This is a genomic window from Candidatus Nitrosocosmicus sp. T (assembly GCF_054408485.1).
The window spans coordinates 57,672-288,357 of sequence record NZ_CP166992.1; the positions used below are offsets into that span (position 1 = coordinate 57,672).

Here is a 230,686-nt window from a genome sequence, read left to right on the forward strand (position 1 = left end):
GAAAAAGACTATTCCCAATTAAGCAGAGATTTGTTTATCCAAAAACCAATTGAACTTGAAGAATTACTAAAAAGAATTGACGATATGATGGAATAATTATGTTGATAGAATTGGATGTTATTGACATAAAGGGCAAGTCTTACGACCTTCATCATAACATCCAAAAATCCGTGATATATAATATCTGTTCTCGTTTTTTTGATCTATATAACAGCATTGTAGTGTTACAAATAGAAATATTTTTAAATCTTGTTTTAATAAGCTATGTTAGCTTAAGCTATTGAACTACAATGACCATTATTGCAAGTTTTTCACTAAAATGAGGCTGCTATACCGATATTGGTATTTATTTGCAATAATAAACAAAAACCATAAATAGTACGTGATCTATATTATCCATATAAACATGATAGATAAATTAAACAATCTATCTAATTACGATAAAGATAATAACTTTGAAAATACTTTCAATAATCCCAGCGCTGACCTTCCAAGTTCAAACACCAATTCAAATAGTTTAACTAAGGAAAGTAGTCAAGAACAAATAAATTTTATTAATTTCACACAACAATATTGCATAGGATTTATAGATATAATTAATTCCACTCAAGAAACTGCGAAAATAAAAGACCCTAAAAAGTTAAGAAAATATTATTCGCTTTTTTTGAATTCCATGAGTGCCATACTTAATCAATATAATGGAAAGATTGTTAAAAATAGTGGGGATAATTTGTTTTTTTACTTTCCAAAAACATCAAATCTCCGTAATCAACAGGCATTGCAAGACGTTTTTGATTGCAGCACTTCAATGATTAAATCATGCAAACCTTTGAATCAAGAATTAGCAGAAGAAGACTTGCCCCCAATCAATTATAGAATTAGTCTGAATTATGGGTTGGTAGAGGTCGCCCTGGGCTCTAATAACAAGGAAGTAGACTTGTTTGGCTCGGTAGTAAATGAGTGCGCCAAAATAAACAGCTTATCTAAATCAAATGGATTGGTAATAGGAAAGAACTTGTATTCCTTATTAATTAATTCAACCTTTAGTAAAGAATTTGAAATATCTGAGATTAAACTATCATTAGATGGGGATAGCAGAAATATTAATTCCTGTTACACAATAATGAATAACAGAAAAATATTAACCCCAGACAAACGTAAAGCCCTCCTCCTCAAGCATCAATCCCCTTCGAATGAAATCAAGCAACCTAGTAAAATGGAAAACAAACAGTACAATATCTTATTAATAGATGATGATGAGGATATCTTATACACATATCATGCACTGTTGAGAAAGGAAGGATATGTAGTACATTCCTATTCAAATCCTATTGAAGCTCTAAAAAACTTGGCAAAAAAAAATTCACATAACTATGACTTGGCAGTTATGGATATAAGAATGCCCGAGATGAGCGGAATAAAGCTATTCTACAGGTTTAAAGCTATAGATCCATATTTGAATATTCTTTTTATAACTGCTTTGGATTTGGTAGGCGAGTTCGTAGAAGCATTGCCTGAAATAAAAATAACTGAAATTGCTAGAAAGCCCTTAAGCGGTGAACAATTTGTCTCGATTATAAAAGAGAAGTTATCCAAAGCCAATCGTTGGTAATTGACAGTATTGAATTCTATAATTTATACTGTCGTTGGGATTGAAAACAACAAATTAGGACTTGAATTAATAACAAATAGACTAATAGAATTTATTAACCCGTCAAATACTTGCTCAAACTTTTTTATGATCGTTATTTAAAGATGATAATTTTGAAAAATCTTACATATATTTTCTCCCCGGATTCCATTTTATCAAGTCTAATCAAGCTAGTAATATTGCCATCTCTACTGCTGTCTCTGATCTTGGCAATTTCATTAGATCCTACTTTATGGATTTCTTCAGAAATACATCACTTTTACATCGAACTAATTGCTGTAATATTAGGCTCGGCTCTATCATTTTATTACATTTTGCGTTATAGAGTTCTAAGAGACAGATTTAGTCTTTTTGTTGGTATAGGATTTTTTATTAGTGTTTCTATTGATATGTTCCATGTTATAGTATCTTATGCATTAATGGAGAATATATCATTTGTAAAGTATTTTATTCCCCAAACTTGGTTTGCAGGCCGATTATTCCTTGGGGCGATGCTCTTAATTGCTATTTTAAAATATTCCTCACTTTCACAAAGAGAAGAAATAGGACAACTAAATGATATCAACTCTCCATCAAATACTCCAAAAGAAGTAACTGAAAAGAAAAACATTACTGAAAAAAAAGATAGTATGATTTTTTATATATCTATTCTGGGGATTATTGCAATAGTAACAGCTGTGTCCTCACTCTTTTTGGTTTATCCTGCATCTGTTCTGGATAATTATTCGGTGCACAGGCCATACGAAATACCTCCTCTAATACTATTTTGTTTAGTACCTGTTCTTTTATTACAAGAAAAAACTTTATCAAAAAAAAGATTTGGTATATAAAGGCCTTGTCTTGTATCTTGTAATTGATGTTTTTACACAGGTCGTAATGTCTTTTTCTGCTATGTCTTTTGATACTGCCCACAATATGGCACATGTTCTTAAAGACGTGGGATATTTTGTAAATATTATTGCACTTATCATGTCAAGTATACAATATAGTATATATCTGAAAAAGGCGAATTCATTAATTAGAGAAAATCTTAAAAAATTGCAGGAGAACGAAAAACTCAAGGATGATTTTATTAATATAGCTGCCCATGAACTACGTACACCAATTCAGCCCATTCTAGGACTTTCTGATTTGATTAATCGTACTCTTCAGAATAACACAAGTGAGATCGATAAGTCAGAATTGAAAGATGATATTAAAGTGATATATAGAAACGCAAAGAAATTGCAAAAACTAACCAATGATATTCTGGACGTCTCCAGAATAGATAGTCATAAATTAAATCTTGATGTCTCAAACTTTGATTTTGTGGATCTTATTAAAAATACTATTCAGGACGTCACCATAAATGCAGAAAAAAAGGAAGAAAACATATCAATCGATTGTAATTTCGACCATGAAACTAAATCAAAAGTTGTATTTGATCAATCAATTTTAGTAGAAGGTGATAAGGCTAGAATATCACAGGTGTTGTTAAACCTGTTAAATAATGCAAGAAAGTTTACTAAAGAAGGGAAAATAGTCGTAACAGTATTAAGGAAAAAGGACGGAAAAGAAGTAGTTGTGAGCATCAGTGACAAGGGTAATGGAATTGATTCTGAAGTAATGAATCATCTATTTGAAAAATTTATTTCAAAATCAGAGAGTGGAACTGGTTTAGGGTTATACATTTCAAAAAACATAGTAGAAGCACATGGAGGTAAAATATGGGCATCAAACAACCTGGATGGAATTGGCAGTACTTTTAGCTTTAGTATTCCTGTTGAATTAAGACCTGTTTCAGATTCCGAATCCCAACCACCAAACTCAGAAACAAATATCGCCTGAACATATCAATAATCAAACATATTATTGAAAATTATGATAATGGAGATAAGAGTAAATAACTTGAGTCCGACCTTAGCATCGGTATCAGTATCATCATCGGTATCGGTTTATATGGTAAGTATAGACTCTTGAATTAAGGAATTACCAAAAAAATTTAGTCTCTTTTCAACTAGCAGAAAGTACAAGAAACCTCTGCTTTGGCCTAACGGACACCCCCACCACCTTCAACAGAATCGATCCAATGGCCGTGGGTCCCAATTTACCTAAACTATGGAGTCTGTCCAGTAGGCCTTGCATATTTAAAGAGTGACTAACCCATCAACTCTAAACCTATAGAAAGAGAAAAAGAAAAAGAAAGAGAAAATAATTGGATTGAAGCTTATAGACAAATAAATCATCTAATTGTTGTAATGTCTGAAATTCTTTTGTCAGGAGAAGCTTTATCTGATGATCTGCCGCTACCTTCTAAATAGAAAGAAAGAATTCATGTTTTATACGCATAATCGATGTGGGACTCATTATCATACCTAGAATGACAATGCACCATTATTATTACAATTTCTAGTCCAGTATCTAATCATTTACTTTATAACATCATTAAATAGTGCAAAATACTACATCAAGGTAGTTTATCATCTAAAACAAATCGTTCAAGTCGATATCTTAGATGATCTCAAGCCGCCCTGTTCTCCCTAATTCTAAAATAAGCAGAATAAAATCAGCACATAGGCTATGATATTTAAATAAATTTGTACATACATAGAATATATTTGGTTAATTATCTAAGGTTTTGTGTCTCTAGAGACACACTTTAATTCTCATTAGGATGTATTGATCTGTCTAATGATATAATGAAATTCGCATTTAAGCCACAAGACGTGAGTGCTATATTGAATTTTGGATCTAGTCATATGTATCTGCATTGATTGTATTTGCAAGCCTACGCGATCCTCGGTCACCAGGAGTGCCTGCACCTCCTCTGTCCCTTCCTCCTCCTCCATCCCTCTGTCCCTTCCTCCTCCTCCTATATTCAATGCTAGTCATCTGCAGAAGATAATCATAAAATGTTATAATTTTGGGGCTGATATCATTACATTTTTCAAGCATAGTATGGCCTTTTTGCTGACCGAAATACAAGTATAGTATGCCTTCTACCAACAGCCACACTTTTTTTCATTTGATTTTTTAATATCTTATACCATACCATACCATACCATACCATAGAATCACTTCTATTGCCTAGCTGTTCAATATTCAATATTTGCTCTTAATCATAATTATAAATTTGCAGCTACTAATCGACAGCTACTAATCGACAGTTATGGATAATTAAAAAAATAATATCAGGTCTGTTGCTTATTGAAGCTAACTCCAGCTTTCCCTGATTTTCCAATTCTACCTACAATAGTTGGATTAAACTTATGCTTGGATAGCTCCTCCATAATGGTTGTGGCAAAGTCTATTGATACTACTATCATATTTGTATCAGGAGTAGATGCACTGATATTTGATATTAAGTGCTCCTTTGATACAAAATTTTTAATATCATTATCCACATATGGAATATGGTCAATTATTATTTCGTTGTTAATTAATTTTGATAGTTCCAAAAATGACGCAACACCATTCTTTGAGATAGGATGCGTTACTAGTATATGAGACTGTAAATCAAATAGATTCTCAAAATCGGGCAGGTATTTTGATATTATTTTCCCAATTGATACCTTTGGCTCTATGAGATTTTTTAGAGCAATATCCTTTAATCGGATTACTTTCTCTCTATCTATGCCATATTTGTTCATTTTTTCAAAAATTATATCATCTAGATTGGTGATTATGTACAAGCCAAGACATGCCAAAAGTCCCAAGCTGTCGGTTGCTATTATTTGCATATCTTGTTCTACTAAATCGTATCTGTTTGGTAATTCTTTGTGAGTGTTGCCTACTGCCGTAGTACCAAAAAAAAGACCTCCCAACTTTAATGAACTATAATCTTCAAATGTATAATTATATTTTGCTGTAAAACTATCAATATTTCTTCTTATATTATCTAATAATTCATCAGTCGGTGCATCATATATTGGATAAAGTTTAATATCCTTAGAACACCCAAGTAAATTTAAAAGGCTAATAGATTCGGTAAATGATATTTCCATGTGAATTGGAGACTCTATTGGCTGAGTAACATCTGTTGCTTGGGTATTGGAATTAGTAACAATTGTATACCCAGTTTTGGTTCCTCTTTGAGTTTTAATATGATCAAATAAGATAAATTGAAAATCCCTTTTACTATTTGTAGGTACTATAGATACTCTGTCTACTTCTATTTTTGTATCAAATGAGTTTGATATTCTCTTAATCTCGCTAATTATTAGGCTGTCGTCATTAACTATATTTTTATCATACTTTAATATTGATACGGCCTTTTTGGTTTTCAGGTCTTCGTGTCTGAACTCTTCGTCTATTTTGTAAATTCTTCTAATTATTTCTACATCTTTTTTTTCTGGATACTGGAAATAGCTATAGTGATTTGGTATTATTCTTAAATTACTTCTTTTGAATTCATCTGCAATACCATCAAATTTTTCATAGTTTAACTCGTTATAACAATCAGGTAACCATCTAAGTGGATCAAAGCCCAAATTATTATATTCTGAAAATAATTCCCATTTTTCTAAACTCAGACCCTACTTTCACCACGAGTTCTGTTTACTATGATAACCTCCCTAATAAACTAGATGTCTTTGAAACGTCATCTTTTTTTTAGATGATATCAAATAATACGAGATAATATTATATGACTTATACTTGCAATTAAGAATATGTCCATCACCGATGATAAGAAAATTGAATTTATGAAACTTTATTCTGCAAATCCAGCTAAGTATGAAGCAGAAACTGCAAAAGATATCTTATCTTTGTCAATCAAGACCTTTTCTCCAAAAATAGCTTTTGCATCCAGTTTTGGTGCAGAAGACATGGTAATAATTGATTTGATATATAATATTCATGGTGACAATGCTCGAGTTTTTACTTTGGATACAGGTAGACTTAATCCAGAAACTTATGATGTAATGGACAAAATAAGAAAAAAGTACTCTATATCTATTGAAACTATGTTTCCAGACTTTATGGAAGTAGAGAAAATGGTGACAGAAAATGGAGTAAATCTAATGTACAACAGCGTTCAAGAAAGGAAATTGTGTTGTGAAATCCGTAAAGTCCATCCTTTAAGAAGAATGTTAAAGGATCTGGATGCTTGGATAACCGGATTAAGACGTGAGCAGACTTTTACTAGATCTAGTGCAAAAAAAGTTGAAATTGATGAATCAAATAACAACATTATCAAAATTAATCCAATCGTAGACTGGACTAATGACATGGTTTGGAATTACATAAAAAAGTATAACATACCATATAATAAATTACACGATAAGGGATATCCAAGTATAGGTTGTGCCCCATGCACACGTGCAATAGCAGCAGGTGAAGACCTAAGAGCTGGTAGATGGTGGTGGGAAAATGATTTACATAAAGAATGCGGGCTACATTGGAATAAGAGTTAAGTGAAGGATCAGCCCTTACGAATTAAGATAAGGCGTATAAAAAAAAGAAAGAAATAACCTTTATTATTTCATAGAAGGATGCCTAGACCACATGGTGGTAGTTTAACAAATAATTTTATAGATCTATCTAAAATTGACAAAGATTTATTTACAGTAGATGTGGATACCGGATTAAAAAAAGAAATAGAAAATATTTCATTTGGAGTATTTAGTCCATTAAAAGGATTTATGGATGAAGAAGATTTTACTAGCGTAGTAAAAAAGGGGAGACTAGCCAACGATTTACCTTGGACGATACCTATCATTTTAGATGCCAACGAAGAGTTAGCAAAAAAAGTAAAAGATTCGTCACAAATTGCTTTACGTAACAACGGTCAAATTTTTGGAGTAATGCTGATAGGAGACTTGTATAAATTTGATAAAACTGAAAGCGCTAAATCCGTTTTTCAAACTGACGATCCATCCCATCCCGGATTCAACAAATTTGTTACTATGCAAGATATACTTATTGCAGGAGAGGTTAAAATAGTCAATACCCAACCCAACAATAAATTTGTAGACAAATTTCGCTTAACTCCTGCAGAATCTCGAAAAGAAATTGAAGATCAAGGTTGGAGGAGTGCAGTCGCATTTCAAACACGAAATGTTCCACATGTGGCTCATGAAATGTTACAAAAAGCTGCATTGAACATTTACGATGGCTTATTTATAAATCCTTTAATAGGTAAAAAAAAGATTGGAGATTTTAAAGACGATGTAATAGTGAATTCCTATACAGTTTTAATAGATAATTATTATCCCAAATCTAGAATCATTTTTTCTACCTTACATACCGAGATGAAATATGCCGGGCCAAGGGAAGCTATTCATCATGCAATTATGCGTCAAAATTTTGGATGCTCTCATATAATAATAGGCAGAGATCATGCCGGTGTAGGTAATTATTATTCGCCATTTGCAGCTCACGATATTTTTAAAGATTATCCAGAACTTGAAATTGAGCCTATCTTTTTTCCAGCTTTTTATTTCTGCAAAAAATGTCAATGCTATGTTAACGAACGCACCTGTCCTCACGATTTGAGCTTTAGAGAAGAATTAAGTGGAACTAAAATGCGAAAAATGTTTTCCTCCGGTGAATTACCACCTTCTCATCTAATGAGACCTGAAATTTCTAAAGTAATATTGTCATATTCCAGACCATTTGTAGATTGATTTATTTGTAAAATTTACAAATATATAATCGCATTATGAAGAATTAGTATGATAATTAATTATAAATTTTCGACTTATAATTTATCATATTACCACATTTTATTAGTTCTTGGTTTAAATATTGTTATGGTAACTGTTCTTTTTCAGAATCCCTCCTTCTCTCAATTAACTAATGGTTCTCAAGATTTACAAACAACCAAAACCAATGTCTCAGAAAGTTTTGTTTTGCCTTTTAATAATACTAATAATGATAGGCGTAATCCTGTTGAATATATTTTTGATGAGCCAAAGGTAAATAATTGGCTTATCACTATAAACAACAATCTCAGCTACTATAATAGTAATGATTCTAAAACCATCGTAAGAATTAAGGAGGCACCTCCTAGTGAGAAATTTATCGAATTGATGATGTTTGGTGATCAGTCAAAGAGGTTCATAGTATCTGTGAATACAAATGAAACTGGATATATGCGAATGTATGAAAACGATCAAAACGGTTGGTCTACGGACGGTCTGGTGACCATCTCTCACGCAAATGTCCAAGGATTGTCTGTCACTAACGGACAAAGAGTAGTATTAGATAAACTTGGATTAAGTGGATTCGATGTTGGATCTATAGTTGTTTATGGAAAAGATGAACCTTCGATGCCAAATTCTACATTTGCAGGTTCTATCCAATTCGAAGTTCTCAGTGGCAATCTGTCCGAATCTATTCTTTACTACATGCCATTAGTAATGGTAGTAGGTGTAGGTGGAATTGTGATATTTCTATTGATTTGGAAGAAGCGAAATTAAAGTTATCAATATATATAGATAACCAAATACAAGCAAAGAACTTTCTTAGGCCTTTTTGCTTGGTTTTATATTTTCTTCACTTTCTTTATAATATTTACAAATATGTCTTAAATTACAGTAATTACATTTTGGTTTTAGCGGCAGGCAAATATTTTGGCCATATCTCACAAATACAGAATTTAGCCTAATCCAATGTTTTTTGGCAACTGACATATACAACTCTTCTTCTGTTTCTTCTGGACTTTTTGTATTTACTATTCCTAGTCTATTGCAAATTCTATGCACATGAGTATCTACAGGTATAGCAGATTTTTGGAAGGCATACACTAGTACGCAATTTGCAGTTTTTCTTCCTACTCCTGGTAGTTTCAACAGTTCTTCTGCATTATCTGGTACTTGTCCATGAAATTTACTTTCTATAATATTTGCAACTTCTTTTATTCTACTTGCCTTAATATTGTAAAAACCGACGGATGATATCTCCTCTTTAATATCGTCTATATTCGCTTTAGAAATCTCTTTTACTCCTTTGTATTTATTAAATAGTTTTATAAGTGCATGTGTAGTATTCTCGTCTCTTGTTCTAGATGAAAGTATAGTACCAATCAAAATTTTGAAGGGATCACCTTTTTCATTTTTATGCAAATCCTCCAAAGCAGTTAATCTCAAAAAGTGGTTGGTGTTTAGAGCAAATTCCATTTCACCAAGTATTTTTGAGATGTCATACATTACAATAAATTTTTTGATTTCTTAATTTATTGTCTCCTTTTAACTCTTGCTCTTCCTGTCTTCCTGGGTGCAATATTACCTACTTTGGCACCAGGCGGGGTGTTCCTTGCAACAGATGATGGATGACCTATGTGTTGATGTCTTCCTCCACCATGTGGGTGATAAACTGCTGCTTGAGCAATTCCTCTTACTACTGGATATAATCTTCCTCTGGATTGCATAAATTTTGCTTTATTACCTGCTTTAAGGAACGGTTTTTCTGATTTTCCACCTCCTGCAACAATTCCAATCATTGCACGACATTTAGGATTCATATCTAGGATCATTCCCGATGGAAACTTCACCTTTACACTATCTACAGAATGTGAAAAAACTATAGCTGATGATCCTGCTGCCTTTATCAATTTTCCACCGTCACCAATGTTTTTTTCAATATTGCAAACAAGTGTTCCATCTGGTATAGATCCTAAGTCTAGAATATTTTTAGACAAAGGTTGTGCTCCGTTTCCTATCTCAATTTTGCTTCCGACTGTTGTGCCTTCTGGTGCCGGAATATATGAATAATTATTGTCATCAAATTTAATTTTAGCAACTGGTGCATCTCTTCCTCTTTCATGTACCAAATCCATTACAATGCCATGATGAACTTCATTAATCTCAAAATTAGGATATTTAGTGGGAGCTATTTTTCCAGTTATGATTGCTCTAAATTGTTTTCCTCCTTTCCCTCTTCTTCTTACTAATGTCCTCTTTCCCAATTAAATCTAATTTATTGTTCTAAAAAGCCCGCTATTAAATTTACTCTTGATATTTTTAGAAATTTTGATAGTATGACATAATTTCTATTATAATGGAATCAGACACATTAATTTGAAATTTCCTAACTAAAGATATCTAAGAAATTAGCCTAGTAGTTGATAATAAAGTTATAAAGAGTTGCGTCGTTATATAATTATGAGCCAAAACACCATATCACTAAAAGTGCTTGAAGCTTATACACGAGATGTTGGCCGTGGTGTTGCTAGAATTGATTATGATTCTATGGATGCTTTAAGCGCGTCTACAGGTGATGTCGTGGAAATTAGAGGTAAACGTAAAACAGTTGCAAAATGCTTACCTCTATATCCTTCGGACGAAGGTAAGGGTATAATCAGAGTTGATGGTCTGGTTAGGAATAATGCGGGTGTAGCTATTGGAGACACTGTAATTGTTAGAAAGATTAAAGCTGTTCCTGCAGAAAAAGTCATTGTTGCACCATTAGAAGCTATTCCTCCAATTGATGAACGATATTTAGCTGATGCTCTTGAAAGTGTACCATTAATCAAAGGTGACAATGTGATGGTACCATATTTTGGCGGTAGACTTACATTTCAAGTCATTGGTGTCACACCTGGCCCCGGTGTTGATGCCGTTTTAGTTACTCAAAAAACTGTATTTCATATAGCTGAACGTGGAGAAACTCTCCGTGGAGTACCACAAGTAACATACGAAGATATTGGTGGCTTAAAAGAAGAAGCCCAAAAAGTTCGTGAAATGATAGAACTGCCATTACGACATCCCGAAATATTTGAAAAACTGGGTATAGAGGCACCAAAGGGAGTGTTGTTGTATGGACCTCCAGGTACCGGTAAAACCTTGTTGGCAAAAGCAGTGGCCAATGAGAGTAATGCACATTTCGTAAGTATCTCTGGTCCAGAAATAATGAGCAAATTCTACGGTGAATCTGAAGCAAGACTGCGTGAGATATTTAAAGAAACCAAGGAAAAGGCTCCTTCTATAATGTTCATTGATGAAATAGACTCTATAACTCCAAAGAGAGAAGAAGTAACGGGAGAAGTTGAACGAAGAGTTGTATCTCAGTTATTATCTTTGATGGATGGATTAGAAGCAAGAGGTAAAGTTATAGTTATTGCTGCCACAAATAGACCCAATGCTATCGATCCAGCTCTAAGAAGACCTGGTCGATTTGACCGGGAGATTGAAATCAAAGTCCCTGATAAGCGTGGTAGATTGGAAATTCTACAAATTCATACAAGAAATATGCCTTTAGAATCAGATGTAAATCAAGAAAAGATAGCATCTGTAAGTCATGGTTTTGTTGGTGCAGATTTGGAATATCTCTGTAAGGAAGCTGCAATGAAATGTCTTCGACGATTGTTACCCGAACTTAACTTGGAAGATGAGAAAATAAATCCTGAAGTATTGAATAAATTGATTGTTACCATGTCTGACTTTGAAAATGCCCTTAAAGAAGTAATGCCTTCTGCCATGAGAGAAGTTTATCTAGAATCTCCTGATGTTGAGTGGAATGATATAGGTGGATTAGATGAAGTTAAACGAGAACTACAAGAAGCAGTGGAATGGCCATTAAGGTATCCTGACCTTTATACCAAACTGGGTCACTCTAATCCCAAAGGAATCCTGATGCACGGTCCATCTGGTACCGGAAAAACAATGCTTGCCAAGGCAGTTGCTACAGAATCCGAAGCCAATTTCATCAGTGTGAAAGGACCAGAATTATTGTCAAAATGGGTTGGCGAGTCTGAAAGAGGGGTTCGGGAAATTTTCCGACGTGCAAGACAGGCCGCACCATGTGTTGTTTTCTTTGATGAAATAGATTCTATTGCACCGGTAAGAGGACTGGGTGGCGATAGCATGGTAACTGAAAGAGTCGTTTCGCAACTATTAACCGAATTAGATGGAATTCAACAATTAAACAGTGTAGTTATTATTGCCGCAACTAATCGATCGGACATGATCGATCCTGCATTGTTGAGACCCGGTAGGTTTGACAAGATAGTATATGTGCCTTTACCTGATAAGACTACAAGAAAGAAAATATTGGAGATTCATTCATTAGAAAAACCTATTTCTGACATCGTTGATTTTGATAGAATCGCTGAACTTACTGATGGATTTAGCGGAGCTGATGTATCTGCAGTTGCAAATACGGCGGTTTCACTTGTGTTACATGAGTATCTTCAAAAATATAGTAATCCTGAAGACGCTGCAAAACACGCAACGGAGGCACATGTTACTATGAAGCATTTCGAAGATGCTGTTAAAAAGATAAAAACTCAGAGAGATAGCAAGTCTGGTGAAAAACTTACAGTACCTTATTATAGGTAATTTTTCTATTTTCTCCCATTTTTCAATTTCTTTATTACTTGAAAAAAATCTTATTCTTATATTTTTTATCAATATAGCATAAAAATTATTATAAATTATTTAATATAATTATTAAAATAGAAATAATTTTTAGGGGCAATGTTTTTAAGTATAATCTCTTTGAATAACTTTCACAAAAGGAATGGTTGAAAATGTACTGCAGATTATTCAAAACAAAGTAACGTTATCTAAGATAAATCGTTTTTTTACAGACGAAGAAATTAGCCAGTTGGTTGAAAAATATGGGACTCCTTTATATCTAGTAAACGAAGAGGCTCTGCATAATAAAGTTTTAGAACTTAACAGAGCTTATGAAAAATTTCATGGTCAGGTAAAGATTGCTTATTCAATTAAAGCTAATTTTAATCCATCTATTCTTAGAACATTCATGAAAGACCGTATTACTTTTGATTCTACCTCTCTTGGTGAATTGTTTTTTATAAGGGAATTAAACATTAGTCCTGAAAATATTATCTACACAAGTGTAACAGAAGAACTAGATGAGTATAAACAGGTCCTTTCTTATGGAATTACGAGAATTGTCGTTAGTTCCTACTTTGGATTAGTTAATTTGTCTCAAGCTGCTAACATTATTGGCATTATTCCTAAAGTAATGGTACGTATAAATCCTGAAGTAGGTGTTAAAGCCGAGGTGCGGGCATCTTACAAAAATGGAAAATTTGGAGTTCCTTTAAACGGTGGGAAAGTTGATTCAGCTTATTTTATTGCTAAATCGATTTTTGATAATCCCTTATTGGAGTTTGAAGGTTTTCATTTTCATCTGGGATCCCAAATTACAGACTTTGTGTGTTATGTTAATGCTCTAGACAGGTTAAATTCTTTATTAAATAAACTAAAAAAAGATATCCCCAACTTTTCACTGAAAACACTAGATATTGGTGGGGGGACTCCTGTATTTTATAACGAGCCCGTTCCTACCCCAAGTGAAATGTCATCTGTATATATAGAAAAACTAAATAATCTAGTATCCTCTCATGGTAAATTTATACTAATGATAGAAAGCGGTAGATACCTAGTTGCAGAATCGTCTATAATGGTTTCAAAAATTGTCAATACTAAAGAATACAATGATCATAAAATAGTTGTTTTAGATACGGGATACCATCTATTGTTAGATGCTGCTTTACTCAAACAAGAATATCCTCAGCAAGTGATATCAAACAAAAACAATAATAATCATCTTTATTTTTCAAATTCTAACAAACAGTATCTGGAGAAGAATATTCATCTTGTGGGAAGGTTGTGTGATACTTTGGACGTTTTTCCTACCTCCAAACTATTCGGCCTGTCATATGCGAACATTGGAGATTATATTTTGTTTTATAATGTGGGTGCCTATTCTCTAGTGTTTAATATGCCCTTTCATTGTCAAACTAAACCTCCAGTTCTGATGAAAACTTGTGAGGGTGATATAAAATTGATAAGAAAAGGTACCTCTTATAAGGATCTTTATGAAGAAGAAGGAGGCTTAATTCTATAACTTTAATTAGTATGATTCAGATATAATGTGGTTTTGACTTGATGAATTATACTAGAGTCCATATTTTTGTAAGTGGAAAGGTACAGGGTGTATATTATCGTCAAAATACTGCACAAAAGGCACAGGAGCTAGGCATTGTTGGTTGGGTTAGAAATTTGTCAGATGGACGGGTAGAATCTGTAATGGAGGGTGTGGATGTTAATATTGATAAAATGCTTAGTTGGTGTAAGTCGGGACCTAAAGATGCTCTGGTGACAGATATCAAAATTATGAATGAGGACTATAAGAAGGAGTTTTCTACTTTTGATATCATTAAAACACTTTAAATGTTAAAGTGTTTCCCTGACAAGTAATACACTTTAAATTCTAGAATATTGTTACTGCTTTATTTTTACAATATTAACTCTTAATGCTATGGTCTTACTAATATATTATTTTTCTCTAGGTATTTTTTAACCTCTTTTAGCTTTGCCTTATTAAAATGGAACAGAGATGCTGCCAATGCTGCATCGACCTCTGTTTTTTTATATACTTTTAATATATCATCAACCGATCCGCATCCTCCTGAAGCTATAACAGGAATATTTATTTTATCGCAAATCGAATTAATTAATTCAATATCGTATCCATTTTCTGTCCCGTCTGTATCTATGCTTGTCAAAAGTATTTCTCCTGCCCCCATCTTTTCAACTTTTTTAGCCCATTCGATTGCATCAATTCCTGTAGATTTTTTCCCACCGAAAATCTTAATTTCAAACCAATATTTTTTTCCATCCTTGAAAAAAAAATTTTTTCCACCTTGATCATAGTTTCTTTTTACATCTAAGGCCACTACTATACACTGTTTTCCGAAAATACACATCAATTCTTGAATCAATTTCGGCTCTACTACTGCTGCGGTATTTATTGAAACCCTGTCTGCACCACTCAGGAGCAGATCACGTGCATCTTCTAATGTCTTTATACCGCCCCCTACTGTAAATGGTATGTTTATTACACTTGCTACATTTTTTACAATATCTTTCATTGTTTTACGATGTTCCTCAGCAGCAGTAATATCTAAAAATATTAATTCATCGGCGCCTTCGTCGCTATATTGTTTGGCTAATTTGACAGGATCTCCGGCATCTTTCAGCTCCTTAAAGTTAATACCTTTTACAACTCTACCTTTGTTTACATCCAGACAGGGAATGATTCTTTTTGCCACTGCCATATTAAATCAATTCTTGAACATGTTTTATTTTCAATTTCTCGTCATACAGTGCTTTACCTAAGATTACTGCATAACAATTAACGTTCCTTAACTTTAATATATCTATGATATTGCTGACTCCTCCGCTAGAAACTATTTTTATATCTTTAAAGGTATTATTTATTTTGATTAATGTTTCTATATCTGGACCTTCTAAAGTGCCATCTTTGTCAATATTTGTCAACAAGAACTCATTAATACCCAGCTCTTTGTAAAACCTGATCGCATCAAATAATTTTATACCTGAAAATTCCTTCCATCCAGAGATCATTACGTTTTCTTTATTATGATCTACAGAAATTATAATCCGATTTAGTCTTTTCTTTGATATCTTTTGTATTATTTCGGGCTGTTTGAAAGCAAATGTTCCTATTACAACCTTTATCGGCTTTTTTATATCTAAGAATCTATTTATACTATTAATCGTTCGGATACCGCCTGCAACCTGTACTGGAATATTTACCGAATCAATGATCTTTTGTATTATTTCGCTATTGCTCTTTCCTGTATTCAATGCTGCATTTAGATCAACTATGTGTAACATGTCAACCCCTTCTAATTCCCATTTTTTTGCTATTTCTAATGGATTGTCATCGTACACGGTCTTATTTTCTAATTTACCATTAACCAATCTGACTACTTGGCCATCTAATAGATCGATTGCTGCGATGCTTTTCATTTTGATCGTTTACAAATATTTATAAAGTTTTTAATCATTTTTTCGCCAATTGTACTTGATTTTTCTGGATGAAACTGTGTACAATAAATACTGTTAATTTCTATTGAGGCAGGAATGTGTACTCCGTAATTCGATCTTGATGTTATTATGTCGCTATTCTTAGGTGTAGTATAATAAGAATGTACAAAGTAGACCCAAGATTGATTCGGTACTCCTTCAAATAGTTTACTTTTTTTATCTGTGATCTCCAAACTATTCCAACCTATATGAGGGATTTTTACCAAGTTTTTGGGAAGGGATAACACTTCTCCTTCAATTATGTCCAGTCCTGCTAATTTTCCCTCTTCGCTTTTCTCAAATAACATCTCCATTCCCAAGCATATTCCCAACACTGGAATATTTTTTTCCATAAATTGTGAGAATCCAGTTTTACATTTGTTTATAGAAATAATTGCTGGATCAAAATTTCCAACACCAGGCAATACTATTCCATCTACTTCTGTTGATTCTTCAAAATCATTTATAATTGATACTTGTGCTCCGTTTCTTTGCAAGGATGATTGAAGACTAAAAATATTTCCGGCTCCATAGTCAAAAATTGCTATTTTCACCATATACTACATCATTCCTTTGGTAGTAGGACCTCCTTCACTATCTGGATCGATCCCGATGGCATTCCTTAATGCAACGGCGGTAGCTTTTATGGCCGACTCGATTTTATGGTGATCATTTGTTCCATAATGTACTATAATATGCATACAACAATTAATATTTCCAATAAATGATTGAAAGAAATGAATAATATCTTCTTGTGAAATACTTTCAATCTTTTCCCTTTCTAATTTCATGTCGATGTGACTATATTGTCTCTTTATTAGATCTACAGCGACGCTCGAAACGGATTCATCCATTGGAACTGTGGCATTTCCGAAACGATTAATGCTCTCTCTCTTGTCTAGGGCCTTATTGATAGCTTGACCTAATATGATGCCTGTATCTTCTATTAGATGATGCTTAATACCATCCTCACTTTTAGCTTTCAAATCAATGTCAATCCTACTGTGTTTCGAAAAAGATACTACAATATGATCTAAAAAATCAATTCCTGTATTAACGTTTGAATTTCCTTTTCCGTCTAAATTAATTTTAGTCACGATATTTACTTCCTTCGTCCTTCTTTCCATTTCACACGTACGTTGATGATCCTCTATAATCACTATGTGCTTTTAATTTTTTGTATTATTTAATATATTTGGTAAATCGTTTACATTCTTAATGATTACATCTGCATGATTTGATTTTAGTAGCCTTTTCTTATCAATTGATTCCTTGCTATTTCCACCATCACCATATACTCCACAAAAAAATATTCTATCCTCAATTGTTTGCTTCCTAAAATTTTCTACCATTAGAAGATCTGCCATGGAGTCTCCGACATACAGTGCACTACTTAATTTTAAACTATCAAATACTTTGTGGAGGGAAAATGCATGAGGTTTGGAAAATTCCCTCTTTTCGTCCTCTAAAAATACACACGCATTTTCATTAAAGTAATCTATGATACTGTTTAGAGTGAAATAAGAAGCAACCTTGCTCCGTCCGGATATCAATCCCAAATTTCCATTAAATTTCTGTGAAAGGAGACGCATAGTATTCTCCTTTATTATTAGAATATCATTAGTTATTAGTGGCTTGTCAAAATAATATATTGGCTCCTTATTGAACCGCTTTTTATATAAAATTGGACCATAAAAGATTTCATTAAAAAGAGTAGAAATCATATCGTCATTGCTAGGATATTTTAATTTTTTTGTTATGGGTGTTATATTTCCGAACTTCTCGAGCTCTTTTTCTACAGAATCTTTGCCTTTGTCATCTAATTTCTCCAATAAATTATGAAAAATTTGAACTGTCTTGTCTATATTCATTTTATTTATTACAATACAATATAGAATTATTAGCACTATTGAATAAGCCGTATCAATATCATTATTAAATCCGCCAGTATCTCGAAGTTTTGAAATCAACTCCTGAAAAGGAAAATTATTTAAACTTATGTCAAAATTCTTGACCAAAATAAGCTCGACTGTTTTTATTATTGCTTCATTATAGGATTTGTTTACATCAACTAATACTCCATCTATATCAAAGATAATCGCTTCACATTCTGAAATATTGATTTTCTTATTAGTCAACTTTATAGATATAGATAATCACGATTCAATAATTAATATCCTGTTATTCCCTAGTATGTCCTATGTATGCCAACTAATCGACCATAGTATATTGATATAGAATAATCAACGATACAAGTTATATAATACATTCTTCTATATTATTGTGTGAAATATCGGAATAGGACCGAAATAATTTCTAATATCTTAAATGCCGCTAATGGAGGCATTTCAAAAACTAAGATAATGTACAAGGCATTTCTATCATATGCTCAAATAAAGGAATATTTGCCTATACTATTAGAAAATAATCTGTTGGCTCTTGGTACCGATGGCAAATACAGAACTACTGAAAAGGGTATTAGATTCTTAAAAATGAATGAGGAAATTCAAGAATTAATCGAATCAAAATCACTTCAGGATGATTTTACCTAAATATCATTTATTCTGATATTAATAATTTCACAAAAATAATAGTATAGTATTTAATAAAATGGGGACTTTAGCTTATCAAAAACCATTTTTTCAGCTTAAATATAAAAAACAATATATTGTTATGGTAAGAAATAGAAAAGGAATTACGCAATGCTAGTTGTTAAAATTTTTCATCTAGGAATCTTGTTTACCATTTTTATCTTTATTATTCATATTGATTCTGTTTATGGTACGGTTGATGCCAAAAATAGCAGTAGTTCTTCAACCGGTAATAACACCTCATCACTAGAATCTGATAACTATGCTATTAAAGTGGGAGAAGGAAATAATACTGTATCCGTTACAAAGTATTTCCCTGCTTATGTAGAAATAACTGCCGGAGATAGCATAACGTGGTATAATGGAGTCGACGTTCCAAATCCTCATACTGTTACCTTTATAAGGGATTTAGATAATATCGAAAAGATTGGAGTACCCTTCTACGTTTCTAATAATACAAAATTTGTCCCTGTACTAAATAATCTGGGCGAACCATTAGAAGAAAATACTAGCAATGGAACACGGATTGTTATGATGTTAAATGCCCGAGCATTAACTCCTACTGTGATTACATCGGATGATAAAGTAATGGAACTAAAAAAAGATTCCGTATATGTTTATAACGAAAATGACAAATTTATTAACTCTGGACCATTGCTATCTTTAGATAAAGAACAGAACTTTGATTATTCTTTTAGCAGCTCCTTCACTGTTGTTTTTAATAAACCTGGATTTTTTGAATATACCTGTCTATTTCATCCATGGATGATCGGAAAGTTATTAGTGAAACCATGAGTAGCTATATACTTTCTTAAAATTTACCTCTCATGATCTAACTATATATTTTCTAACCTTTTTCATACTTCTATAAATGACACGAAATACTGATCTCGGTCCCAATGATAGCTCTGATAAAAGCTATAGTAGAAATTCTCAACAATTTTTAAACAAATTTAAAGTTAATGTAGGTGATGAGGTAAAAATAGTTACTAAAAAAGCAGAATTTTTTGGCATTATTCTACCTCGATATGAAACCTTTAGCGACAAATATATCGTTTTAAAATTAAAAAGCGGTTACAATATTGGAATTGAAATAGAAAATATTTTAGAAATTATTAATAAAAATGTTGATAGCTTATCAAGAAAAAATATAGTAAAATCAGATCTCGGTAATAATGCCAATTCTAACTATGAGAAATATGACCATAATTTATTCGATAAAATGAAAGGTTCTAAATTATTGCCAAAAATATTGCTAATTAGTACAGGTGGCACAATTGCAAGTAAAATTGATTACAGAACAGGTGGCGTAACTTCACTTTTGACTGCATCAGAATTGTATTCTGCTTTTCCAGAACTTTCTGACTATGGATACATTTATCCTGAATTCTTATTCAATGAATATAGTGAAAACATGAATCCTCATCATTGGTCTGCTCTAGCTGATAGGATATCATATGCCATCAAGAATGAACAATATGATGGAATTATTATATCTCACGGTACGGATACTATGCATTATACTTCCTCTGCATTAAGCTTCGCTCTCCAGAATATCCCAATTCCTGTGGTTTTGGTTGGTTCTCAGCGATCATCTGATAGACCATCTTCAGATGCATTCAGTAATCTGGTTGGTGCAATAAGATTTATCAAGGATGCAAAATATTCAGGCATTTTTGTTTGTATGCACCATAATACTTCAGATGAAGTGATTGCGTGTCATCTTGGTACCCGAGTAAGAAAAAATCATACAAGCAAACGTGATGCATTTAAATCGCTTGATGGTATGCCTTTTGCCTTAATTGAGAATTCAAACATAAAATACAACAAGTTATTACACAATGGAGTAGAAAGTGCGAATATTTCAAAAAATTTTACTTCAAGGACAGCTTTTAACGATAGAGTGTTTCTATTGAAATTCTATCCTGGGTTTAGTTCTTCATTTCTTGAGAACTTTTTACAGATGGATTATAAAGTCATCATATTGGAAGGAACTGGGCTTGGACATGTAAGTAAAGACTGCTTTCCTATTTTAAAAAAACTAATAAATTCAGGCATTTTTGTTTTTATGACTTCGCAATGTATATTTGGTAAGGTACAGATGACTGTTTACGACACAGGCAGAGACCTTGTGGATCTGGGTGTTATCCCACTTTCAAATATGAGTTCAGAGACAGCTGTTGTTAAAGCAATGTGGGCATTAGGCAATAATACAGATGCTGAGGATTTTGTTAGGATGATGAAAACTGAATATTCTAATGAAATTTCTAACATGTTGCCACTAGTTTAATAGGTTTAAAGAGGACAAGTTTGATGAATCTAGATATCGACAAATTAAACGTAAAGGTTGGCTTTGAAATACATCAACAACTAAGTACATCATCTAAACTCTTTTGTTGTTGTAAAGGCGATGGATCCAACGATGGAGGTTATGATTTTAACTTTATACGAGTTTTGAGACCTACAAAAAGTGAATTAGGTGATTTTGATAAAGCTGCATTATTTGAACACGCCAAAATGAATTCAATTAAGTATTATTCTAAAGTAGGATATAGCTGTTTAGTCGAAGCTGACGAGGAGCCCCCACATGAAGTAAGCAAAGATGCACTTGAAACAGCATTATTGTTTTCACTTGCCCTAAATTCAAATATTGTTGATGAAATTCATGTCATGAGGAAATTAGTTATAGACGGCTCTAATGTCAGTGGATTTCAAAGAACTATGCTGATATCGACTGGAGGTTACTTAGAAGTCGATAATTTCAACAAGATAGGTGTTCAGGGTATATGTTTAGAAGAGGATGCAGCAAAATTAATTTCTACCAATCCTCTATTAAAGGAATATGGACTAGATCGACTGGGGATTCCACTGGTTGAAATCGCACTTGATCCTATATCTGGGACTCCTGCAGAAATTGTAAACGTCGCATTAACTCTCGGTAGACTACTACGAAGTAGTAAAAGAGTCACGAGAGGTATTGGAAGTATAAGACAGGATGTAAATATATCTGTCAATGGTGGTCAAGTAGTCGAAGTCAAAGGGGTACAACAATTATCACAACTTATCAAAGTATTAGACTATGAAACAAAAAGACAGTACGGATTAATCAAAATTTCGGAAGAATTTAAGAATAGAAATATAGATGATTCATATATCGGCGATAAAATTGAAGACATTACATCCTTGTTCTCCAATTCGTCAGCTAAGGTCATAAATAAAATTTTAAAAGATCCGGATCCAGTCATTAATTGTATCCGTTTGAGGGGTCTAAGAGGACTGATTGGCTACGAACCTACGAAAGATGTAAGAATGGGTAAAGAGTTGGGAGAGTTTGTTAGATTTTTTGGATTGGGTGGTGTCTTTCATTCCGATGAATTACCTAATTATGGAATTACTATCAACGAGATAGATAGCCTTAAGAAATCTGTTGATATTTGTTCTGACGATGCCTTTATAATAATAGGTGGTAACAGGGAAAAAATAAACAATCTTCTTGAACCATTAATTAAAAGGATAATTCAATTTAAATATGGTGTAATCGCTGAAACTCGTTCTGTTACTTTAGAAGGAACTACTATTTTTTCACGACCCAGACCAGGTTCTTCCAGAATGTATCCTGAAACCGATATAATGCCAATTCCTGTTGATAATACCTTACTTGATAGTTTGAAAGATAAAATACCTTTGCCGTGGAATGAATTAATCAAAGGAATTATGAAAAAGTATCAATTAAATAAGAAATTATCTGAACAAATCTTTGATTCTGATTATTATAATTTATTTGAGAGACTATTGAATTCCAATCCCGCTATTTCACCTACCTTCGTTGCATCAAAACTTACTGAAGATATTGTTAGTCTCTCAAGAAATAATCTTGATAAGGATCTCTTGACAGACGAAATGATTCTAGACATTTTCAATAGGCTTGATAAGGGACTTATTGCAAAAGAGTCTATAATATTAATTTTTGAAAAATTAATGAAAAAAGATTGCATGTCGGTAGAGGATGCAATAAATTCTCTCAACCTAACTAAATTAGATGATACAGACTTATTTTCTACATTGGATAAATTGTTTGATGATAATTTGAGCATCATAAGAGAGAAAGGAGCCAATTCCATGGGGGTATTGATGGGGAAAAGTATGGCAGTACTAAGGGGAAAAGTAGACGGCAGTAAAATTAATGACTACTTAAAACACAAATTAGAAACATTTCTTAATGAAGGATCATCCTCTTCATCATCCTCTTCTTAACATGACTCGCGTACCTAAATCAATCAAGAACCATTATATCGATTCATTTATCATAAATTCAGAAAACTTGAAGTCATTTCTCTCCTCTCACGAGATTTCAAACCCTGAACTGGAGGATGTGTCAATTACAATTTCCAAACTATATGATCAAAAGGTTGATGATATTTTAGCCTCGTGTGGGAATGATTGGACTAGGCTCGATTCTGCTTCTTCTCCTTTAATTTTGTTCATTCAATGCATTGATGAATTACTCTCTGCAAATAACTTGAATATTACATCGCGATGTAGATTTATTCTAAATTCATTCTCAAAAACGTTAGAATCTTGGATGAACTGGTAGTTCCTATTTGGCAATTTAACTTTATTTACTTTTATAATTCTAAGTGAGAATAATATTATCAGTAATTATTGCTTATTCTAAAAAAAATGTTTAGTGTGCGTGAGGCGGTGGTGCACTACCTTTTGATAATTCTTCGTTAAATGTTCCTGATGCTTTTTCGTGGAATTCTAATGCGGCTTGATCTACCTTAATTGCTTGAGGCGGACATACTGACACGCATGCCATACACCAGATACAATCATGTTCTCGGATTGGATCTGCTTTATCTGTGTAGTCTTTTCTTTCTTCTTTAACTGAAGAACCAGTACCTTCAAATACTTGATTTATTGCCTCTTTTGCTGGTACATCATGTTCAGTTCTGTACCACTGAAAAACTTGTACAGGACATGCTTCGATGCATGCTCCATCTGCTACACATGAGTCCCAGTCTACAGCTACCATAGTTCCACTTACACCCAAAGGCCCTATTTCTTCTCCTTTTGCTTGGAATGCTTCTTTAACTTCTGGATTCTCTGCTGCCTCTTTTAGTGAACCTGGACCCCATAAATAGTGAAAATGTTCATCGTCTGAAGTTTTTATCTTTCCAATTACCTGATGATTGTTTGGAAAATCTGGATCGATTGGCATATTTTTTGCAGAGATACTTGATCCTTCTAAATATATAAATCATGTGTAGAAATATCTATAAGAGGCAAGATATTTCCAGTAATTTTTCACAATTCCTCTGATCTGACTAACTGACTTATTCTTTCATATTCACCAATTGAATATATTGATATGCCGAGGTTTCATTATCAAAAGCATAATGTACCTTTTGAAAGTTCTTTTTGAACTCTGTCACATTTTGCAAAATCTTAACATTATCTTGTTTGTCAATTACAACTTTTTTAATAAAGGTTGCTATTTCCTGCATTTCGTTTTCCTTCATTCCTAGTCTGGTCACTTCAGGTACTCCTATTCTAATGCCGCTTGGATGAAAGTAATTTCTTCCCTCTTTTATATCTCCAGGAAGTAATTGTCTGTTAAGGATTATATTGCATTTTTCCAGATCCTTTTCTATTGTTCCACCGTCGCCATAATTTGAGACATCGACGGCTAGTTGATGTGATTCTGTATAACCCCTTTTTTCCCCTAGAACATTAAATCCATGATTTGCAAGGGAATACGCAAGCATTTTTGCATTTTTGATGACTTGTTTGGCATATTCCTCTCCAAATTCTAATGATTCAGCTAATGCTACCGCCTTGCCCGCAACATGATGCAAGTGATGACTACTTGTATTTCCTGGGAAAATTGCCTTCTTTATAGAATCCGAATATTTTTCAACTGATACTATAATGCCTCCCTGGGGTCCCCATAATGTCTTATGGGAGCTCATTGTCATTGAATCAGCGCCTTCTCGCAACGGGTCTTGAAATTGTCCACCGGCGATTAGACCTGCTACGTGAGCTCCATCATAATTTATATACACATTTCGATCATGCAAGAATTCTGATAATTCCTTTACAGGGTGTGGAAACAAAAAAAGACTACCACCAAACATGGCTATTTTTGGTCCTTTTCCTTCGTCAATCATAGTGTCTATTTTTTTCTTGGTCAGCTCAACATCGATGGTCATGTTTTCTTTTGAAAAAGGAAAGTGTTCAATTACTAATCCGTGAACCAAGCCGGCCGTTCCTGAGTGTTCCTTTTTTCCGTGTGAAATATGTCCACCAGTAGGAATTGATGAGGCTATCATAGTGTCTCCCGGATTTGAGAATGCAGAATATATTGCTAAATTTGCAACGACTCCTGATGTTGCCCTACAATCTGCAAATTCTGCTTTAAATACCGATCTTGCTAAATCATTACAGATATTTTCAACCTTGTCTATAAAAGTGCAACCTGCATACACTCTTTCTCCAGGCCAACCCTCTGCGTACCTATTTCCGAAATCAGAAGCTACGGCTTCTCTGACGGCTGGACTGGGGATGTTTTCACTTGCTATGAGAGGAATGGAGTTATTGAACCACTCATGATGCTCTTTAATTAATTTTAAAATATTATCCTGAATTTCTTTTGCATTCAATATCATTTTTTGAAATAATTACTTATATAAAATATCGTAATTCAGCAAAATAGTACTATTTTAGTGATGATTTTTTAGTCATTTATAACAATAATTTTATACTACATGTATTTTATTTACTCATGCAGAAGGTTAAACAGATGGAAGGATATTGTGTTAAATGCAAAGCAAAACGAGAAATGAAAGATGAAAAACAGGTAACTATGAAAAATGGAAGACCTGCTACTCAAGGTATATGTACTGTGTGTAATACGAAAATGTTCAAGATAGGAGGAAGTAAGAAATAATAAAAAGTAGCCAAGTTTGCAATAAATTCGTCGATTTATATCGATATTTCTATATTTATCTTATTTTGATTTGTTTTGTTATCCACAACTTGATTGATTTCAACGTCAGTATTATTGAGAATGCGCTGACTTTTGTATAGATGAATTAAATTATATACAGTGAAAATAGAAATTCTGTCATTATATATTTATTTAGTGACCTGAAAAACTAATTAATATTTTTATAGGTGTCATTATTTTATGATATTGCAGTAATGATGACAACCTTCTAGCTCTGAACTGTTGTATTTTAATTAATGGCTATTATATATAGGAATTTATGAAAGGATCAGACAGAGAATTTGAAAGACCTGATTGGGATGTTTATTTTATGATACAAGCTTTTTTGGCCAAGCTACAATCCAACTGCCTTACCAGGCAAATTGGAGCTGTAATAGTTAAGAATAATAGACAAATATCAACAGGTTACAACGGTACTCCATCTGGATTTCCAAATTGCTTTGAGGGTGGATGTAAAAGATGTACAGATAGAATTAATGGTATTGTTAAATCAGGTGAATCTTTGGAAAGGTGTATTTGTGTACATGCGGAAGCCAATGCAATAATGCAATGTGTTATGTTTGGAAATGCCGGTAGTACTAAAAATGCTACTCTGTACTCCACTCTGGCTCCATGTATAGAATGTAGCAAGATGGCTATTACAGTTGGAATCAATAAAGTGGTCATTTTGTCTAAATATGACGAGGACGGAACAGAGATTTTGAGACATGGAAATGTACAAATATTAGAAATGGATTCGTCTAAATTACAAATTTGGACCTCAAAGCTATTTGGATGATGAATGCTTAGAAGTACATACAATTTCTATTTAATCGAACCTGGCTATCCTAAAATCTCGTTAAATAACGCAGGTATAAAATTAATTATAATTAGCTAAAAAACAAACAAACAAAAATCAAATCAAAAAACAAACTAGACCAAATTAAAACTAAAACTGATAAAACAAACTGATTCTAAAACTGATTCTAAAACTAAAAATAAAAAAGATTAAGGAACTGATCTGCTGTAGAGTTTTCCTTCTAATGCTAGTTTGTACATTTCTGCTACATAGGGGTTTCTTGCAGGAGTTTCCGCGCCAAGTTCCACCAAACGTGCGTATACCCTAACTACATAGGCCAAAGCACCCATGAAAGCTACTACTACACCCATGTTAAACATCCAGTGGTTAGGTACTGAAAATATTTCTTCAACAAACCAAAAGTGCCACATTTCATTGATACCAATAGTGAACATGGTAGCTAAATAACCGATAATGGTTATCTTTAGACCAGTATTCATTGAATTGTTTGGTCCTCTTAAAACTGGTACTCTCCTGTCATACATTGCAACAAATCCCCAACCTAGTGGGAGTGCAATAAAGTGACTGTATAACCACCAATGAGCTGGTGTAAATGCACTGTCTCTGATAGCTGTTTGATGTAATGATCCGTCAACAAAGTTGTCTACTTCTACTGATGCAGCAATAGACCCTAGCATAATGACCATCAAATATATCTTTTTTAGCCTTTGGATTTCTACTTCCTTTGGAATTAATGCAGGCATTTGTGCCATTTTACTATCACTGTATCTTCACTGATTAAATATATAAGATGTGAACTAAAATATTTGGAAATAATTCTAGCAATTAATATAACATTATTAAATTATTAGACTATTAGTCAATTAATTAACTAAATTTTACACATTTTATTAGTTTTATCAAGCTTATCATCTTTGATTATCATGGATGATAAAATAATCCAAACTATAAATAATTAATTGTTTTAAAATACTTGGTGAAACCATTCATCTTCTTTGACCTTGGGCAAACTCTCATTGATGAATGGAACTACGTTACTTATTTTGATAAACTATTATTCCAGACACTTAATGACTATGGAGCTAGGATAGATCAAAGAAACTATTATACGTTGAGAAATGATTTAGTTCGAAACAGAAAATTTGGCTCATCAGGATTTCTGGAAATTATTTCTTTAATGGTGCGTCTTATACTTCCTCAAGGGTATGATTCTGTAATTTTCAATGTTCTAAAGACTGATTTGCTAGAAAATAAAAGAAAACTAGTCAGACTATTTAGTCAGGTTAACTACCTGATCCCATTATTATCAAAGAAATATTCGTTAGGTATTATTAGCAACAATTCATCCGGTTCGGCAAATTTATTGCATAAACACGATCTAGACAAGCACTTTAAAATAGTATGTTTGGCAGAAGATATTGGATTTAAAAAGCCCCATTATAAAATATTTCAAAAGGCGTTACTTGACTCTAATTCAACTGTTGACAATTGCATAATGGTAGGAGATAGGTTGGATATCGACATTTTACCTGCCAATGAGCTTGGAATGAAGACTATAAGAACAATGGACTCTTTATACAAAATTCAAGAGCCTGTGAATAAGAAGGAGACGCCACTTTTTACTATAAACTCCCTTTCTGAATTACCTAAAGTATTATCCCATATATCTTAACTTCTTTGTATTTCCTTGGATATTTTTTCCCATTGTTCGTCCAAATTACTTTCTCGAGTGTCTCCCTTACCAAAAAGGGAATGGATTGAAATCTTTTCATTTGATTCTGCAATTGGAATAACATGAATATGGAAATGCGGAATTTCTTGCCCCGCATCCTTTCCGTTATGTATACCTACTAGTGAAGAATTACAGTTCATTGATTTTTCTATTTTTTCAGTCAAGAAATGCAATACATCAAAAATGTCCTTATTTTCTATCAAACTCAAATCTTGGATTTTGGGTATATGTGATTTGGAAATTACAAGCGAATGTCCATCCTTGAGAGGAAATGCATCTAGAATTGCTATTGAGTGTTCAGTTTCATATAACTTTCTCGCTTTGATATTTCCATTAATTATTTCACAAAACACACACTTGTTTGTCGAATTCATATTCTTATTTTGTGCAACTGTTCAATAAAGGATTATGATCAATATATTTATCAAGATTAATAAAATTGGATTGAAAAAGTAACCTATGGGAAAAACTATAGTTCATGAAAGACCATTAATTACAATTATGATGAATGAGAATATTGCAAAAGTACTAAGCGATCACCACAGACTAAAAATTTTAGATTTTCTTTATCACAGGAACCTCTCGACTAAGGATTTATTTGATTTATTAAGAAGAGCTAAATTTAGCATTGCCATGACTACTTTGAGACATCACATAACCATATTGAAAAAAAATGGTTTGATTAGTGTCTATAAAACACAAGAGGTTAAAGGAACTTTGGTAAAATATTATAAGGCTAATGTAAAGATGTTGACTTATGAAAACTTTCCATTTGTTTCCTTTGTAAGAGATAATAAGGAAATTATTGATCTGCTATATCCAAAATTCTATAAAGTAATTAAGAAAATCATGATAAATGAAAAAAATTTTATGACAACTATTTCATCCGAATCAAAATCTAAATGCAGAATTTGCAAAACTTTTCACTATGCTGAATTTTTGATTTTTATGATTCTGAATATGATAATAACGAAAGTTTTACGAAAGTTAATGAAAAGTAGGACCAATGGTGAGACGTAGTTGATATTAATGACAAAAATATAGTATATCTCTGATATTCTCTATTTCAATTCCTCACCATATGCTCTCTTGCGGCTTTAATATAGGTAAGAAATCGGTAGTTATTATTTACAGGCACAAAAAAGGTCTAAAGGTGGCATGGTTTACAATGTCTATATGCCTACAATAGGCTTGATATTACTTAATCATAAATGCGTTTACAAACACAAGTAAATATGTGACTCTAGTTCTTAACCACTTTTTGACTATCCGACATAAGAAAATTTGAATTCAATCTGTGACGTCGAATCAGTGTTTATAAACACTAATAGATATATTTTAAAATACCAATAAGTCCATATTTTATTTATGTCGCCTTTACTTCAGCTCAAGAAAGTGAACAAAACCTTTCCAATTCATAGGAATATTTTCCACCTTTTTTCTTCATCAAATCCAATCATAAAAGCAATTGACAATGTATCTTTTGATTTGGGGCAGGGCGAAGTACTGGTGATAGCCGGTGAATCTGGTTCTGGAAAAACTACTCTCGCTAAACTAATAATGGGTTCATTAATCCCAGACGACGGTACTATATCCTTTGAAGGGAATGACGTTCACTCTCTAAAAAAAAAGAAGGCGTTTTACTCGATGATCCAAATGATCCATCAGGATCCTTATAGCTCACTAAACCCCCACATGAAAATAAAAGACATAGTCATGGAGCCATTAAAAATTCATGAGAATAAATTAAGTCGTAACGAAAAAGATGAGAAAGTACGGCTTGCGCTACGTAGAACAAGACTTGAACCAGTTGAAGAGATTTTAGAGAAATATCCAACGATGCTTTCAGGCGGTCAAAGACAACGTGTTTCAATTGCAAGAGCTATTGTAAAAATTCCAAAATTAATAATAGCCGATGAGCCTGTTTCGATGTTAGACATTTCTGTTAGAGCTGAAATTTTGTCATTATTAAATGAGTTAAGAAAGACTCTGAATATTTCTATTATTTATATTACACACGATTTAGCAACATCACGATTCATTGGTGATAAGATTGGAATTATGTTTGCTGGCAGCATCGTCGAATATGGAGAAATTGATGAAGTGCTACATAATCCGCTTCATCCATATACTTGGATGTTACTTGATGCAGTTACCTTTTCAACCAAGGAATCTAAATTCTATAAAAGCTTCGGTGGAATAAATTTATCTGAATTACCCTTAAAGGGGTGTAAATTTTATGATAGGTGTAAATTGTCTTTTATGGATTGTACCAATGATATAGAACAATTTGATATTAGTAAAAGACATGCTGTTTCTTGTTTCTATTATAGAAATCTAAACCTAAATGATACTATTAATTAAAATTCAATCTATCTATAGTATAATCATACTATGTCACTCTACTTATAATTTGACCTTACTTGGATGATTATACTTTACCACTTGAGATATTCCATTCTTTGGATAAACCCCAAATATTAAATCTGATTTTGCTACTGTAGAATCTTTGAGTGTTACCATTATTATTTGATTGTTGACAGATCTAAGTAATAGTATTCTTGATAGTCTGTCGGTATTTTGGGCATCAAGATGGGCGTCTACTTCATCCATTAAATAGAATGGAGATGGTTTTAGCGATTGTAATGCTAGGAGGAATACTATTGCCGCCATTGTTTTTTCACCTCCAGACAAGGATGTGGATTCCCTGGCTGGCTTGTTAGGAAACTGTACCATTAATAAGATACCGCCGGAAAAAATATTATCTGGATCCTCCAGTTCCAAATATGCATTACCTCCGGTAATATCTGAGAATGTTTTTCTAATGTCATCATCCACCTTCTTATATGCATCAGTGAATAGTTTTTCTTTTTCTTTACCTATTTCTTCTATAAAGTTCACAATAGAATTTCTCTCTTCTTCAAGATGGTTTCTTTTATCTGATAAACCTCTGTATCCTTCTATTATTTCTAAATAAGTTTCATCTGCTCTAAAATTTACTTTATCTCTGATATTTTCATACTCTTCCTTTAATTCGCGATATAAGTTGTCTACATCAAAACTTTCCAGCAAGGATTTGTGACCTAATCTGGCAAGATCGTTAGTTTGATTCATTTTTTGATATTCCAGATCTAGAATGTCTTTTTTCAAAAAACCAATATCTTTTTCTAATTGATTCACTTCTTTATCAAGCTTCCTTTCCAGTTCGTTTAACTTTTTGATCTCCATTTCATACTCTTGTAATTTTGAGTAAGTAGTGCTTGTTGCTTGAATTATTTCATCTTCTTTTTCCCTGAGAGTTCTTAGTTCTGATTCTGTATCTTTTATCTCTGATATGGCTTTTTCTAGAATCCTATTTCTCTCAATCTTTTCTATCTTGAATTGTTCATATTCTTGTATCGATTTATTATATGCTCGAGTGGTATTTTCTATATCATTCTTTACCATCGAATTTGTTAATTTCAATTGATTTAGTCTGTTGTTTATAATATCTAGTTCACCATCGATTTTCCGTCCGTCTTCTTCAATTTTCATTATCTTTTGCATGTCGATTCTCTCATCCGTATTTTTTATTTCAACGTCAATTCTACTATTAGTACTAGTAATAATTTTGAACCTCCTTTTAGAATAGTTAAAATTGCGAAAAAGGTCGTCTAGGTGCATACTATGTTCCTCGTTTATAGTATATAGTATACTTAAATTTTTATTATTTTCTACCAAAAGATTTTCCAACTCATTGACGTTTTGTATGATATTGGACCTTTCTAAAGTAAATGTATCTAATTTTCCTTCCAAGGGTGTTCTCTCATTATTTAGAATATCAAGTTCCGAAATTCTTATTCTTGTTAACTCTTGTAATTTTCCTATATTGATCCTTAGATTTTCAATTGAATCAGATAGAAGTAAATCCTTTGTAACATCTGCAATCTTTGATCCATAATCAAATTGCATTAACGACAAGTTTGGGAAAAAAATTTCTCCACTCGTTGATACGGCTTTAAAACCATTAATGGATAATAAATATGCTGTCAATGGATTCTTCGTAAGAATTATGTTTCCAAATAAAAATTCTGGTAGGTATTTTACTTTGCTCGAGACAAAATCTGAAAGTACTCCTAAAATCGATGGATTGTCTTCAATGTCTTTTAACTTATCTCCATTAAGTAATTCTAGTGGAATTATCTTAAGAAAATGTATCCCTTTATTTTTTGAGAATTCTGCGAGTGTAATCATACTTTTGATATCTTTTACAATTACAGCTTTCATCCATTCGTTTCCGGAGGCTACTACAGCTTTTTGATATTTATCATTCCATTTTATCAAATTAAATACGTATCCGATTACATCTAAATTCTTAAAGTCCTTTAATAGGGTTGCAATCGCATAATCCTCAGTTAAACTATTCTTCGCTAGTTCTATTTTCTCTTGGTATTTCATGATCACACTTTCTGCATTTTCTATTACTCTTTTTGAAATATTTGTTTCGGTGGTAACCTTGAAAAATTTACTGTCAATTGTTTCTTTCTCATCTTTCATCTTCCCTATTTCTATATCGATCTCATTAATTCTGGCCCTTGAGCTGAGAATAGTACTTTGAATTTCCTGATTTTTTGCAAGGAAATTGTAAATTTGTGAGTCATTTTCTTTCATCTTTTCGGAATAATTCTTGATGTTCTCTTCCAATCTGGCTATGGTTATTTCAATTTTTCCTTTTATGGGAATTAATTTATTTATCCTATCTGTTAAGAAATTTTTGTGTGTTATCTCGCCTGAGTTTATCTTGTTAATTTCAGCTATTTCTTTGGCTCTCTCCGATTGTTTCTTTCTTAACTCATTTTGAGTTTCCTCATCTGTTCTGATCTTGGATTCAATATCTCTTAATTTATTGTTTAATTCGATCTCTTTTTCTCTAAAGGTTTTTTGTTCGATCTCATTGGCTCTCTCCTTTTGATTTAATTGATCAAAATAATGTTCTGCCTCTTTTATAGTAGCTCTATTTCTTTCATATTCATATGCTACTGTTGATAGTCTTTTCTCATTTTTTGTTCTTTCACTGCTTGCCGAATCCGCCTTAACCAAAAATTGCTTTTTCTCTTGGCTAAGGTTTTCGGCTTGAGCAGTTACTTCTTCTAGTTTTTTTGAAACCTCTTGACTTTTAAGTTCCTTATTTTTTTGTTCCTCACTGAATTCTGATATTTTTTCGGTTAGATTATTTAGACTTCCAGACAGTTTTATCGCTTTTAGTCGATTAATCTCTGATTCTATTTGCAAATATCTGTGTTGATCATTTCTCTCTTCTTCTAACTCATCAATCCTGTTTCTTACTTGATCCATTTTAGCCATTGCTATCTCAAGTCTTCTATCTGATTCCTCAAGTTGTTTATAGGCCTGATCTTTCTTTTCATCAAAATATGAGAGTCCTACGATATCTTCAATTATTCTCCTCCTTTCTTCTGAATTTAGCTCTGATATTCTAGTAATCATTCCTTGTTGGACTATATTCAGCTTATTAGGGGACGCAACTACTATCTCTAATAGTTCCAAGATGTTGTTTCGCGATACTCTCTTTTTGTTCAGATAGTATTGACTTTCTCCAGTATTGACTCCGGACATTTCTCTTGTTATGGTAACAAGATTATCATCCACGGGGATTCCTCTATCTTCATTGTCAAAAGTTACGCTGACTTTAACTATTTTGTGAGAATTATCATTTGAACTACTGTCATGAAAAAGCGATTGAAATTTGTCTACACGGAGAGCCTTTGGACTGTTCTCTCCTAACGCAAATATGATTGCATCAAGAATATTGCTTTTGCCCGACCCATTTGGTCCAGTTACAGCTATTAGACCTTTTTGAAAATTTAGTGAAATGTTCTTTGATCCAAACGATTTAAATCCAAAAACATCTAATTTTTTAATATAGACCAAAATTGTATTATATTTGGATGTTTTCTTTCTTTATTATTTCTTTTTTTATAGAGGCTCATTTTTGTGTACTATTGTTATTGCTTTGTAGCTTTTGAATAGTTATTATTTTGACATTTTCAATGTGATTAGTGTGTTTAGATTTATCTGGATTCAGTGCTTCTAAAGTAACCTTATCAGATGTGCTAACTATTTTGAAACCATGTTCGGGTATTAATGACATTATTTTCCTAAAATCCTTTTCATTTTCCACAATAATTTGAATAGTTCCATCTTGGCTTAATTTAGACCTGTAAGAATGAAGTAGATTTTTTAGTATCCTTTCTTTATTGACTGTTTTTTCAGAATTATCACAAAATATTGTGATAATGAAATTATCGACGAATTTATCTTTTATGAAAGGAAGAATGTTATCCGGGTTGCCTGGAAGAATCTCTAAATTCTCAACTTGAAGTCCTGCTAATTTTGCTTGTGCCTTTATTATTTCTTCTTTATCCTTTACAATTCCTATATAATATTCATTCTTATTTTGAAGAGCAATATTAATTAAATAATCGCAATTACCAGTCGACACATCCATGTCAATTTTCTCATATTTTGTTTTAGCATCTAAAATTAGATTATTTATTTTGTTCGATGGATTTCCCTCGTGAAAAAATTGATATACATTATCCCATTTTTGTCTAAAAACATCTGGAAAGTTTTTTCTGGATACTATGTCCTTAAATAATGAACCTTCTGAAAATAAAGATAAGAATCTGTCAGTTCTAGAAACCGCCTCTACCAACGGAAAATCTAGTTCTTCGTACAATTTTACAACCCTGTTCCACGCTAGGAGAGGATCCGAACTAAGATAGGTTACTGATAGATCAGCTAATGATAGAATTTCTGCAATTAGGTTAATTTTTTCTACGGAAAAATCTTGGTCCTTTATTTCTTTTAGCAATTGATTAATGTTATTATACGCATTTTCATTAAAGGGATAATCTGTTCTCCATATTAATGCTTCAACTATTTTACTTTCGATCTTATCTTCTTTACCATTTAACATTTCTGGATGAGTAGTAGCAAATTCCTGTGCATCCACTAAAGGAGACTCATATTTTCTAAAAAATCTAATCAGTTCTTCACTATTTAACATATAATAGGCATCATGAATTCTTTTTCTTTTTATTTCTACTATGGTGTTTGCTACTGTGGGGACTCTTGAATACCTTAAATCGTAATGCGAGGTGCCTTGCACTGGATCGTAATCATGTAACAATGCAGAAACTAGCATTATTTCATAGTCCCTTTTGGTAATAGTGTAGCCATGAATTTCCTTTGGTAACATGTTTAGGCTCATATAGGCGACCTCTAGAGAATGATGTAGATTATGATATTCGCTCGATCCTTCTCCTAAGCCTAACTTATCATATTCTTTTTTTAGATATTGGGTCAATAAATGCAATTTAGTCAATGATTCCTCATTGATTTCTATGCTTCTAGCTTTTAACAAAATGGATTCAATTAGATAATCTAGAGATAAACTTGAAAGATTTTCATTCGTGTATTGTATTTGACGCTTTTTAGCACCTGGAAGTATTTCTTTGATTTTACCATACACTATCCTAATGGGTAGACTTTTGTTTAGGTATGTATAGAAAGATGTCAGAATATTTCCAGAATTTTTCAGAACAGGTTTTTCTTTAAAAATTATTTCATCAATTATTTGGGGTATGTTTTTATTAACACCTGAAATTATGTTTGTTACTGTATTTATCTCTGTTTGCGAGAAAATATTAAATCTTTTATATTCTGTGTTAATTACTAGCCATTGCGGAATCATAATCCTAAATATTGCACTCTTGTTATCAGGCATTTCGTTTCTCTTCGCGGGGGAATCCATCTGATTGAATTTTTTTAATATCACTACTACGTTGCCTTTTCCTCTTTTAAAAGGGAGATCTGCATCCTTTGTCACTTCCAGCCTTACATTCTTATTTATTTTCCGCAACTCCAATAATATCTTCCAGTATTTTCCTTTATCGAGCCAGTGGGGTACTTCGTTTTCCCTATCCCAAAAATCTACTAAACTATGATAAGCATATCCGTCTTCTAAATGATTTGTTTCTGGATTGAGAGTTGCATAGTCATATTCTCCAATGAATGGGTCTAGTTTACGACATAAATGCCAGGTATTCCTTATCACTTTCGTATTTATATCAAACTGTGAATGTGCCATAAGACCCCATATACAACCCAACGCGCTAGTTATAGTGAATAGTACGTTGGTCCAATCCCTATTCCAATCAAATTCTTTATCTAAAAAAAAATCTGATACTAGCGGGATGGCGAAAATACCTGTTGTGATCATCGAGGCAAACGATAATGTAATGAAAAAGCAACTCGCATAATCATAATAGGCCAAATTAAAAGTCCATTTCTGAGGCGACTTGCCTACATTCAAATCAATTTTCCACCCCAAATGGAAATTGGGTTCTGATTAATATTCCATTTATTAATATTTAACTTGAATTATCCATCATTCTATCTTATGAATGTTATTTTTTCTTACCATCGCTATTGATGCTGTACATTATGAATTAATATGTACGTTTGACGGAATACCGTAAAAGTTGGGAAGATGCTTTGAGATTTTCAATTGAACTAGTATTCGAAATTGAGAGGAATGCTTTGATAAAAAATTGTAGAAACCATCATTAGGAAATATTCATTTGTTTAGCTTTATTTACTATATTTCTTATAATGTTCTTCGATGCAGAAAGCTGACTTTGAGGATTAAATATTACTTCTAATTCCTCTTTGCTTACATTGTTGATAATTTCTTCTTCTTTTATTAAAGCATCAAAAAAATGTTCGTGTTTTTCAACTGCATTAAAGGCTACTGATTGAATATCTCTATATGCTTTGAATCTCGGAATACCTTTTAATACCAAAACTTGCAGGACAAATTCTGCAAATATTTGACCTTTGGTCAATTCTATGTTATTTACTATTTTTTCCTTGTTTATTTTCAGACCTGCTATGATCTTTATCATTGTACTTATCATTTCATCCACCAGGATTGATGACATTGGAATGATAAAACGTTCGTTAGCCGAATTTGATAAATCTCTTTCATGCCATAATGCTATATTTTCTAAAGAGACGTTCAGATTTGATTTAACGATTCTAGCCAATGAAGATATTCTTTCACTCTTTATTGGATTTTTTTTTACTGGTACTGCACTACTTCCCATTTGTCCTTTTTTAAATGGTTCTTGAACTTCTCCAATCTCCGTACGCTGCAGGTTTCTAATCTCAATGGCTATTTTATCTAATGTTAAAGCTATGAGTGTAATAATGAATAACATTTCTGAATATCTCTCCCTTGGAACCAGCTGTGTTGCAGCTTCGGCGGGGAAGAGGTCTAGTTTCTTTGCAACTATTTTTTGGACTTCTAATGCATTCTCTCTCATCAAAGATCCTGTTCCTACTACTCCGAGGGTTTTGCAAATGAGAAATCTTTTTTTCCCCTCGTTAATTCTTGTTATATGGTCAAGTAATTCATTTGACCAAATAGCAAATTTGAGTCCAAAGGAAGTAATACTTGCATGTTGTCCATGAGTTCTACCTACTGCAGGCAAATCTTGATATTCTATTGATTTTTTTAGTAATTCTTTGATTAGCTGGTGCAATTTTGATTCCACTATCGTAAATACGTCCCGCATCTGCATTGAGGTACTACTATCAACCACATCATTACTAGTCAAACCATAATGGATCCAAGGTTTTGAACTTTCTGAACATAGCTCGCTTATTGCTTCTACTATTGCAGCAGTATCATGATCGCTTATACTTTCTAATTCTTTTACTCTTTGTACTGTTATTTTATTAGATGAAACAACCTCTTCTATATTTTTAGAAGCATCTTTCGGAATTATGCTTAATTCAGCCTGCGCACCTGCAACTGCAGATTCGAAAATTAATTCATAATTTAGTTTTCTATCTTCTTCAAAAATGTCTTTCATCTCTTTCGTTCCATATCTTCCGCTGTCTATAGGTAAAATAGGCATCAGTCTAAAGTCAGATATTGATTATCTAATTTATTATTTAGGATGATTAATATTTGACAAATTAAAATATTTATCATAAAGGGAATAATGTCTGGTTCATTAGTAACAAAAAATGGTAAGCATTTGATTAATAAAATTTCTGACTATCAATTTCAGATAAATAAAGAAGATTCACGTGGAATGAATGTTCCTGTCACAATATTTGCGAATGATTTATTGATATCTAAAATGGCCCTTGATCGAACACTCGATCAAGCAGTTAATGTCACAACCCTGCCTGGGGTAAAAAAGCATGTAGTTGTACTTCCCGATGGTCATGAAGGATATGGATTTCCTGTGGGTGGCGTGGCTGCATCAGATTTAGAAGAGGGTATCATTAGTCCTGGTGGAGTAGGTTATGATATTAATTGTGGCGTCAGACTGATTAGAACTAATCTTGTAGAGGCTGATATTCGTTCTAAACTCAAAAACCTAGTTGATTCTCTATTTTCCTCTATTCCCACAGGAGTTGGAAGTGAAGGGGCTATTAAGCTGACCAGCTCAGAGCTGGATGATCTACTCATCGACGGCGCAAAATGGTCTGTAGAGAATGGCTATGGAATAGATACCGATCTTGAATCTTGTGAAGAAAATGGAAAAATGAAAGGAGCAGATCCTATAAATATTTCAACTAACGCCAGAAAACGCGGTTCAATGCAACTGGGAAGTTTGGGGTCAGGAAATCATTTTCTTGAGATTCAAAAAGTGGACAAGATATATGATGAAGTAGCGGCCAATACGATGGGAATTAGAAAAGAAGGGGAAATACAAATTTTAATACATTGTGGCTCCCGTGGATTTGGGCATCAAGTTTGTAGCGATTACCTGCGATTATCAGAACAAGCCATGAAAAAATATAATCTACATGTTGTAGATAGAGAATTGGCGTGTGTGCCTAATACATCAGTGGAAGGAGAGAGTTATAGAAAGTCCATGTTTTCAGCGCTAAATTTTGCTTGGGCAAATAGACAAATGCTTACTCACTGGACGAGAAAGACATTTCAACGAGTTCTTCAACTAAGCGAGCAAGATCTAGGCATGGAATTAGTATACGATGTATCTCATAATATTGCAAAGGTGGAACGTCATAGAATTGATGGCGAGGGCACTCGTGATTTAGTAGTACATAGGAAAGGCGCAACACGTGCTTTCCCTTCCGGAATGGAACAACTATCCGCTAAATTTCGATCAATAGGACAACCGGTAATTATTCCGGGGTCCATGGGTACTGCAAGTTGGGTTCTTTTGGGCTCACCTAAATCAATGGACCTTAGCTTTGGATCAACGGCTCATGGGGCCGGAAGAACTATGTCGAGATCAGAAGCAAAAAGAACCTATACATTAGATGATGTAAAGAAAAAGCTAGAATCACGCGGTATATATGTAAAATCTTTAACTAAAAATGGATTGATCGAAGAATCTCCAGATTCCTATAAGGATGTCGATATGGTTGCCGACGTGTCACATAAGGTAGGGATTGCCACAAAAGCTGTTAGATTAGTTCCCATGGGAGTTATTAAAGGTTAAATTGGACGACGATAAAAATTCAAGCATGGATGATTCAGATCTTGAATTAATTAAAGCAAGAAAGATGAAAAAGCTGCAAGAGCAATTAGCCTCCAAAGAAAAAGACAAGATCAATTTGGAACTCCAGAATAAAACAAATAAAAATAAACCAGAAGGAATCGATTCAGAAAGGAATTTCTTATTGCGCTATCTGTATGATAGAGGTGACGAAGTTTTAAAACTTGCAGAAAAGCAATTTCCTTTACAAACCAAAATTATTATAAAGAGGTTAAATGAATTGATTCGATTTGGGGAGATTTCTAAAATATCGGGTGGAGATATGCTAGCCGTATATAGATCATTAGGTTTGAACATTCGAGTTGATACCCATATTTCCATATCTGATCATGGTAAAACGATAAGTTTCTCTGATAAATTGAAACAGTCTAATGATGATGCAGATCTAGATTCTGATGGATTACTATAATTACCACCTCGTTTACTTTAACATATATTTTATTTAAAGAAAGGAACGATTAGATTTTTTTTTGACGATTTATTAAATATTATTAGCTCTATCCTAAAATCTCGTTAAATAACGCAGGTATAAAATTAATTATAATTAGCTAAAAAACAAACAAACAAAAATCAAATCAAAAAACAAACTAGACCAAATTAAAACTAAAACTGATAAAACAAACTAAAACTAAAACTAAAACTGATAAAACAAACTAAAACTAAAACTAAAAATAAAAATAAAAAAGATTAAGGAACTGATCTGCTGTAGAGTTTTCCTTCTAATGCTAGTTTGTACATTTCTGCTACATAGGGGTTTCTTGCAGGAGTTTCCGCGCCAAGTTCCACCAAACGTGCGTATACCCTAACTACATAGGCCAAAGCACCCATGAAAGCTACTACTACACCCATGTTAAACATCCAGTGGTTAGGTACTGAAAATATTTCTTCAACAAACCAAAAGTGCCACATTTCATTGATACCAATAGTGAACATGGTAGCTAAATAACCGATAATGGTTATCTTTAGACCAGTATTCATTGAATTGTTTGGTCCTCTTAAAACTGGTACTCTCCTGTCATACATTGCAACAAATCCCCAACCTAGTGGGAGTGCAATAAAGTGACTGTATAACCACCAATGAGCTGGTGTAAATGCACTGTCTCTGATAGCTGTTTGATGTAATGATCCGTCAACAAAGTTGTCTACTTCTACTGATGCAGCAATAGACCCTAGCATAATGACCATCAAATATATCTTTTTTAGCCTTTGGATTTCTACTTCCTTTGGAATTAATGCAGGCATTTGTGCCATTTTACTATCACTGTATCTTCACTGATTAAATATATAAGATGTGAACTAAAATATTTGGAAATAATTCTAGCAATTAATATAACATTATTAAATTATTAGACTATTAGTCAATTAATTAACTAAATTTTACACATTTTATTAGTTTTATCAAGCTTATCATCTTTGATTATCATGGGTGATAAACAGATGGCATTTCCTATGAAATAATAGGGTCAACTCTTTGAACAGTTAGTGCATGATTATCTGTCAATGTATCTGAGATAATTTCTGTGTCTCTAATTAATATTTCAGAGGTATTGATATCAATTTTCTCATTTGTATTATTCTCCGAAATCTTCTTCTTAATTAGTGATAATGGATCAATAATTTCATCAGGATTAATATTAAATATAGCAGTGTAATTGCTTACTTTACTCTTATCTTTTGATAGAGTTGAAAAGTCTGCTTTCAAATATACTACCTCTTTGTTTAAATCGTCCAAAGTATTCACCGTGTGAAGGACATCCACGTTAATTAGATTACCAATTTCGGATTCGTTCAAGATAGTATTCACTTGCTGATTATTTAGAAAGTTATTTACCAATAATCCATTATCAATACTGATTTCTAGTTTTATGATGCCCTCTGTGAATTTGTTAGATAAAGTAGGGATAGATTTAGTCGCGTTTTTATCCTGGATTGGAAGTAGTTTTGCGCAATTAATATTAGCAATATTTTCTGAGGGAATATTTAAAATATTGAAATTATTCTTGACTTGCTGATCTATTGCAATAGCTTTCCAAATTATGGTAATTGGATAGCTTTTCTTGTTGAATATTGTAATATCCGAATCATATTTTCCGGGTCTCAATGGACCACTGTCGTCACTGATTGTGCCACAATTAAATCTTGCATAGTAGTTTACTGTTTTGTAGTTTCCTAGATCGTTACTTGGTTGACTCGAGGCCAATCCCATATTTATTGTTCCATTCGAACCTAAAACCATAGATTGAAGGATAAAAACGACTAATGTTACAGTAAATATGCATCGGATCATATATGAACGAGATTATTTCGTTGATATAATTTTTTTCTTATTACCTTATCAATAATAATTATATAGTCAAAATTCCTTCTTTATTTTATGAAGTTTCTGCTATCAATAATTTTGATTTTTTGTTTGATGTCTAGTCCTTTGTTAACTTTTTTTGTTTTTTCTAAGAATGTATACGGTGATGGACTTTTCATGGAAGAATTAACCGCATCATTTGGTGATCGAACTGCAGATCTGCTAATAAAAATGAACCCCCCTACAGTAACCACAGAGACAATTCAAGATCAAGCCCAAAAGCCCACCGTTCAGTTTAAACTACTTGATTCCAAAACAAACCAAACTTTCAAAGAGGTTACCTATTTTATTACAATTGAAAAGGACGGGAAAACTTTACTGTCTGACTGGTTCTTTAATTCTGGTGGCGACTTATTAATACAGATGCAACCACGAAATCAAAGTCAAATATCGGTATATGGCGAACTTGATCCTATACTTGAAGCCTATACCAGTAGAGAGGGGTCCCCAGTAGTGGCTGCTGGACCAATATTTTTAGACGGGGGTTTATATCACTTTATCGTAAGAATTGTAACCGTGGACTATTCTCGCACAATTTTGCCAGATGATCAACAACCTGTATTTGATGGTTGGCTTAGTATTGGAGCAGCAAAGAATGCAAACTTGACTGTAGATGGTAAAACTCTTCCAACGAAAGTTCTTTCTTATTATGATGAAATAGGGAATATAACATACAATCAAGCATCTAATTCCATCAACTTTACAATGCCGTTTAATTATGACCCTAAGAGACTAGATGATCCTAAAAACACCGTATTTATTCATCAGGAGATAGAAGTTCCAAAACCTAGTGTTCTATCCTCTGACGGTGCATATCAGGGCTATACCAATGGAAAGGATGTTACAAATGTTTTAATGGTCGATGGGAATAATCCGACAAAGGATATCATACATTTCATGCTTGCTAAACCAATGGTGCAACAAATTTCCGACGAATACTTGAAAAATATAAATAAAACATCTACAGACGGACTCATGACCTTCTCACTGATTCCATCTAAAAATGGATCCATGGCAATGGGCGGTGGTGGTGGTAGTGGAGCCATGAATCACACCATGCCGATGACAATGCAATAAGAGTTTTGTTTTGAATTTAATACAAAAGGTGGCAAGAAAAAGATTGACTAACAATCTGCAAATTTTATTTTATTTATTGATCTTTCAATATATAGATTCAAGATAATTAGTCCACTCAGTACTATAACAATTTATATTATGAATTTAATTAAGAAATAAATTTGGGTAATCGATTCTCTTTTCTTCCTTTTTTGCTTGTATTATTTCCACTTACCTTGATTTTTACTCTTTTTTTAGTACTTTTTTTCTCCTTTGATCTTGGGTTGGTTGTTGCACCATCTGGAAATGAGGAACCTAAATTCGGGAATTATGTAGGATTGGCACAAGGCGTGACTTTAGATAATTTTCTCTTGTCCGTCAATTCTCAAACAGTTGGAGGAATGGATGACGATGAGGGATTACCATCGATCAACAATTCTAATACCTTTTATACAAAAGGATTATTGTCCACTGTAGTATTCCATGATTATAGCGAAATAAACCAAAATTTATCCGAACCTGTTCCTCCTCCTCCTCCTCCTCCATCTCTGAATCAAACTTCTGAATCCACTATACTCTATAGTTTTCCAAAACTGGTCTCTGGAACTTGGTCTTTGAATGTATCAAGAGGTTTAGTTACAGATTTTCAAGCCAATTTTAAATTGCTTACTGTAAATGGTATCGAGAAACATTTTATAGAAATAATCAATTTTCAAAATAGCAACGGTTCTTCTATTACTTTTAATCAATTTTCAAATACTCCAATATATGGATTTGCTGATATAAAAATTGATGATGAGCTATTCCAAAGTAAGTTTCCCTTGACAATTCAAATTTTTAATATCAACACTATTGTCTTGACTATCAGAGATGAAACAATAGGCAATATTTTCTATAACAATGATTTGTTGGGCATTACTGATTCCTTTAAGAATTTCAAGGGTGATGAACTTTTGATTTTTGAAGAGGATAATTAAAAGTAACAATAGTTTCAAAATTATTATATTGGTTGTTCTAGTCTTTGTAGTCAATTATTTAATATAACAGAAAGTACATATAGTAGAATATGGTCGAAAAAAGAAATAGTGAAAGAATGAAAGATGAAGATGTTGTAAATGCTCTATCCAGCGAAACCCAAGAAATTTCTGATAACGATTTAGAAGAATCAAAACCTATTCCTACTATTATTGATGATTTAGATATACAAGATATTCCAGGTATTGGACCAACCACTGCAAAAAAATTACGTGATGCCGGTGTACTTACTGTGATGGACCTCGCCGTTACAAGTTCAGAAGAACTTTCTGTGGAGATCAACTCTTCAAAAGAAAGTGCAGCCGCGTTCATTATTGCTGCTCAACAACTTTTGCGAGATTCTAATCTTTTAGACAAGGAATTTGTTACTGCAGATGTCGCATTAGAAAAAAGAAAATCATTGTTGCGATGTACAACTGGTTCAAATGCTTTGGATAAACTACTTTTGGGGGGTATAGAGACCCAAGCTGTTACTGAATTTTATGGTGAGTTTGGTTCTGGCAAGTCTCAAATTTGTCATACTCTGTGTGTGACGGCTAGTCGACCAGTTGAAAATGGTGGATTTGGAAGCGGTTCAATATATATCGATACAGAAGGTACTTTCAGACCTGAAAGAGTAGATCAAATAGCTGTGTCTAGAGGACTTGATCCAACTACTGTCTTAAAAAGTATCGCAGTTTGTAAGGTTTACAATAGCTCTCATCTTGAATTGATCATAAAAGATCTTGGAAAATATATCAATGATTTTAAAGCCAGACTTGTTATCATAGACAGTATTATTTCTTTGCATAGGGCAGAATTTGCAGGAAGAGGCACACTAGCCGATAGACAGCAGCGACTCAATTCCATGTTGCACAAAATCATTAGACTTGCAGAGATTTATAATATTTCTGTGGTTATAACAAATCAGGTTCAGTCTTCACCCGATACCTTTTTTGGAGATCCTACAAAAGCTGCAGGCGGAAATGTATTAGGTCATGCCTCAACCTATAGGATTTATCTCAGAAAGTCAGGTGAAAATCGAACCGCTAAGATGATCGACTCTCCCTATCATCCATATTCTGACACTAAATTTACTGTAACTGAGAAAGGTGTAGATGATATGGAAGAAGAAACAAGTTCAAAGAGAGGAAAATTAAAGGAATAAATCTAATCTTTATTTTTTTATTGTCGTGTTATCGTTATTTGAAGACGTAGTAGTATCACTCTTTGTGTCTTCTTTTTCTTCTTTGCTATTCTGACCTTCTTTTGGGGTATTATGAACTAAAATAATAATAGGTATTGCTATCCGATCAGCCACAATATTAAGACCGTTCTATTTATTATAATTATTAAAAAATTCTTTATAATAGAAATAGTGGTCATTTTGAGTTCAGGACGATAAGAAACTTGTCAAATTAAGATTATGATAGAACCATGAGAAATTATGATGAGTCGTTTGAATATTCATTATTTTATCCTCGTTGAGAGGATTTGTTATCCAAATGTAAATGCATAAGATTGAAATCCTTTTCCTTTAACATCTATTATTAAAGAATAATAGTCATCACTATATGATTGATGATTTACTATGTTATACAACCTGGGGTAATCAATTACGAATTGAGAATCATTTTCTGTATCTGCACCACTGGAATAATTTGATAATAAGGAATTATTCTCATGAACTATCCCCTGACCACTACCTCCTGCTACCAAGTTTACAGACTTTGCAGAGTAGAGTATACCAATACGTCCTGAGTCGCTTTGTAATTCAACATTGTCATGATTGGTTTTCCATTTTCCTTCGAGATATATTGTATTAGGTTTGATTGATCCATTCAACGATGGTATTGTATAGGTTATAGTTTGTCCAAGACGAACTCCTTCGGAATTTCCTATTGCTGATTTTGACCCTTGATTTCCAAAATACAATTCTGGTGTTTTAATTTTTGAAAAATCAACAGGCTGTTTAATAAAATTACTAATATTATTGGTAGAGACTAATCGAGATATGTACTCATAGAGAAAGGTTGTATTTTGATCCGTATTTTCTATTTCTTTGTTACCATTTCTTTCAACTAAGAGTGATTGAATTACCTTCTCTGTTTGATTATACTCTCCCTCACCAATTTTATCATATACTATATACCCTTGAGAATCGATAAGATACATTCTTGGCCAATAATTATTCTCATAGGCATTCCAAATTTTACGGTCATTATCTTGTATTACAGGATATTTTATACCGTATTTTTGTAATGAAGTATTTACATAATCAATATTTTTTTCAAATTCAAATTCTGGTGTATGAACTCCAACTATTACCAGTCCTTTATCTGAATACTTTGCATTCCATTCTATAATATGTGGAACAGTTCTTAGAACATTAATACAACTATAAGTCCAAAAATTGACAAGAACTACTTTTCCTTTCAAACCTGCCATTGTTAATGGCTGACCATCATTAATATTGATGATATTTACGCCTTCATCAGGTTTTTCAAATTCTGGTGCAATTTTATATTGAGATTTATTGCCTGACACGTTCTTTTCATCAATATATGGTATTAATGACGTATGCTTTGGAAAAATTGTTCTATCCGAGTTAGTATCTGCGTTAACAGGATACAGAAATGGGGAATATGTTAAATAACTAATAGTTAAAGTAGATGCTATTATTACCGTTATTAAGATAATGAACTTTTGTTTAAATTTAATCACTTTTCCCAATTCATTTTATATTGGTGGACTTTTCCCAACGGAATTGGACTCGTTTGCTTCTGTCTCTCAAATATAGAGATACTTGCTATTGACAAGCATATGAACGTGGATACAAATTCTATAAATATTAAAAAAAATTTTTGTATAACAATTAAAGGTATTTTATTTCCTCCATAATTTTTCATGTATAATGACCCATTCATCTAATATTTAAGATAGATGAGTTCTGTAATCAAGAATTATCCATTAAATAGTACACCGAATCTGGATGAATTCATTGGAAATATGCTTGTGCAATATTTTGATGAACATAGAGAAGCCGTGGACGACTAAACTTTCCAATACAAAAACAATAATCGTCACAAACTTCTAATCTATTCTGATTTGTATTAGGGTTAACATGCTTATTGACAAAAAATTATGAAGTATTTATCCTATATACCTATTCAAGCACTTAGCTACCTTGGTGTTTATCAACAGAAGCCTGTCATAATGAGCAATTATGCATTGTAAAAGATATCTATAAAACATAGAGTTTTTAAAAATTGTCCATTCATAAGCATTATTGCCCGTATATCATCCATTCTTAAACTTCACTAGCAGTATAAGGCTACCCGAATATGGATATGTTGGAATTACAGATATAGAGAAAAAAATAATCAATACAAGATATTTTCAACGCCTCCGAAGAATAAAACAAAGTTCCAATCTCTTTATGGCTTTTCCAGGGGCGTCTCATTCAAGATTTGAACACTCTTTGGGTGCCATGCATATTGCTGGCGAGGCTTCCACCCATATCATCTTGAATTCCAATAACAAGATCGATTCTACATCTATAATTGACTTGATGGATTCCATTAACTGCAAAATTGAAATCAAAAAACAAATTCAAATGACAAGACTGGCAGCCTTATTACATGACATAGGACATGCTCCATTTTCTCATACCTTTGAAGAATTTCTAAAACTAGTCAACCCGTCTTTAGATTGGAAACATGAATACTTGAGTTTGGAAATAATATACAAGAAATTTACCAATTTACTTAAAGAATCATCTGAAAACAAAATCGAGTCTTATGAAATAATGGCATTATTATGCGATTTATCACCTAATTTTAGAATAATCGAAAATACAAAAAGGATTCTAGAAGGCATAGGCGTCAGCGAAGAGGTTATTGCCAGGATGGATACTTTTTTGGAGTCAAATTGGTATTTGAATCATCTTATAAAAGAAGATCCTGTACAATGTTGACAGATTTAACTACCTGATATTGGATTCTAATAGGACTGGAGCAAAAGAGTATGGTTTTGTAGATGTAGGAAGAATTGTTCAAAATTTATACTTCTTAAGAGAAGATAGAATTGTAACTGTTTCAACCCAAGCAAGAGAGGCAGCAATGAGATTCTTTGAAGCCTATGCCCAAATGCACAGGTCAATTTATTTGCATAAAATATCCCAAGGTGCTGATGTCCATTTGTCTTACATAATGAAGGAAGCTGCAAAAGAATCTAACTCTGCCTTTCAGAAACTATCTAATCCCGAGATGGAATCTATATTAGAATTATCTGATGATGTCTTGATACATGAATTAACAAAAGTAGAGAATGAAAAAACAAGGATACTTGTAGATGATTACCTGAACAGAAATATTTTATCACTTGTTCACGAATTTGATCTGAGCGATAATAACAAAATTACAAGGATTATGGATTCAAAAGGATCAAAGGGATTACAAGATGAAATTAGAAAGGAAGCAGGGTTGCCCGATGATGGGGTAGTATTGGTTATAAATATTACACGTAAGAAGGTAACAAAACCACCTGTTGATGAGACTACATTGAAAAGGCTAATGTTTTATAATACTAAATCTAAAAAATTGGAACCATTGGATCTGGATTTTATCAGACAATTTTACCCTAACAAGAAGTATAGAATATTTACCGAAAAAGGATACAAGGAAAAAATTAAAAGTATTATTTCGGCGTGGGTAGATACAAACTTTTGAGATTTTTATTTATGATTTAACCGACAGTTTGGGCAACTAAAGAAATCCGAAAAGTCCCTATTGGACTATCTGCCTATAAACTCGGCTAATTTTATTGAGGATTAGGCAGCAGAATAATGGTAAAGAAATGAAATTTAAAATGAATTGATTAAAAGCAATGAATAATTACTATTAATCAAAACTAAAATCTATTCCGCTGTCTCTAATATTATCTTCTACTTGATCCATTATACTCCCCCCGTCGTTATCGTCGTTATCGTCATCACTGTTACTATTGTCATTACTCTCCTCCTCAACTTCCTCCTCCTCATCATTCCTGTTGCTGTCATCGTCATTACTCTCCTCCTCAACTTCCTCCTCCTCATCATTTGTGGTAACAACATCTGTATCATCTTCAGTTATTGGGGGGACCGCTGTAGTGTCAGTAACTGCATTGACCTGTCCTGGACTGCTTCCTGCTATCTTACAACAGATTGGACCATTTCCTGTATCTTGGTTAAATTGTTGAATTTGTGCAAAAGGTTGCTGTAATCCACCTGAAACCTGACTCATATTACCACCATTAGCTGTCGAATTGGAAGATTCTAACATCATGTTATAGCTTGATAACTGTGCTTGTGTAAAGTTAGTAGCAGTGATGTTTACCGAGTAATAGGCTTGTAATGTTTGAGGACCACCTAAACATAAGATTTTAGAGGTTATCTTGTTATTTCCTTCATTGATGTTTGTATAATTGCTTGATACTGTGTATTGCCAGTTAGAATAGTCGTTGGCTCCTTGAGCACCTGTGGGTTGAACATTCTGATATGGCTTTATATTATTTATGATAACAGAAACATCACAATCTGATGTTGCATTATCCTTTGAAATACCGTGAATAACAAGTGATTGGTTTGAATTTAATGGAACTAGATCTCCTTTATCTGGAGACATTATCTTTACTCCGCCTGTAAGCTTTGTAATATTTGATACCGTGTCAGAAGAAACAATGGGAACAGAGGTGTTTGTAGTGCTTACCGAAGTATTTTGCTGTGCTAATACTTGCACGTTTGCATTAGAATTGATGTTAGATAGTAATAACAGTATTAATAGTCCTGAAAAAATAATAGCAAGCCTTTTTATCATGATTAAATTTGTTACTTATATATATATTAAAGTTTGAATAGATTTTTCTATATGATAAAACTACAAAATGCTATTGATACGTGTTCTTATGAAAGTGAGTTTTCCCTTCTTCCTATCTCTCAAGTAATCTGTTCTTTTTTTAACAGAATAAACCATAAACTTTAACAATTCCGAAATAACATTATCGACGTGGAAGAAAATACTGACAGAAATCAAAAGACTCTGCTTACATTCTCAAACATCCAATACTTGGTTGAGGGTTTAGATGTATTACTCCATACAAATCTAGATGGTGATAAAAGAATAAAAGTAATAAAATTAAGAGACGATCTTAACGATTACATCAATAATTTCTTCAATGAATATTCTTAGAACGTTGTTTAATTCATTCATTCTTAAAATAATGAAAAAGAGAAAATTTGAGAATATGAGATAATGGTATAGTATTTTGAAAATAATACTTTCTGGAACACCTGGTGTTGGTAAACACACCATCGCTACTATGCTCTCCTCTTTGTTTAATAAAGTAACAATTGTTGATATAAATAAGATAATTTTATCCGAAGATCTTTTGATTCCTTCTCAAATAAGAGGAAATCATGATGTAGATATTCAAAAGTCATTGAATTTTTTGACTTTGTTGCTTTCTAAGAAAGAATATCAGGATAGTATCATCGTTGGACATCTTGCACCTTATGTAATAGATCCGTTGTTAGTAGATCTTGCAGTAATATTGAGAAGATCTCCATACGAGTTAAGAAAAATATATGAAGAAAGATCATATTCACAAAGTAAAATTAGTGACAATATAGTTGCTGAGATTCTGGGCATAATATCTTATGATGCATTAAGAAACTTTGAATTTTCTAAACTTTCTGAATTGGAGATTGCAACTAGTGTTTTACCGTCCTTATCTGCTCAAAAGATTGTCAATATGTATATGGATAAGAAGCAAAGATCTTTCGGAAACATCGATTGGTTGCCACTTATTCAAAATGATCCGAATATGTTGAAATTTTTGAAATAAATCTAGGTTGAACTAACTTCATATATATATACCTTAAGACATTATCCTCTTGGATTATGGCTGCTTTAATTTCAAGAAAATTTGCTGAAGAAAGTGTACAATTTTTAGGAAAGAAAGTTTCAATTGAGACTTCCGACAATAAAACTTATTCTGGTATTTTAACTGGTTTAAATGAAAAATTTGATTTAATATTGGACCATGTAGACTCTCAACAAATCCAAAAACTAATGATAAACGGTTTATTCGTAAAAGAGGTAAAGCTTCTAGAGAGGCCATTTGATTTGAAAGCTCTTTCTGAAAGATTGTCAAGGGTATTCCCTGGATTAGTTAAGATTCGAGAGGATGTAGGTGCAATCATTGTGATGGATAAAATTAAAGTGACCGAGTCTGGAGTCGAAGAAGGATCTGGATTATCTGCATCACGTGTAAAAGCTATTTACGATGAATTCCTTAGGGAGTCAAAGAATTAATCTTGGTATTTGAGGTGAAATGTACTGATTTAGCTGCTCGGATCGGTAAATTAACCACTCCTCATGGTTCTTTTGAAACTCCATCGTTTATACCTGTAATTCATCCAGTCAAACAACAAATCAGCCCAAGTTTTTTAAAAAGCCTTGGGTTTGAATGTATCATAACAAATGCCTATATAGCATTCAAATTTTATGGCGAGAAGGCCGAAAAACAGGGAATTCATAAAATAGTTAATTTTGATGGGCCTATCATGACAGATTCAGGTGGTTACCAAGTGCTAGAATATGGTAAAGTCAATGTAACCCCCTCGATAATGGCCCAATTTGAACTTGATATTGGTAGTGATATTCCAGTTCCATTAGATAAGCCAACAGGCTATGGTTTGCCTTATCATACGGCCAAATCCTATGTAGATGAAACCCTTTCAAATATAGATGAAACAATCGATGTCATAAGAAGAAATAGAACTGATCAGAATGATTACAGTAGTAACAATGATGATATTTTATCATCAAAAGGTGAAATATGGACCGGAACAATCCAGGGAGCTGAGCATTTTGATCTTGTACGATATTCTGCCTCCATGTTAGATAAAAAGGGCTTTTCATTTTTTGCAATTGGTAGCCCAGTGGAACTGATGGAAGCTTACGAGTTTTCTACACTCGCTCGACTTATAGAAGCTACTAGATTAACCATACCAAACAAGCCTATCCATTTATTTGGTGCAGGTCATCCATTAACAATACCTCTTGCTGTTGCCTTAGGTTGTGATACATTTGATTCCGCATCGTATATTTTATATGCAAAAGCTAATCGTTATATGAGTTCTTCAGGGACGCTGAGGTTAGAAGATCTTTCATATTTGCCGTGCTGCTGTCCTGTTTGCTCATATTATTCAGTTAAAGAATTGATCGATGAAACCCCTCAAACCAGAATTATTAATCTTGCTAAACATAACTTGTACGTTCTAAAACAGGAGATGTCTGCAGTAAGGCAATCAATTTACGACGGTAGGCTTTGGGAATATATACTGCAAAAAGCAAGATCTCATCCCAAATTAATGGATGCGATTCATGCAATTAAAAATTTTGAATATATTCAACAAAATACTCCTGTCTTCAAGCAAAAAGCAATCTATTTGTTTGAACCAATAGATCAGTTTAGACCAGAGCTAAAAAATTATCGACGTATGCTGATTGATAACTACAAATCACCCAATAATAATGTCCTGCTTTTATATCCAGATCAGGGTATAAGACCATTCTATTCCTCCTCTATATTGCGAAAACTTTCCAGTGCATTTCCCGATGCATCAATTTGTCTTTATAATGCTTTTTTCGGCTTGATTCCAGTTGAAATATCGGATATTTATCCTACATCTCATAATATCTTTACAAAACATTTTGACGAATATGATCCTAAAAGTTATACCGAATTCCTAAAATTATTAAACTCCTTCTTAAAAAATAATGCTTTTAAATCAATTCATATAATTGCTAATAAGTTCATTAAAAAATTGCTCCCTATTATTGAACTACCTAAGGAAACGGAGGTAGTAATTGAAGATTTTATTGGTTATAAATTAGACTAAGGTGTATAAAGTTAGAATGATTTCTATTTCTATTTTTATATTATGATTATCTGATTGGATAAAAAAAGTTAAAAATTAAAATTTAGCGCCTACACTATCTTTAATTTCTTTAGATAATTCTGTATATCCATTTTTATCTATTATCACTGCATTTATACTGTCTCCTGTACCTGCATTTCTTCTAATTGCTGCAGCAATGGCTTGAATTGCTACTTTATAAGCTTCATTTACGCTCATTCCTTCTTTAAATTCTGATTCTAAATATCCGTATGCAACAGGGGACCCACTACCCGTTGAAATAAAGCTTTCTGTAGTCATAGAACCAAATAAATCTATATTATAAATTTGTCCTTTTTGCTGACGAAAATCAAATCCTCCCATGATAATTTGAACATAAAAGGGAAAATATCTTTGATTAAATAGAATGTTGGAACATAATCTAGCAGCAGAACTGACTGGAATGGGCTCTTTTTTAGATAATCTGTATATATTTGCGTTATATCTCATTGTATCAACTAGATTTTGGGCATCTGCAACACCGCCTGCAATTGTCATACCTAAATGATTATCAACTTTTTGTATTTTCATTACATGCCTATCTGCAATAAATAATCCTGCACTTGCTCTTGTATCTGCAGCTAATACTACACCATCACTACATGTAAGAGCACAAGTAGTTGTTCCTTTTTTAATTTGATCTAAAATTTGCTGAGGATATCGATCATCATTAACATGCATTTATATCAAATGATAAAAGACTACATTTAAGCATTGTTAATTCCCAATTAATTATAAAATAATTATTATTATAGTCGTTTTGTTATTATATATTATAGTTGGCACAAACTCTATACGATAAGATCTGGGATAATCACGTAGTATATTCTGATGAAAATAGTGATTTGTCGCTTTTATACATTGATAGACATTATGTGCATGAAGTAACCTCACCCCAAGCTTTTGATGGTCTTAGGATCAACAAAAGAAGTGTTAGAAGACCAGATCTTACCTTTGCTACTGTAGATCATAACGTTCCCACCACCAATAGGTCCTTGCCCATTGTGGATCAAATCTCATCATTACAGATAAAAACATTGGAAAATAATTGTAAAGAATTTGGAATAAGACTTTTTGATATTCATGATAAGTATCAAGGGATAGTTCATGTAATTGGCCCAGAATTGGGATTGACACTTCCTGGTAGTACGATTGTTTGTGGTGATAGCCATACATCTACTCACGGGGCATTTGGATCTCTGGCTTTTGGTATAGGTACCAGTGAGGTAGAACACGTATTGGCAACTCAGTGTCTATGGATGAAAAAGTCAAAAAATTTTGAAATAGTTTTGAATGGTGGTTTGAAGCAAAAGCATCCAATATCATCTAAAGATGTCATATTAAACATTATTAGAAAGATAGGTACATCTGGCGGTTCAGGATCGGTGATTGAATATAAAGGAAACTATATTTCATCCCTCTCAATGGAAAAACGCATGACTATTTGTAATATGTCTATCGAAGCAGGTGCTCGAGCTGGTCTTGTTGCTCCAGATGATGTTACTTTTGAATATTTAAGGGGAAGAGTCTTTTCTCCCAAAAATGAATTATTTGATAAACAAGTAGACAATTGGAAGGATCTCAGATCGGATAACGGAGCACAATACGACAAGACTTTCTCTATTGATATCGATAATCTTGCTCCTCAAGTTACTTGGGGCACTAATCCAGCTATGACTATTGATGTGGACTCTGCAATTCCATCTCCTGATGAATATTCTAAAGGAAATGATGATGAAAAAAAATCAGCTATTAAAGCCCTCGAATACATGAATTTGAAACCGGGTTTACCAATTACTGATATTACAGTGGATCGAGTTTTCATCGGTTCTTGTACAAATGCAAGATTAGAAGATTTAATTGAAGCTTCCAATGCAGTAAAAGGAAAAAAGGTATCTTCTAATGTTAAAGCCATGGTCGTTCCCGGATCACAGCAGGTAAAAATTGCTGCCGAAAAGTTGGGATTAGATAAGATTTTTATCAATGCTGGTTTTGAATGGAGAGAGCCTGGTTGCAGTATGTGTTTAGGTATGAATCCTGACATACTTCAAGCAGGTGAAAGGTGTGCTAGCACTTCAAATAGAAATTTCGAAGGACGCCAAGGTACAGGAGGACGTACTCACCTTGTAAGTCCTTTAATGGCTGCAGCCGCCGCAATAGCCGGAAAATTTGTTGATGTTAGAGAATGGATTTAAGTTTGATTTATTACAGATAAAAATTACAGGATTATTATGGAACCGTTTAAAAATCTGACAAGCAAGGTAGTTCCGCTTGATATTGCGAATATTGATACAGATCAGATCATTCCAAAGCAGTTCCTAAAACTTTTGGGAAAAACTGGATACGGTGAATATTTATTTTTTAATTGGCGTTATGATAATCAAGGTACACCATTAAAGGATTTTGTATTGAACTTGCCTCTATATAGTGGAAGACAGATTCTCTTAACCCGTGAAAATTTTGGTATTGGAAGCTCAAGAGAGCATGCGGTATGGGCCATCAAGGATTATGGATTTAAAGTAATTCTTGGGGTATCTTTTGCAGATATTTTTTACAATAATTGTTTTAAAAATGGTGTTTTGGTCATCAAGATGGACAAAAATATAATCGAAGATTTCTTTACCGACAAGATAAACGAAAACTTTGAAATTGATTTGATACGACAACAAGTGAGGATAAATTCTAAAGCCTTCGGTTTTGATATCGATCCTACATTAAAGAGTTACTTGGTAAATGGATTAGATGAAATTTCCAAAACTCTAGAACTAGCAAGTCATATCAAGAAATATGAGGATAAAAATAAAGTTTCTGTGGAATCTAAAAGTATGATATAAACATTAAGATAAAATACTATAGAAAAAAAAATAGTTGATTTTACTAGGGGTAAATCTAATTAAATTTATTACTGTAACGATTGAAGAGTTTCTTATAAGATATATAACTACTATTTTTTAAGATATGAAAATAATTACATCAAAATTGACTCTGTTAATTATACTGTCGACAATTATTGTTGTTGGTAATTTGACGATTTCACAAACCAGTATGGCTGATAATATTGATAAAAGTTTTACATCTTCATCTTCATCTTCATCTTCACACCCTATTTCTGTACAAAATCTTGATACTACAGCCGATTCTAATCAATATCATGACTCTTTTGTTTGGTCCCATCCAAGTACCTCTAAAATGACTGATGTTTTGACTGCTAGTTTTACAAATATCCTTGATACACAAATTTACACCGGTTTAGACAAGGTTACAAACTAGTAAAACATCTTTTTTTAGATTGATAGCAGATGAACGTTCATGAGCATCTGATCAAAAATCAATACATAATTGTCAAATTCCTTTTGCTCAGCTAAAAGAGAAAAAATATAGATATTATTGTTAACAGTCAAAAAAACTTGTTTAGTTTTGAACAAAAGACCTGCATTTTCAAAGCTGTATATTATACTTTCAGCAGGTTTGTTTATACCCTCAATATGTATGGTAGATATGTTGTCAAACCTAAATCCCTCATTCTGAATCTCAAGTTTTTGAACTATATCTTGTGTATTGATGCTTTCATTTATTGTAAGGTCATTTTTTGGTCTCAAAATATTCACGACAATGTTTTCTTGAAAGAGATCTTCAGTGTTTTCTTTTGGTGATAGAAATACTATTATATCATTGGTTTGATTTTCGTCATTCTTTTTATCTTCAATAATCTCCCAATCTGTGGGATATGTTATGCTTAGAGTGCTTTCATTGGTTGTGTAATTTGACCAAGTAGATTCTTGAGCGAATACTTTATTCACAGTAAAAAAAGGAAGGTTCTGCATAGTGTCGGTTAGGCCATTATGACCAAACCAACTAGAAAAAAACAATAAGAGTAATACACAGGGTAATGCAAAAATAATTAAGTTGACTTTCCTGATAGACATACTACATTCTATTACCATATTATAATTAGTATTTTTTACATTTCTACTTATTATTATATTACTCTTTAATCAATAGGTTCATATGATAATCTACCTATGTTCTAAATTATTTGGGTATTTTCAGGTATGATTTGTATAAAAGTCCTAATGTAGGTATATTTGCAAAATCTAACGATAAAATAGTATTACTTCCACATGGTTATGCAGAGACGAAGTTAAAGAAAATAACGGAAATTTTAGAAGTGGATCCAATTTTTGTTTCTATAGCAGGAAATAGAATAATTGGTCCTATGGTGGTCCTAAACAATAATGGAATGCTACTACCATCCACAGCATCAGAGGATGAGGTGATACATCTAAAACAAGTAACTGGATTGAATGTATCCAAGCTAGATTCAAAATTGACGGCAATAGGCAATCTAATATCCACTAATGATAAAGGAGCAATAGTATCTCCATTGTTTAAGAATGAGTTTGATAAACAGATAGCTGATGTTTTAGGGGTGGAACCTTACACCATGTCCATTGCTGATTTCAGCCAAACAGGTTCGATGATTGTATCGACAAATGATGGTGGTGCGGTACATCCAAAGGCCACAGAGAAAGAGGTTGAAATTATTTCATCAGTCTTAAAGGTAGAGGTAGAGCCTTTAACTATCAATGGTGGCATTCCATATCTTTCATCGGGCATTGTTTGGAACACTCGGTCTTTACTTGTAGGTAACCTAACTACCGGACCAGAATTAATAATGTTGAGTAGGGCATTTAAAATGTAGATCCTTATTACTCGACTGGTATCTTCTGAGGATGATGATTTTATATTATAGATGACCCGGTCTTGAAGACTACTTTGGGGGTCTTTCGATTGATTAATTGATAAAATGTACTTTTAATTAAAATAAAATACTATAAAATAAACCATAATATTTTCAAAATCAGGTGACCTTGATCCTATACATCAAATTTTCATACAATTAAAAGTAATATTTATTTCGTAGTTTTTGAAGATAATGAGTGGGATAGGATATCCAAGTCATATCTATAAATTTGATTAACTACTGAATTTCTTTATACCTTTAAGGATATTCTTGGATGTTTTTTTAATGCCTTTTAATTCCTTTAAAACTTGCCTTTCGTAATATGAAAGTTTTTCTTTTTCTTTACTGTCTAATTCTTTTAAAATTGGACTTGATGTATTGATACTGTCCTTTTTTGTAGAATCAATTACATCTTTATTTTCATTTTTGATTTTACTATTTTCTACATTTTTTTTATTGTTTTTTGTAGAATCAATTACATCTTTATTTTCATTTTTGATTTTACTATTTTCTACATTTTTTTTATTATTATTATTAATTACCATATTTGTTCTATAATCTACTCTCTTAATAAGTATCTTGATTATTTTAGTTTTTATTGATTTTATGGCTTTTATTCCAAACACATATCATTTGAAAAAGAAACTAGAATTACAATACAAAGCAAGATTCATCAAAGTCATTGTAGGATCGCCTTCCTACAAAATGAAGTCTAATAGAGTCATACCTGTCTATACTGAGAATAATTGAAGGATTTGTAGTATGTCAATCAGGCTTTCTAATGGCCGGATTTATTTAATCTAAATATTTCAATGGACCTCATATGTAAAATATCGATATCGATATAGACTATATACAATATGACTATAAGAAATACAAACTATGTTTGTACATGAATCCGCAAATGTTTATGGACTGTGGACTTGATAAATTAAGAGAGTTAAAAAATGATTACAAATGGCTTTATTCCAATTATGAAGTTTTTAGAAGAGATTACAAGAATCAATTCATAGCAGTAAAAGATGAAGAGCATTTAGACAATGATATTAATCTTGAGAGATTATTACAAAGATTGAAACAGAACAAATTCGATGGGCCAATTGCAATTGAGTATATCTATGGTTAATTCCTTTACTTTTTCTTAGAAGTATGAAACTGGTTAGCCAATATACAATATTTTATCACTTTTGAATTACTATGCTAATAAGATATATCTTTTTTTCTAAATAAATATCGGAGAATAAAGATAGACAAAGACATCAGAATCAATTAATAATGCAAATCTGGATATGTCTAAAGGACATTTTAATACAGCAAAATTTTTCTTCTTTATTGATATCTTTTAAAACCATATACAAATTTATTTTTCAATTCGTCTAATTACAAACTTGTGATCTGTGCTTTTGGTTAATACTAGAGTAATAGTTATCGCTGTATACTACATCTTCTCGTGGAATTATGATCTCCTTTACTGATACTATAACTGGTGACAAATCAATAATATATTTTCTATTACAGTTAATATTATAAACAGATCTGTATTCGAATTTTCCTGTTTTTTCAAATGTTATCTCGTGTCCATGAATGTCAATGTAACTTTCATTAAGGATTTCGGATATTTTTAAATTTAATCCGTCAGTAATTTTTTTTTTCATCTTTATATTGTCTGATCTAATTCTACTCGCCGGCATTATTATCGTGTTTCAATATATTATCATTAGATAACATAGATTGTAATTATTTTCATTTCGATTTACTTAAATATAACTTCAGATTGAAAACTGATACTCAGGTTGTTCTATCCTGTCTGAAAAGTCGATGAATCAATAATGTCTACGTTATTACGTTATACTACATTCTAGTACTTATGCCTAAAATGACTAAAGAATCTTCGTTGCTTTTTATGTCTCAGATCTTTATGGAATGATAATTTCTTATATTTTCAAACATTCGTTATTGTATTAACAAATTTAATTCCAAATTTATTCGAATGTATGTGATGATATTGCTGGTCCATATGACTCAGAGTTTGGATGAATCGTGAAAGAAATCTGTGGTTAATAAGGATAATTACTTTAATTGAGTTCTGAACCACATTTAAAGCATTTAAGGTTTCCAATTATATATTCTCCCATTCTAAAACCGCATTTTATACAATCAATGGTATGTCTTCCATAGTCTTCCTTGTCTTCATGTGAATTCTCTAACTCCTCTAATCTAATATATTGAAACAACAAATTTGGAATGACAATAATTTTCATTCTGAAATTGTTACAATTGAATGTCTTTTAATATTTGTCAATATATTTTAAATGATTCTATATAGTTACAGAATAGTAATCAACTACTCTACTTTGGTAAAGGTGATTATATGCTAAATTGACTATGTATTAACGATGTTAGAGTATCTATTTTAACCTCCTCTTTGAATCGACCCATCACCTTCACCTTCAATCTCTTTTCTTATTATGGACCGCTATTATCTCATGGTCCTCACAATAAGAAGTGTACTATTTCTTTATCTATTTTACCAGCAACTTGTAATATCATCTCTTCCTTCAATTCCTCCTCATTCCGTATAAATTACAAAATACCAGATCTTTGTTAATGTGCATCAAATTATTACTGTTAATACACATGCAAGAGAGGTTTCAAAGGCTTGCATTATCATGTCATTATAAAGTTCACAATCATGAAACAAGCGGTATTGATTTCTTTCTTTCTTTCTTATACGATTATTACCCTATTGATTATAGCCATAGTAACATCATATACATAATGGATATAGTCTATTGCGATCATTATATTAATAATGAAAATAAAATAATGGGCATTTGACTTTTCGTGCACAATAATCAGTTGAATTTATGTATCCAATAATAAAGGACGAACACGTCATATCATTCGTTTAGAAGCTTTTAGAAGTATATGTTCTATATATAATAATGTCAAATACAATAAATACATCCTGAAATATGTTAAAGTGAAACATGACTTCTCATAATCAATCCGGTGCTTATTTATTTTATGAGATAGCAAATCATCGGTGATAATGAATTGCAGGCAATGGAAGGCAGCAATATTAATAATAAAAATAATGAATCCGGTATCCTAATAGTTGTTGAAGGAATAGATGGATCAGGCAAATCCACACAAATCCATTTAGTTGACAGATGGTTACGCTCCAAGGGATATGATGTTTTTTTTACTGAATGGAATTCGTCAGAGACTGTTAAGGAAATCACGTCGAAAGGAAAAAAAAAGGCAAGATTAACACCAATGACTTTTTCACTATTGCATTCTACAGATTTTGCAGACAGATATGAAAAGAATATCTATCCTTTACTCAGAGCGGGCTATATTGTTCTAGCGGACAGATATATCTACACTGCTTTGGCGAGAGATACTGTAAGAGGATGCGATCAATCATGGGTACGAAATATGTACAACTATGCCCGAAAACCTGACTTGGTTTTTTATTTTAGAGTACCTATTGAGATTGCTGTGACTAGGATCATTTCAGGGAGACCTAAACTGAAGCACTACGAGGCTGGAATGGATCTAGGATTAAGCAAGGATGAGTATGAAAGTTATAAAATATTTCAAGGTAGGATAGTTGATGAGTATGAATCAATGGTGAGTGATGAAAATTTCACAGTAATAGATGGAACACTTGATATAGAAAAACAACAAAATACTGTAAGAAGAAACGTCCTAAGGATCTTGAAGTTGAAAAACCAGATTCGGGGAAATATTGCTAGATTGTCACAATTAGAAACGAACACTGATGAATAAGATGATTTCAAGAAAATTAACTAAGAATAAAGATTATTCTACTACCAAGAAGGAAAGTAATAATAAAATTAAATTCATTAACCATTCCGGAATCAAATATCTCAAAGATATCGAGATAAATGGGTCATTCATAGTAATAGAAGGCCCAGATGCTTCAGGTAGAAAGTACCCAAATTCAGAAAATAACCGAAAAATTAGAAGCTGATGGACATGCAGTTGTTAACGCCGGCCTGAAACGGTCTGACCTAATTTCAAAGGGAATAATTGAAGCAAAAAGAAATTTTCAGGTAGGAAGAAGAACTATGGCTCTATATTATGCAGCCGATTTCGCAGATCAGTTGGAAAATAAGATAGTTCCTGCGCTAAAGGCCGGTTTTATCGTAATTTCTGATCGATATATATATACTCTAATAGCAAGGAGTTCAGTTAGAGGAATAAATAAAAATTGGTTGCACCAATTACATGGCTTTGCTATCAAACCCGATCTTATTTTCTATCTAAATGTGGATCCATTTAATTTGATTCATAGGGTATTCAAAAAAAACAAATCACTTGATTATTATGAATCAGGATCAGATCTGGGTATATCTGCAGACATATTTGATTCCTTCATTAAATATCAGTACTTATTAAAGAAAGAATTCACTCTGATGCAAAAAAAATATGGTCTAATAGATGTTGATGGTAATAAGAGTATTGAAGATATTTACCATAATATTCAAACAAAAATCAGTGAATATCTCGACCAAACTAAAAAAAATGAAACATTATTTAGATAGACAATTTGTATTTTTATTTGAGCGCTTCATTGATGTATTACAACTAGAGATTTTATTTGATATATAGAATATATTGACCATTAGGACAATCATTAAATCTGTTACCTCAATACAATAAACATGGTGAGCTTGAGGACAAAACTATATACTGAGGGAGGAAAATTATGCATGGGTTGTTTTCATCAAAGGCGTATTCATAGCTATAATATGAGTCAACAAAATAATCGTCTTCTGTGTAATCATCACACTTGTAGTTGTACCCAATTCATAGAATGGAATTGATAATCTGTTGTCATAATTTTTGAGATTAAAGTGATAAAGAAAATATTATGATGCTGTGACTGGGAATCGTTCTTTATTTACAATTATTACTATCTATCCTATTTTAAAACGCATTTCACATCCAAATTCGTTGGTTTATTATAATCAACAAATTCATTAAATTTTTTCTTTCTTACCTTCATAATATTTTCTATTATATCGGAGATTAGAGAATTATTTGATAGATGTTGTTGATTCAGATAATCAATGGTAACATCATAGTCATGGATTTCGCCAAGCATTCCTTGAATCTTTTCAAGCTGTCGTAGGATTCTATTATGATTTTCTCCCAGTTGCTCGTTGGAGCCTTCATCTCCAGTGGACCTCTCACCAGCTCTCTCATAATCTCTTTTTGTGACAAGTTCTATTAGATAGCGCAACTTTTTTGTGTCTTTTCTGAGTTCATGTAACACCAATATTCTGTCTTCATTATTAATAACGATCGGAAGCTTTCTTTCTATCTTGGTCTTTAGTTTTCTTACCATCTTTAGCAGTCTTTTTCTTGACTTGCCTGTAAAGCTCCTATTAATTTTTTTTCTATCGTAAAAATTTGGAATAATTTGTCTTCTTAAATCTAAAGCAATTATGCGTGCTTGTTTAAGGTATTTCTGCTTGTCATTTTCATAATGATTTTTAAATTCTTCTAATTTATCCTGCGGCATTTTACCTTCATTTGCTAACATTTTTAGAATTATGTCGACATCTCGTATCTTGCTATTGATTCTAAATAGCTTTTTAGCTGAACTTGCAAATTTCTTTATTTTTTTTTTGTTTCGTATTTGTTTGGGACTTGACTGGTATGCTGCTTCTAGTCTTCGAAGTGATGTACGCATATGATGGATATTATCTTCATTTGGATTTTCTACATATTTGTCTAACTTAGCAAGAACTTTTTCATAATTCTCATAACAGTTATTAGCATGGGTGTCTGAATCATATCGAACATGGAAACACTGTAACATACAATTAGATATCGTTATTGTAATATTAAGTGTTATAAAGCTCTGATGGATTCTTTATTGCTAGTTTATTTAAATTATAGGTAGTTGATTTTTCCGCCCTCAGTAAATGAGAATCATGAAATAAAATTAATGTTGTATTTATTTTTAAATAATAAAATAATCTTACACATTTATTTGATGAGATTAAAAGGCTACCGTTTTGTTTAATTTGTAATTGAGCATTTTCAAATTATATAACCCTACAAATTATTACTTTCCATTGGATCCTTTGGCCGCCATATATTCACAATTTCTGACGTAGCAATATCGTGCAAACTGAATATATCTCGATTTTTCAAAATTAGATTAATTTGAACTAGTGTGCACGTTGGTAAAATCATAATCTTGTTTGTAATAAGGCTCACTAATTCTTCTAGTGCTGGATTGTGACCAATTATTAGAACTCTGTCTTTAGTTTTGAATGCGGTAGATATTGCAGATATGTAATTGTCAATATCACTTCCATACAGTGAGGAATCGACTTCAATAAGATTCTCATACCCGGCATGTTTACATACATATTTAGTAGTTTCAATAGCTCTAAGGGCCGAGGAGGTTATGATCAAATTGGGCAAAATAGCCATTTCCTTTAAATATTTTCCCATCTTAATAGCCTCAGATTTACCTCTCTTGTTGAGTGGTCTATCATAGTCTTCCAATTTTTTATTCTTCCAACTTGATTTTGCATGTCGGAGTATTAACAAAATCTTGTTAAATTTCTTATCTTTCATATCATACATGAAAAATTAAAGATAACATGTTAAAAAGGTACTTGCAAATGGATCAAGAATCTTATTCAGAAATATGAATATTTCCATAACATCTTTTCCTATTCGTGCTAATTCATAATTTTTTGTTTATTTAAGATTAATTATAGTTATTATTTTTATTACCTACATATTATTCAAAAAATCGATCAACTAAAAAACAATGATATACGGAGAAGATAAATTGAAAAGCAAAGAAAAAAATTGGTTCATATTCAAAATATTATTACAGAATTATTTGTTGTTGATGATAGAATACGGAGGGGATGTAAACAGTTTATAATAAATAGCTAATCAGTATCACCTAGAAACAAAAAACATGACCGTTGATATCGTTCAATCCCTAATTCTAGGAATAGTACAAGGAATCACCGAATGGCTACCAATATCCAGTTCAGGCCATCTAGCCCTAACTCAACTATTACTTAATATTCATGTACCTATCTTCTTTGATTTAATTCTTCATATAGGAACTCTGGCAGGTCTAATAGGATTTTATCGAACTGATTTATTAATGATATTCAGGTCTATTTTTTATTCTCGTTCCATGTCTTTGCAAGATGTCAAAGACTATCGCAATCTACTCATGCTCATAATAATTGGTACAATTCCAACGGCAGTTATCGCATTTGCGTTAAAGTCTTTGTTTGAATTTTCTTTTTATGATTTCTTTTTGTTATCTATAGGATTCTTCATAAGTGGAATATTCATTTATATCACTAAATTTTTCAAGAAAGGTACCAAAGGCATCAATAGACTTGACGCTGTTTTAATCGGGATAGCACAGGGATTTTCTGTGTTCTCTAGCATATCTAGGAGTGGGGTCACAATTTCCTTAGGTATGATGCGACAAATTAACCATTCCCAACTGGTAAAGTTTTCATTCCTACTATCCATTCCTGCAATTATTGGAGGCTTGGTATTTGATTTTCTATTGATGGATGACACTCAGATGTCCAGAATAGGTGAAATTCATATTTCTTCTTACGTAATGGGATTTGTATCATCGGCAATAGTTGGATATTTAACAATCAAATTATTGATAGATATTGTCAATAGAGGAAAACTATACTATTTTGCATATTACTGCTTAGCATTGGCTGCGATCTTATTAGTATATTCTATCTTATTTGCATGAAATATTAAAAGTAAATGCAAGATACCATAATTTAGTAGTCATATAATTAGATAAATATATCTCTATTAGATATCACTTCATCTGTTTAGATTCATACTATCGTTAGACGAACTTATTTCAAAAAGATATTGCGATCTTTTGTGAACATAAATCCAAACTAGTAACTTTAGATGAAAGTACAATTGGTAACGATATATCAAACGATTAAGATGGTTGATTTGTTAAAACTCTTACCCTGAGTTGTAAAAGTATTTCCAAAAATATGATGGTCTAAGAACAATCCACTCATGCCTAACGTTGATTAGTATACTATATTGAACATGTAGATAAATAATTAATATGTTTCATAATTAGATAGTATATGGAAGAAAGACAATTTCTCCATAGCTTATGCGCTATTGCACTTCAAGTAGATATTTCTATAGAATTTGCTGGCATAGTTGATCCAAATGGCAAATTGTTAGTAGGAAAGTCAAAAAGCATACCTCGCAATTTTCCTAGCAGTAAAAGATGTAAAAATACTGTTTATGCAAGAAGTTTTAACGATCATCCTAGACCATTTTTTAAGGACAATTCGTTATCAACAAATAATATAAAAAATATAACGTCTCTGCAATCCAGCAGTCTGATTGATAATCACTCATTATTTAGGCTAATTCACCTAAACGATAATGTTTTTCTCGCATACATCCCAATAAACGAAATGAGCGATAGGTTCCTTTACATTTACTTTAGAACTAACGACTATTTAGAGAATGTTCTACAAAAACTTGATTCTGAATTTATATGATGGGTTTATTTACAATTAGTAATTCCAGAATCTCATAATTATATGGATATTCAATTATATGTCTTGCAACTTTTGAAAACCGAATATTTACCAATTTACAAAAAAGGGTAGAATGTTAATATCTTCTTCTAAACAATAGTATATTTAATTTGCTGCATACAACGACTATATCTGTTCTCTTTTCTAAGAAGTTCAAGAATTTTTCCTGCCCTATTATTGGTCCTCCTTAGATAATCAAATACTAGAGTGCAAGATATTTTTCCCACAATTTTTACTATCGAGTTGTACACTCTCTTTATAATCTCATCCTTCACCTTTGATCTTTTATTTAATTGCTCTATGGTAGCTTTGGAATCACTTCTGATGACGATTACTTTTCTTTTCCCTCTTTTCTTTAGTTTCGTTGCGAATGCTTTGAGGTTGTCTGAAATTGCAAAATATACTGCCAACATTTCCATTCTCTGGACACCGTATTTTTCATTTTTTTTATATGGTTTTAAAGTTCTTACTTTGCTTTTGTTTTGAAAATGATTATGCCAGGAAATATATCCAGATGGTGATCCGTCTACATCAATTGCGATTTGTATGTTGCGCAATCCATTTTGTTATGAACTATGTCAGAATATAACCATTATCTATATAGTTACCATAAAAATATTATGTTTAATTAATCATTATTCAAGACCATTCTATTAGTATATCAGCTAAATTTAACCGACCTGAAAATTTGCATATGGTAACAAATCATTGAAAATTTTGGACCGCATATGTAAACAACATGCATCCATAAACCACAGCTTTAATCATATATCGTTACTGTGTAGTAGTTGCAGATGGAAAAAGGTAATTCCATAATGCAATAGTTTGACTTAAGATTAATCACAATTTTCTGTATAGATTCATTTCTGCATATATTAGTAGATTCTGTTTTTTTGAAGAATTGTGACATTTATAAATAATCCTGGCTGTAGAGTCGAACAAATTAATCAGGTCTATAGCTTTATATTTAGAGCTTCCAAGAAAATCCTATCTTTTTTCTTGTCAGCTATAATTATACTACTTTAAACTATTCTATATAGTATATGAATAATATATAGACAATTGATTAATAATTATATAGTTATACAAATATGATGACTAATTTAACTAACTATAGGATACTAGGTATATCACTTTTAGCCGTATCGCTATTAGTTCCAGTCTATGTGAATTCAGTAAATGCACAGCAAGTTACGATTAATGGAGCCGGAGCAACTTTTCCGTTTCCTTTAATAGATACTTGGAGAGTGGAATATCAAAAAGTAAATCCTGATGTAAGTATTAATTATGCTTCTATCGGAAGTGGGGGAGGAGTTAAACAGTTTCTAGAAAAAACAGTTGACTTTGGTGCAACCGACGCTCCACTAACTCCAACCGAATTTCAACAAGCAGGAAATCCTGTTCATATTCCAGAAACAATAGGGTCTGTTGTTCTTGCATATAATCTACCAGAAATAACAACACCTCTTAAACTAACAGGGCCCGTTATAGCTGATATATTTCTAGGAAAGATTGCTAAATGGGATGATCCGAAGATTAAAGAACTTAATCCAGACATAGCTTTACCATCAGAGGATATAATTTCAGTTCACCGCTCTGATGGCTCCGGTACAACTTTTGTTTTTACAGACTATTTATCTAAAGTAAGCAGCGAATGGCTTGACAGAATAGGCGTTGGAAAATCTGTACAATGGCCTTCTGGTATAGGATCACCAGGAAATGAAGGTGTAGCAGCATCAATTCAAGGATCACCTTACTCCATAGGATATATCGAATTAGCCTATGCAATAACAACACAGATGAATTATGCGTCAATACAAAACAAGGAAGGTAACTTCATAACTCCATCATTTAATTCAACTATGGCCGCAGTAGAAGCAGCCGCAGGAACATTGCCTTCAGGCTCACAACCCTGGAATAATGTAACATTAACAGATCCATCTGGACCAAATTCCTATCCAATCTCTAGTTTCTCATATCTTTTGCTCTATCAAGACATGAGTACTAATCCAAACATGAATGAACAAAAAGCTGCAGCACTTGTCGAATTTATTGAATGGGCTATAACGGAAGGACAGCAATTCTCCGAACCATTGGGATATGTTCCACTACCTCAATCTGTAATTGACATCAACGAAGAAACATTGGGATCACTAACTTTTAATGGAAATCCATTACTCACTAACTAATTTTTATTTTTTTCTATATAGAATATATGTTCTATATTAATTATATATGTAAAATATATTATTAAATAGTTTTTACTTTATTGGTATACTTTGCCTCTAAAAGATTCTAAAGATACGCATGCCGAGCTGGTAAAGAAGCTGGATCTACAATCCAAAAAATCAATTTTTGGAGACAAGTTTTTTAAAGCTCTTGCAATTGGGGCATCTCTTTATACGCTGTTAATGGTTGCTCTCGTGTTATTTGCCTTAGCTGATGGCTCTATACCTATTTTTCTTAAAGAAGGCATTAATTTTGTGATTGGAACTAACTGGAATGCTGTTGAGGGGAGGGAATCATTTGGTGCCTTGCCTTATATAATAGGAACACTGGTTAGCTCAGCAATTGCAATGGTCATAGCTGTTCCCATTAGCATAGGAATAGCCATATTTATTACTGAAATGATTCCAAAAAAACTTGGTACTGTTTTATCTTTTGTAGTTGAATTATTGGCAGCTGTTCCTAGTATCATTTATGGTCTGTGGGCGTTATTTGTGTTCAGATTCTGGATAAGAGATTTTATAGAAGAACCTCTTCATAACTCATTTGGAGATTATATATCAATTTTTGCAAGAGCTCCTTTTGGACTGGATGTCTTTACAGCTGGAATTGTACTTGCGATAATGATTATCCCTATTATATCAGCTGTATCAAGGGAAGTCATTAAGGCTATTCCTCATTCGCAGAAAGAAGCTGCATATGCATTAGGTGCAACACGATGGGAGATGGTTAAAACAGCTATTCTGCCTTCCTCAAGAACTGGTATAATGGGCGCATCCTTTTTGGGATTAGGAAGAGCTATCGGAGAAACTATGCTAGTGACCTTAATTATTGGAAATGCAATTGGAATGGCCGCTATTCCTACTTCTTTGTTCTCTCAAAGTCAGACCCTCTCTAGTATTATCGCAAATGAGTTTAATGAAGCATCAAATGATCTTCATCTTTCAGCATTAATTGGCCTTGGCTTGGTTCTTTTTGTAATTACTATCTTCATAAACGTCCTTGCCATTTTCATAATTTCAAGGGTTTCAAAATCCTATTCTAATATGAGGGAATAATATGAGCAAAGATAATAAGAATCCAAATCAAAATCCAAATCCAAACGAGAATAAGAATTACAAATCAATAGTTCAAGAGTATGTCAAAAAAAATTCTTCAAAAAGAAAGATAATAAATAATTTGGTTACTATTTTGTTATGTAGTTTTGTAATAATTGCTATTATCCCTTTAGGCTCTATTTTAATAGAAGTATTTAAAAATGGTGCAGGGGCTCTGAGCCTCAGTTTTCTATTTGATCCCCCGGGTTCTATGGGTTCAGGCGATGGAGGTATAGGGCCTGCTATTCAAGGAACTCTGTTGGTTGTAGGATTTGCTACTTTAATTGGAGCTCCTGTTGGCGTTTTGGCAGGAGTATTCCTGTCTGAATATTCTAGTTCAAGCAGATTGTTTGCATATTTCCTTAGACTTTTTAATGATGTATTGACTGGTATTCCTTCCATCGTAATAGGAATTGCAGGATATATTACACTCGTGCTTACCTTGGGCTCATTTTCAATCTTGGCAGGAGCCTTTGTTTTATCTGTAATAATGATTCCTATTATTGCAAGGGTTTCTGAAGAGACATTAAAACTAGTTCCAAACACTTTAAGAGAAGCAGCCTATGGTTTGGGCCTTCCCAAGTGGAAGGTAGTATGGCATATAGTAATTAAAGGATCTAAGAGCGGTATACTAACTGGCATTGTTCTGGCGATATCCAGAATAGCGGGCGAAACTGCACCATTAATTATGACTATTCTAGGGACGAGCCTATTCTTTAGTGGCTTTAATTCACCTGTAGATGCGTTGCCTCTGAGAATTTGGAGATTAGCTTCGCAACCGTATCCATCAGCTCACGAACAAGGTTGGGGTGCCGCATTATTGCTTATATTGCTAGTATTATCACTAAGCATTGCTCTAAGGATGTTTGCTCAAAAAAGGAGTATTACGTTTAAATCGACTACTTGATAATTTATCTACCTTATCTATATAATACTATATATTTCATATAGAAAAGAAATATTATGAATTTGTGGTATAATTAAGTATCTCGTGGACGAATTGAACAACTTCTTAAAACCTTCTATAAATAAAGAGATTGATTCTATAACAACTTACCCTAAAACCCGACCCGAGAATGATGTTAATAATGTTTCTACCTATGATAGTTCTACATCTAGGGATAATTCTACTTTAGATTTGAAAATAGAAAATCCTAAACTATCAGTCCAATCTTTGAAAGCTTGGTTTAGTGGTAAACTAGCTTTAAAGGATATTAATCTTGATGTTAAGGAAAACTGTGTCACCGCATTGATTGGTCCATCTGGATGCGGTAAAACAACCCTGCTAAGATGCATTAATAGGATGCATGATTTAACTCCTAATGCTACTGCGGACGGTAAAATTCTTTTAGACGATATTAATATTTACGACAAACAATCAGATCCTGTCCTTATAAGGAGACGAATGGGTATGGTCTTTCAAAAACCAAATCCATTTCCTACTATGAGTATATATGATAACGTAGCCGCTGGTTTGAAACTCAATGGTATTAAGGATAAAAATTTGATAAAGGATATAGTCCATGATAGCTTGCGTGGAGCTGCATTATGGGAAGAAGTAAAAAATGACCTTGATAAACCAGGAATAAGTTTGTCTGGTGGTCAACAACAAAGACTATGTATTGCAAGAGCTCTTGCAATGCAGCCTGAAATTCTATTAATGGATGAGCCTACTTCTGCCTTAGACCCTATTGCATCTGCAAAAATTGAAGAGTTGATAAATGATCTTAAGAAGAATTTGACTGTGATAATTGTAACTCATAATATGCAACAAGCGGCCAGAGTTTCGGATTATACTGCATTTATGTATTTAGGAGATTTAATCGAATTCGGTCCAACCGATCAAATATTTAAGTATCCTAAAAAAGAATTAACTGAAAGATATATTTCCGGAAAATTCGGATAGGCTTATTATTAAGTTTTTTAACTTTTAATCAAAGTGGTACGATTACTTGATTTAGGGCTAACTAAGGTTAGCAGCATTGTTTTTGATATGGCTAGTTTAGCTGAAAATACAGTGTCCAAGGCTATTACATCCTATAAGGATGATGATCCCTCCACAAAAAAACAAATATTTGAGTCATCTGCAAAATTGAGGTTTCTTCAAGATGAGGTATCAGAATTATGTATAGAATTAATTGCTCGATTTCAGCCTGTAGCAACAGACTTGAGATACATAAAATCTTGCATGGAGCTATCTTACGTTTTTTCAAGATTCGGTAGGTATGCTTATGATATTATTACAGTATTAGAAATTCTAGGACCATTAGAATTGTGCGATAAATCTTCAGTAATTCGCATGTCAAAACTTGTTTTAGATATGATGGGTCTTGGGACATCTGCATTACGATTGCGAGACAATTCTATTTTATCTAAAATTTATGAAATGGAGGAAATGGTTGATATGTTGTACCGAAAAAACACGCGCGAATCATCTCAAATTGTCACAGCAAACAATTATTCAGATATCCGATGCAATATCTCCACCGCTTTAATACTAAAATATTTGGAACGCATTTCTGATCATGCATGCTATATTGCAGATTCAGTTAATTATATCGAAACTGGTATGGCTAGTCCAAGAAGATAGTTAACGTGTCTTTTTGGCGATTCTTTTTCTCTCATCAATCATAATCGTGGATTCATCTTCTTCATATCCCAGACTTTACTCATATTTCTCTGCCGGAAAAGCATGGATCATATACTTATTACGCTATATTAGTACAAAATCAAAGACCTTGGATTTTTTGCTCATTGTGAATTTAATTATTATTAAATAAATTTAACTATATTGATGCTTTGAATATATTGAATAGGTTGAATAAAAACAATAAGAAGTGTATAATATGTGGATGCTCTGGTCATTCTCTTTTTGGCTGTTTTTCTCATTGGACCGGTCATAAAAAAAATAACGGCATGTGTAATAATCTCTAAAATCTCTATCTCTAATCTCTTATTTCAATTCATAAAGCGCTATCACTAGTTTTAATAAAATTTTTTCATTAGTTGTTTCAGCCAATGGTATAAAATGTTTTTGAGTTTCTTCCTTAATTCTAGCTATTTTGTCCTTCCTCCTTGAATTTTTCAAAGATCGAAGCTCATCTAGTCGTTCAGCTAGTATGATATTCTTTACCATGTTGTCCGCTTGCTTTATTTTTCCAAACTGTTTTTCTACTTTTAATTCTTCATTTTTATAAGATTCTGAATTGAAATATTTACTAAAAAATGATACTATTGTAAATGTTTTTTCACTTATTTCTTGTTTTATGTAGTCATTCGTCTCATTGGATATTCCTTGTTTATTAGAAATATCATGAAGTAGTGCCGAACAAACCAGATCTGAACTATTCGAGTTCATCTCTTCGTTTAGAATTAATGCTACCCTTAGTGAGTGATTAATTTGAGGTTCAATTTTATCATATTGATATTTTCTAGTCATACCGCTGTAAATCCTCAATGCTAATCCGAAGGCTTTCGAAATTTTTTCTACTTCGTTCATTGAATCCTCAAATGGTTTTAATAATTTGGTAAATCCTGTTTTAATGAAATTATTTTTATTATCATTATCCTTAGACATATCTAGTAATTTGACCTAAGACTTTTTGGCATTTCATCCATTAATGTACTTTTCATCTGATTCTTAAACTACCTTGATAAAAGTTCATACCCTGGATAACAGATATATACATTCATAAGTTTATAACATTTTATCAGTTTATTGAATATATTTACATGGTTAACGATGATTCAAGCAATAATAATGTTGTAAATATCTCAGTCCAATATAACGATATTAAGGTGCAATTTAGTGGAGAGCCTGAGAATGTTCTTTTGTCTACCATTTCTTTTCTTACCAAAAATATTCCAGAAATACGCTTAGCTCAGAAAATTTCCTTAAATTATTCTGTATCCGAATTAATCGAGATGTATTCATCAATCATCAAAATTACCCCCGAGGGACCCAAGATATTACCTAACCTGGCAGAAATTCATAATAAAAAATTTTCAGATAAGGAAATAGTTATGCTATTTTTATTAGGGTCAAAAATAGCATTCGAATTGGGCAAAATTTCTGAAAAATCGTCTCCTGTATCCGAAATCCAATCTACAACAAACCTGAATCCAAAATCTATCAGTTCAAGATTGTCTGAATTAGTTAAAGTTGGATATGTTATAAAAAGTGTAAATAAGGAAAACCAAGCAGAATCAGTAGTGTATGGGATTACCACTATTGGAATTAAATGGTTAAATGATATTATGGCAAAAAAATTACTCTAAAATAGTTACTTTTCAAACAATGGTTTCTTCTGAATATATCTGTAGTTTCTTAGAGTTCCTACACGGGTTAATATCCCTTCTCTTACCATGTCACTTAAAGAATGTGATACTGCTGTTTTATCATAATTATATCCAATTCTTGACAACTCTTGATGAACCTCTATAAGTAATCTCTCACTTTCAAAAAATTTCTCATAAAAGATCTTTTCCATCAAACTTCTACACGTATTTCCGTTCTTAGCAAGTTCCTTTAATGAAACATTGTTTCTTTTTTGATTAATATTTTGCAAATTACTATCTCCATTAATTTTAGATTTTAATGAATCAATTTCCATCTTTAGTTTTTCAATTTCACTATCGGTATTTGTACCTGAGAGAGAGGCGATATCTATTCCAGTAAGGACATTCTCTACTACATTCTTAACTTTATCCTCTACACATGTAATTTCCACTTCCCATTCTTTATATTTCAATTTTATCTTTGTATCCAAAGATAATTTCGATACCGCTTCACTCATCTTTGATGTTTGTATATACTTCCTGTCTGATAAAGATGTTGTTGAACAACATGCACATCATGAACAACACTTATTAATATCCTATTGTTGTTGAACAACATGCACAATCAATTAAATCTTCATGATCTGGAATCAAATATAGAGAATATGAAAAAATCTTTAATAAATAACTTTAGCAATTCCTACTTCTGTAAAGACTATAGAAATTTAATTGAAAATAAAAAACTGGTCTTTGTAGACGATGAGGAGGGCGTACCCATACAAAATTGGGGAATTCACTCTGAAAGATACGCAAACCTGAAAATAAATGAAGTTGAATTAGTGGAGAAGGAAAAATTAGTTTTTGGAATTGATTCTAGCTGTATTAAGATTGCAGAAGTTGAGGACGGTGGTTTATATGCTGTAAAGGGATCCATTTGTATATCTTTCAAGGGCAAACCTGCTGCTCATTTGAAAATAGGCCCTTTAATTTTTTACCTTAATGAAGAAGCTCTCAAGAATCTTCGAGTTGAGCACAATGTATCCAAACTAATACTCTTTAATGATGATTATGCAAAAAAATTTTTGAGAGTAAACATAGAAAGATATATTCAGTTTTGGCTATCAAAATTAGTTTCAGACTCTATAATACTGATTGACGGTTCATTGAAATCTTCAATATTTGAAAATCATTTTTACGATATTTCGAAAATTATAGAAAATTCTGTTATCAATAAAAATTCATTAATTGGAATAAGTAAAAACTCCAAAATAAAGGTACTAAAGTATTTATCATATCCTTTGATAAAATCCAAAGTTTCTTCTTTTGTCGAAATAAACCTAATTATTCGAAGCTTGATATCCCGGATACATGGAGACCATCTACTAGTAAAGTTGTCTAGTAATCAATACTCCAACATATTGAGGGCTGATGTAGTATCATATAACAACGATACCAGTGGAACCTTAGGAACATTACTATATAATGAATTAATTTATTTTGGTTATCCAAGCACTCTCCAACTTTCACATCATGTCTCTGTTTTTTCAAATACAGACTTGGCAAGTATGAAGAGTTTTATAAAATCTAGCTATTCTGTTAGAGAAATTTCACATGATAATGCTAGATCTTCTGTTTTGGGAACCGCCTGGAGATGAAAATCCTATCAAAAACAGGCGATGAAATTCTGTTACTGGCGGTAACAAATGATTTTGCAAATAAGGGTGACTACTTTGTTATCGAAGATTTTAACAATAATAAGAAATTGCTTGTTCAATTCTACGACGAAGAATATTTTTCATCATCGTCCCTTATAGAAGAGATAATAAAGGATGAGGTGATTTCTAAATTTAGTACTGAAAACATATTTGATCCCTTGGAGATTACCAACCTGTCTCAAACAATAAGGGATGTTAGGATCTTCAAAACTAAAATAAGAGCTTCTATTGATAATGACAATCAAATATCCACCGATGTAGATTGGGTACCATCGAGAGTAAACTCCAAGATCGTCAAAATTGGTTCAAACGAAATAAAGGCTTTATTGAAGAAAAACATGAGGTATCCAATTTCCTTAGGTAGATGTGGATCTGACAATCAAAACTTTGAAATTTTTGCTGAAGATCTAGATGGTAAATTAAACATAATCACAGGCAAAAAAGAAACGGGTAAATCTCATCTTTCCAAAATATTGATCAACTCTCTCATACAATATGGTGCCTATGTAATAGTATTTGATCTAAATAATGAGTATAGTGGGCTGTCCTATAATATTGATGGAACACCCTCATCTATCAGTGATAAGCTTCTTTTATTAGATCCCGGAAAAGAATTGAAATTCAATTTAACATATTTTGGTAAACCTTCTATTTCTAATATGTTAAAAAATGCATTAGATATGCCTTCTGCTTCATTAAGAGAATTTTTTAGAATATGGGATTCTCTAGAGAATAAAAAGATACTTAGTTTGTTGGAGCTTGGTAAAGCTTTTGGAACTTGGACTATTAATGAATTGGTGAGGGATGCACTTTTATCCCGATTCCATATGATTAATTCCTCTCGTCTGTTTACGTCCAATAGTGTATACGAAAGAGGGTTTCAATTTGAGGATGTAATAAAAACAAAACCAAGAGGAGCTGCTATGATAGTTAATATGAGCAAGATTTCTCCTGTAGTCAGACGGATGATTGTTGAGCTGGTGATGAATAAATTAATTGAATTATTAGAAAAATCTCTAATTCCACCTATTTTTATATTTGCTGAAGAAGCTCAACTATACATTCGTGATACATATTGGGAAGATCTGATAACCAGGATGAGGCATTTTGGAATTTATTCTACATTTATTACAAATCAACCAGATGCTATAAATGATACTATATATAGACAGGTTGATAATATTTTTTTATTTAATTTTACAAACGATTCAGATCTAGAAAAAATTTCAAAGGTATCGTTAGTAGACTCCTCAACTATCAAGTCCTTAGTTAAGACACTTTCACATAGAAATTGTTTGGCAATCGGAAAGGCTGTGTCAAATTTGCCAATGGTAATTAAAATAAATCCCGTAGACGTGTTAACTTTGGGAGAAACAAAAAAATTTTTCAAATGAGTGGATTGCCTTCAATCGATAATATGAATTCGTTTTCAGAGATTCTCTCAAAATGATACTCGATAGAATTGAGCATTCTAATCACTTCCAAATTTGTTAATAGATGAGTCGTTATTCTTGATATTTTGCACCTGGATTTTCCGTTAACAAAGCTTAATGGCAGGACTAGCATATCTGCTAAATGTTGATCAATACATGCGTGAAATTCATAATCATCTATAAATTTCTTTGCGACTCTACTTCCTATTATTTCTGCTTTGACGCCTTTTTCACCGATAGAATCAGCCCCCAAATATATACCTGATTCGGAAGTGCTGTATACTAGAATCGAAGATCCTGGACTCTCTGCATTTTCTAAGATAGACTTATGTTTAGAGTATCTGATGCCTTTTTTCTCCAATGTTGCTATTGCACTCCCAATTTGTCTCTCTGGAATGTGTTTTGGCAACCTTCCTGCAATGCTTATTATACTCGGTTCAACTTCTTTGAAATTACAAAACTCTATAGGATGAAGATGGGTGGCTTTTCTTATTCTAATTTCAACAAGCCCTTGTCCTCTGGGATAGAATCCTCTTTTTAGGACATTTAGGTCGAATATGATCCCAATTTTGGAATATGCCTCTCTTAATACATATTTAATATAATCTATGGTTGGACTATATTTCACATCGGTTCCGCCTGATAATCTGATTACCAAGTCTTTTTCAGAAATTGCTATTGCTGGAATTAATGTCTGCAATAGTAGTGGTATACTACCTGCAGTTCCAATGTCTGCTACTATCGTGTCATTTGCAGGTTTATCATATTCATTTAACCTATTATCTTTAGATGCGTCAAACCCGATCCATTCCGATCCCAAACTTACATTTTCGGTATGTATGTTAAATATTCTTGAAAGTAACTGAATTGTTAAGACATGTTGATGCTTTAAACCTGGATCCCTTCTACTTGATCTTATATTTATTACTTTTACTGGGGTGCCGATTATTGTTGAAATAGTAATTGCACTTCTAAGAATCTGTCCACCTCCTTCGCCGATTGAACCATCTACTAATAACATTTACAACTATTCCTCAAAATATGATCAGTGTGATTAATGACGATATTCTGTGGTAGCATGTGATTTTGATAAGTTGTATAATTCCTTTATCCTGTCTGTTCCACCTATTTCATTGATTAGTTTTATCGTGGGCTTGGGTACCAGCTCTTGCCAATTCTTGTCACTTGCCATCCTGTACCTTACTTCTGTGGCAGACAGACATTCTCTATTAATCAAACCTGGATTTATTATTTCAATTTCTCTTTCCTTGTATAGCATACTAGTAAAGAGATCGTTTGTAAAAACAGTACTATATCTAGGAACTAATAGATCCATATTATGTGTCCATAATAAGTGTACCCCGACATCCGGAACTGGGATGGGAATAATTTTATCACGTTTTTCTATGATCTCAGTGATTATATTTTCTCTAATTATTTCTATTCTTTCTCCAGCTGTGAAAGGATTTCTTAATTCAAAACTTTTGTCTGAGCTTCCCACAGCTACTATCAACTCATCTACCCTATCGCTGCACCATTTAAGCGAATATAAATGCCCTTTATGGAATGGTTGAAATCTCCCAATATACAGTCCTCTTTTCAATAATTTTTTTATATTGTTTTTGATTAAAAATATATCTAAATTACTTGTATTCTTTTAGAAGTTCGTGTTATTATATATATTAAAAAAGTTATTATAATTTATCTGCTAAAAGAGTCTAGTATTGTCGTATAGTAGATTTGGACGCGAAGCAGAATATGCAGCAGGATCGTGTCTTAATAACTATGGTTGGGCCGTATTTTTTTCAAAGGGCAGTAGAGGACCAGCTGACATAATAGCGAGTCGGGACAATACCCTTTTGTTAATCCAAGTAAAATCTAGCACAAAGATACCAAAGATTCGTGGAGCCGAAGTACATAATCTCATACAAATGTCTGAAAAAATAAGTAACAGCTATCCATTACTTTCGTTGGTTCACCCTCATTTAGAGTGTAATGTGAACAATAATACAATTCTGTTTGGAAACTATTTGATTAATTTCTTCATTTTACCTCGATGGGATAGCGTCGATTTTCTAAAATAAAATGTTTAACGCTCAATTTTTGATTAACAAATCAGTGTATGTGCGAACCTACATCATTCTCTACTAAAGCTTTTCCAAAACTCTTTTACCATTTTTTCATTCATCCTGATAGAATTTACTGTAAACTCCTTCCAAAATTCAATTAGATTAGAGATATAATTTTGCCATGGATTTTCGAGTTGACTTGGATCTGTTTGAACTTGAGTCGGTTCCGCTTTTATTCTCAATGCCTTGTCATAATCTTTAATCTTTTCTCCTTGAAACTGAGGCACTAATTCAGTCTGAAAATCTGTTACATTGCTGGAAACCAATTTCATTATCTCTTCATTATTAATCTCTTTATTGGTTCCGAAAATGACTGTTTCTTCGCCCAATGGAAAATTATATAATTTCATTTTGTCATATTCAAATATTACGGACTCCAAATTTCCCAGGTCCGTAAACCTTTTTCCAGCTTCCAGTATATGAGGCGTTTGAATAATACTTAGTTTAACGTCATTCTCATCAATTTTGTTATCTGGGCTAAAACTTATATCTTGATTACCATTCTTTATTTTTCCAATAAATTTTATTCTTGAATCACGCTGTAATATTACATTAGATTCTTGTCTCACGCTCATCGCTTTATTTTTTTTACAATTACGACTATATTTAGATTCTTTTATTGAAGGAATTATTGTTAGATCGTATTGAAGGAATTATCATTTCATATTAATTCCTCGATTTTTCTTGCTAATATTATATCATTTTTGCTTATACTATTTATATCATGAGTTGTTAGGTCAATATGAACACTATTATATGATATTGTGATGTCGGGATGATGATTCATTTTTTCAGATATTATTGCAATCCTCGTAATAAAACTAAAAGATTCAATAAAGTCTTTAAATTTAAAGTTCTTACTTAGTTTATTTTCTACTTTCTCCCATCCAACTAAATCCTTTATTTCCTTTTCCAAGCTTTCCATGAAACTTTATGAATCCAAAAATTATTAAACATTGTTAAATCCAGAACCCTGGTACTTTTAATTTAGAATTAATAGAGTAAATAGATTTGTAATAGGTTGATTTCTGGAATGAGGTGTCTTAATACTATTTGTTGAGGCCAAGGTAAGGATAAGGACAACAGTAACATAATTTTTCAGTTCTTTTAGTGTGTAGAGTCTACTAATTCTAACCGTTGATAACTAATTTAATATTAAACTTCCTTATACTTTTGTATAATTATGGTAAGGATTTCGATTGTCCAAATGAAGTCGTCAACAGACAAAAAAGAAAATCTGGCATTCTCTTTGGAACAGATTGAGCAATCTGCAAAAAGAGATGCAAAGATTATTTGCTTCCCAGAATTCCAGATGTCATTTTCTCCACCATCACAATCTAGCAAAGAATTGTTTTCGATTTCTGAATCCCTTGAGGGTAATTTTGTTAAGCAATTAAAGAAAAGTGCCAGAGAAAACAATATCTTTGTTGTTGGTTCTATTTATGAGCATACAAATCTAGTATTAACCAATATGAAACAAGGTCAGGATAGTAAAATTAACAAAAACTCTTATCGTGTTTATGATACAGTGGTATTAATAAATGGTCAAGGTAAATTAATCTCTTATTATAGAAAGCTGCATCTTTACGATGCACTTGGTTTTAAGGAATCCACCAAATTATTGGCTGGAAGTAAACTATTTTCTCCTGTTATTTCTCCTTTGGGTAAACTTGGAACTTTGGTTTGTTATGATTTGAGATTTCCTGAGCTGTCTCGAATCCTTGCCATTAAAGGCTCTAATGCATTGATAGCTCCATCAGGTTGGGTGCAGGGAACAATGAAAGAAGATCATTGGTTAATAATGTGTAAAGCTAGGGCCATAGAAAACGGAGTTTTTCTGATTGCTCCTAACCAAATTGGCAATATTTTCTGTGGTCGAAGTTTAATTGTTGATCCTTTTGGTATTGTTGTTATGGATATGGGTAATACTGAAGGATTTGAGATTCTAGATTTGGATCTATCTAGGATTGACGTGGTTAGAAAGAATCTTCCGTTGTTAAAGAATAGGAGAAAGGATTTGTACCACATACACTAGATAGTAATTGAATTTGACCGTATCGATGACTTTCTGTATTAGGATTCATGGCATCAAGCGTTACTGAACTTTATCAGAATATTTTTCTCTATTTTCAGTTGCTTACTATAAATGTGAGTAAAATCGATAATGTTACCTATAGAAGGTTATTGTAAGGCGCGTATCCGATTAGTACTCATAGAATATTCAAATAATCAAAACAGAATCAACCATATTGAGATTTTATGCATTCACTTTACATTTTTATTATGCTAAAGCCCTTTCTAAGATATATGGGTGAAAAGGTCTATGTACTTGGTGCTGGCAGTACAAAGTATGGCAAATTACATGAGAGTATTATTGAGATAGCCTTAAATGCTTCAAGAGATGCCATTGAATCAGCCGGTATAACTCCAAGAGACGTGAAAGCTGGATATATTTCAAACGTCTTTGGTGTGGCTGATAAACAAGTGCATATGGCTCCTGTAATTATGAGTAATCTTGGGATCCCTGATGTACCAGGACTTACTATCGAATCTGCTTGTGGTTCTGGCTCTGTAATGTTTAGAGAAGCATTTGCAAATGTATCTGCTGGATTTTATGATTGTGTTTTAGCACTAGGAGTTGAAAAAGTAACTCATACCAGTACAGTTGAAAGCACAACCCTCTTTTCCTACTGCTCTGATTTTTTTTATGAGGGAGGTAACGGAGCATCATTTCCTGGTCTTTTTGGTTCTATGGCTAGGGCCTATTTGGCTACTTATAAAGCGACAGAAGAGGATCTGGCCCGAGTTGCTGTAAAAAATCATGAAAATGGTCTTCTTAATCCTAAGGCCCATGTTAGGAAGAAAATTACTGTAGAAGATGTATTAAAATCTCCTGTAGTCGCATCTCCACTGAAATTATATGATTGTTGTCCCTTTTCTGATGGCGCCTCAGCAGTCATATTGTGTAATGAGGAATTCGCAAAAAAAAGTGGAAATCCATATATGGAAGTAGTGGGCTCAGGCAGGGGTGCATCGCCTGCTTCAGTCCAATCTAGAAAAGATATTACCACTATTCCAAGTACCGTTGAAGCATCCCGTCAAGCCTATAAAATGGCAAATCTATCGCCAAAAGATATTGATTTTGTTGAGGTACATGATTGTTTTACCATAGCCGAATTAATAGACATCGAAGATCTAGGATTCTTTCCCAAGGGATCTGCTGCTCAGGCTGTTAGAGAAGGACGTACCAGATTAAATAGTGATATTACTGTTAACCCGTCCGGAGGATTAAAATCTAAAGGTCATCCAATAGGAGCAACTGGTGTTGGCCAAGTTGTAGAAGTGTTTGAACAGTTTACTAATAAAGCGGGAGAACGCACGGTTAAAGATGCAGAAATAGCTATGACTCATAACTTTGGTGCTACCGGGGCTAGCGCAGCCGTACATATATTTAAGAAAATAAAATAGACGGTGATACTGCAATTGACCGAATCAAAACCAATGAATCAAAGCTCACGAGAACGGTTCATCAAATCTGCAAAAAATGGGAACATACTTCTTAATAAGTGCAATAAATGCAATAATATTATATTAGAAACCGTATATTATTGTGATAGATGTTTTTCTAGCTCTTTTAAACCAATATCATATAGCGGTAAGGGCACAGTTGTAACCTTTACAATTCAAGCAGTCGCACCAGAAGGATTTGAAGATGCCAATTCGTATGCTTGGGTTATTTTTAAATTAGATGATGGTGACATAAATGTTTCCGGGTTTCTACCTGGAATATCTTCCCCCTCTGATTTGCCATTGGGTTCTAGAATTAAAGTGATTGATTTCCACGAAAAGCATGGTTTAATATTGCAAAAATATTAGTAGGTTAATGTCGTAGCATCTAGCTAAATTTAATCTTCCTTTTTGTTTACAGAGTTTAACATTTGTTTTTAACAAATGTATTGATTACTCATTGCTAGATGGAAAAAAGTAGCTTTTATTATGATGTTAACAGCGCCATATCAGTGATAAATACGCAAATTTCCCAACTCAAAATAATGGATACAAAATTTTCTAATATTGATGCTAATTTTAGCTCTAAAATAACTCAAAATATAAAATCAGGAAACAACGCACGTGCAAACATCATAGCAAATGAGTTATCTGCTATGAGAAGACTTAGAAAGAACACTCACAATGCAACCACGGCATTAGAGGTAGTTGCAATCCGATTCACTACGATAACCGAATTCTCAACCGTTATGGATACTATTAATCCGACAGTAGAAATGCTTCAAGATATACAGAAAGATCTTTCAAAGGCTGTTCCGTCTGCAACCGATGTGTTGAATGACATTCATACGCTAACTGGTGATGTATTAATTAATTCTAATATCGACACTGATGCTGGTAAAATAAGCTCTGTGATCGATAAAGATGCCTTGGCCATATTAAGTGATGTTCAAAATAGTTTGGAAGACGAAGCAAAAGAAAAACTACCTGAAGTTCCGGTTTCTGTAATTTCAAAAAGACCGAGTATTAATTTAAAGGACGATATACTCAATAGTGGACAAGTGTTATTAGAAAACTAGGTTTTAATCAAACCAAAGCCTCTAATCCTTATCCTGATTGATAGTTTTATTTATATACTAATAATCAGACTGCTCTTTGTAGTTGAGGTATACATATCTGCCCCCATCCGAAACTAAACGTGGAGTTTTGGAATCCACATCCAAACGAGTAAGAATGATTTTTTCAGTAATGGCAAGTCCCAATAGAATTGATATTTTGCGTATTCTTAATAATAAAGGACCTCTAACCTACTCTGAATTAAAATCTCTGGCAGGATTTAAATCAAAGAAAGAATCTGGAAAATTTGCATATCATCTGAGAAAACTACTGAGACAATCCTTGGTGGGTCTGAATAAGGGAGAAAGGAGGTATACCATTACTAATCTAGGTAAATTGGTATTAAACTTGGCTAGACAGATAGAAGAAAAGTCTATAGTTGAAAGTGGAAAGATGTATGTTAGAACTAGTCAACAGACCATTGAAGAATTTAATCCTCATAAAATAATTCAATGCTTGGTTAGAGAAGCAAATATGTCTTTAGAACAAGCTACAAAAATTACCGAAGAGGTTGAAAATAAAATATATAAACTCTCAACCTCTTACTTGACATCTAGACTAATAAGAGATTGCGTAAATAATGTATTACTAGAGCATGGCTTAGAGGAACAAATGAATAAGTTAATTCGAATCGGAATTCCCATTTTTGACTTAAGTAAAAAATTCCTCCATAATGATAATTTATTAAAAAATGGCATAAATGACCTGATTACAGATGTTTCGGAAAAAGTCTTTTCAGATTATTTTGCAAATAATTTTCAAAAAGATATTATGGATATGCATTATAGTGGTGAGGTTCATTTAGATGCATTAGGTCATTGGGGCATAGGCGCTGATACTGTTTTTATTGATATTGAACAAGTAAACAAGAACTTGAATCTCAAAGGCCATTTTCTTTTTTTGCCTAGAACTACACATACTCACAAATTAAATATCACTCTGCCTATCTTGGTCTCATTACTTCAAAGGGAAGTATCCCGAGAGATAGTTATAGAAAACATCGATAAAATTTTTGGTAATTATACGATTGATAAAATATCTGAATATTTTTCACTCTCATTGATTTCATCCTCTGTTTCAATGCAATTTGCCAGATCTCCATTTATAACACTTGTTTTAAGTGGAAAGGAAAATAGCGAACGTTTACTCCAAATGCTAAGTGGATATTTGTCATATATAGAACAAGTATCTCTACCCAATTTTGGACTTTTTATAACTTTTGCAAATTCCTTATCTGATGACTTATTGTCCATTCTTACAAAGATCATAAAGTTAGGTGGTAGAATATCTCTTTCACAAAAATCAGCTCGTAGTAGCAGAGGTATTCATAAGATAAATCAAGATATGGGGCTGCCAATCGTCGCACTACATTCACTTTCTATAAATCTGCCACGTTTAGCTTATCAGTCAAATAAAGATGAAACCTATTTTAGGACTAAATTAGCCTTACTAATGAGACCATCCATAAATACTTTATTACTAAAGAAGGAGATATTATTAGAAAATATTCGGCAAGATATATTGCCTACTCTATCCAATACGATAGGCTTTCCACAATTGGGTACTACTTCCATAATTATTAACTTGACTGGGTTAGATGAATCTATTCATGATATATTGGGATTTTCCAAAGATATGGGATTTGATATTGTAAAGAAAGTGGTTAAAACGGCTAACGACGTACTACTTGATTTTGGGCAAGATAATACAGACAAATTTGGTGTTTCCATCATAAATGATTCTAGTTCAACAAGATTTGTTGACCTTGATTCCGAGAAATTTGGTAAATTGACCCACGATTTCAAATCATATTCACAAGGACTAGTTATTACCAAAAAAATGCTTGATGAGGAAGATTCATTATCTAAAAATATAATTGAATTGGATAATCTTATGACTGGAGGTTTGTACATAAAACTACTCACTGGTGATGTTTCTCCTCAGGAAATGGTGAAATTGTTACATAAAGCTATTCATATTATTCCCTGCTTTGATATATTTGAGGAGAATCGCATATGTTCTATATGCGGAACTCGAGTGGTTAGTAGTGATGTTTGTTCAGTATGTGGATCTCGAAATATTGGTACATCTAATTAATATCAATATATTCGTACATGTCCCATAAACTACACCATTGTAGAATCCTTAGCCATTTTTATATATCTGTTAGATTGTTCATAATTAATTATTCTAGGTCCATTATAACATGAAAACCTATTATATCTGCTATACTTTCAGCCTAGATGTAATCTTATTTGAAACTCGCTAATTTGTAAAATAAGCTATCGAAATTAATATAAACGATCTATAAATAATATATAAATGTTATATGGCTGAAACTGATCTTCATGATTCAAAAAATAAAACCATTGTACATATAAAAAAAAGAAATAGTACAATAGTGAATTTTGAGCAATCAAAAATATCGAATGCAATTTACAAAGCATTGGTTGCAGCTGGTAAACCCGATAATAAATTGGCTGAACTACTTGCATCAAAATTGGTAAATAAAATTATTAAAAATGGATACTTGGAGTCCATTCATAAAGATCATGTTTTGAGTGTGGAAGATGTTCAAGATATGGTCGAATCAATTTTAATTGAAGAAGGTTTGGCTGAGACCGCTAAAGCTTACATCCTATATCGTCATGAAAGGAGAAAATTAAGGGAAATGAAAATGAAGATCCTAAATAAAAAAGATCTTGATGAAGTAGATAAAACCCTGGATGTCAATTCTCTGCGTGTTTTATCTTCAAGATATTTATTGAGGGATAATAATGGTGAAATTGTCGAAGGTCCCAAGCAGTTATTTGAACGAGTCGCAATATTGGTTGCTATATCGGATATTATTCATGACTCTCGGGTATATGATTTTCATGATAGTCATACACAGACTTTATCTGAAGCAGAATTATATTATAAGAAATTAGATGATTTCGATAGCAAGTTAAAAATTGGAGGTTATTATTTCAATAAATATCATTTTGAAGCATTAATCAGATCATATCTTGATGAGGCAAAACTGGGAAGAATGAGAATTAGTTTTAAAGATCTTTTACGATTGATTGCAGAAGGAAAAATGAGCAATTATGGCAACAAAATAACAGAATATTATAATTTGATGGTTTCGAACGAGTTTCTTCCTAATACCCCAACTCTTATGAATGCTGGTGCGAGGTTGGGTCAACTATCTGCCTGTTTTGTTCTTGATATGCCTGATGATATGTATTCCATAATGAAATCATCCACTGATGCCGCTATGATTTTTAAATCTGGAGGAGGCGTGGGAATAAATTATTCTGATTTAAGACCTGAAGGGGATATCGTTGCATCTACTAGTGGTGTTGCATCAGGACCAACATCTTTTATGCAAATTATCGATTCCATTACAGACGTAGTTAAGCAGGGTGGAAAAAGGCGTGGTGCAAATATGGGTATTTTGGAATCTTGGCATCCTGATATTGAAAAATTCATTACAATGAAAACTAAACCGGGGACGTATGAAAATTTTAACGTAAGTGTAGGAATATGGTCGGATTTTTGGAAATCATTAGTAAATAAAGAGGACCATAAATATACCTTGAAAAATCCACGAACTAAGGCTAATGTGAAAAATATTGATTCTCATCAATTAATGGAGTTAATAGCTTTGAGTGCATGGAAAAGTGCTGAACCTGGTGTTATCTTTTTTGATAATATAAATAAATACAATCCTTGTATCAATGCTAAAGGGGGGCCACTTAGAGCAACTAATCCATGTGGTGAACAGTCATTGTATCCATGCGAGTCCTGTAATCTCGGATCTATTAATTTATCCAAATTTGTAAAACGAAAAGCAGATGGAATGTATGAATTTGATTGGCCCAAATATGAACAATCCATCAGAACTGCTACACGATTTTTGGATAATATTATAGACGTTAATAAATATCCTGTAGAGGAAATTGATATCAATACAAAACTAACTAGGCGAATAGGATTGGGGATTATGGGTATAGCTGACTTGTTGTTTATGTTACAGATCCCATATGACTCAAAGGAAGGGTATGAATTCATGGGTAAACTGGCTGAAACATTGTCATACTTTAGTATGGATGAAAGTGTCGTCATTTCAAAATCTCGTGGTGCATTCCCGTTATTTGATCAGACCGAGTATAAAAATGGGGATATTCCACTGTCGGGTTATTATGAGATCCCTAAGGATTCACATTATTATGATTGGGACTCTTTAATTGGAAAAATTAAAAATTATGGAATCAGGAATTCATGGACTACTACTATCGCGCCTACTGGCACTTTATCGATGATTTCGGATGTATCTAATGGTGTTGAGCCTGTGTTTGCCTTGGTGTTTGAAAAACGTGTTACTGTTGGTAGGTTCTTTTATACAAATAAGATTTTTGAGAATATTTTGAAAGAACATGGATTATACACCGACGAAATTTTGATAAAAATTGCAAATAATTATGGATCCGTACGGGGATTAAATGAAATACCTGAATGGATGCAAAAGCTATTTGTTACAGCCATAGATATTCACTGGACCGATCATGTTATGGCTCAAGCTGTGTGGCAAAAATGGATTAGTAATGCGATTGCAAAAACAATCAATATGCCTGGAGATGTTACAGTTGAAGATGTAAAGTGTGCATATCTACTTGCCCATGAATTTGGATTAAAAGGGGTGACTATCTATCGAGATGGCTCTAGGAATGAACAAGTTTTACACATAACTGGTAATGATCGTGAAAAAAGATTCCAAGTTAAACCAAGTAAGTATTTGCATGATTACATTTTAGCAAACATACATGAACCTTATGTTCTTGATCAGGTAAATCCAATTTTTAAGGATTCTGAATCGAGTGATCAAAATACCGTTGCAACTAATATAATCGATAATCCACTAGAACCCAATAGTTTTGAATCCGATATTGTATCGATTAATACTAAACCTGATCTGTACTCTCTTTCTAGAACAGAGAACGATAAAGAAGCTTGCCCGGTTTGTAAAAATTACTTAATTATTACAGAAGGATGTAACATGTGCATTGAATGTGGATTTAGTAGCTGTGGCTCAGGATAATTTTTTTTATCCTTGCTATCTACTGAATGATAGCATATTTTAGCAGTATTAATTACATGGTTATTCATGATTAAAAATAGATTTTTTAATCGCAACATAGTGTCCATTCGTGATTTTAATATGGATGATTTTACTTATCTCTTTAATATTACTGATAAAATACAAACATTGAGATCTAGAGAGCGTGGGGAAATCGCAAAAGGCTTAATTCTTGGGTATATCTTTTATGAGTACAGGTACTAGAACCCGATTAAGTTTCGAATCTGCCATGTCATCTATTGGAGGCAGATCTTTGGGAATATCTGACGTGGATTCTTCTTCTATCATGAAAGGAGAAAGTTATGCCGATACCATTAAGACTATCTCCTTATACTCCGATATCATTTTAATACGTCATCCTTCTGATGGTTCGAGTAGATATGCTTGTGAAATATCAGAGAAACCTGTGATAAATGGAGGTAGTGGTAGCGAAGAACATCCCACTCAAGCTATGTTGGACATTTATACCATATTCAAAGAAAAAAAAAGAATCGATGGTCTATCTATTGGAATAATAGGAGATCTAAAGTATGGCCGCACAGTATATTCTCTAATCTATGCACTATCTAATTATAAAGTCGAAATTCATCTTGTTTCTCCCTCCATACTAAAAGTTCGAAGCGAATCGATATACGATATCTCAACTAAGGTAAAAATGTATCATCACATTGAATTATCCGATGACTTGTTAGAAAAATTAGATGTGATATATGTAACACGTATTCAAAGAGAACGATTTCCGGATCTTCAAGAATATAAAAAAATTCAAGGATTGTATACTATTGATGAAAATACTTTGAAGAAGTCAAAACCTGATATTTCTATTTTGCATCCATTACCTAGAGTTGATGAAATTTCTTCATCAATTGATAATACTGTAAATGCCCTTTATTTTAAGCAAGCCGCTTATGGAAAAGAGTTAAGGGCAGCTTTGTTATCCGCACTCCTGCATGAAGAACCTTTCTGATCCAAAAAGTTATTTCCAACTATTATTTTAATATGATAATACTCTCTTGTATTAAAGTATCAATCTCAAACAAAAGAATCCATTACCTCTTTCATATATTTCCAACTATAGGTTTCGTTTATCGAGTTTAATGACACTCGACTTCTAATGATCATTTTACAGTAACTACTAAGGTAATTCATACATGAGGCTAGCTTTAACTTTATCACATTTTATGAAATCAAATTTACATTAATCTTTGATAATGGATGTCCAAAAATTTTTCAACCGAGCAATTTTTAAGAGATATTTTCCCTAATTGGAGAAATGTTGTAAATAGTTTGCTATTGAGTGATCTCTTTCAAAAACACTCTTGAATCTAGCTTAGAAAATTCTTGTAAATTAATATTTGCTCCATCCTTTATCATTCTTCTTAAATATTTTCCGGCTTCTTCTGATTCCCACCAATTTTCTTCATATAATTCTTCAATTTTTTTTCTAACTTTGTAGCCCTCACAGCAGCTAATAAATAACTTGGTACATGTATTATTGATTCTGGCTTTATAAGGTGAAGCATCCAGTACTGCCCTAGCATTTCTATATTTGTATATTTTTTGATCATCGATGAGTAAATTTTATTAGTATTTTCGATGGATGAACCCTTTATTCATCCAAATATCCATTTTTGTTAATGAGTTTGCAGAATAGAAAGTCACGAAAAATAATTTCATAATATTATTTAGTTCAATTATTTTATCCAACTCTCCTCTATTTGATATCTTTATATTTTTTTAAGTATTTCTTATCTCTATCTTATTTCTAGTTAGTCTTTCCAAAAAGATCGAGAATATCTCGTTAATTCCCATTGGAATATGATATTTTCTTCGTATTCATTCTTAAATCCCTTAGAGTCTTGATAACAGCTGAAATAGGATTTACATTTGCAAATTCATCTGAGATATCTTTAAAAACCCTGTTCCTAAAATAGTAAAAATCATAATACTCTGGATTTCTATCAGAAATTTTATTAGATAGAATGACAAGCCTTTCGTTAAATAGTTTACTTGTTGCATTTGCTAAACCTTGTACAAATTCTTTTAACTTGTTGTATGATACTCCTTCACTTTCTAAATACTAATACAGAAGATTCGTTCCTCCATCATATTTGTATATGTGCCTAATTCTGTTGAACCTCTTTTCTATAACTGGTTTTAATACTTCTGTTTTCTCAATAAAACAATCAAAAATATTCTTTCTATGATTATGATTTGTTTCTATCGCGCTAAATTGTCTCAAGTTGCTCCAGTTTATATAATTATCTTCAATTCTCTATCTCTTGTACACTAATTTTGTATTTCTGAGCTCATGTAATTCACGCTCTAAACCTTTAGTCTTATCTTCCGCAAGACTTTCTAAGAATGACAAAAACAATTCTCTAGGTGTATCAAACAATTTCAAAAATAATCGGCAACCTTGAATCTTCAATTTTGATGTTTCTTGAATTATGGCGGGATTGTACTTTAGACCTGCAAATTGGTAATATGGTTCTGATTTTGGATTATATGAGCGTTTTCTAATATGTTCCTTATATTATCTATTTTCATGAATTGATTATAAAAATTAGGTTAGAGTGACCTTATTTATATTTGCATATTTAATCCATTTCATAAATTTCAAAATAGGTTTCCATGCTAACCTTTTGCAATTCAATGAATGATGGCAGACGTAGTTGACTAACTCGATATAAATAGGCCTCTGTATACCAATACATATAATTTAACTAGTATCAAATAAATGATGCAAATGCAAGATGAACGATCTAGTTGTAATGGCAGGATTCTGATATCTACCTTCTCTGATGAGCAATCTTTAATCAATTTATCTAAAACACTAATAGTGGAGAAGAAATTATGTGCATGCGTAAATTATACAAAAATAAATTCTTTGTATGTTTGGGAATCTGAATTAAAACAAGAAGAAGAATTTATTGCTTTTTTTAAAACTACCTCAAGTTGTATCCCAACATTGAAGGCTGAAATTCTAGCACAACATCCCTATAAATTACCTGAAATTGTCATTATTAAGATGGACGATGTTTCATCAGAATATCTTTCATGGATTATTAATAATACACACAAGAATACTCCTAATCTCTAATTTGGATTGATATCATATACATAATTTCTTCTACATCTTAACATTCATAATCTAATGAATAAATGATATTTTGTGGACTTCCATTAAATATTAATATTGAAAGCCTTTTTTCAATTTAACGTATAATACCTAAATTGTGTTGTGTTATATGATTACAAGTCTTACTTCAATTTATTCGGTACCGCAATAATGCAATTATTCCACCTAGTGATGACACCCTTAATCCAATATCGGTAGTTGAATCAGTTGCAAAAATTTTTGCGTTATTGTATTCCATATCATTTAGCAGTTTTATGAATTCGTCTTCTTTTATCTCTGAAAAAACTTTGTCAGAATAAACCAACGCATCAATGGCATTTAATGAATGAGCGTACTTTATCTCTTTGATTCCCATTGCATATTTTTTTTCTCCGTTGTTTATTTGCTGCATTACTCTATCTAGAATCATAGAAACCATAGCAATTTTGCTACTGGACATAAGATCCTTCATGGCTTCTGATCTTAAAAATACATAAATCCCATCTTCACCAGCTGTTTCAATCCCATCCGCTATCACAAAATTTTTGTTTTGATAGGATTCATTTTTTCCCCTTAGGTAGTTAAGGAATCTTCTCTTTGTTTCTCCTGGACCAAATATTACCATTTTAATTCCTTGTTCTTCCAAATAAATATCTAAGGCAGTTCTTATGTTCTCAAAATAGATTTTATTATTTGACTCATTTCTTTGATCAGTAACGTATCTTTTGCCACTCTTTCCGGAATATATGTTAGGTGTTATTTTTAAATTTGTTCCAGTTAATTTTGCAATAGCTGTCTCTTGTGAGTCCATTGAGATAAATAAATATTTAAATTCAAGAGCCGACTTTGAAAGTATTTTTATATAGTTTTCATTCCAATTTGATTTTTCTAAGATGATTGTATCATTAATTTTTACGTTAATAGAATGATGTAAACCCCTGGGTATGTTATCATTGTTCGATGTAATTATTATTCCTGATATCTTTAATCTATCTATTGCGTCATCAAAACTAATTTTTTCTATTCTTAAACTTATCCTGATTTTGATTCTTTCTCCTCTGTCTGGTCTAGAGTATTCATTATCCTGTTTGATTACTCTTGTAGTATCTGCAATAATGCTATCTCCGATATCTATTACTCTTCTTAGACTAAAGAGATCATCTGGTTCTTCTAAGGTTAAGACTATTCTATTTTCTGAATCCTTTACTTTATTGAATTTCATTTCTTATTTGTGTCATATTTAACCAATTCTTTACCTTGTTTCTGAATTTTCAAACAATGTTCAAACCACTGTCTGGTTAAAAGTCTTGATTCCACCCCATTGGCTACTGCTTTAGGTAATGCTCTGGCTATAACTTTTCCAGTCTTGTTCTTTAATTGTCTCACTTTCAAAATGGTATTTCCAGTTTTCGATGAATAGATTATTCCAAGTACTTCTTTTGCATTTACAAAGGTAATTTCTTTTAATTTTTTTACCATGATTTTATCTGCTGCTTCAATGTAAATATCGCCTAGTCTGATATCTCTTTCGGGAAAAGTGTCTGTCTCTCCATTATAATTACTAGGAATGAATGATTTACAAGTAATGAAAATCATAAATTTTCTAAAACTTTCCAATGATGTAGTTTCTATGCGGATCACTACTTTTCTACACTATGTGTTATTGGTACAATGCATATATGTATTTGAAATTTAAATCTAAATTCAAATTATTACAAATAAACATAAATAAATCGGACAAACTCTTTACTCAAGATCTACTTCATCTAATCAGTAGGGCTTTTCACATCATTGTTTGTCCTTACTATTTTTAATTATTCTGTTATAAGGCTTTAGCTATTCGACCTATTTTTTTGCATCTTGCCACAAATAATGGAAATAGTCTTTAGCAAAACTAGCTAACCCCGTGTGCTCTGCCCATATGGCTATAGTGTCATAACTAGAGGCAGTTGTTGGATCGTTTTTTCCTTCTCCAAGTAGAATTAATACATGCTTGGAATCTCCTATGACTCCACCTCCAAACATATCATTCTTGAGTCTTACTTCAGCTACTCTAGACATTGCTTTTACGGTATCACTATTAGTTTCATCGGAGGCTAAAATAATAATTTTTACTCCTTTTTCAGCGAGTTCGCGGAGCACTGGCTGAATCGATCTTACAACATTCTCAGGGATTTTAGGGATGGCTATCAAGAGCTCTTCTTTTGTTGATCTAATTATTTCAGTTACTTTTATTGCTATGTTGTATAATCCACTTACCACCCAAATATCAGGTTTTTCCTTTAATCCGGTTTTTTCATAGATTGGCATTAATTCATTTACAATTACATTTTTATTACTCCTCAAATTGTTCTCCATTTCTATCATCATGGCTTCCACTGCATTTGATGGTGATTTAGGAAAAAAATTCTGTGGCCTTTGATTATCCGAATATATCCATCCTCTTACATACAGACTATTTAAAACATCATAGATTTTTGAGTATGGTACTCCAGATTTCTTACTAATTTCTGATGCTGTATTTGAACTGGCAAACAACAATGAAGTATATACTCGAATTTCGTAATTTGTTAATCCAAGGCTTTCCATAGATTTCTTGGCCTTGTCGCTAATTTCCATCGTTTTATGTGATTAGTTTAAACTTGGATATTAAATCTTTCATCTATGTTGTGCTTTACTAACTAAACACCGTAGGATTCGTCAGATCATCTTTATAAAGTTAATCATATGAAGTATTAAAGGTCAACATTATGGATTTAATACAGATTTCCAATTTAACTAGTAAAACTATTGGTTCTAAACGCACCATTAGGTATACTCAAAGTATATGCCCAGATTGCAATATGATTCTAGACGCTGAGGTCTTTGAAAGAGAAGGCAAAGTTTTCATGACAAAAACTTGTCCTAGCCATGGTGAGTGTGAGGAACTATACTTTGGTTCATATGAAATGTACAAGAAATTTAGTACATATTGGATGGATGGAAAAGGTGCGCAGGCTCCTAATGTTATGGTTGATAAATGTGCCTGTCCTACTAATTGTGGTTTATGTACTAACCATCTTTCACATTCTGGCTTAGCAAATATTATAGTCACTAATAGGTGTGACCTTACATGCTGGTATTGCTTCTTTTATGTTAAAAAGGGTTTAGAGGGAGCTTATCTCTATGAACCTTCACATGAGCAAGTGCGTGCAATGATGAAAACTTTAAAGGCTGAGAAACCTATAGCAGGCAATTCTATTCAAATAACAGGTGGCGAGCCAATGTTAAGAGATGACATTACAGAACTTATCCAAATAATGAAAGAAGAGGGTGTCGATCATGTACAACTCAACACTAATGGCATAAAACTAGCACTTTCACCGGAGACAATGAGGCAGGTTAGAATGTCTGGTGTTAGTAACCTCTATTTGTCATTTGATGGAGTAACAGCCAGAACAAATCCAAAAAATCACTGGGAAGTTCCATATACGCTAGAATCTGCAAGGAAATGTGGAATGACTGTTGTTTTTGTTCCAACCGTAATAAAATCTATTAATGATCATGAGTTAGGCGGCATAATACGATTTGCTCAAAAAAATATGGATGTAGTACATGCTGTAAATTTCCAGCCAGTTTCATTAACTGGTAGAATGAGTAAAAAAGAACGAGAAAAGTATAGAATTACAATACCTGATTGCATTGAACGAATTGAAGAACAAACTAACGGTGAAATATCAAAAGATGGTTGGTTCCCGGTTCCATCATGTATGCCATTAACAAATGTGATAGAGGCCTTTAGCAAGAAACCAAAATATGAATTATCCATCCACTTTGCTTGTGGTGCTGGAACATACGTTTTTGAAGATGTTCAAACAAAGAAGCTGACACCTTTAACGTCCTTTGTTGACATAAAAGGACTCTTAGAGTATTTTGAAGAAAAAACTGAAGAGATTAAATCGGGTTCAAATAGGTATTGGACCATGTTGGAAGTAATACGAAAACTTAATCAGTTTGTAGATCGCAGTAAACAACCATACGGACTTGATTTAGGACGCATGTTTTCGAGTATTCTTCTGAAACAGAACTTCGATTCTGTTGGTTCATGGCATGTAAGATCATTATTCTTAGGGATGATGCATTTCCAAGATAAGTATAATGAGGATCTAGAAAGATTGCAGAGATGTGACATTCACTATTTGACTCCTGATTTGCGTATAGTACCATTCTGCGCATTTAATGTAATACCTGAATGGTATAGGGATAGGATACAAAAGAAATACAGTGTACCAGTTGAAGATTGGGAAAAAGAGCATGGACAGACATTAGAAGCTGGATTGTATCGTGGTATTATGAGAAAGGGCAAATCAGAAGCTCAAATGGGATGTGCGATGTCTGAGATGCATAAAGCAGCTGCAGAAGCAGAATCCAATGAGGAACATCGAGGAGTCGAGCTCCGAAACGGAATGGCTGGTGCATAAAAACCAATCTTCTTTTAAAAAGTAAATTTTTTATTTTTTTTATTTTTGTAATCGATGGCTTAACCTTCAAATTTATTATTATAGATGTTTTTGTAGATAATTTTAAATAGCTTGAAAGTGTAGTAATATACGTAAATGCCGTCATCATCAATAAATGCAATTACTCGCATGAGCGCGACCTTAAAGGATCTCTTTATTTATATTTATGATCTGTCGCCACTAGATATGGATCTGTTGCTTACCTTAATAGCACATAATAATAAACAAATGACTTTGGAGGATTTGTCTAAAGCTGTAAATCGTGACAAGAGTACGGTATTTAGATCTTTACAAAAATTAACAGGATTAGGAATCTGTGTAAAAGAAAGCAGAACTTTGAAAGAAGGAGGACATTTCCACGTATATTCTGCTATCTCTAGAGAAATATTTAAACTCGAAACTGAAAAACGTGTAAAGGAATTAGAACAGAGTTTAAGAAGAATATTGAAGAAATTTGAAGATGATCTAGAAGTCATGTTGGATGATGTTTTTGACACCAAAAAGAAAATAATAAAGTAGATAAAAATAACCTCAAAATACATGGATTTTAATTTAGATAAGGTATTTGAGAGGTCTGATCAACAACAATTTGATATTTTTTTAAATTCTTATTATTCATTTCTTTTTTTAAAAAAGAATTCATTCTATGATGTTATAAAATCGAAAAGTGTGGTCAATTCACCTTCAATACGACTGTTGATTTCATGTAAGGATAATGATCAATATGATTCGATAGTGGATTTTTTTAAGCCCTTTAAGAATGTACAAGTAAAAAATGTCTTATCGTCTACTGAACCCACTGAACACATGATTACAATTATTGTTGACCAAGGTCAAGTTTATTTTTTCAAAATAGAGTATAATATCAATAAGCGAATATTTAGATGTAAGTTATCCGATTCGATTACAGGTGATATTGCTAATTTTTTCGATACCCTTTTTGTCAATCTCTGGAATACTATAGATAAAAATATCATACTCGAAAAACGTAATATTTTTCAACAGGATTTCGTTGATATTGCCTCCCATCAATTAAGAAATCCTATATTACCTATCATAGGATTCTCTAAAACATTGAAATCAAAAATTGAAGATCCTGACATGTTGGAATATCTCAATATTATTATTAAGAATGCCGAAAAACTGAAGAATATTGCAAATGATATTTTGGATATTTCTAAAATTGAAGCAAATCCGCTAAAATTGTATTTTGAAATTTTTGATTTATGCGAACTTTTGGAGATTATTGCTAGAGATTATAATCAACTTTCAAACAAAGACTCTTCAGGCATTCAGATACTTTTTCAAGGCCGCCCTAATGTACTTATAGAGGCTGATAAAGAATACATTAAACAAGCATTTGAAAATATTCTAAATAATTCCTATTTTTTTACAAAAAAAAATGAAGGGAATAAGATTATTATCAGTGTCTTTGAGAATGATGATTTCTATGCTAATATATTAATAGAAGATGAAGGACCTGGCATTCCAGATGATGATCCAGAAAGAATTTTTACTAAATTCTATCCAAATTCTGGAGGGGCTGGACTTGGATTGTTCATTTCAAAAAAGATTGTAGAAATTCATGGGGGAAGTGTTGCTGTTGGAAATAGGGTGGACGACATTGGAGCAAAATTTCTTATTAAAATCCCATTGAAAGGGACAAATGTGGCTAGTCAGACTGACTACAATAAACCTTCTGATGGTCTTAAACTCTTAATTATTGACGAGTTTTCAGAAAACTTGGAAACGATTAAAGAATCAATAGTAAGTTTGGGATACAATGTTGATTATTTTGAAGATCCTTACAATGCGATAGAAAGTTTTGTCCCGGGAAAATATTCTTTTGTTTTCTTAGGTATTAATGTCAAAGGGCTAGACGGCTTTGACCTATACGATGATTTAAAAAAAAGAGATAAGAAAATTAAGGGCTATTTTATGTCCTCAAGTAAAATAAACAAGGAAGCTATGGAATTTTTGAATATCAATATGATGTATGATCACTTTATTTATAAACCCCTTTCTCTCGATGTATTTGTAAATATTTTACAAAATGAACAAGTGAATTAAAAGTATCGGCCGCACAACAGTAATATTTTATTATTCGTTTGCTTTAACTGGGGTTAGCATGAATGTTCTAATCATCGAGGATGATGATGATATTTGTCAATTGTATTCTATATGGTTAGAAGAAAACAGACATGATTACATTATTGCAAAAAACTATGAAGATGGAATATCAGAATACGAAAAGTCGATTCAACAAAGCGACGAGGATCATAAATCGAATAATGTTATATTTGATTTGGTTGTCCTAGATTACGATTTACCATCAAAAGATATGTCTTCCAATCAAAATGGTTTACATATAGCAAAAGAGATCTTGGAGTTAAAGGGCGATCAACGAATCATGTTCGCATCAGCTTGGCCAAAAAAAGCATTCGTCGAATACGTTTCAAGACTAAAAAGTGTACCTGAAGTTCTTCCAAAACCTTTCGAAAAAGAGGAGTTTATTAATCTAGCTGAAAAAATTAACTTATATGATATTGCCAAAAAATTTACCAAACAACTTCGAGAATTGAAAAATCCAAATAGTCCTGATGTTGATATCAAATCACTAGAATCTTTGTTTAAACTTATGAACAATGCGAGAAGAGAATTTTTGCAGAAAGATAATAATAAAAATGATGATATCGATTTTATTGAATAATATTTGATAAGATTTATTTTAAAGAGCCATCGAAGTTTGATTATGTCTTCCATGAAATATGTTCAAATAGATTTACTTAATGAAATTGCAATTTTAAGGATAAATAGACCTGAAGCTTTGAATGCAATGAATCTAGATGTAATATTCGAGCTGACTAGAGCAATTGACATAATTTCTGCAGATGAGGGAATTAAGCTACTAATAATTACCGGGGCAGGAGAACGCTCTTTCTGTGCGGGTGCTGACATTTCGTACATGGTAAATATTGATGCTGTAACTGCTGAAAAATATGCCTCATCTGCACAATCCATGCTAAATAAAATTGAAAAGATGGAGAAACCCGTAATTGCTGCAATAAATGGTTTTGCACTTGGTGGTGGTTGTGAACTATCTTTAGTTTGTGATATAAGGATTGCCTCTGAAAATGCCAAGATTGGTCAACCAGAAGTAACTATTGGCATTCCTCCTGGGTGGGGTGGTACTCAGCGACTACTTAGGGTAGTTGGACCTGCAAAAGCTAAAGAAATGATTTTTACCGGAAAAATGATTACTGCTCATGAAGCTTCCACTATAGGATTAGTCAACCAAGTAATTTCCTTATCAGATGAGGAAAAGTCTAGTTTAGATCCATCTATCGATCAAAATAATGAAAAGGAGAAAAGTATTGCACTTTCAAAGTTACTAAATAAGAAACTTTTGGAATATTGTATAACTTTTGCTAGAGAGATCACTAAAAATAGTTTCAATGCTGTAAAAATCAGTAAAATGCTAATTAATAAAGGTATGGATGCAGATATTGATACTGGATTGAGGCTAGAAATTTATGGATGGGCTTTGTGTTTTGCTCACGAAGATAGACAGAAAATGATGGAGGCATTCCTCAGTAAAAATATTAAAAAATAATCTATTTTCTCAGCAAAGAACGGATTTTCATTTCAACGAAATTATTTTTGATCCATTACCTGATCTAGATATAAATGTTTTACATTTTACATTTATTTTCTCATATTCCTCTTCCATGACTTCTGATAGACGTAGCCCCTTTTTGCTTGAATCTAAAAAAGCTACCGTAGAAGGACCAGCTCCACTGATGGTAAAAGCCATCGCTCCCTCTTCTAACGATCTTTGTTTAATTTTTTCATATCCTGGGATCAATTTCTTTCTGGCGGGTTCTATAATACAATCATTTATACCATTACAAATCATTTCTATATCCTTGCAATAAAAGCCTGCAACTACGGAACATGCATTAGCGACATTATGAACCATTTTTTCCAAAGGTACTTGCTGAGGAATGACTTTTCTTGAAAACTCTGTCTTCATTTTAGGAACTTGAATAAGTGGTACGCATATAACCATAGATAGATTATTTGGAGATTCTATTCTGATAAATTCCAATTTTGGGTAAGTCTTGACTATTACAAAATTTCCAAAAAATGAGCCTGCGACATTATCGAAGTGCTTTACACCTGCACTTGCGAGTTCGCCTTCCGCAGAATAATCTAATAATTTGGTATCGTTAATATTCAATCCAAATAATGCATTTAGGGAAACTGCAGTTGCTACTGATGATGCGGCACTACTTCCCATCCCATAACCCGGTGGAATATTTTTTTTAATTTCTATTAAATAGTTGTAATTATATAAATCATAATCTGAAATAATTTTCTTTGCTACTTTTCCTGCTGAGTTAGAATCAAGATCATGTGGAATATTTTTGCCTAGATCGCCACTCATTATTATTTTTACATTGTTTTTCTTTGCTATTGTTTTTCTCTCTATTTTGATGGATACTACATCCTGTAATACATCCAGACCTAACCCAAATACGTCATATCCTGGACCCAAATTTGCAGTTGAGGCAGATGCACTTGCAGTGCATTCCATATATTCAGCTACAATCTCATGCTTTTCCTTTTTCAATCGTATTTCTGCTCCTCTTCACCTTGTGTTAATATCCTTGATAATGCGGCAGTTAAATTTATCATTCCATTCATAGTTAAGTTAGATACTGCAATAGGACTCAACATATTTCCACCTTTATAAAGTGCTTTTATAATATCTTTACCCAATAAAGATTGCTCTGAATCTTTTTCTAGATTTAGGGAGTCTTGAAGTGAGGTAATAGAGTTAGACCAATTTAAAATTTCTGTTAATTTCTCAGTTATTTTATCTCTTTTCGTTAGGACGTTGATTTGTGGGATGTTTAAACGCAATCTAACTGATTGTGACAAGAACATCAAAGAAACGAAACTAATTGGAGATATTGCTAATGTCCCATCTATGGTAAATAGTGTTACTTTAGAATCAGAATAAAAATTTGAAACAAAATAAGGACCACTAGACCTGAAGGCAAACAATTCTATTTGTCCGGGAGTATCGATTATTACATAATCTGGATTAAGTTCCTGAACTTGAGTTTGGATTTCATCTATTTTTGTTGATATCAAGTCATTAGCCAATATCAGTGACCCATTGGGTCCTAACTTATAATCATCCATTATCGAATAAAAATCAATAAACTCTCTTACGTCTATATCTGGATCATACGGTAAACTGGATACTCCTGGGTCTAAATTGATTGAAATTGGTGAGACATCATTGCTTTGGTACCATTCCAACAATCTCGAAGTTAATAGTGTTTTCCCTGAACCGGCCGTACCAGTCACGAATATAGTATGCATTTCAAAAATTTTTAGTTGTTATTCTAATTTTATTGTTATATTTGTATGATTATTATATTCCTTCTTTTGAACTAGTTGATATACCTTGAATTGGAGAATAATTTTCATTTTTATAAGCGTTATACCCATAATACTTATTTTTCTTTTTACTCCTGTTTCACTAAATGATGTTTTATCTGTAGGCATTGTCCCTTTTTTACTTTCTTTTCTTGCAACAATGACAAGAATTTTTCTTCAAGCAGTTAGATTTTACTATTTTGTCCGAAAATTTATCGGAAAAAGTATCAGTTCATTTTGGAAAATTGTTTTTGCCAGGTTAGCTGGAGAATTTGTAACTCAAACTACTCCTTCCTATATTGGAGGCGAACTAGTTCGTATTGCTTTCTTAACTAAGAGTGGTGTGCCAGCAGGACGAGCAGCATGGGTTACTACGATGGAAATTATTGCCGATGTATTTGTTGGTACAATTTTAGCTTTTATCGCTGGATTTGTTGCAATAGCTAGCGGCTCCATGTTTATTGGTCTGTTAATTATTGCGATCGCTGCTCCTACATTTGGATTCTGGTTTTTTATCTTGATATATTCAGCAAAAAAAAATATCCAATTACCTTCATTTTCTTTAGAATTGGCAAAAAAATTTATTTCAGAACAAAAAGCTCAACGGGGGATCAATTCTGTGAATAAAGCATTGGATGATTTGTGCATAATGAGCAGAGAAAACTTTGGATCATTTAAATCAGTAAAAATATTTTCCGTGGGCATTGCAATTACAGTGGTCGCATTTATTTTCCAAGGTCTTTCATTTCTAGTTTTAACACATTCTGTAGATATGTACATAGGTCTATTTTTGTCATTTATGGCTACAGCTTCTTCCACAATTTTGGGCACCCTTCCCATCACAATAGGGGGTTCAGGCTTAGCTGAATGGGGGTTATGGGCATATATCAATCAACTGAATAACGTTTCCCAAATTGGTAATATAGTAAATGATATCGATCAATTAAACGTCATAATTGCATGGAGGATTGCTTCTTACTATTTGCCATTACTAATAATGTGGATTGCATTGATGAGGTTGGCATTGGGAACTAATTATTCAAAATCTAATTCATCCCCTTCCACTGCACCTGACAGTAGAGTTAATTGATATTATTTTAAATAATGATTATTTCTTTTTTATATTGTGAAGATGTTAACCGACATACTAAAAAACAAGGTTGTTCTTATTACTGGGGCATCGAGTGGAATAGGCAGATGTATTGCAAGCGATTTTTCACAATTTGGTTTGAAATCTTTAATTCTAATTGCCAGAAAAATGGATAGACTGAATGATTCTATTGTATCTATGAAGGAAAGGGACTTTGATATATTGCCTTTAAGTTGCGATGTGTCCAACAAGGAGGAAGTTAAGCGCGTTGGTAATCTGATACTCCAACAATATGGGTATATAGATGTCTTAATCAATAACGCGGGAATTGGTATATTTGGAAAGGTCGAGAAAACGTCCATTGAGGAAATCGAAAAAGTCAGTTTCACTAATTATTTTGGCATGATTTATTTTACAAAAATTTTTCTTGATTCCATGATTAGGAGAAATAGCGGTCATATAATTAATATTGCTTCCCTAGCTGCCAGTTTTGGTATACCTGGAATGGCCGCATACTGTGGCTCAAAATTTGCCATGCTGGGTTTTTCCGAGTCCTTACGTCGTGAATTAAGAAAAACAAGTGTAAAGATATCTGTTATAAGTCCAATAGGCGTAAAGACCAATTTTTTTAACAATGAATATTTTAATAATAAAATCCCAATGAAATATATGTTAAACCCTGAGGCGGTTTCCAAAGCGGTATTAAACTCACTTACGTCTGATTCGTTTCAAATTTTTGTGCCAACATTAGCTGGACTGTCCGTACCGTTCAAAGGTTGTTTTCCTGCGATAGTTGATTCAATTATTGAGAACCAATTTCGTAAAAAGCTAGGCTGAATTGAATTTATTATTCATCTTCATCTTCATCCTTGTCCTTCTTATTTGGATCAAAGTCTGATTCTACATCCATCATTTGTGCGCTCTCCAAATCAAATTTAAAAATTTCATCCATATCAATTTGATACTTTGTTTTCAATAATTCACATAATTGATCACTTAATTTGGATTTTGATATTTTGATTTTAAACTCGTAGACGAAACCTTTCATAAGGTCTGAAACCTTAATATCGTCTACTAAATCGATTTCTTCAATTATGGTTCTACCGTCGGGTAGTGATTCATAGAGTTGAATATCTGCTTTTTTAGTTTGTTCGTTGATGTCTAGAAAATAACCTGTCCTATTGATAGTGTCTAATATTTGAAAATTTGCATTTTTTAGTTCATTGTCAGCCCATTCGGGAAGACCACTCTCCTCTGATTTTGTCTTTGCCGCTTTTCTTGCCATTTCTTGCCCGTTATGTATTCTAGTACTTTTTATTAAAAACTTTTTCAAATTTATTTTTGGGCTTCTAGAAAGCATTATCTATAGGATCCGGTATATCTAGGTTCTTGAACACCGTTATAAATGGTGAATCTTTACATGATCTAATCCAGAATCAACATTCTGAATTGATACTTGTTGATACCCGATCATTTGCTGAGTATGCGAATGGTCATATTCCTGGTGCCATTAATATCGATTTGATGCATTTTCATTGGATTGATACCTCTACAATGGGAATTTTGCAATTTGAAAAACAAATGAGTTTACTATTAAATTATCTAGGCATTAATCCATCAAATAAGGTTGTCTTTTATGATGATATTTCAGGTCCTAGTGCATCCCGAGGTGTTTGGCTATTACATTATTTCTCTCATCTTGATTCATATATATTAGACGGTGGGTTTGAAAACTGGTCAAAACTTAAATATCCAGTTGAAATGAAGACAAATCAATATTCACATTCCACATCCAATTTTTACACTAATAGGGCTGTATTAGCTGATTTAAAATATGTAAAAAACTGTGTAGACAAAAATTCACAGGATGTGGTAATTGTTGATTGCCGATCCCCTGCTGAGTACAACGGGTCTGTTGGTCGTGCTTTTCATCGAGGACATATTCCTAAATCCGTTAATATTGATTGGTCAAATAATCTTGGCGAAGGAAAATTCTTGAAATTTGAAGCATTGGCGAGCTTATATTCCTTTATATCAAAGGAAACAGAGGTTATAACGTATTGTCAAGGTGGTTACCGAGCTGCAAACACTTATCTTGCTCTTAAACAACTTGGATATCTAAATGTAAGAATGTATCTAGGTTCTTGGGGAGAATGGGGGAATAATCCTACACTTCCAGTTGAATGCAATTAATACTATCTGTCGTTTTACTTTCTAATGAATAATCTGAATGTTCTAATAAAAAATGGAGGTAAATTATTTTACATTGATTGGAAGATTGTTTAATTCTTGTAGTTGTCTACTTATCTCCGTTGAATTTTCTTTTCCGTATGTTATCAATATTCTATCGTCATCGTTTATTACATAACTCATTATATCTTCAGTTTCATTACCATTCACATAGAAACTTAATTTATATTGGTCATCCTCACAAAGGCGCTGATTACTATCTGTATTGAAACATTGATTGGAAGCGTCCATTCTAATACTCTTGAGGAATTCGCCCATTGGAACATTAGACGAGTGTTTATGGATAGTTGTTCCATCTAATGTGCCATTATAGCTTTCCACATGAATATAGTTAGATCTTACCATGTATTTTTGTTGTGCTAAGTCCAAGTTTGTACCATTTAGGTTAATCAATACTGCTGCATGTTCATGTGCTGATCCTAGAGCACCATATTTAGCTGCTACATTTTCGCTGGGAAAAAATATTGCTAACACAATGGCAAGAGCTGCTATTCCAACAACAACAGGAACTATTAATTTTAAATATTGTTTTCTTTTCTTCCGACCCCTTGCAAAATAACTGCTATCGTTATTATTATTCTTGTTAGAAGCATTATTTCTGTTACTATCACTATCTGAATTCTTTTTCTTCTTGCTCATTCTACTGTAATTCTACTGACATGCTCTCTAATTTAAAATTAATATTGTTATTTTAACTATTATTTGTCATTTCACTTATAATGCTTCTCAATTTTAAAGAAAATGGATGGTTTGGATTGTTAATTACTGTCAAAAACTCTCTAGGACTAAATTGTATGTCGCAATAACATGGGAGTGGGGAAAGAGAGTTTGCGCCAGTAACGGAGTGAAGTTCTTCTAAAACTTTCTTATGATCTTGGTTTTGTTCGATATTTGAATCGGGTATGATAGCCGGGATACAATATCCTGATATCCTATTGAGCAATATATAAGAAATAGCACCAAATCGTACAAATGTTGTATAAATTTCAAATAACAGTTTTTTAGTTCCTTCAATGTCCAAATCATCCATTTTCATAGTAAGTATTAATTTATCAGCTATTGATAGGGCATTAATGGACCAATGTCTTATTCCTGGACTCGTATCAATAATAATATAATCTGTATCGAGCTTGGTAATAATTTGTTCTCTAAGAAAAACCAATTTCCTAAACTGTTTTTTCCAATAGTCTGTTCCATTACCCATTTCGAATTTAAATATCGCGTCTCTGCTAGGATTAGAAAATCCTGTATAGAGTCTCCCCGTAAAATTGTTCTGCTTTTGGTCCTCTTTAAACAGAATTTCAGTCATATCAATTACTGATTCGTAGATATCTGCATTATTATCCAAAAAGTCGTTTATCCATTTTTTTGGATTTATCTTAAAATAATTATGTAAGCTAGGTGCATAAACGTCTAAATCTAGTATGGCAACCTTTTTCCCCATTTTTACAAGTAATGCTGCGGTATTTGCAGCTATTGTTGTCTTTCCCGTACCTCCTTTGTAGGAATGTATTGCTATACAATGAGTCATACTAAGCTTGCCTATTACATTATTTCAAAGTTCAATATTAAATCTTTTGACAATTTGTTATTGAAATAAATATATGTTATTGTAAATTTCAGACCGGTATATCTTCCTTGATGAATCATTAGATTTCAGATTATTACTTTTCTGCATGCTATTAAATAAAGCATAGAATATATTCGATAAGAACTAATCATACGAATTGTCATAAAATCCATCGTATCTATATACCGTATTCATAAATCCTTTGTCATCAGCACGGATCAAACGAAAACCAATACTTCGACATTTCAATGCAATCCAAATTTTTTGATTTGTCCGATTATTTTGACCAGCATAATGAGTCCGATCATGTGATGAAGTATATATAATTTATAATAAATTGTAATTAATGGCTAAGAAGGGTAAATTAGAGGAAATTATTAGTAAAGCACTGTATGCAGACGATGCATCCTCGTATTTTGTAACATATAGGGATTATGAAGATTATAAACAAATTAACTTATTAGATTTCATTATAGTTTCTGAAAATTTTCAAACAATCCCGGCCTCAAGGATAACAAAAATTGAACTAAATGGACAATTACTGTATAAAAAAAATTAAAATAATACATTGTCGAAACTCCAATAATAATAGAACATGGAAAAATATGTTACCGAATTCAAAAACCTATGCAATGAAATTGTGGAAATCGATTCGAGAATACGATTCATTGGGCTTGCTGACAAGCATGGCATAATCCTTACTACTGCGGAACGTAAAGGAATAATTCCACTTTTAAGCGATGAAGAAACTGAGCAATATGCCATCACTGCCTCTACTAGGCAGTATACTAGGTTAAGATGGCAAGATATCCTTGGAAAACTAAATTATACGTGTTCACTTTATGAAAAAATTTTAAGGATTACAATACCAATAACAAATCATAAAAATAGATTAGAATATCTATTGATCTTTACATTAGATCCACATACAGAGGATTTTGATAATTTAATCATGGAAAAAATAATGCCGTCGATTACTACTTTCTTTTCAAAGCTTTTCAAGGTAAACTAGTTCAGGATTAATAGCCAATGTATGAAAACAACTAGAATTAAAACTAAGTCTCTGTTGGGTCTATGTAAAAGAGACGGAGGCTTATAATTGTAATTTATGATTAAGGTAACATTCATGCGTTAATATTATTATCTTTTGTACATTTTTTCCCAAATTAACGACTGTATACCATCAAGGAATTTTTTTATTGGTAAAATACAATCTAAAAACTCAAATATTCATCCTCTAGTGATGGTGATGGTATCGAATCAATTACCAGAATTAATAGCAATAGTTCAATCGTATTTATAGAAAATTCTCTATTTTCCTTTCTAGGTCTTTACTAGAATTTCAAAAAATTTCTCTGAATTTGGAACATCTAGTCTCTATGTCTGATAATAATATAGTGCTTTAATAGATTTATCTGAATGTTTTTAAAAGAAAAAAATCTATTTTATTTGTTGACAATAGTGGGCAATGTTTCGGTCACTCCCTCTGAAAAGACTCGGATTATGGGTATCATAAATGTGAGTCCAGAATCATTTTACAAAGACTCGATAAAACATCAAGAAGACGAGATTCAAGATATGATTATTAGAATGCAGAATCATGGTGTTGATATAGTGGATGTTGGTGGTATGTCAACTGCTCCATACTTAAAAACACTGATTCCAAAGGACCTCGAATCAAAACGATTGCACAATGCTATATCAGCTATTAGGCAAATTAGTAATATTCCTATATCTGTTGATACAGTTAGATCTGATGTAATCCGTTCCTTATTAAAATTAGAAGTAAATGCGATTAACGACGTTACTGGTTTGAAATATGATAAGAACATGTCAAACTTGGCTTTTGAACATGATCTTCCTGTAATCCTCGGTGCTTACTTGTCAGAAGGCGAAAATCTTTATCGTGATGGGGACATACAAGATACTAGTTCTCTATTATCTGAAAGTATTAGAATTGCCAAGAAATCCAAAATTGACAATGATAAAATGATAATTGATCCTTCAATTGGTTTTTTTAGAAAAGAAGGATTCAATCCATTTTATTCCAAGACTCAAGGTATGAATTGGTACGTGCGTGATATCGATATAATTGCTAATATTAAGTTACTAACGTCTTTGAAAAAACCAATATGTATTTCAATTTCCAGAAAATCCTTTATGGGATCTTTATTTGGTTTGGATATAGAAGATAGACTGATTCCTTCAATTATTGCTGAGATGTATAGCGTGATGAATGGTGCCTCTCTGGTAAGAACTCATAATGTCAAAGAAACTAGACAAGCAATAGAAATGCTCGAAATGATCCATTAGACATATGAGTTAATGTAACAATTATAACTATTAGAATACAAATATCGTTTGATTTGATTAAAACTCATGAAATTGATCATATTATTCCTGGGAAATCATTAGCTATAATTGAGGAATTTGATGCGGGTAAAAATACTTATTTAGATGACGGTGAGGTTAGATCTTCTGTTATAGGAAAATCTAGTATTAATATGGTCGACCGTATTTTGAATGTCAAACAAAAAAATCCACCTATGATACCTAAGATTGGTGATATTGTTGTTGGATATATCGATATGCTATTTGGAAATATGATATCGGTAAGGATTGTTTATATCAATGAAAAATATTCTAAATCTGGGTTTTCTGCGATAGCATCCACTCGTATGTCTAATTCTGGAGGAAACTATAGTTCAGGCTGGCGTGAGAGAAGTTATAAAGGTAAATTTGTTTTTAAGGTAGGCGATATAATAAGGGGAAGAGTATTCAGCTTACTAAATTCTTCAATTCATTTGACATTAGAGGACAGAGACATGGGAGTTGTATACACAATTTGCTTTTCTTGCGGGAATGAATTTGTCAAAGTACCAGGAGGATTAAAATGCAATTCCTGTGGTAACTTTGAAGACAGGAAAGTTTCATTTGATTATGGAAAAGAATCATTTACACTTCTATATGACAAACAATTTCCTATGACATGAAAGCCTTAAAGGTAGGTTTTCAAGGAGAATCTGGATCTTACAGCGAAGCATCTGCCCGTATTCAATATCCTGATCCAAATTATTCATTCGTTCCGTTTAGATCATTTCGTGAATTGTTTGAGGGAGTTGAAAGTTCTACCGTGGATCTGGCAGTAGTTCCTATCGAAAATTCTACAGAAGGAAGTGTAAATGAAACTTATGACTTATTAGTTGAAAAGCCTCTTTACGTTATCGGGGAAATTTATCAGAAAATACATCATTGTTTGATTATCAATAAGAATTCATCTCCAGACGAAATTTCTGTTATTTATTCTCATCCACAGGCATTGGCCCAGTGTAGAAAATATATTCAAAATAGACACTTAGAATCAGTCCCTATGTACGATACTGCAGGATCTGTTAAATTTATTAAAGAAACTCGCAATGCTAGCGCAGCAGCAATAGCTAGCAAACATGCGGCCCAAATCTATGACATGAAGGTTGTAGAAGAAGATATCGAGGATAATTCTAATAATTTCACTCGATTTCTAATAATTTCTAATAGATATGATAGTAATACCGATGACAATAAAATATCAGTTATTTTTTCTATCTCTCATACTCCTGGATCATTATATTCTATACTTCAAGAGTTTGCATTAAGGAACATTAATCTAACAAAAATTGAATCAAGACCTACTAAGAATATACCTTGGGAGTATTATTTTTTCGTAGATTTAGAGGGAAACATTAATGATGATAAAGTATCTACCTCTCTTTCAGCTGTTAAAACCGCTACTATATTCTTTAAATTATTAGGTTCATATAAGAAAGACGAAATATGATAGTTATGACTGCATTCTGGTTCTAATTCCTAGCCCTACGACCACAATACCTGTTATAATCAACATCATTTGGCCACTAAAAGCAAGTGGACTGGCCTTCGAAAACGCTCCTAAATTCAAATTCAATGTATCTTCTCCTTCGTTAATAACCTGAATTTTGTACTTTCCATTTACTTCAGATGTAACAGTTTCATTTAATGCCCCAATATTTCTAGTCTTATTCATTATCAACTTGTTGTTGGGGTCTATCACTAGCACTGTAGATTCAGATCCATTAGCATAAATATTTGCGATGTTACCTGAATTCATATCGGGGGTAAATATTCCCGATTGATTTGGTTTTATTGTCTCAGTAATTTCAACAAATCTAGGGATGTTGGAATCAATAATTGAAGCACTACCTATTCCAATAAAAATGAAACCTGCAACAAAAAATATTATCAGGGAAAGCCTTTTTGATATAACTACCATAAATTTGCTTATGTTAGCAGATCGATTAAATATAATCTTTACAAATTCTATTGCAACAATTACTGGAGATATTAATTGTTGTTTGAAAAACCAAATAATACTAGTTATGATATGATTTATTTTTTTATTAAACTCTACTGATTACGAGCCGTCATTTCAATAAAATGTCAGTCATGCTGAAGAGATGTAAACCTAATATGCTACCGCAAGCATAGTACCAAATACTTTCTGAATTGTAGCGTTATCCAAACTATCCTATAACCAGTGCTGAATTTTGAAAAATTCTTCGATAGGTTCTTTCTTCAATAACTTTATCAAAGCTAATCCTTGTGGAACTGATAGTACTGGTTTGGAAAAATAATTATCAGTTCCAAGTCGTGGACATGCTACTTGAATAAAGGCATCAATTTCTCTAAAGTTCTCTAACTTCTCATTTGAAATATCGGTCAAAGCTATTAGTTGTATATTAATTCCTAATTTACTTAGTTCTTTCTTAAATTCTAAAGCTTTAATGTTTGCAAATTGTCCTTCTTTTAATCCTATTATTATCCCTATTGTTCTTGCATCTAGTGCCTTGTACACGGAGAGTATTGCTCGCTTCTTGACAACTTCTGCTTCATTATTAATTTGCAAAAATTCCTCAAAATATGGATCGAGCATAAATGTCGGTTTTTCTGTAGAAAGTGCGATCCCTATCGAATGAAATCTACTCTGGCCCAGAAAAATAAAGGCATCAATTTCACTTTTGATGTTATGTAGCGGATGAAATTCGCAACCAAAGACTTGTGCATCATTTAATTGTCCTTTACCTTTCCCCTTTACCACGATAAAACCATTATCCTCGAAAATCTTTCTGACTGTGTCAATTTGATGCAAGTGTTGACTGTCTGTAACTAATGATATAGTTTTAAATCGCCCCTTTAATTCCATTGCACATTTTAATGCAATATTGTCAAACTCTATGGTATCAAAAGCATTTATCATAAATACTTTCTCTCCAAAATTTTCTAGAGTTATAGTGTGCCCTATGTTGAATAATATATCTGCACCCAGCATCTCTGCAGCATGTGTATTAAGATCACAAGAACCCCAGCTTTTCTCTCCTATTATATATGAAATTATGTTAAATTTATTTTCAATTTTTTCAGAAACTTTTTGAATTTTTGGTAATAGGGGTTCAGGACCATTCAAAGCTACATAACGAGGCTTCCTCTCTCTAATGATATCAAAAATCATGTCTTCATCTATCTGGATCAAATCAAACGCCTTTCTGAATCGTATCGGACTATACATTAATATTTTTATGTATTTTTAGATATCTTATTTCTACAACAAAAAACATGCGGGGCTTTTCCTTTCCACGCTCAATATACAACATGATCTATGTTTTTCTAAAATCCTGCATCGCTAATCAATAGTTCAATCTAATTATTATAATTGCATTTTTTGGTAATGGATAAATAATTTGTTTCTTATCGTCATCTAGTTAAACTAGTAATCAATTTTTGTTTTTAAGCTCCTTTACTTTAGTTGCATGATTTCGTAGATTAAGTATGCCAAATAAGACTATGATAATTGATAATATGATAACAAGCAGTGAAAAAGCATTGTTATCTAGGTAGATGAATACTTGCATTGTAGATATGTCGTCATCTGTCCGGCTTTCTAAGGTGTTTATATTAGACAAAGAGGGAGGTGACGTTACCGACAGAAAGGATGCTATTGTTATAATTGATATTCCCAACAATGATTCTATTTTAATTGATTTCTTTATTTTTTTGATTATTGTTCTCTCAATATAGCTTTCTAAATATTCATGATTCTTGTTGACTTGCATATCAGCTCTAGTTATACTTATACGTGATAATTCATCTATCCTGTCCTGATTGTATTTGCCTAGTATTATCATTGGAAGAGTCAAGCTTATTTTAATAATTAGGATATTTCCATAGACTGTAAATAATAATGACTCAATATTTTGTAAATGAATCCTTCCCAAATATAATCCAGTTATTCCAATTATAGTTAGTGCTATAATAGCTACATAAGAAAAATTCATCAAAAAACTTAATATTGATTGATTTTCGTTGCGCTTTTCTAAATCTAAATTTCCGTTATTTTTTCCCTTGGATTGAAGAAGGTTATGTCTATGTTTTTCTAAAATTAAAGTTGAAATGTAAAATAATCCTCCAATCCATATCGATATTGCCACCAAGTGTACCCAATCGGTAAAAACTGCTATCCCTGTAAATGATGATAGGGCATTACTGTGACCAATCATGCTATTAGAAAAAAGGCTCAATAAGACACATAAGAGAAAAATACCTGGAAATACAAAACTGATGAGGGTTTTCCTATTAATGAATATTATTTTTTTGTTTTTAAGTTTCTTATCTTCACTAGGGTTGATTCTCAAAACTAAAACATAATAAATTATTGCAGAACCAATAATCAACACTGAAGTACAAATTCTTAACATCCATACAAAACCGACAGACGTAGAGAGTGTTATCTCAAATGTTGAATGTGTATCTAATCCCAATTCTTGTTCCAAACTGAATACTTGGAGAAATAACAATAATGTGGAGGTAGCTATTATTACTATAGCGCATAATATTATTAGCTTTAAAAATCGAGTTGAGCTCCGAAAAAGAATCATTGCTATTCCTTCCTCCATTTTCTCTTTCTGATTTATTCCTTCGATAATTTAGAGATTTATAAAAAATTTCATTAAAAGTTATTCCTGCAACAGCTACCTGAGATACAATCAAAATGGCCTTAACTATTGCATCATTCGTAGACGTTACCGCCTCTGAGGAGGAGATGAGAGTATAGGATTCTTCCTGAGCAATGGCAATTGAAATATTAGTTAAGATGCAAATTGATATACCAATTGAGATAAAAAGAAAAAGTATTACTCGAAAGGCCAAGATGTATTACAATATTTATAAAAATAAATAAAAAATTAGGTGGAGGTTCTATTTAGCTGTTGGCTCATCTCATATTGTGAAATATATGGTTCAGGGAATCCTACTCTATCTTCAGGACATCCAAAACCTCCTTGCAGTGCCTTTCTCACAACATTTTCAGAAATGTCGACTGTAGAGTTATCGGAAGGTGCAGTTTCTCCGCCTGGTTGACATGAGAATGTTACATCAAAGTTTGTCCCATTGATGTTTCCATAAATACGATAATCAAATGTTGTTGCAACTGTTGGATAGAATGTCTCAGATTCATATTTTCCTACTTCACCAAATGCAGGGTCCATATTGGATGTCATGTTTTTGTCACCTGCTAATATTTCCACCTTTAACATGTTTTCTAGCCCCGTGATTGGTTGAGTGCCATTTGCTCTACTGTTAGTTGGATCAGAAGCATCCGGCCAGTATCCATCAAGTGTTGCGGCTGTCTTGTCATCTACATATAATGGTTCATTTGCAGAACCAATAACAAACAAGTAATCTTTCCCGTTTATATCAAAAAGTGCCCTTTGGTGTGCATATGACATTTGCAATGAATGAGCTGTCAACATCGAGGCTGTGATTACAGCTCCCAAAATAATCAGATGATTTTTATTCATTAAAAGTTTATGTCTAAAGTTTATTATAACAATTGTTGTACAATCTTCGAACGCATTAGTTGGCTCCGAGAATTTGACATGAGTTGCGTAGTCATGATCTTGTATCCGAAGGAAACTCACATTCCAACTATTATCTTGAAATCATATATACTAGAGAATTCGACATTTGTACAATAATGATATTATACCTTAGTAGTAAAGAATAGAATGTGAATTTTTCAACAATTTTGCCTATTGCTGTGGTTTCTATCATAGGAACTGGTATATTGATTTTGGCATCTGTATCCTTGTTACCCGTATTTGGTCATGCAAGCCCAGTCACTTATTCACCTACACCCAATGAAATAATTGATTCTTTAAAGTCTGTGCCTGACCAAGTAATTATCACATTTACTGAAAATCCTGAGCCAAGAGCAAGCAATATCAAAATTATGAATTCTAATAATGAAAGAATTGATAACAATGATTTAAAAGCATCTGATTCAAATAAGTCGCTTTCTGTTACTTTAGATTCCTCTAAAATCATCTCAGGTGTTTATACTGTCAATTGGCTTGTATTATCAAAAGACGATGGCCATATTACAAAAGGCTCTTATGTTTTTTCAGTTGAAGATAACAGTAGTAAACCTCAACAACTACACAAACAAAATATATCAAATGTGTCACCAGGTTATTCTACTAACATTACAACCGCTAACGATGTAGTTCTTAATTTTGATATTACTCCCTTTGAACTGGGTCCTAATACCTTTGACCTTTATATCTATCATGTAAATGGTACCGCCGTTGAAAATATTAGGAGTGTATTTTTAGAATTTAATAATCCTGACAAGAACTTGGGACCACTTGTTGATACTATGAAAAAAGTAGGGGCAGGGAATTATTCCTCTGCTGGAAATTATCTTAGTCAAGAGGGTAAATGGGAAATAAAAATAACTGTTCAAAGAATTGGTGAATATGACATCAACCAGCGAGTCGAGGTGGATGTCAAATAAGCAATTTGTAAATGCTAAGATATTACAGGGTCGTTCAGAATATAACTAAACATATTCACTCCTCGAGTATCTACGTTAAATGAAATATGATTTATCAAACTAATTCTATTATTCGTTGATATTTTTGATTTTGGATCAAGACATGGGTCAAATCGTAGTAAAAGCCGGGATATAATTTGCAATAATTCTCGTCCAATATCTGCTTCTAATCAAATATATTCGTAACCTAAGGTTAATATTATGCTGCACAAAAATCTATTTTGACTTGCAATATGCAAGTCGTACAGGAGTTAGAAAGTGAATAGAAAAATTAGTAGCTATACAAAGTAACTACTTTTCCATGAAACAACTAATCGATGTCATTAATCTAGTTAACATGAAATGATGAGGGAGATTCGATCAAAAAATCAGTGCTGACCTGATAGATTGAATCTGACATGGGAATGATCAGATAGATGATATCGAATAATAGGTCATTATAATGCTATTATAATTGCATTAAAGATGATCCTATAGAACAAATCTAGTTAATTGTAATTTTTTATTTGTAACTAAAAAACAACATACAAATCTAGTTTTTCGATCGTACTCTTTCTCTTTATTGTTAATCTCTAAAAAATAGAGCTTTAATAATAAAGAAAGAACTCAATAAACGTCCTTTCAAATCTTATTACTTTTCCTTATTCCTTATTTTGTCTACAATCTAAAATCTAAATGAGATAAGAAGTAAGAAGTAAGAAGTAAGAAGAGAATTGGACGAATTATTATATAAACACATACAAGTAAACAGACAAACAAACTCGTAAAAAAAAGTTAGTTTGTTTGTTTATTTATATGAGAATCAACCGACGATTTATAATAAAGTAAATAATAATTCTACAGCCGTTATTTACTTTATTTGACTCCGGTTGATCCTGCCGGACCCGACTGCTATCAGAGTGGGACTAAGCCATGCGAGTCAACATAGCAATATGTGGCATACGGCTCAGTAACACGTAGTCAACATGCCCAGGGGACGTGGATAACCTCGGGAAACTGAGGATAAACCGCGATAGGTCATCACTTCTGGAATGGGTAATGACTTAAATCTATATGGCCCCTGGATTGGACTGCGGCCGATCAGGCTGTTGGTGAGGTAATGGCCCACCAAACCTGTAACCGGTACGGGCTCTGAGAGGAGGAGCCCGGAGATGGGCACTGAGACAAGGGCCCAGGCCCTATGGGGCGCAGCAGGCGCGAAACCTCTGCAATAGGCGAAAGCTTGACAGGGTTACTCTGAGTGATTTCCGTTAAGGAGATCTTTTGGCACCTCTAAAAATGGTGCAGAATAAGGGGTGGGCAAGTCTGGTGTCAGCCGCCGCGGTAATACCAGCACCCCGAGTGGTCGGGACGTTTATTGGGCCTAAAGCATCCGTAGCCGGTTCTACAAGTCTTCCGTTAAATCCACCTGCTTAACAGATGGGCTGCGGAAGATACTATAGAGCTAGGAGGCGGGAGAGGCAAGCGGTACTCGATGGGTAGGGGTAAAATCCGTTGATCCATTGAAGACCACCAGTGGCGAAGGCGGCTTGCCAGAACGCGCTCGACGGTGAGGGATGAAAGCTGGGGGAGCAAACCGGATTAGATACCCGGGTAGTCCCAGCTGTAAACGATGCAGACTCGGTGATGAGTTGGCTTATTGCTAACTCAGTGCCGCAGGGAAGCCGTTAAGTTTGCCGCCTGGGGAGTACGGTCGCAAGACTGAAACTTAAAGGAATTGGCGGGGGAGCACCACAAGGGGTGAAGCCTGCGGTTCAATTGGAGTCAACGCCGGAAATCTTACCGGGGGCGACAGCAGAGTGAAGGTCAAGCTGAAGACTTTACCAGACAAGCTGAGAGGAGGTGCATGGCCGTCGCCAGCTCGTGCCGTGAGGTGTCCTGTTAAGTCAGGTAACGAGCGAGATCCCTGCCTCTAGTTGCTACCATTATTCTCAGGAGTAGTGGAGCTAATTAGAGGGACCGCCGTCGCTGAGACGGAGGAAGGTGGGGGCTACGGCAGGTCAGTATGCCCCGAAACCCTCGGGCCACACGCGGGCTGCAATGGTAAGGACAATGAGTTTCGATTCCGAAAGGAGGAGGCAATCTCTAAACCTTACCACAGTTATGATTGAGGGCTGAAACTCGCCCTCATGAATATGGAATCCCTAGTAACCGCGTGTCACTATCGCGCGGTGAATACGTCCCTGCTCCTTGCACACACCGCCCGTCGCTTCATCGAAGTTGGTTCTTGGCGAGGTGGTGCCTAATTGGTACTATCGAACCTGGGGTCAGCAACGAGGGAGAAGTCGTAACAAGGTGGCCGTAGGGGAACCTGCGGCCGGATCACCTCCTTAGTTATTATATTGTAGTAGTGGTAGTGGGTTAGAATGGGCCTTGTGCTCTTTCTAATCTGCGAGACTTTACAATACTTATACTAATAAAATAAATAAATCCCTAAAAGGGAGTGCAATCAAATCAAAACTGATCAATCAATTCCTTCATTTTTCATACGGTTTGAAAAATTAGAATTGTATGTTGTAATTTTATGCAAAAAAATAATTATATTTACTAGCCCAAATTTTATAGGTGTAGTCTGTGTAAATATTATAATAGATATCACTAAAGTGAAGAATTATGATATCATCTATCTGATCATCCCAATTAAAAAAAAATCAGCAAATGTAGTATCGGATGCAATTCTTTGTCTCATGTAAATGAGAAGGAGTAGAAGATAAAGAATGAAGTTGATGTAGTAAACGTGAGTTTACAATAATCATCATGTATAGGAAAACTCCAATCATATGTGAATAGAAAGTAAAATACATAGAATAGATAATACTAATTCAAAATTATTTATGATAATAGATAATATTCTATTCGCGTAATAATGGAATAGTGAAATGTAGTAAAATATTATGTGTAACTGGTTTGTAGTGCAAACAGAGATTTAATGTATATGTATATAAAAAATATGCATATACTTTTACATCATACAAAATACGAAATACCAATACCAATACGAAATACATATACCAACCATTGAATTGAATTAGACTTTTCTACCACAAGTGGAACTAAGAACTAACTAGATCCAAAGGACAAAGAAAGAAAGGAAAAAACTCCAAAAATTAGTTTATAATAACTACTGGACTGGTGCAAAGACGCCGATTGGTGGATGACTCGGCTTGATAAGCGATGAAGGACGTGGCAAGCTGCGATAAGCCTGGGTTAGGTGCATGCGACCGACGACCCCGGGATTTCCGAATGAGGTCTCTCTATACACTCCCATGCTTTAGTTAGCTAGGGAGAGCAAACCGTCCGAAGTGAAGCATCTGAGTAGGACGAGGAAGAGAAATCAATTGAGATTCCGTTAGTAGCGGCGAGCGAAAGCGGAACAGCCCAAACTGAATCTGTTATGGTAACATGATAGAGATGTGGTGTTACGGATATGACGTATAGGATCCTGTAATCGAAGCTAAAGTGTATGGAAAGTACCGGAATAGAGGGTGATACCCCCGTAGGCGAATGAGAGCAGGATTCTGTCATATTCAGAGTAACTGGCCTTGGCAGTGGCCAGTGAAGATGGGTGAAAGTAGCATCCAAGGCTAAATATTCATCAAGACCGATAGAATACTAGTACCGTGAGGGAAAGTTGAAAAGTACCCCGGAAGGGGGGTTAAAAGCGCCTGAAACCAATCGGTTACAGACGTGTATGGCTCGAAAGGATTTCTAGAGTCATACGTTCCGTCTAGAAACACGGGCCAGGGAGATTGCTGTCATGGCGAGCTTAACCTTTAACAGAGGGAAGGCGAAGGGAAACCGAATTTGCGCATTTTTTCATCTGAAAAAAGAGGCAATGGATCTGAAAGGGTCTTGAGTCATGGCAGTAAGGCTAGAAACCGGACGATCTAGTCCTGGATAAGACGAAGGTGAGCGAAAGCTCGCTGGAGGTCTGCAAGGGTCCTGACGTGCAAATCGGTCCCCTGATCTGGGATTAGGGGTCAAAAACCAATCTAGTCCGGTGATCGCTAGTTCCCACCGAAGTGGATCGCAGTCCTGCCTTAGCTGAGATTGCTTGTACTGTAGAGCACCGATCGGGCGGTAAGGGCTCGAAAGAGCTCGCCATCCATTCGAACTCCGAATGTGCAAGCGTCGTAGAAGCTAGGAGGCGGGTTTATGTGGGGTAAGCCTCATAACCGAGAGGGGGACAACCCAGACTAAAGTTAAGGTCCCCAAATGTCTACTAAGTGTCAAACCAAAGGGTGTTTTCGAGCAAAGACAGCAGGAAGGTAGGCTCAGAAGCAGCCATCCTTCAAAGAGTGCGTAACAGCTCACCTGCCGAGCTCGAAAGCCCCGAAAATGTTCGGGGCTCAAGTAGACTACCGATACTTTAGACCACCGACGATGTCGGTGCGTGGTAGGTGGGCGTAGTGTTTGGGTAGAAGCTGGGCTGTAAAGTCCAGTGGACCGAACTACTAGTGCAGATCCTGGTGGTAGTAACAGCATAGCCGGGTGAGAATCTCGGCGACCGCATGGGCAAGGGTTTCCCGGCAATGCGTCATCAGCCGGGAGTTAGCCGGTCCTAAAAACAACCTCAACAGAATTGTTTGAATGGGAAACTGGTTAATATTCCAGTGCCTTGAAAGTTCGTTATACCTCTTCTGTCGCTTCCGGATAGGGTAAGCAGAACCGTCGTTCTGTCTAAGTACTCTAGCTTTGAGGAGTGCCGTAATGGCGAGAATTAAAGCGAGATACCAATGGCCTTCCGCAAGGAGGGTTTGCTTGATTCCAGGAGACAATGAAAGCAGAAATAGGAAGATACTTTCAAGACCGTACCGAGATCCGACACTGGTGCCCTGGATGAGAAGTCTAAGGTCTATCGGGTATACCGTATGGCAAGGGAACTCGGCAAAATAGCTCCGTACCTATGGTATAAGGAGTGCCTGCAGTTTTTACGAGGAGTAGGGACTGCAGGTCGCAGTGACTAGGGGGTCCCGACTGTTTAATAAAAACACAGGTGGTCGCTAGTCCGAAAGGATGTGTATGGCCTCTGTATCCTGGCCAGTGGCGGTACCTAAAACCTGGGTTCAACTGGGCTAAGGGCCGCTAAACGCCGGGAGTAACTCTGACTCTCTTAAGGTAGCCAAATGCCTTGTCGGGTAAGTTCCGACGTGCATGAATGGAACAACGAGGGCCCCGCTGTCCCTGCCTACAACCCGGTGAAGCCACATAACGGGGACGAACAGTCCCCGAACCTCTGTCGGGGAGAGAAGACCCTGTGGAGCTTTACTGCAGCCTGTTGTTGCGATATGGTGTCAAATGCAGAGAGTAGCTGGGAGCCGTTATGGTCAGTTCTCCGGGACTGATCTAGGCAAAAGTGTAACACCAGCCATTTGTTACCGTATCGCTAACCTGTTTAACAGGGACATCGGCAGGTGGGCAGTTCGGCTGGGGCGGCACCCCCTTGAAAATGTATCGAGGGGGCCCAAAGATTGGCTCAGGCGGGACAGAACTCCGCCGGTGAGGGCAAAGCCAAAAGCCAGTCTGACTGGATTCCCAATGATACGGGATTCAGAGGCGAAAGCCGGGCTTAGCGATCCATCATGTCCTCACTATTGGGGGCTGGTGGTGACAGAAAAGTTACCCTAGGGATAACAGGCTCGTCGCGGGCGAGAGCTCCCATCGACCCCGCGGTTTGGTACCTCGATGTCGGCTCTTCCCATCCTGGTTCTGCAGCAGGAGCCAAGGGTGGGGCTGCTCGCCCATTAAAGGGGAACGTGAGCTGGGTTTAGACCGTCGTGAGACAGGTCGGTCTCTGCCTGACAGGGGCGTGGTTGTCTGAGGGGAAGTTGCCCCTAGTACGAGAGGAACAGGGCAGCGCAGCCTCTGGTTTATCAGTTGTCCGACAGGGCAAGCTGAGCAGCTAAGCTGTTTAGGATAACTCCTGAAAGCATCTAAGGAGGAAGCCTTTCCCGAGAAAAGACAACCTTCCGTAAGGAGGAGGGCGGCCATAGAAGATGGCGTTGATGGAATGGAGGTGTAATTATCAAGCCTTCGGGCGAGATATTCAGCCTGCCATCACCAATAGCCCAACGCACCTGATCTGTAATTAAAAATAAAATAAAATAAAATAATTACAACCGACAGAAAAAAAAGTAGGTTAAAAATAGATAGATAGATAGAAGGTATAAGGCATAAGGCATAAAACAACAACAGCAGCAAAGCACTACACGCACACAAAAATATGAACTACAACTTGCTATTTCATGCGTAAAGAATAGATTTACTATTTGTCTAAGTATGATAGTATGATAATGTTTAAAGAATTTTATGATATTTTTTCTAAATGAAATTTTATGATTGGATTTTCTTTCAGTTTATGATAGCACATAATGAATTCAAACTAATCTGCTATTTGAAATCAATGCTCGAGTTCTGTTACTATCTATGGCTTCTTCGATAAATGCATTTACGGTCTCAATCGAATATAATTTCAAAATTTCAACCAATTTAGACTCCCTGTTCAATTCATAATTTTTAATTTTGTCTTTGTATTTATTTTCTATTACAATTTTGTTTTGAACTAAGTGAGGGATGATTCTTTGGACTGTTCTTAGAGGTATTTCGCTAGATCTGCTTATTTCTGCAGTGGTAAAATTAAACTGCTGATTTATTATAAGAAAATCAATTACTCTAGCTATACTGTTTCTGAAAATTCTTTCCAGTGGTCTGTTCTTTATGAGTGTTGATTCTGTATTTTCATTCATGTTTAATATTCTTTGTAATAATATAAATTGTTTGCGCCAAAACTGGCGCTATAAGTCGAATCTTAACATTATAGCTCTCTTCTTGAAGCCTATTTTCTCGTAAAATTTCGATACTTTTTCATCACAATCAAGAATTACTTTATAGCATCCACGTTCCCGCGATATAGTGATTAGCTTTTTTATTATTTCTTTTCCAATACCCCTACCTTCATACCCCTTTCTTGTTGCTACATCTTCTATGTGTCCTACCTTACCTCCGTTATGTATGAATTTTTGTTCTATGAATAATGTGGCCGTGCCGATGACTTCTCGACTCTTTGCATCTTCTGATATAATTATCACATAATCCTTGTTCGCCATGATTTCCTTTATGATTTCTTTTTTTATCTCTTCATTTGTATTGATACTGCCTATCGTTGATAAGTTTGAGAGGGTTTCAAAGAATCCATTATCAAAATCATTCTCTTCAATTTCTCTTATTGTGAATGACATGCTTTTTAAATTATTTAGCATTGTTAAATTAATCTTTATTATTAAGTAATTATTATAAAACACGAAAATTAGATTGATGATATTAAAATCATATAAAATCTCTTCTCGGTGGTTGAATGTACAATTAGTATCTATATTCATGATGCTGTCTCGATTAATCCAAGTCTTTTGGGCCCTGTAGTCTGTTCCCCAATTTATCATTCTCATCATACTGTATCTTGAGATGGTCTTAGTTTTGAAATGAACACTCTCTGGGTAGATGATATCACTTGTTAAATACATTTTACTATTGCTGACCTTATTTTTTCATGGAAGGACTTTATTCTATTATAATTAAACTATTAAATGTCTTTAGCTCATAATATTGTATAAAGAAATTATTGATTCTTTAGAAATGCTAATTAATATATTTCCTTTAATCAATTATTAGTGTAAAAATAATATCCATGACGTCCGAAGTTGAAATTAACAATCCTTACAAGAATAAGATGGCTAGAATAATGGTAGTGGATGATGAAAAAGATATTCTTAGAATTATTAAGAGAGATTTGGAAATAACAAATGAATTTCAGGTAGAAGTATTTTCGAGTGGACAAGATGCATTGAGCTCATTTAAGAATCATGAATTAGGCTACTATGACGTAATCATCACTGATATTAGAATGCCTAGAATGAATGGATTTGAATTGTATAGACATATCAAGGAAATGCGCCCTAATACCAAAATTGCTTTCATTACTGCGTTTGAAATAAACAGAGATGAATTTACAAAAGTTCTTCCTTCAATTGATGTTAAAGACTTTATTATTAAACCGATCGATATGAATGATTTAATTTTTAAGATTAAATCTATGTTAGCAATTTAAATGGCACTTTCATATCAAAAATGTTAAACAGCTTGTAAATGATAAGCATAGTATCGTCTAGAAATAATATTTTCTTGCTAATTCTTGTAATTGGCGTAGGTATTTCTTTATCTATACTATCTTATCATTATTCTGGTCTAACCGCAGATCAAATTGGTGAAATTGCTTCCAGTGATATCCGGTCAAACGCTATAATTGAAACAGACGGTCTTTCTAAAACTCTGTTGCACATTATAGATCCAGTATCTACTAACCTCGAGATCTTATCCAAAATTGTAAATTACAGCAATATAGATGGAACCAAAATAATTATGGATGAAGTTCAGAACTCCACAAAATCATTGACGGAGGGATACTATTGGATAAATGAAGATGGTCGAATAGTCTCAATAAGCAACGTTAACTCTAGTATAATTAAATCATATAGTAGTATTGATTTGAGTAACAGAGAATATTTTGTTATCCCTAAGGAGACTCATACTAGCTATTATAGTAGTGCAATCGAATCTATAGATAAAATTCCACGACTTTATATTTCGTTTCCTATTTTGGAAAATTCCACTAGAGAGTCTGTATTTAAAGGGGTCATCGTTGCTTCAATCAAAATCCATGAATTGGGTCGTTTTTTACAAAGCGAGTTAGCCCCTCAAGTAGCAGGAAATGTTGGATTAATGGATAAGAATGGTATTATTATTTACGGTAGTAATCCTTCGCTCATTGGAAAATCCTATCTCGGGGAAGAACTTCAATCCCTAGTACCTGAGGAAATTCGAGGACCTTATAATTCTCTTTTGGCTAGATCTCTTCAAGGATCTGCAGGAGCCGAAGATCTAATATTGATTGGAGGAAACAAGACTACTATTACATATCAACCTGTCTACATAGGTGGAAAGTTTCTGTGGACTTTGTTTGTAAGCTCTCCTCATCAGTTAGCAGCTGAGGTGGGATTTTTGATAAATAATCAGAAAAATTTTAGCACTTTAATGATCCTAATAATTGGAGCAGTAGCCTTGGGCATTGCGTTTTTGATCCTTTCCTGGAATAAACGACTGGAGTCGGCAGTAAATTCGAGAACTATCGAGCTAAAGGATGCCAATAATTCATTGATAAAATATAATAAATTACTTGAATCGGCCAATGAGAAATTAAGCATTCATGATAAAATGCAAAAAGAATTCATAAATATTGCCGCTCATGAATTGAGAACTCCCATAATGCCTATTCTTGGAGATGCGATATTTCTTGAAAAGCAATTCGAGGAGGGGAAAGAAGAAGTCAAAGTTGACAGAGAACAAGTGAGTTCTATTATTAGGAATGCCAAACGCCTAAAGAGATTGGCATCAGATATTTTGGATATTACCAAGATCGAAAGTCAGTCCTTGAAGCTTAACAAAGAACGCTTTAATATTAAGGACATTATTTTGTCATCTATCAGTGATACAAAAACCCAGTTATCAAGTAGTAATCCAGAACAGCTAGAAAATTTGAATATAGTGTATGAACCCAAAGACATCTTTGTATTTGCAGATAAGAATCGAATAACCCAGGTTATTTTTAACCTTCTTGGTAATTCTGTAAAGTTTACTGATAAAGGGTCGATCGGCATTGATGTAAAAATCGAGAGAGATGGGGTAAAAAATGTTGAAAATGTGATCGTCAGTATATGGGATACTGGACAAGGTATCGATCCTGATATGCTCCCAAGATTATTTACGAAATTTGCTTCGAAGTCTTTTGAAGGTACGGGTCTAGGCTTGTTTATATCAAAAAGTATTATTAATTCTCATCATGGAAAAATCTGGGCGGTAAATAATCAAGATGGAGGTGCTACCTTTTATTTTAAAATACCTCAACAATGAATTGAATGGGGAGCAATCATTGTAGCTTTTCAACTTTTATATAATTCGAGTTGATCTCGACTTTGAAGTATAGTATTAGAATGGAGGAAATACTATCCTACAAAGTACAATGAAACAAGATACAGGTGCTGGGTCTAACGATGCTTAGTTTTTTAATATTATGCAGGGTTATTTTCTTTTTCGCGTTTGGTTTTTTTGTCTAGTCTTTTATTCCATAACCTACTTGCGACGAATAGTAAAACTATGGTTATTATCAATGATATTTCGAGGATTATTAAACTCGTAATGGTTAGTGTCTCAAATATTTGAATCAATACTATGCCCATTATATTTCCGGTAATAAGTGCGATAAAAAAAATCTTTAATATCTCCTTCCTTGTCATGCCGCGACTATCTCTCCATATAATAAAATTAAATATATTTTTATTGAATTGACTTGTTTACCTTGATCGAATAAATATTGAATTGATGTAGTCCATATTTAGAATCTACCGTATAAAATATCAAATAAATAATGTTTTATTGAAAACTATCAAATCCTCAATCGTCAAAATCAAACCTTCCTCCTATGTCTCCACCTTGCAAGTCTACATTTTCTGTTCCGCCTGTTTCTGTGCCCGCTCCAGAATCAGATTTCGTCCCTGTGGCACCGGTATTGCCTGTGTATTCAGCCATCGAACTCTCGATTGGATTAAGGGCCATACCCAAAAGGGATATTAACGATATAAAGAACACCATATCCATAATACCCGAGAAAATCAAAAATGGCTCCATGATCTGTTGTTTCCATAAATGTTTGGAGTTGGGCTTTATCACCTTGTAAACACCACTGCTGAACTTGTCTTAACTTATTCTCTAGTTCATGTTATTTTGAAGTTAATACCTTCACCCCGTGTCTGTTAATCTATACTGCGCTTTCTTACCTAAGAAAAATATTTTCTTTTCTAATTTAATGACCTATCGTTCAATTTCTAATTTCTTGAGAATTGTCTCAACTTCTGACTTTGTAAGTTTGGTAAGTTTTATGATTTTATCTAAAGTGTTAATATTCTTATATATTGTATTAAGAACTATAAAATGTGTTGGACTATCATAAAGATTAATTGATATATTTATAAAATATATAAAGTTATACTTGAATACTATCGTATTTTCTGCTTTTCTATTGAATTTGTTTTGATAATCAAAAAAGGTAACAACTTGAAATCCCTATCATTTTGAAAAATTTAACTAAATAGAGATATTTCCCATTTTCAATAGAGTCCATTGAAAAATCCTTAGACCTAATAATCCTGCCATCATTTCTACGGCCTATGCCCTTGATATCTATATGTCCTTTCCATACACTTTTAATAAATGTCCTGTTATGATAATTGAAATCATAACGAGAACCAAAGCATCAATAGAAACTGGGAGATTAAAAATGGTTGTAGTATTACTAACTGTTTATCTAGTGGTAGAAATCGTGGCTGGATATATCACCGGGAGTCTAGCGTTAATTGCTGATGCTCTGCACATGTTTGCCGATGTCTTTGGGATTTCGCTTGTTCTTGTGGCTTCCATTTATAGTAAAAAACCTCCAACTCCTTTACATACCTATGGATTCTATAGATTCTGAAATTCTATCTTCTCTTGCCAATTGTGTTATCCTGTTATTGGTATCAATCTTTATCATATTTGAAGCCTATCGACGTATTTTTGAACCTCACAATATAGATAGCTCCTTTATGTTGATCGTTGCTATAGTGGGATTAGTTGTAAACATTTTTGGGCTTAGACTATTAAAGGGAACACACACACATACACATAATATATTTTCTGAATCAACTCCGGAATATAGTAATCTAGGAAAGACTGATGCTCTTCATATTCAGGGCGCAAGACTAGAACTAATTAGTGATCTTCTTGGATCTATTGCAATCATCGTTGGAGCTGTTCTCATATTCTATACTAATTATTATATGATAGATTCTGTGATTAGCTTTGGTCTCGCTCTATTCATTATACCTCGTGTTTGGTATTTGTTACAAAGATCAGTATCTGTTTTGATGGAGAGTTCTCCTTCAAGTTTATTATATAGGGAAATAAAGGATTCAATTATAAAGATAAAAGGTGTGACCGGAGTGTTTGATCTCCACATATGGAGTATAACATCCGGAAATATTGCATTATCTGCGCATATAGTTATTTTTGATTCAACCAAATCGCAAGAGATACTCCAAGAAATAAATTCACTATTAGAAAAGAAATTTGGAATCTATCATACTACAATTCAAATCGAAAAATATCATACAGTTGATGATAGGGACCACTAATTTTTTTTATTATTTTAACATTGAATTTGACTATAATATCGTCATCAGTATTGGATAAAGTAGATATTTATGTATGCAACTTGATCAATATTCGTTCTTAATGATTTCTGAAATAACTATTGCGCTGGATCTCGATTCTGTTTTGGCTGATGTGATGCAAATCTGGTTAGAAGAATATAATGCAATTTTCAATACCAACATAAAAAAACAAGACATAACTGATTGGCACATTCATAACATATTACCAATAGGCAAACAACAGATAACGGATTTATTCATATTGGTCTGGAAAAAACGATGGCAGGACATACCCCCTACTAGTAATGATCTTTTAGAAGTAATAAATCAATTACAAGACAAGGGCTTTCGAATATCCATTATTACAAAGAGGGAGAGAGTTACGATACCATTTGTGGCTCATTGGCTCGATCTAAACAATATACCTTTCAATGACATTGTTTTCATTTTTGATGATGTATCAAAGAGCCATTTTCCTTTCTTTCTATTAGTTGATGACTCTCCGATCAATGTGAAGGAAGTTGTTCCTCCCAAGCAAATTGTCATTTTTAATCAACCTTGGAATAAATCTTTAGTATCTTATACAAGGATAAACAAATTGAACGAGCTAATTGACTTGGTATAGGATATAATACTTGACCTTCTGTTTTATTTTATTTTACTATCTAACTCTATAAACAATCTATTTAAGGCTGAGGATAGTCCGTTATAATTACAAAGGAAATTGAAACTTTCTTCGAATTTGTCTTTATCCGAAGTTGGTTTTCCTAAGTAATCTAATTCTATATCTTCCAGATCTGTCTTTAAATAAATTACTATGGAAAATGTTTCATCTTCTTTGGTATTACTTAGTTTGTATTCTCTAAGCTCAACCTTCATTACCGTCCTCCCTTCAATCATAAATTTTTTCTCTAGAATAACTTTCTTTCTTTTTAAGCTCAACAGTATAGAAATATTATAATAACCATTTAATATTAACGTTCTCTTTATAAGTATATTCTTGTCCACTTATTTATAATCCAAAAATCGTATCCATTCAGGAAACCATAGCTGACTTTCATGAACACCAATACCTTTCGCCAGGATCTCCGGAGAGTTATAAAATACTGAATCAGCCCCTAATTCTAATGCTATCTTCTTATTCAGGTCGTCTATATAAGATATCTTGCCAACGTGTTTTCTCCCAATAAGATCTTTTTGTTGAGTATATAATCCGACTTGACGGCCATCAATGGTGGGAACATAACTAACTATTATATCAATTTTATTTACATTAGCTTTTCTTAAATAGAATACTGTTTCAATTATAGTGCTTCCAGTTTGTATTGTACCTTGAACGGATAGAATATTCTTGTTTTGAGTGACTGGAGTAATGATAAACTTAAGAGTTTTACCATTAGATAGTAATTTATTCTTACTTACTTGTTCTGAATAGTCTATCATTGGATCTGAATCATCATATCTGTCTTTTATTATACCTTCAACCATTTCAAATTTTTTTCTATTATTTTTGAATCCTATGTTTAACCCTAGAGCCATTGGTCTCGTATAATCTGGTTCCGCAAAGATCATGTCAGCGTCAATGTTTTTGTTTGATAGATATTGTGCCTGAATATTTCCAATATTCTTTCTTATAGAATAAATGCTCTTATTATTAAAAATACTTGACACATGTGACTCGCGAATGAATTCGAATGGATCCATTAAGATTCTATTTTTATCTAGTTGTGTCAGGATATCCATACCGTACTTGGGACTCAAACGAATTAGCTGTCCAGGATTTATTTCTGTTAATTTTAAGTGGAAAAAACTCTCGAGGTAGTTTTCGGAAGTAACCATGAATAATAATTCGTTTTCATCCTTTCCAAGAAATAGGGGTTTAAATCCCGTACTATTTCTAAAAACATAGATTTCCCTATTAATATTTATTACGTAATTTCCCCTTAAATGCCTGTCCAAAAATTCAGCTGCTTTATATGGATCTTTTTGTGCCATTAGCAGTTCTTTGAAAATGTAATGGATTTGCTCTAAGGGTTCGGATTTTCTGTTTCTTATTAACGGATGTGTTGTCAATTTATCTAAATCTATAAAAAATCCATCCAGAGCAAAATTTATTCTCCCCATTCTTTTCGACTTCGGTTTTTTTTTTGAAAGATGGCCAATCGTCGTTTGCATTGAATTATTCAGCTGCTTTATGATTTTTCCATGAATAGTATCAAATGATGGTAATGAACCATATCCGCTGACCTCAAATTTACCTGAACTAATTTTCCACACTGCCTTTCCACGGTGTTGGAGTAATTGCATTCCGCGAAATACTTGATAAATTATCTTTTCATCATTGACATTCTCATCGAGTATGCACACTGCAACTATTCCGCCCACTAAAATTCAGAATTGCTTTATCACTAGAGCGATAAAAATTTTGATATTTATACATTTATTTATTATCTCATCATTTTGGTCTAAAATACTAAAGTAAATATATATTCCATTGTCAACTAATCTTCTAAAATTGATAATTGGCTTATTGGGTAAAGCAAATGTTGGTAAATCAACATTCTTTAATGCAGCTACAGATTCATCAATACCAATTGCTAATTTTCCGTTTACTACTATTAATCCAAATATCGGCATTGCATTTGTGAGAGTAACTTGTGTTTGTAAAGAGTTAGGTGTTTCTGATAATCCCATTAATTCTCAGTGCATTGGTGGAATAAGATATATCCCAATAAAACTAATAGACGTAGCAGGACTAGTTCCCGGTGCACACTCAGGAAGAGGTCTAGGTAATAAATTTTTAGATGATGCTCGTCAGGCTGACGTTCTTATCCATGTAATAGATGTCTCCGGGTCTACCGATGTAGAAGGCAGACCCGTTAATCCAGGTGAAGGAAATCCTCTTTTTGATTTAGAGTTCATAGAAGATGAATTTGATCTTTGGATACATTCTTTAATTCTGAGAGATTGGGACAAGATAATAAGAGAAAGTGAAAATTTAAAACAAAGGATAGAAACCGTATTGGCTAGTAGACTTTCTGGTTTATCAATTAACGAGCAATTGATCAAAAATTCCTTGGACTATATTAGTTTGATTAAGAAGCCAAGCGAATGGACTGACGAAGATTTACTCATACTAAGCAAACAAATACGAATCCGTTCTAAACCAATTATTTTAGCAGCCAACAAGGCCGATATCACTTCATCAGATATCAATATTGAAAAATTGAAAAAACTAGAAAGACCGTTTTTTCCCACTGTATGTGAGGCTGAATTATTGTTAAGAAGAGCTGCTCACAAGAATCTCATTTATTATTTGCCTGGAGATTCGAGTTTTGAAATCAAGCAGCCTGAAACACTTTCCAACAAACAAAATGAGGCTTTGGAGGTTGTATCTAATATATTACACAAGTTCGGCTCGACAGGGATTCAACAAGTAATAAATCATGCTTGTTTTGAAATATTGCAAAATATTGTAGTTTACCCAGTTGAAGATGAATATAAATTTACAGACAAAAAGGGGAATATCTTGCCAGATGCAAGATTAATTTCCAATGAATCCACTGCCAAAGATTTGGCATATTTGATTCACAATGACTTGGGAAAAGGATTTCTTTATGCTATTGATGCAAGAACAAAACAACGAATTGGTGCTGAGCATAAGCTAAAAAATGGCGATATAATTAAGATAGTATCCACAACCAGTAGGAATTAATACATGTTATGTTTAGGAATTGAAAGCACTGCCCATACATTCGGATGCTCTATAATAGAAATCGACAAAAGTGGTGATGCTGGTAGTGCAGATGAAGAGTTTATTTTATCAGAAGTAAGGGATATTTATAAAGCATCAGAAGGATGGGGTATTCACCCTAGAGATGCATCTAAACATCATACCATGGTAGCTACCAACATCTTAAAAAAGTGTTTAGAAGAAGCTGGAGTCAGTATTAAGGATATTGATATTATTTCTTATTCAGCTGGCCCGGGATTGGGACCTTGTTTAAGAATAGGTGCTGTTATTTCTCGATCATTGGCTTCATTTCATAATATACCTTTAATTCCTGTAAATCACGCAGTAGGCCATATAGAATTAGGGATTAAACTTACTGGATCTGAAAATCCATTAACATTATTGGTTTCTGGTGGACATACCATGTTACTTCTTTATTATAGGAATAAATGGAGAATATTTGGAGAGACTTTAGATATTACACTGGGACAGCTTTTTGATCAAGTGGGAAGAAAAATGGGGTTTTCCTCCCCATGTGGAAGTAAGATCGAAGAGATGTCTTATTTATCACAGGGTCGAATGGTCTATCCGCTTCCATACATTATCAAAGGGAATGACGTATCGTTTTCAGGATTACTCAGTGCAGTTAAGATTTTACTAAACGACAACGATAATGATGTCCATGACATATGTTATTCATTGCAAGAAACAGCATTTTCTATCATTGTAGAGGCGGTAGAACGTGCATTAGCCTTTACTGGAAATAAGGAATTGCTAATTGTTGGAGGTGTTTCTGCGAATAAGAGGTTGTCCAACATGCTTGAAATCGCATGTGACATACATAATTCCAATTTTAATTCTTGTCCACGAAGGTTTTGCGGAGATAACGGAGCACAGATAGCATGGACTGGCGCTCAGATGTACTTAAATCGTCCTTCTAGTAGTGTTAAACCCGAAAATGCAGCTGTTAATCAGTCTTGGAGATTGGATAGCGTACATATTCCATGGAGGTAACTAATCTCATGAATTACTTTTAGTTTAATCTTCCATCTGCAATTTAATTTCTTTTGCCCAGTTGCCAGGATTCAAAACTCCGAACTTGTAGATTTTATTACTATCATTGAGTTCTATCACTAATTTTTTGATAATTCTACCTTCAGATCTTGCTTGGGCAATGTCCTTTAATTTAAATTCTATTTTTTCACCTAGTAGTTCTTTAGATAATGTTGCTATTCGACCTTTGGTTTTTTCAAAGGCAAGTTTTCTATTTGTTAGAGTAAGAATTCCACTCTTCAATGTATCTTCTGAACAGTCTTCAAACAGAATATTTTTTTCACTATTTGATGAATATGATGTTTTGTCCATAATTTTTAAAGTAATAACGTATTACTAAAATTATCTATTAATGAAAGATAGAATATTATTAAAAAAAGGTGCTGAATCAGAATTGTACCTTATTGATTGGCATGATGCTCTTGCTATTTCCAAGATTCGAATTGCTAAAGCATATCGTAACCCTTTTATCGATATTCCATTGAGAAAACGGCGAACAATTCATGAAGCTAATATTTTATCTCAAGTAAAGTTTTTTGGGATCAATACTCCTTTCATTTATTTTCTTGACATGAATAATTTTGAAATCATAATGGAATACATTGAAGGAAAAACGATCAAAGACTTTTTTTCCTCAGATCTTTGTATAAATCTTGGGGAAATCGTTGGAACCCTTCATTGTAATAACATAATTCATGGCGATATTACCACATCCAATTTTATTATATCTTCAAATGGAGCCATTTTTGTGATCGATTTTGGATTGTCTTTCTTTTCTGAACGATATGAAGACAAAGCCGCGGATATACGGTTATTTAAAGAAATATTGACCAGCTTCCATGTTGATGATTTTGATATATCTTTTAAAAATTTCTATGATGGATATAAGAAAATATGTGGCAATATAACATCAAGAGTATTCAAAACAGTAGGCGAAATTGAAAAAAGAGGTCGCTATTCAAGATCTGATTTTTAAGATAGTGTATAATTTTCTTCTATTATTGAAATAACTATTGTATAATTTTTTTACACAATGCTTTTTCCTTGTGTTGCACAAAATGATCTTGACAAAAATCAGTTTCGCATTCATAGCAGTGCCACCCGCATAAAGTATAACATACCTTGCATTTCGAAATCGGTTTATTATAGTCGAATTCTTTAGTTTGTTTCACAATTCTTGGTTTTTGTATTCTTTTCTGCTGTTGCCTCATAAATTTATCCTCTATTAAAGCGCAAAACATCGTAGTGATGTTTGAAAATTCTTCTCCAACTCTGTGGGTCTATCAACCTGTTTCATAAAATCAGAATGTTATTTAAGCTTTTCAACCGATAATTAAGGAACTTACAACTGCCATTATATTTGTAATTTAGATTATTTCATTAATGCGGGAGGTGGGATTCGAACCCACGAATCCCTAAGGAACAGGGTTGTAGGAAACTTCCAAGCTCATTCTAAGCCTCGCACAATTTCTGACCTGCGCCGTTGACCGGGCTTGGCAACCCCCGCATTACTTTGGACTACATTAAAGCCAAATTTATCTATTGTTAATAAGAATCATGCTGGATTCATTAATCGATGATCTCTCTTACAAGATAGGTTATCCATCTCTTTAGTGTTTAAATAATTATTAGGATGGCATAAATATTGATTTAACTGGGGAGATGTTTTGACGGAGAAAAAACTATTTGGGACAAACGGCATAAGGGGGATATTTGGAAAAGATCTATCAATCGAGTTTTTAATAGATATCGCTTTTTCTATAGGGCATTTTTTTGAGAGGGGGCCGATAGTGTTGGGATATGATGGTCGTTCTTCTAGTTTTGCAATTCAAAAGATTATCTCGGCCGTGTTAATGTCAATGGGTATCAATGTGTATACAATGGGCTTGACACCTACACCTTGTCTACAATTTGCTGTCAAAAATTCGAGATTTTCCGGTGGAATTATGATTACGGCATCACATAATCCTAAGGAGTACAACGGAATAAAACCTATTTCGAGTCAAGGGTTTGAATTATCTAGAGATGATGAAATAAAAATTGAGTCAATATATTATCAAAAAAAGTTCGTGAGAGATCATTCTACCTCCTTTGGGAACTTATTCAAAATGGATGTTTTGGAACAGTATATCGACAAGGTACTTTCTCTTATAGATGTTAATATTATTATACAATCAAATCTCAAGATTACTATGGATTGTGGTAACGGGGTTCAATCGTTAGTAGCTCCTCTGATTGGAAAAAAATTAGGATGTGAAGTGTTGATAATGAATGGCTATATCGATCCAAATTTTTCTGCAAGGGGCTCAGAGCCTAAGATGGATAATTTATGTAGTCTTACTGAAATGGTAAAGAGGACTAACTCTGATTTGGGTGTTGCGTATGACGGGGATGGTGACAGAAGCATTTTTTGTGATGAGAAGGGAATTATCCATTGGGGTGATAAAACTGGATCAATTCTATCTTATCATTTAATTAAAAATAAGAAAATGGATACGTCAATCGTATGCCCTGTTAATTCTTCACAAGTTATTTCAAAAATTGGTGAGTTAGTTAAGAAGGATGTTTATTTTACTAAGGTTGGAAGCGTCGAGGTTTCTTATGGCATGAAAAATACAAATTCTCTTATCGGATTTGAAGAAAATGGAGGTTTTTTTTATGGGCCTCTAAATTTGGTTCGGGACGGAGCGATCACAACAGCTTTGGTTTTAGAAATGATGAGCTTTCATAAGCAGGAAAAACTGATACAAAACACAAATCGTAGTGGCAAGTTATCGGATAAAAAATCGTCTCTGTCTGATATTTTCTCTTTGTTCGATAACACCTTTCAATATAAATCCAGCCTAAATTTGTCTAGCAATGATGATATGCAACATGTTTTAGATGCATGTACTGCACATGGATCCGTATATAAGATAGAAAGAATCGATGGGGTGAAAATATGGTTTGATGCTGAATCTTGGATAATGTTTAGACCTAGTGGTACAGAACCTCTGATTCGAATCTATGCCGAATCCAATGATAAAAGCTTACTGGATTCAAAAGTAAAGGAATACCTAAACTTGATAAATAAAATTCTGAACGCTGCTGATTGACACATGATAACATTTTTAATACTCTTTTTTACCATAAGAAAGAGTGGAAATGAGCCCAATGGGTGATTATAAATTATGAGTAAACCGTATTATGTAAAGTTTGAGATACCTACAGATCTAGTTAGTGCAATTTATGAGGCAGTAAGACTGGCAAAACAGAGTGGTAAGATTAGAAAAGGAACAAATGAAACTACGAAAGCAATAGAAAGAGGAATCAGCAAATTAGTTGTTATTGCAGAAGATGTTGAACCACCAGAGGTTGTAGCACATTTGCCAATATTGTGCGATGAACGTTCATCTAAATACGTTTTCGTTCCTAGTAAGAAAGACTTGGGTAATGCGTTAGGAATTGATGTTGGTTCTGCTGCTGCAACTATAATAGATCCTGGCGAATCTCAACAAATTCTTGACCAGATTACAAATACTATTGATAGCATAAAAAACAAGTCTGAGTAAAACAGGTGTATTTTAATAAATGAGCAAGACTGAGGAAAAGGTCATTCCTGCAGAAGTAATTCAAATAGTAGGTAGAACTGGTATCGCTGGAGAAGTAATTCAAGTTCGTGTAAGGATTTCTGAAGGAAAAGACAAAGGCAGGATTCTAACTCGAAACGTTAAGGGACCTGTTCGAATGAATGATATTTTAATGCTTAGAGAAACAGAACGCGAGGCAAGAAAAATAAAGTAATGCTTAAAATATGGAGTTATTGCAGGTGGTTAAATAATGAGTAAGAATGTTGCGTCATTACGAAAGTGTTTTTTTTGTGGGAGGCATGTTGATACTGGTAAAGGAATAATGTTGGTTAAAAATGATGGATCGATTCAATGGACTTGTTCATCAAAATGTAAAAAGAATCTGCGCGATTTGAAACGTGATCCACGAGTGTTTAAATGGACTGATAAATATATCAAAGGTGGAATCAGGAAGCAAAAGTGAAATGGGGGTAGAACAAACTCTAATACTTGTTAAACCAGATGCATTTAAACGAAAATTGGTAGGAAAAATAATACAACGTTTTGAAGAGAAGGGATTTGACATCAAACAACTTAAGACCTATGATTTTACAGATGAAAAAGCTCAAGATTTTTATTCAATTCACCAAAGTAAATCTTTTTTTAAGGAACTAGTTTCATTTATTTGCTCTGGTACCGTCGTTGCATGTATCTTGGAAGGAAATAATGCGATCAGCACAGTTAGGATAATGATCGGACTTACAAAATCTTTTGATGCTGCCCCAGGAACAATAAGAGGTGATTTTGGTCTGGGAATAACTGATAATATTATTCATGCTTCTGATTCGCATGAAAGCTTCATAAAAGAGTCATCAGTAGTATTTTTATAAGTGCATCTACGTCAGCCTGTAGTAGTCGTTCTAGGTCATGTAGACTCTGGTAAAACATCTTTACTAGATAAGATGAGGGGAACATTCGTTCAATCACGAGAAGCAGGGGGTATTACTCAACACATCGGAGCAAGTTTTTTTCCAATAGAAATAATTCAGAGTTTGACAGGTTCGTTATTTAAGAAATTATTAGCACATGATCATGCTATTCCTGGGTTACTGGTTATTGATACACCTGGACATGAGGTTTTTGCAAATTTAAGACTAAGGGGAGGATCGGCAGCAGATATAGCAATTGTTGTAGTTGATGTGAATAAGGGATTTGAACCCCAGACTATAGAAAGTATAAACATTTTAAAGAATAGGAAAGTGCCATTTGTAGTCGCGATAAACAAAGTCGATCGTATTACAGGGTGGAAAAAAGGAATCACCAATTTCATTACCGAAGAAATCAAAATTCAACCAAAGGAAGTTCAATTAGATCTTGATAATAAAACATACAGTATATTAGGATCTCTTTCACAATTGGGATTTAATTCAGAGGCTTTTTGGCGTGTTAAGGATTTTACAAAAGAAGTGGCATTAGTTCCAGTTAGTGCATCAAGTGGTGTTGGGATTCCTGAGCTTTTGACAGTCCTGGTAGGACTGGCTCAACAATTCATGATAAAAAAATTAGAAAGACATGAAGGATCCGCTAAAGGAATTATTCTAGAAGTAAATGAAGAAGTTGGATTAGGACCTTCTGCTAATGTCATTCTTTTAGATGGTATCATAAAACAAGGTGATTCAGTAGTGGTCGCAAAACGTAATTCTGTTATCGTAACTAGGATCAAATCTTTACTTCTACCAAAGCCACTTGATGAAATGCGTGATCCACGAGATAAATTTCGTCATGTAGATATGGTAATTTCCGCTGCGGGATTAAAAATAACTTCTCCTGATTTAGATGGCGTAATAGCCGGCAGTCCATTGTACGGTCTTGCACCTACCGATAATGAAGAAAAAGTAAAAAATCTAGTTGAATCAGAAGTAAAATCTGCGCTTATTAATACAGACTCAAATGGTATTATTCTAAGGTGCGACACTATTGGTTCGATTGAGGCAATTTCGGAAATGCTAAAAAAAGAGAACATCCCAATCCGTTCTGCAGACATTGGACAGATAAGTAGAAGAGATGTGATGACTGCATCTGCAGTTAAAGAAAAGGATAGATATCTAGGCATAATATTGGGGTTTAATGTCAAAATTTTAGAAGATGCAGAAAAAGAGTCATTTGAAAGGGATGTCAAGATCTTTAATGAAAAAGTCATTTATAATCTAGTGCGTAGCTATACCGACTGGGTATCTTATCAAAAGAATCATGAGGATTCGATCTTATTTAATGAAATATCTCCAATTTGTAAATTTGAATTTATGAAAGGCTATGTTTTTAGAAGAAGTGATCCTGCTGTGTTTGGTGCAGAAATTACCATAGGTAAAATGAAGCAAAAAATGTCGATAATGAATCCTGAGGGGAAAAAAGTGGGAGTAATACATCAGATCCAGGATAAAGGCAAATCAATTGACGAAGCTACTAGGGGAATGCAAGTAGCGGTATCAGTTAATGGACCTCAGATAGGTCGGCAAATTAATGAAGGTGACGTTTTTTATACATATCTGGATAGTAGGCAAGCCAAATTACTACTTAATCGTTTTAATAATAAATTAGATGAAGAAGAAAAAGTAATTTTAGGTCATATCGTTAGCCTAAGAAGAAAAACAGATCCTGCTTTTGGATACATATAGTAAATTCATGTTTGATGTCATCTGATATTTATATAGTGTTAAATTTGTAAATAATATAAAACCTATGAATGAATTTAATTTAATAGGAAAAATTTTCTTTGCTCCTAATACTTCTGATTCTGATTTAATCGAAAAAGCCAAACTAAGACTAAAAGAACATGGAATACCTGAAGAAATAATTGAAATTAATTATAATGTTCAAGAACTAAATGAAGGTGATTTATATATAAGTTATGATCCACCCGATTTGGTATTGAGAAAAGTATATGCCAAAACCCCAAGTGGATTTATTAAAATGAAAAGTATAAAATCTATTAAACTTTGAATTTATCTGGATCTTATTTTGACTAACTCATTAATTAATTCATCAAAATCCTTAATTATGTTTATCTTTTTATCTATCTTCTTAACTGCATCTCTTAGTATAACTTGACCCTTTTTTTCTAAATTCTCTTTACTTAAAATTATGATTTTTTTACTCTTCCTATTTTCTGCTTCCGCAATTTGTTTTGAAAATGATCTTCCTAATAAGTCATAGTCAACTGGAAAATTGTTTCTCCTTAATGACGAGGCTAATCGTTCCACATTATCAAATATTTCGATAGAGTCGTATACTACATAATTCAAATCTTCAAACTCATCATTTTGATCTTTCTTAAATGCTCCCTGTTGTTTCATCGCTAAAACAATACGCTCCACCCCCCCAGCTGCCCCGATTGCTCCAACTTCTTTTCTTCCAAAGGCATCGGTAAGCTTGTTATATCGACCACCACCAACAAGCGATCCTAGATTATTTCCTGTGTCTACTGCTTCAAAAACTAACCCCGAATAATAATCCAGCCCTCTTACGATGCCCAAATTTATACGAATGTTGTTTATTCCTTTATTTGATAACGACCTGTTGATTTTTTCTATCTCTGTCCAGCTCTTCAATTTTAGCGATTTCATAGCACCGTCTAATTCCTTAAAACTCCCTTTTTTCTCTGCAAAATTAATCACTTTTTCTAAGACTTTGCTATCAATTCTTTCATTATATTCTTTTAACACATTATCTTTTCCCTTCTTTGGTATTTTGTCAATCGCTCTAAATATCTCAAATAGCTCTTCATCATCTGATATCTTGATAATGTTTTTGATATACTCTTCAATTAGATTTCTACTGCTAATATCGATAAGTATATTTCTTAAACCAAGTTTCTGTAGAAAAATTGATGTAAATTCAATTATTTCGGTATCGGATTCTATTATTGAAGGTCCATATATTTCAATGTCCCATTGATGGAAAAATCTGTATCTTCCTGCTTGTGGCTCATCATATCTCCATACCCCCCCAAATGAGGCGATTTTTGTGGGAATCTTTAGATCTCTTCGTGATACAAAGTATCTTGTTAATCCTATGGTTAAATCAAATCTAAGAGCAATCTTCCTATTCCCTTTATCTACGAAATTGTAGATTTCTTTAGTTATGGAAGGACCTGACTTTGCCTCGAGGGTAGTCAATAATTCTAATGGAGAAGGTTCCATCAAAATAAAATTAAAAATTCTTGCAGATTCTATGAACGCGTTTCTTATTACATTCATGTCCTCGTACTCATCTGGCTCCAGATCTCTCATCCCTCTTGGCAGTTGAAATTTCATTGTTGTTTAGACTGTTAATATTTTTTAAATTTAGATTTTCCGGTTCATTATAATATCAATTAGCTTAATACAACTATATGTTTCTAGATAATATTGAGTATCTTGACCATATGACTGATGCATACTTACGAATCAGGGGTCAAACCATGAAGGAAGCTTTTGAATTTTCGGCAATGGGATTGGTTAATATCATGTATGATATAGAAAACATAGAGAAAAAGCAGCGTATTCCTATTTTTGCAGAAGGTAGAGATCTAGAGAATCTATTGTTTGAATGGCTTGATAAAATCTTGTTGATGATGCTCATTGATAAATTGGTCTTTTCAAAGTTTAATATTGAAATTACCTTTGATAAACCTTCTGATAAATACATTATTACTGGCTATGGCGAGGGTGAACTTGTAGATCCTAATAAACATGAACTTAAAGTAGAGATCAAGGGGATAACCTATCATGAAATGAAAATACTCGATTATAAAGATACAAACGAAATCATAATTGAATATATAGTAGATTTATAGCTTTTAACATAACAAATACATCCAGTCTGTTCTTATAATTCCAATTCATAAGAAGATTAGATTATTCTGTTAAATAAATTTTTGAGAATATAAAAGTATATAATAAAATTAATATGGCTCATTCATGTTTATCTTTTTTTATATACTGGTTCATATTTCCTTAGGAATGTCATAAATTTTTTCTCTTAATAGGACACGTGTGATCATAAAGTCTTATATATCAAATATTAATATAGATTATCCGTAAAAATGACTAACGAATCAGGATCTACCTCCTCATCCTCATCCTCCACTAATACAATAGTAGAATTATCTGAGAATAATTTTGAACGCTTTATATCTGATAACGAGATCGTCTTGGTCGATTTTTGGGCAACTTGGTGTGGCCCTTGCCAATTTATGCTCCCAATATTTGATAAACTTTCCAAAAAATACATGGACAAAGTCAAATTCGGTAGATTAAACGTAGATGACAATCAATCAATAGCAATGCGCCTAGAAGTGTATGCAATACCCACGTTTGTAATGTTTGTACGTGGTAATGCAGTAGATAGAGCAGTGGGCGCAGTAGGTGAAAAGGGATTGGAAAGTGTACTACAAAAAACCCAATCTCAATAAATAGAATCTATCAGCATAATTACTTTGCATTCTATTCTTAAATTTCATATTTATAAAGTCGTATCACGTATTGATGATAAATAACAGATACCTTGAGAACTTGTGATTAATTATTAGAAAGAATTTATTATTGACTTAATTTAGATATCATGAGATAAAGTATTTGACGGAAACTCTTTCTTACGATATACTTATAGTAGGGTCCGGCTTGGCAGGACTAAGGGCCGCCATTACTGCAGCATCGAAAAACAAGAATCTAAAAATTGCTGTTCTGTCAAAAGTTCAGGTAATGCGTTCTCACTCTGTCTCTGCTGAAGGAGGCACAGCTGCTGTATTATATGAAAATGAAGGCGATAATATAGAATCGCATATATATGATACTATTAAAGGTAGTGACTTTTTAGCAGATCAAGATGTTGCAGAAAGACTTGTAAATTGGATTCCATCCGAAATTATACAGCTTGATAGATGGGGAATGCCATGGTCGAGACGGAATAATGGAAGAATCGATCAACGGAAATTTGGTGGCTATTCTTTTCCTAGAGCTACTTATGCTCAGGATAAAGTGGGATTTTATGAGATGCAAACGCTCTATGATACATGTCTTAAATATGATAATATTTTTTTCTTTAATGAATGGTTTTGTACTTCCATCCTTCATGAAGGTAATACATTTCAAGGATTTACTTGCATAGAGATGAAAAATGGCAATTTTATTAAGGTCGTTGCCCCATCAGGCATAATTTGCACCGGAGGCGCAGGCAGAATTTATAGCTTCTCTACTTATGCTTATTCTTCTACTCCCGACGGTTTAGATATGGCATACCGTGCTGGTATGGCTTTAAAGGATATGGAATTTGTTCAATTCCATCCTACGGGTATTTTGCCATCCGGAATCTTGATTACCGAAGGTGCACGGGGAGAGGGGGGCTATTTGATTAATTCTAAAGGTGAACGGTTTATGAAAAATTATGCAGGCGAAAAATTGGAACTTGCTCCAAGGGATGTGGTGTCTCGTTCTATGATTACTGAAATTCAGGCAGGGAGAGGATTTAAGCATATTACAGGTGCCGATTGTCTTAAATTAGATCTAACCCATCTCGGTGCAGAAAGAATTAAAGAAAAACTTGCAGGAATCAGGGAAATTGGTATTAAATTTTCTGGAATAGATGTAATTGATGAACCTATCGAAGTGAGACCTGTATGTCATTATATGATGGGAGGTATTCATTCTAATGTGGATGGTGCTACTGAATTTAATGGACTATGGGTAGCCGGTGAAGCTTCATGTAATAGTACTCATGGAGCAAATCGATTGGGAGCAAATTCTACATCTGAATGCTTGGTATGGGGTGCTATTACTGGAGAATTGGCTGCCAATCATGCTTTAAGTAAAAAGAATACCATTCCAAGTACTGATAATCATCAATTTTTAATAGAAGAAAAGAGAATCTATGATGGGATATTTAGAGGTCGTGGAGATGCAAATCCTTATGAAATTAGAAAGAATCTGACAGACACTATGGATGAAAGATCTTATGTCTACAGAAATGAAAGTGATCTTATAGAGGGATTGAAAAGAATTCGTAGTCTTAAATCATTAAGTTGGAAACATGTTGATGATCAAGCAAAAGAATACAACACAAATTTCATTAATGTAATGGAGATTGATTCCATGATGCGAGTTGCCGAAATAGTATTGATGGGTGCAATAAATAGACGTGAATCTAGAGGAGCTCATGCAAGAATTGATTATCCCAATCGCGATGATAATAACTTTTTAAAACATACTCTAGCATATTATAATGGTGACAGGGAACCTCGGATGGAATGGCATCCGGTTATATTTACTCGATATGCACCAGTGGAGAGAAAATACTAGATGGGTATAAAACCTAATAGTGACAATAATTCTAGTACAGGTCGCGACATTCGGCTCAAATCTGGACGTGAAGGATTAATGGGCTGGTTGAACCCTACTAGATATGGTTGGGAAAGAGTATCTTATTGGCTGCAACGTTTAACCGGAGTCGGTCTATTAATTTATTTTATTGGGCATATATATGAAACCAGCTCACTAGTAAATGGGATTAATGCTTGGAATAGTATGCTGGAGTTAACTCAGACAACAGGAGGCCACATATTTCTATTGTTGGTTATAGGTGCAAGCACTTTTCATACAGTTAATGGATTACGACTTATTTTTACCGAGTCGGGAATAGGCATTGGTAGACCAGGACGACCGGACTATCCTTATGATGCAACTTCTTTGAATTATAAGCAAAAATCAGGTATATGGGTTGCCCTATTACTAGCAACTATTGCCATGTTGTATGGCGGTATGGTTATGTTTGGAGATGTGAACTAAGATTGGACACAACAAATACCTTTAGCATTTTGAAATATTTTATGGAGTTTGGAATCTAGAATGCCATTATTAAAATTACGTGAAAGTCAGATAATGAAAATTCATTATCTGACTGGAATATGTGCCGTATTCTTTGTAGCCATTCATATATTATTTAGACTCATTATGCCATTTGGCCAAAGTTTAGAATATCATAACGTAGTAGCTAATTATCATAACATATACTATGTCATACTATTGGAATTAATCCTTGTTTTTATCTCCATTCATGGATTCAATGGGTTGAGAATTATTTTATTAGAACTTAAACAAAATCAATGGTGGGAGTCCACAATAACTATATTGGTGTTGGCCGCAATGATTGGTGTTATAGCATATGGTACAAGAACGATTATCATTGGGAGTCAATTATAATATGTATCAACAAAATTTTATACTCTGGTCATTTTTTATACCAATTCTGATTGCTAAACTTGAACATGAAATAGAAAATATGTGTGGATAGACATGAGTGAAGAAACTAATAATATAAAATTAAAAGTATATAGAACTAATTATAATATAGAAGAGTCTCCGCATTATGACGAATTTGATGTGTCCGTTAAACGATGGACTACCGTTTTGGATGCATTGTTAGATGCCAAATCTTATTCTGACAGTAGTTTGGGTATTAGATATTCATGTAGAATGGCTTCTTGCGGTTCATGCGGCATGAAAATAAATGGCAAACCCCGATTAGCATGTTATACAAAAATATCTGAACTAAATGACCAAACAATAGTTTGTGAGCCCCTACCTAATTTCCCAAGGATAAGAGACTTGGTCACAGATTTTACGGAATTCTTCGCTCATCATAAAAAGATAGAACCGTATATACACAATGAAAAGGTGCCAATTGATGTTATAAAAAAAGATGACTTGGTTGAATTTAAACAAACTCCAGAAGATGTAGACAAGTATTTGCAATTTTCTTATTGTATTAAATGCGGTTTATGTTATTCTGCATGTCCCACAGTAGCAACGGATACAAAGTTTCCAGGACCTCAAGCTTTGTCTCAGGCATATCGATATACAGCAGACAATAGAGATTCTGGAGAATCAACTAGATTCAATATAATTGATGATAGACACGGAATTTGGAGATGCCATTTTGCGGGATCTTGCAGTAATGTATGCCCTAAAGGAGTTGACCCAGCCTTAGGAATTCAGCTTCTTAAAGGTCATCTGATCGGAATTACAAAAAATGATAAAAAAATCGCGACCCTAAGGTCAAAAGAGGAATAGCAAAAAAATCAGCGACTGCTCGACAATAAGCTAGTATTCACTCTTTCTCTTTTTGTTGTTCTGAAGGTTTTTTACTTTCATTTACCTGCTTGTTTATCGCTTCTGCCATGAAGTGGTTACTTACATTTACTTTTACATCCTTGATGCCTCCAACTTTGAAAATATTGTCTCTTACATCTTGTGCTATTTTAAATCCAAATACTGCTGGACAGAAGGGGCTTGTAAGATGTAAATCGACATCGACTTTTCCTTTATCGATGTCTACCTTGTCAATTAATTCTAATTCCATGATCGAAACTCCTATTTCAGGGTCAACTATTTTTGTAAGTTCATCAAATATTAGACGTCTAGTTAGTTGTAGATCTTGAGACATGATAACATATATTGTCATCTTTCCTATTTATTAATTATTTACTAAATCCAATATTTTTAACCTCCTCTATTTTATTATGTTAAAATATCCGATCAAATTAAAATTTTTTAATGTATAGGTCCAGGCCCAGCGGAAATTTGGATAACAAAGCTCTCTCATTCCTGTCCTCATTAGACGAAGATGCTGAGTTATTTTATTACGATATCCTTGGAAGTCAAGCTCATGTAATAATGTTGTATGAAGTTGGTATCTTGGCTAAAAAAGAACTGATCGCCATTCTAAAAGGTATGAATCAATTACTGATCCATTCGGATTTATTAAACAGATATGGTGATAGCGCTTCTGAAGATATCCATGAATTGGTAGAATCTGCTATTATAAGAATTACCGATATCAATTCGGGTGGGAAAATGCATACCGCAAGATCGAGAAATGATCAAGTAATATTAGATATTAGAATGAAACTTCGAGACGATTTAAATCGAATTAGTGCTAATATAATATTATTAATAAAATCATTATTATTGCAGGCAAACAATAATGTTGATTCCATAATGCCTATGTACACTCATTTGCAACAGGCTCAATTGGGTGTTTTTTCTCATTATTTATTATCATATTGCTTTTCTTTAACCCGAGACTTTGAAAGATTTACTGAATCATACAAAAGGATTAATTGTTCTCCCCTTGGAGCTTGTGCTATCGGAGGAAGCAGTATGAACATAAATCGTGAAAAGGTGTCATCTATGTTAGGTTTTTCAGATATTATTTATAATAGTATAGATGCGACGAGTTCGAGAGATTCTTTGTTAGAATTTGCTTCTGCTTCTCTTATTTGTATGTTAAACCTGTGCAAAATTGCAGAAGATTTTATTATTTGGTCTACATCTGAATTTGGTTTTGTTTTATTGAATGATCAATTTAGCTCATCCTCTTCTGTGATGCCACAAAAAAAGAATCCTGATCCCTTGGAACTAATTCGTGGAAAGACTGGTGTTATTCAGGGCATTCTTGTATCAATTTCTACAATCATGAAAGGATTACCTTCAGGATATAGCCGAGATTTACAGGAGATAAAACCTTTGTTATGGAAGATTACTTCAATACTTGAAGATTCTATATCTATTATGGTCGATGTGATATCTACCATGAGTATCAATAAAAACAAAATGTATGTAGATTCATCTAAAAGCTATGCTATATCCCTAGATATTGCAGAACAACTTATCAAAAATGGAGGAATATCTTTTAGAGAGTCTCACAAATTAATCGGCACTATAGTGGATTATGCTGTAAAGAAAGGCAATATCCCTCTGAATCTATTAAAATTAAGTGATATATCTGAAGCATTAGGACTGATTAACTCTTCGAATCCTGATCTAACCGCAGAAAAAATTCAAAATATAATCCAAAGTTTGACTCCGGAAAATTCAATAGCATATCGCACTACTAAGGGTTCTCCTAATAAAAAAGAACAAAAAGAGATGATTTCAGATATAACTACGAAAGTAAATGATTATGAGAAAATTCTTGAAGAACGTTCTAATAGGTTAACGATTGCAAAAGATAAACTTAATTCAAAAATAAAAGAATTTATTAATGAATCTTCATAACGTTTTAATAAGCGAATGCTCTCTATTACTAAAAAATCTTAGATTTAAATTATCCTCTCGAATTACTTACATTGATGTCAGAAGTACAATCACAACCCAATCAACAAAACAAAGAAAATAGCCCTACAAGAGATGCAATATATATCGGGAAAAAACCACTGATGGCTTATGTAACTTCAACACTTATTCAATTGGCGAATCAACCTTCTGTAACTATTAAAGCGCGTGGTTTAAGCATTGGCAGAGCTGTGGATGTATCACAAATAATATTAAAGAGAATGGAAAATGCTGGCTATGCTGTTGGTGATATCGTTATAGGATCTGAAACCGTTCAAGCAGAGGATGGTAGAACAAGAAATGTTTCGACAATAGAAATTCAGATAAAAAGAAATTCTTAAATACCTGTAGTTTACTTTTTCTCCCTTTGTGCTATGGAAAAAAAAATTGCAGCGATATTTTTAGCACATATCAACCCTTTGACCGTTTCACATGAGTCGATTATCCAGAATCTTTTACAGAATTATAGCGTTTATATATTTCCGGTAAGGTTCCTAAAAGATGGGATAGAAGTAAATACAAGAAGTTTTCCATTTTCGTACGAAATTAGAAAACAAATGATATTGGAATCCTTTAATTACCATAAAAACATTCATGTTCTTGAAGATTATGCTTTTCTTTCTCCATACATACAATACTTTCCACCATTCGTATCTCCCGCATTTAAAAGATTAAAAAATAAGATAATTTTTAATATTCATGAAAATTCTTTTATAACCTACACCGGAGATAGAGCAGAGCGGGTTCTGTTATCCCTCTTTGGTTTTAATCCAGTTAAAGCTAATAGGCAAGTTATCTCGTCGACGAATGTAAAAAATCTTTTATATAAATCGGTTTTATCCACAGACAATTCAATCTCGAATAAATCACAAAATAATGATTTAAAATGGCATGAATTTGTTTCCCCTAAGGTCGGCCAAGTAATAGAAGACAATTGGGAAACTATAAAAAATTTTTCCAGTACTAAGGATGAAACTATACGTGTTATAGGTATGAAATTCCCAAAAAATGGATTTATTTAAATTAATTACTATGGATTTAACACTTTTATAGAAGTAAAAAACTTGCAAATCTATGAATACCAAGAATGCTGATTTCATTTGGTTTGACGGCGAATTTAAGTCATGGGATTCCGTTACCGTTCCAATTACGACTCATGCATTACACTACGGAACGTCAGTCTTTGAGGGCGTTAGAGGATACTCAAATGATCAAAATCTATTTATTTTTAAACTTAAAGAACATATGCAAAGATTACTTCAGTCTGCAGAGGTCTATTCTATCAATTCAAATTATACTCTTTCTGAAATATGTACCTCTACTGTTGAATTATTAAGGAAAAATAATATTAAAAAGTCTTGTTATATTAGGCCCCTATTATTTGTGGGGGATAAAGGAATAGACCTTAATGTTACTAAAGACTCTCCTTCCCATCTAGCTATTATTGCTTTCCCTTTTAACAGATATTTTCCAGAAAGCGGGATAAGAACATGTATATCTTCATGGAGACGAATAAATGAGAACTCTACTCCGCCTATGGCAAAAGCCGGAGGAAATTATATGAATTCTGTGTTAGCTACTCAAGAATGTAAAAGAAATGGGTATGATGAATCAATATTACTCGATTATTATGGCAATGTAAGTGAAGCACCAGGAGAAAATATTTTTCTAGTCCGAAATAATATGATTTATACGCCATCACTATCTGATTCAGTACTTGAAGGAATAACTAGGGATACAGCTATCACGATAGCAAAGCATCTTGGTTATGATGTATGTGAGCGATCCATTACTCGCACAGAATTATACATTGCCGATGAAATCTTTGTTACTGGTACTGCAGCTGAAATAACTCCGATAATAAGCGTGGATAATCATAAAGTTGGAAACGGAACAGTTGGCGAACGTACAAAAAAAATCTCTGACTACTACCAAAAAATAGTAGTATCTCAAATACCCGATTTCAATACATGGATTACTCCAGTGTGGTAAATCCGATGTTAACAATTCTAAAAACAAGACGAAATAGTATAAATTTAGGAGATGTTGAAAAAATTGGATAAATCCATTAAAATCGCCGTAATCGGAACTGGTGGCTGGGGAAAGAACCACGTACGCGTATTAAATGATTTGGGGGTATTATCTGCAATATGCGATTCAGATGAGAATAGAGCCCAAGCATTGGCAAAAAAATTTAAGATCAAAAGCTATTCAACTGTTGAACAATTACTTGAAAAGGAAACTTCTCTTGATGCTTGTCTAGTATGTACCCCGACCAAAACACACTTTCCGGTTGCGCAAGAAATAATTAATCATGGGATAAATGTTTTTGTAGAAAAACCATTGTCTTTCTCGTCAATTGAATGCGAAGAGCTTACAAAATTATCAAAACAGAACAATGTACTTTTAACTGCGGGGTACATAGAACGTTTTAATCCTGCTGTACAGGATCTCAAGCAAATCATTGATGACAACACTTATGGGGAATTATTAATGATGGAGTTTCATCGTGAAAATAGAATGCCCATGCATATAAAGGACGTAGGTATAATCTATGATACTTCAGTGCATGATATTGATACTGCTTTGTTTATCTTTAATAGTAAGCCAAATGTCGTTTTTGCTCGTGCAGGTAAGAAGTTTCATAATTCTGAAGATTTTGCAACAATAATGTTGGGATTCCCCAATCAGAAAGTGGCAATTATTGCATCTAATTGGATTACTCCAAAAAAAGTTAGAAGATTTTCGGCTGTGTGTTCTGAGGGAACCATCACGGGCGACTTTATCACGCAAGAAATAAGAATAGATGATGAGAATCAAACACTTATTCCCAGAAGAAACATCCGAGAGCCATTAACCTTGGAACTAGAAAACTTTGTTAAATCTTTATCTGGGGATATTACAAAGTACCTAGTAACTCCTGAGGATGCCACTGCAGTAACAAAAATCGCTGAAGCAGCTTTAATATCAAGCAATACTGGTACACCTGTTTACCTTTCTTTCTGAGATATCGACATATATGCTTATAATATTCACATTTTTGAAAGGCGTCTTGAATTGTAGTGTTCTCTTATAAAGACAAAAAGTCGGCAACTAATAATATTTTCATTAAGGGTAATTGTCCTGCGCCGCCTTAGAGTTATATTGTATGCTTAATTTGCTGACACATCTCCAGTGCTCATTTGACAGGCAAATTGGTATTTTAAGTTAATTATAAATGGACTGAAATACAAGTCTAATTGAATTAGAATGTCTGAAAAAAAAGAAAGTTCTGTAATAAATTTCATTTCTCCTAAAGCAACGGTTGGTGAAAATGTTAAAATATGGCATTTTGCGTATGTTGGGGATAATACCGTTATAGGTAATGATGTTATGATCGGCTCACTTACCCACGTGGATTACAATGTTAAGATTGGAAATAACTGTAGGATAGAAGGTTCTGTATATATTCCACCACTTACAGAAATTGGGAATAATGTTTTCATCGGCCCTGGAACTACCTTTACCAATGATCCTTATCCTATGAGCAAAAGAATGATTGGGGTGATCGTTGAGGATGGAGCAATCATCGGAGGTAGATCCATTATTAAAGCTGGCGTAACAATAGGTAAGAATAGTGTAATTGCAATGGCCTCTGTTGTAACTAAAGATATACCTTCGGATGTAGTAGTGATGGGACATCCAGCGAGGATAAAATATACTAGATCCGAATATGATATAAAAAAAACTAATTGGGATGTTTAGTATCTCTTTATATTTTGTTTTTTATACTTATGACAAATTTGTGTGATAAATTAAATCCTTTCTATAGGAAACTTGATTTCATACAGCGCGACGTGATATTGAACCTAAATGGAGAACAAATAATAAAGTCCACAATTAACGCTTTATTTGTATTCAGATTTTCAGCATAAAGGTGATACTACATTTCCATTGTGTTGAAAGTAGAATTTGCCGCTACTATAATTAACTTGTAGTTTGGATGGCGATGATTGATATTCTTTTCCATTCGGTCAATTATTTTCTTATGATCTGCACTAGAACAGGCAATTATGATGTTATTAGTAGAAGTGGGGATATAATTTTCAACGTCTTCGATTTCTACTTCTGCAATATAATCTCGTAGTTTTGATTCCAGCAATTCTCGAATAATTGTTTTATCTCCTCTTATTTCATGATTATCAATTGTCCAAAAAATAGTAACCTTAGTTCTACTAGCCTTTATCTCTCTGAATTTCAGTTGACTTCTTGTTTCATCAACCAAACTTTTTATGAACCCTTCGATCGACCTTATTGTGCCATTTACCACATAGCTTAGTGCAGTAGAGCTAGATATGGATAAGCCAATAATCCGAAGATCGAACAAGCCATTTGCTATTTCATCAAAATATATTGACTCTACATTATTGTAAAAGATTTCTCGTCTATCTTCTTTTGATTTACCTAATCTTGAAATTTCATTGATGCAACTTAACTTTGAATACTTGGATATAATATTAATCGAATAGACTAATTCTGCTAATGTTATACTAGTTAACTTGACGTCATTTTGAATGGGATCGCTTTCATTAATCAAATTAAAAATGCTATTTAAAAATAAATTTCCATTCCCTTGCTGATGTGAACCTAATATTGTCTGGGAGGTCTTGTCTGAATTTATTGGATTGTAATAATAAGTGACATCTGTTCCAACTATCAAACCCGATTGATGTTCAATGAGTGTAATTATTTCATTATTTCCTCCAATTCCTAATGGAATATTAATTACAATTACAGTATTTTTCTTTAAATAAGTGATTATCTCCTTAAATTTTAAAATTATTTCATTTTTTACATCTTGATTTACCTTTCTTATTCTAGGTGCAAAAAAGACTATTGGAGCATTACTAATTGCTTTATCGAAAGGTTCTAAATTTAATAGCAACTCTTCTTCATTTAGGAAGTTAATATGCGGATATTCTTTTACAATTTCTGAAGTGAGAATAATTCCCAACCTAGAATTTTCATCAATAATAATTACTTTTGATTGTTTACGAAGTATCTTTTTTGCAATTTCATATCCCTCCGTACTTAATCCATAAATGACAATAAGCTTGTCCTTAGGATCACTCATTTCAATTTCAAGATTTTCAATATTTTTATCATTATTATTATCTGTATAATCTGATAACTTTTCAGGTTCTTCACTAATACTGTCATTTGGTTTAGCTATCCTGTCTGAAATTCTCTACTCCCCCAATACCTTAATTTTATATTTCTTTATTTAGTTTTGGATTTATTGATTTTTATTACAATTTCGACTAACTAGCGATATTAAAGCGAAAGAATTTTTTAATATTAAAGAATAATTCTAATTGTGAAGATTTGGTTTGACATTTTGACTCCAAAACAAATAATGTTTTTTAAATCAGCGATTATCATGTTGCAAAAACAGGGTCATGAAGTCTTATGTACATCACGAAATTATAGAGAAGCCAATGAATTATCCCGAATAATGAAATTGAATCTCCTGATGGTTGGTAACCATGGAGGATCAGATCTTTTTGATAAACTTTTTCAAAGTTCAAAGAGAATTATGGAGCTGGCTAAAATAATTTCCAAATTTTCCCCTAATTTAGTTATCAGTTTTTCATCTCCTGAGGCTTCTAGAGTTTCTTTTGGTTTGGGAATAAATCACATCGGTTTCAATGATTCACCACATGCCGAAGCTGTTGCAAGATTAACTATTCCTTTGTTGACAAAGTTATTTACTCCAACTGCAATACCCATTTCCGCTTGGAAAAGATATGGTATATCTTCAAAGCAAATCATACGTTATAAAGGCTTAGATCCTGTTGCATGGTTGACCCGAGATCTTTATGAAACCACCTTCCGGCAGCAAGGCAAGAAACGACCGTGGGTAGATAAAGATTTGGAATTCTTAGAAGAGTTAAAGATAGACCACTTGAGAAAATCTATTCTGATAAGACTTGAAGAATCAAAGGCCGCTTATATATCTAACAAGCATTTGCGGATACGACCATTAGATTTAGTAGATTATGTTGCAAATAATTTTGCTGATAATAACAACATCATTATTCTATGTAGATATCCCGATCAAATCACAGAAATGTCTAAAAGATTCAGAAATAAAGCCATAGTATTGAGACAGGTTGTCGATGGGGTTAAACTACTGAATAATATTGATATTTTCGTTGGTGCAGGGGGCACAATGACTGCAGAGTCCGCACTGCTAGGCAAACCCACTATCTCTATAGCCCCTATTCGATTCTATATTGATGATTATTTAAGAAAAATTGGATTAGTTACCCAAGCTTCTAGCCCACTTCAAATTGAGAAGTTATTAAAATCATTCTTAGACGATGAACAAAAATGTATTTTGATACAAAATCGTGCTGCAAGGATACTAGATAAAATGGAAGATCCAATTGAAAAACTCCTAACATATGTATCAACAATTAATAAAAAATAGATTCGTAAAATTAATAACGTCCGTACTTACAATATAAAAATGCCCGGAAGCCCGGTAGTATTACAAGTGCCGAGTGTAGTGGCCAAGCATAGAGGCCTTTGGAGCCTTTGACCCCAGTTCGAATCTGGGCCGGGCTATTTCTATGAATAAGCAAATAAAAGTATTATTATATTCGTGTTTTATTTTGCTCTCTTCTTGATACCTATTAAAAGATTTATCATATAATTTAGCAATAAATCTGTGGACTTGTTTCAAAACTACACAATAACCTAAATGCTAAATAAAAAAAATTTTTCTTATTAGTGGTTGTGACTTTAACTGATATTAATTTTCTCTATTGTCAAACCGATTTCATAGATGCGATGTCTAGGACGATTCTTCAACCTATTGTTAGTAGTATCGATGCCTCGACAAAATGTAACGTGATCATCTATGTCATAAAACCATGTTTTTATGACTTAACTATATGATTCATGTTCGTAACACCATTTCCACGATTTTTTTGGTAATTCTACTATGACTGGATGCTTATGATTCTCAAAGTGTTTCCTAGCATGAAGTCCAATTGAAGAGTCACAACAACCAACATGCCCACAAGTTAGACACATTCGTAATGCAATCCAATTCGTTCCTTCATTTTGACATTCTTCGCATCCTATGGTATTTGGGATCAATTCCTTTTCGTTAGATTTATCGATATGTTCACAATTGTGTGGCATGTATAATTCATAAATTTCAATGAATTTAAACTATTAATCGTTGAATCTGAATTTTTGAGAAATGAATTCAGATAGCGACAAACTACTGGTGAGTTTCCAATATGAAATCTGTAGCACTGGTTTTAAATGTTTTCTAAAATGCCAATCAGTTCTTCACAACTCGGCTTTGATTGTATAATTTACATAGTTTATAGTTAAATCCACTTTCTTTAATTGACAGAACAACAAAATCTAATTCTTGTATATCCGATATTTGGTGTTACTATTGAGCAATTGGCAATAAGTTATATCTTAGAAATTACTAGATTTTGATTTATAGTAAATATTATTAATGGACTGTTACTCCAAAATTAAATTAGATTATTGTATCCTCTTACTTCAGTTTATAATGCCATTTTCTTAAAGATTATTTATACTATTATGACAAAATATTCTATAATGTAATAATTCGTGTTATTAGATATATCGGATTTCACAAATTAAAATTGTCTGAAGTTACTATGATTTTTTTTAATACATGTAACTGCTTCAATTTCTATTTGAATTAATTAAGGTGTATAATCGATATAGATATTACTTGTCTTTGGAAAATTCCTATTTTTGTTTGATTTGTTCTTTCAGGGTTATAACAGTCTTGAATCCTTGACAATATGCCTTAACACTTGATTATCCTTGACAAAGGTAATAGAGATTAAATAGTATGTTTCACATGTCTTGATATTATGCCTCAAAATAATAATAAAAATGGTAATAATAGAGGATTAGCATCAGCTAATGAAGAAACTAGGACGAGAGTAGCAAGGGCAGGTGGGAAAGCCCAACATGATGAAAGAGGATTACAAGCAGCTAATGAAGAAACTAGGACGAGAGTAGCAAAGGCAGGTGGGAAAGCCTCACGTAAGAAAACGTAGTCCTTTTCACTACGGGTTTCTATCCTATTTACCTTCCTTTTATTCGATGATTGTAATGTTCTTCATATATTGTAAATTAAATATTGATATATCTTGATATAATCACAAAGTATCCTGCAATTTCATGTTCAATACTTTTACGTTAGAGTTATAAACAAATAAACAAATGTGATACTGGATTGAGAATTAGAATTTGATCTGGTTTATTTAATTTCGTGTTTTTCTGGATTATTTCAAATGTTGTCTTAACCTGTTAGTCATCTGTTTAACTATCCATTAAATTTATACAGCTGATTTTTAGATTTTTTAGATGATTCTTGAAGATTATTGATCTTTGACAAATTTTGAATAATCATGTCACCAAAGCTCAGTAAATAAATATTAGAAATAATTGATAAAAAAAGAAAAAAATATGTTTATTGTTGACCGACAGCGTTACTACCGGTATTATTTTGGCTTTGTGTGTTTGCGTTATTTCCTGATCCAGCTGTATTGCCTCCTGATACTACACCACTGTTTTGGGTAGAGGATTGTGATTGGCTTATACCTTGGTTAGCTGTGTTGCCACCGCCGCTGCCACTACCACCACTTTGTGCTGCTGCATTATTTCCAGTGTTTGTTTGGCTTTGTGTGTTTGCGTTATTTCCAGAATTATTGGTATTTCCACCTGATACTACACCACTGTTTTGGTTGGAGGATTGTGATTGGCCTATACCTTGGTTAGCACTGTTACCGCCACCTTTACCACTACCACCTTGTTGTCCTACTGCATTACTTCCAGTGTTTGTTTGGCTTTGTGTGTTTGCGTTATTTCCTGAACCAGTTGTGTTGCCTCCTGATACTACACCACTGTTTTGGTTGGAGGATTGTGATTGGCCTATACCTTGGTTAGCTGTGTTGCCACCGCCGCTGCCACTACCACTACCACCACTTTGTGCTGCTGCATTATTTCCAGTGTTTGTTTGGCTTTGTGTGTTTGCGTTATTTCCTGAACCAGTTGTGTTGCCTCCTGATACTACACCACTGTTTTGGTTGGAGGATTGTGATTGCCCGATTGCTTGGTTAGCTAAATTGCCACCGCCGCTGCCACTACCACTACCACTACCTTGTTGAGCTAATGCATTGTTTCCACTGTTTGCTTGGTTTTGTGCATTCAAATTATTACAAGAAACAAAAGTACCAGAACCGGATACACATAGAGCATTTTGGTTAGAGGATTGTGATTGGCCTATACCTTGGTTAGCTGTGTTGCCACTGTCATCATCATCGTCATCATCATCATTGTTGCCACCACTTTGTGCTGCTGCATTGTTTCCACTGTTTGCTTGGTTTTGTGCATTCAAGTTGTTACATGAAAAAAGGGTGCCATCACCTGATACACAAACACCAAGTTGGGTTGAGGATTGTGATTGGCCTATACCTTGATTAGCTGAGTTGGCTGTAGCAAATACATTCATGGTCATTGAAGTTGGACCTAAAAGTAGTACGAATGATATTGCTAGTACGGCTGAACTCACTAAAATTTTATTTAGAGTAATAATACTATTCATCCAATCTATATTACTAATAAAAGTATATAAACTCTTTTTATATAATTATTGAACCTAATAGTATTTTACATATATTTCCTGCTATTTTCTTCTATATATCACGAACCGGATATTTCACTAGTAATTGAATTCTGGTTTTAAATCAAACCCCACATTGAATCTTATTTATATAAAAATGATTGTTGTATTACTAACAAGATATATTTTATTTGGTGTTTTCATCTTGTTTGGTATTTCTATTCATATATGTAGGTCTTTTTAATTTTATATTCCTGAACCGATCCATTCTTGAAGTTACACGTGTCTCAGAAGCAGAATAGGGATGTGGTATTACTAGAACTCTTTCAATAGACGGAAATTGAGAACTAATTACCAACTGTATCTTTAAAGATAACATTTCGACTTCTTCTAGTGATTCCTTTCCATCAACTGCTATGTGAATCTCTGCTTGATCTATCATGCCAGAAGAGCGTAGTAGTACGTCTCTAACAACTATCTTTTCATCGCTAAATTGTTCTGAAATTATATTTTTTATTACTACTGTTAATTTGGGGTTTTGCCATGAATCTATGAGTATCAAAGAAGATTTTTTAAGAGATATATATGAAACTGAGAAGATATAGCAAGCAATTATCATTGCTCCTATTCCATCCATTTGTAAAAATCCAAATTGTGTTGCAACAAGTATACTAAAGAAACCAATAACAGAAGCTGATCCATCTTTTATAGAATTTCTGGCATCTGTTTTTAGTGAGAGCAAGTTATACTTGTTAGCTATAATACGCATTTGAAATGCTCTGTGAAGAGATAGTGCACTTGCTCCGGCTAGAACTGCCATAACAATATAAGGATTGTTTATTTCGTGCGGATGAATTAATGCCTGATAGCCATTATAAAGTATAACCAGACCAATCACTATCATTCCTATTGCAGCAACTAATGCTGTAAAGCTTTCAACTTTGTGATACCCAAAATGAAACTTTTTATCAGCTGGTTTATGGGCGATCCTTAGACCCAATAACACTATGAAAGAAATTGCTGCATCAGATATCGAATCTATACCATCCGCAGTAGCAACTACACTACCACTAAGAATTCCTGTGATTATTTCTACAACACCTATGGCCAACAAAGTTACGACAGAAACCTTTGCAATCCTTTTACCTGCTACGATTCCTTCTTGAACTAAATTGGGTGATTGTTGTGTTTTAGTACCATTTTTTATTAGATTTTCCTTGAGGTCTGCAAGTTCATCAGTAGATTTATTTTCTTTACTGTCTTCTACATCGTCCAAATTAATAATTTATTTTAATATCTTGAATACACTATTTAAAATTTGCTAGCAAATCTGTCTTTGTAAAAAATTTTTCTAAATATTCAAATAAAATTAGCAATTTATAAGTAAAATATTACCAGTTTTAAATTATTCTGAACATTTCCTGTTCAATAATATAATAATGTGAAGTTCATGCCATCATTGAATGGTATTGGTAATATTTTTATATCCGTTTCCATTTGAATCTATCATATCTTTAGACTTTTATTATGATATATAGGATGTTCATTGATTTATTATTCTAAAATGGGATCAGCCGGATTCGAACCGACGACCTCCAGCGCCCGAGGCTGGCATCATACCAAGCTAGACTATGATCCCCTCACCTATTTTCACAGTATCCTATATTATGTCTATGGCAAAAGTATGTGAAAAGTATGTGAAAAGTATGTGAAAAGTATGTGAAAAGTATGTGAAAAGTATGTGAAAAGTATGTGAGTAACTGTTGTCTGCTTTTAATCCTTAATTTATTAACTTTATGATCAAGTAAAATCAAGATCTATTTCATACTTACAAGCTTCAATTAGTTTCTGGTCAAAACATGCTACTCCAATATCATTGTAGTTGTCCTCTCGATCATTTTTCAAAATTCCTCGCTCGATAAGTTTAAAAATTATTGAATAGCTTATGGGGAATGCACCTGTTGCTCCTGGAGAATTGTAATTTAATATATGAAGCATGTTATTTCTAAGCATAAAAATTGGATTCATTAGAAAATTACCATCCTTGTCTATCAAGTTTGATCGAATTCCAGCGGTTCCACGAATTTTAAAGTCCCTATATTCGATAATGGGAAGAAATTTTTTTACTCTATTTATCATATATTTTTTAGAAATACTACTTAATCCTTCTTTGTAAACTAGATTAAGCATTTCTCTACTAAATAACGTTCTATTTATATTGCTATTTTTTCCCTTCATGAGTTTGTATATTTTAGGTAGAAATTCTTTGGTATTAACGAATTTATTATAACCATATGGTGAAAAAACCGGACAAGCATTGGGTCCTACTTCTCTATTTCCGTTAGCCCTAATTATCCAGTGAGGATCCAGAAATGGAAATTGTTGGAATTCAGGTACAGAATAAATGCTATGGTTTGTGAGTGTGCTATATTTTGGGGGTGCTAACCAATATTCACCACGAAAAAAAAGGTCACTATATTGATGGTTTATTTTGGCCATATCTAAAATACTAATTGAATTGCTTCCAGCGGCATTGATCAGGAAATCACATTTGATTTCTTTTATTGTATTTTCAAAAAGGTTGATATATTCTAGGACAATTTCTGGACTTGTATCAGTTCCTTTTTTTATCTTTAGAACTTTAGATCGCGTTATGAAGGTTACTTGCTGATTTTCATTAGTTATCTGAGTTGCTAATCTATGGGTAATTTGACCATAATTTACCGATGCATCTTTATGACATAAGATCGCTGACTGACATTTCAGATTCGGTTCGATAATTGATATCTCCTTTTCATCCATCATCACTATTTCCTTTTCATCCAAACCATTTTTTATTCCCCATTCCAAATGCAGCGAAAGTGTACTTAATGATTTATCATCATTTGCTACTTCAATTACCCCATCCTCTACAAATAAAATTTTGTTTACTTGACAATATCTCTTCCAAAAATCATAGCCATATAATGCAGCTTTGGCCCAAATTTTCTTCTTTTCAGGATTGTAGATGAAAGGTGCATGGACCTTGCCAGTATTTCTTGAACTAGTATGTAATCCTGCACTTTCTTCCTGCTCAATTATTGTTATCTTTGAGTTCGATAGGGAAGAAATTACATATGCTAGAGTTGTTCCTAGAATACCTGCACCAACAATTACAATATGGTTATTATTTATGATTAGACACTCTTTCTTCTATCCTGTTTTATTTTTATACTCCAGTCATAGTTACCTTGCCCATCATCAGCGATTGGTTAATTTCATTTATTTCATGGCTCTTGTGTTTTCTTCTTTCTATCACATACCCTGATTTAGAATGATAATATATTATCATGTCTGTAGGATAAAATGAAATTATCGAATGATTGTCGGAATCAGACGCAAGATGTCGAAGATGAATGTTTTCCCACTCAAAGAGTTTGTCTATATTGCCATCAAAATGGAAGTTGCTTCCACAAGTGCACTGAACATTTCTCCAGCTCTCCTTGATATTTCTTAACCATTTGTCCTTTTTTGGCCCTACTTCAACTTTTTCAATGTTATTCTTTTTATCAATCATTTTTGAATTATTGGATAGCTGCAAATCCTTTTTCTCCGCGCTCTTCAAATACAATATATGATCTTCATATTTTAAATCTGTTTACTTTTGTGAACCCTTATTTTCACATCTACTAGTTTTTTTGAACCGAATGCCTCAAATTAATTGAGAAATATGATCTACTCTGACCGCTATTTGGCGATTATTCGAAAAATCTATTTTTTATATTTTATAAATAATCTCTATAGCGATAAATTGCTGTTTTTCAGTGTCATTTTAGCTTTTGAATAGTCAAGACCATTCCACTCGATATGGAATCCTAGAAATGTGAGTATACTAACATGTATTTTTTCAGGTATTTTTTTGGAATCTAAAATATTACATGCTGCTCCCAGATTAATGACATTTTTTATCTCATTCCAAATCTCTTCAATAAACTGTGTTTTAAGAATATAATCATCAATTAGTAGTAGTCGCTTTTTTGATAACTCATTCTCAAACGTGTACTTGAATTCTTTATTCTTGTCTATCAACTCCTTGAGACTTGCCTTTAAGAATACGTCACCATCTGTGCATTCTTGCTTCAATAATCCATCTAGTTTATCTAAATGTATGTAACTCATTGCAGAAATTCTAAATTCTTCTATGATTCTGATTACATTTTGAATGATCTTATTATAATTCTCTGTATTGAGAACATTACGACTTATGTAAGTGTTTTCTATATCTTTTATATATCTTATTAACTCCTTAAATGAAATCTTTTCGTTTTTGTAAGAAGTTATTAACACATTCTTGTTATTTTTAATATGGGTTATCTTATTTTCTTCATTTAATTCGTATGACATCAAATTTTCAAGATTGATGATGAGGATCATGAAAAATTTTTCATCATCAACCTTGTTTTGTACGATTTCGAATATTTTAGATATTTTCCTTTCAAGGTATTCTTTTGTCCAAAAACCAATAATCTCAACAAATACTCTATTGTCAAATTTTGATAAGATAAAGTCTGGTATAAATGCAGTTTTTTGTTTTGTTATAATAGGTTCTGGTTCCCGCTCTATCTTCCATCCTGTCTTAAATATCTCAAATTTTTGTAAGAATATCTTTTCTATTTTGCTATCAAAAAGCTTCGGCACATAAGAATTATCTTTGGAATTCTCAATATTGATTTCTAGCATTTCTGCACTGTTACTATCTCGAGGATTATATTCACTATGAGATTTGCTGGTTAATGACAAAGATTTTTTTCTTGATTCTTTATACTGATAAAAGGAATTTTCTAAGCCTATTTTAATCATTTTATCCGAAGGAAATGAGTTTGGATAGGATTTTTCAGAAATTTCAAATTCGTAAACTAGTTTCTTTCCACTATATGTTATCCTAAGAATATCGGCATCTATGTGCCATCTTTCTGATTTCATAATTACAGGTAATAATTTTGCTATCGCGACCCCGTATCTGTCAGTCAATTTTATTACATTCAAAGCGCCTTCAATGGAACAGATTATCTTGTTTTCTTTAGGTTCCTGGGCTGTTTCATCTACCAAATCTAACCAGTACATTAGGCCGAGTCTTTTTACTTCTCTCGTATTTCTTTCCACCGTGTTCCTAGATTTAGATCCGATCCTAATCCTATTCTCACTTTTAGGCAACCAAAAAGCAAAGTTTGAATTAACGATATATTATAAAGGAGAAGTAACTTCTCGGCATTAATTGGTACATATGTATCCATTATCATATTTTCATCCAGATCAGACCACATCACCTTTGACAACATCTCATTGGATATTCTTAATTTGTTGGAAATTTTCTCAAGAATCGATTTCCTTGTTTGATCAGTTAAGGCAATATTTTGTCTGACCGATTCATCAAAAACACTTCTCCTAATATCCATAGCATTGAGATCTTTTAACAACTCAGTTGTCTGTTTTGAATCGTCTTGATGAGGATTCTTTGAGTGAATTTGCGAAATGGATCCAAATGTACATCTTTTTTCTAAAACTGCTGCTAATCCTCTAATAAGCTTGTAATCTTTATCAGTTTGTTCGAGACCCTTAAGAGACTGATCCAGCTTTTCTTTTATAAGTCTATGTTGATAGGAATGTTCAAAAACTTGAATGACTTGTTTCGCTATCTCGATGTCTTTAGAATTCTGTTCTAAAGAACATAATAGAGGATATATTTTATGATTTTTATTATCCAATTTATATCTAAGTAAATCTGAAGCTATCATTTTTTATTCTTTAACCATGTCCTGGTAATACTCAGGCTAATAGATGATCTTGTCATTTAGTACTTATTTGATCTGATTTGTCTATTAATTGCTTTTTATTGTTTATCCCTTTGTTTCTTCTGTTGCTAGTAAATATTTCACTTGTATCAGATGAAATTATTTCAATAAGATCAGCCACGTTTTCAACATCCTTTTTAGGTCTGAGTAATCTTCCTAGTCTTTGAACAAACTCCCTTTTACTTCCTGTACCACTTAATATTATACCCAAATTGGCATCAGGAACATCTGTTCCTTCATCTAAAACCTTGGTGGTGACTATAATTCTATATAGTCCTTTCTTAAATTTTTCTAATATTTCATTTCTTTCTTCATTCTTTGTTCTGTGTGTAATGACAGGAATCAAAAATCGGTCTGAAATACTATAAGCCAGTTTAGTATGAACCGTAAAAATAATCGTTTTGTCAGTAAGATGTTGTTTTAAGATCTTTTCTAATTCTACAATTTTTGCATAGCTGTTTAGGGCTATATCTAAAGCTTCATTTTTAAGAAGTAGTGCCTTTCTAAGATTAATATTGTTTGCAGAAAGTATGATTAATTTTTCTAGTCTTATAGGATAAAAGATCTTTGATTCTTTTAACAATTGATTATATTGAAATATTCTTCGGTTATATTGTAAAATTTCGTCTGGTAACATCCTTACTTTAATTTTTTTCAATCTAAATTTGGCTAGATGGTTATCTTGAGATAATTCATAAAAATCTTTACTGAATACTGTATTTCCTACTAATTTGTAAATATTTACATGTTTACCATCTTCTCGCTCTATTGTTGCAGTTAAACCTAATCGGTAGGGAGAAATAAATTGTTCTCCAATCAAAGAATATTTGTCAGAAGCCAGGTGATGAACTTCATCGAATATTAAGAATTCAAATTTGTTACCTAAATATGATGATTTCAAATAAGCTGAGTCATATGTTGTAATTGTAATGCTTTTTATATCTTCATTGCCTCCTCCAAGCTTGCCTATTTGATTCTTGACTGTTAAGATATTTTCCATGGCTTTAAACCATTGTTCCATTAAATTTAATGTAGGAACTATTACAAGTGTTGATGTATATGTTTTCAATATTGCATGTAATGCAATTAGTGTTTTGCCTGCACCAGTTGGTAGAATTATGCATCCTTTCAAATTATTTGTTATCCATCTTTTCAACGCTTCTTTTTGATAGTCTCTTAACTCATTAGTGGTATCGAATTGGTTCCTATTGAGTGGAATGATGTAGTCTTGTACTTTATCTATATAATCAATTTTATTTCTTCTGAAATAATTAATTATTTCTGGGTAGTAGATACCTAAAGCTCGATATTTATTAATTCTAGGGTCGAATACAGAATATGGCGTGTGAAAATCGCCGGTTACTAGAATAGTCCCCTTATCATATTTTAGCTCGGTCACAGCATTATTTTTATATATGATATATCAAGTGGCTTTTTTATTTAAATCTATTTTTCTTTTTATGGCCCCAAGACTCTAATTTGTATCTCAGTAATCAACAACAACTTTCAATGTCTTATTTTGATTAAGTTTGAATTATCTAGACAGACATTTTCATTCCAGTTATCTATATCATATAAAACTTTTGGTATTTTATTCTAATTATTGATGGAATAGATAAAATTAAAAGGATAGTAAATGAAATAACCATTGATAGTAAAAATGTCAGGTGACGAAAGATTATCACAATTTCTAAAAGAAGGTAAAGATTGGGAGAGAAAACCTACCACCATAGCCGGCGTTTTTTTATTTAAACTACCTGAGTATCGTGGTAGACCCGCATCGATAGCTATAGAAATTAACCCACTCAATTCGAATGGTACTCCAAGTAAAAAAAGAGGGATTGTAATCAAATCACTAGAAGAATTAAATTCTATCTTGGAATTGATTAGTAATTCTAAGGTTTCACAATTGGCACAATCCATCGATAGCGTTAACCCGGAAAGGAAGACTATGGTAAAGAGTGAATCAACTGAAGTATTTGAGATCTGAATATTGATAAATTCAATCTATACTGCCATCACTACTTCTTTCTCATATTTAATAATCTAACTTTGGTCAAGAACTATTTTACTCATCCTCTCTTAAGGCATGAAACGATTAAGTATAGACAATATCAGGAGGACATTGTAAATAGGGCATTATATAAGAATTCATTAATTGTGATCCCAACCTCTTTAGGAAAAACAATTGTTGCATTATTAGTTTGTCTTGATATTTTACTTAACTGGAAAAAAGCAAAGATCTTAGTTCTTGCTCCTACTCGTCCATTGGTGTTTCAACATTTTGAATTATTCAAAATGAATACTCTCCTTTCAGACCAATGTATTGCGCTAACAGGAGAGATAGCATCAGAAATTAGAAAAACAATTTGGAAGTCCTCTTCAATTAGAGTATACTTTGCTACACCAGAGTTAGTAAAGAATGATATCCGAGATAGTATACTTAAAAAAGATGAATTTTATTTAATAGTATTTGATGAGGCCCATCGAGCCGTTAAGGACTATAGTTATACATCCATTTCTAAACAATTTTACGAAAATTCTGATCATGCTAAACTACCACTAGTCCTAGGCTTATCGGCTAGCCCCGGAGCTAAAGAAGAAAAAATTAAAGAGATTTGTTCAAATCTATTTATAGAGCGAATCATTGTTAAATCCGAACGAGATGATGATGTCTTACCCTATGTTTTTGATACTAACATAGAGCATTGCTCAATCGAGATGAATGATTATCATAAGGACCTATCCACATTATTGAATTCTATGATTTTCGATAATATTAACTGGTTAATCAATAAACGACTCATAAAAAAGAAGAGAGTTGAAAGTGTATATAGAAAGGATCTCTTGGCACTTGGGGAATATATAAAATTAAATTTGAATCCAAAAAATATGAACTTTTTCTTACTGACTGCATTAAAGTTTCAATCTTTATCCTTGATTTTGTTATACTGTCGTGATTTGGTTGAATCTCAGGGTAGCTTTGCTCTCAAAAAATTCTTATACAATGCTAAAGAGAACTCCGAAAGTAAAACTTATCAGGAACTATTTGCAGATTCCCGAATAAAAGAAATAATCAAAATATTAAAAGATCATGATAACGAACCTCCACCTAAACTAGAAAAGGTGTTATCGGTAGTTAATCAGTTTCTTGATTTAAGAGGAGATATAAAGACTTCCAAAAATTCCTTTCAAGATACTGATGATGATACTATTAATGTTACTACTACGAAACAGAATTATTCTGGTTACGAAGACAAGCAGGTTCCTACTAATTATCAAAAAAAAATTTTGATTTTTTCGCAATACCGTGATACGCTTGAAGTAATAACAACCTTTCTAAATGACAACGGTATACCCTGCAAGGGATTTTACGGTCAATCAAATAAAAATGGGCAGAAAGGTCTCAGTCAGGATAAACAATTATCTATTCTTGGTGATTTTAGACTTGGAAAATTCCCGGTACTTGTTGCTACGTCAGTAGCCGAGGAAGGTCTTAACATCCCTAATGTTGATCTTGTGCTATTTTATGAACCTGTTCCAAGCGAGATCAGGTTTATACAAAGAAAAGGAAGGACTGGCAGGTTTTCCAACGGAAAGGTGGTAATTCTAATTTCTGAAAATTCTATCGATACAAAATATTTGGAGATCTCTAAAAGAAAAGTTAATCGAATGAAATCAAGTCTCCAGAATACAAATTTTACTTTGGAAAAATATGACAAGAGAACTTTTGAAAATCCAGACAAAATGCTTGATTCTGAACTCCAAATTCTTTACGAAAGATCCAAAGCATATTCTGCATTTGGAAAGGAAGATAATTACAACGAAAATATTAATCCTATTTTGGATTCTATTTCTTCAAATTCTAATAAGAAAATTAAAGGTCTTGTCAAGAAATTATCCTATCGTCATAGGATCTCCGCTGATTCCGAATTATCTGCATCTTTTACAAGAAAAAACTTGGAAGATCTTTATGAAATCTCTTTGAATTTGGATCGAAAGAAGATAGTTGAGAGAGTTCAACGACAAATTCATAACTTACTCGGAAAAGCTGGAAAAAATGGACTCGAAGTTTCATATCTAAATGAGGTGATAGGTGTTGACCAAGAGATTATCAGAAAGGCTATAGAAAATCTGACTAAAATGAAACGAACTGTTTGGGTTAATAAAAATACAATTGCATTAATCGAATCCATCAAGTTTCTGTCCGGGAGTAAATATTCTGTCTCTATTGAAAAGATAGTGAGGGGTAAAGCAATCGTGCTCGTAAATGAAAAATGGTATGCTGACTTGGAACACCAAGATTACTTTGGTCCTAGGGCGTTATTAAAAAAAGGTAATACTTTTAGTATTATTGGTGAAATGTATCGAAGTGCAGGAAGACTTCATTTGATTATAAAAAAAATAATATAGTTATTGATATAGTATGATGTCAAAATTATTCCCAATAGGTAGTCATATGAAGAACTTGCAATATTTGAATGATCACTATCCACCAGAAACCTTTATGATTATGAAACCTAGCATGAATCCCAATATGGCTCCAAATGTTGGTATCCATTTTCGTTCTTTATGTGCTTTTGGTATCATGTCATAATATAACATGTAGAAAATACCGCCTGCAGATAGAGCAAGAATTAAGGATATAATAAATTGCATTCCCTGAAAATAGAATAAACCTGCAAGTCCAAAGATTATAGGTAGTACAGATACTGCGCCGATTGCCCCTAGCGCTTTCTTTGAATTATTACTAAAAGCGGTCTTTCCTGTCATCATTTCTTTATATGATGCAATTCCTTCGGGTATGTTTTGAATTCCTATGATAACAGCTAAAGCAGTTATAGGCCCTGCTGCTGCAGCTATCGATGCACCGATTGCTAGAGACTCCGGGATCGAATCTAATCCTATTCCTAGTAATATACCAGCACCTCCTCCCTTCTTTTCAGCAATATAGTCTGCAATAGTGAATATTACTGCTCCTGCAACAAACGAAATTATAGTTAAAACCAATCCTATGTCTTTTTCTGCTTCCACAACCATTTGAAAAATCGCTGCAGACATAAGTAGTCCAGCACCAAAGGCAGTTAGTGTTAGTATTTTTGATTCTGAAAACCAAACCTTATGCGATATTAATGCGCCTATAAAGGATGTACATCCTGCAAACGCAGTTATTGCAATAACCGTAATTACGGTTGATATTTCTATCGTCAATGGGCTGGACTATGGTATTTTCTATATATGTCTCATTGCTATAAAAAAAGACTAGTCTTTATCCATACATTAATCTATGACTTGGAACGTTCCCATCCTCAGGTCCGACTCCTCCTCCTCCAGCAGCACGCTGCTCTTGTTCTGCTTTGATAATTTGTTCTAACTGTTTTTTCAATTTTTGTCCTTGTTCTCTTAATTGACTCGTATCAATCTTTAGTTTATTGTCATTCATAAAATTATTAAAAGATTCTATCAGTAAGGAGGCACCTTCAGGATCAGGAATTCCACTGGAAGATGGAATGAGAATTGCAGCGCATGGAATTTGATTAGATAAACTAGCAGACAATAATCCTCCTGCAATACCCCCAATGAATGTAGTATACTTCTTAGTTGAATCTTCAATCGCGTTTCTATTGAAATTACTTTGTGGATTAGCTACATCATCAGAGGCAAATTTATCCTCACTTGCATCGTCTTTTTTGCCTTCATTGTCTGTAACTTTAATTTCTTTACTTGTGTTATGTTCCATATTCTCGCTTGCCAGAATCACTGTATTTCTTTCCGAATCTGGTATACCTTGAACAGGAATTCCATCTAAAACCATCACTTCTTCTATTGAATTTTTCATTGCCCAATCCATTACTGCATCTAGAACAAAATGTATGCCATCCATCATTATGGGCGCTTCGCATACCAAAACGCAAACATTTCCTTCTTTGTTAGCGTATAGCCTAAATGGATGTCTTAACTTGCCATCAATAAATATTACTCCTGGAGATATGTAATGGGATTCTACAAATGCAATCTGATACATTTCTAGTTTGTCGATTATGTAGCTTGTACTTATCGAACCGACTAGACCGGGACCTGGAAATCCAGCAATAAGAATTGTTCGGTCTTTTTTTAAGTTATTTAAGTCTGCAATAGTGATAATTTTTGTCGTAATAGGAGTTGTGTTTGCTGTTTCACTACTACCTGATAATGCCGAAGACATAGAATTCATTAATTACCTATACCTCTCATGTTCGCCTATTAATTAATATAGTTATTATGGTTATATAGCAAAAAATATTGGCGCTAGGCACGGTCTCCTTCACAATTTCTGAAGTGGTTTTTCTCCAGGTCTTAGACAATCTAAAATGATAAGTCTGGTATTGTATCGTCCGCCAATCCTCTAAATATCGTGGTTCTTAGAGATAATCGTTGAATATATTGATGTTTATTAACCAATGAGATGTTAACATCTTAATTCTATATTCCAAACCTTTGGTCTATCACACTCAATACCTTAAATAACTGCTTTGGTACACGTGAGACCGATCACGATACAGTTAACATTGACCAGACTATAGAATCTAAAGGCTAAATACTGAATATGTAGATTTACAATGATTATCGCTCCTGCGTTATCTTTATGAATCACAAGCGAGTATATCTATAGAATAATAATGCGTTCAATTGGCCACCGAAGAACAAGAATGTGGGATGTAGAAGATTTATTCGCCATTGTTCACTCGGTAAATTTCAAAAAAGTTAAGCCGATTGATTAGAATAATATGTGGATAGATGTTTGCTTTGAGGAAAGTTTTGTTATTCTTTTGGCCTATGTTAGTCTAATAAAATCATCAAAGGTTTCGTTCAGCCTGAAAACCAGGTAGTACATATGGTGTGAATGTGTTATTAAAGAATTGAGTGAGCATTTAAAAAATACAAACATGAAAATAACTGCAAAAAAACAAAATAACAAAAAATATGGTGCGAATATGGCTAGAAGTTTGAAAATATCAGACTAAATCATACCGTCACATTCTCCAATATCATACATAATTAATCAAAGAAACAATAGAATCAATACATCGCTATTAAGCTGTGCATGTGAGATTCAAAGCCCCTTGGATTCGGAGCGCGTTGTATACTCTCATCTATACGAATATTTCTATTTAATTTTGTTTCATACTATAATCAACCACGATAAGTCGTTGGTCTTTAACGTTGAATATCTTTTGATGAAGACAATCATTCCTATAATTTCACAAAAAGATAATGATACACTATAAGTTATTGCCATATTGAAATTATAATTATCCCAGATAAAACCAAATGTAATGTTGCTTACAAAAACACAAACTCCAATCATTAACGAGGGACTCTAACGAATTTGTAACCTGAATTTTCTAAACTTTCTTTTATTTCTTTAATATTTGTTAAAGTGGGATCAAATTCAATAACCACACTATCTGTCATATAGTTTATATCAATTTTTTTAATTCCAATATTGTTTTTTAGTTGTTTTTCTACAATGGGTTTGCAGGTTGTACAATACATTCCGACAACTTTAAGATGAGTCTTTTCATAAGATGGCAATATCCGTTATATCACCCTCTTAGTTTAATATTTTAATTTCATATTTCAAAATAGAGAAAAGAGTATCTAGAATCTATAGATTTATCGTTAAGTTAACAGCACCAACTACTAGGTTGTAAGACTCCGTCCATCTAGATATTAAAATTAATTGTATAGCCTACTACCTGCTACTATCTGTATCACAAATCCAACTATCAAAAGGATTGCACCTAGACGTGCCAATTGTGTTTCTAATATTCTGTGTTTTATTTCATGTTCACTGTGTTTTGAGATTTGCTCAATGGTTTCTGTGGACCTAAATATTTTACCATACTACATCATTAATGCGGCAACTACGTCGATTACTAATCCAATTACAATTACAATATCTAGCATCCTATAACTAATTCAAAATGGGTTTTATTAATAATCAGATACTTATTCTCTGTCGCGGTTGCTCTCTTTCAGTCGACATTATCTATCTAGCATCCTAATTTGTTCATTTTATATCTAAAATTTTCTAGTTCATTTATCTTTATATCGTATCTAAAAAAACAATTCGTTTTTGAAAAAATAATTTTACTTCTGAATACTCTTATTTTCTTACTGCAATAAGCTATAGTCATCAAACAATAAGTTGATACAACCCACGTCCTAAAGACAAAGATTCGAGTCTCCCAACTACGTGTGGTATTGGCTTAAATTGTTTTTATGTCTCACCTCAAAAGTCAATGCGATAGGATGTTGTTTTAATAGTTTAATTCTATTTCATGCCTAGAAGAATTGAAAATGAGGTATCACTTTAAAAACCATATTAAAATTTTATGATACTTCTCATCTCTTGATCATTATAGAAAATTGTAAATATTTCCTTTTACAATATATTGTACAGGTGATGATGTGCAATGGATACTTCCAACACACAAAGTCATGTGTTTGAATCCATCCTTTTTAGAGACCGTCTCATTGTGAAAGATCCCTTTTTTCACAAAGGATCAACATGGTAACCAGGAAGACCATCAGACCATTGGCTTGCACTCAATGGTCTTCCTGTATTCTTGATCCAAATACAAATACAGTTATAGGGAAAAATTTTTTGTGACTAATTGCGGATAAGTCAAATTGCATAATATCAATAATTATGAGGTTCAGAAAGTAATTATACTCTCAAATTAAATGAATAAAACAGATTCTTATTTGCAGTATGTTCAATATCTTTTAATCATTTCCTCTCTATACTGCTTTCTCATTCCAAAACCTCTGAATGATCGTGTTCTTAATTTATAGTTACAACAAGGACAATAAGTTTCGTCCCATTTTATAAAAATCTCACAGACACTACATCTTTTCTGTCCTTCCTTATATCTAGAGGGCATAATATGATTTCTTTTTGCTTTGAATCTTTCGCATATACCATTGCAACTCATAATGATTCATTCATCCACCAAAATCTAAAAATTGAGAAATAAATATTTTTTTCTCATGTTTAGATAGTAGGTAAAATAAAAAAGGTTTTAATCTTTGCATATTAACTAAATCTTTTCTTGCCAAAGAGCAATCTCATTTTCATTTCTGATATGAGATGATGCTACCTTTTTTTCCTGCATGTCTTGGACGAGATAGCCACATTCTAATAGTCATGAAAGCTAAAATACTCACCATGACAGATATCCCAATGGCCATCAGAATTTCATATGTTGAAAAGTTCTGTAAGCCCAGAACACCGTGTCCATATGCTCCAGGGGACAGCGCTGCTTCAACTTTGGAACGTGCTACCTCTAGTGATTGATACCATAAATCAGTTGTTGTTGTTTGTAATTGTACTTGCTGCGCATAAGCTCCAACACTTCTGTTAGGTATTGAGGTTAGAGGAAGCAATCCTAGTACGGCGATCAAGCCTACTGACAATAGTTTAGGTAGCGATTTTACTCTCTGTATTATTTGGTCTTGACCCATAGTGATGATTTTAGTTACAAACTCTTTTGTGTTCATAATGTAATCACCGAAATTATTGTTCATATTTAGAAATTTAAATTTTACTTTATGTAATAGATTTAACATTATGTTAGAAAAAAATTCAAGCGCCGAACTTCGATTTATTTTATTTTCCTAATTCATTTTTAAATTGAGAAAATATGGGAAGATCAGTTCAGTATTTCAATAATTCATAATCACAGAAATATATAATAGGCAAAATATAATATTCAAAATTTGTTATTCTCCAAATGGAGAATTTACCATTGGATTAAATATATAATTCTTGATACTTTTAGAGTGTTTACATACATTCAACAAAAAAAAATAATTTTGATTGTTATTGTAGCTGCAATAACTTCATTAACATATGATACAACATTTACAGTATCATTTGCACAGGTAAATAATACTGCAAATAATACCTCATCAGATAATGAACAAAGCACTCAAGACTATATTTCGAATATTAGATTATTACTCAATCAAACAATAGATGCTTATTCCGCAAACGATACTGAAAAGGCTAAAGAACTAGCAACGACTGCTTATCTAGATAATTTTGAACATATAGAGGATCCCATTGGTGAAGAATTATCAGAAGAAGGAGAAGAGCTATTAAGAGAACAATTAGGTGCACAGATAGACAGCAATGCATCAATAGAAGAGATCAAACAGACCATCAATGCAACAAACAATGTATTAGATGAGGCAGAAGAATCCATAACATCTTAATTTTTTATTTAACTCAGATTCAGTAACCTATTCCTTTTTAGTAAAGAATAGTGAATCGAAAGGGGTTTGATTTACGGAATTATTTTGTTATTCTTTAGGTCTATATTCGTTTAATAAAATCATCAAAGTTTTTTTTGGCCAACCTGAAAGTCAAGTAGTACGTATGGTGTGAATGTGTTATTAAAGAATTGAGTGAGCATTTAAAAAATACAAACATGAAAATAACTGCAAAAAAACAAAATAACAAAAAATATGGTGCGAATATGGCTAGAAGTTTGAAAATATCAGACTAAATCATACCGTCACATTCTCCAATATCATACATAATTAATCAAAGAAACAATAGAATCAATACATCGCTATTGAACTATACTCTAGGGATTAAAATCCCATCGTACCTGTTTTAATTATTTATTGTCTGATGTTCTCTAAGCTGATCGATTATATGATGAGATAATTTGAAGTCCAATATTCAATTTATTCAAAACCCTAACATAGTATACATGTCATTAGACTAAAACTAAAATGAATTTAGTTGAAACATTTGTTATCCCCATATTTTTTCCTTGAATGTCCATTTTTTATTAAACAAGAAGTTGCTAACTGATGCTATTGTAACTCCTAGTAAGAGTGAAACATCATATGAAACGCCTGATTCTCTGAGTATATATATTGACAAGAACTGTATGAGGATTCCTAATGAGCTACACCCAATGAACATTCCATATTGTCTAATAAATCGTGTCAAATTGACATTTTTATCTTCAAATGTCCAGAATTTATTTAATAAGAAATTTGTAGTTACAGATACGGCAATCCCTACTGCGGTAGCTTGCAAATATCCAAAGCTTCCTAGGATTCCATTTGATAAAAGAATTGATACCAGATAATTCAAAACAAAGCCGCTAGCTCCTACTGTATAGAACCTGGCCGCTTTTGAAATAAATCGAACTGAACTCCTCTTTTCTAATTGAGTGTTTTGTTGCTTTGATTTTCTTCCATATCGATAGAGTTTCCAAACTGCCTTAATATAATCAAAAATTATTTGAAAGTTAAGTTTGCTCTGTCCGTATTTTCGATCCCTAAAAGTATAGGGTATTTCTTTTACCTTGATACCGTTTTTCTTCTTTATTAAAATTTCTAGTAGTATTTTAAATCCGTCAGTATTAAATTCCATGCCGTGAAGTGTATGCTTTGGAAAAGCAAAAAATCCTGACATCGGATCGTAAACATTTTTTAAACATAATCCATGTCTCGCAATAAAATTTGCTCCTACGCTAAGCAAAAATCTCTTAAAGGGCATCCCATTGATAGCTCCGCCTGTGATATACCTAGAACCAATAATAATGCAATTGGGTTCCTTCTTTAATTCTGATATCATTCTATTTATTACCTCTGGAGGATGTGAAAAATCAGCGTCCATGATTAGGACGTTTTGTCCCTTACTAGTACCTGATTCCGTTCATAACGGCCGGAATCAAGCCAGTCTTTTCCTTTCTATGAATTATCTTTATTGAGATGTTTAGATTTGGTTGGTCTACATCCAAGCCCATTTTCTCCTCAATATATTTTTCAACCATAAGGCCGGTTCCATCAGGAGAGTTATCGTCCACTATTATAATTTCAGCATCCGTTCCAGCAGGTATGTTAGATTGAATTTGATTAAGTAAATCTGTAATATTCTTTGATTCGTTAAAAGTTGGTATAATGATGGATACAAATTTTTTATATTCTGTAGCTTTTTGTATGGTATCATTTACATTTAACATCGTCATTGCGTATCCATCATCTCACACACCTTAATTTATTAAAATAGTATATAATACATGCGTTTGTTTTCTAATATTATTTATAAGATGGCCGTATTTTGATGGGGAATCAGTATAGTTATTTATTTTTATCTCTGTGATGATATCAGATTTGCGATCGATTACCTTTTTATAATTACAAAAATCTTGCCCCATTTTACTAATTTATCCTGTTGATGGGTGATTTTTATGATTTATTGAAGAAGAATTTAGATAAAACATATCAGTTTAATTTCAAAATCCGACAATTCTATGAAAAAAATAAGTAGTTATTCTGAATTTGCAACTATTCTATAGAGATTACCGTGGATATGAGAGAGAACGTGAAGATATCCATCTGATCCTTCAATTGCCTCACAAAACTGAATTATCCTATTTTTCATGCATGTTAAATTGCTGTAACAACCTGGGACTATCAACCACAAGATCATGAAATTTATCTATCTCAATAGTTTTAATCGGATCCATCAAGACCAGTTGATTATTTGATTTGGTATTAGTATCAAGACTTTCTTTTTGCTGTAACATGAGTAAATGATTTTTAATATCTGTTGTAATTTCAGTATTACAAATCTTACTATTGTTAATTACATTCAGGGACTCCTCAAGCATTCCTTGAATATGTTCATTTCCTTTATCTTCATGAAAATGTGGATTCCTTGTTTCTACTTGATATATTTCTACATTATTCTGTCCAATGTCTGATAATTCATTGGATATAATACCTCCAAATTTTTCTAAAATATTTATTAGTTCATATGGTTCTACGGAATATCCGCTAGAGAAATTTAAGTTTTCGGCAAGCGACATTGAAAGTGAATGTTCTCCAGCGTTTCCAGTAGTAATGATATCTCTCTCATATCCTGTAATATATGAGATCAAGTCATTTAGATATTTGTTACTGTATTCAGATATTCTTCCCCATTTCGGGAAATATACTTTGTTGTTAACTATTTTTGGCTTGGAGTTCCAACATATTCTGACATTACAAAAAGGAGATTTCGACATGGCAAAACCCGATGCAAAAATCTTAATATATTCATTTATGGCTCCCGGAAAATAATTATCGCTATCAACAAATCCTACATAATCTTTCTTACACATCTTTGATAACAAAATTCCAATTATCATCCCCTCAGCTTTGCCTTGTCTAACTTGGTTATTATGATCCAAAATTGATGTATAGTTTACTTTATGAAAAATTCTACTGAGGTTAGGATCCGTTTGATGTATTGTGATGATCCTTTTATTTGAAAACAAAGAATATTGTTTAACCATTTCTACTTCCATAGCATATCTATCAAAGGGATTTCGTCGACTATTTGATACTATAATTATCAAACATTCGTTTGGAATACCGCTTAAAACACCTTCCAAAAGACTTAATTTTTCATCCTTAACTGGAATCACTACTGCCATGTGCTTGAATATCTTTGATAATGTGTTATTATCAAATGCCATGGTCGTACTGTTAAAGTTCTGCAAAGTGGTACCATGAGTGTGCCCAGAATCTATTTCGTATACTTTTTGAAGTGAGTGAATCTTCACAGATCCTATGGTTTCTGTATATTTTGGTGGAAAATCTAACCTCATCTGTCCTAATGCGTATGTACATGATTATTTAATAATATGATATATCTATATATTCATTAGCCGTTTCTTTGGAGTATAAGTATTTAACTTTTGCCATTGAAATGATCTTTTCAAAATGATTTAGGTTTTATCTAGTCTATTGATCTATTGATCCAGTCTGTTCGATTAATCCTAATCCTGATTTTAATCTCGGTGAGAATTCTGATCTAACAATTATCACTAAATAAAGTTCTCTTTTCTTGATCGATTTTTATATATTTTGCATCACGGTTTTAATATATTATCTGAAATCTTATCAAGATTATTAACGTTATTCAAAAGTGATATTAGATAATTGACTGTATCATTAGAAAAACTACATTAGATGTTTTGGAGTGTTACAATATTTCCCTACTGAGCAAATTCAAAATTTAGACCATGAAAATGTATCGCTACATCTTCTTGTTTAGTTTCGGTTATCATGGAAATAGTTGAGAAAATTGAAATAGATTATATTTTTGTTCTTGAAGTTAATGAATACTGTTGAATTGATCCATCGATTTCTAAGTTTCTTTGCGCTTCTGATTCTCAAGAATATGATGTTATCATATTTGAGGATTGCCATCAATCTTATATTTATTATGATTAGATTATAAATATGAAAAATTTTCTTTCCCCTATAATATTTTCTGTTTATATCTTGTTGATCTTTTCCTCCGTAGTTTTCTTGTTTTATGTGTCCCATCTCTCCTTTGCAACACAGAATCCATCTGGCGCAGATATTTGGATGGAGGGTGCGGATATGCCAAATGCGAGAACTGAGGTTACTGCAGCCAATTTGGATACGGAAGTATATATAATAGGCGGTTTTACTTCAGACGGTAAAATTACAGATATCATAGAGATGTACAATTCCACTGATAATACCTGGACTCAAAACATCAAGTCGCTTCCTTTGCCTCTTCACCATGCTACAGCAGATGTTTATGGCGATCAAATTTATGTGATCGGAGGATATACCGGCGATTGGATCCCTAGTAACAACCTATTCATTTATGATCCAGATACCAATAATTGGACCTTGGGTGCCCCTATGTCTACGCCACGAGGGTCACCAAATGCAAATTTCGTTAATGGAATATTGTATGTAATTGGTGGAGATAGTTACGATCATTCTCATGTAGTTGTAGAAGGGTATGATCCGAATACCAATGAATGGGTGACCCTATCTTCCATGCCTACAGCTAGACATCATGCTGCTTCTGCAGTAGTTGATGGTAATATTTATGTGATGGGGGGTAGACTTAGTGGTTCTCTAGTAAACGTAGATGTAAACGAGAAATATGATACTGTTTTAGATCAGTGGATTACAGATCTTGAACCAATGCCGTCAAAAAGAAGTGGTATTGCAGCCACCGCAGTAAATGGATCCATTTATGTATTGGGTGGAGAACAAAACCAAGGAACGTTTGATAAAAATGAACGTTATGATCCGGATACTGATACTTGGAGTAAAGAACTTCCTATGCCAACCGCTCGACATGGGTTGGGCGTCGCCTCATATGATGACAGGATATTTGCTATAGGAGGAGGTCCACATACTGGATTGACTGTTTCAGATCAAAATGAGATCTATTATTTGAATCAAGACTGAATCTAGTTGATTGAAACCTTTCAAATAGTTGTATCAAAGTTAGCCATAGAAACCTATTTTGGTGAATGGATTACTAATAGCAAAAATTAAAAGAGGGTATAACTATAAGGGTAAGAAATAAACGGTTTTTTACTCATTGCTATGTGTTGGATAGACCATACATTCATAACTAAACACTATGGATTTAACTGCTAATCCCTTTTATCCTTGAGGTTTCAGCAATACTCATGGTTATGATATTGGTATTTTTATGATTATCCTTGAAATAACTCTATAGCCATAAACAACAATGTGATGCATTCTTACGAAACCTTAATTAATTTAAAATATTTCTCTATATTCATAGACTAACTTATGTTTAATGGACTAAAACTATTGATTTGCTTTTTCGCTATATCTATGATTTTACTTTCTACCGTAACTTCTTCCTATATTCAGGTTTCTTATGGAGCTTATGCTAAGGCGCCTCTGTCCCCTAGTGGACCCACAGTCAACGATGATACCCTGACGGTTGAAAAAGTAACTGATGGATTGGACTTTCCTACCAGTATGGCGTTTTTGGGTCCTAACGATATTCTAGTCACTGAGAAAGCTACAGGTAAGGTGATGCGAGTTGTAAATGGTTTTGTGATGCCTCAACCTGTACTTGATGTACCTGTAGCAACTGCAATAGAACGCGGCTTGTTAGGAATTGCCATTTCAAAACAACCTGATGGAAAAACTTATGTTTTCCTATCTTATACTGAATCAGGCAATGGTGTAGATAAAAGTGATGTTGATGCGCTTATTGATCCATTAGGAAATAGACTATATCGCTATGAATTTGTTGATGGTAGATTGATAAATCCTGTCCTTCTATTTGATTTAACTGCTATTCCGCCCAATGGTAGGGGCGAGCATAATGGCGGTAAAATTCGAATTGGTCCAGATAACAATGTCTACTATATGGTAGGAGAAGTAGGGGGTCATAGAACCCAGGCCCAAAATATATTTGATGGGCCCGCCCCGAATGGTCTTGGAGGCGTACTTCGAATTACTCAAGAGGGTGGCATTGTGGATCCTGGCGATCCAATATTTGGTGCAGGGTTGCCACTTAACGTCTATTATGCCATGGGTATTCGAAATAGTTTTGGTATGGATTTTGACCCATTGACAGGGAATTTATGGGATACCGAGAATGGACCAGTAGCGGGCGACGAAATAAATCTTGTTTTTCCTGGATTTAATAGTGGTTGGTTTCAAGTCCAAGGCTTTGTAGATGAGGACATACTAGAACATGCTACCACAGAAGCAGATTTGGTATATTTTGGAAAAAGCCAATATGCCGATCCAAAGTTTGTGTGGACGCTGCCTGTCGGTGTAACAGCCCTTAAATTTTTAAATTCATTTAAACTTGGAGATCAATTTGCAAATAATATGTTTGTAGGTGATATCAACAATGGTTTATTATATAGATTTACTTTGAATGAGGAACGTGATTCTATATTTATAAATGATACTTATGTTGGTAATGTAGAATTATTAGAAGATAATGAAATAGACGATCCTAAAGAGAATCAACCTTTAGTCTTTGGGCAAGGTTTCGGGGGAATAACTGATATTCAGGTGGGTCCAGATGGTTACTTGTATATATTAAGCTACACTGGGTCAATTTATCGAATATTGCCCATAGCTGATAGCATTATTCCAAGCTCCCCTCCAAGCTCCCCTCCAAGCTCCCCTCTGAACTCTACTGCTCGAAATGGCACTATAACATCTCAGTCCGTTCCTGCAGTTATTCTGGGAATAGATGGTAGTGATTCCTATTCACCAAATCCACTTGAAATTGATATAGGTCAAACAGTAACATGGTACAACGGAGATACAGTATCTCATACAGTAACCTCCGGACAGGATGGTAACTTAGATGAAGGGACTTTATTTGATTCTGATGCTATAATTCCAAATCAATCCTACAGTTTGAAATTTATTGAGGCTGGTGAATTTGATTACTATTGCATTTATCATCCAACTATGGTTGGCGAAGTATTGGTGAATCAGCCCGGTACTTTTTCACCTGCGTCAGAAGATTCCTCAGATGAAGAGTCAGATGAAGAGTCAGAAGAAGGAAGTTGAAAATATGGATCTCCTTTGATTTCTCACCTGACTCTTTCTCATTGAAATAACTAACTATACTTTCAGTCCCATACTCATTTTTATAACATGTAGAGTATACTCACCTATGAAACAATTGATTCATGATCAAAAACAATTACTACCCGACTTTCTTTTAAGCCTGTATTTTTATAGGAATGTTGACATGTCTAATTCATAATGGGGTAAATTATTGTGTTAAGTAATAATAATGCGTTAGCAAATATAGCTGTAAAGAATCTAGAAATTTCTAGAAAGTTTTATGAGAATATTTTGGGATTAGAGAAAATAGACTCTGTCGGAGATGAAGTAGTAGTGTATAAGTGTGGTAACACTACCGTAATAGTATATCAATCACAGTACGCTGGAACTAATAAAGCCACTAGCGCCACTTGGGTAGTAGGTGAAGATATAGAGATCCTGGTAAAGGAACTTAAATCTAAAGGCATACAGTTTGAACATTATAATATGCCTAATACAACACTAAAAGATGATATTCATTTTGATGGTGATATGAAAGTTGCATGGTTTAAAGATCCCGATGGTAATATCCTAAATATCGTTAACATGTGACCTAATGGCTCTAATTATCAAGCAAATATACTCCCCTTTTTTAGTTCTCAGTCATAAAGAATTCCATTTATAATACAATGAAAGCAAAAGGAAAACAATATGATATATTACTTATTGTTAAATAGATAATAATCTTGTGGTACTATTATTTCTTAAAGTTAACATTCTGCTATTGCAATAGACGATTCTAACACTTCTTTTCTGATCCTTGTGATGTGCTAAATAAAATCATCATGTCATTCAGTCACTTACTAAGTGAATGACATGGTAACGAGTTCTTTATCTTTGGTTGTTGTTTTCAATATGTTATTACGAATATTTTTGTAAACCGACACTCAATATTGTGCTATCTAGTTATTTGAATTGGTATTTGAGTTTGGGGCAATGTCATTGCTGTCATCAACATTGGTGTTGCTATCATCAGCATTATCACTGGAAGCTGAGCTAGTGTCTGCCTCTGGGTCATAAATTGGTCTAAAACAGTCTCTTATTTCGCTTTCAGATGCATATCCTTTGTCGCCTTCTGATTGAGCTAGACAACTAACAAATTCTTCATAATTGTTTGTTCCTGTTTCATCATCTTCACCATTGGATTGGGCAAATGTGGCACTACTTGTTATACCAGATGCAGCAAATAATGATGCTATCGCTATGACCATGGTAACAGTTACTTTTTTATTAATATTCATTAAATTTAGATTATTAACATCCTATAAAAGCGGGGGCTTATCTTTCTACTCTTACGGATTTATCCCATATTTTTCTATACAAATATTTATTTTGGAATTTTTATCATCAATAGTTGGACAAAATATGGCTTTATCAATAATTGCCTGATATTTGCATGTTTAGAAGGTCAAAATTCGTCAGATGATATCTATTTTGTTGTTGCGAAATAAGAGTAGGAATAATTCCAATCTTGTTGTTTGGACAAACCTCATTTGTTATACATGTTGTCTAATCAATTCTGCAATTTGTATCTGCTATTGGATACAAACACCCAAATCTGCCAAATCGGACCGGACGGCTGCACCTGCATACCATCGGGATATACACAATCGCGGAGTGAAGGAGACTCAAAAGCCACAATGGCAGAAGTAGCCGTCTGTTGGCTCCAAAAGAGCGGGTCGGCAGGTCCTCACTCAAGGACATTGCTTATTGTAAAGTCATGGTGATCAACCAGTTTGATAGAAATTACAAAGGTAAACTTTCTAGAACAAGACCCGGAATTTTATTCATTACCTTCAGCTTTGGTGTTGGTACCAGATTTCGACTCTGCTTTGCCTTCGCAATCTAGTTATATTAGAGAAATAAGGTCTTACAGGTAGAATTTGTAAGACCTTAATGGAAGTAATTGACTATGGACGACTGTAACAAAATATACTTTGAACGTATTAAAAAAGTTTTTGATATTTAATTTTTGATGAAATATTATAATGGATTATCTTTTACCCGACCTTACTTTAGGAAGAGTAATAAAATGTGAGGTCAAGATTGGTCCACACTTGGAATTTAAGACAAATGACTAAAAAAATATGCAATGACCTTTCTATATGTCATTCTATGTGACAAATTTACAAGTTAATGTATGTTATCAATACGACCGGAAGGTTACAGTCCTGTCTCCTGTACTCTTCTAACTTAACAAATCGACAAGTAGGGGTTTCAAAGCCAAAGATGTTGAAGGATCACGCAACACGCCATCTAAATAAAAATAAATAGTTTGCCATATTTAGTTGCAACTTATTTTTCAGGACAAATTTCGTCAAATCTTTATAAAGATATTCATACATACATAGAATATAATTGGTTAATTATAGGTAGTTTTGTGTCTCAAGAGACACACCTTTATTTCTTTAAAAAAATGTTTAGACACCTAATCAGACAATGTTAATTCATTGCTAATAGTATATACCCATTTAGAGTTTTAAACTTAGAGGCCTAACCGAGGGAGGATGTCTAACAATTGAGTATGTTGATTTTAAGGATTTTATAATACTATTAATCATGATGCTATTTGGTGAAAAACGAACCTTAGAATGTTTAACTTTTAAAAATTCCGTGTCTATTTATATAACCTTTTTACAAATATAGAATCATTTGAATTATTATATACATATATCTATTTGATACAATAATCGTAATTTTCTTTAAATACGACCCATATAATATTTAAATTAAAATGAAGAAAATTATCTTCCTGAATTCAGCAATCATATCTGTGCTTTTTATAACTTTTGGCATATCTTTTGGAGGATGGATGTTAAACAATGAAGCCTCTGCTCAAACTAATAATCAAGAAAATAGCCAGGTACTTGCTCAATTGATCGAAAATTTAACCCAAGCCCAAAATACTGTATCTAGTGATAATTCAACAGTCTCAACCACTCAATTAACTGCAATAATAGGGGAGCTTTCTGATATTCTAGGTAAAATTACAACAGATAACAACGGTCAATATTTAGATGAACACACTCACTTCTTTACTCACAAAGATCATACCCATACCGTGACCCATACTCATCCTCATCATTCAGATCATCATAGTCACCACCAGAGTTGGACCGAAAAACATCATATCTTTGATCCCAGTAATTGTAAACCAGGTAGAATGTGTTAAATATCCTACCTACCCTATTACCTTAACTTTTTTTCACTGTTCTGAAATATTTATTATTTGAAGGTTTTCGTTATATTTAGTAGTGGTATTGGTATCTTATCTGATAACTTCTACGCTTTGTGTTCCTTAGTCTATCATAAAAAGATATTTTTGTTTGTTGATAGTTGAGTCTGATAGATAAATTACTGAATCCTAGTTAAAGGCTTTAACATTTATTGATAAACTTTATTGATCATCTTCTGGATATGTGGCGTGAGATAAACCCTAATTTCTTTCTCAGGTTTTAAGCAAGTCTTTACAATAAATAAACTAAAAATGTGACTAATATGAACTAAACTTGGTCAATAAATTCGACCATAATCTATAATATTATAATAAATGACTACTATAATAGGAATTAAAACAACCGAAGGAGTAGTACTTGCGTCCGATAAACGAGCCAGCAAGGGCTTCTTTATAGGATCTAAAATAGTACAAAAAATTTCCAAAATAGATAATACACTCGCAATTGCTATTGCAGGACAACTATCTGATGCGGAACATTTAATCAAAGTTACCGCAGCTGAGAGAAAATTGATAGAACTACGAAGAGGATTTCCATTAAGTGTAAAGGAATCCTCGAGACTAATCGCAAATCTAGCCTACTCGGGTATGAAGAACTACCAACCATATTATGTAGAGTTACTAGTGGCAGGAGTAGATGCTAGCGGATCGCATGTAAATGTTGCCGATATGAGTGGTGCGATTACAAATGAAGATTATGCTGCATCAGGTTCGGGAGCACCCATAGCTTATGGAGTGCTTGAAAGTCTTTACCGTCTTGATATTACAAACGACGAAGCGAAGGAAATTGCTAAAAAAGCCGTCTCAGCGGCAATGGAGCGGGATCCAGGTTCTGGCAATGGAATTGATGTTTTAGTCATACCTAAATTGGTAACAGCCGATCAGGTTATAATATGAGGATAGGAGAATAACACAAAATGTCTGAAGATAATAATTCTATAGGTTCTCCTTATAGTTTTGGAAACAACAGTAGATATCCATCCTACTATGGACAAGGTGGTCGGCTGGTATTAGTAGATAATGCTTTAGAAGCGGTAAATAAGGGTTCAACAACTATTGGATTAAAAACACCGGAATTTGCTTTAATTTCAAGTCATATAAAGCCTACTTTGCCGTTAGTCGATCCAAATGAAAAAATATTTGTCATTGATAATCACATTGGAGCAACGGGAGCAGGATATATAGCAGATATAGAACATCTAATCGAAGAAATAAGGTTACAAGCACAGAAACATCACATTTCATACGATAGCGCTATAGATATAAGATCCATCACAAAACATCTAAGTACTTATTTACACAATTACACTATTTATGCTGTAAGACCTCAAGCGGCCTCAATAATCATTGCTGGAGTAGATGAAAATGGCATACATTTGTATCGGGTTGACCCCAGTGGAACTTATTTAAAGGGAGGTGGGTTTGCGATAGGTTACTCCTCCGATTTGGCATTAGATGTCCTTCACAAAGGGTATGACACAAATATGAACATTGAACAGGCATTGAAATTGTCAAATGAGGCGATAGAAAAAGCAATTGGAGAAAAACCGGTGGTTGAGTCGGGGATAGTTACGTTAAAAGGATTTACAAAAATAAGCACGTAACTCTAACATGCTGAGATAACAACTTATCATTAAACTTATCATAGTGTGGTGTGACAACAATAATTCACAAGCACAACAACTTTTTTACTATTTTATTCTAAATATTATAGTTCCATATATGCGCGGAAAAATAGATTGATAGATTGATAGATTGATAGATTGATAGATTGATAGATTGATAGATATCCTGCATCTTACCATATTTTTAATTCCCTGTTTAGGTGAAATCATGATAGAATAAGTTTAACATTCTATCATTTATTCCGATTGTGCGAAAATTTTATATCCGTATAAATAGGGGTGAATTCCTTTTCTGGTATGGATTCTTCATGTAAGTTCTCCTGCAGAACTTTTATTATCTCCTCAATTATCCTGTTTGAGTAATACATAGCTTCAACTTTCTCATTATCCGAAACGGCATCGGACTCTACAATAACATATTCTGATAAAATACTAACATTAATCTGAAATATTTTATTGTTACTGTATCTATCTACCACTATCCATTGAAGTCTAAATCCTGTTTCCTTTGTTATCAGGCCAAACCATCTTAAATTACCGAACCATTTCCCGGTTAAATGATCCACTATGGCTTCCATGTTACCCTTTACAGGCATGTAGATCTGGACTAACTGCTTGTATTTTCTAATTTTTTTTGATTTAATTATTTCTGGCTCTTCATTTAAAAGATTATCATCCAATATTGGATTCAAGTTATAGGCATTTCTTTCAACTAACTTGTATCCTGATGATGTTTTTTCAATTAGGTTCAAGTCCAAAAGCCTTTTTAAAGCCCTTGACAGACTTTGTTGGTGAATTTCAAGCTTTCTCTCGAGAGCTTTAAATGAATATGTTGACCACATTTCTTTACGCAGCAATAAAAGAATTTTCTTATCGTTGTTATGAACATCATTGATAGCTATCGTAAGCTTATCATTATCTACGGGATAGCCCGTATTCTGATTTGAATATATTGAAAAGTAATTATCATATATTTTTGAATTAGTTGTCTGATCTTGAATCTTCTGATCTATGTGGAGAAGTTCCATAGAGCCCTGAATATTATTGCAGTTACTAGTTTCACATTGTGGTAACAATAGCGTTGTTATTTGCAATTTAGATTCAATCCATTACTTAGATGGGTAGATAATTTTATGAGAGTTGATGCAGAAATTTTCCCAGACATAAGTTTTATTTCATTAATGGATAATTCTTTCCTCAATTCCATGCATAACATATTGGTTGATCCGCTTAAATACTTATTTCATAGACTATCATCATATTTGTTATATACCTCATTATAGAGTCTGATAAGGTTGATTTTATCTATTTATGATAGTCAAGATAAATCTATGGATTCTATTAATATATAATTGGATTTTTTATGAGTTGAGTTTACTTATCTTAGTTTTTTTTATGATTGTTATTTAGCTCAAATTTTTGGATTACTTTGTAATATGATTTCTTTTTATCTTAACGTCTGACGCTTAAACAACCATGTTGCCACAGGCATTGCAATCACGATTATACCCGTACACCAGACAAACGCAAGCCATCCCGAATCACCTATTGGTGTCCCAACTAACCAAGAACGAATTGCTTCTATCACATGTGTAAGAGGCTGATTTTCAGCAAAGAATCTTAACGGACCTGGCATGGTATCGGTAGGTACGAAAGCACTACTCACAAAGGTAAGTGGAAAAATAACGATAAAACCAGTCCACTGGGCAGCTTCGATACTCTTTACGATTAGGCCCATAATGGCTGATATCCAAGAGATAGCTAAAGAAAAAAGGATGGCTATACCAAATATCGATATCCAATCAGTAACGCTAGCCACTGGATGAAATCCTACCAGAAAACTAACCCCAATCACAATTAGACCTGAAATCATGTTTCTGACCAGATCCGCTCCGACATGACCTATTAGTAAAGCAGATCGTGATATGGGAAGGGATCGGAACCTATTAACTATGCCTCTTTGAAGATCGATGGCTAAATTCATAGTTGTATAGTTCGCACCAAAAGCAAGCATTTGGACAAAGATACCTGCAACCAAAAAGTTGACATAGCTCATATCACCCGTATCTATGGCACCTCCAAATACGTACCGAAACAACAAGAAAAACATGATGGGAAATAGAGCGACTGAAAAGAGTTGATCTAAATTCCTTGTAATATGTTTGATGCTTCGCTGTGCCAGTACAAAAGAATCACTGATCATCCAATAGAATCTTGAGCGATTTTCTGGTTTGATATTGGTTCTAAAGGATGGTCTGGTCATTGCTTAAAGACCTCTTTTTCCCTTTCTTCTATATTTGAATGCTCTGTTGAATGACCAGTAAGAATGAGGAAAACATCATCTAGAGTAGGACCATGAAAAGATACATTTTCTACCTCTATATTTTCTTCCTCTAGTTGACTAAGAACCTGTCTTAGTTGATGGACTCCACCTGTAGTGACGAAACTTATGGTACGCATCTTGTTATCTGCGTGAAATTTTCCTACCTGGATAATTTCTTTAGCTTTTTCAAAATAGCCGGTATTGATAAAGGTTATCTCTAATCGTTCGGAACCCACCTGTTGTTTTAGTTCGTCTGAAGTGCCCTCGGCTATAATTTTGCCACCGTTAAGAACCACGATTCTACTTGCCAAATGATCAGCTTCGTCCATATCTTGAGTGGTTAGAAGTATTGTTGTACCACTTTCAGCTAACTGTTTAATAGTGTCCCACATAATTAACCGACTTCTTGGATCGAGGCCTGTAGTAGGTTCATCTAAAAAAATAATCGGTGGAGACGCAATCAAACTAACAGCAAGGTCTAAACGACGGCGCATGCCACCCGAATAAGTCTTGACCGCCCGATTAGCTGCATCCACCAGATCAAATAACTCAAGTAATTCTTCTGTCCGTTGTTTGATGTCTTGGCGACTTAAACGATATAAACGACCTATCATTTGCAGATTTTCCCTTCCTGTTAGGTATTCATCTAAAGCTGCATATTGACCAGTCAAGCCAATTAAACCACGTACTTTGTCTACTTCCTTAACCACGTCAAAACCGCTAATCCGAGCAATGCCCTTATCAGGCAAAAGTAATGTACTCAAAATATGTATTGTTGTTGTTTTTCCAGCTCCATTTGGTCCCAGTAAAGCAAGAATAGTGCCTTTTTTAATATTAAAGTCAATCCCGTCTAGCACAGTCAGATTTTTAAAGGATTTTCTTAATCCTTTGACTGACACAATGTTTTCATTCAAATAAATACTATCGGTTGAGATGTTAAAATTTTTTTTTGCATTGTAATTATCATCTTTAATTGTAGACATTTATTGATAGCCCTTAATTAGCAAACGTGCAATCTTTTAAGCACATATTAAACCTCTTTAAAGATATCCCGATCAAATTCCATATATGTATAATAGAGAATCGATAGGGTGAATTCGTAAAGTGAGATGAATCCATTGTACTCACATTATATTGTGATGCAAATATCATAATATGTTTGTTACTACATGACAAATCGATCGAATTATGAAAGCGATCCGAAGTTTCTTGAGTCATTCGATCTGTTGGTAATATCATCGTATTAATCAAATCTGGAACAATCGAATATACTTTGTGATTAACTTCCCTCATTTTTATAATACGGAAAATATAGTATAAAAATGAATAAGGTACAAAAAGTATAGTGAAAACTATTGGCAATGGATCGTGGTTTGGTTTGTACTTTTATTCTCTTGATCCTTTTGTGCTTACTAATGAGATTGGCAGAATCACTCTAGATAAATAGATGAATGGATTAAACAAAGTACATCATTCAATCACTTGACTTGTTTTTATTCATAAGTTTCATCATGCCATAATATTTTTCAATGTATTGACATACAGAAAACCTTGACATTGAAGAAGGGCTTTTAGTAATTGTAGATCCAATTGCTGACCTATTGGGTAGAAAATTTTTTTTGATTACGATAGTATTATTTAATATCTAATTTTGATAATCATAATACTAATATGTAGTAACTAGGTAGATAAGAAAGTAGACAAGAAATTTATATTAGTAGGTACTAATATTAAAAATGGATTTTGATAAGAATTTTATTGCAACAAAACATAAAAGAAGAATTATTTTTTCGTTTAGTTCTACTATTTTCTTAGTAGCAGGAATATTTGTCTTGGCTACCATTGCTTCTTCTGTTACATACGGACAGTTGGGCGATAATAAAACCGGTGTATTCAATCATACTCAGACCGATTCTTCAGGAAACATAACCTGGCTGAATTCAGGTAACTGGTCATTGACGGGAATAAATTCCTCATCTCCCGGCTTTACTGCCATTATAGATATGGTCAAACCAAATGGAAGTGCAGGACACGAACATGAGATAGGTGATTTCAAATTAGTAGGATCACCAGTTATTGAAAACCAAACGATTCATCTTAACGGCACCTCAACTATAACCATGAGGGATGGTCCAGTTACAAATGAACCAACAATAATTGCTCTCTCACAGGAAAAAATTGACATTTACTTTGACCCTGAGAATATAAACAATCATTTTGAGAATCAGTCTATCTCAGGAATAGGGAATTGATTACATCGAATTTTCAATAATTAAAAAACCATATTTCTACTTTTATCGATACTACAAAGATCATAATACTTTCTATAATCACAATTTTTATGATGACTGGAATCTATCTTCTGAATCCTTCTCGCTATTGGGATATTATTTACTTTTATTAATGAAGCTGATAATTACGCTAGCATTGGTAATATGTATGTTAGTCGAGTTAAAATGAGGTCAAGGTTCTGTTCTTATAAAACTAACGACTGTTTTATGAGTATAATTGTCTTTGTATCAAATAAATACCGATAAGCTTGGCATTTTACTAGTGTTCAAATTAAGGATATCTGATTTATATCACTTGTAATTTTTTTGTTTTTGGCCTAAATCAGAAGAATAGGAAGTACTACTTTTTATGGAAACTCAATAAATGTTAATAAAAAAATTCTCTTAAATTCTTATTATATTCTAGATATACCTTTAAGCAGCAAATCATCTGAGTCCAACCTTGGCAGTTACTATATGATTCATCTAGCGAGGGCTGGTCTTCACTTATCCATCCTGACTCTGAAATCTTTACTAACGTAATACCATCTCCAAGACGTTCAAAGTCCATCTTAACTGTTAAGCGATTAGATTCTACCGCACTGGCCCATTCAAAAACGATTTTCTGGTTTTTGATTGTCTGTTTTACGTATACTGAAAAAGCACCAGGATAGTCATGAAAATCCCACATAACCTCTTTTCCTTCCTCGAGTGGTCCACTTGCACCACCTGTGGTAAAATATTTGCTTAGTTTCTTTGGATTATAGACTGCGTCAAATACCTCTTCTACAGGCTTTTTTATCTTGGCTTGTACACTAAATTTTAAATCCACGGTTATACACCTTTATAAGGTTTATTAGTGGTATATGTTATATAAAGGTAACATGTATTCTGAGAGTGAGTATGATTGTATACTTAAGGCACTTGGTCACACTGGTAGACGTAAAATTCTCGATTTAATCAAGGGTAAACCACACACCACCATGGAATTGTGTCTAATCTTAAAAGAAATGGACCGATGTACGGTAATGCAACATTTGAATGTCTTAGAAAAGGCTGATTTGATCATAGTTAAGCATATTGGAAAATACCGATGGAACTACATCAATCTTCTACCTATCAAAGAATTACATGCCCGTTGGATAACCAAATTTTCCGTGGATGCGATAGACTTGCTTGCAAAGTTGAAACAAGATATGGGATGAGATCGACGAATACGGAAAGTGGAATATCTGCTCAAGAGATGTTTTGGATTATTAACATGTCTTCGTTAAATGCTAAACATACTTTTGAATAGCAATTATATTTAATAGAGATATCGGATCAGATCAAAATGGAACTTCTGATGAGAAACAGTATATTTTTCTAATTGTTGCTAAATTAATTTCCATATCGAAAAATCTTGCTAAAATCATTTAGATTAAGAGTTAAGTAAAAAATAAAATCTTACTGTATGATTATTATGCATTTGAAAGAATCTGCAAGTCAAAAGCCCCTATCAAATTAGGATGAATCTGTGTATGAACAATCATCATTATGTCCATTGGGGAAACTTTGTATTCTATCGCGTTTTCAAGTTGTATAATACCGCTTTCAAGATTAGTACCGTAAAAAGCAGTCCCATTTTGGGATAAGGTGGGTTTGAGTTCTTTATTAAATATATACGATAATTTTTCAGCCATGCCATTTGCACTTTGATAATTTGCCATATTTACAATATGTTTATTTGTACTCATTTTGGTATCTGAATCCTTCATTGATGATGACATATTCATAATACTCATATTCATATCGCTACTGTTATTAGAATCATAACTATTACTATTCTTAATTGCAGATTGTTGGTTCATGTTTCCCATTTTTTCCATATTTATCATATCAGTCATATCAAAGTCAACACCATAAGCATCGCCATAATTTCTTAGTACGTTGTCTACCCCTTCGGCAAATCTCATTGGATGAATTGATCCATTGCTGTTATCGTTTTTTTGGCTAAATATATTTGATATGAACGTTGTAACTTGATTTAGAAGGTTAGAATCTTCTGATTGTTTTTGTGTTTCAGTTATGGCTATGATTTTGTCTACATTTGTATTGATACTCGCAATTAATTGATTTGATTGTTCTATTCTTTGTTTTTCACCTTGAACTGCTAGGGGGGTATCTGGAAATGACGCCGTCAGATTGCGTAAATTTTCTACTGCTGTTTTAAGATCATCTCCAATTTTTTTATCATGCTTTACTATTTCTACCAGCAAGTCCCAGTAAAAAATACTAACAGCTTCATCTGCATGTTTTTGAGCTAAGGTAATGTTATGATTTAGAAGATTTGACTGGACAAGATTCGATTCTATCTGAAATTGATCTAAGGATGCTACAAAGGAAGCATAATTATTGGGAGGAAAATTATGGCCGTACACATTTGGGAAAAAAGTAGAATCATGAATAATATTTGTATTATTGTGGGTGATTATGCTAAATAAAATACCTAATATTAATAGAACATAGTGATGGGTATTTTTCTGCTTCACAATAGTAAAATTATGTTTAATTGTTATAATAATACTTCGCTTAACTGCAATTGATAATCTATGATTTTATGACACATCGATATATTGTTTCATAAATGCTTTAATGAATCTCTATTAAACTAATATGTCAAAAGATGTTAAGATGAGTTTATTTTAACGGTGATTTAATTAGTTACTGTTATCCTACGATAACTCAAAGGATACTCATAACAATTATTGTACACCAAAATACAATGTCGTTTTTCTTATAATTCGATCTTGTAATGAAATTTCTACAAAAAATTAAATCAGTTTATTTCTAGGTTCCACATCGTATAATTATAAGGAAGCAGAGTTATATGTGTAGAAAGGAAACATCATGCCCTAATTGCTTTGTGGACATAGATTTTAACTCGGGACAACTATTGAGTATCATATCTAATTTTTGTAATTCCTCTTGTGATCGATTTGATATGGTCCCATTTTCATAAGATGTACGAAAATTTTCTTTATTTCCTTCCAGTGCATACAAATTGTTTATTATTTCACTGGCTTTTTGTTTACATTGTTCTTCAAAAGCGGATGGAGCAAGCAATCCTACTACTGCTATAGTTATGATGATTATTGGTATAGATAAAACTATGATGATCTTTATACTCTTTTCCATAGTATATTGGATTAGTCCAATGGTGTTGTAATAAAGATATCATTACGATCTCATTTATTGAGCTGAATTTGGATCTCACATTCCTTCTACTTTAGTGAGCTACTGATTGTCCTTTTCTTTTTTATTGCTTTCAATCTAATATTTTGTCTCTCATTGTCAGATGTATTGACTTTTCTAATTTCAATTTTATGAACATATTAGACTTTTTTAGACCCGTAGCAATATATCGTGGTGGTATATTAATGAATATAAGGTGTTGTTTATCGCTGTCACTATGTATAACACAATGAGCTCAAGTATTCTTGCATGATGATACTTAAAATTAGTTATATTATTATGGAAAGATGTGAGAATTAAGATAAAAACGACGATTAAGTCGAATGTGTCGCGAATTATGTTTTGCCGATGTCAAAAATATTATGGATTATCATAGCATATTGCATAAGCCTGGACAGTTAATGCTGAATCCGAATTTGAACTACTGGTAATTGTGGTTGTAAATGTGCTAAAAGAATCCGGGATTGCAGAGAAAGAAATTGCATTTGCATCGGTAATATCATAAATGGATCCGCCTCCCAAGGTTAAATCATTGGAGTAACATGCTGCAGTAGAGGAATAAGGATTACCACCAGTTTTGTGGTCGGTCCATGAGTTATGTAGATTTTTCCAGCTAACGATGATGAATCAGTTGAGGATGATGAATCAGAAACCACTACATTATTTGTAGTAGCCGAGGAACCATCTATATAAGTAGGACTAGTCGTAGGATTAGTCGAACAACTCATCTCATCTGTACCTTTAGGACCAGTTGGACAACCTACCCATCCCATACTTTTAGCATTACCTTGACCTGCTTGACCTACACCTCCCGCATTTTCCATGCCTTGATTGCCAAATTGAAAATTACCCTTTTGTGCTAACGAAAAATTTATCTGACTGAAATTGGAAGGGACAGAGAATTACAAAAATTAATCCACATATTATTATACTAATTAAACTAGCCATGATTTAAAAATTAGAGGATAGTAATAGAGATTTTATTCATTACAGTTTGTTTATTTTGATTCTATTACTTCGTGATAAAAATTGCTCTTTTGATTGAATAGAAGTTTATGTGTGATTAATGACACTATATAAGACTCTTAATAATCGAGTCCAATAGAGATGATGTCCATGAATATTGTTATCATTGATTCACTCATTTTTTAAGAGTATATCAGTTAAATGTAAATCATAGTCATTTATTTTTCAATCCTTGGGCAACTAGTATTGAATAACATCCCAGTCCACATTTTTCACATATCGGCTTCATCGCTTTACTGTCAGAGCTTCCAATACAACAAGGTTGTTTTGACTTTCCTTTGTGATCCAAAGATAAGATCGCCCATGAAGGACAGTCCACTGGAGTCGTTTTAATGCCTCCCCAGTTACCCTTCATTAATTCCAGCTGTTTTTCTGTGTTCATAATGAAATCAGGATATTTACTTCTTAATCTCAAAATATTGTTAATTATATCTGTTCTTATATCACCGAATGGTAGCCAGAGGGGATCATTATCTGCAAAGGGAGTATGAAATTGAAACCCTATTTTATTTATCGTACCTTTCCATTCATTAATCAGATCTTCAATGGTAGTATAATTCAGCGAATTTATAGTCATTGTAATCCAAATGTCCTTCCATGCTGGTTTTCCATTGCGAGCAGGTCCTTTGATGTAGTCAAAAATGTTCTTTTTGGTTTTTGAATATGCACCTTTTCCTCTTATGCTATCATGTACTTGTTCTGTCCCATCAAGGGATACCCAGTAAAAGTAAAGATTGTCAAATCTGACTAAAGGATAAGTACCGTTTGTTACTACACATATTCTTCTGGGCATCTCATCGCAAAAAACTTTTATTATATCCTGACGCATCATTGGCTCGCCTCCTACGAGTGTGACTACGTAAACACTGTGTTTCTTAAAGGTCTGTTTTATTATTTCTCTCCAGTCCCCAGGACTCAATTCATCTATTTCATTTCTTCTAGTTTTCCACCAGTAACAATGGGAACAATGTAAATTACAGACGTTGATAATATCTGCAGAACCATAGATGAATGGTTTTGAGTTAAAAAACTTTATTGATATATATTTGCTTAGGATACTAAAAATTGTGGGGGCATCTTTTATTATATCTGTTATACCCATACCGTATACAAGATCTACCAACAGTTATCAGAGAGAATATAGATTCTAAAGTATATTAAGAATACGTGAAATTTAGAAATATTCTTTGGTGGGGCTTCACTCATCTGGAAAAGGTTAAACTTTCTAAATCTCTCTTCTATTAATAAAGTCCAATTTAGGTGGAATGTCTTTTAAAGATCATTCGGACCGTAAGATCAAAATGACCCCTATTTCCATAATCAAGATCTGTCAATTCTTCCCTTTTTTTATTTCGTAGCAGTATGAATAGTTTTTAGCAGAATTTCAAATCTATGTGCCGGTGATTGATAACATATAGTATTTATTAATATTTCATATTCTAATTATACAATTTACTTTGGAGACTATGAATTTGAAATAAATTGTTCAAAAATCATAAGAAGCTGGGACCTGCTACGATACCCTTTGTTTCTCTCCCGGCAGGTTTATCATGGTATTCCTCTAAAACATTTCCCAAACCAATTTGGCTCAAAAATTCTATTCATTGAGTGATGTCTATAAAAATGGAATTTATTTTATACATTCTTGATAATGCTATATATGTTATCAGCTGCAGTAAACGACCCTACGACCTTCAAAGATCACTGCAATATGGTGAATAATGTAAATAGTTATTGTATTTGTTACTCTATTTTCAGATCAAGCTGTTTGCTATTAAATTAATGGTTCAATTGAAGGAATCATTTTTAATGGATGTTAAAATGGTGATTAACTTGAACTGAAAACGATATTCATCATAATATACTTAAGAGACACGGTGTGTATATAGAAACATGGTAATAGAAAAAAGTTATAATAATAATCACCTTCCCCTTATGTCATTAGATTCCCTTCATAAAAACACTATAATCAATCAAGCTAAAAAAGAAAATGTGGTCGTCCTTACTACAGAACAATCAAGTGAAAATATAGAAACATCTTTTCGTCAAAGATACTCTCTAGAATTAAGAACTAAAAAACAACAAATAAATAATTTTGAAAGAGGATTTGTTGAATTAGATGACGAAAGAAGAAATGTTAGACAGCAGATGATGCGAACTCCAGGACGAAGAGGGGAGATTATAAAAGAAGAAGAAATCTCCAAGGAATTTGGCAGGAGATTTTGTGAAAATGAAGGGATTGTTGCAAACTAGAGCCCTTCACTATCTCATAATATCATAATTTTTATATAGTTTTATCTAGTTATCTCCAAAAAATTAGTTTTTACCAGTTTGTAGCATTGCATTTCATGTTAGGGCGGCTTTTCCATATACCTGTAACGACATCAATATGCTCTAGCCATGGTTATGGCAAAGATATGTGGTATAGGTGTTTATGAACAGCCTTTAATCTCACATCCGCTCAGACAGCCGCGTTTTTCTTTGAAGATGTGATTCATACCTTGAATAAATATGAATATGATGACGGTTTTTCCAACACATTCAATGGTAAAATGCCACTATGATATCTATTCATAATCAGGTCAAAGTTTCAGGTAAATATACCCAAAAGTCAAACGAAAGGAATTGGCGTATTTAAACTTTAAACTTATTTTTAATATATTATCATTAGCAGTGATCTTCAAATCTTGAGATCTATTAAGACATGATGGTTAGATAACAAAAGAAGTTTATTTGGTTCTATTGCAATTACCTTATACCTAGTTTCGTCTGATTATATATGCCATCTAGTACCCTTTTTGCTAATCCTTAATATTGTATCATGTATATAGTATATTGTGAGTAACATGAATAACCTTCAATTGCTAATGTGTAAGAATTGTACCCATTCAAAGAATGAGCATAGACAACAACCCAGCGGCCCAAGATTTTATGATCATCGCTGTTTATTTTGTAAGTGCCAGCAATTTACATAAAATTATTTTTTTGTCTCATTTCTATTACTCTTATTTAATGACATACGTCCCTGGTTATACTTGAACATGAGTATATTTCTCTGATAATTCACACGCTATCCATCATTATTGCCATTTTCCTTGCAGTTTTCTATACTAGAATAAAGATTGTAACTACATTGTTTACTAAAGTCACTAGGACTAATTGATTATCAAAATGCAATAAACCTATCCCAGACCAAGATACCAGTAAAACATTGCTTTTAATATACTGTTTAAATACTATGGAAACAGCTTTATTCAATGTATATACCAATTATAAGCAACATCATCTCAAAATATAAATTCTGCGTTAGCGATCTATCCAATTGAAGTCCGTCCAATTGAAGTCCGAAATCCTAAAACGATATTCAAATAATCCTATACTTATTCCCAATAAGAATAACTGGTGGGAATCAGAAGCTGTTTTTAACTGTGCCATATTATATGATGGGAAAAAAATTCATATGCTTTATCGTGCGATCGGAGAATATGAGCACTACCTTTCAAGGATAGGATATGCATCCAGTGATGATGGTTATCTCTTTAGTAGGCGTGATGGAATAGCGTTTGATCCAACATTGGACTATGAAAAGTATGGTATCGAAGATCCTCGATTGTCCGAAATCGACAATCAAATCTATATTACTTATGTAGTATTACCCGATCGTCCAAAAAAAGGTCCAATGGTGTCAACCGCATTGGCAACTACTAAAGATTATTCAAAATTTGAGAGACTGGGCATCATTACAAATGAAGGAATGGATAACAAAGATGTGGTTCTTTTTCCAACCAAATTGCCGTCTAAAAATACCCCTAATAACGAAAAGTTGACCTATTTCAGCCTGCATAGACCAAGTTCTTGGATAGGTGATGCATATGGAATAGATAAACCTAGTATTTGGATTGGGGAGGGGACTACATTGACAAGTTTTGAAACCCATACTTTGCTCATGAAACCAGAACAGAAATGGGAAGAATTAAAGATCGGTGCTGGTTCTCCGCCTATTAGAACAAAATATGGGTGGTTAGTAATATACCATGGTGTGAGTGCGGACAGAACTTATAGTGCTGGTGCTGCACTTCTTGATTTAGACGATCCATATAAAATAATTTGTAGAAGCAAAGAACCCATTTTAGTACCTACCACAAAATATGAGAAATATGGTGATGTAAACAATGTGGTCTTTCCCACTGGTGCTTGCATTATCAATGGAGAACTTTTTGTTTATTATGGTGGTGCGGACAAGGTGTGTTGCGTTGCAACGGCCAAAATAAGCGATCTTGTAGATTATATTTTTCAAAATAGTTAGTCTATCATATGTCGTTAAATCAATCCAATATTGTAGGACGAAGAAACTAATTTTGTTGTAAAATAGAATGGAATAGAAACAGGTCGGTAATTTCGCTGTCTATCTTTTATATCTTATTTCTTTGTTCTATAAAATGCATTTTAGAATCTTCAAATCATTACCTTTTACCTTTACTATTAAGTACTGTGGTATACAGTGAAAACAAATCTAAAGTAATGTTCTTACTTGTTACTCTCAGGTTAAAAAAATAATCGCTTCTATAATATATGAATTTGGATCTAAATTGGCCTGGGAATGATTAGTTATACGTATCTATTGAGCATAACCTAGATGTCGATTATTATACAATAATCATCTATTGAATTTCTTATGATGGGCTGGCATAAGGTAATAGATTGTTTTTGATTCCCGTGTTACCCAAAACAGCAGTATAAAGTGCAAAATGCTGCAACGCAACATTATCCCATGTTAATTCCTTATTGAATTCCTCAATTCTTTTATAATACTGAGAGTAATTTGCTTCTAGTTTCTTGATTGCTTTAGCAAATTCATTAGGTCTTCTTTTTACTACTATTCCTAATCCTTTATTTGCAAATTCTTTGAAGAAACCTAAATCAGTTGCTATGAATGGTAATCCGTGAGCGAGGGCATCAAACATTACCCCTGAACCAGAGGTTACTGTATAGGGGAGGATGATTATATCACATGCATAAAAAAGAATTGAAAGTTCTTTATCTGTTAAGAAGCCTCGATTCAAATTAATTATTTTACTTTGATGTGTATCTTTACTTTCTAGGCGGGAATCTCTTTTCTGGTTATCATGACCATCAATTGAAGACGGCTTTATTGTATTGAATGAATTTTTTGATTGATTAATTACCATGACCCAATCATCCGGAATGTCCAAATTATTCAATATGTCCCAACCTTTTGTATGCGTCATGAATCCAAAGAATAGACCTATTTTACGATTTAGTGGTAAGGAGTACGTGTTTCTTGCCTCTTTTTTCTTTAAAGGCATATTCAAATTTGGTTCAGCTCCATGGTATATCACTGTGAAATTTTTCGATATTTTTCCGTCATTACTGGTATTTTCATTTTTGGATATTTGATTGGCTAAATAATTTGAAAAAACGATATTAGCTTGACTCATTTGCATTTTTTGCTTGTTTGCTGCATTAAAAGATTGGTAGTTTATGAAACGTTTCCAATAGGCTAGTATTTGCTTGCTTAGGTTAATAGGAAAAGTAATAATGTTTTTATCCAAAAGATTAGGGTGTTTGGATAGCTCCATCCATTGTCGTAGGGGATATGCTGAATGAAATGTCGTAATTATGGGTATTTTACATTCTTTATAAAATTCATCTATATTGGTACTTAAGTTACTTGGATTGATAGCATCCATTTTTAGTCCATATAGTCCATGTTCTAATTGGATATGCACAAGATCAGGGACGTACTCATCAATTACATCTAGTATTATTTTCGAATTATTGCCATTTTCAGGATCAATACCCATATAATCACCTTTTCCTTTCTCGTTACATAAAACAGAAACTTTCATACCTGATCTTTTTAATCCCTCGGTGAGATTCTTTGCATACCTTCCAACGCCTCCGGGAATAGGGGGATATTCGGTGGAAACCATTAGAATTTTTAATGAAAATTTATCTAATTTATCTAATTTATAAGACATCATTGTATAGGTTATATATCACATCCAAGACATATAAGGGAATATAATAACACTATAAATTCATCGATATTTACACATTTTTTACCGGTAATTACTATATTTTGGTTATCTTACCAAAACAACTGGACACGTTGCTACTTCTGAAATCCACCGTGAAATACTTCCTATACCTTTTCTATCATGTCTTTTCTTCAATGATCCACTACTACCCATTACTATCATACTTGAATTCTCTTCTTTAGATACGGTAAGGATCTCATCTGCCGGATGGCCTACCCGAATTACTGACTTGGCCACAACACCTTCATGGGTTAATCTATCTACCTCCTTTCCAATCATCATCTCCGCTCCCTCCCTAATTGTCTTTTCAAAATAGTGCCTAGTTTTGTCAAGATCATCCATATTCGAAATAAACTTTGTAATTTCTTTAGGATAGAAACTTGTATCATCTATAATATATAGAATAATTATCGCAGAGCTCTGATTTGATGCAAGATCTCTAGCTTTATTTAAGGCCTTTACTGACAGCTCAGTAGCATCAAATGGAACCAAAATGTTAGATTTATTGTCGTTCATTACTATTACATGATTTTTTGAATATATAGACATACACATCACCTTTTCGCTAAATGGTTCCATTTTTTTGGTATCTATGATTAGGGTATAAAGGCGTTTTGACGACCATCCTTGCTAATTTTATTTCTTTAGACCCGCCTAATTATTTCCCTTCATTACACGGTTTGACTACAAACTTTATTTTCAAAATTAAGACTATCGTTTGGATTTTGGTTCATCAATATTTTACTTATGAGGTCTTCAATACGTAAAAAAATGGTCCTGCCACCATAAAAGAACATATATTAGTAATTTCGATTCTTATTAACACGATAGATATTTTAACTTAGATTCAATACTTGTAAATTCAATATTGCAAAACCTTGAAAAATGATTTAGGAGATTTATCATAGATTTTCTTCTTTAATTGTGAATTTAATAAATTTTAGGAAATACTGCCTGTGGACTTGAAGGCGATAACTTTCTAAAAGTTGTTATTAATGAAATATACTAATGAATTAAGGATTAAAGTTTTGACCCAGCAAAAAACAAACTTATATTCAATAGATGCTTTAAGAAAACAATAGAATGAAGAAAATTACTTATAACATCGAGCGTCAATAATAAAATGCCGAATAAAGATAAACAAGATAAACAAGATAAACAAGTTAAACCATCAGCTAAAATAGAAATATTAAAAAAAGCAAAGAAAAAGGTTTCTGACGTATCACAATGTGATAATCTATCTATCGCTGAAATAGATGCACTTCATTATCATTATAGTAAGTTTTCTCCATTATTTAAAAATGCGCCTCATCCTACATTCGTGGTTTTAAGGATCTTAGAACGTTATATCCAAATAGATAATATTGTTATTGGAGATGTAATAAATGAAATCAAACAAAGAGGACTTGATATCTCTCATACTGATGCGCAAATAGATGCATTAGTGAATGAGTTAGCATCCAATAATAAAAAATATAAATCAAAATCCAATGCTTAAGATAAGCATCATTTGAATGTCATGAATTTATGAAAGATCCACATAATCCTCAAGAACATAATTATTCAAATGCCCTTTAGAGCACTTGAATGTTGAGTTTGGATTCTTCTCAGATTCATTTCTAAATTCTTTCATGTCGTCTGCATATACTCCACTAAAAATAGTGCCACAAGTTTTACATTTTAACATAAGCATTGGCATTTTTATACCTTCTTCCTCGACGTTCTCTATACGTTGAACTTGTTATTATGCTTGCAGTCCATAAAAAAAAATCAATTATAAATCAAAATGGTAGTCTGACAAGATTGGCAAATATCCACGAATTAACTTTTAAACGTATATTCTAATTTTGACCTTATTTTTAATGTAGTTTTTCATTCACCTTGAAATTTACACTTTTGTATTTATTGAAGGGAAAAATATGTTAAAGTCGATTCCAAAGACAAAATATATTTATGTCCTTCATAGGAGAATGCTAGTGTTCCCAATACTTGTATAGATTCAAATTCTTGATGATATCAATACGTAGTATATTCACTCATTGAGGATCTTTTTTCCTGATGTGATCTAAATGATGTATATGCTTGTAATTATGCATTTAAGCAAAAGTAAATCTTCTAGAAAAACATTTGATACTTTAGGTTATTATTTTCATCTAAACGGGCTAGAGTAGCCAATTATCGTTACATGTATTTATCTATTTCTAACAGAGTAATGAACTGACTTTGAATTGAAATAAACAGCAAATATGTCATGAACTTGAACTTCAAAGACTATTCCACAGGATGGATTAAAACGATAGTAAGCACATCCCTTGACGAGGGATTCTAATTTATGGTTTAATCGAGTTATCTAATATGTACGTGAAAATCTCCAGCTGCCGTTATGAAATGTCTCAAGGAATCTAACCCCTTCGGTATTGTTTCTTATCCTGGTGTTGCCATTCTTAGGGTTATTAAGCTGATTTCTCTTATTAATGACTTCAATAAGTTTTCTCATATTTATATATACATTTCCTCATATAAGAACGTATAAAATATTGATATCAAACCAAATTTTACTTTAGAATAGTAAATGGGTTTGACTTTTGAATCATGCTTGTACTTGCGTAAAGTAAAATTGTGCTTTTTAGGGTGATATATTTGCGTGCTCTAACCTCGGTAATATGCGAATCATTGCATCTATGAATGAATTGGGTCTACCACATTTCAAGAAGGAGTGTAAGAAAGATCGTTCACAATAACCTAAGTTTTATATCAATCTTGATCTTCTATTGCAAGTTGCTAGAGGCAAATTATTCTATCAAATTATAGAATAATATTCGTTATCATACTTTTTGCTAATGTCATTAATTCTTTGAATAAGATCACATTTTCATCTGATTGGGTAAAATTTTGATTTATGCTCTTCGATGAATTAATGAAAAACAGATCCAATTCATATTTACGATTTAAAATACTATCGTTTTATTTTTATTCTTTCATTTATTCAAGAGGCCAGAAAGGTATGGCATTATCTTCTTTGGTTAATTTCAATCAGTATTATTCTTTTGAGTATTTTCATTTTGAGTATTTTCATTTTGGAAGTACATGTGGTTATTACCTTTAGTACGCTTTGGCACGTTGGCAATTGTGGCTTCATCATCATTCTTGCTATATGACATGTATTACTATTGGGCTTCATCTTATATAAAATTATATTAGGTCTCAGTTTCTAAGAGGAAATCACTATTCTGAAAGATAATATAATAAACAATCTTATTCATTCTTTTGACCGTATAGCTTTTCACAAAATTCAAATGTAAAGATCTGGTTTTTTTGGCCATTGGCTCATTTCCTGGTCCATCCATATATTATTGGGTAATAAGCTAAAATTCACCCGTTGGTAATATTATTATGAAAGTCCAACTTATTTCCCTGTAGGAAGAAAAAAGAGGGTTTTTTGTAATAAAGTCTCGACGTAAATGCAATTAATCCCCGTGAATCCAGTGAATTCAGAAATCATTCAATTATTATATGATGATCGATATACATTTAATTTCACATTCTAATCTCATAGTTTGATTCTATAATATTATCTATACATCCTTGACATCTGTTTCAACCATAACTTATCACCTTTGTGGGATAAAAAAAACAGCGAGCATTTTGGGAGGATACTATCATATTCTATCGGGTTAATCACCTTTATCAACAGACTGAAATTACTATTGTCTAGTAGTTTTTCCAACCATTAATATATTTGTAAGGCGAATAATTAGTAATGAGTGAAGCTAGTTTTCAACTATTAATATGTAAAAATTGTATCCATTCAAAGAACGAGCACAGAAACGAACCTAATGGTCCAAAATTTTATGACCATAGGTGTCTTTTATGTAAATGTCAACAATTTACATGACCGTTCTTTCAATACTTTTCTGAAGATAGATATTAAAAAATGCCGTTATAATATTAATACGAATATGGGTAAGGTCAAAAAGATGTCTACTAAAGAAATTATATCAGACAAATTCTTTATGAAATTTTGACTTGTTTCCTTTCTACTTTATTATTCTGTCTTTAATCTATTCATTTCCTCCAGACAAATTGGTTAACAGAGTTATATTCAGGATCATTAAATAATACATTCTGTTAATGATTGTCACTTTTTAAGTAAAGATATGGCCCTGATTGCAATTAAAGAAAAGGATGAAATGGTTCAAGTTTCAACGTAAAATAAGTGATCCTATGATAGTATATATGAGTCATAAAAAGTTCCTATTAGGCGAAATATTAATCAAAATCAATTAGTTATAAATCCATTGCATGCTTAATATGATAAATGAGAAATCAAGAGTGTGTGATTAATAGAAATTGCTGATATGGAAACTGAGACCATTTCAAGAGCCACTGTATTTCCAGTATAGAATAATGTTATGAACAATCTTGCATTATCATTTTTAAATTAATGTCTGTAATATTAGTAAGATGGATAGTGTTAAAGTATTGGTATTTTGGAGTATTGTTTTTTGCTTTGGGTTAATAACTCTATCATATTATGAATACAGCAATGTATACGGTTCATTGGCATCAAATAATTCTACACAAAACAATTTGAATTATACTATATACTCTAATGATCGGTTGGGAATCAGTTTTGAATATCCTTCTGACTGGAACGTTGAGGAGAAAATCAATAGGTTTTCAAAATATTCCGATGTCCAAGTTCACAATGGTAGTAGTTCCTTCAAAGTTATGAAATCTCAATCAAGTTCTGATACTGAAATGGCCGAGAAAATAGGAGGTTTAAAGGAAGTAGTAGGAATAATTTTACCCCCAGAAGAAAGGGTAGTGGGAGCAATAGAAGAAAACATGTATGCAATAGATGGTACAGATACCGTGTCAGTGCTAACGGCAATGGAGAGTTTGACTAATGTTCCTGACCAAGGTTTGGAAAGAATTCTATTGATACAGAATGATGTTTTATATATCCTTACGTATCAAAATACCGTGGATCAATTTGATTCAAAGCAAAGTCAGGAAACAATTGGACACATATTGGCTTCCTTTAGATTTATAGATTCAAGCAATGAGGATGGCCGAGGGAGTGATAACGAAGATGGCGACGACAACGACTAAAAAAATCCCACAAGCCAGAATGCTGATATACTTTATAGTATTAACAAATATACCTCACCAATTTTTTTATCATCAGATTTGCAAGATGAGTTGAGTGGAGTATTGATCTCTGATCTCTGAATTATAGTTATTCATCGGATCAAAAATATTTTTAATGTTGCTGAGTGCTTATCAATTTTTGTGCACCGTTCTAAACTGTCTCCATAAAATAGTTCTTCTAGTGTTTTCGTTCCATTTTAGCATCTATTCACTATAGGAGCAAAGAGTCTATTGTAAAAAAATCATGTACTTTTCTCATCATATGTCTGAATACTATATAAATATCTCCTCTTTTCTGTTCTCATTAAATAAATGATTCCAACTACTAGTATTATTTCAAACGACTTGGCAATAATTCCTCCAAGATCGACATCTTCGGGAGTTGAATTTGGTGAAAGAGGAGGGGGAAGAATAACTGAATATAAATATAAAAATATTAGAACCAAAGACCCTGCTAGTCCAATCCAGTTTAAGATTAAAGACTTTTTGTAATACTCTTTTGATATATACTTTTTGTCCGTTTTCTTGACAGTTAGTTTATCATCAGAGAAAATTAATAAAATATATGAAATCCCATAGAAGAGTTGTCCGCCTGCAGCAGATATTAGGAAAATACTATATTCATATCTTAAAGTAGCATGACCAGAATAAACTGCGAGGTGAACTATAGCAGCACCTAATGCTAAGAACAAGACTGAATATTTAATGAATTCATCATTAGATATTGGATTTGTTTTGCTTTTTCTTCTACTTAGAAACATCCAGCTTAAAACTGATCCGATTATCAAGATCACACCAAAAACTGAACCATAAATCACTGTAGTGAAAATGAAGCCAAATGATTCAGTTATGGCGATATTAAATACAGCTCTTTCACAGTTGCAGTTTGAATTGTCACCTAATATTGTACGGGAAGGGGGAGTTGTATTGATAATTTCCTCACTCGAATTATTCGAATTAACATTTAGTATGCTCAAAACAATTTGATAATTTCCTATCTTTGGAAATACATAGGGAATTTGGAAATCGCCTACTTCTAGCTCTGTCCAAGGATAAGCAGCCAATCGCTCATTGGTAAGGGTTGAATATATTTCAACCATCGCTATTACATTGCTCGTGTCTCTGCCTTGCTTATCCTGAATGCTAAACTGGATGTGTGATAATTCATTAGGTTTGGTATATTCGGGCTCCATTTGTTGAAGAACCATATACTTATCCCCAATTCCTGTATCCCCATTATTATAGTGAGAAGAGTGGCTGAAATGCGCCTCTGCAGAACTAAATGAGCATGAGATAAGATAAGAAAAAGATAATAATAAAGATATTGAAATCAAGAATTTGGTGATTTGTCTACAAGAATAAATATCATTTATTCTATGATTTTTCAATTATATTCAATTATACAAAATCGAGCTATAAATACCGTTATCCTATGTACGATCTTTAGATCTCTTATAAGATCTTAAAATTTATCAGTCTGATAACTATTTTGCTACAAAATTATATGTTAAAAAGCCGCTAATTACTTAAATCGGCAACAATTTGTGGTACTTTAGCCTTGAATTAACCACATATACTGCATACTTCAAAGTGTTTGTTAAAATTAAATAAGTAAACTTATTTTCACTGTCTAAATATAAAGGGCAAAATCTTATTAAAAATTGTAAATTGTTATATTTAATTTAGAGTACAGTCATTTAGCCAGAGCCATGTAAATGATTCAAATTTGTAAAATTGTCTATAGGTTTGGGGTTAATTGCATTATTGGAATTATAACCCTCCAATCCTATACCACTAATAAGATCTCCAAACATTTCATTAGAACTCGAAAAATGACTTTTAGTTTTGTTAACATCAATCATCAGACCCAAAACCTTTTTGCCCATAAGATGAATGGTTATTGACACCTGTGTATATTTAGTTCCATTATCAGAATAGATGCTTGATATTCCTGTCACAATTATGTCCTTTCCGGCAAAAATAATATCATTTGAAGTAAAATTATTAATTACGTGATTATGGGAAAGGCTACCATCGGTTTTATCATAATAAAATTGGCACCAAAGGCTGCACTCATATTTTGATTTTTCAAATTTTTATTGCTAGAATCTATGATCTCTAGATTCCATAGTCCTTCTTGAATCCAATTTACTATGCCATTTCCATCTGATTGTTTGCAAAATAGCCAGATGCCAATACTAACATTGGCTCATTTTGTTCAGGCGTTCTGAGGCTATTGTTGTTATGACCTAAATGAACTGCTTGTAGAACATGTAACAGACTCTGAGTTCATTTGCGCACACGCCATTATCAAATACGGTTTCTGCTATATGAAATCTAAAATCGGAAATGACATTCCGATGGTGGTAGCGAATAAAAATATTACAAGCAATAGGATGATAGACATCTTATACTTTGATTTGGAAAAAATATATTCACTAGTTTATGTATTAAATAATTACATAAATTATTTTCGTAAAGGGATCTTATCTTCTATACAACATGTACAAATCCATATTTATTTTTATAGATGTTTTACTTTGGCTTGAATAAATTTGTAAATCCAATAGGGGTTGATAACAAATAATATACTATACGTTTCCCTTCATTAGTTTTGGTCTATATTTTCGAAGTAACAAGGGTTTTGTACAACTGTTACTAAGAGGCCACGATATGCGACTATGTGTCTTGAAATTAATCAAGTCGAGTCGACCTAATTCACAATTATTCTGTATCATTATTCTAATACTAATGAGTAGAATAATTTTTGTTAATAATATTAACAAATTATTTTAATAAATGTTCTTGTTAAATAATTAATAATTAATTTGTTAAGATCAAAAAAAACTAAAAGCCTTTTTTTACAAACTACTTTGATAGCATTGCTCTCTTTCATTTTTACTTTTACATTTACCGGATCTGATCCTTCATTAGCAGTCAATTTTGGATTTGCTCAACTTTCTACTAATAACAGTATAATCCAGATCATTAGCACCTCAACTTTTATAGATGACTTTGGTAATTTTCATGTTATAGGTGAAGTAAATAATACCTCTTCCGACCCCCAAACAAACATCCTAATTACAACGATTTTATCTGATACAACAAACAATGCTATAATTGGCAACCATTCTGCTTTCTCATCAATCGGAACCTTAAGATCTGGTGAACTATCTCCTTTTGATATATTAATACCAGATCCTCAAATTGTAGGCAAGTTTAACTTTATTGAATTCTCCACTAGTTCTCAACCTGCTACAATAGAAAAACCAGCAAATCTTGTTTTAAATGGTAGCAGTGCCTTCTTAGACAATATTGGAAATCCTCACATCACTGGTAATATAATTAACCAAGGGCCATCTCCAGAACAGTTTTTGAATCTTGTTGCAACATTTTATGATAATTCAAGTCTTGGTATTGTTGGAACTCAAAGTTTTGGCCTAAATGTTGCTAATCTGACTCAGAATCAGATAGCCCCATTTGATATTACTATCACAGACAATAAAACTAAATCTCAAGCTGCTTTCTATTCACTTAACGTAGATTCGGTCCAGAATTCCATGGGCTTTCCCCTTAATCCCAAGTTTTCATTTGAACCTATTGATGGATTTGTCGATAGCGGATTATTTCTGGATTCACCATTAAATAATGATCTCGGATTTACGAACAACGATAATATCAACAATGGTTTAAACAACCCTGGGAATGATTCCGACAATGATAATCAAAATAATAATGATAATGGTGATAATCAGCGCGGAGAAGAGAAAACAGATGATAGTGGGAATCCTTATTACAATGACGAAAACTGTAGTGAGAGCACCGGTTCTTCTGGAGGAAATTCTTCTGAATGCCAGGATGCGGAAAATGAAGAACAAAGTGAGCAGGAAGACGAGGATTCTTCAGAAACTGATCAAGGCCCACCATCTAACTCCGATTCTGCAGGAGGTAACAGTGATGAAGGGGATGGCACTAGCAACGAAAGCGATGGCGGAGAAAACACAAATAGTAATGAAGAGAATGACAATATCGATAATAGCAATAACAACTAAATAATTACCTTCAAATTAACAATAAACCAACTTTTTTTTATGAAAACTATCTCATCATGATAAAAAAAGCCGTTGTATGGATTGTTTCGTCAACCTTAACCAAGTAAGTGAAGATAAGGAATAAAATTAATTAAACTTATTTCTTCGTTATCTAGTTGTTCACGGATCAAACAAAATTAATGCATTTATTTAGTCGATAAAGATAAAAGCAGAAATTACTTTCATGAATTAGAGGTGTTTTCTAAAAAATGGCTTTCATGGTTGAAAGGCAATGATAAATTAATTATTGAGATGTTAGAAAAACAATCTGCTAATTTAGTAATTGCAACAACGTCTCTAGTTGATATCATACTTGAAAGCCCGGAAAAAAACATTAGTAAAGGGAAGATATCGCAAATCAAGGATCTGGAACACGAAGGTGATAATATTACTCATAATTTATTTACTACTTTGTCGCAAACTTTTGTAACTCCTTTAGATAGGGAGGATATTGCCGGGCTCGCTAGTGCAATAGATGAAGTATTGGATTATACGGATGGTATAGCAGATAGGTTTTTGCTATTTAATATTCAGAGACCTACTTCTTATATGATAGATCTTTCTAAAATTCTTCTTGCTGCAACCAAAGAAATACATTTCGTTACCAAAGCACTATACAAAATGAAGAATGCTTTTGAATTGCTGCCTCATTGTAATAATATCAAGAAATATGAGCAACAAGCCGATAGTTTGTATAGAAGAGCGATTGCTACCTTATTTGAAACCAACACCAATGCAATTGAAGTAATAAAATTAAAAGAAATATACGAGAATTTTGAGTCTTCATTAGATAAATGTCAAGATGTAGCTGATATAATAGAAGATATTGTCCTTAAATATGGATAGTATGTCCGCATGTTAGTTCATTAAATATTTAGAGTAGTATATTTCTTGGATAGAAAGATATAGTCTCTTTAATAATTTTTATATTCAACCATGGAAGACGGTTTGTTATATATTACCATTGGGGCAATATCTGCCGCCCTTTTGTTTGATTTCGTAAATGGCTTTCATGATTCAGCAAATGCAATTGCAACAGTGGTTGGAACTAGAACTCTTAAACCATTACATGCGGTGTTTATAGCATCAATTACGAATTTTATAGGACCATTTCTTTTTGGAACTGCTGTGGCCACAACTGTTGGGAAGGGGATAATTCAGCCGGAATTTGCTACTACCGAAGTAATATTGGCTGGCTTAATTGGAGCTATTATATGGAATTTAATTACTTGGTATTTTGGTTTGCCTTCTTCTAGTAGCCATGCATTGATTGGAGGTTTAATTGGCTCTGCATTAATCTCCGGTGGGATACAAACTATAGTATTTGAAGGAATAGAAAAAACTATTATTTTTATGATCGTGTCTCCCGCCTTGGGATTTTTCATGGCATTTATTTTTGCAGTACTTTTGGTGTATTTTCTACATAGAAAAAAACCACATTTAATCAATATGGTGTTTGGCAAACTACAGATAGGCTCATCAATTTTTTTTTCGTTAACTCATGGTGCTAACGATGGACAAAAAACCATGGGAGTAATAACAGCATTGTTGATATCTGGAGGCTTTTTGCAGTCTAATGAATTTGTTGTTCCTTTCTGGGTTATACTAAGTGCGGCGATCGCGATAGGATTAGGTACCTTTTTCGGTGGATGGAGAATTGTAAAAACGATGGCATTTAAGCTTACAGATTTAAAACCCTATCAGGGATTCTGTGCAGAAACTGGAGGCGGAGTAATTCTTGCAGCTATGGCTTGGCTTGGGATACCGGTCAGCACAACACATGCTATTTCTGGAGCAATAATGGGAGTGGGAGCAACTCGGAGGCTTTCCGCAGTGCGATGGGGTGTAGGCAGGAGAATTGTTTATGCATGGATAATAACTATACCCGCTAGCGCTGCTATTGCTGCCTTAATTCTTGTAGCTATTAGCAGCATTTCTGGATATTTGCTTTAAATATTCATAGCATAAGGAAAAAACGACTCTTTTTTGTTTATTGAAATGTAATGATTGATTTATCTTTTTTACCATGTATATTGAACGATATTTTAATAATTGATTACTTTTCATAATAGCCCAGAATCACTATTTCATTAAAATATGAAATAGTATTCTCTAAAACTGAAATTATAGATAGAATCTGTCAACTTTGCAAACTCCAAATCATATACTATCCAAAAGAGGATGATATATTATTATTATTATTATTATTATTATTTAGTATCGTAACCTTTTATTTTTTGCCTTCTATATCATGACTGCAGTTATGAACGAAAACATCTCTTTTTTTAGATGTGCAGATTGATTTTCATAATGGTCTATTATTTTCAAGTATAAAATGATGGCATTTGTATGTTCGATATATACAGTAGTAACGCAATTTTACTGACGTCAAGTCTTTAACAAATAGGCGTATCTTTGAGATAAATGATTATAAAAAGGTACAAAGACTATTCATCTGAACTAATCGTCGCTATAAATTTGAAAGTGATTTTATGTATACTGTTATTATTAATCTTTTATTCTAAATAAATTTCCAGTTTTTTACAAAATTTCGGTAGCATGAATCTAAATGAATCTATATGATGACCACAGGCAACTATACTTTTATTCCCTTGTAAACTTATAACTTATAATTTAATAGATCCTTTATGAGTCAAGTGAAAAAAATCCCTGACGGATATCATTCTATAACTCCATATTTGATAGTGAAAAATGGATCAGAAGCGATTGAATATTATAAAAAGATATTCGGAGCCAAAGAACACGGACGGATGATGACTCCAGATGGGAAAAGAATAGCTCATGCAGAAATTGAGATTGGTAATTCTAAATTAATGTTGGCAGATGAATTTCCGGAAATGAATTCTCTTTCGCCTAAAACAATAGGTGGAAGCCCTGTAGGATTATTTCTGTATGTAGACGACGTAGATAAAGTGTTCAGTCAAGCAGTTGCCGAGGGAGCAAAGGTTTTGATGAGAGTTGAAGATCAGTTCTGGGGAGATAGATATGGTAGTATAGAAGATCCATTTGGTCACAGATGGTCCATATCTACTCATATCAAGGATCTAACTGAAGAGGAACTGAAAAAAGCAGCAGAAGAAGCTTTCACAAAAATGCCTGAAAATAAACCAAACTAATTTCTTCTTTGAACAATTATGACAACATTGTCATAGGTTGTACAGTTCTTAAAAAGATATTAGTTCACAATAAGCTTCGCTGATAATATCATATTTCTTGATAGTAACTAAAATTGATACTTACACTTTCGTTATCCAATAACCTGTTACAAATATTTGTTTAGTTTATTTTTGTGATCTAATATTCCTTATATTTACAATTCTACATCTCTCAAAAAAGCCAGGAATGAATTGGAAACTGATTTGAACATTGCATTTTTTTGATACCAGTGGCAATAGAATATTACCAATCTGCTTGAATTCATGTTTATTCTAAAAGATATAATCTATTATCAAGAAATGAATTATATGATTACTTTCTTCCTATTCATATAATATGAATACTTGGCGCGTACATTTTCTACTTCTCTTATTTAGCATTATTTTTATTGTTAGGATGTTAAAATATATCTGATGAATATGATCCGTGAGCAAAAAAATATTTCACAACAATCAACGGATAAAGAGAATCGATCCGATCGAGATATCCTTTTCAAATACTTTCTAAAATGTGACTGTTGTTCATGGAATGCATCCTTTTATGAAGTGTCTGGAAATATTCATCTAGATATTATGACATTACGTTGCCCGACATGTTTTAAAAAGGAAGTAAGATGGAAGAAAGTTCCATTTTGAACAATTATGAATAGATCCATGCATATCGGCAAAAGAAGTTTCAATCAATTTTACTTTCAAGTCTATTATACCATCTTTGAATAATTGAGAGAAAAGTAATATTACAGAAAGTTCTACAGATCAAAATTACATGTATGTATACATTCCATGTTGTGATAGCAATACTTAACATGGGGCATGCAGTATGTACATTGTGAATGCAAAAGGAAGAAAAGGTGACAGAAATTCCATGGTTACATGTAGTTTATGTCATGGCGGATTAAGTATATCGACAGACGCAGATCTAAAAATGCATGATGAAATATGGCATCAGAAAAACTCAATTAGTTATTTTATTAGGAATAAAAAACCAATTAACTAGAATAATTCTATTCTTATAGTTAGAAGAAACCTAATTATTAATCATAAATTTATTAAGATTACTGGTAATGATATCTATCAGATAGAAGGAGTGTACAAATTTATTTTTTTATAATTTAGTTTTTATCTTGTACTGGTATTAAATTCATACGGTATGAGATGATGTCCTCATTCATTTAAATTGTTGTAAATTGTAAATAGTAGGCATTAATTTTTTGTTGATACATATTTATCATATTATTTATTTTCGCTAAAAATCATGGGGTATTACCATGTACCTGAGTCAGGTGTTTATTTAGTTCTTTCTCATTTTTAGCAACATAGTTACACATTATGCAAGTCCTTTTATCTTTACGTCCTTGCAGGTAATCTGCGAGGTGCATTAATAATATTGTTATTCCCCACATATACTATAGTATTTATGATACTATTTAATCCTCATTTTTTAAGTTAATATTTTACTTTTTCTATCTGATTATTCGATTTATGTTCAGCCATATTGTTACATACGTAATTTCTTTTGGTTCTAATAGTATAGTAAACTTACAATGAGCCCTGTGGCTTCTAATCCATAAAGTTCAAGGGAATTATTATAGTACTTTATAATTAGAAAGCTTATTGTTGTATTCATTACTATTGGCAAGGGGAATCCTGCTCACGAGTAGGCGCATACTATAGAAAAGAGGTATAATCTGTGTTATTTTTATAAATGAAATCATGGTTGAGAATTTATCCAGTTCAATAAGGGATTTATTAAATAATGGTAAAATGAACGAGGTGGTTAAAATGATGTTATCAGTAAGTCAAACAACTATTTTGTAAGCAACTTGTTGATTTGAATCTATGATCATTCTATAAATACTATTATAATAAAATAATTTTACCGAACATCTCTAGTATCTATTGATTACTAGTTTCTGCATAGAAATGAGGCACGGGTTGTTTTCCACGAGCAATCGCCTCATTTCTAATATCTGAATGGTTATTGTCAATTAGATCCCCGCTTTTTAGACCCTTTATAGCAGGTTCTGTTATTCTAGTATTGGCAATAATCCGAGCTTTGTATTTTGGATTAACTAGATTATTTATGACATTTTAACTATATTTATTAGATTTAATATTTGATGTTAAATATATGGAATATCGAGCAGACAAGGTAACTCAGAGTTAGATCATATTTTGAAAATATGATAACTTTAATTAGTATTTTTTCTCTCTATATTAACATCACAATAATCTATCTTAGTTGAAATCTTATTAACATCTATGATGCATTATTACCATGCCTATAATTAGTGTGCAAATGTACAGCGGAAGAACTCAAAGAGAAAAAGATAGATTGGCAGAAGCCATTACGGAGGACGTAGTTAAAATATTAAATGTTAGCAGGGAAGAAGTTATAATACTATTTACAGAAGCCACTCATGGAAATTGGTATTCTTCGGGTGTACGTCTATAAAGAACAACTAAAATTTTTTGGCTTATTACATCTCGCACTACAAATTATACCTTTTCATAATATTAGAGATAATATTCTTGGTAATCGGTCTAATCATCTATTATTATCATGATAGTAGACGAACCGCTTTTATTAGTAGTAGATAATAAAAATGATTCATATGAAATTGAGGGCTCTATAGTATTCGATACCTATTCTAACATAGAAACAACATTAATACTTATGCATATTTGAGAAAGCTTGGTATCAAACGAGAAAATATTTACAACAAAAAATTTAGACTATAAATTTGATGAATCTAAAAATGAGCTAAAGATTGAGAGGTAATAAGAAGAAACAGATAGAAATAAATGGGTAGTAACAATTTAAATCGTCTATACTATTTTATTGAGAAATGAAAGTGTTAACTCAATTTTATCAAATTGTTTAGTTGCTACTTAAATTCCTTGGTTCGGAAGTCTGACTTGACTATTATTTGATCATTCTTTTAACTCATCATCTTGAGTTTCTAAAATACTCTTTGTATCATCGTCTGAGCCTGTCTCTACAACAGGATCTTGTTGATTTTCCAAAGATGTGGATGATTGTTCAATCTTTGATAATTTTTTCTTATTTAATCTTTTTGTAGATTCTATTGTTTCATCTATCTTCTGTTGCTCAGGCATATCTTCATAGCATTCAATGAGAATATAAAACCTTTGTTACAAAATTATTGACCCCAAATCTTAAGTAATAAATTATTGTATTAATACTACTACCCCAATCAACGGCATACAATTAATTGGCGTTTACAGAAGTCTTGACGTCATAAAATGTAATATCTGTTATATCAAAAATTTTTTTATTTTTTATATTGCTACAGATTGTACATTATTTGAATATCAACTTCAAGACATCTCTAGTTTTCATTTAAATTGCCAATGGTGATTCTGCAATTGTATATTGTCATATTTATAATATGTTTAATAAATAATATTATGAGTTCAACTATTGATTGGAAGGATGTTATAAAAAAAGAGGCAAGAGGATTAAATGATGCTGATTTTGGCGAAGTTCAAGAAGTTTCTAATGGTATGGTTTTAACTCAAAAGGGTATAGTAAACAAGGTACTTTTTAGTATTCCGCAAAGTGTAGTGGAAAGTTATGATGGAGAGGTTCTTAGATTTAGGTTATCGGAGATTGAGGCAGTCGACAAATATCAGAAACTTTTCGAACCAAAATCTGTAGAAATTGAAACAAGTTCTGACACTGAAATTGACCGTGTTTCTACTAATACTGATTCAAGGAAAATTAATGCAGTAGTCGATGAGGCAATAGATGATACAATTAAGGATGTCCTCATTGAACCAACTAAAGAAGAAGAATTGGAAATAGAAAAGAAAGTAGAAAAGGAAGTTGCTGTATTGAATGAAGAATCGGGTATAAAAAATGAGAACATAAACTCGGTCTCTGCTCGTGAAACAACTCAGTCTGAAAATACTGTGAATCCTCCATCGAGGCAGGATAAAAAACGTTCAAAATTTTTAACAAAAGAAGATGAAGAAACACCACTAAAAAAAGAGGAGGCAGGAATCTCTTAAAATTTTTATCATCATCCTTTGTTTCAAAAATAAAAAAATTCTAGATTGATCATTAGAGATTATCTGAGTTTACCAAATAATGGAAAACCCCAATTAAATACTTCCTTATAGAATTGCTGCTATATCTTAATGGAATATATAATTATTCTAAATTTCTAGATTTTTATTACGATATAACAATGTTTTTTTATCTTGTCCTTAAAAAAGGTAAACTTCAAGGAGATTCTAGTTTTTGTTTTACTGTTTGTGCTGCTTGTTCAATACCTTGTCTTAGCTTGTCTTCAGCTTGGCTTCCAGTCAAAAAGTTTACTATTTTTCCAGTTTTTGGTAATTGATAGTTTATAACGTGTCTAACTAAGGTAGCTTTATCGCCATTACTTTGAAATTCTTGTATGCTTTCCCAAGACTGAAATGGACCTTCTGTTTGCCTTGTAACTAACCTGTTATTTTGATCTTTTTCTGTAACTTCAATAGTCATCTCTTCTTTTTTGCCCATGTATTGTCCCTCCACTTTCATTTCTACACCCTCTTCATTACTTTGACCAGAAATTCTTTCTGACTCTTTTATGATATCGCTAGGCCATGACTGTTTTATATTATCTGGATTTGTGTAATACTCAAAAACTTCGCCTATAGGTGCATTGATTATGATTTCAGCTTGAATTTTCGTCATACAATTCACTAGATAAAAAACTATATCTATTATATGGATTTGTTGGCATTGTAATAATTACAATCATCAGAATTATCTTATAAGATTCTTGGCATTTTACATCCATTTCACTAAAAAAATTTTTAGCATGTTATTTTAATAAGGGCTTAAGGACCATATTAGCCGAGTATATAGGTTCTATTGTATTGCATTATTGATTATTTCAAAAAATAAATATTTAGATTTCATTTATTTGATGTGAATCGAATAAAATAATGAACCTTTCTCAGCTACATGCTTTTTATATTTTCTTCGATTACTCGTCTAATCTATCTTTTTCCTGAGCAGTAAGATCTTGGTTGTATTATTCTAGATATGCTTTAAGATAAGTGACTATCCGAATTTACCTATATAATAATAGTAGATTCTCTTGGTAGAGAATAAAAGTAGCTTTGGCTTAGAACGTAGAAACTACATCGCGATTCAATGATATTTAGATACTATCAAATCTGAAAATCTAGATCAAAAATAAATAAGATTTTCTCCATACAATAATTGCACTCAGACTCATAGAATAGGCGTATCACAATCTTTGAAAGCGTATCTATTCGCAGACTCAAGAAAAGATAGGAAAGTACTAGAGGCTACAATCATGTGATAAGTATCTTATTAATATAAGAACGGTCCATATTGGTCTTCATTTGCCACACGACTACCATGATCAATGATGATGATTTGACTGATACTGTACTTCAGTTTGATATAAAAGCATGAGAAAGTTCCCTAAGTGAGCTTCTAATTGATACCTTTGGTACTTTCCTTTCTTCAAATCCTTAATGGTCTAAATATATTGTGATTCTCAAGCCTCTAACATGACAGGAATAATTAACATTACGACTCTAGTTTGTAGTAAGAGATCTAGATGGGTATTTAACATCTGCCCGTCCCTAAAGCATATATCGAGATAGACGTAGATGAGGAAGTATATTCTTTATATACTCTAAGTAGGATCATATTACGAATTCAATAAGTCGTCTAAAATATAACTAATAACGAAAAGTCAATATATATTCAAAAGTCATGATTTTTTTAATTTTTTGGGAATTTAACGTCTACTGCTAGCTTTTTATAAATAATAATTTTTATATTCTATGCTAAAATAATACACATATATAATAATTATGTAAGGATATATCAATGTGTTATTAACCATTATTCAAGAAAATTATATTTTTTAATTATTAAGATATATTAAAGGTAAAAATAAAAGTAAGACAATGTTAAAAAAGCAATTTTTGATAATCAGTTCTATTCTATTGGCTTCATTTTCAATTTTTTCTGTTATAGATGTGTTTGCTCAGAATCAGAGTATGAATTTTGTGTATTATACTAATTGGGGTTCAGCAGGTGAAGAAGATGGGCAATTTGGTGGACAGAATGATGTTGACTATTTTAATGGAAAGGTTTATGTTCCAGATTATGAGAACCATAGAATTCAAATATTTGATCCGGAAGGTAATTTTATAGCCAAATTTGGTGAAGGAGGTGAAGGCGATGGACAATTCCATAAGGCATCAGCTTTATCGATGGATTCTGAAGGTAACATTTATGTTGCAGATCAATTTAACTACAGAATCCAAAAGTTCGATAATAATGGTACATTCCTAACTAAATGGGGCTCTGAAGGTGCTGGTGACGGTCAATTTCTGCATCCACATGTTCCTGCAAATGATGCCGAAGGTAAGTTGTTTGTAACCGACAGAGATCATCCAAGTGTCCAAGTATTTTCAACGGATGGTGACTTTCTTTATAGATGGGGCTCTGAAGGTGAAGGCAATAGTCAACTCTCAAATCCTGAAAGTTCTATAGTGGATTCTCAGGGGAATGTGTATATAGCAGATTATGGAAATGACAGGATACAAAAGTTTAGTAACGATGGTACATACCTTTCTCAATGGGGTACCAAGGGAACTGGTGACGGTCAATTTCAAGGACCTTCTGGTCTCTCAGTAGATAGTAACGACAATATCTATGTTACTGATAAAAATAACAACAGGGTAGAAGTATTTACAAGCGATGGTCAATATATTACACAATTTGGTGGCGCAGGTGCTGGTGAGGGGCAATTACTTGATCCAGAAGGTGTTGGTGTCGACAAAGAATCCGGTGATGTATATGTAGCTGATACAGGCAATTCCCGTATAGTCGTATTCAAACCCACTGCATAGTTCTAATATTTATATTTTTTATAAAAATTCTAAATAGTAACATTGGCTACCTACAATATCAGATTAAAAGGTGTTTGGTAAATGAAAAACCATTTGCTTTATACTTGCTTGTTAATTATAACTTTGAGCTTTGCCAATGTGGTTGGAACTACGGTAACAGCTCATAACTTTAGTACAGACGACAATTCTACCTTCCTTACTCTTATAAATATGATATTAATCGAAAATCGACTCATAAACAATAGCTTTATCGATAGTTCATCTGATACATCGTTGCATACTAACTATGTTAAGAATATTAACGAGATAATTGATGATATTCTTGTAAGCGAAGACTCTTTGCTTATTGATAGTGATCAGTTCTATAACAATACCATAATTGCAACAATGATGGCTAATCTGGGAGATGAAGTTTTGAGAAAATATGGCTATGCCTTTGGCATTCCTTCAAACATTATGCTTTACATGAATTTTTCAGCCGTAGATAATTTAGAAAAAAACGTTATCAAAGATTTGAATTCAGAGGACCGTTCTAGTCATGATCCCTTCGATATAGATAATGCGGGCAATTATTCGGCTAATCTTAAAGATAAGTCCCAGTATTATGATGCACTGGAAACATCCAAAAGGATGATAGAAATTTACGAAAATGACTTGGAATCCGCAGACACATCCATGCAAGTTAATAGCTCTTTATCCCTTTTAAAAAAGTCATTAAATGATCTTTATGAAAACATATACAATTATAATAACCCTTCAAAGATTATGGAAATTGTTCATGGCAAAGTACATCCGAATTTGCAATTAGCATTCAATCTCACATTGAAACGATAAAAGCCCGATAGATTGTTTGACAAGACCGAAAATATATATTTCCAAAGATAGGTGATCCCCAAAACAACATGTGTGTACTTTTACTCTATTGATTTTAAAAATATATCGTGTAACTAGTTAATGCTAATCAAACAAGCTACTTATATAATCATGACCGTGATGCAGAAGTTGAGTCAATATCAAGAATATTTAGGAATTATCAAATAATGGGGCTTTCCTTGCAATTTCTAACATATCCTTGCAATTTCTAACATTTCCTTGCAATTTCTAACATATCCTTGTTAACATCAAATCCTACATATTGCAAGTCCAAATCTAAAAGATATGGATGCGATTTCAAAAAATTTAATGTTGATCCTATCTGTATATTATTATTGATATTATGAAAAGTCGTCAATCGATAATCAAAATAAGTATCTTAATTTCTTTTACTTTATCAATCGTTATATCCCTTGTTATTACCTATAAAAACACAATACAAACTAATAGTAATTGTAGTATTGATTGCAATAGTAATATTGGCTTGTCCTCTATTATTAATCCAATGAATTTGACAAAACAACTAATCAGCAGTACGGTTGACCCTAAATATGATACTCAACTGGTCTCTCTTGGTAAATCTGTACAAATGCCTGAAATCCATGGTTACCATGATATTATTTCAACTCAGATCAGTAAGATGTATGGTAACAAATTGCTTTTAGCCATTAGTTTAGATGATGATCCGAATAAAAATAAAAAATACGAAACAACATATCTTTGGCTAATAAGTCACATTGATCCATTGAATCACAGAAACCAGATATACACCATAATTATTCCTAACTTTGGCAGTGATTCTAATTTTCAAGCTGAAGGCTGGTACTTAGCCATATACGATAACGTCAACACCAAATATATCTTACCGCTATCAAAGCTAGGTAAAATGACCAATAATAGAGTCGAAATAGCCATCGATCCTATATTTATTGGAAATAACCTCGATTTCAACTACACAACAGCAATTATGATTAGAGTAAACGATACTTTCCTTGTTAAACCACCAGATTTTCTGGTAGACTCATCTCCAAACGATAATGATTTTTGGTCTAAATGGTTTCTTTGAAATATGGTCCTCCTCTCACTTAGTATACTCCATATCACTTTTGAAGTTGAATAAGCTGGATTGGCGATATTATCTCGATAAAGAAACAAACATATCTACAATATAAAGAATTTAATAGTATTAGAAGAATAATAAAATGAATAAGGATAGAATTCATTAGTTACATAATTTTAATATTGATTACGCACTATCATATGTTTTTTAAATGGTTTTGTTCTACAAAAACATGGGAATAGGATTGACGTTTTAATCACTAATTTTACCAGTCTTTAGGTGATAAACAATATTAAAGTGCTTGAATTCAAACCCTTAATCAAGAAATTGTAGATAGGGAATAAAAAATTCATGAATAAATTATTAAGCTACTATTACGTCCTTTATAACAATGGTGGAACTTGTATGCGAGACATGTTATTATAAAGGAGATAAAACTGAATTTGAGGCGAGTAGTGAATACTGTAAAGAATGTCTTAGTGATCACGCGATGTGTCCAAAATGTGGTGTCCCTTACCATTCGGCTACTATCACCGATTAAAATAAGACTATGCCGCCAAGAATTATTTGAATTCCATACAATTAACTGGCCCTGTCGGCTTCAAGACGATATTGGTAGGCAAGGAAGGTTGCAGTAGGGGAACTAGCAACTATGAATGAATAAAGGACTTAAGGGTAAATAATTAGCGAAAAACTCTTCCTCATTCCCATAACCATATTTTCGACCAATTAGTTCCATTGTTACCTGACCATGTAATGTAAAGACCTATTTGATTATCTAATTTTGAAAATATTCCAACAGGCTCGGTAGAATCAAAGATTATTGCTCCTTTATACATGAAATTACCTTCACCGTCAGCGAATCCAGTGTCTGTTGATGTAAAAGTTATAAATTGTCCATCCTCTGAAAATATAATACCTTCACCTTCACTTAGATATCCTTTAGCTGAATATGTTAAGACGTAAGTTCCCTGATCAGTAACATTACCAATTCCTTGCATAAACCCTTTGTGTGTATACGAATCCTTGGTTATCGGAGGATTAGAACTGAGTACTTCAGATCCGATATTATTAGAACTTGTTAATTCATAAAATGGCTTACCAAAGATCGAGGCAAATGCAGCTATTTCTTCAGAATGATTGAAATAAGATGGAGTAAGATTGGTCAAATTATTTGATATGTTTGAAACATTTTGAATTTGATTAGTGGAATTTGCTATTTGTGTTGAGGTCATTGTTAGGATTAATATTGTCAAAAATCCAAGTAAGATAAATATTTTCATATTGCACTTGTGTAATAGTAAGTAAGTATAATGACCTATTATCTTATGACTATTAAACTAAACAGATATTATTGATCAAAGTTAGTCGGAATATGATTTAGAGCTGTAATCAAGTAGTATGTTATAGCAACCCCTCGGTAGGCTTCGAAACCATTAGGTATGAAATCTATTATTTTATTTATCTATTTGTTGATTACAAGTGTACTATATACTATATGTTAACAGTCATAGAATAATTTAAGAACTCAATTTTTTCGTTATTCAGATTCATATTCATAGATCAAACTTATTGAAAAACCGAGGGTCCTAAAGTAAATAATGATATACAGGAAAAAACTAAATATATTTTTCTATTCCAATCTCCCAATAATATGATATTAATAAGAATACCATAATAAGTTGTAAAAACCATGAAGTTATCTATCTCAAAAGTGTTTTGATAATAATGTCTATAATAATAAGCTGATTCAAATCACAAGTGGATTTGAGAAAAGTAATAATAAATAAAATAGTAATAGTACATTAATGGACAACACTAAATAGAAAATAAAAATGTTCTAGTTATAGAAGTGAATCGGACATTCACTAACAAAAATACTAATTCAATTTATCTGAAAGTGGCTATTACCGAGCCGATATTACTAGCATGCATAGACGGAGCATCATTATCTGAAATTCATCAAAGTGTACATAAGACAATACCGACTACTGAACGTATTGTAAGAAATTATCTATTCTATCTGATAAACAGTTTTTTAGTATCCTATAAGGGGATCATGAAAATGTATTTTATCACACCAAGGGGCTTAGATATGTTAGAAATAATTTATTTTCAACGAGAAAGAGAAATTGCACATTATGCCGATCTTACCATTAAGATAGAGTAACTAATAGCATTACAATCAATTAGTTGGGATCGATTTGATTTTCACCTTCTTTGTATTTGTATATTAATTGAATCTGTGTAATTTTTAATAATTATACAAAGTTTGGAAATCAAGTTTTATGGGAAGGCTAATTTACTTTCCAAAATATGCTTTGACATTTGGTTGGTAAAGATAGTAAATGACAATTCCATTAATAATTATTAGAAATAGTGAACCAACATGTCCAACAACGATGGAGCCTATACCCACTATAATCGCTATGCCGGACAATATCAAGGTAATGATCCATGCCCAGCTTGACCCATTCCACAATCCATATGCAACAGCAAAATAAGCTAGTCCAATTATAAAGAGAGCTCCCGCAAGAATTATGCCCAGTATGGGTATTAAAGCTAAAACCGTCAATCCGCTTAACAAGGATCCTATGCCCCCAATAGCAGCAAGTATCGCAATTATTGTAACACCGAAAGGTCTGTATTTTTGCATTCATTATGATTAATGACCATTACCTTTTAAACTTGAACTTGAAATTTGGTTTGGCTTGGTTTGGTTTGGTTAGTGTAGGATAGGATAGGATAGGATTATGGATTTATCACATGTAAAGAAGTTGAATAATTTTTCTAATATCTATCACAGTTAAATAGTAAATTAGGCTGTATCTATGAGCAACGAAGATTAAAAGAACGAGGCAAAGATTTGCTTATACTCTCCTAATCCATGAGAAATTGAGTTACTAATACAGATGATATTAATTGGATGAAAAGCCGCTTAAGTCCGATGTCATTCCATACTGGTGATGAGCATTTAAGATACAAGAGACTAAATCCAAAAGGTTATCTAAAAATTACATAAAAGTACCGATTTCGGATATTCAATGTTTCATAGTATGGGATCAAAAGAAATAGATGACTGGCATTATTTTAAACTCCAAAGAGGTCATAATACAATAATTAGGAAATAAGAGGAACTATCTGGATTATTGCTAAATATCTAAATGATGATTAGTAGGTATATTTATCATATTTGCGAGATGTTAAGCTACGACTGTGCCTGATGTATTAGTAATAGATGTACTACAAGTCTAATTTTATCTATAATTTGACTTAAATTTATTAGAGTTTGTAGTATTGCTGGGAATTATCTACTCCTTTTTTGTTTGTTAGAAGAAAATGTAGTTATGTTACTTTTGGAATAATCCTTAGATAAACCAAATTACTTTAATACCGAATGTTAAATACTATTCTATATTATGTTTATAAATGCGAAATTCAAGTATTAAATCAGAACTGCTTAAAAAATATTTTCGTACGTTATCCATAAGATTGGTTCTAATAATTATTGTTTCAGGATTATTAGGAATTTCGTCTTTTGATTTGACCTATAATAATATAACCGCACAGACTCTTCAAGAAAAATGTCTTCCAGATATGGGAACAAACGTATCAAAGTCTAACTGTTTCTCAAACACTCCTACTGAACCAACATATAATGTTACGAATACTGACAATGCTAGACCACCATCTGAAAGTACGACTACCTATTCTAATAATACAAATACAAATACAAATACATCTGCTAGATAATCTAAACACTCACAGCTCCGGTACAAATACCGTTGCGACAGCATAGGAGTCAACATTCTTATTATATAGCTCAAAGCAGTTGTAGACCTCAATTGCGTTTTTTTTGCAGCGGAGGGTCCACTTTTTTAGATATCGTAATATTGCCTTCATGAATTTCTATTATGCAATTATATAAAATTTTAAGAAAAAATAGAAACGGTTATAGAATTAAAGTCTTTAGATCAGTCTTAACTTGTAAAGTGAGGCATTTTTACAGTTTCTGGATTGATACTAATGCCATATATTAAAGATGAGTTACCAAAATGATAATCAACGCTTTCAGGATTTATCGTTATCATAAATACCCTATCGTTATTTGATTTTTGAATAGTGGTAGGAACGTCAACAGCAGGACCCTCTCTCAAACTTATGCTTCAGTAGATAGCATGACTAACATTTGGTAAAGTGTCAATAGTTGAGAATGGAAGAGCCGAAAAAAAGTGTAAAGCTAATCTACTCTTTCGCTAATTATCATTCTTTCGCAATGCTCATCTGTCCATACCCCTACTCCATCCAGCTTACCTTGCCATTCCGCTTCTATCTTATCGGCGCACGATTTAGTAAGGGCATTAAAATATGCCTCGGTAATCGCGTTAGTGCCATTTATACCTTGAATGACTTGTGTGCGATTAACTTCAGTTAAGGCTGCCATAGCGTTTTCGCGCAGGTCGTTTACGTATTCTTGCTGGACTACAATATCTTGCTTTGTCCCGGGCTGACCATGTCCACCCACGAAAACGTCAAATTCCAAAGCCAGTATCTGGTCAATAGAGTTTATTAAGGTAGGGACGTCGGGAGTAACGCCTAGGTGTTTCCACAGGAGGCCGCCAGGTACAACATTGTCTACTGCCATCAGAACCTTATGTTCAGGGAGATAAACAAAGATGTTACCGAGTTGATGGTATGGACCAGGATAAATGAGCTGGAGGCTTTGGTTGCCTATTGTTAAGTTCATCTCCTTATTGAAATTCATGTTCGGCACAGGTCTATCCGTGTCATTTCTTTCATTCAGAATTTTGGCAGTTTCATTGTGAGCGATTATTGTGACATTTTCAAATAGATTTGCAGCTCCTATGTGGTCTTTGTGGGCATGGCTGTATATCAGATGGGTAATAGGCTTATCTGTGACATTCGACACCGCTGCAAATATCTTGTCACCTATCCCTGGCGGCGCGTCGACTACAACGACTCCTTCCTGAGTTACCAAGAACATGGAGTTGGATCCACCTGCAGATACCACGTATACACTCGGCTTGATTTCTAGCAGCTCATAGTCTGCAACCTGCGAGTATACAAGGTTTGAGAAAAGGCTATAAAAGAGGATAAAAGCGAAGGCTATTAAAGAATACCGAATTATATTTGTGTTCATAAAGAATATTTGCCACCGTTACTAATAAGCATGTTGTTGGACTCCATGGTGTCATCTCGACCTTGTTCTGCTATATATAAATTCATAGAATCGTTTAGTTATCTAGGATTCTGTTTTAAAGTACAGATTTCATACCAACGAGCCGGCTTTCTCAATGATAAAAAAACCTATCTTCATTTTGGTATCGAGAATTGTACATCCTAATGAATAGTCTAAGAAAAGAAGAGGGCATAATTAAATCAGTAACAAGATTTATGACCTATCAACAACCTGGAAATAAATCTAATAATATTTTTTTAAATGATTGTCTGTCTTATTTCTTCGATATGGCAGTTTTTAATGGTTATATCTATTGGAGGAATGTTATACCTCTTCATCCTCCTCCTCATCCTCCTATCTAATCTATTATATGATTTCGAATTATTTGAATCCATGTAAATAACGGGTCCGGTTAACAAGCTCGCAAAGCTCTTTTGCTATATGGTTAAAAACAATGGTGTTTAAGGTTTGTTTATGAAACATTATATCATTTTTTCATTACTGGCACTTTTGACTGGTGCCTCCATTGTTGCTGCACCAACTCAAAATGCTTACTCACAAGAAACTACTGGCCTGTCCGCAATGACCCTAGTAAACTTTGGTAACGGAAATTCTACTGTTACTTCGAATCCCCAACCAACAGAAAACAAGACGGTCACGTATTTTGGAGGAAATACTACTGGCTATCTGGTTTATCCGAATCAAAATCAAAGCGGCGAAAAAGCAAAACTTCCAGCTGTAATTCTGATTCATGAAAACAAGGGATTAAATGACTATATCAAAGAATCAGCCGATCTTCTTGCCAAAAACGGATATGTGGTATTAGCAGTCGACCTTTTTAACGGGGAAGTCGTCACCAACAACCAAGAACGATCAGGGGAGTTGACTGGAGCAATAAGGGAAAATCCAGACCTTGCGATACAAAACATGAAAGCGGCTGTAAACTATTTAAAATCCCTTGACAATGTTAATCCATCAAAGATAGCATCCCTGGGTTGGTGCTTTGGAGGTCAACAATCATTGCAACTGGCCATTAACAGCAAGGAAGATCCTCTAGCAGCCACTATTATCTACTATGGCAGACTAACCAATGATACACAGGCGATTTCAAATATTACATCGCCAGTTCTAGGAATATTTGGAGGCAAGGACCAGTCAATTTCCGTTGACTCTGTCATGCAGTTCCAAAAGGCCTTAAATGACACTGGAATAATAAATGAGATTTATGTTTATCCAAATGTGGGTCATGCTTTTGCAAATCCATCTAACGACAATTACACCCCCACAGAAACAGCGGACGCATGGAAAAAGACTTTGGACTTTCTAAAAAGAAACCTGTAATCTTGATGATAAATAGACATACGTGTATTTTTACGGAATAAATCCAAAACATTCCATATTTTTGTTTGATCAAAATCCTGGTTAATCTTAAACAGCCAAAGGCATGTAGTTTCCAAGTTCACCGAAAAAAGCGTGTAGAAGAACAAAGAACAATCTTACTAATAGAATCCTTGCAATTCACTTAGAACCAAAATATCCTATTGAAATATTGTAATATGCTCTAATTCAATAGTGAATGTGTGGTAATATTGTTATGCTCATCAATTGTAAAGCAAATTAATTTGCTATCCTTAACTACTTTGCTAGATAATATATGTATCATGTCCGTTCCAGATAAAAATTATACCGACCCAACTAATACCGGAGAAGACTCTAAACTATCTCGAGTAGGTGATAAAACTAATACTCCAGCCATAAATGAAGCTACCAATAGAGAAATTGTTGCCAAGATGGCCAATTTATTAGAAGGATTACAATTTCCTGCTACAAAAGAGGATATAAAAGATTATTTGAATACCAAATCACCCGCAATGGGTAATCGAATTAACGATGTTATTGAAAAGGTACAAAACAATCTAGAAGAAGACGGAACAAAATACCAAGATGTCTACGATATAGCAAGAGCTACAGGATTAGTTAAGCAGAATATGTAGGTTCTAAAGCAACACTAACATAATCTGGGTTAGAATTTATTGACTTAGTATTTAATCCTATCAAATAATATACATATACAAATAAATCAAGTCTAAGCCCGACTCTTTTTTTAGATCAAACGTCATTGTGGGCTTCAGGTGATATCAGTCCTTTAGGCTGAGTTCTGTTCCATTTAGAAACTTCTAAATTACTATATCCAATCTTCAAAAAAAGGGAAGATCGATCTTTAAGTATTATTAACGAAAATATGAATATGAATATGAATATGAATATGAATATGAATATGAATATGAATACTGAAAGTCCGAAAATCAATTCTGGTAGGTCAAATACATTTATTGTAATCATTTTACAAAGGTATCAATGGTAAAAGTCTCTGTTTTTATTGGTACTAGTCTAGACGGATTCATTGCAAGAGAAGATGGAGATATAGGTTGGTTGGATGCTGCTAACATGAAAGTAACTCCTGGAGAGGATTTTGGATTCAGTAGTTTCTTAGAATCTGTAGACCTAATAATCATGGGAAGGAAAACTTTTGAGCAGGTCATAACCTTTGACAAATGGCCATATAAAGACACTAAAATAATTGTTTTGACCTCAAAGAATATAGAAGTCCCTGAGAAATTAAAGAAAACTGTAACAATATCTAACACCCCATCGCCGGAACAATTGATTAGAGAATTGTTTGATCAATCTGTCAATCACATATATGTAGATGGCGGTATAGTGATTCAAGATTTTTTATCAGCAGGGTTGGTTGATGAAATTACCGTTACTATTGTACCAATACTTATAGGAAAAGGAAAGTCATTTAGTAGATTGTTACCAAAAGATGTAATTTTGCATCATCTAAAAACAACAATTTATGATTTTGGTTTTGTTCAAAATAAATATAAGATCAATAAACAAGAACAATGAATAAACTTGATAAAGATAATATTTGAAATAATTGCTATTACTTTTCTGTTTGAGTTATTCGGTATATACTTCCATCAAAATAAGTTAATATATATAAATTTCCATCCGGACCTGTTTCAATATCCGTAATTCTTCCATCAAACCCTTTAGCAAATATAATCTTCTCTAATTCATCTTTATTGTCTACTACTAAATCTTCTAGTCCTCTTTCATTTCCCTGATCAAGAACACTATTATTTATATCAATTCCGGACCTATTTGAATCTATTTTAAAGAAATACAAGTTCCCATTATTAATGTCTCCTACGAACATATT

The 230,686-nt window shown here is 33.0% G+C and carries 227 protein-coding genes, 3 tRNA genes, 2 rRNA genes and 1 pseudogene (2 of these 233 only partly in view); 136 read left to right on the forward strand and 97 right to left on the reverse strand.

What is annotated here, in order from left to right; translation table 11 throughout:
- From AB0A59_RS00330 to AB0A59_RS00345, 4 genes are all read left to right on the forward strand, one after another.
- Positions 1-96: the 3' portion of a response regulator gene (locus tag AB0A59_RS00330; RefSeq protein ID WP_458747632.1), read on the forward strand. Its footprint begins 255 nt before the window's first position; the window shows 96 of its 351 coding nt (coding positions 256-351); its start codon lies beyond the left edge, outside the window; its stop codon occupies positions 94-96.
- Positions 97-406: 310 nt separating this feature from the next.
- Positions 407-1,612 (forward strand): response regulator, encoded by a 1,206-nt coding sequence (locus tag AB0A59_RS00335; RefSeq protein ID WP_458745479.1) that lies wholly within the window; start codon positions 407-409, stop codon positions 1,610-1,612.
- Between the two features lie 152 nt (positions 1,613-1,764).
- Positions 1,765-2,481: an MASE3 domain-containing protein gene (locus tag AB0A59_RS00340; protein WP_458745481.1), complete on the forward strand. Its 717-nt coding sequence runs from the start codon at positions 1,765-1,767 to the stop codon at positions 2,479-2,481.
- A gap of 46 nt (positions 2,482-2,527) precedes the next feature.
- Entirely contained in the window at positions 2,528-3,478 is a 951-nt protein-coding gene (locus AB0A59_RS00345; protein ID WP_458745483.1) for a sensor histidine kinase, read from the forward strand.
- A 903-nt stretch (positions 3,479-4,381) separates the two neighbouring features.
- Here the strand turns inward: AB0A59_RS00345 and AB0A59_RS00350 are convergent.
- Both AB0A59_RS00350 and AB0A59_RS00355 read right to left on the reverse strand, forming a co-directional pair.
- The gene (locus AB0A59_RS00350) at positions 4,382-4,615 is read right to left on the reverse strand and encodes a hypothetical protein (RefSeq protein WP_458745484.1); all 234 of its coding nucleotides are present in this window, start codon (positions 4,613-4,615) and stop codon (positions 4,382-4,384) included.
- Positions 4,616-4,821: 206 nt separating this feature from the next.
- Positions 4,822-6,120, reverse strand: a complete 1,299-nt coding sequence (locus AB0A59_RS00355) for a hypothetical protein (RefSeq protein WP_458745486.1) — start codon at positions 6,118-6,120, stop codon at positions 4,822-4,824.
- Positions 6,121-6,300: 180 nt separating this feature from the next.
- Between AB0A59_RS00355 and AB0A59_RS00360 the strand changes: the two genes are divergently transcribed.
- From AB0A59_RS00360 to AB0A59_RS00370, 3 genes are all read left to right on the forward strand, one after another.
- On the forward strand, positions 6,301-7,044 hold the full coding sequence (locus AB0A59_RS00360; RefSeq protein WP_458745488.1) for a phosphoadenylyl-sulfate reductase: 744 nt from the start codon (positions 6,301-6,303) through the stop codon (positions 7,042-7,044).
- 78 nt (positions 7,045-7,122) lie between these two features.
- The gene (sat, locus tag AB0A59_RS00365) at positions 7,123-8,256 is read left to right on the forward strand and encodes a sulfate adenylyltransferase (RefSeq protein WP_458745490.1); all 1,134 of its coding nucleotides are present in this window, start codon (positions 7,123-7,125) and stop codon (positions 8,254-8,256) included.
- A gap of 126 nt (positions 8,257-8,382) precedes the next feature.
- Positions 8,383-9,051, forward strand: a complete 669-nt coding sequence (locus AB0A59_RS00370) for a hypothetical protein (RefSeq protein ID WP_458745492.1) — start codon at positions 8,383-8,385, stop codon at positions 9,049-9,051.
- A 45-nt stretch (positions 9,052-9,096) separates the two neighbouring features.
- Here the strand turns inward: AB0A59_RS00370 and AB0A59_RS00375 are convergent, their stop codons facing one another.
- Together AB0A59_RS00375 and AB0A59_RS00380 are read right to left on the reverse strand one after the other, a co-directional pair.
- Positions 9,097-9,750, reverse strand: a complete 654-nt coding sequence (locus AB0A59_RS00375; protein ID WP_458747633.1) for an endonuclease III domain-containing protein — start codon at positions 9,748-9,750, stop codon at positions 9,097-9,099.
- Between the two features lie 56 nt (positions 9,751-9,806).
- Positions 9,807-10,538, reverse strand: coding sequence for a 50S ribosomal protein L2 (locus AB0A59_RS00380; protein ID WP_458745494.1), 732 nt, complete (start codon positions 10,536-10,538; stop codon positions 9,807-9,809).
- A gap of 196 nt (positions 10,539-10,734) precedes the next feature.
- On the opposite strand from AB0A59_RS00380, the gene AB0A59_RS00385 reads away from it, so the two are divergent.
- The 3 genes from AB0A59_RS00385 (at position 10,735) to AB0A59_RS00395 (ending at position 14,775) form a co-directional block, all read left to right on the forward strand.
- Positions 10,735-12,909 carry a CDC48 family AAA ATPase gene (locus AB0A59_RS00385; RefSeq protein ID WP_458745495.1) on the forward strand — a complete coding sequence of 725 codons (2,175 nt, stop codon included), beginning with the start codon at positions 10,735-10,737 and terminating at the stop codon, positions 12,907-12,909.
- Positions 12,910-13,090: 181 nt separating this feature from the next.
- On the forward strand, positions 13,091-14,449 hold the full coding sequence (locus AB0A59_RS00390; RefSeq protein WP_458745497.1) for a diaminopimelate decarboxylase family protein: 1,359 nt from the start codon (positions 13,091-13,093) through the stop codon (positions 14,447-14,449).
- 41 nt (positions 14,450-14,490) lie between these two features.
- Positions 14,491-14,775 carry an acylphosphatase gene (locus tag AB0A59_RS00395; protein WP_458745499.1) on the forward strand — a complete coding sequence of 95 codons (285 nt, stop codon included), beginning with the start codon at positions 14,491-14,493 and terminating at the stop codon, positions 14,773-14,775.
- 86 nt (positions 14,776-14,861) lie between these two features.
- Here AB0A59_RS00395 and hisF read toward each other — a convergent pair whose 3' ends face one another.
- From hisF to AB0A59_RS00420, 5 genes are all read right to left on the reverse strand, one after another.
- Positions 14,862-15,662: an imidazole glycerol phosphate synthase subunit HisF gene (gene hisF / locus AB0A59_RS00400; protein ID WP_458745501.1), complete on the reverse strand. Its 801-nt coding sequence runs from the start codon at positions 15,660-15,662 to the stop codon at positions 14,862-14,864.
- Between the two features lies 1 nt (position 15,663).
- Entirely contained in the window at positions 15,664-16,380 is a 717-nt protein-coding gene (hisA, locus tag AB0A59_RS00405; protein ID WP_458745503.1) for a 1-(5-phosphoribosyl)-5-[(5-phosphoribosylamino)methylideneamino]imidazole-4-carboxamide isomerase, read from the reverse strand.
- Positions 16,377-16,994: an imidazole glycerol phosphate synthase subunit HisH gene (hisH, locus tag AB0A59_RS00410; RefSeq protein WP_458745505.1), complete on the reverse strand. Its 618-nt coding sequence runs from the start codon at positions 16,992-16,994 to the stop codon at positions 16,377-16,379. The genes hisA and hisH overlap by 4 nt, the downstream gene beginning before the upstream one ends.
- 3 nt (positions 16,995-16,997) lie before the next feature.
- Positions 16,998-17,534 carry an imidazoleglycerol-phosphate dehydratase gene (locus AB0A59_RS00415; RefSeq protein ID WP_458745506.1) on the reverse strand — a complete coding sequence of 179 codons (537 nt, stop codon included), beginning with the start codon at positions 17,532-17,534 and terminating at the stop codon, positions 16,998-17,000.
- Between the two features lie 72 nt (positions 17,535-17,606).
- Positions 17,607-18,575 (reverse strand): HAD-IA family hydrolase, encoded by a 969-nt coding sequence (locus tag AB0A59_RS00420; RefSeq protein WP_458745507.1) that lies wholly within the window; start codon positions 18,573-18,575, stop codon positions 17,607-17,609.
- 147 nt (positions 18,576-18,722) lie between these two features.
- Between AB0A59_RS00420 and AB0A59_RS00425 the strand changes: the two genes are divergently transcribed.
- The 5 genes from AB0A59_RS00425 (at position 18,723) to AB0A59_RS00445 (ending at position 23,622) form a co-directional block, all read left to right on the forward strand.
- The gene (locus AB0A59_RS00425; RefSeq protein ID WP_144734365.1) at positions 18,723-18,989 is read left to right on the forward strand and encodes a winged helix-turn-helix domain-containing protein; all 267 of its coding nucleotides are present in this window, start codon (positions 18,723-18,725) and stop codon (positions 18,987-18,989) included.
- 150 nt (positions 18,990-19,139) lie between these two features.
- The gene (locus tag AB0A59_RS00430) at positions 19,140-19,823 is read left to right on the forward strand and encodes a hypothetical protein (protein ID WP_458745509.1); all 684 of its coding nucleotides are present in this window, start codon (positions 19,140-19,142) and stop codon (positions 19,821-19,823) included.
- A 76-nt stretch (positions 19,824-19,899) separates the two neighbouring features.
- Complete coding sequence (gene gatD, locus AB0A59_RS00435) at positions 19,900-21,318, forward strand: Glu-tRNA(Gln) amidotransferase subunit GatD (protein WP_458745511.1); 1,419 nt, start codon at positions 19,900-19,902, stop codon at positions 21,316-21,318.
- A gap of 23 nt (positions 21,319-21,341) precedes the next feature.
- Positions 21,342-23,282 (forward strand): Glu-tRNA(Gln) amidotransferase subunit GatE, encoded by a 1,941-nt coding sequence (gatE, locus tag AB0A59_RS00440; protein ID WP_458745513.1) that lies wholly within the window; start codon positions 21,342-21,344, stop codon positions 23,280-23,282.
- On the forward strand, positions 23,248-23,622 hold the full coding sequence (locus tag AB0A59_RS00445; RefSeq protein ID WP_458745514.1) for a hypothetical protein: 375 nt from the start codon (positions 23,248-23,250) through the stop codon (positions 23,620-23,622). The genes gatE and AB0A59_RS00445 overlap by 35 nt, the downstream gene beginning before the upstream one ends.
- Positions 23,623-23,712: 90 nt before the next feature.
- Here the strand turns inward: AB0A59_RS00445 and AB0A59_RS00450 are convergent, their stop codons facing one another.
- Both AB0A59_RS00450 and AB0A59_RS00455 read right to left on the reverse strand, forming a co-directional pair.
- Complete coding sequence (locus AB0A59_RS00450; protein ID WP_458745516.1) at positions 23,713-24,249, reverse strand: 4Fe-4S dicluster domain-containing protein; 537 nt, start codon at positions 24,247-24,249, stop codon at positions 23,713-23,715.
- Between the two features lie 115 nt (positions 24,250-24,364).
- On the reverse strand, positions 24,365-25,696 hold the full coding sequence (locus AB0A59_RS00455) for a serine hydroxymethyltransferase (protein WP_458745518.1): 1,332 nt from the start codon (positions 25,694-25,696) through the stop codon (positions 24,365-24,367).
- Between the two features lie 134 nt (positions 25,697-25,830).
- On the opposite strand from AB0A59_RS00455, the gene AB0A59_RS00460 reads away from it, so the two are divergent.
- Positions 25,831-25,977 carry a DUF5679 domain-containing protein gene (locus tag AB0A59_RS00460; protein WP_195907490.1) on the forward strand — a complete coding sequence of 49 codons (147 nt, stop codon included), beginning with the start codon at positions 25,831-25,833 and terminating at the stop codon, positions 25,975-25,977.
- A gap of 319 nt (positions 25,978-26,296) precedes the next feature.
- Positions 26,297-26,815 carry a deoxycytidylate deaminase gene (locus AB0A59_RS00465; RefSeq protein ID WP_458745520.1) on the forward strand — a complete coding sequence of 173 codons (519 nt, stop codon included), beginning with the start codon at positions 26,297-26,299 and terminating at the stop codon, positions 26,813-26,815.
- 209 nt (positions 26,816-27,024) lie between these two features.
- Here the strand turns inward: AB0A59_RS00465 and AB0A59_RS00470 are convergent, their stop codons facing one another.
- The gene (locus tag AB0A59_RS00470) at positions 27,025-27,588 is read right to left on the reverse strand and encodes a methane monooxygenase/ammonia monooxygenase subunit C (protein WP_144732171.1); all 564 of its coding nucleotides are present in this window, start codon (positions 27,586-27,588) and stop codon (positions 27,025-27,027) included.
- Between the two features lie 224 nt (positions 27,589-27,812).
- Here AB0A59_RS00470 and AB0A59_RS00475 point away from each other — a divergent pair, with 224 nt between their 5' ends.
- Complete coding sequence (locus AB0A59_RS00475; RefSeq protein ID WP_458745521.1) at positions 27,813-28,508, forward strand: HAD family hydrolase; 696 nt, start codon at positions 27,813-27,815, stop codon at positions 28,506-28,508.
- Here AB0A59_RS00475 and AB0A59_RS00480 read toward each other — a convergent pair.
- A complete protein-coding gene (locus AB0A59_RS00480; RefSeq protein ID WP_458745523.1) occupies positions 28,505-28,942 on the reverse strand; it encodes an HIT family protein in 438 nt (145 codons plus the stop codon). The two genes, AB0A59_RS00475 and AB0A59_RS00480, sit on opposite strands and share 4 nt — an antisense overlap.
- An 85-nt stretch (positions 28,943-29,027) precedes the next feature.
- Between AB0A59_RS00480 and AB0A59_RS00485 the strand changes: the two genes are divergently transcribed.
- The gene (locus AB0A59_RS00485; protein WP_458745525.1) at positions 29,028-29,588 is read left to right on the forward strand and encodes an ArsR/SmtB family transcription factor; all 561 of its coding nucleotides are present in this window, start codon (positions 29,028-29,030) and stop codon (positions 29,586-29,588) included.
- Between the two features lie 348 nt (positions 29,589-29,936).
- Positions 29,937-30,932, forward strand: a complete 996-nt coding sequence (locus tag AB0A59_RS00490; RefSeq protein WP_458745526.1) for an ABC transporter ATP-binding protein — start codon at positions 29,937-29,939, stop codon at positions 30,930-30,932.
- Positions 30,933-30,974: 42 nt separating this feature from the next.
- On the opposite strand, the gene AB0A59_RS00495 is transcribed toward AB0A59_RS00490, so the two are convergent.
- The 3 genes from AB0A59_RS00495 to purB form a co-directional block, all read right to left on the reverse strand.
- On the reverse strand, positions 30,975-34,496 hold the full coding sequence (locus AB0A59_RS00495; RefSeq protein ID WP_458745528.1) for a chromosome segregation SMC family protein: 3,522 nt from the start codon (positions 34,494-34,496) through the stop codon (positions 30,975-30,977).
- A gap of 55 nt (positions 34,497-34,551) precedes the next feature.
- A complete protein-coding gene (locus AB0A59_RS00500) occupies positions 34,552-36,942 on the reverse strand; it encodes an HD domain-containing protein (RefSeq protein ID WP_458745530.1) in 2,391 nt (796 codons plus the stop codon).
- Between the two features lie 253 nt (positions 36,943-37,195).
- Positions 37,196-38,551, reverse strand: coding sequence for an adenylosuccinate lyase (gene purB, locus AB0A59_RS00505; protein ID WP_458745532.1), 1,356 nt, complete (start codon positions 38,549-38,551; stop codon positions 37,196-37,198).
- Positions 38,552-38,638: 87 nt separating this feature from the next.
- On the opposite strand from purB, the gene AB0A59_RS00510 reads away from it, so the two are divergent.
- On the forward strand, positions 38,639-40,117 hold the full coding sequence (locus AB0A59_RS00510) for an RtcB family protein (RefSeq protein WP_458745533.1): 1,479 nt from the start codon (positions 38,639-38,641) through the stop codon (positions 40,115-40,117).
- Position 40,118: 1 nt separating this feature from the next.
- Positions 40,119-40,583 (forward strand): DNA-binding protein, encoded by a 465-nt coding sequence (locus AB0A59_RS00515; protein WP_458745534.1) that lies wholly within the window; start codon positions 40,119-40,121, stop codon positions 40,581-40,583.
- A 278-nt stretch (positions 40,584-40,861) separates the two neighbouring features.
- Here the strand turns inward: AB0A59_RS00515 and AB0A59_RS00520 are convergent, their stop codons facing one another.
- Positions 40,862-41,425, reverse strand: coding sequence for a methane monooxygenase/ammonia monooxygenase subunit C (locus AB0A59_RS00520; RefSeq protein ID WP_144732171.1), 564 nt, complete (start codon positions 41,423-41,425; stop codon positions 40,862-40,864).
- 196 nt (positions 41,426-41,621) lie between these two features.
- Positions 41,622-42,461: a hypothetical protein gene (locus tag AB0A59_RS00525; RefSeq protein WP_458745535.1), complete on the reverse strand. Its 840-nt coding sequence runs from the start codon at positions 42,459-42,461 to the stop codon at positions 41,622-41,624.
- 189 nt (positions 42,462-42,650) lie between these two features.
- Here AB0A59_RS00525 and AB0A59_RS00530 point away from each other — a divergent pair, with 189 nt between their 5' ends.
- From AB0A59_RS00530 to radA, 3 genes are all read left to right on the forward strand, one after another.
- Complete coding sequence (locus AB0A59_RS00530; RefSeq protein WP_458745537.1) at positions 42,651-43,610, forward strand: hypothetical protein; 960 nt, start codon at positions 42,651-42,653, stop codon at positions 43,608-43,610.
- Between the two features lie 215 nt (positions 43,611-43,825).
- Entirely contained in the window at positions 43,826-44,566 is a 741-nt protein-coding gene (locus AB0A59_RS00535; protein ID WP_458745539.1) for a hypothetical protein, read from the forward strand.
- Positions 44,567-44,655: 89 nt separating this feature from the next.
- Complete coding sequence (radA, locus tag AB0A59_RS00540) at positions 44,656-45,771, forward strand: DNA repair and recombination protein RadA (protein ID WP_458745541.1); 1,116 nt, start codon at positions 44,656-44,658, stop codon at positions 45,769-45,771.
- Positions 45,772-45,780: 9 nt separating this feature from the next.
- On the opposite strand, the gene AB0A59_RS00545 is transcribed toward radA, so the two are convergent.
- Together AB0A59_RS00545 and AB0A59_RS00550 are read right to left on the reverse strand one after the other, a co-directional pair.
- Positions 45,781-45,924 carry a hypothetical protein gene (locus tag AB0A59_RS00545; RefSeq protein WP_458745543.1) on the reverse strand — a complete coding sequence of 48 codons (144 nt, stop codon included), beginning with the start codon at positions 45,922-45,924 and terminating at the stop codon, positions 45,781-45,783.
- Positions 45,925-46,100: 176 nt separating this feature from the next.
- Positions 46,101-47,327 (reverse strand): thioredoxin-like domain-containing protein, encoded by a 1,227-nt coding sequence (locus AB0A59_RS00550; protein WP_458745545.1) that lies wholly within the window; start codon positions 47,325-47,327, stop codon positions 46,101-46,103.
- 565 nt (positions 47,328-47,892) lie between these two features.
- On the opposite strand from AB0A59_RS00550, the gene AB0A59_RS00555 reads away from it, so the two are divergent.
- The gene (locus AB0A59_RS00555; RefSeq protein WP_458745547.1) at positions 47,893-48,579 is read left to right on the forward strand and encodes an HD domain-containing protein; all 687 of its coding nucleotides are present in this window, start codon (positions 47,893-47,895) and stop codon (positions 48,577-48,579) included.
- A gap of 19 nt (positions 48,580-48,598) precedes the next feature.
- The gene (locus AB0A59_RS00560) at positions 48,599-49,333 is read left to right on the forward strand and encodes a hypothetical protein (protein WP_458745548.1); all 735 of its coding nucleotides are present in this window, start codon (positions 48,599-48,601) and stop codon (positions 49,331-49,333) included.
- Between the two features lie 171 nt (positions 49,334-49,504).
- Here the strand turns inward: AB0A59_RS00560 and AB0A59_RS00565 are convergent, their stop codons facing one another.
- On the reverse strand, positions 49,505-50,458 hold the full coding sequence (locus AB0A59_RS00565) for a hypothetical protein (protein ID WP_458745550.1): 954 nt from the start codon (positions 50,456-50,458) through the stop codon (positions 49,505-49,507).
- Between the two features lie 189 nt (positions 50,459-50,647).
- Here AB0A59_RS00565 and AB0A59_RS00570 point away from each other — a divergent pair, with 189 nt between their 5' ends.
- The 4 genes from AB0A59_RS00570 to tgtA all read left to right on the forward strand — a co-directional run bounded on the left by AB0A59_RS00570 (position 50,648) and on the right by tgtA (position 53,547).
- A complete protein-coding gene (locus AB0A59_RS00570) occupies positions 50,648-50,830 on the forward strand; it encodes a hypothetical protein (RefSeq protein ID WP_458745552.1) in 183 nt (60 codons plus the stop codon).
- A 76-nt stretch (positions 50,831-50,906) separates the two neighbouring features.
- The gene (locus AB0A59_RS00575; protein ID WP_458745553.1) at positions 50,907-51,485 is read left to right on the forward strand and encodes an adenylate kinase family protein; all 579 of its coding nucleotides are present in this window, start codon (positions 50,907-50,909) and stop codon (positions 51,483-51,485) included.
- Positions 51,486-51,541: 56 nt separating this feature from the next.
- Complete coding sequence (locus AB0A59_RS00580) at positions 51,542-51,955, forward strand: Lsm family RNA-binding protein (protein WP_458745555.1); 414 nt, start codon at positions 51,542-51,544, stop codon at positions 51,953-51,955.
- A 2-nt stretch (positions 51,956-51,957) separates the two neighbouring features.
- A complete protein-coding gene (tgtA, locus tag AB0A59_RS00585) occupies positions 51,958-53,547 on the forward strand; it encodes a tRNA guanosine(15) transglycosylase TgtA (protein WP_458745556.1) in 1,590 nt (529 codons plus the stop codon).
- A 75-nt stretch (positions 53,548-53,622) separates the two neighbouring features.
- Here the strand turns inward: tgtA and AB0A59_RS00590 are convergent, their stop codons facing one another.
- On the reverse strand, positions 53,623-54,285 hold the full coding sequence (locus AB0A59_RS00590; protein WP_144733028.1) for a proteasome subunit beta: 663 nt from the start codon (positions 54,283-54,285) through the stop codon (positions 53,623-53,625).
- 98 nt (positions 54,286-54,383) lie between these two features.
- On the opposite strand from AB0A59_RS00590, the gene leuC reads away from it, so the two are divergent.
- From leuC to AB0A59_RS00605, 3 genes are all read left to right on the forward strand, one after another.
- On the forward strand, positions 54,384-55,799 hold the full coding sequence (leuC, locus tag AB0A59_RS00595; protein WP_458745558.1) for a 3-isopropylmalate dehydratase large subunit: 1,416 nt from the start codon (positions 54,384-54,386) through the stop codon (positions 55,797-55,799).
- 36 nt (positions 55,800-55,835) lie between these two features.
- On the forward strand, positions 55,836-56,438 hold the full coding sequence (gene leuD, locus AB0A59_RS00600) for a 3-isopropylmalate dehydratase small subunit (RefSeq protein WP_458745560.1): 603 nt from the start codon (positions 55,836-55,838) through the stop codon (positions 56,436-56,438).
- A gap of 124 nt (positions 56,439-56,562) precedes the next feature.
- Positions 56,563-56,874, forward strand: a complete 312-nt coding sequence (locus AB0A59_RS00605; protein WP_458745561.1) for a hypothetical protein — start codon at positions 56,563-56,565, stop codon at positions 56,872-56,874.
- A 14-nt stretch (positions 56,875-56,888) separates the two neighbouring features.
- Here the strand turns inward: AB0A59_RS00605 and AB0A59_RS00610 are convergent, their stop codons facing one another.
- The gene (locus AB0A59_RS00610; RefSeq protein ID WP_458745563.1) at positions 56,889-57,530 is read right to left on the reverse strand and encodes a hypothetical protein; all 642 of its coding nucleotides are present in this window, start codon (positions 57,528-57,530) and stop codon (positions 56,889-56,891) included.
- Between the two features lie 131 nt (positions 57,531-57,661).
- Between AB0A59_RS00610 and AB0A59_RS00615 the strand changes: the two genes are divergently transcribed.
- Positions 57,662-58,306: a translation initiation factor IF-6 gene (locus tag AB0A59_RS00615; RefSeq protein ID WP_458745565.1), complete on the forward strand. Its 645-nt coding sequence runs from the start codon at positions 57,662-57,664 to the stop codon at positions 58,304-58,306.
- A 275-nt stretch (positions 58,307-58,581) separates the two neighbouring features.
- Here the strand turns inward: AB0A59_RS00615 and AB0A59_RS00620 are convergent, their stop codons facing one another.
- Entirely contained in the window at positions 58,582-58,974 is a 393-nt protein-coding gene (locus AB0A59_RS00620; protein WP_458745566.1) for a hypothetical protein, read from the reverse strand.
- Positions 58,975-59,258: 284 nt separating this feature from the next.
- Between AB0A59_RS00620 and AB0A59_RS00625 the strand changes: the two genes are divergently transcribed.
- Complete coding sequence (locus AB0A59_RS00625; RefSeq protein WP_458745568.1) at positions 59,259-59,474, forward strand: hypothetical protein; 216 nt, start codon at positions 59,259-59,261, stop codon at positions 59,472-59,474.
- A gap of 250 nt (positions 59,475-59,724) precedes the next feature.
- Here the strand turns inward: AB0A59_RS00625 and AB0A59_RS00630 are convergent, their stop codons facing one another.
- Entirely contained in the window at positions 59,725-60,039 is a 315-nt protein-coding gene (locus AB0A59_RS00630; protein ID WP_458745570.1) for a hypothetical protein, read from the reverse strand.
- A gap of 1,375 nt (positions 60,040-61,414) precedes the next feature.
- Here AB0A59_RS00630 and tmk point away from each other — a divergent pair.
- The 3 genes from tmk to AB0A59_RS00645 are packed head-to-tail and all read left to right on the forward strand — an operon-like array spanning position 61,415 to position 62,922.
- Positions 61,415-62,143, forward strand: coding sequence for a dTMP kinase (gene tmk, locus AB0A59_RS00635; protein WP_458747634.1), 729 nt, complete (start codon positions 61,415-61,417; stop codon positions 62,141-62,143).
- A gap of 1 nt (position 62,144) precedes the next feature.
- Positions 62,145-62,348, forward strand: coding sequence for a hypothetical protein (locus tag AB0A59_RS00640; protein WP_458745571.1), 204 nt, complete (start codon positions 62,145-62,147; stop codon positions 62,346-62,348).
- Positions 62,293-62,922 carry a dTMP kinase gene (locus AB0A59_RS00645; RefSeq protein ID WP_458745573.1) on the forward strand — a complete coding sequence of 210 codons (630 nt, stop codon included), beginning with the start codon at positions 62,293-62,295 and terminating at the stop codon, positions 62,920-62,922. The genes AB0A59_RS00640 and AB0A59_RS00645 overlap by 56 nt, the downstream gene beginning before the upstream one ends.
- A 380-nt stretch (positions 62,923-63,302) precedes the next feature.
- On the opposite strand, the gene AB0A59_RS00650 is transcribed toward AB0A59_RS00645, so the two are convergent.
- Together AB0A59_RS00650 and AB0A59_RS00655 are read right to left on the reverse strand one after the other, a co-directional pair.
- The gene (locus AB0A59_RS00650; RefSeq protein WP_458745575.1) at positions 63,303-64,205 is read right to left on the reverse strand and encodes a CHAD domain-containing protein; all 903 of its coding nucleotides are present in this window, start codon (positions 64,203-64,205) and stop codon (positions 63,303-63,305) included.
- A 239-nt stretch (positions 64,206-64,444) separates the two neighbouring features.
- Positions 64,445-64,984: a SixA phosphatase family protein gene (locus AB0A59_RS00655; RefSeq protein WP_458745577.1), complete on the reverse strand. Its 540-nt coding sequence runs from the start codon at positions 64,982-64,984 to the stop codon at positions 64,445-64,447.
- 346 nt (positions 64,985-65,330) lie between these two features.
- Here AB0A59_RS00655 and AB0A59_RS00660 point away from each other — a divergent pair, with 346 nt between their 5' ends.
- Both AB0A59_RS00660 and AB0A59_RS00665 read left to right on the forward strand, forming a co-directional pair.
- Complete coding sequence (locus AB0A59_RS00660) at positions 65,331-66,149, forward strand: undecaprenyl-diphosphate phosphatase (RefSeq protein ID WP_458745579.1); 819 nt, start codon at positions 65,331-65,333, stop codon at positions 66,147-66,149.
- A 361-nt stretch (positions 66,150-66,510) separates the two neighbouring features.
- Positions 66,511-66,939, forward strand: coding sequence for a hypothetical protein (locus AB0A59_RS00665; RefSeq protein WP_458745581.1), 429 nt, complete (start codon positions 66,511-66,513; stop codon positions 66,937-66,939).
- 128 nt (positions 66,940-67,067) lie between these two features.
- Here the strand turns inward: AB0A59_RS00665 and AB0A59_RS00670 are convergent, their stop codons facing one another.
- Positions 67,068-67,535 (reverse strand): ribonuclease H family protein, encoded by a 468-nt coding sequence (locus AB0A59_RS00670; protein ID WP_458745582.1) that lies wholly within the window; start codon positions 67,533-67,535, stop codon positions 67,068-67,070.
- 534 nt (positions 67,536-68,069) lie between these two features.
- Here AB0A59_RS00670 and pstS point away from each other — a divergent pair.
- The 5 genes from pstS (at position 68,070) to AB0A59_RS00695 (ending at position 72,891) form a co-directional block, all read left to right on the forward strand.
- On the forward strand, positions 68,070-69,167 hold the full coding sequence (pstS, locus tag AB0A59_RS00675) for a phosphate ABC transporter substrate-binding protein PstS (protein WP_458745584.1): 1,098 nt from the start codon (positions 68,070-68,072) through the stop codon (positions 69,165-69,167).
- Between the two features lie 90 nt (positions 69,168-69,257).
- Entirely contained in the window at positions 69,258-70,262 is a 1,005-nt protein-coding gene (pstC, locus tag AB0A59_RS00680) for a phosphate ABC transporter permease subunit PstC (RefSeq protein ID WP_458745586.1), read from the forward strand.
- A 1-nt stretch (position 70,263) separates the two neighbouring features.
- The gene (gene pstA, locus AB0A59_RS00685) at positions 70,264-71,208 is read left to right on the forward strand and encodes a phosphate ABC transporter permease PstA (protein WP_458745588.1); all 945 of its coding nucleotides are present in this window, start codon (positions 70,264-70,266) and stop codon (positions 71,206-71,208) included.
- 231 nt (positions 71,209-71,439) lie between these two features.
- Complete coding sequence (pstB, locus tag AB0A59_RS00690; RefSeq protein ID WP_458747635.1) at positions 71,440-72,207, forward strand: phosphate ABC transporter ATP-binding protein PstB; 768 nt, start codon at positions 71,440-71,442, stop codon at positions 72,205-72,207.
- A gap of 33 nt (positions 72,208-72,240) precedes the next feature.
- Positions 72,241-72,891 carry a phosphate signaling complex PhoU family protein gene (locus tag AB0A59_RS00695; protein WP_458745590.1) on the forward strand — a complete coding sequence of 217 codons (651 nt, stop codon included), beginning with the start codon at positions 72,241-72,243 and terminating at the stop codon, positions 72,889-72,891.
- Positions 72,892-73,254: 363 nt separating this feature from the next.
- On the opposite strand, the gene AB0A59_RS00700 is transcribed toward AB0A59_RS00695, so the two are convergent.
- On the reverse strand, positions 73,255-73,878 hold the full coding sequence (locus tag AB0A59_RS00700; protein ID WP_458745592.1) for an HD domain-containing protein: 624 nt from the start codon (positions 73,876-73,878) through the stop codon (positions 73,255-73,257).
- A 155-nt stretch (positions 73,879-74,033) separates the two neighbouring features.
- Here AB0A59_RS00700 and AB0A59_RS00705 point away from each other — a divergent pair, with 155 nt between their 5' ends.
- Positions 74,034-74,579, forward strand: a complete 546-nt coding sequence (locus AB0A59_RS00705) for a hypothetical protein (RefSeq protein WP_458745594.1) — start codon at positions 74,034-74,036, stop codon at positions 74,577-74,579.
- 5 nt (positions 74,580-74,584) lie between these two features.
- Here AB0A59_RS00705 and AB0A59_RS00710 read toward each other — a convergent pair whose 3' ends face one another.
- Positions 74,585-75,097 (reverse strand): hypothetical protein, encoded by a 513-nt coding sequence (locus tag AB0A59_RS00710; protein WP_458745595.1) that lies wholly within the window; start codon positions 75,095-75,097, stop codon positions 74,585-74,587.
- Positions 75,098-75,196: 99 nt separating this feature from the next.
- Here AB0A59_RS00710 and AB0A59_RS00715 point away from each other — a divergent pair, with 99 nt between their 5' ends.
- Positions 75,197-76,234: a DNA double-strand break repair nuclease NurA gene (locus tag AB0A59_RS00715; RefSeq protein ID WP_458745597.1), complete on the forward strand. Its 1,038-nt coding sequence runs from the start codon at positions 75,197-75,199 to the stop codon at positions 76,232-76,234.
- Complete coding sequence (locus tag AB0A59_RS00720; protein WP_458745599.1) at positions 76,231-77,688, forward strand: ATP-binding protein; 1,458 nt, start codon at positions 76,231-76,233, stop codon at positions 77,686-77,688. Before AB0A59_RS00715 ends, AB0A59_RS00720 begins: the two co-directional genes overlap by 4 nt.
- Here AB0A59_RS00720 and rtcA read toward each other — a convergent pair.
- Positions 77,681-78,748 carry an RNA 3'-terminal phosphate cyclase gene (gene rtcA, locus AB0A59_RS00725; protein ID WP_458745601.1) on the reverse strand — a complete coding sequence of 356 codons (1,068 nt, stop codon included), beginning with the start codon at positions 78,746-78,748 and terminating at the stop codon, positions 77,681-77,683. The two genes, AB0A59_RS00720 and rtcA, sit on opposite strands and share 8 nt — an antisense overlap.
- A 33-nt stretch (positions 78,749-78,781) precedes the next feature.
- Positions 78,782-79,330, reverse strand: coding sequence for a nicotinamide-nucleotide adenylyltransferase (locus AB0A59_RS00730; RefSeq protein WP_458745603.1), 549 nt, complete (start codon positions 79,328-79,330; stop codon positions 78,782-78,784).
- 121 nt (positions 79,331-79,451) lie between these two features.
- On the opposite strand from AB0A59_RS00730, the gene AB0A59_RS00735 reads away from it, so the two are divergent.
- Positions 79,452-79,811, forward strand: a complete 360-nt coding sequence (locus tag AB0A59_RS00735) for a PDDEXK family nuclease (protein WP_458745605.1) — start codon at positions 79,452-79,454, stop codon at positions 79,809-79,811.
- A 53-nt stretch (positions 79,812-79,864) separates the two neighbouring features.
- Here AB0A59_RS00735 and AB0A59_RS00740 read toward each other — a convergent pair whose 3' ends face one another.
- Positions 79,865-80,431: a hypothetical protein gene (locus AB0A59_RS00740; RefSeq protein WP_458745606.1), complete on the reverse strand. Its 567-nt coding sequence runs from the start codon at positions 80,429-80,431 to the stop codon at positions 79,865-79,867.
- An 86-nt stretch (positions 80,432-80,517) separates the two neighbouring features.
- Positions 80,518-80,781 (reverse strand): 4a-hydroxytetrahydrobiopterin dehydratase, encoded by a 264-nt coding sequence (locus tag AB0A59_RS00745; protein ID WP_458745608.1) that lies wholly within the window; start codon positions 80,779-80,781, stop codon positions 80,518-80,520.
- 258 nt (positions 80,782-81,039) lie between these two features.
- On the opposite strand from AB0A59_RS00745, the gene AB0A59_RS00750 reads away from it, so the two are divergent.
- From AB0A59_RS00750 to cutA, 8 genes are all read left to right on the forward strand, one after another.
- The gene (locus AB0A59_RS00750; protein WP_458745610.1) at positions 81,040-81,891 is read left to right on the forward strand and encodes a carbon-nitrogen hydrolase family protein; all 852 of its coding nucleotides are present in this window, start codon (positions 81,040-81,042) and stop codon (positions 81,889-81,891) included.
- A 248-nt stretch (positions 81,892-82,139) separates the two neighbouring features.
- The gene (locus tag AB0A59_RS00755) at positions 82,140-83,324 is read left to right on the forward strand and encodes a thiolase domain-containing protein (RefSeq protein ID WP_458745612.1); all 1,185 of its coding nucleotides are present in this window, start codon (positions 82,140-82,142) and stop codon (positions 83,322-83,324) included.
- 15 nt (positions 83,325-83,339) lie between these two features.
- Positions 83,340-83,732 (forward strand): Zn-ribbon domain-containing OB-fold protein, encoded by a 393-nt coding sequence (locus AB0A59_RS00760; RefSeq protein WP_458745614.1) that lies wholly within the window; start codon positions 83,340-83,342, stop codon positions 83,730-83,732.
- A gap of 98 nt (positions 83,733-83,830) precedes the next feature.
- On the forward strand, positions 83,831-84,442 hold the full coding sequence (locus tag AB0A59_RS00765; RefSeq protein ID WP_458745616.1) for a Snf7 family protein: 612 nt from the start codon (positions 83,831-83,833) through the stop codon (positions 84,440-84,442).
- A 169-nt stretch (positions 84,443-84,611) separates the two neighbouring features.
- The gene (nrdD, locus tag AB0A59_RS00770; protein WP_458745618.1) at positions 84,612-86,576 is read left to right on the forward strand and encodes an anaerobic ribonucleoside-triphosphate reductase; all 1,965 of its coding nucleotides are present in this window, start codon (positions 84,612-84,614) and stop codon (positions 86,574-86,576) included.
- Between the two features lie 232 nt (positions 86,577-86,808).
- A complete protein-coding gene (locus tag AB0A59_RS00775; RefSeq protein WP_458745620.1) occupies positions 86,809-89,562 on the forward strand; it encodes an adenosylcobalamin-dependent ribonucleoside-diphosphate reductase in 2,754 nt (917 codons plus the stop codon).
- A 226-nt stretch (positions 89,563-89,788) separates the two neighbouring features.
- Positions 89,789-90,568 carry an aspartate carbamoyltransferase gene (gene pyrB / locus AB0A59_RS00780; RefSeq protein ID WP_458745622.1) on the forward strand — a complete coding sequence of 260 codons (780 nt, stop codon included), beginning with the start codon at positions 89,789-89,791 and terminating at the stop codon, positions 90,566-90,568.
- Between the two features lie 1,773 nt (positions 90,569-92,341).
- Complete coding sequence (gene cutA, locus AB0A59_RS00785; RefSeq protein ID WP_458745624.1) at positions 92,342-92,704, forward strand: divalent-cation tolerance protein CutA; 363 nt, start codon at positions 92,342-92,344, stop codon at positions 92,702-92,704.
- Positions 92,705-92,870: 166 nt separating this feature from the next.
- Here cutA and AB0A59_RS00790 read toward each other — a convergent pair whose 3' ends face one another.
- The 3 genes from AB0A59_RS00790 to AB0A59_RS00800 all read right to left on the reverse strand — a co-directional run bounded on the left by AB0A59_RS00790 (position 92,871) and on the right by AB0A59_RS00800 (position 95,341).
- Complete coding sequence (locus AB0A59_RS00790; RefSeq protein WP_458745626.1) at positions 92,871-93,944, reverse strand: pelota family protein; 1,074 nt, start codon at positions 93,942-93,944, stop codon at positions 92,871-92,873.
- Positions 93,941-94,363, reverse strand: coding sequence for a hypothetical protein (locus tag AB0A59_RS00795; protein WP_458745628.1), 423 nt, complete (start codon positions 94,361-94,363; stop codon positions 93,941-93,943). Before AB0A59_RS00795 ends, AB0A59_RS00790 begins: the two co-directional genes overlap by 4 nt.
- Positions 94,364-94,567: 204 nt before the next feature.
- Positions 94,568-95,341, reverse strand: coding sequence for a TrmB family transcriptional regulator (locus AB0A59_RS00800; protein WP_458745629.1), 774 nt, complete (start codon positions 95,339-95,341; stop codon positions 94,568-94,570).
- 131 nt (positions 95,342-95,472) lie between these two features.
- Here AB0A59_RS00800 and tes point away from each other — a divergent pair, with 131 nt between their 5' ends.
- From tes to AB0A59_RS00825, 5 genes are all read left to right on the forward strand, one after another.
- Positions 95,473-97,182: a tetraether lipid synthase Tes gene (gene tes / locus AB0A59_RS00805; protein ID WP_458745631.1), complete on the forward strand. Its 1,710-nt coding sequence runs from the start codon at positions 95,473-95,475 to the stop codon at positions 97,180-97,182.
- Between the two features lie 135 nt (positions 97,183-97,317).
- Positions 97,318-97,740 (forward strand): helix-turn-helix domain-containing protein, encoded by a 423-nt coding sequence (locus tag AB0A59_RS00810; protein WP_144733198.1) that lies wholly within the window; start codon positions 97,318-97,320, stop codon positions 97,738-97,740.
- A 21-nt stretch (positions 97,741-97,761) separates the two neighbouring features.
- Positions 97,762-99,291 carry a hybrid sensor histidine kinase/response regulator gene (locus tag AB0A59_RS00815; protein WP_458745633.1) on the forward strand — a complete coding sequence of 510 codons (1,530 nt, stop codon included), beginning with the start codon at positions 97,762-97,764 and terminating at the stop codon, positions 99,289-99,291.
- 58 nt (positions 99,292-99,349) lie between these two features.
- Positions 99,350-99,931 (forward strand): response regulator, encoded by a 582-nt coding sequence (locus AB0A59_RS00820; RefSeq protein WP_458745635.1) that lies wholly within the window; start codon positions 99,350-99,352, stop codon positions 99,929-99,931.
- Positions 99,932-99,982: 51 nt separating this feature from the next.
- Positions 99,983-100,834, forward strand: a complete 852-nt coding sequence (locus AB0A59_RS00825) for an enoyl-CoA hydratase/isomerase family protein (RefSeq protein ID WP_458747636.1) — start codon at positions 99,983-99,985, stop codon at positions 100,832-100,834.
- 27 nt (positions 100,835-100,861) lie between these two features.
- On the opposite strand, the gene AB0A59_RS00830 is transcribed toward AB0A59_RS00825, so the two are convergent.
- From AB0A59_RS00830 to AB0A59_RS00840, 3 genes are read right to left on the reverse strand one after another with little or no spacing between them, the layout of a single operon-like run.
- Positions 100,862-101,854 carry a homoserine kinase gene (locus AB0A59_RS00830; protein WP_458745637.1) on the reverse strand — a complete coding sequence of 331 codons (993 nt, stop codon included), beginning with the start codon at positions 101,852-101,854 and terminating at the stop codon, positions 100,862-100,864.
- Positions 101,851-102,615, reverse strand: a complete 765-nt coding sequence (locus AB0A59_RS00835; RefSeq protein WP_458745638.1) for an ATP/GTP-binding protein — start codon at positions 102,613-102,615, stop codon at positions 101,851-101,853. The genes AB0A59_RS00830 and AB0A59_RS00835 overlap by 4 nt, the downstream gene beginning before the upstream one ends.
- An 18-nt stretch (positions 102,616-102,633) precedes the next feature.
- A complete protein-coding gene (locus AB0A59_RS00840; RefSeq protein ID WP_458747640.1) occupies positions 102,634-102,801 on the reverse strand; it encodes a hypothetical protein in 168 nt (55 codons plus the stop codon).
- Here AB0A59_RS00840 and AB0A59_RS00845 point away from each other — a divergent pair.
- Positions 102,752-103,762: a lysylphosphatidylglycerol synthase transmembrane domain-containing protein gene (locus tag AB0A59_RS00845; RefSeq protein ID WP_458747637.1), complete on the forward strand. Its 1,011-nt coding sequence runs from the start codon at positions 102,752-102,754 to the stop codon at positions 103,760-103,762. The two genes, AB0A59_RS00840 and AB0A59_RS00845, sit on opposite strands and share 50 nt — an antisense overlap.
- A gap of 42 nt (positions 103,763-103,804) precedes the next feature.
- On the forward strand, positions 103,805-104,599 hold the full coding sequence (locus AB0A59_RS00850) for an SDR family NAD(P)-dependent oxidoreductase (protein WP_458747638.1): 795 nt from the start codon (positions 103,805-103,807) through the stop codon (positions 104,597-104,599).
- 10 nt (positions 104,600-104,609) lie between these two features.
- Here AB0A59_RS00850 and AB0A59_RS00855 read toward each other — a convergent pair whose 3' ends face one another.
- Positions 104,610-105,122 (reverse strand): hypothetical protein, encoded by a 513-nt coding sequence (locus tag AB0A59_RS00855; protein ID WP_458745640.1) that lies wholly within the window; start codon positions 105,120-105,122, stop codon positions 104,610-104,612.
- A 29-nt stretch (positions 105,123-105,151) separates the two neighbouring features.
- Here AB0A59_RS00855 and AB0A59_RS00860 point away from each other — a divergent pair, with 29 nt between their 5' ends.
- On the forward strand, positions 105,152-105,955 hold the full coding sequence (locus AB0A59_RS00860; RefSeq protein ID WP_458745642.1) for a sulfurtransferase: 804 nt from the start codon (positions 105,152-105,154) through the stop codon (positions 105,953-105,955).
- Between the two features lie 63 nt (positions 105,956-106,018).
- On the opposite strand, the gene AB0A59_RS00865 is transcribed toward AB0A59_RS00860, so the two are convergent.
- Both AB0A59_RS00865 and AB0A59_RS00870 read right to left on the reverse strand, forming a co-directional pair.
- A complete protein-coding gene (locus tag AB0A59_RS00865; RefSeq protein ID WP_458745644.1) occupies positions 106,019-106,651 on the reverse strand; it encodes a hypothetical protein in 633 nt (210 codons plus the stop codon).
- Positions 106,652-106,703: 52 nt separating this feature from the next.
- On the reverse strand, positions 106,704-107,543 hold the full coding sequence (locus AB0A59_RS00870) for a ParA family protein (protein ID WP_458745646.1): 840 nt from the start codon (positions 107,541-107,543) through the stop codon (positions 106,704-106,706).
- A gap of 385 nt (positions 107,544-107,928) precedes the next feature.
- On the opposite strand from AB0A59_RS00870, the gene AB0A59_RS00875 reads away from it, so the two are divergent.
- The 5 genes from AB0A59_RS00875 to pheA all read left to right on the forward strand — a co-directional run bounded on the left by AB0A59_RS00875 (position 107,929) and on the right by pheA (position 111,399).
- A complete protein-coding gene (locus AB0A59_RS00875; protein ID WP_458745648.1) occupies positions 107,929-108,141 on the forward strand; it encodes a DUF504 domain-containing protein in 213 nt (70 codons plus the stop codon).
- A 36-nt stretch (positions 108,142-108,177) separates the two neighbouring features.
- On the forward strand, positions 108,178-108,594 hold the full coding sequence (locus tag AB0A59_RS00880) for a hypothetical protein (RefSeq protein ID WP_458745650.1): 417 nt from the start codon (positions 108,178-108,180) through the stop codon (positions 108,592-108,594).
- A gap of 449 nt (positions 108,595-109,043) precedes the next feature.
- Positions 109,044-109,895 carry a dihydropteroate synthase gene (gene folP, locus AB0A59_RS00885; RefSeq protein ID WP_458747639.1) on the forward strand — a complete coding sequence of 284 codons (852 nt, stop codon included), beginning with the start codon at positions 109,044-109,046 and terminating at the stop codon, positions 109,893-109,895.
- Positions 109,896-109,948: 53 nt separating this feature from the next.
- The gene (locus tag AB0A59_RS00890; RefSeq protein WP_458745652.1) at positions 109,949-110,575 is read left to right on the forward strand and encodes an exosome complex RNA-binding protein Csl4; all 627 of its coding nucleotides are present in this window, start codon (positions 109,949-109,951) and stop codon (positions 110,573-110,575) included.
- A complete protein-coding gene (pheA, locus tag AB0A59_RS00895; RefSeq protein WP_458745654.1) occupies positions 110,572-111,399 on the forward strand; it encodes a prephenate dehydratase in 828 nt (275 codons plus the stop codon). The genes AB0A59_RS00890 and pheA overlap by 4 nt, the downstream gene beginning before the upstream one ends.
- A gap of 3 nt (positions 111,400-111,402) precedes the next feature.
- On the opposite strand, the gene AB0A59_RS00900 is transcribed toward pheA, so the two are convergent.
- The 5 genes from AB0A59_RS00900 to AB0A59_RS00920 all read right to left on the reverse strand — a co-directional run bounded on the left by AB0A59_RS00900 (position 111,403) and on the right by AB0A59_RS00920 (position 115,450).
- Positions 111,403-111,870, reverse strand: a complete 468-nt coding sequence (locus AB0A59_RS00900; RefSeq protein WP_458745656.1) for a hypothetical protein — start codon at positions 111,868-111,870, stop codon at positions 111,403-111,405.
- Positions 111,871-112,125: 255 nt separating this feature from the next.
- Positions 112,126-113,163, reverse strand: coding sequence for a diphthamide biosynthesis enzyme Dph2 (gene dph2, locus AB0A59_RS00905; protein WP_458745658.1), 1,038 nt, complete (start codon positions 113,161-113,163; stop codon positions 112,126-112,128).
- A 205-nt stretch (positions 113,164-113,368) separates the two neighbouring features.
- Positions 113,369-114,412, reverse strand: coding sequence for a copper resistance D family protein (locus AB0A59_RS00910; RefSeq protein ID WP_458745659.1), 1,044 nt, complete (start codon positions 114,410-114,412; stop codon positions 113,369-113,371).
- Positions 114,384-114,800: a hypothetical protein gene (locus AB0A59_RS00915; protein ID WP_458745660.1), complete on the reverse strand. Its 417-nt coding sequence runs from the start codon at positions 114,798-114,800 to the stop codon at positions 114,384-114,386. Before AB0A59_RS00915 ends, AB0A59_RS00910 begins: the two co-directional genes overlap by 29 nt.
- Before the next feature lie 35 nt (positions 114,801-114,835).
- Complete coding sequence (locus AB0A59_RS00920; RefSeq protein ID WP_458745662.1) at positions 114,836-115,450, reverse strand: hypothetical protein; 615 nt, start codon at positions 115,448-115,450, stop codon at positions 114,836-114,838.
- 209 nt (positions 115,451-115,659) lie between these two features.
- On the opposite strand from AB0A59_RS00920, the gene AB0A59_RS00925 reads away from it, so the two are divergent.
- The 3 genes from AB0A59_RS00925 to AB0A59_RS00935 all read left to right on the forward strand — a co-directional run bounded on the left by AB0A59_RS00925 (position 115,660) and on the right by AB0A59_RS00935 (position 122,567).
- A complete protein-coding gene (locus AB0A59_RS00925; protein ID WP_458745664.1) occupies positions 115,660-116,445 on the forward strand; it encodes a copper resistance CopC family protein in 786 nt (261 codons plus the stop codon).
- Positions 116,446-117,346: 901 nt separating this feature from the next.
- Positions 117,347-118,815, forward strand: a 16S ribosomal RNA gene (locus tag AB0A59_RS00930).
- 795 nt (positions 118,816-119,610) lie between these two features.
- A 23S ribosomal RNA gene (locus AB0A59_RS00935) occupies positions 119,611-122,567 on the forward strand.
- The 16S and 23S rRNA genes sit together here, the layout of an rRNA operon.
- A 294-nt stretch (positions 122,568-122,861) precedes the next feature.
- On the opposite strand, the gene AB0A59_RS00940 is transcribed toward AB0A59_RS00935, so the two are convergent.
- Positions 122,862-123,230 (reverse strand): hypothetical protein, encoded by a 369-nt coding sequence (locus AB0A59_RS00940; protein ID WP_458745665.1) that lies wholly within the window; start codon positions 123,228-123,230, stop codon positions 122,862-122,864.
- A 48-nt stretch (positions 123,231-123,278) separates the two neighbouring features.
- The gene (locus AB0A59_RS00945; protein WP_458745666.1) at positions 123,279-123,743 is read right to left on the reverse strand and encodes a GNAT family N-acetyltransferase; all 465 of its coding nucleotides are present in this window, start codon (positions 123,741-123,743) and stop codon (positions 123,279-123,281) included.
- A 425-nt stretch (positions 123,744-124,168) separates the two neighbouring features.
- Here AB0A59_RS00945 and AB0A59_RS00950 point away from each other — a divergent pair, with 425 nt between their 5' ends.
- Together AB0A59_RS00950 and AB0A59_RS00955 are read left to right on the forward strand one after the other, a co-directional pair.
- Positions 124,169-124,588, forward strand: a complete 420-nt coding sequence (locus tag AB0A59_RS00950; protein WP_458745668.1) for a response regulator — start codon at positions 124,169-124,171, stop codon at positions 124,586-124,588.
- Positions 124,589-124,626: 38 nt separating this feature from the next.
- On the forward strand, positions 124,627-126,447 hold the full coding sequence (locus AB0A59_RS00955) for a sensor histidine kinase (protein ID WP_458745670.1): 1,821 nt from the start codon (positions 124,627-124,629) through the stop codon (positions 126,445-126,447).
- A 158-nt stretch (positions 126,448-126,605) separates the two neighbouring features.
- On the opposite strand, the gene AB0A59_RS00960 is transcribed toward AB0A59_RS00955, so the two are convergent.
- A complete protein-coding gene (locus AB0A59_RS00960; RefSeq protein WP_458745671.1) occupies positions 126,606-126,830 on the reverse strand; it encodes a hypothetical protein in 225 nt (74 codons plus the stop codon).
- A 157-nt stretch (positions 126,831-126,987) separates the two neighbouring features.
- Positions 126,988-127,263 carry a hypothetical protein gene (locus tag AB0A59_RS00965; protein ID WP_458745673.1) on the reverse strand — a complete coding sequence of 92 codons (276 nt, stop codon included), beginning with the start codon at positions 127,261-127,263 and terminating at the stop codon, positions 126,988-126,990.
- Positions 127,264-127,777: 514 nt separating this feature from the next.
- Between AB0A59_RS00965 and AB0A59_RS00970 the strand changes: the two genes are divergently transcribed.
- The 3 genes from AB0A59_RS00970 to AB0A59_RS00980 all read left to right on the forward strand — a co-directional run bounded on the left by AB0A59_RS00970 (position 127,778) and on the right by AB0A59_RS00980 (position 129,405).
- Entirely contained in the window at positions 127,778-128,065 is a 288-nt protein-coding gene (locus tag AB0A59_RS00970; RefSeq protein WP_458745674.1) for a cation transporter, read from the forward strand.
- Positions 128,046-128,762, forward strand: a complete 717-nt coding sequence (locus tag AB0A59_RS00975) for a cation diffusion facilitator family transporter (RefSeq protein WP_458745676.1) — start codon at positions 128,046-128,048, stop codon at positions 128,760-128,762. The genes AB0A59_RS00970 and AB0A59_RS00975 overlap by 20 nt, the downstream gene beginning before the upstream one ends.
- A 73-nt stretch (positions 128,763-128,835) precedes the next feature.
- Positions 128,836-129,405: a 5' nucleotidase, NT5C type gene (locus AB0A59_RS00980; protein WP_458745677.1), complete on the forward strand. Its 570-nt coding sequence runs from the start codon at positions 128,836-128,838 to the stop codon at positions 129,403-129,405.
- A 23-nt stretch (positions 129,406-129,428) separates the two neighbouring features.
- Here AB0A59_RS00980 and AB0A59_RS00985 read toward each other — a convergent pair whose 3' ends face one another.
- Together AB0A59_RS00985 and AB0A59_RS00990 are read right to left on the reverse strand one after the other, a co-directional pair.
- On the reverse strand, positions 129,429-129,788 hold the full coding sequence (locus AB0A59_RS00985) for a hypothetical protein (protein WP_458745678.1): 360 nt from the start codon (positions 129,786-129,788) through the stop codon (positions 129,429-129,431).
- Complete coding sequence (locus tag AB0A59_RS00990; protein WP_458745680.1) at positions 129,789-131,165, reverse strand: amidophosphoribosyltransferase; 1,377 nt, start codon at positions 131,163-131,165, stop codon at positions 129,789-129,791.
- A 109-nt stretch (positions 131,166-131,274) separates the two neighbouring features.
- Here AB0A59_RS00990 and AB0A59_RS00995 point away from each other — a divergent pair, with 109 nt between their 5' ends.
- Both AB0A59_RS00995 and kae1 read left to right on the forward strand, forming a co-directional pair.
- Positions 131,275-132,495 (forward strand): redox-regulated ATPase YchF, encoded by a 1,221-nt coding sequence (locus AB0A59_RS00995; RefSeq protein WP_458745682.1) that lies wholly within the window; start codon positions 131,275-131,277, stop codon positions 132,493-132,495.
- 3 nt (positions 132,496-132,498) lie between these two features.
- Positions 132,499-133,527: a KEOPS complex N(6)-L-threonylcarbamoyladenine synthase Kae1 gene (gene kae1 / locus AB0A59_RS01000; protein ID WP_458745684.1), complete on the forward strand. Its 1,029-nt coding sequence runs from the start codon at positions 132,499-132,501 to the stop codon at positions 133,525-133,527.
- 24 nt (positions 133,528-133,551) lie between these two features.
- Here kae1 and AB0A59_RS01005 read toward each other — a convergent pair whose 3' ends face one another.
- Positions 133,552-133,878 carry a hypothetical protein gene (locus AB0A59_RS01005; protein WP_458745685.1) on the reverse strand — a complete coding sequence of 109 codons (327 nt, stop codon included), beginning with the start codon at positions 133,876-133,878 and terminating at the stop codon, positions 133,552-133,554.
- 40 nt (positions 133,879-133,918) lie between these two features.
- Here AB0A59_RS01005 and AB0A59_RS01010 point away from each other — a divergent pair, with 40 nt between their 5' ends.
- Positions 133,919-134,542 carry a KEOPS complex kinase/ATPase Bud32 gene (locus tag AB0A59_RS01010; protein WP_458745687.1) on the forward strand — a complete coding sequence of 208 codons (624 nt, stop codon included), beginning with the start codon at positions 133,919-133,921 and terminating at the stop codon, positions 134,540-134,542.
- Between the two features lie 408 nt (positions 134,543-134,950).
- Here the strand turns inward: AB0A59_RS01010 and AB0A59_RS01015 are convergent.
- Positions 134,951-135,073, reverse strand: a tRNA-Leu gene (locus AB0A59_RS01015).
- A 160-nt stretch (positions 135,074-135,233) separates the two neighbouring features.
- Between AB0A59_RS01015 and AB0A59_RS01020 the strand changes: the two genes are divergently transcribed.
- From AB0A59_RS01020 to AB0A59_RS01050, 7 genes are all read left to right on the forward strand, one after another.
- Complete coding sequence (locus AB0A59_RS01020) at positions 135,234-136,661, forward strand: phosphoglucosamine mutase (protein ID WP_458745688.1); 1,428 nt, start codon at positions 135,234-135,236, stop codon at positions 136,659-136,661.
- Positions 136,662-136,736: 75 nt separating this feature from the next.
- Entirely contained in the window at positions 136,737-137,117 is a 381-nt protein-coding gene (gene rpl7ae / locus AB0A59_RS01025) for a 50S ribosomal protein L7Ae (protein WP_458745690.1), read from the forward strand.
- A gap of 19 nt (positions 137,118-137,136) precedes the next feature.
- On the forward strand, positions 137,137-137,349 hold the full coding sequence (locus tag AB0A59_RS01030; protein WP_134484477.1) for a 30S ribosomal protein S28e: 213 nt from the start codon (positions 137,137-137,139) through the stop codon (positions 137,347-137,349).
- Positions 137,350-137,385: 36 nt separating this feature from the next.
- Positions 137,386-137,598 (forward strand): 50S ribosomal protein L24e, encoded by a 213-nt coding sequence (locus tag AB0A59_RS01035; RefSeq protein ID WP_458745692.1) that lies wholly within the window; start codon positions 137,386-137,388, stop codon positions 137,596-137,598.
- 1 nt (position 137,599) lies between these two features.
- Entirely contained in the window at positions 137,600-138,004 is a 405-nt protein-coding gene (ndk, locus tag AB0A59_RS01040) for a nucleoside-diphosphate kinase (RefSeq protein WP_458745694.1), read from the forward strand.
- Positions 138,005-139,789 (forward strand): translation initiation factor IF-2, encoded by a 1,785-nt coding sequence (gene infB / locus AB0A59_RS01045; RefSeq protein WP_458745696.1) that lies wholly within the window; start codon positions 138,005-138,007, stop codon positions 139,787-139,789.
- A gap of 64 nt (positions 139,790-139,853) precedes the next feature.
- Positions 139,854-140,114, forward strand: a complete 261-nt coding sequence (locus AB0A59_RS01050; protein ID WP_458745698.1) for a hypothetical protein — start codon at positions 139,854-139,856, stop codon at positions 140,112-140,114.
- 2 nt (positions 140,115-140,116) lie between these two features.
- Here AB0A59_RS01050 and hisS read toward each other — a convergent pair whose 3' ends face one another.
- On the reverse strand, positions 140,117-141,427 hold the full coding sequence (hisS, locus tag AB0A59_RS01055; protein ID WP_458745699.1) for a histidine--tRNA ligase: 1,311 nt from the start codon (positions 141,425-141,427) through the stop codon (positions 140,117-140,119).
- A 77-nt stretch (positions 141,428-141,504) separates the two neighbouring features.
- Here hisS and AB0A59_RS01060 point away from each other — a divergent pair, with 77 nt between their 5' ends.
- From AB0A59_RS01060 to AB0A59_RS01085, 6 genes are all read left to right on the forward strand, one after another.
- The gene (locus AB0A59_RS01060) at positions 141,505-141,948 is read left to right on the forward strand and encodes an archease (protein WP_458745701.1); all 444 of its coding nucleotides are present in this window, start codon (positions 141,505-141,507) and stop codon (positions 141,946-141,948) included.
- A gap of 249 nt (positions 141,949-142,197) precedes the next feature.
- Complete coding sequence (trxA, locus tag AB0A59_RS01065) at positions 142,198-142,566, forward strand: thioredoxin (protein ID WP_458745703.1); 369 nt, start codon at positions 142,198-142,200, stop codon at positions 142,564-142,566.
- A gap of 163 nt (positions 142,567-142,729) precedes the next feature.
- Complete coding sequence (locus tag AB0A59_RS01070; RefSeq protein ID WP_458745705.1) at positions 142,730-144,448, forward strand: FAD-binding protein; 1,719 nt, start codon at positions 142,730-142,732, stop codon at positions 144,446-144,448.
- Positions 144,449-144,526: 78 nt separating this feature from the next.
- Entirely contained in the window at positions 144,527-144,934 is a 408-nt protein-coding gene (locus AB0A59_RS01075; protein ID WP_458747533.1) for a succinate dehydrogenase/fumarate reductase transmembrane subunit, read from the forward strand.
- A gap of 60 nt (positions 144,935-144,994) precedes the next feature.
- Positions 144,995-145,348, forward strand: a complete 354-nt coding sequence (locus tag AB0A59_RS01080; protein ID WP_458745707.1) for a succinate dehydrogenase/fumarate reductase transmembrane subunit — start codon at positions 144,995-144,997, stop codon at positions 145,346-145,348.
- A gap of 93 nt (positions 145,349-145,441) precedes the next feature.
- On the forward strand, positions 145,442-146,218 hold the full coding sequence (locus AB0A59_RS01085; RefSeq protein ID WP_458745708.1) for a succinate dehydrogenase/fumarate reductase iron-sulfur subunit: 777 nt from the start codon (positions 145,442-145,444) through the stop codon (positions 146,216-146,218).
- Between the two features lie 37 nt (positions 146,219-146,255).
- Here AB0A59_RS01085 and AB0A59_RS01090 read toward each other — a convergent pair whose 3' ends face one another.
- Positions 146,256-146,591, reverse strand: coding sequence for a metal-sulfur cluster assembly factor (locus tag AB0A59_RS01090; RefSeq protein ID WP_458745709.1), 336 nt, complete (start codon positions 146,589-146,591; stop codon positions 146,256-146,258).
- A 110-nt stretch (positions 146,592-146,701) separates the two neighbouring features.
- Between AB0A59_RS01090 and argH the strand changes: the two genes are divergently transcribed.
- From argH to AB0A59_RS01120, 6 genes are all read left to right on the forward strand, one after another.
- Positions 146,702-148,204, forward strand: coding sequence for an argininosuccinate lyase (gene argH, locus AB0A59_RS01095; protein WP_458745710.1), 1,503 nt, complete (start codon positions 146,702-146,704; stop codon positions 148,202-148,204).
- A 74-nt stretch (positions 148,205-148,278) separates the two neighbouring features.
- Entirely contained in the window at positions 148,279-148,602 is a 324-nt protein-coding gene (locus AB0A59_RS01100) for a DNA-binding protein (RefSeq protein WP_458745712.1), read from the forward strand.
- Between the two features lie 33 nt (positions 148,603-148,635).
- A complete protein-coding gene (locus AB0A59_RS01105) occupies positions 148,636-149,283 on the forward strand; it encodes a hypothetical protein (RefSeq protein WP_458745713.1) in 648 nt (215 codons plus the stop codon).
- 52 nt (positions 149,284-149,335) lie between these two features.
- Positions 149,336-150,253: a branched-chain amino acid transaminase gene (locus AB0A59_RS01110; protein WP_458745715.1), complete on the forward strand. Its 918-nt coding sequence runs from the start codon at positions 149,336-149,338 to the stop codon at positions 150,251-150,253.
- Positions 150,254-150,316: 63 nt separating this feature from the next.
- Positions 150,317-151,267 (forward strand): Gfo/Idh/MocA family protein, encoded by a 951-nt coding sequence (locus tag AB0A59_RS01115; RefSeq protein ID WP_458745717.1) that lies wholly within the window; start codon positions 150,317-150,319, stop codon positions 151,265-151,267.
- A 243-nt stretch (positions 151,268-151,510) separates the two neighbouring features.
- The gene (locus tag AB0A59_RS01120) at positions 151,511-152,005 is read left to right on the forward strand and encodes an acyltransferase (RefSeq protein WP_458745719.1); all 495 of its coding nucleotides are present in this window, start codon (positions 151,511-151,513) and stop codon (positions 152,003-152,005) included.
- Between the two features lie 178 nt (positions 152,006-152,183).
- Here the strand turns inward: AB0A59_RS01120 and AB0A59_RS01125 are convergent, their stop codons facing one another.
- Positions 152,184-153,374, reverse strand: coding sequence for a hypothetical protein (locus AB0A59_RS01125; protein ID WP_458745720.1), 1,191 nt, complete (start codon positions 153,372-153,374; stop codon positions 152,184-152,186).
- A 243-nt stretch (positions 153,375-153,617) separates the two neighbouring features.
- Between AB0A59_RS01125 and AB0A59_RS01130 the strand changes: the two genes are divergently transcribed.
- Together AB0A59_RS01130 and AB0A59_RS01135 are read left to right on the forward strand one after the other, a co-directional pair.
- Positions 153,618-154,733: a DUF354 domain-containing protein gene (locus AB0A59_RS01130; RefSeq protein WP_458745722.1), complete on the forward strand. Its 1,116-nt coding sequence runs from the start codon at positions 153,618-153,620 to the stop codon at positions 154,731-154,733.
- 48 nt (positions 154,734-154,781) lie between these two features.
- Positions 154,782-154,870: transfer RNA gene (locus tag AB0A59_RS01135), tRNA-Gln, on the forward strand.
- A 321-nt stretch (positions 154,871-155,191) separates the two neighbouring features.
- Here AB0A59_RS01135 and AB0A59_RS01140 read toward each other — a convergent pair.
- The gene (locus AB0A59_RS01140; protein WP_458745724.1) at positions 155,192-155,452 is read right to left on the reverse strand and encodes a UBP-type zinc finger domain-containing protein; all 261 of its coding nucleotides are present in this window, start codon (positions 155,450-155,452) and stop codon (positions 155,192-155,194) included.
- Between the two features lie 722 nt (positions 155,453-156,174).
- Here AB0A59_RS01140 and AB0A59_RS01145 point away from each other — a divergent pair.
- Positions 156,175-156,363: a KGG domain-containing protein gene (locus AB0A59_RS01145; RefSeq protein ID WP_458745725.1), complete on the forward strand. Its 189-nt coding sequence runs from the start codon at positions 156,175-156,177 to the stop codon at positions 156,361-156,363.
- A gap of 416 nt (positions 156,364-156,779) precedes the next feature.
- Here the strand turns inward: AB0A59_RS01145 and AB0A59_RS01150 are convergent, their stop codons facing one another.
- The 7 genes and pseudogenes from AB0A59_RS01150 to AB0A59_RS01180 all read right to left on the reverse strand — a co-directional run bounded on the left by AB0A59_RS01150 (position 156,780) and on the right by AB0A59_RS01180 (position 165,161).
- The gene (locus AB0A59_RS01150; protein WP_458745727.1) at positions 156,780-157,913 is read right to left on the reverse strand and encodes a hypothetical protein; all 1,134 of its coding nucleotides are present in this window, start codon (positions 157,911-157,913) and stop codon (positions 156,780-156,782) included.
- A gap of 205 nt (positions 157,914-158,118) precedes the next feature.
- Entirely contained in the window at positions 158,119-159,207 is a 1,089-nt protein-coding gene (locus AB0A59_RS01155; RefSeq protein WP_458745728.1) for a cation diffusion facilitator family transporter, read from the reverse strand.
- 289 nt (positions 159,208-159,496) lie between these two features.
- Positions 159,497-159,570 (reverse strand) — tRNA-Pro (locus AB0A59_RS01160).
- 161 nt (positions 159,571-159,731) lie between these two features.
- Positions 159,732-161,108, reverse strand: coding sequence for an NAD(P)/FAD-dependent oxidoreductase (locus tag AB0A59_RS01165; protein ID WP_458747534.1), 1,377 nt, complete (start codon positions 161,106-161,108; stop codon positions 159,732-159,734).
- A gap of 31 nt (positions 161,109-161,139) precedes the next feature.
- Positions 161,140-161,535: a hypothetical protein gene (locus tag AB0A59_RS01170; RefSeq protein ID WP_458745730.1), complete on the reverse strand. Its 396-nt coding sequence runs from the start codon at positions 161,533-161,535 to the stop codon at positions 161,140-161,142.
- A 173-nt stretch (positions 161,536-161,708) separates the two neighbouring features.
- Positions 161,709-163,705: pseudogene (locus tag AB0A59_RS01175) on the reverse strand (DUF790 family protein).
- A gap of 52 nt (positions 163,706-163,757) precedes the next feature.
- Entirely contained in the window at positions 163,758-165,161 is a 1,404-nt protein-coding gene (locus AB0A59_RS01180) for a DEAD/DEAH box helicase (RefSeq protein WP_458745732.1), read from the reverse strand.
- Positions 165,162-165,422: 261 nt separating this feature from the next.
- On the opposite strand from AB0A59_RS01180, the gene AB0A59_RS01185 reads away from it, so the two are divergent.
- Both AB0A59_RS01185 and AB0A59_RS01190 read left to right on the forward strand, forming a co-directional pair.
- On the forward strand, positions 165,423-165,752 hold the full coding sequence (locus tag AB0A59_RS01185; RefSeq protein ID WP_458745733.1) for a hypothetical protein: 330 nt from the start codon (positions 165,423-165,425) through the stop codon (positions 165,750-165,752).
- A gap of 62 nt (positions 165,753-165,814) precedes the next feature.
- Positions 165,815-168,175, forward strand: coding sequence for a helicase-related protein (locus AB0A59_RS01190; RefSeq protein WP_458745734.1), 2,361 nt, complete (start codon positions 165,815-165,817; stop codon positions 168,173-168,175).
- Positions 168,176-168,250: 75 nt separating this feature from the next.
- On the opposite strand, the gene AB0A59_RS01195 is transcribed toward AB0A59_RS01190, so the two are convergent.
- The 4 genes from AB0A59_RS01195 to AB0A59_RS01210 form a co-directional block, all read right to left on the reverse strand.
- Positions 168,251-168,973, reverse strand: a complete 723-nt coding sequence (locus AB0A59_RS01195; RefSeq protein ID WP_458745736.1) for a ZIP family metal transporter — start codon at positions 168,971-168,973, stop codon at positions 168,251-168,253.
- A 58-nt stretch (positions 168,974-169,031) separates the two neighbouring features.
- Complete coding sequence (locus tag AB0A59_RS01200; RefSeq protein ID WP_458745737.1) at positions 169,032-169,976, reverse strand: proteasome assembly chaperone family protein; 945 nt, start codon at positions 169,974-169,976, stop codon at positions 169,032-169,034.
- Positions 169,977-171,109: 1,133 nt separating this feature from the next.
- Positions 171,110-171,337 (reverse strand): heavy-metal-associated domain-containing protein, encoded by a 228-nt coding sequence (locus AB0A59_RS01205; RefSeq protein ID WP_458745739.1) that lies wholly within the window; start codon positions 171,335-171,337, stop codon positions 171,110-171,112.
- Between the two features lie 1,545 nt (positions 171,338-172,882).
- A complete protein-coding gene (locus AB0A59_RS01210; protein WP_458745741.1) occupies positions 172,883-173,308 on the reverse strand; it encodes a hypothetical protein in 426 nt (141 codons plus the stop codon).
- Positions 173,309-173,590: 282 nt separating this feature from the next.
- On the opposite strand from AB0A59_RS01210, the gene AB0A59_RS01215 reads away from it, so the two are divergent.
- Positions 173,591-174,025, forward strand: a complete 435-nt coding sequence (locus AB0A59_RS01215; RefSeq protein WP_458745743.1) for a hypothetical protein — start codon at positions 173,591-173,593, stop codon at positions 174,023-174,025.
- 547 nt (positions 174,026-174,572) lie between these two features.
- Here the strand turns inward: AB0A59_RS01215 and AB0A59_RS01220 are convergent.
- The 3 genes from AB0A59_RS01220 to mpgS form a co-directional block, all read right to left on the reverse strand.
- Complete coding sequence (locus AB0A59_RS01220) at positions 174,573-175,448, reverse strand: GtrA family protein (RefSeq protein ID WP_458745744.1); 876 nt, start codon at positions 175,446-175,448, stop codon at positions 174,573-174,575.
- A gap of 22 nt (positions 175,449-175,470) precedes the next feature.
- The gene (locus AB0A59_RS01225) at positions 175,471-175,800 is read right to left on the reverse strand and encodes a glycosyltransferase (RefSeq protein ID WP_458745746.1); all 330 of its coding nucleotides are present in this window, start codon (positions 175,798-175,800) and stop codon (positions 175,471-175,473) included.
- 405 nt (positions 175,801-176,205) lie between these two features.
- A complete protein-coding gene (mpgS, locus tag AB0A59_RS01230; RefSeq protein WP_458745748.1) occupies positions 176,206-177,426 on the reverse strand; it encodes a mannosyl-3-phosphoglycerate synthase in 1,221 nt (406 codons plus the stop codon).
- A gap of 637 nt (positions 177,427-178,063) precedes the next feature.
- Between mpgS and AB0A59_RS01235 the strand changes: the two genes are divergently transcribed.
- The 3 genes from AB0A59_RS01235 (at position 178,064) to AB0A59_RS01245 (ending at position 181,765) form a co-directional block, all read left to right on the forward strand.
- Positions 178,064-179,059, forward strand: coding sequence for a Kelch repeat-containing protein (locus AB0A59_RS01235; protein ID WP_458745750.1), 996 nt, complete (start codon positions 178,064-178,066; stop codon positions 179,057-179,059).
- 375 nt (positions 179,060-179,434) lie between these two features.
- Entirely contained in the window at positions 179,435-181,174 is a 1,740-nt protein-coding gene (locus tag AB0A59_RS01240; protein ID WP_458745752.1) for a PQQ-dependent sugar dehydrogenase, read from the forward strand.
- A 213-nt stretch (positions 181,175-181,387) separates the two neighbouring features.
- Positions 181,388-181,765, forward strand: a complete 378-nt coding sequence (locus tag AB0A59_RS01245) for a VOC family protein (protein WP_458745754.1) — start codon at positions 181,388-181,390, stop codon at positions 181,763-181,765.
- Between the two features lie 350 nt (positions 181,766-182,115).
- On the opposite strand, the gene AB0A59_RS01250 is transcribed toward AB0A59_RS01245, so the two are convergent.
- Positions 182,116-182,454 (reverse strand): hypothetical protein, encoded by a 339-nt coding sequence (locus tag AB0A59_RS01250; RefSeq protein ID WP_458745756.1) that lies wholly within the window; start codon positions 182,452-182,454, stop codon positions 182,116-182,118.
- A 297-nt stretch (positions 182,455-182,751) separates the two neighbouring features.
- On the opposite strand from AB0A59_RS01250, the gene AB0A59_RS01255 reads away from it, so the two are divergent.
- The 5 genes from AB0A59_RS01255 to AB0A59_RS01275 all read left to right on the forward strand — a co-directional run bounded on the left by AB0A59_RS01255 (position 182,752) and on the right by AB0A59_RS01275 (position 186,052).
- On the forward strand, positions 182,752-182,940 hold the full coding sequence (locus AB0A59_RS01255; protein WP_458745758.1) for a hypothetical protein: 189 nt from the start codon (positions 182,752-182,754) through the stop codon (positions 182,938-182,940).
- Between the two features lie 9 nt (positions 182,941-182,949).
- A complete protein-coding gene (locus AB0A59_RS01260) occupies positions 182,950-183,093 on the forward strand; it encodes a hypothetical protein (protein ID WP_458745759.1) in 144 nt (47 codons plus the stop codon).
- A 932-nt stretch (positions 183,094-184,025) separates the two neighbouring features.
- The gene (locus tag AB0A59_RS01265) at positions 184,026-184,385 is read left to right on the forward strand and encodes a hypothetical protein (RefSeq protein ID WP_458745761.1); all 360 of its coding nucleotides are present in this window, start codon (positions 184,026-184,028) and stop codon (positions 184,383-184,385) included.
- Positions 184,386-184,763: 378 nt separating this feature from the next.
- Positions 184,764-185,345, forward strand: a complete 582-nt coding sequence (locus tag AB0A59_RS01270) for an Ntn hydrolase family protein (protein WP_458745763.1) — start codon at positions 184,764-184,766, stop codon at positions 185,343-185,345.
- Positions 185,346-185,365: 20 nt separating this feature from the next.
- A complete protein-coding gene (locus tag AB0A59_RS01275; protein ID WP_458745765.1) occupies positions 185,366-186,052 on the forward strand; it encodes an Ntn hydrolase family protein in 687 nt (228 codons plus the stop codon).
- Positions 186,053-186,306: 254 nt separating this feature from the next.
- Here AB0A59_RS01275 and AB0A59_RS01280 read toward each other — a convergent pair whose 3' ends face one another.
- From AB0A59_RS01280 to AB0A59_RS01290, 3 genes are all read right to left on the reverse strand, one after another.
- Complete coding sequence (locus AB0A59_RS01280) at positions 186,307-187,167, reverse strand: MarR family transcriptional regulator (RefSeq protein WP_458745767.1); 861 nt, start codon at positions 187,165-187,167, stop codon at positions 186,307-186,309.
- Between the two features lie 353 nt (positions 187,168-187,520).
- Positions 187,521-188,336 carry an ABC transporter permease gene (locus AB0A59_RS01285; RefSeq protein ID WP_458745768.1) on the reverse strand — a complete coding sequence of 272 codons (816 nt, stop codon included), beginning with the start codon at positions 188,334-188,336 and terminating at the stop codon, positions 187,521-187,523.
- Positions 188,333-189,379, reverse strand: coding sequence for an ATP-binding cassette domain-containing protein (locus AB0A59_RS01290; protein WP_458745770.1), 1,047 nt, complete (start codon positions 189,377-189,379; stop codon positions 188,333-188,335). The genes AB0A59_RS01285 and AB0A59_RS01290 overlap by 4 nt, the downstream gene beginning before the upstream one ends.
- 753 nt (positions 189,380-190,132) lie before the next feature.
- On the opposite strand from AB0A59_RS01290, the gene AB0A59_RS01295 reads away from it, so the two are divergent.
- The gene (locus tag AB0A59_RS01295) at positions 190,133-190,648 is read left to right on the forward strand and encodes a hypothetical protein (RefSeq protein WP_458745771.1); all 516 of its coding nucleotides are present in this window, start codon (positions 190,133-190,135) and stop codon (positions 190,646-190,648) included.
- Positions 190,649-191,054: 406 nt separating this feature from the next.
- Here the strand turns inward: AB0A59_RS01295 and AB0A59_RS01300 are convergent, their stop codons facing one another.
- Positions 191,055-191,498, reverse strand: a complete 444-nt coding sequence (locus AB0A59_RS01300) for an SRPBCC family protein (protein ID WP_458745773.1) — start codon at positions 191,496-191,498, stop codon at positions 191,055-191,057.
- A 52-nt stretch (positions 191,499-191,550) separates the two neighbouring features.
- Here AB0A59_RS01300 and AB0A59_RS01305 point away from each other — a divergent pair, with 52 nt between their 5' ends.
- Entirely contained in the window at positions 191,551-191,871 is a 321-nt protein-coding gene (locus tag AB0A59_RS01305; protein WP_458745775.1) for an ArsR/SmtB family transcription factor, read from the forward strand.
- Between the two features lie 255 nt (positions 191,872-192,126).
- On the opposite strand, the gene AB0A59_RS01310 is transcribed toward AB0A59_RS01305, so the two are convergent.
- From AB0A59_RS01310 to AB0A59_RS01330, 5 genes are all read right to left on the reverse strand, one after another.
- Complete coding sequence (locus tag AB0A59_RS01310; protein WP_458745777.1) at positions 192,127-193,197, reverse strand: hypothetical protein; 1,071 nt, start codon at positions 193,195-193,197, stop codon at positions 192,127-192,129.
- A gap of 334 nt (positions 193,198-193,531) precedes the next feature.
- Positions 193,532-193,843, reverse strand: coding sequence for a hypothetical protein (locus AB0A59_RS01315; protein ID WP_458745779.1), 312 nt, complete (start codon positions 193,841-193,843; stop codon positions 193,532-193,534).
- Positions 193,844-194,260: 417 nt separating this feature from the next.
- Positions 194,261-194,422 (reverse strand): hypothetical protein, encoded by a 162-nt coding sequence (locus tag AB0A59_RS01320; RefSeq protein WP_458745781.1) that lies wholly within the window; start codon positions 194,420-194,422, stop codon positions 194,261-194,263.
- A gap of 2 nt (positions 194,423-194,424) precedes the next feature.
- Positions 194,425-194,724: a hypothetical protein gene (locus tag AB0A59_RS01325; RefSeq protein ID WP_458745783.1), complete on the reverse strand. Its 300-nt coding sequence runs from the start codon at positions 194,722-194,724 to the stop codon at positions 194,425-194,427.
- Positions 194,725-195,080: 356 nt separating this feature from the next.
- Positions 195,081-196,049 carry a radical SAM protein gene (locus AB0A59_RS01330; RefSeq protein WP_458745784.1) on the reverse strand — a complete coding sequence of 323 codons (969 nt, stop codon included), beginning with the start codon at positions 196,047-196,049 and terminating at the stop codon, positions 195,081-195,083.
- Between the two features lie 770 nt (positions 196,050-196,819).
- Here AB0A59_RS01330 and AB0A59_RS01335 point away from each other — a divergent pair.
- On the forward strand, positions 196,820-197,179 hold the full coding sequence (locus tag AB0A59_RS01335; protein WP_458745786.1) for a hypothetical protein: 360 nt from the start codon (positions 196,820-196,822) through the stop codon (positions 197,177-197,179).
- 1,084 nt (positions 197,180-198,263) lie between these two features.
- The gene (locus tag AB0A59_RS01340; RefSeq protein WP_458745788.1) at positions 198,264-199,232 is read left to right on the forward strand and encodes a glycoside hydrolase family 130 protein; all 969 of its coding nucleotides are present in this window, start codon (positions 198,264-198,266) and stop codon (positions 199,230-199,232) included.
- 367 nt (positions 199,233-199,599) lie between these two features.
- Here AB0A59_RS01340 and AB0A59_RS01345 read toward each other — a convergent pair whose 3' ends face one another.
- Both AB0A59_RS01345 and AB0A59_RS01350 read right to left on the reverse strand, forming a co-directional pair.
- Positions 199,600-200,931, reverse strand: coding sequence for a glycosyltransferase family 4 protein (locus AB0A59_RS01345; RefSeq protein WP_458745789.1), 1,332 nt, complete (start codon positions 200,929-200,931; stop codon positions 199,600-199,602).
- Positions 200,932-201,033: 102 nt separating this feature from the next.
- Positions 201,034-201,537, reverse strand: a complete 504-nt coding sequence (locus AB0A59_RS01350) for a universal stress protein (RefSeq protein ID WP_458745791.1) — start codon at positions 201,535-201,537, stop codon at positions 201,034-201,036.
- A 574-nt stretch (positions 201,538-202,111) separates the two neighbouring features.
- Between AB0A59_RS01350 and AB0A59_RS01355 the strand changes: the two genes are divergently transcribed.
- Positions 202,112-202,486 (forward strand): hypothetical protein, encoded by a 375-nt coding sequence (locus AB0A59_RS01355; protein WP_458745792.1) that lies wholly within the window; start codon positions 202,112-202,114, stop codon positions 202,484-202,486.
- A 27-nt stretch (positions 202,487-202,513) separates the two neighbouring features.
- Here AB0A59_RS01355 and AB0A59_RS01360 read toward each other — a convergent pair whose 3' ends face one another.
- A complete protein-coding gene (locus tag AB0A59_RS01360; RefSeq protein ID WP_458745794.1) occupies positions 202,514-202,687 on the reverse strand; it encodes a hypothetical protein in 174 nt (57 codons plus the stop codon).
- 1,330 nt (positions 202,688-204,017) lie between these two features.
- Positions 204,018-204,149, reverse strand: coding sequence for a hypothetical protein (locus AB0A59_RS01365; RefSeq protein ID WP_458745796.1), 132 nt, complete (start codon positions 204,147-204,149; stop codon positions 204,018-204,020).
- A gap of 1,303 nt (positions 204,150-205,452) precedes the next feature.
- On the opposite strand from AB0A59_RS01365, the gene AB0A59_RS01370 reads away from it, so the two are divergent.
- Positions 205,453-206,103, forward strand: a complete 651-nt coding sequence (locus AB0A59_RS01370) for a PsbP-related protein (protein WP_458745798.1) — start codon at positions 205,453-205,455, stop codon at positions 206,101-206,103.
- 281 nt (positions 206,104-206,384) lie between these two features.
- Here AB0A59_RS01370 and AB0A59_RS01375 read toward each other — a convergent pair whose 3' ends face one another.
- Complete coding sequence (locus tag AB0A59_RS01375; RefSeq protein WP_458745800.1) at positions 206,385-207,476, reverse strand: hypothetical protein; 1,092 nt, start codon at positions 207,474-207,476, stop codon at positions 206,385-206,387.
- A 363-nt stretch (positions 207,477-207,839) separates the two neighbouring features.
- On the reverse strand, positions 207,840-208,100 hold the full coding sequence (locus AB0A59_RS01380; RefSeq protein WP_458745802.1) for a hypothetical protein: 261 nt from the start codon (positions 208,098-208,100) through the stop codon (positions 207,840-207,842).
- Positions 208,101-208,970: 870 nt separating this feature from the next.
- Between AB0A59_RS01380 and AB0A59_RS01385 the strand changes: the two genes are divergently transcribed.
- From AB0A59_RS01385 to AB0A59_RS01405, 5 genes are all read left to right on the forward strand, one after another.
- Positions 208,971-210,194: a hypothetical protein gene (locus AB0A59_RS01385; protein ID WP_458745804.1), complete on the forward strand. Its 1,224-nt coding sequence runs from the start codon at positions 208,971-208,973 to the stop codon at positions 210,192-210,194.
- Between the two features lie 261 nt (positions 210,195-210,455).
- Positions 210,456-211,079 carry a DUF47 domain-containing protein gene (locus tag AB0A59_RS01390; protein WP_458745806.1) on the forward strand — a complete coding sequence of 208 codons (624 nt, stop codon included), beginning with the start codon at positions 210,456-210,458 and terminating at the stop codon, positions 211,077-211,079.
- A gap of 102 nt (positions 211,080-211,181) precedes the next feature.
- Positions 211,182-212,186: an inorganic phosphate transporter gene (locus AB0A59_RS01395; protein WP_458745808.1), complete on the forward strand. Its 1,005-nt coding sequence runs from the start codon at positions 211,182-211,184 to the stop codon at positions 212,184-212,186.
- Between the two features lie 695 nt (positions 212,187-212,881).
- Positions 212,882-213,370 (forward strand): VOC family protein, encoded by a 489-nt coding sequence (locus AB0A59_RS01400; protein WP_458745809.1) that lies wholly within the window; start codon positions 212,882-212,884, stop codon positions 213,368-213,370.
- 2,317 nt (positions 213,371-215,687) lie between these two features.
- Positions 215,688-215,864, forward strand: a complete 177-nt coding sequence (locus AB0A59_RS01405; protein ID WP_458745811.1) for a tautomerase family protein — start codon at positions 215,688-215,690, stop codon at positions 215,862-215,864.
- A gap of 479 nt (positions 215,865-216,343) precedes the next feature.
- Here AB0A59_RS01405 and AB0A59_RS01410 read toward each other — a convergent pair whose 3' ends face one another.
- Positions 216,344-216,529 carry a hypothetical protein gene (locus tag AB0A59_RS01410; protein WP_458745813.1) on the reverse strand — a complete coding sequence of 62 codons (186 nt, stop codon included), beginning with the start codon at positions 216,527-216,529 and terminating at the stop codon, positions 216,344-216,346.
- Between the two features lie 312 nt (positions 216,530-216,841).
- Here AB0A59_RS01410 and AB0A59_RS01415 point away from each other — a divergent pair, with 312 nt between their 5' ends.
- Positions 216,842-217,444, forward strand: a complete 603-nt coding sequence (locus AB0A59_RS01415) for a hypothetical protein (RefSeq protein ID WP_458745815.1) — start codon at positions 216,842-216,844, stop codon at positions 217,442-217,444.
- A 214-nt stretch (positions 217,445-217,658) separates the two neighbouring features.
- On the opposite strand, the gene AB0A59_RS01420 is transcribed toward AB0A59_RS01415, so the two are convergent.
- Positions 217,659-218,117, reverse strand: coding sequence for an SRPBCC family protein (locus AB0A59_RS01420; RefSeq protein WP_458745817.1), 459 nt, complete (start codon positions 218,115-218,117; stop codon positions 217,659-217,661).
- Positions 218,118-219,373: 1,256 nt separating this feature from the next.
- Between AB0A59_RS01420 and AB0A59_RS01425 the strand changes: the two genes are divergently transcribed.
- The 3 genes from AB0A59_RS01425 (at position 219,374) to AB0A59_RS01435 (ending at position 222,263) form a co-directional block, all read left to right on the forward strand.
- A complete protein-coding gene (locus tag AB0A59_RS01425; protein WP_458745819.1) occupies positions 219,374-220,324 on the forward strand; it encodes a 6-bladed beta-propeller in 951 nt (316 codons plus the stop codon).
- Between the two features lie 123 nt (positions 220,325-220,447).
- Positions 220,448-221,158 (forward strand): hypothetical protein, encoded by a 711-nt coding sequence (locus tag AB0A59_RS01430; RefSeq protein WP_458745820.1) that lies wholly within the window; start codon positions 220,448-220,450, stop codon positions 221,156-221,158.
- Positions 221,159-221,540: 382 nt separating this feature from the next.
- Positions 221,541-222,263, forward strand: a complete 723-nt coding sequence (locus AB0A59_RS01435) for a hypothetical protein (protein WP_458745822.1) — start codon at positions 221,541-221,543, stop codon at positions 222,261-222,263.
- Positions 222,264-222,958: 695 nt separating this feature from the next.
- On the opposite strand, the gene AB0A59_RS01440 is transcribed toward AB0A59_RS01435, so the two are convergent.
- Positions 222,959-223,492, reverse strand: coding sequence for a hypothetical protein (locus AB0A59_RS01440; RefSeq protein WP_458745824.1), 534 nt, complete (start codon positions 223,490-223,492; stop codon positions 222,959-222,961).
- Positions 223,493-224,109: 617 nt separating this feature from the next.
- Here AB0A59_RS01440 and AB0A59_RS01445 point away from each other — a divergent pair.
- On the forward strand, positions 224,110-224,427 hold the full coding sequence (locus tag AB0A59_RS01445; protein ID WP_458745825.1) for a hypothetical protein: 318 nt from the start codon (positions 224,110-224,112) through the stop codon (positions 224,425-224,427).
- A gap of 132 nt (positions 224,428-224,559) precedes the next feature.
- Here AB0A59_RS01445 and AB0A59_RS01450 read toward each other — a convergent pair whose 3' ends face one another.
- Positions 224,560-224,913: a hypothetical protein gene (locus AB0A59_RS01450; RefSeq protein WP_458745827.1), complete on the reverse strand. Its 354-nt coding sequence runs from the start codon at positions 224,911-224,913 to the stop codon at positions 224,560-224,562.
- 773 nt (positions 224,914-225,686) lie between these two features.
- Between AB0A59_RS01450 and AB0A59_RS01455 the strand changes: the two genes are divergently transcribed.
- Positions 225,687-226,010, forward strand: a complete 324-nt coding sequence (locus AB0A59_RS01455) for a hypothetical protein (protein WP_458745829.1) — start codon at positions 225,687-225,689, stop codon at positions 226,008-226,010.
- A 227-nt stretch (positions 226,011-226,237) separates the two neighbouring features.
- On the opposite strand, the gene AB0A59_RS01460 is transcribed toward AB0A59_RS01455, so the two are convergent.
- Both AB0A59_RS01460 and AB0A59_RS01465 read right to left on the reverse strand, forming a co-directional pair.
- Entirely contained in the window at positions 226,238-226,414 is a 177-nt protein-coding gene (locus AB0A59_RS01460; RefSeq protein WP_458745831.1) for a hypothetical protein, read from the reverse strand.
- Positions 226,415-226,497: 83 nt separating this feature from the next.
- Positions 226,498-227,289, reverse strand: coding sequence for an MBL fold metallo-hydrolase (locus AB0A59_RS01465; protein ID WP_458745833.1), 792 nt, complete (start codon positions 227,287-227,289; stop codon positions 226,498-226,500).
- Between the two features lie 332 nt (positions 227,290-227,621).
- Here AB0A59_RS01465 and AB0A59_RS01470 point away from each other — a divergent pair, with 332 nt between their 5' ends.
- From AB0A59_RS01470 to AB0A59_RS01485, 4 genes are all read left to right on the forward strand, one after another.
- Positions 227,622-227,819: a hypothetical protein gene (locus AB0A59_RS01470; protein WP_458745835.1), complete on the forward strand. Its 198-nt coding sequence runs from the start codon at positions 227,622-227,624 to the stop codon at positions 227,817-227,819.
- A 112-nt stretch (positions 227,820-227,931) separates the two neighbouring features.
- Complete coding sequence (locus AB0A59_RS01475) at positions 227,932-228,798, forward strand: dienelactone hydrolase family protein (protein WP_458745837.1); 867 nt, start codon at positions 227,932-227,934, stop codon at positions 228,796-228,798.
- A gap of 248 nt (positions 228,799-229,046) precedes the next feature.
- Positions 229,047-229,451: a hypothetical protein gene (locus AB0A59_RS01480; protein WP_458745838.1), complete on the forward strand. Its 405-nt coding sequence runs from the start codon at positions 229,047-229,049 to the stop codon at positions 229,449-229,451.
- A gap of 364 nt (positions 229,452-229,815) precedes the next feature.
- Positions 229,816-230,370, forward strand: a complete 555-nt coding sequence (locus tag AB0A59_RS01485) for a dihydrofolate reductase family protein (RefSeq protein ID WP_458745840.1) — start codon at positions 229,816-229,818, stop codon at positions 230,368-230,370.
- 37 nt (positions 230,371-230,407) lie between these two features.
- Here AB0A59_RS01485 and AB0A59_RS01490 read toward each other — a convergent pair whose 3' ends face one another.
- Positions 230,408-230,686 carry the end of a PQQ-dependent sugar dehydrogenase gene (locus AB0A59_RS01490; RefSeq protein WP_458745842.1) on the reverse strand. Its footprint extends 1,215 nt past the window's final position, so 279 of the gene's 1,494 nt are visible here — the last part of the coding sequence; its start codon lies off the right edge, out of view — the gene reads right to left on this strand; it ends in the stop codon at positions 230,408-230,410.

Excerpts from the sequence above, each read along its gene's own strand:
- AB0A59_RS00945 (WP_458745666.1), bottom strand. The coding sequence starts at position 123,743 with ATGCTAAATAATTTAAAAAGCATGTCATTCACAATAAGAGAAATTGAA.
- AB0A59_RS00815 (WP_458745633.1), top strand. The coding sequence starts at position 97,762 with ATGGATTTTAATTTAGATAAGGTATTTGAGAGGTCTGATCAACAACAA.
- AB0A59_RS00980 (WP_458745677.1), top strand. The coding sequence starts at position 128,836 with ATGCAACTTGATCAATATTCGTTCTTAATGATTTCTGAAATAACTATT.
- AB0A59_RS00565 (WP_458745550.1), bottom strand. The coding sequence starts at position 50,458 with ATGATAAAAAGGCTTGCTATTATTTTTTCAGGACTATTAATACTGTTA.
- pstA (WP_458745588.1), top strand. The coding sequence starts at position 70,264 with ATGAGCAAAGATAATAAGAATCCAAATCAAAATCCAAATCCAAACGAG.
- kae1 (WP_458745684.1), top strand. The coding sequence starts at position 132,499 with ATGTTATGTTTAGGAATTGAAAGCACTGCCCATACATTCGGATGCTCT.
- AB0A59_RS01335 (WP_458745786.1), top strand. The coding sequence starts at position 196,820 with ATGGTAATAGAAAAAAGTTATAATAATAATCACCTTCCCCTTATGTCA.
- AB0A59_RS00385 (WP_458745495.1), top strand. The coding sequence starts at position 10,735 with ATGAGCCAAAACACCATATCACTAAAAGTGCTTGAAGCTTATACACGA.
- AB0A59_RS01315 (WP_458745779.1), bottom strand. The coding sequence starts at position 193,843 with ATGGAAAAGAGTATAAAGATCATCATAGTTTTATCTATACCAATAATC.
- AB0A59_RS00390 (WP_458745497.1), top strand. The coding sequence starts at position 13,091 with ATGGTTGAAAATGTACTGCAGATTATTCAAAACAAAGTAACGTTATCT.
- AB0A59_RS00655 (WP_458745577.1), bottom strand. The coding sequence starts at position 64,984 with ATGTATGATATGAAAGATAAGAAATTTAACAAGATTTTGTTAATACTC.
- AB0A59_RS01210 (WP_458745741.1), bottom strand. The coding sequence starts at position 173,308 with ATGAACACAAAAGAGTTTGTAACTAAAATCATCACTATGGGTCAAGAC.
- AB0A59_RS01120 (WP_458745719.1), top strand. The coding sequence starts at position 151,511 with ATGTCTGAAAAAAAAGAAAGTTCTGTAATAAATTTCATTTCTCCTAAA.
- AB0A59_RS01150 (WP_458745727.1), bottom strand. The coding sequence starts at position 157,913 with ATGAATAGTATTATTACTCTAAATAAAATTTTAGTGAGTTCAGCCGTA.
- AB0A59_RS01075 (WP_458747533.1), top strand. The coding sequence starts at position 144,527 with ATGGGCTGGTTGAACCCTACTAGATATGGTTGGGAAAGAGTATCTTAT.
- AB0A59_RS00630 (WP_458745570.1), bottom strand. The coding sequence starts at position 60,039 with ATGCCGGCGAGTAGAATTAGATCAGACAATATAAAGATGAAAAAAAAA.
- leuD (WP_458745560.1), top strand. The coding sequence starts at position 55,836 with ATGGAACCGTTTAAAAATCTGACAAGCAAGGTAGTTCCGCTTGATATT.
- AB0A59_RS00855 (WP_458745640.1), bottom strand. The coding sequence starts at position 105,122 with ATGCTTTCTAGAAGCCCAAAAATAAATTTGAAAAAGTTTTTAATAAAA.
- AB0A59_RS01365 (WP_458745796.1), bottom strand. The coding sequence starts at position 204,149 with ATGTCATATAGCAAGAATGATGATGAAGCCACAATTGCCAACGTGCCA.
- AB0A59_RS00485 (WP_458745525.1), top strand. The coding sequence starts at position 29,028 with ATGGGAAAAACTATAGTTCATGAAAGACCATTAATTACAATTATGATG.
- AB0A59_RS00715 (WP_458745597.1), top strand. The coding sequence starts at position 75,197 with ATGCACAATCAATTAAATCTTCATGATCTGGAATCAAATATAGAGAAT.
- AB0A59_RS01225 (WP_458745746.1), bottom strand. The coding sequence starts at position 175,800 with ATGACGATGTTAAATGTAAATGATACCATACAAAAAGCTACAGAATAT.
- AB0A59_RS01360 (WP_458745794.1), bottom strand. The coding sequence starts at position 202,687 with ATGCCAATGCTTATGTTAAAATGTAAAACTTGTGGCACTATTTTTAGT.
- cutA (WP_458745624.1), top strand. The coding sequence starts at position 92,342 with ATGATGCAAATGCAAGATGAACGATCTAGTTGTAATGGCAGGATTCTG.
- ndk (WP_458745694.1), top strand. The coding sequence starts at position 137,600 with ATGGGGGTAGAACAAACTCTAATACTTGTTAAACCAGATGCATTTAAA.
- AB0A59_RS00960 (WP_458745671.1), bottom strand. The coding sequence starts at position 126,830 with ATGACAAGGAAGGAGATATTAAAGATTTTTTTTATCGCACTTATTACC.
- hisH (WP_458745505.1), bottom strand. The coding sequence starts at position 16,994 with ATGGTGAAAATAGCAATTTTTGACTATGGAGCCGGAAATATTTTTAGT.
- AB0A59_RS00465 (WP_458745520.1), top strand. The coding sequence starts at position 26,297 with ATGAAAGGATCAGACAGAGAATTTGAAAGACCTGATTGGGATGTTTAT.
- AB0A59_RS00430 (WP_458745509.1), top strand. The coding sequence starts at position 19,140 with ATGCTAGTTGTTAAAATTTTTCATCTAGGAATCTTGTTTACCATTTTT.
- AB0A59_RS00510 (WP_458745533.1), top strand. The coding sequence starts at position 38,639 with ATGTCTGGTTCATTAGTAACAAAAAATGGTAAGCATTTGATTAATAAA.
- AB0A59_RS00375 (WP_458747633.1), bottom strand. The coding sequence starts at position 9,750 with ATGGAATTTGCTCTAAACACCAACCACTTTTTGAGATTAACTGCTTTG.
- AB0A59_RS00775 (WP_458745620.1), top strand. The coding sequence starts at position 86,809 with ATGGCTGAAACTGATCTTCATGATTCAAAAAATAAAACCATTGTACAT.
- AB0A59_RS00445 (WP_458745514.1), top strand. The coding sequence starts at position 23,248 with ATGAAGGATCATCCTCTTCATCATCCTCTTCTTAACATGACTCGCGTA.
- tes (WP_458745631.1), top strand. The coding sequence starts at position 95,473 with ATGGATTTAATACAGATTTCCAATTTAACTAGTAAAACTATTGGTTCT.
- AB0A59_RS00865 (WP_458745644.1), bottom strand. The coding sequence starts at position 106,651 with ATGAGCAAGAAGAAAAAGAATTCAGATAGTGATAGTAACAGAAATAAT.
- AB0A59_RS01435 (WP_458745822.1), top strand. The coding sequence starts at position 221,541 with ATGAAAAGTCGTCAATCGATAATCAAAATAAGTATCTTAATTTCTTTT.
- AB0A59_RS00650 (WP_458745575.1), bottom strand. The coding sequence starts at position 64,205 with ATGTTACAGTGTTTCCATGTTCGATATGATTCAGACACCCATGCTAAT.
- tmk (WP_458747634.1), top strand. The coding sequence starts at position 61,415 with ATGGAAGGCAGCAATATTAATAATAAAAATAATGAATCCGGTATCCTA.
- AB0A59_RS00610 (WP_458745563.1), bottom strand. The coding sequence starts at position 57,530 with ATGTCTATCAGGAAAGTCAACTTAATTATTTTTGCATTACCCTGTGTA.
- AB0A59_RS00525 (WP_458745535.1), bottom strand. The coding sequence starts at position 42,461 with ATGATCCGATGCATATTTACTGTAACATTAGTCGTTTTTATCCTTCAA.
- AB0A59_RS01105 (WP_458745713.1), top strand. The coding sequence starts at position 148,636 with ATGGAAAAAAAAATTGCAGCGATATTTTTAGCACATATCAACCCTTTG.
- AB0A59_RS00740 (WP_458745606.1), bottom strand. The coding sequence starts at position 80,431 with ATGAGCGTGAGACAAGAATCTAATGTAATATTACAGCGTGATTCAAGA.
- nrdD (WP_458745618.1), top strand. The coding sequence starts at position 84,612 with ATGGCAAGTCCCAATAGAATTGATATTTTGCGTATTCTTAATAATAAA.
- AB0A59_RS01485 (WP_458745840.1), top strand. The coding sequence starts at position 229,816 with ATGGTAAAAGTCTCTGTTTTTATTGGTACTAGTCTAGACGGATTCATT.
- AB0A59_RS00880 (WP_458745650.1), top strand. The coding sequence starts at position 108,178 with ATGGAAAAATATGTTACCGAATTCAAAAACCTATGCAATGAAATTGTG.
- AB0A59_RS00645 (WP_458745573.1), top strand. The coding sequence starts at position 62,293 with ATGCTTCAGGTAGAAAGTACCCAAATTCAGAAAATAACCGAAAAATTA.
- argH (WP_458745710.1), top strand. The coding sequence starts at position 146,702 with ATGTATAGGTCCAGGCCCAGCGGAAATTTGGATAACAAAGCTCTCTCA.
- AB0A59_RS00700 (WP_458745592.1), bottom strand. The coding sequence starts at position 73,878 with ATGTCTAAGGATAATGATAATAAAAATAATTTCATTAAAACAGGATTT.
- radA (WP_458745541.1), top strand. The coding sequence starts at position 44,656 with ATGGTCGAAAAAAGAAATAGTGAAAGAATGAAAGATGAAGATGTTGTA.
- mpgS (WP_458745748.1), bottom strand. The coding sequence starts at position 177,426 with ATGAGGTTAGATTTTCCACCAAAATATACAGAAACCATAGGATCTGTG.
- sat (WP_458745490.1), top strand. The coding sequence starts at position 7,123 with ATGCCTAGACCACATGGTGGTAGTTTAACAAATAATTTTATAGATCTA.
- AB0A59_RS01235 (WP_458745750.1), top strand. The coding sequence starts at position 178,064 with ATGAAAAATTTTCTTTCCCCTATAATATTTTCTGTTTATATCTTGTTG.
- AB0A59_RS00460 (WP_195907490.1), top strand. The coding sequence starts at position 25,831 with ATGGAAGGATATTGTGTTAAATGCAAAGCAAAACGAGAAATGAAAGAT.
- AB0A59_RS00790 (WP_458745626.1), bottom strand. The coding sequence starts at position 93,944 with ATGAAATTCAATAAAGTAAAGGATTCAGAAAATAGAATAGTCTTAACC.
- AB0A59_RS01295 (WP_458745771.1), top strand. The coding sequence starts at position 190,133 with ATGGATTTTGATAAGAATTTTATTGCAACAAAACATAAAAGAAGAATT.
- AB0A59_RS01050 (WP_458745698.1), top strand. The coding sequence starts at position 139,854 with ATGAATGAATTTAATTTAATAGGAAAAATTTTCTTTGCTCCTAATACT.
- AB0A59_RS00750 (WP_458745610.1), top strand. The coding sequence starts at position 81,040 with ATGGTAAGGATTTCGATTGTCCAAATGAAGTCGTCAACAGACAAAAAA.
- AB0A59_RS00810 (WP_144733198.1), top strand. The coding sequence starts at position 97,318 with ATGCCGTCATCATCAATAAATGCAATTACTCGCATGAGCGCGACCTTA.
- AB0A59_RS00970 (WP_458745674.1), top strand. The coding sequence starts at position 127,778 with ATGTCCTTTCCATACACTTTTAATAAATGTCCTGTTATGATAATTGAA.
- AB0A59_RS01030 (WP_134484477.1), top strand. The coding sequence starts at position 137,137 with ATGAGCAAGACTGAGGAAAAGGTCATTCCTGCAGAAGTAATTCAAATA.
- AB0A59_RS01410 (WP_458745813.1), bottom strand. The coding sequence starts at position 216,529 with ATGCCTGAGCAACAGAAGATAGATGAAACAATAGAATCTACAAAAAGA.
- AB0A59_RS00590 (WP_144733028.1), bottom strand. The coding sequence starts at position 54,285 with ATGCATGTTAATGATGATCGATATCCTCAGCAAATTTTAGATCAAATT.
- AB0A59_RS00480 (WP_458745523.1), bottom strand. The coding sequence starts at position 28,942 with ATGAATTCGACAAACAAGTGTGTGTTTTGTGAAATAATTAATGGAAAT.
- AB0A59_RS01455 (WP_458745829.1), top strand. The coding sequence starts at position 225,687 with ATGCGAAATTCAAGTATTAAATCAGAACTGCTTAAAAAATATTTTCGT.
- AB0A59_RS00840 (WP_458747640.1), bottom strand. The coding sequence starts at position 102,801 with ATGCCTACAGATAAAACATCATTTAGTGAAACAGGAGTAAAAAGAAAA.
- AB0A59_RS00665 (WP_458745581.1), top strand. The coding sequence starts at position 66,511 with ATGGAAGAAAGACAATTTCTCCATAGCTTATGCGCTATTGCACTTCAA.
- hisS (WP_458745699.1), bottom strand. The coding sequence starts at position 141,427 with ATGAAATTTCAACTGCCAAGAGGGATGAGAGATCTGGAGCCAGATGAG.
- AB0A59_RS00950 (WP_458745668.1), top strand. The coding sequence starts at position 124,169 with ATGACGTCCGAAGTTGAAATTAACAATCCTTACAAGAATAAGATGGCT.
- AB0A59_RS01270 (WP_458745763.1), top strand. The coding sequence starts at position 184,764 with ATGACTACTATAATAGGAATTAAAACAACCGAAGGAGTAGTACTTGCG.
- AB0A59_RS01470 (WP_458745835.1), top strand. The coding sequence starts at position 227,622 with ATGAATAGTCTAAGAAAAGAAGAGGGCATAATTAAATCAGTAACAAGA.
- AB0A59_RS01405 (WP_458745811.1), top strand. The coding sequence starts at position 215,688 with ATGCCTATAATTAGTGTGCAAATGTACAGCGGAAGAACTCAAAGAGAA.
- AB0A59_RS00825 (WP_458747636.1), top strand. The coding sequence starts at position 99,983 with ATGAAATATGTTCAAATAGATTTACTTAATGAAATTGCAATTTTAAGG.
- AB0A59_RS00530 (WP_458745537.1), top strand. The coding sequence starts at position 42,651 with ATGGAAGAATTAACCGCATCATTTGGTGATCGAACTGCAGATCTGCTA.
- rtcA (WP_458745601.1), bottom strand. The coding sequence starts at position 78,748 with ATGTTATTAGTAGATGGTTCAATCGGCGAAGGAGGTGGACAGATTCTT.
- AB0A59_RS00395 (WP_458745499.1), top strand. The coding sequence starts at position 14,491 with ATGAATTATACTAGAGTCCATATTTTTGTAAGTGGAAAGGTACAGGGT.
- AB0A59_RS01200 (WP_458745737.1), bottom strand. The coding sequence starts at position 169,976 with ATGAATTCTATGTCTTCGGCATTATCAGGTAGTAGTGAAACAGCAAAC.
- AB0A59_RS00470 (WP_144732171.1), bottom strand. The coding sequence starts at position 27,588 with ATGGCACAAATGCCTGCATTAATTCCAAAGGAAGTAGAAATCCAAAGG.
- AB0A59_RS01290 (WP_458745770.1), bottom strand. The coding sequence starts at position 189,379 with ATGTCTACAATTAAAGATGATAATTACAATGCAAAAAAAAATTTTAAC.
- AB0A59_RS01060 (WP_458745701.1), top strand. The coding sequence starts at position 141,505 with ATGTTTCTAGATAATATTGAGTATCTTGACCATATGACTGATGCATAC.
- AB0A59_RS01450 (WP_458745827.1), bottom strand. The coding sequence starts at position 224,913 with ATGCAAAAATACAGACCTTTCGGTGTTACAATAATTGCGATACTTGCT.
- AB0A59_RS00975 (WP_458745676.1), top strand. The coding sequence starts at position 128,046 with ATGGATTCTATAGATTCTGAAATTCTATCTTCTCTTGCCAATTGTGTT.
- AB0A59_RS00360 (WP_458745488.1), top strand. The coding sequence starts at position 6,301 with ATGTCCATCACCGATGATAAGAAAATTGAATTTATGAAACTTTATTCT.
- AB0A59_RS01345 (WP_458745789.1), bottom strand. The coding sequence starts at position 200,931 with ATGATGTCTTATAAATTAGATAAATTAGATAAATTTTCATTAAAAATT.
- AB0A59_RS01080 (WP_458745707.1), top strand. The coding sequence starts at position 144,995 with ATGCCATTATTAAAATTACGTGAAAGTCAGATAATGAAAATTCATTAT.
- pyrB (WP_458745622.1), top strand. The coding sequence starts at position 89,789 with ATGAGTACAGGTACTAGAACCCGATTAAGTTTCGAATCTGCCATGTCA.
- AB0A59_RS01325 (WP_458745783.1), bottom strand. The coding sequence starts at position 194,724 with ATGGAAAATGCGGGAGGTGTAGGTCAAGCAGGTCAAGGTAATGCTAAA.
- AB0A59_RS01370 (WP_458745798.1), top strand. The coding sequence starts at position 205,453 with ATGGATAGTGTTAAAGTATTGGTATTTTGGAGTATTGTTTTTTGCTTT.
- AB0A59_RS00820 (WP_458745635.1), top strand. The coding sequence starts at position 99,350 with ATGAATGTTCTAATCATCGAGGATGATGATGATATTTGTCAATTGTAT.
- AB0A59_RS01420 (WP_458745817.1), bottom strand. The coding sequence starts at position 218,117 with ATGACGAAAATTCAAGCTGAAATCATAATCAATGCACCTATAGGCGAA.
- AB0A59_RS00660 (WP_458745579.1), top strand. The coding sequence starts at position 65,331 with ATGACCGTTGATATCGTTCAATCCCTAATTCTAGGAATAGTACAAGGA.
- AB0A59_RS01220 (WP_458745744.1), bottom strand. The coding sequence starts at position 175,448 with ATGGACGCTGATTTTTCACATCCTCCAGAGGTAATAAATAGAATGATA.
- AB0A59_RS00370 (WP_458745492.1), top strand. The coding sequence starts at position 8,383 with ATGGTAACTGTTCTTTTTCAGAATCCCTCCTTCTCTCAATTAACTAAT.
- AB0A59_RS00520 (WP_144732171.1), bottom strand. The coding sequence starts at position 41,425 with ATGGCACAAATGCCTGCATTAATTCCAAAGGAAGTAGAAATCCAAAGG.
- gatD (WP_458745511.1), top strand. The coding sequence starts at position 19,900 with ATGACACGAAATACTGATCTCGGTCCCAATGATAGCTCTGATAAAAGC.
- AB0A59_RS00345 (WP_458745483.1), top strand. The coding sequence starts at position 2,528 with ATGTCTTTTTCTGCTATGTCTTTTGATACTGCCCACAATATGGCACAT.
- AB0A59_RS01035 (WP_458745692.1), top strand. The coding sequence starts at position 137,386 with ATGAGTAAGAATGTTGCGTCATTACGAAAGTGTTTTTTTTGTGGGAGG.
- AB0A59_RS01090 (WP_458745709.1), bottom strand. The coding sequence starts at position 146,591 with ATGTCTCAAGATCTACAACTAACTAGACGTCTAATATTTGATGAACTT.
- AB0A59_RS01275 (WP_458745765.1), top strand. The coding sequence starts at position 185,366 with ATGTCTGAAGATAATAATTCTATAGGTTCTCCTTATAGTTTTGGAAAC.
- AB0A59_RS00745 (WP_458745608.1), bottom strand. The coding sequence starts at position 80,781 with ATGGAAAGCTTGGAAAAGGAAATAAAGGATTTAGTTGGATGGGAGAAA.
- AB0A59_RS00835 (WP_458745638.1), bottom strand. The coding sequence starts at position 102,615 with ATGCATACTATATTCGTGACTGGTACGGCCGGTTCAGGGAAAACACTA.
- AB0A59_RS00940 (WP_458745665.1), bottom strand. The coding sequence starts at position 123,230 with ATGAATGAAAATACAGAATCAACACTCATAAAGAACAGACCACTGGAA.
- AB0A59_RS00580 (WP_458745555.1), top strand. The coding sequence starts at position 51,542 with ATGGCTGCTTTAATTTCAAGAAAATTTGCTGAAGAAAGTGTACAATTT.
- AB0A59_RS00765 (WP_458745616.1), top strand. The coding sequence starts at position 83,831 with ATGGAAAAAAGTAGCTTTTATTATGATGTTAACAGCGCCATATCAGTG.
- pstS (WP_458745584.1), top strand. The coding sequence starts at position 68,070 with ATGATGACTAATTTAACTAACTATAGGATACTAGGTATATCACTTTTA.
- AB0A59_RS01265 (WP_458745761.1), top strand. The coding sequence starts at position 184,026 with ATGTTAAACAATGAAGCCTCTGCTCAAACTAATAATCAAGAAAATAGC.
- AB0A59_RS00490 (WP_458745526.1), top strand. The coding sequence starts at position 29,937 with ATGTCGCCTTTACTTCAGCTCAAGAAAGTGAACAAAACCTTTCCAATT.
- AB0A59_RS01250 (WP_458745756.1), bottom strand. The coding sequence starts at position 182,454 with ATGAATATTAATAAAAAAGTAACTGTTACCATGGTCATAGCGATAGCA.
- AB0A59_RS00710 (WP_458745595.1), bottom strand. The coding sequence starts at position 75,097 with ATGAGTGAAGCGGTATCGAAATTATCTTTGGATACAAAGATAAAATTG.
- AB0A59_RS01085 (WP_458745708.1), top strand. The coding sequence starts at position 145,442 with ATGAGTGAAGAAACTAATAATATAAAATTAAAAGTATATAGAACTAAT.
- AB0A59_RS00640 (WP_458745571.1), top strand. The coding sequence starts at position 62,145 with ATGATTTCAAGAAAATTAACTAAGAATAAAGATTATTCTACTACCAAG.
- AB0A59_RS00755 (WP_458745612.1), top strand. The coding sequence starts at position 82,140 with ATGCTAAAGCCCTTTCTAAGATATATGGGTGAAAAGGTCTATGTACTT.
- AB0A59_RS00850 (WP_458747638.1), top strand. The coding sequence starts at position 103,805 with ATGTTAACCGACATACTAAAAAACAAGGTTGTTCTTATTACTGGGGCA.
- AB0A59_RS01350 (WP_458745791.1), bottom strand. The coding sequence starts at position 201,537 with ATGTCTATATATTCAAAAAATCATGTAATAGTAATGAACGACAATAAA.
- AB0A59_RS00920 (WP_458745662.1), bottom strand. The coding sequence starts at position 115,450 with ATGAATAAAAATCATCTGATTATTTTGGGAGCTGTAATCACAGCCTCG.
- AB0A59_RS01305 (WP_458745775.1), top strand. The coding sequence starts at position 191,551 with ATGTATTCTGAGAGTGAGTATGATTGTATACTTAAGGCACTTGGTCAC.
- AB0A59_RS01355 (WP_458745792.1), top strand. The coding sequence starts at position 202,112 with ATGCCGAATAAAGATAAACAAGATAAACAAGATAAACAAGTTAAACCA.
- AB0A59_RS00335 (WP_458745479.1), top strand. The coding sequence starts at position 407 with ATGATAGATAAATTAAACAATCTATCTAATTACGATAAAGATAATAAC.
- AB0A59_RS01475 (WP_458745837.1), top strand. The coding sequence starts at position 227,932 with ATGAAACATTATATCATTTTTTCATTACTGGCACTTTTGACTGGTGCC.
- AB0A59_RS01145 (WP_458745725.1), top strand. The coding sequence starts at position 156,175 with ATGCCTCAAAATAATAATAAAAATGGTAATAATAGAGGATTAGCATCA.
- AB0A59_RS01400 (WP_458745809.1), top strand. The coding sequence starts at position 212,882 with ATGAGTCAAGTGAAAAAAATCCCTGACGGATATCATTCTATAACTCCA.
- trxA (WP_458745703.1), top strand. The coding sequence starts at position 142,198 with ATGACTAACGAATCAGGATCTACCTCCTCATCCTCATCCTCCACTAAT.
- AB0A59_RS00875 (WP_458745648.1), top strand. The coding sequence starts at position 107,929 with ATGGCTAAGAAGGGTAAATTAGAGGAAATTATTAGTAAAGCACTGTAT.
- AB0A59_RS01425 (WP_458745819.1), top strand. The coding sequence starts at position 219,374 with ATGTTAAAAAAGCAATTTTTGATAATCAGTTCTATTCTATTGGCTTCA.
- AB0A59_RS01110 (WP_458745715.1), top strand. The coding sequence starts at position 149,336 with ATGAATACCAAGAATGCTGATTTCATTTGGTTTGACGGCGAATTTAAG.
- AB0A59_RS00705 (WP_458745594.1), top strand. The coding sequence starts at position 74,034 with ATGGTTAACGATGATTCAAGCAATAATAATGTTGTAAATATCTCAGTC.
- AB0A59_RS00625 (WP_458745568.1), top strand. The coding sequence starts at position 59,259 with ATGGACTGTGGACTTGATAAATTAAGAGAGTTAAAAAATGATTACAAA.
- AB0A59_RS01125 (WP_458745720.1), bottom strand. The coding sequence starts at position 153,374 with ATGAGTGATCCTAAGGACAAGCTTATTGTCATTTATGGATTAAGTACG.
- purB (WP_458745532.1), bottom strand. The coding sequence starts at position 38,551 with ATGCCTATTTTACCTATAGACAGCGGAAGATATGGAACGAAAGAGATG.
- AB0A59_RS00870 (WP_458745646.1), bottom strand. The coding sequence starts at position 107,543 with ATGACTCATTGTATAGCAATACATTCCTACAAAGGAGGTACGGGAAAG.
- AB0A59_RS01285 (WP_458745768.1), bottom strand. The coding sequence starts at position 188,336 with ATGACCAGACCATCCTTTAGAACCAATATCAAACCAGAAAATCGCTCA.
- AB0A59_RS00955 (WP_458745670.1), top strand. The coding sequence starts at position 124,627 with ATGATAAGCATAGTATCGTCTAGAAATAATATTTTCTTGCTAATTCTT.
- AB0A59_RS00900 (WP_458745656.1), bottom strand. The coding sequence starts at position 111,870 with ATGGTAGTTATATCAAAAAGGCTTTCCCTGATAATATTTTTTGTTGCA.
- AB0A59_RS01005 (WP_458745685.1), bottom strand. The coding sequence starts at position 133,878 with ATGGACAAAACATCATATTCATCAAATAGTGAAAAAAATATTCTGTTT.
- AB0A59_RS00800 (WP_458745629.1), bottom strand. The coding sequence starts at position 95,341 with ATGGAAATTAGCGACAAGGCCAAGAAATCTATGGAAAGCCTTGGATTA.
- pheA (WP_458745654.1), top strand. The coding sequence starts at position 110,572 with ATGAAAGCCTTAAAGGTAGGTTTTCAAGGAGAATCTGGATCTTACAGC.
- AB0A59_RS00455 (WP_458745518.1), bottom strand. The coding sequence starts at position 25,696 with ATGATATTGAATGCAAAAGAAATTCAGGATAATATTTTAAAATTAATT.
- AB0A59_RS01140 (WP_458745724.1), bottom strand. The coding sequence starts at position 155,452 with ATGCCACACAATTGTGAACATATCGATAAATCTAACGAAAAGGAATTG.
- AB0A59_RS01415 (WP_458745815.1), top strand. The coding sequence starts at position 216,842 with ATGAGTTCAACTATTGATTGGAAGGATGTTATAAAAAAAGAGGCAAGA.
- hisF (WP_458745501.1), bottom strand. The coding sequence starts at position 15,662 with ATGGCAGTGGCAAAAAGAATCATTCCCTGTCTGGATGTAAACAAAGGT.
- AB0A59_RS01440 (WP_458745824.1), bottom strand. The coding sequence starts at position 223,492 with ATGACCTCAACACAAATAGCAAATTCCACTAATCAAATTCAAAATGTT.
- AB0A59_RS00605 (WP_458745561.1), top strand. The coding sequence starts at position 56,563 with ATGAAAATAATTACATCAAAATTGACTCTGTTAATTATACTGTCGACA.
- AB0A59_RS00720 (WP_458745599.1), top strand. The coding sequence starts at position 76,231 with ATGAAAATCCTATCAAAAACAGGCGATGAAATTCTGTTACTGGCGGTA.
- rpl7ae (WP_458745690.1), top strand. The coding sequence starts at position 136,737 with ATGAGTAAACCGTATTATGTAAAGTTTGAGATACCTACAGATCTAGTT.
- AB0A59_RS01010 (WP_458745687.1), top strand. The coding sequence starts at position 133,919 with ATGAAAGATAGAATATTATTAAAAAAAGGTGCTGAATCAGAATTGTAC.
- hisA (WP_458745503.1), bottom strand. The coding sequence starts at position 16,380 with ATGAAAAGCATCGCAGCAATCGATCTATTAGATGGCCAAGTAGTCAGA.
- dph2 (WP_458745658.1), bottom strand. The coding sequence starts at position 113,163 with ATGTATAGTCCGATACGATTCAGAAAGGCGTTTGATTTGATCCAGATA.
- AB0A59_RS01100 (WP_458745712.1), top strand. The coding sequence starts at position 148,279 with ATGTCAGAAGTACAATCACAACCCAATCAACAAAACAAAGAAAATAGC.
- gatE (WP_458745513.1), top strand. The coding sequence starts at position 21,342 with ATGAATCTAGATATCGACAAATTAAACGTAAAGGTTGGCTTTGAAATA.
- AB0A59_RS00450 (WP_458745516.1), bottom strand. The coding sequence starts at position 24,249 with ATGCCAATCGATCCAGATTTTCCAAACAATCATCAGGTAATTGGAAAG.
- AB0A59_RS01185 (WP_458745733.1), top strand. The coding sequence starts at position 165,423 with ATGTCAGGTGACGAAAGATTATCACAATTTCTAAAAGAAGGTAAAGAT.